Here is a 227154-nt window from a genome sequence, read left to right on the forward strand (position 1 = left end):
GACCAACTGGGACCCCGTCAACTGCTCAAGCCACGCCGCGAAGTGCCCAGGCTCAGTCTCCATCAGAACCATCGGAGACGACACCGTCCACGGCGAAGTGAACGGCAGAACCTGGAAGCGCAGCATGGGCCAACGGGACGCCAACATCAGCACGTGCTCCAACTGGTCGGCCAGCACCGACAGGCCGCCGATCGGGTGGTACAGCGCGGCCTCGGACACGACGAACCAGGCCGGTACCTCGCGCTCCACGTAGTCCACCGCACGCGCCACCCGGATCCGCTGCCGCTCTGCGGCCACCTCCGGCAACAGCGTCGGATCCTGCATGTGGATCGTCGCCCACGCACACTGCGGCGACTGCAACGGCCCAGGGAACCGCAGCGTCTCGAAGCCGAACACGCTCAAAGCACCTTCCTCGAGGCGCATCAGTCGGCGCAGGCGATCGGGCACGCCGTTCAGCAAGTCCCGCATGCCTTCGCCGTAGCCGTCCTCCTCAGCGTCCATCTCGAAGTCCAGCGGACGAAAGCCGAGTTCGGTGAGCCTGCGCCCGAACATTGCCTCCAGGATGTGCTGGTAGACCGCCGTGGGCCTCGGCGGATTCGCCGACTCCCACCTGCGGATGTGTCGCACCGACAGACCGACGGGACGACCCAGAACTTTCGCCGCTTCCTCGAAGGCAGCGGCGAACTCGGCTTGCGAGTACCAGCCCATGGCCAAGCGAGCGGAGACCAGCGCGGGGTTCCCGGGAGTATGGGTGCGGGTCATGACGCCCGTCCCAGGGAGCTTCGAAGGCTCTGGACTCGCGGCTGCCGGAGGCGCGGGACGCGGTGTTCGCGTGCCAGCGTGCGCAGCGATTCGTAGGTCCACGGGGTCAGAGGGGCAATCTTGGTGGCGGAGACACCCGCGCGCATCTCCTCGAGGATGACTTCCTCGAGGCGGGTGCGGGCGGCGGTGAGTGCCTGTTCGGCGAGGTGGTAGTCGGCCCTGCGGCTGGTGAAGTGTGTGGACGGGGTCCAGGTGCTTCGGCGGGGCGGACGGGCCACCTCGGCGCCGAGTACGCCGGGTGCCACGTTCCATCGGGGCCGGTCGTGGGCGATCGTCAGTGCCTCGGCGGATTCCGCCTCGTCGCGCGTGTCGAACCACTCGACCTCACGGGTGACGACTTGGCCCCACCAGGGCGACTGACTCGTGTGGTCCGCCCAACGCCGGCGGGGGTTGGTGGCGATGCCGACGTAGATGAGTGCGTCGCCGGCGTCGAAGAAGCGGTAGACCGCGGTGCGGCCCTTGTGCACGGCCATGCATGCCTCCGGATCAGCCGGAGGCGGGGCCTCCGGACGGGTCTGACGTGTCCCTGATGGATCGAACGGTGGGTGGTCGCTTCAGCGGAACGCCGTACTCGCGGGCAATGCCTCGTAGCTTTTCGTGGGACCACGGCACGACCTCGGCGACCTTCTTGGGGCTCGCGTCCGGGTGCCGCAGTTCCTCGGCTGCGGTCTCGCGCAACTTGGTCTCGGCGAGTGCGAGTGCGGCTTGCGCCGCCTCAAACTCCGCCAGTACCGCGAGGAGCCGAGCGCTCGGTTCGTAGGTGTCCTTGGCCATGACGGCATGTTCGCACAACCGGTTTGGCCATTGCGATTGCCCTGCACCGACCATAGATAGGACAGGCGATTTGGTCAAGGTAGCTTGGTCACTCTTGTTTGGCCAAACTATCTGTCCTAAACTGGAGTCAGAAGCACCCGGTGATTCCAACCGAAGGGGCCTGCCGTGTCCGACACCCTGTTCCGTTCCGCCGACCTGATCGAGCCTTACGACCTGGTCGTGTACGCGGGTTCGAAGGCCGAGTTCCACGGGTTCTACGAGGCCGTGCCGTGCTTCTGCCGTCACTGCATTCACGACTTCGCGCGGGGCCGGAACGACGTGCGGTACGAGTTGGTGGACCCGTGGGGCGAGTCGGCGCAGTTGCGCTGCGTGCGGCGGGCGTCCATTCGGCCCGCGCGTCTCGGCTGATCGAACCGGTCCGGGGCGGCGCACCGCCCCGGACTTCCCGAGTCCGTATCCGGTCCACTCGTTCCCGAAGGAGAAGCAGATGTCTTACGACCTGTTGATGGTTGAGCCGGCCGGCCGCGCGGACGAGGGCTGGTTCAGCATGGCGAGCGGGAACATGGCGGCCGTGCGCGGCGCCATGACCGACCTGGGCATGCTCGTGCCGGGCGCGGACGACGTGGACGCGTGGGGTGAGACCGCTCTGCCGGTGGGCATCCCCGTCCACAAGCTGTCGGACAACGGTGGTTGGCGGGTGACTCCGCGCGAGATCTCGGCGGCCCTGCTGGCGTACTCGATGGCGTCGCACACGGATCGGGCGACGGCGCGTGGCGTGTACGGGCGTTGGGACGAGTGGGTGCTGTTCCTGGTGGACGCGTGCGAGACGGGTGGGTTCCGTGTCGAGTGAGGGGGTCATCCGGACGAAGTTCCGGTACGCGGTGGGTCGTCCTCTCGTCGTCGTGGAGACGCGGGGGGCCGGCCCGGGAGCCCAGGCCGAGCACACGAAGCGGTACTTGGCCGCGATCCACGCCGAACAGGATGCCTATGCCGACGAGTTGGAGGCGTCCGGCGGATATCGACCGGCGATAGAGGCCATCCGCGCGAAGCGGTGGAGGTTCACCCGCGGGCACGCGGCGACGTTGGGTTGCCGAGCGGTGCCGCGCCCGTCGAAGTCGGCGTTCGCGCCGGCGTCGTGGGTGGCGTGGACCGACGTCAACACGGGCGCGGCCCGGCGCGGTGTCGTGGTGGGCCCGGTCGAGAGGTGGTCGGTGTCGATTGTCCCGGCGGACGGCGGGGATGTCGTCTCGGCCGTGAGGCGGGGCGATGGAGTGTTCCTGGACGGGATGACCGTGGTGTCGGTCGACCCGCCGGAGTGAGGTCGGCCCGGCCCGGCCGGGCCGGGGTGGAGACAACCGTTCGGGAAGGGGCGGTCGTGAAGGCGTTGTTGCGGGGGTTGGGGCTGGTGTTGCGGGCCCTGGCGGACGAGTTGCTGCGGGAGCCGGAGTGCCCGCGGGACATGGTGACGGTGGATGCGTATCTGCGGGCCGCCGGTGCGTCGGCGGAGTGGCGGGCGCGGTGGTCGCCGACGGTGGGGCGCATGGTGGCGGACTCGTACCGGTCGCGTACCGGTGCGGAGCCGGCGCAGGTGCGGGAGTGGCACAACGGGGCGTGGCGGGCGGTGTACGCGTATCCGTTGACGCACGTGTCGCAGATCCAGGTGGCGTGGTCGGACTGCGCGTTCCTTCCGGTAGCGAAGGCTCGGGTGTGACGGGTCTGCGGGTGTGCGACGGCGGTCTCGCCGGGGGCTGCTCGCGTGCTGCGCAGTGGTCGGTGTGCAGGGCGGGTGAGGCGCACGAGGCGGGAGCCCGGTTCGCGTGCGGCCGGCATCTGACCATCGCGGTGGACGAGATCACGGGTGGCGAGTGCTGCCGGCTGGACCTGCGTCGGATCGTGTGCCTGGAGCGTTGAGGTGGCGTCCGCGCCACGGTCGTGGCGCGGCGTCCGGTGTGGGATCACAGACTTGAGCAGGGCCCCGGGACGTCGAGATGCGAGGTCGCCGTCCGGGGCCCCAGAGACACGGGAGTGTGCACTCCGATGTCCCAGATTTCGAACCCTAGCCGGGGTGATGGCGTGGGCGCCATGCCGGTGGCGCGGGGGCGCCCCGGGGGGTGGCTTCCGGTTGCCGCTGCGTGTGCTGCGGATGCGTTCCTCGGGTTCCTTGCGTTTCGGTTGTCGTTCGCGGCGTTGACGGCGATCGCGGTGGAGCACGGCGTCCAGGGCGGCATTGCGTGGATGTTCGCGGTGATGGTGGACGGCGGCGCGGTGACGGGCACGGTCGGGGTGGTGATGGCGAAGCGGTCCGGGCGCGGAGTGGGCCCGTACTGGTGTGTGGTGGTGGGCTCGACGGGGGTGAGTTTGGCGTTCAACTGTGCGCACAGCGACGGGACGGGCCTGGGTGTGGCGATCGCGGTGACGCCGCCGCTTGCGCAACTGGTGGCGACGGAGCTTTTGGTGCGGCTTCTGCCGGAGCCCGACGCGGTGCCCACGGACGTCCAGCTCGCCTCGGTGGAGCGGGCCGTGGCTGTGGCGGTGGACGCGGCCGATCGGGCGCGCGAGAGTCTCGCCCTGGTCAAGCGGGCCCGGGAGGAGGCCGGCGCGGCGGCGCAGGTTGCGGTGAAGGAGGCGGCCGGCGCGGCGGCGCTCGAGGTGGATGCGGTCGCGGAGCGCGCGGAGCGTGCGGCGGATACCGCGATGGGGGCGGCGGAGCGTGCGGCGGAGGTGGTGGCGTCGGCGCACGCGGAGGCCGCCGACGTGCTCGATCGTGTGGGCACGGCGGCCAAGCACGTGGCACGCGACGCCACGGCCGTGGCGCGGGACCTGGAAGCCGTGGCGGCCGGGGTCGTGTCGGTGGAGCGGTGTGCGTCGGAGGTCGGCGAGCACGTGGCGCGGGTGGAGCGGATCGCCGACGGTGCAGAGGCGGCGGTGGCGCGGGCGGCCGAGGCCGCCGGGCGGGACGCCACGGCGGAGGCGCGACGGGCGGCGGACGCTGCGGTGGGTGCGGTCGATCGTGTGTCGGGGCACCTGGTGGAGGTCGGCGTGGCGCGGCGGGAGGAGGCGGAGGTTTGGGCCGCCTCGGTGCGTGAGGTCGAGCGGCTGGTCGCTGTGGCGCGGGGGCATGCGGAGGCCGCGGAGGCGGCGGCGCGTCCGGTGGTGGACGAGGGGCCGTATCCGGTGGGGACGTCGGAGCGGGTGGTGTACGACCTGTGGGTGGGCGGTGGTCGGTGGCCGGAGGAGAGTGAGATTCAGGCCGCGTTGCGTGCGGCGGGTCTGGGGTCGAGTCGGCAGCAGGCGCAGAAGAAGCGGACGTTGGTGGGTCGGGACTTTCCGGAGTTGCCGCGTAAGCGGGAGCAGTTGGAGTTGGCGGCTGCTGGGCGTTGATGTGGGGGTGTGCGGTGGGGTGCCCTTTCCTTGCTTCAAAATAACCCTTGCCAACGGCAAGACTTATTGATAGATTAAGTCTTGCCAACGACAAGGGAAGGGGCTCACAATGGGCAACAAGGAGATCAAGAACCTCATCAAGGCGCTGGAGGCGCAGGGCTTCACCGTCGTCCAGTCCAAGAGCAACCACTACAAGGTCTACAAGGGGGGCCGCCTGATCGCCACGCTGCCCGCCACCCCGTCCGACCGTCGCAGCCTCCTGAACTGCATCGCGGTTCTGCGCCGCGCCGGCTACAACGGCTGACCGCAAGGGTCCTCCCGGGGGTGCCGCCCCGGGAGGACCCCGGTCCCTCCCAGACCAACGACAAGGAAGGAACCAACCACATCATGACCGCCATCGCCTGGTCGGCGCGCATCGACATCGAGGGCGCGCCCCACGAGGACGACGTGGACACCGTGCTCGAACAGCTCGCCGCCCACTCGCCCGCGATCGGAACGACCGCGGCCGGCAACCTGACCGTCCGCATCGCCGTCGAGGCCACCACCGCGCGCCAGGCCGCCGACGCCGCCCTGCGGCTGGCCACTGCGGCGGCCCAGGCCGCGAACCTCGGCCGCACCGTCATCGCCGTCGAGGTCACCCGCTGGGACGAGTTCGAACGCGAACTCGCGCAGCCGACCGTCCCGGAGCTGTGGGGCCTGGCCGAGATCGCCGAGCACCTCGAGGTCAGCCGCAGTCGCGCCGGACAGCTCGCCGCCCGGGACGACTTCCCGCCGGCGGTCCAGCGCATCAAGGCGGGCCCGCTCCACATCGCCGAGCAGGTGCGCGCCTGGACCGAGACCTGGAAGCGCCGCAACGGCCGCCCGCCCCTGACGGAGACCATCGCCTGACCCACCCGATCCCTTGTCCTGGCACAGTGCCCCCGGCCCGCAATGCGGACCGGGGGCACTGCCGTTCACCCCTCGCCCAGCTGCGCCCGAAGATCCGCCGCCTCCCGCTGCGCCGCAGCGAGATCGGCCATCATCCGCCGGGTCCCCTCGGCGACGCCCTCGTCCCACACCTGCCGCACCAACGCCTCGGCCTGCGCCTGGTCCAACCCGGTGGCCTGCATGACGCGTTCGGTCAGTCGCACGATCGGATGCTCGTTCATTCCCTCAGCACACCCGCACCGGCGCGGGGCGGCCACACGGCGGCCGGACGGCGCGTCCGAACGGGTGGACACGTCCGACGCCCGTGTCAGGCTGATGGCGTGCACCAGCCCGGTACGAGACTGCGAGGAACCGTGAGCCGACACGCACGCTGGGAATCGGAACGCGCCGACCGTTCGACACCCGCACGCTTTCGACCACGCGCGCAGGTAGACCTCGAGGTTGCGGACGCGCTGGCCCAGGAGGTCTACGACCGGCGCACCGAACTGGGCCTGAGCCGGTCCGGCTTCGCCGACCGGGCCGGCGTCGCCGAGCGGGTGATCGCGCGGCTGGAGGACGGCCCGCACCTGCCGACGTCCGCAGCCCAGGCCCGTCTTCGTGACGCCCTGTCCCATCCACGACGAGGCCCGGCCCGCCCGACTCGTCCGCTTCCCGGGGGCCGGGCGTGAGCGGCCCGCCGCGCGACCTCGATCCCCGTCTCGTCACCTGCGCGGACTGCGGCGAGCCGTACATCCAGGAGTGGGTGAGTATCGGTGCCACCGTCGCCATCACCGACGACCCCGCCGACCTCGACACAGTCGGGAACAGGGGGACCGTCCACTTCGGGACGCGTCACGGCCCGTGCGTAGGCAAGGCAGTGACGCGGTGACCGGCGACCTGATGGTGTTCCTGACGGCGCGGCTGGACGAGCGAGAGCGCTGGGCTCGCGCGGCCATACCGGGCCCCTGGCACGCCGACGGCGGAAGCGTCTACACCACCCACCCCACCGACGAAGTCACCGGTTACTGCGGCGGAAACGCCGACCACATCGCAGCCCACGACCCCGCGCGCGTCCTCCGCGACGTGGCAGCCCAGCGGGCGATCATCGGCTGGCACTTCGTTCAATACGACGTCCCAACAGACGGCACCTGGGTCCAGGTCTGCCGCTGTGGCTACGACGCGCCCTGCGCAACGCTTCGCCACCTGGCCGCCGTGTATGCCGACCACCCCGACTACCAGGGGGAGTGGCGCCCCACGGAGTGACTGATCGTAACGAGCGCCGGCTTCTTTCGAGGGCAAGTGCAGCGTTGGTAACGCCCAGGGTGTTACCAACGCTGCATGTCCACGCATCCGTCCACGCCGGGCGATTGCGGAACGTGTCAAGCACCCCGCATTAATGCGGGATGCTTGGGCCTGTCCGGCGGGAGCGGCCACCGTGGAGGCCGACACCCACCTGCCCAAGGAGAGCGAATGACCGCCCCTGCCACTCGCTTCGGCGCCGTCGCAGCCATCCTGCTGGCCGCCCACCACGTCGGCGATTACTGGCTCCAGACCCATGGTCAGGCCCAGGCCAAGGGCAAGCCCGGTGCCGAGGGGCGCCGCGCGTGCGCCGCCCACGTCGCCACGTACACCCTCGGCCAGGCCGCCGCTCTGGCCGCCGCCGACCGCTACCTCGGCCTCGGCATCCGCCGTCGGCGCGCTGTGACCGGACTCGCCGTCTCGGCTGCGACGCACTACCTCGTGGACCGGCGGAGGCCCCTCGAGGCGATCGCCAACAGGCTCGGCAAGGGGAAGTTCTACCGCGTCGGAGCGGGCCACGGCTGTCTCGGAACCGGCGCCGGCGCGATGGATCAGTCCTGGCATCTCGCCTGGTGCACTCTCGCCGCGGCCGTCGTTGCCGGGCCCGGACGCCGCTGACCCTCTCACCCCCAAGGAGCAGACATGCACACCGACGACCCGCACACCCTGGGAGCACTCCGCCGGGCCATGGCCGCCTTGGCGAGCCTCCCGGACGACACTCCCGTGATCCTCGCCAAGGACAGTGAGGGGAACGGGTACAGCCCTTTCGCCGGGACCTCCGAAGGCATGTACTTCGCCGAAAGCTCCTACGCCGGCAGCCGGTACCTCACTGACGACGAACTCGCCGAGGAAATGGCGCAGCCCGGGAGCGGTTGGTCGGAGGACGACGGGGCACCCGAGGGGTCCGTTCTCGCCGTGTTCCTGACTCCGATCAACTGACGGCGTCGTGACCCCGGCGTTCCCTGCGGGCGCCGCGCCCGGTGGCGAGTGCCGGCCTGGCACCACACACTCGTGCTCATGGACTTCTCCGAGGTCGACGTCCTGATCGTTTTGGACGGGCTGGCCGTTGACGGCACGGCCGACATCCGGGACTGGTACCCGCCCGGTGCCGAACGTCCGCCGGGCGCACCGGAGCAGTGGTCCGCCTCGATCAGCTCCGAGTACCCCCTGACCGCCGTCGCCCCGGTCGGTGCGCACGGCGATCTCCACGTCGACGAGACCGGGGCACACGCCCGATTCGAGGTCGTCCAGGTCGCCGACTACACCGCCCAGGTGCTCGGCCGGGGCGACATCACCCCCTGATCGGCGCAGCTCCGGTCGGTTCGCGCGCTCTCGACGAACCTCGTTCCGAGGGTCTTCCGCAACCTCCTGCCCAACCCCCTGCGGAACCCCTTCCGGAGGGGGTTCCGCAACCCCCTCCCGTGTTCGCCGTCCCGATCGGCCGCACCCACGCATCCGTTCCTGCGCCGGCCTCCGACTACCCAGGTCACAGGGTGTTCGGAGGGTTCGGTCCGAACGCTCCGAACCCTCCGAAGGAACCCCCTCCGCAACCCCCTCGGGAACCCCCTCCGGAAGGGGGTACGGAGGGGGTCAGGGGAGACGCGCGTCTCCCCGTTCCCCGATCCCCGTACTCCGATCCCCGGGCCCCAGCCCCCGCCCCGCGCACGCACGCGAACCGGGCTGGTCATGTTGCGAGTTCGACGAACCGGCCGACGGAGGGGGAGGGGAAAACCGCGTGTCCGTCGGCTCGGCGTCGGGTTAGAGTGATGACGTCCAGGTGCGCAAGGCATCGGCTACTTCTTTGGGTGAAACTACGCCGACCGCCGTCTCCGATCTCTGGACCTCGACAACTTCATACGCACCTCCCGGTGCGCAGACGACGGATACTTCAATCCAACGGTCGCGGGTTCGAGTCCCGTCCGGTTGCCCAGGTGGCCGGTAGCTCAGGTGGTAGAGCATTGGGCCCTTCCTCCGTCGCCGCTTCGACCTCGGGAGGACAGCGTCGGGGGTGCCCGGTGCGCAGGCCGGGAGTTCTTCCGCTGATAACGGGGAGGTCCCGGGTTCGAATCCCGGCGGACGCGACGTCGTCTGTAGCTCAGTGGCCGAGAGCGCCTTGAAAGCCCAGCCGCCTCGATCTCGGGCACCCACCACGCCGATCCTTCCCCCACCCGCTTGGGGACCGCCACCATGAGCCGCTTCAACACTCGTTCCGCACGCCCTACCGTCTTCTCGCCCGTGACCACCACTGGGCGCACCACGACGAACCACCAGGGCACCGTTGGCCACCTGCGCGACGCGCGCAGCGAGCTGTTCCTGCTTGCCGTTGCCAACTTCGTTGGCACGGATACGTTCTACGAGGCTGGCGGCGAGCGCGACGACCGCTACACCGCGCTCGTGCGCACCGTCGCCGTCGAAGACCCGGCGTGGATGGTCGAGTTCGTGCGGTGGCTCCGCCACGAGGCGAACATGCGCAGTGCCGCGCTGGTTGCTGCGGCCGAGACCGTCAAGGGCCGCCTCGACGCCGGCCTGGACCGTGTCCCCACCACGTCGGTACGCACCGCCACCATGTCCGAGGTCGGCGCCCGCACACTGACGGTGACGGGCGGCACGGGGTATTCGCGCAAGGTCGTGGACGCGGCACTCGCTCGCGCGGACGAGCCGGGGGAACTCCTGGGCTACTGGACCGCGCGCTACGGCCGTGCCGTACCCAAGCCGATCAAGCGCGGCATCGCCGACGCGGTCCGCCGCCTGTACAACGAGCGCTCACTGCTCAAGTACGACACCGCCTCAAAGGGCTATCGCTTCGGTGACGTCATCGAACTCGTTCACCCGGCACCCGAAGCAACGTGGCAGGGGGAGTTGTTCAAGCACGCCATCGACCGACGCCACAACCGCGACGAGGTCATCCCCGACGGCCTTTCGGTACTCCAGGCGGCGAAGACCTTGTCCCACCTGCCGGTCGCGGATCGGCGCGCCTACGTCCTGAACCCGTCGCTGGTCGCCTCCCCGGGTGGCCTGGCCGGCGCGGGATTCACCTGGGAGCGGCTGGCCGGCTGGTTGCAGGGGCCGATGGACGCAGCGGCATGGGCGGCGATCGTCCCGTCGATGGGCTACATGGCGCTGCTGCGGAACCTGCGCAACCTCGACGAGGCCGGAGTACCCGACGACGTTGCCGAGCGCGTGGCGGCCCGCCTGGCGGATCCCGAAGAGGTCGCCCGATCCGGGCAGTTCCCGTTCCGCTTCTACGCCGCGCACAAGGCGGTGCAGTCGCTGCGCTGGGGCCACGCCCTGGAGAAGGCGCTGCGGGCCTCCCTGGCGAACGTGCCCGCCCTGCCCGGACGCACCCTCGTTCTGGTGGACCAGTCGCCGTCGATGTTCCCCGGCTATCCCTTCTCGACGGCGAACACGAGCGACATTACGCTCGCCGACAAGGCGAAGCTGTTCGGTTCGGCGCTGGCGCTGCGCGCGGCCGACGCCGACCTGGTCGGCTACGGAATCGCGAACTACACCGTGCCGTTCCACCGGAGCGACGCCGTCCTGACCGCCATGGGTCGCTTCCACATGGAGGACGGCACCGACACCCCGGCCGCCATCCGCGACCACTACAAGAACCACGACCGCGTCGTCATCGTGACCGACGAGCAGACCGGCAACATGTGGACGCGGACCGGGCTCACGGTCGACTCGACCGTGCCTGCCAACGTCCCCGTCTACACCTGGAACCTGGCCGGCTACCGGACCGGGCACGCCCCCTCGGGGGCGGCGAACCGGCACACCTTCGGCGGCCTGACCGACGCGGCCTTCCGGATGATTCCGCTCCTGGAGTCCGGCCGAAGCGCGACCTGGCCATGGGAGCAGCGCGCGGCGGCGTGATCGCGCTGGGTGGGTGGATCTTGGATTCTGCCCACCCCGCCGGCACCATGGCATGCCCGTGTCGCGAGCACGCGCAGCCCGATCGGCGAAGGAGCCACCATGGCGGAGCTGTCAGGCAGGTACACCGGAGTCCTCGTTCCCGGCGGCGACAACTACACGATCGCGCACACCGCCGAGGTGGGTCTGGACGCCATGGACCTCGCCGCGATCGACGATCTTCACGCGCGTATCCGCGACCAGGTCCCGTGGTTCGAAGTCCCGGTGCTGTCCGGCCGTCACTTCGGGCGTGCCCTCGGCCCTGCCGGTGATGCACAGCTCTACGTCATCTCCGACGAGCCCCTGACCGACGAACAGAACGCCGTCCTCGACCGGTTCGCTCAGACCGGCGAGTGGCCGTGGTTCAAGCGCGAGCACGCGGATTCCTGACAGACGACTTGCGGGCGACCGCGAGTGAACATAGTCTCTGCTCTACTGGTGATCTTGCACTCACGGGCCGTCCGCAAGGGCGGCCCTTTCGCATGTCCGGGGGTGAACTCGTGTCCCTGGAGCAGTACCTCGTCGACGACAAGGCCGCTGCGGCCTGGACCGGCCGGCCTGCGTCGACCATCCGCCGCTGGGGCCTCGAAGGCCGCATCGCCAAACACGGGAACGGACGCGGAGCCGTCCGATACGACCTTCGCGAACTGCAACCCTGGAGCCCCGCTAACGGGCCCATGAAGGCCCCGCCACTGCCCGACCACTTCACCGCCGCGGCGTGACCGCAGCCCCTCGAACCCGGCGCCTCGTACACCCACCGAGGCGGGGCGCCGGCCGATCTCGTGGGTGGGCGTCCGCGCTCCCGACCTGGAGGCTGTGGCGGCCCGGGTACGTGTCGAGCCGCGCCCGCCCACGAGTTCACCTACTGGCCGGGTTGGACGACCGGCTGTAGGTTGTCGTGCTCGTCCGTCCGCCACTGCCTGCCCGCGCGGTCCGTGAACGTCACCGTGGGGCGGGAGTTCTCCAGCGTTGCGGTGCTGAGCCGGGAGGATTCCAACAGCGCCTTGCGGCCGGGCCCCAGGACCGCCACGGGAGATCCGGAGCGGACGGCCGTGCCCCCGTCGGGCGGGAATACCACAGCGTCCGAGACGACGTAGCTCTCTCCGAAGCGGGCATCCAAGTCGGTGATCGGCTCGCTGCTCGCGTTCGTCACCTGGACTATCCACGCGTCGTCGACGATCCGACAGGCGACCGAGATGCGCAGTGCCTGGGCGCTGCGCCGATCCTCGGCGTCCTCGATGAGTGCGGACCGTTGAAGTGCGAGCACTTCGGACTGGTCCTGAATGAACTGCTGTTGAGCGGCGATCTGTCGGCGCTGACTGCGGAGCGTCCAGAACGCGGCCCAGGCCGCGAGCGATGCGCCGATGGCGCCGATCCATGTGGGTGCATCGCCCCACTCGATGTCGTTGATCATCGGCGCAGCGTAGGGCCGTCCCGCCCACCCGTGGGGGTGTTTGGGGATTCAGTCGCCGCGGGTTCCCCAGGGGCGGCCCCCGCCGGTTCCCGCGCCCGGTCGGTTGGCGATGTATTCCTCGATCGTGGAGGGGTACCAGCAGGGCCGGGTGCCGAGTACGGCGTCCGGCTCGGGTAGGACTCCGGGGACCTGGGGGGAGCCCGGCGCGATGCCGTGTTCCCGCCGGTAGACCTTTGCCCGGTTGTGATACACAAGCACGGTGCGGGGTCCCACCCCGAGGCGGCGCGCCACGGCCGCCACGTCCAACAGTTGCTCGGTCGACACGACCCCTCCGTAACCTTGACTCACGTGGTGCGACAAGGTTATGGGGGGCGGAGTCCGCTCGAGAGTCGAACCCCTATTCGTCGTCGAGGCTTTCCCGGTACAGCCGCTGCGCCTCGGCCTCGGCGTCCTCGGGGTCGGACGCGTGGACGGTCTCCGCCCAGCGGTACCAGCCGTCTGCGCAGGGGTCGGAATCGACGACGGCCGTGTCGACCTTGATCACGGCCGAGACGACGAGTCTGCCGCCGCACTCCTCGGTCAGGCCGGTGACCAGGTATTCGGTCATGCCGCAGTTGTCACACGCCATGCTTCCTCCTCGGGGGAACGGGCCGGCGCCCGCAGGGCAGGCGCCGGCGAGGACTTCAGACCCGCAGCGCCTCGAAGGCGCGGGACTTGATCTTGTTGACGGTCGGGCTGGTGACGGTGCGGACCGCGCGGGCGTCGGCGGCGAAGTCCTCGCCGCGCGTCTTGCCCCCGCTTACCGCCGCGTGGTGGTCCAGGTACTCGGTCACGGCCTGGTAGCCGGCCCAGCGGGTCCCCTCGATCCCCGCCATGGTCGGGGCGGTCAGCAGCGCGCCGAGCGCGCCGACGACCCCCGCGTGGTGGCGCAGCCGGCGCGGCGTCCGCACCGTCGGCTCGGGAAACAGGTCGGCGACGATCGAGTCGAACTCGGCGCGGCGCAACTCGGTTTCGATCATCCGCTGCGCCTCGGCCTCGAACGCGTCCACCCATGCCCAGGTCAATCCGAGCGCCTGCCGGGCCTCGGCGATGTGCCCCCGGGCGCCGGACGTGTGACGGATCGCGAACGTCGAATGGGCGTTGCGCAGCGCGGCGGCCTGCGTGTTGGCGCAGACGATCCGGGTCGGGGTGACGATCAGGCGGAACGCCGACGATCCGTCGTGCGAGTTGAGTGCCGCGATGAACAGGTCGACGTCGTCCCCGCCGCCCAGGCGCAGCGTGCGGGGCAGGCGCATGGTGACGAAGACCTGCCGGCCGTCGTGCAGGCTGCCGGCGGTCTCGAAGTGGGCGCCGGCCTCGTCGACGAGGGTGTTCAGCAGGTCGGCGTGCGCCTCGTTCTGGACGGGGTGGTAGTCGTTGCCGACGATGCCCAGGACGTCGGGGCGGCCCGTGAACGGGTGGGTGCGGACGGTGGCGTACCGGTCCGGGACGCGCAGGCGGGTGACGCCGTCGTCGCCGAGAACGGCGCAGTCGACGGGGACGGTGTGCACGTTCCAGTTGCCCAGGTGGGCGAGGCGCATGGCGTCCTCGGCGGTGAACGTGTCGGTGGTGACGGTGCCCAGGCGGTGCCACGCGTCCTGTCGGGCGGTGACGAACGCCGCGCATCCGGTGGCCTTGTCGATCTCGATTCCGTGCACGGTCCGAACCCCCATAACCTTGTATTAGGAAGTGATACAAGGTTACCCTGCGGGGCCGACAAATCCCAGCTCTGAGCAGCGAGTTCACCGAAAAATCGCCCCGGAACCCGGGCCGCGCGCACCGACGGAGGGCCCCATGGCCAACGCGATCTACCCCTCGGGCAAGCAGGGGTTCCTGTCCGACCTCGACCTCACCACCGCCACCCTCAAAGTCGTCCTGGTCGACACCGCCGCCTACACCTACAGCGCGAACCACTCCAACCTCTCGGACATCCCCGCCCCGGCGCGCGTGGCCACCTCCGGTGCCCTCGCCTCCAAGACCGTCACCGGCGGAGTCTTCGACGCGGCGGACCTGACCATCCCAGGGTTCACCGGCCCCACCGTCGAAGCCCTCGTGATCTACAAGGACACCGGCACCGCGTCCACGTCCACGCTGATCGCCTACATCGACACCGGCGGCAACCTGCCCTACCAGCCGAACACGGCACAGGTCGACATCGCCTGGGACAACACGGCCACCAAGATCCTCGCTCTGTAGCCCCCGACTCCGCCGAGGGTGACCCACCGTGACCGACTTCCGCATCTGGCCCAACACGGACGGTCGGACCGAGAGCAGCACCGAAGAAACACCCGTCTCCCTCGGCACCGAGTTCGTGCTCTCGGCGACCGGTTGGGCGAAGGCGTTGCACTACTGGCGCGCCACCGAGGCGGAACTCGGCACCGTCACCGGCGCCATCTACGCCGTCGACACCGACGCCGAGATCGACGGGACCGCCGTCACCTTCGTCGTCTCCGGCGTCGGATGGCAGACCTACACCCTGGCCGCGCCGGTCCGCCTCGAGGCGGACACCCGCTACGTCGTGTCGGTCCACCACCCGAATCGCTACGCCATGGGCCTCGGCGCGTACTTCTCAGCCGGGCCCGGCGCAGCGGGCATCACCAACGGCATCATCACGGCACCACCGACCTCGGCGGTCACCTCACCCAACGGACAGGGCCGTTACGAGTACGGGCCCACCCGCGTCGCCCCCCGCCAAACGTTCAACGCGAACGCCTACCTGTCGGACGTCACCGTCGGCGACACCGACCCGGGCGGCACTGTGCTCACCCCCGTGGGGATCCCCGGAACCGCCACCGTCGGCACCCCCACACTCACCCCCGACCCCGTCACCCTCACTCCCCAGGGCATCGACGGCACCTCGACCGTCGGCCTACCCACCCTGGCACCGAGGCCCGTCACCCTTGCCCCCCAGGGCATCGCATCCGGGGCAATCATCGGCGAACCGACCCTGACAGCGACGGCGACCCTGACCCCCCAAGGCATCGGCTCCACCTCCACCGTCGGCACGCCCGGCCTCACCCCGGGCACCGTCGTCCTGCGGCCCGTCGGCATCCCGAGCACCGCCAGGGTCGGCGAACCCGTGATCCGTCTCCCCGGCGACCACAGCCACGACATCAGCCTGGGCGCGCTCACCGACCCGTGGACCCTCGGCGCCCTCGCATGAGAGGCACCCCGTGATCACTCTCGTCGAAGTCCGCCGCAACCGCCTCACCCGCAAACACCTCGCCGTGCCCGTCGCCCGCGCCGGTGCCGCCCCGGACCCGGCCTGGGGCGTCGAGTTCGCATTCGTCGACCGCGACACACGCCCCGGCGACGCCGACTGGATCACGGGGGAGTGGGACGGACCCCGCGCCCAGATCCTCGTCGGCCCCGGCGGCACCGCAACCCCCGCCGTCGGCATCCACACCGTCTGGCTGCGCATCACCGCCGCACCCGAACTCGTCGTCGAACCCGTCGGCATCCTCGACATCACCTGACGGAGCACCGTGACCGACACCGCCACACGCCGCATCCGCTGCCGGATCCCCTACGCCGTCCACCTCTACCCGGACGGCATGCCCGCCGCCCTCATCGAGGACCTGGCGCGCAAATCGTTCGCACGCTCCGGCATCACCCTCCCCGAACACCCCAGCCTCGAGGTCCACACCGCCGACGAGGACGAGTTGGCGATCATGTTCCTCGGCCGCACCCACGAGGGCCTGGGCGCCCACGTCGTGGAGTACACGACGAACCGGACGGAGCAGCAGTGACCCGCGACCTCCTCGTCCTCGTCCCCACCCGCGGCCGGCCCCACGCCGTCGCCGAGCTCCTCGACACCTGGCACTGCGGGCCGTCCACCGACCTCCTCCTCGGCGTCGACGACGACGACCCCGAACTCCCCGCGTACCGCGCCCTGATCGAAGCCCACAACGAACCGGCAGTCATTCTCCAGACCGGCCCGCGGCTGCGCCTCGGCGGCACCCTCAACGCCCTCGCCGCCGAACACGCCCCCCACTACCGCGCGATCGCGTTCATGGGCGACGACCACCGCCCCCGCACCATCGGCTGGGACACCGCGCTCCTCGCCGAACTCGACCGCCTGCGCGCCGAGCGCGGCGCCGGCCTGGTCTACGGCGACGACCTCCTCATGGGGGAGCGCCTGCCCACCGCCGTCGCCATGACGAGCAACATCGTCACCACCCTCGGCCGCATGGTCCCCACCGGCTTGATCCACCTGTACCTGGACAACTACTGGCTCGACCTCGGCCACGCCCTCGACGCCATCACCTACATGCCGAACGTGGTCATCGAGCACCTGCACCCCAGCGCCGGCAAGGCCGCGTGGGACCAGCGCTACGACGAGGTCAACACCCCCGAGATGTACGACGCCGACCAAGCCACATACGAGGCATTCGCCGCCGCCGGTGGCCTGGACCGCGACGCCGCCCGCATCCGGGAGGACCCGTGTCGATCCTGACGTGCACCGGATGCGGGGCGACCAAGGCCGAACCGGACGGCACACCCACCGACCACTTCCCCTCGGAGCACTGCGGCCAGTGCCCGCCCTGGCGCTGCAACCAATGCGGCGACCCGTGCTCGGCCACGAACCCGTGCGGCTGTTGGGTCACCTTCGAAGGCATGGCGTTCGCCGACATCAAGGCCCACCTGGCCGCAGCCGGCTTCGACCTCGCGATCCCGACGTGACCGAACACCGACTCTTCCCCGAAGGCACGGTGCCCGAGTACACCCGACCCGACTGGTACGCCGGCCGCGACCGCGCCCCGCACCTCGAACAGGCAGCCCACACGGCGCGCCTGCACGAGGCGGCGCGCCTGGTCGGCGTCGCCTTCCGCCAGACCGGGCCGACGCCGCGAACCGTGGTCGACCTCGGGGCCGGCGACGGAGGACTCCTCACGCTGCTCCCCGGCGAACTGACCGCCTGGGGTTACGACCTACAGCCGACCAACGTCCGGGCCGCCAACGACGAGCGCGGCGTCGACGTGCGCCTCGGCGACGTGGTCGACGGCGACATCCAGTGGGGTGACATCGCCGTCGCCACCGAGATGCTCGAGCACCTCGTCGACCCGCACGCCTTCGTCCGCCGCATCGCCGAGCACTCGCCGATCATCATCGCCTCCTCGCCCTGGAACGAGACCCCGGAGCAGCACTACGAGTTCCACACCTGGGCCTGGGACCGGGACGGCTACGCCGCCCTCCTGGAACAGGCTGGCTACGAGATCCGGGCACACAGGACCGTCGGACCGTTCCAGCTCATTGCGGGGGTGAAACCGTGATACGCACGCCACTCGAAGACCCGACGTACACCCCGAAGCACCCACCCGTCGGCGGTCGGATCCCGGCCGTCGTCGAACGATGGGGACCACGCAGCCAACGCCGCTGGTTCCGGCGCTTCGGCCGCAACCTCGCCACCCCCCTCGCCTCCCTCACCGCAGCCGAGTACCAACGGCACCTCGACATCATCGACGCCATGCACGTCCACTCGCTCGAACACGCCGGCCCCTGCTGCGCCGGGTGCTTCCTCGAGCGCGAGGAGACTGGCATCCCCGTCAACGACCACGGCTGCTGCTGCCAGTCGACCCGACAGGAGGTGTAACCCATGCCCGCCACCCTCGGCACCGTCGTCATCCCCTGCCCGACCTGCAACCGGGACGTCGACGTCCACCTGCGTGTCATCGGTTCGGACCCCTACACCGGCCTCGAAGTCGCCCCCTGGATAGACCACACCTGCGCCGATCCCGCACAGGAGACCGCGTGAAGGTTCTCCTGACCGGCTCCGAGGGCTTCGTCGGCCGCCACCTGCGCCGCGCCCTCGAGGAGCGCGGCGACGACGTCACCGGCGTCGACCTCGGCCGCGGCCTCGACTGCATCCACCTGTTCCGCCGCGGTGACCACCGCAAACCGACCGGCTTCCCCGACCTGCCGACCCGGTACGACCTCGCCATCCACTGCGCCGCCATCGTCGGCGGCCGGCAGTCCATCGACGGCAGCCCCCTGTCGATCGCCACGAACCTCGCCCTCGACGCCTGGTTCTTCCGCTGGCTGGTCGACCGCCACGGGGCCCGCCGCGCCGTCTACTTCAGCTCCTCCGCCGCCTACCCGGTCGCCCTCCAGGACCCCGAAGGCCGCGCCTTGACCGAGTCCGACATCGACCTCGCCGACCCGCAACTCCCGGACCAGACCTACGGTTGGGCCAAGCTCACCGGCGAGCAGCTCGCCGCGCACGCCGAGGCGGCGGGTACCCGCGTCCACGTGTTCCGGCCGTTCTCCGGCTACGGCACCGACCAGGACAACGACTATCCGTTCCGGGCGTTCGTCGACCGCGCCCGCCGCCAGGCCGACCCCTTCACGATCTGGGGCGACGGCAACCAGGTCCGCGACTGGATCCACATCGACGACGTCGTCACCGCGGTCCTCACGGCCGTCGACCAGGACGTGCCCGGCCCGGTCAACCTCTCCACCGGCCGCGCCACCTCGTTCAACGACCTGGCCGACATGATCATCGCCGAGTACGGCTACCGGCCGGCGATCCGGCACGAACTCGCCGCACCCCGCGGTGTCGCGTACCGGGTCGGCGACCCCACCCGGATGAAGACCTTCCACACCCCCCGGGTCTCCCTCGAGGAAGGCATCCGGCGGGCCCTCGCGAACCGGTAGGGCTCCCCGGGCGTCCGGGCCCAGGTCGGGCATCATGGTCGTGCCCTGCACTCGGCGTTGGGAGCCACGGTGAGCGACCCCAGTCCGCGCGGTACCTACCTCGTCATCGCCGACGTGCTGCGTCGCGAACTCGAGGAGGCGCAGCCCGCAGGCGACGCGCTCCTGTCCGAGTCCGGCATCCAGGAGCGCTTCGGTGTGGCGCGCACCACCGCCCGGCGGGCCCTGACCGTCCTTGCCCGTGAGAAGTTGATCACCCCGGTCAAGGGCATCGGATGGAAGCCCCGCGACCCGGCGGATACGGGCGCCACGCCGCTGCCCGAGCGCATCCTCGCCGACCTCGTCGACGCGGTCCGCCGGGAGGAGCTGGCCGTCGGCGACCCGATCCGGAGCGAGGCGGAGCTGTCGGCGGCGTTCGAAGCCTCGCGCGGCAGGGTTCGCCAAGCCCTCGCCGTCCTCGAGGGCCGCGGCATCGTGACCGCCGTCCCCGGCAAAGCTCGCCGCCTCGCCGCCCTTCCGGATCCAACCGGCGACACCGACGGCGCTCCCGACTGACCCGGCCGACGACCGCACGACCTCCAGGGAGGCCGCGTGTCCGTTGCCGTCGTCCTGCCCTGGCGCGCCGGGGATCCGGCCCGGACCCGCAACCACGGCCACGTTCGCGCCTACCTGCGCGACCACCTCCCGCGCGCCCTCCACCTCGACGCCGACAGCCCCCACGCCGCGTTCTCCCGCGCCGCCGCCCGCAACCACGGCATCCGCCACGCCGCCGACCTCGGCGCCGACATCGTCGTCCTGTGCGACGCCGACACCCTCCCCGACCCCGACGCCCTCCACGCCGCCGTCGAAGGCGCAGCCGACGGCCGCCTCCACCTGCCCCACACCTGGTATCGCGGCCTCGACGCCCAGGGCACCGCCGACTACCTCAACGGCGCCCCCCTCGCCGCCTGCGGCACCGAACTCACCATGACCGGCTCCACCGGCGGCGTCCTCGTCATCCGTCCCGACGCCTGGACCCTCGCCGGCGGCATGGACGAACGCTTCACCGGCTGGGGCTGCGAGGACACCGCGTTCCTCGCCGCCGCGGACACCCTCCTCGGCCACTCCGTCCGCCACCCCGCCCAACTCGTCCACCTCTGGCACCCCAAGGACGACGCCCCCGGGCCCGGCCGCGACGCCAACTACGCACTCCTGGCCCGCTACAGGGCCGCCGAGGGCGACGTCCCCACCATGCGCGCCCTGGTCACCGAACGAGCACACGCGTAGTCACACGGCTCTCCCGAACCCATCGAGCGGGGGTGCACGCATGGCAGCAACGCCCAACGACGAGTCCAGGCTCGCCGACCTCCTGCCCGACGGCTGCGTACTCCTCGAATACGCCGTATCCATCAAGGCGTTGGACGAGGACGGCGACATCGTGCTCCTCAACTACCGCACGCCCGGCCTGGCCGCGTGGGAAGCCCTCGGCATGCTCACCTGCGCCGCCGACACCCTCCGTGCACGGATGCAGGAGTGGGAAGCCACATGACGGTTCCTCTGATCGTCCTCACCAACGGCCGCCGCGACTGCCTCGAACAGACCATGACGGCCCTCCGCCGGCACCTGCACGGCGTCGCCCACACCACGATCGTCGACGACACCGGCGACCCGGAACACCGCTCCTGGCTCGCCGACAGCTTCACCGCCGACATCGTCCCCGTCGAACCGGACTCGCCCGCCGGCTACTGGCGCGCCATGCGCACCGTCTGGGGCCTGGCGGCAGGGGAGCGGGCGATCGCCTTCTGGGAGGACGACTTCGTCCTGGAGACAGACGTCGACCTTGACGCGCTCACCGCGGTGCTCGACACGCACACACACCTGACGCAGATCGCCCTGCTGCGCCAACCCTGGTTCGGTAACGAGCACGCCGCCGGCGGCCTCATCGAAGCCCTGGAGGCCCAGGGCAACGAGTTCACCCAGCGCACCGACGGCGAACGCGCCTGGATCGAACACCGGGCCTGCTTCACCGGCAACCCGTGCGTCATCCCCGCCGCCACCCTCGCGCGGCCCTGGCCCGACACGCCCTGGAGCGAATCCGTCTTCGGCCGCGCCCTATTCGCCTCGGACCCCACGCTTCGCGGCGCCTACTGGGGGCGCCGCGGCGACCCGCCCCGCGTCCGCCACATCGGCCGGCACCGCACCGGCACGGACTACTGAACCGCCACACCGCCACGGAGACCCATCCCATGACCTGGTTCCTGTACGGCCTCGCCGCCTGGTGGACCCTCAGCGTCCTCCTCGTGATCGCCAGCGTCGGCAAGCCCCGCCAACCTCTCACCGCACCCATGGCGGCGGTACTGACCATCCTCAACTTCGGCCTCATCGCCGGCCTGCTCATGGTCGCCTCGAACATCGGATGACGGCATGAGTGAACCCACGCCCAAGGCCCGCCACGAGCTGCGCCCGCCCACCATCGACGAGGCCCTGACCAACGCCAGCCGGCTCCTCAACGGCGCCGAGATGGAAGTCGGCAACCCGCCTGTTGCCCAGCGCCTCGACGAACTCGCCTGCACCTGGCTCAACATCGCCCGCTTTCTCCACGAACGCAGCGAGCCCTGACCGCCACACCCACCACGTCCGCGGCCCGATCACCGCGGACAGGCAGCCCCGGCGGCCGAGCGCCGGGGCCGCCGACCCCTCGGGAGACACCCATGCACTGGCACAGCATCGACTACCGCAAGCGCGACGGCGCCAAGCCCGGCACGCCCTTCGACCGCGGCTTCTGGCTCCACCTGCCCCGCGCAATGCCCCTGTGCCGCCTCGTCGGCCACCGGGCCGTCGTGGACGGCACAACCGGCTTCGGGCCCGACGACCCCGGCTCACGCTGGGTCTGCTGCGACCGGTGCGGCACCCGCCCCGACCCGCAGGGCCACCTCGACCCGGCCCGCTGGAACATCGGCGACCCCTACGACGACGAACGCGCACCGGAGCCCCACCACCCCTTGGGCCGGCCCACGCGCGCCACCAGCGAGGTCCCCGGCCCCTGGCGCACCTCACCCGAGGGCGTCATCGGCGGCCAGGTCGTCGTCGGCAAGACGTTCGGAGGGATCGGCATCGACCTGAAGCTGGGCCACGCCGGCAGCGAACACACCCTCGCGGCGAGCATCACTCTCAACCCGCTCGGAGCCGTCTACATCCACACCGAGGGCTACGGCACCTGGCTGCAACGCCGCCTCAACCCCACCGGCTACCACCCCAAGCGCATCGAATTCCGCACCTACAAGGGCAGCGTCTACTGGACGCTCGGCACCGACCGGGACTCCTACTCAAAGGGCGACCCGCGCTGGCGCCACGGCAGCACCGTCATCGATCCCCGCGACCGCATCCTCGGCCCGCGCCGCCACACCTACGACAAGGTCGGCGACCCCGTCACCGCCACCGTCCGCATGCCCCACGGCGACGACCACGGGGTCACCCTCCAACTCGAACGCTGCACCACCGGCCGCGCCAGGGGCCGCAAGACCACCTCCTGGTCGGTCGACTGGGAGAGCAACGGCATCCCTTACAAGCCCGACGGCACCGGCCGCTACACGGGATCCGCCGTCACCGTCTCCGACCGCTCCGTCCAGGCCGGCACCTGGCCCCACCACGCAACGGCCGCCATCGCCGCCTCGATCACCACCAGCCGCGACCGCCACCGATGGCCGGTCCCGACGGCGGCCGTCGAAGCACCCGCATGAGCCGGCTCTACCGGATCACCCGCATCCCACGCCCCGCCTCGCGATGCCTGTGGCGCGGGCACGACCCCGTCATCGCCGGTGCCCCGGGCGCGCCGGGCACGAGCCCGCCGACCCGCTGGGTCACCTGCTCCCGATGCGGGATGGAACCCACGGGACGAGGCGACCTCTCGCCTCTGGTCGGGAACATCGGCGACCCCTACACGGGCCGCTTCGACGGGCCCAACACCAACGACCTTCGCCACGCCACCGCCGAGGGCTACCTCGTTCACACACCGCCCGGCCCCTGGCCATACAGAGCCCTCCCACGCAGCCTGAGCATCCGGATCGCACCGAGCGGTCGCGGCGTGCGGGCGGGCTTCGTGCTGCGCCCGCGGCGCAGCGAACGCGTCGCGGCCTGGCTCGAACTCGGCCGACTCGGGTCGATTCACGTGGACACCCGCGTAGACGCCGACTGCGGGCCGGACCACTGGACCGATCGCCTCGTGAGCGTGTCCTACGTGGCGCGCCGCCTGAGCCTCGACGGATCCGCACGCCGCATCGCCGAACTGGACCTCGACTGGCGCAACCACATCCTCGGCCCCGTCCGGGTAACCGTCACCGAACTCGCCACGGCCTCGGCGACCGCGCGACTGCCCGACGGACGCACCTGCGCCCTCCGCCTCCGCCTCAGTCGCCGCGACGTCCGCCGAACCCGAGGCCGAACCCGCCGCGAATGGCGCGCCGACTGGAACTGCCCGCAACTTCACCCGTACCTCGAACCACCCGGTTCGGGACGCATCCACCTCCCGGCCGAGCCCCACGGCGACACGTGGATCGATAGAGCGACGGCCGCCGCAGAAGCGGCCCTTCCCGGCGCCGTGATCACCCCGGCAGCCGCCCACGACCACCCGTGACCCACCCCGGAGTACCCATGCCCCAGCCACGACCGACCGTCGGCCGCATCGTCCACTACGTCGGCCACGGCAGCCCGGTCCGCGACGACGGCACCCAGGCATACCCCGCCGAGTGCCGAGCGGCCATCGTCACGGAGGTGCCCCACGACGGCTTCGGCACCGAGTCCGTCGGCCTGTGCATTCTCAATCCGGGCGGCGTCTTCTTCGGCGAGCTGATCATCCACGACGAGAACGACCACGCCGGCGGAACCTGGCACTGGCCCGAGCGGGAGGCCGCGTGAGCGTCGCCGTCGTCCTGCCCTGGCGCGACACCGGCCCCGAACGCGCCCGCGCCCACGACCTGGTCACCGCCCACTGGGAGCGCATCCTCCCCGGCGCCCGGCTGGTCGACATCGACACCACCCACGAACCGTTCTGCCTCGCCGCGTGCCGCAACGCCGGTGTCGCCTGGGCCGAACGGCACCACGTCGACGTCGTCGTCCTCGCCGACGCCGACACCCTCGCCGAAGCCGAACCCGTCGGCGCGGCCGTCCACGCCGCGGCCCGCTCCCACGTGGTCCAACTGCCCTACACCGAGTACCGCTCCCTGCGGGGCGACGGCACCGCCCAATACCTCGCCGGCGTCCCCCTGCCCGACTGCAACGCGTTCGTCGTCCCCGGCGCCTGCTCCGGCGTGTACATCACCACCCCCGCCACCTGGTGGGCCCACGGCGGCCAGGACGAACGCTTCCGCGGCTGGGGCTTCGAGGACGCCGCCTGGCACACCGCACACACCACCCTCCTCGGCGCCGACCCCGCCCGCCACCCCGGCCGCGTCTACTCCCTGACCCACCCCAGCGCCGTCAAGGAAGGCGAGCAGTACACGGCCAACGCCGCACTCTGCCACCGCTACCACCGCGCGGCCGCCGACCCCGACGCCATGCGCGCCCTCATCGCCGAAGCCCACACCCCGGAGCACGCGTGAACACCGGCACACCCGTCACCTACACCTGGACCGTCACCTATCTCGGCGACACCGCGGCCGCGCCCTACACCGCCACCGTCGAGGCCGTCGAAGCCGTCGACGGCGCGGCCAACGGGTGGGTCCGCTTCCGCGACGCCTCCGACGACTACGTCCTGATGGTGCGCACCTGCGAGATCCGCAGCATCCGCCGCGGCGCACCCGTTACCACCCCGGTTGCCCCCGGCGGCGCCGCACCCGGCGAGGGCTGACTCGGCGCCCCTGTACGACCCGCACGGCGTCCCGGCGGCTCCGGGCGGCACTCAGGAGTCGGCGGCGGCCCGGCGAGCCTCCTCCGCCCGGCGCACGGCCTTTGCGACGGCCGTGCCCGTCGTCCCCAACTCCCGGCCCATGGCGGCCTGGTTGCCGCCGAACTCGGTCCGCAACCCCTCCGCGATCGCCAGGGCCCGGCGCAGCGCCGACGCCTCGGCCAGCCGCCTCAGCCGGTCCTGTTCCGCGTCCTCGGCGGCCACCCGCTCACGCCACGTCCTGCGCCTGCCCATCCTGGTCCTCCATGCCTCCGGCCGGTCGGCCGGGTCGTCCCGTCGCTCCGCTCCGTACCGGCAGGGCGGGCGAACCACCGGCGGGCCACAGGGCCCGCCGGCCCGGCGGTCAGGCTGCCAGTACCTCGAACACGTCGTTCGGGCCGCACTGCTGGCTCATCTCGGTGCCCCAGGCGTCCACCACCGTCAGCCGCACCCAGGTGCCGCGGTTGACCGCTCCGGCGACCCGCAGCGGGCTCGTGCCGCCCATGCCGTCGTCCTCCAGCATCCGCATCCCCACCCGCAGGTCCCGGCCCAGGACCGACACCATCGCCGGCGCCGGCGCGGCTACCGGGGCGGCCGGAGCGGCGGGCTTCGCGGTGCGGCGGGCGCAGGTCTTGCAGGTCTTGCGGCCGTGGCCCGCCTCCAGCGTGGCGTTCACCCGGCGCCCGCAGGTGGTGCGGCCCTGGCCGCGGACCTCGTGGGCGACGACGCCGCGGCCGACGGTGACCTGCGCGGTGGCGGTGGCGGTGGTGGTCATCTCGGGCTCCTCGGTTCGCTGTTCCCCTGCCGGTGACACGAAGGTAAACCCCGGGGTTGAGGTATGTCAACCCCGGGGTTCAGATCGATGGGAGTCGGCCAATGCCCCACCCCCGACCAGCCCCCGACATCGGCGCCGCGGCCCGCCGGCTCGCCGCAGCCCAGGCAGCCCAACGCCACGCCCAAGCCGCCCTCCTCCACGCCCGAGCCGAAGCACGCCGCCGACTCGCCGACCTCCCCCGGCCCCGTAGATGGCCGGCACCCCCGGAGCCTGGGTCGGCAGCAACCGCCGCAACCGCCTCCCCACCGACTGGGCCGCCCGCTGCGCCGCCGTCTACGCCCGCGACGGCCACACCTGCCACGTCTGCGGCCGGGACGGCGCCGACCAGATCGACCACATCCGACCCGGCGACGACCACAGCCTCACCAACCTCGCCCCCATCCACGACGACCCCTGCCACCGCGCCAAGTCCAGCCGCGAAGGCATCCGCGCCGCCGCCGCCCGCCGCGCATTGGGACGCCATCCCGAGGAACCCCACCCCGGCATCCGGAGCTGACATGCCCCGCTACGTCGTCAACGCCGCCAGCACCGAGGCTAGCGTCATCGTCGAAAGCCCCGACCTCCACCTCGGCATCACCGACGGCTGGGCCACCTTCACCGACGACCGCGGCATCCTCCTGACCGTGCCCCGCGAACACCTCCACTCCATCCAACGCATCGACCAGGACCACCCCGCCACCAACCCCGACGGGCCGCCGAAACAAGAGCCGGCCACACCGCAAGCCGACCCCGCCCCGACCCCGCCCCGCCCGTAGGCCACCCGCCGCCACACCCGCATCCGCACGCCAGGAGGCGACCACCCATGGCGACCAACACCAGGACCCACACCGGCAGGCGCGGCACCGGCAACCCGGCGCCCCTGCGCACCTACTGGTCCACCGGACGCGGCGGAACCACCAAGATCAGGTGGAACACACCCGGAGATCACACCCGGTGCACCAGGCAGCTCCGCACCTACCTCGGCCCCAGGGCCGCGGCCTACTGCGCACGCCTGCACCGGGACATGACCGGAGTCTGGCCCGGCGACCGCCGCAACATCGGCCGCATGCCCACGCGCCGCCGATGACCCGGTCGCGGGGCGCCGGCGGATGGATGGCACCCGACACCCTCCACGTCACCCCGGCCCGGGAGACGACCGACCACCCGCTCCGCCCCGACTGCTCCTGCGGGCCCAGGGTCCAAGGTGTCCGGCGGGCCGACGGGACCAACGGTTGGGTGGTCGTCCACCGCGCCCAGGGCGACGGCGAGCCTGCCGGCAGCCGACCCGGCGACCACCCGAGCCCGCCGGGCGGGCATCACACACACCGGTCGGTTGGGCCGACCGCCGAGCCCGACCAACCGTGCTGTCGGGCAAGGTGTCCAATCGGTCGGATGATCGTCCGATCGATCAACCAACCGAACGGGTCGATCGGCGAACCATCGAGCCGGTTGCTCGACCTCCAGGTGCAACCGACCGGTCGGATATGCCAACTCTGTTGGCCTCACGCATGCCAACTCTGTTGGCATGACAGCGCCACCCGAGGCGGCCAACACTGTTGGCCTACCGAGGTGGGGGGTTGCCCCCTGGACCAAGATCCGCTCATCGGGGCGTGTACGCGCTCGGGCCGGCTACGGGTCTGGGGCATCCGCGCGGGGCTCCGACCTGCGATGGAATCGAAGTGGTCTAGACCACACTTCGGGAGCCGATGAGGCAATGATCTTCATAGATCCAGGTCAGCGAGCCATAGCCTACACAGATCACGTGCTACAGTATTGGCATGAGTCTTGCCTCGACAGCCTGCGTTCAGTGCGGTGGTCCGCTGCCGACGATGCACCGGGCCGATAGGAAGCACTGCTCCCGTTCCTGCGAGGCGCGCGCCTACCGGGCCCGCAAGCAGGCCAAGGCAGCTGCCGAAAGGGCAGCGGGAGTACGCCACGTACCCGCGGTCCTGCGCGAGCGGGCACGCTGGGTCAGGCACGTGGCGAAGCGACCGATGCGCACCGACGGCCGATGGGCCTCGACAACCGACCCTTCGACCTGGTCGGACTTCGACACCGCATACCGCTCGACCGTGGGCGAGGGCATCGGCTACGTCCTTGCGACCGGTGACGACGTCTTGGTCGTCGACCTGGACGATGCCCTCGAGCAGGGCGAACTGCTCCCCTGGGCGCAGCGGATCGTGGACGCGCTCCCGGCCACGTACATGGACAGGGGACGCTCCGGCAACGGGCTGCACCTGTGGTTCCGGGGCAAGGTCCCGGCGGGGCGGCGCATCCGACGTCGGGGCGTCGCCATCGAGTGGTACTCGGACCGCCGGTACATCATCGTCGGCGACCGAGTGCCCGACGCTCCTCTGCAACTGGCCGACCTGCCGAACGCCGCCGCGATACTGACGGCTCTGCTGTGAGCACCGCGGGGCAACCGAGGGCGGGCGGAGTGTGTACCGAATGCGGCATCGCGTTCCCCGCCCCGAAGCGCGGGCCCGTCGGGACGTACTGCTCGCCTTCGTGCCGGGCGGCGGCCGGCTACGTGCGCGCACGAGCCGACGGGCGAGCCGCCCAATGGGCCGCAGATTCGCGCGCCCGGCGAGCGAAGCCGGCCACCGTGTTCGTGTGCCCCTTCTGCGGGAGCGAGTTCCCCACCGTGCGGGACGATCGCAAGACCTGCGGGGCGCCCGAGTGCCGCCAGGCGCTGACGGCGCGACGCATGGCCGCCTACCAGCGCAACTACAAGGAGCAGCACGGCCGGTGGCAGTCGGCGCAGCATCACCACAGCGACCGGGCACGCGCACGTCGGCGCGAGCGGCAGGCAGAGATGCCGGCGCGTCAGCGCTACGCGGCCCAATACAAGGCATACGACAGCGCGCGGCGGCTCACCCTAAAGGCCGCGCGCGTCGAGGTGTTCGAGCCCCGCGAGATCTTCGAGCGGGACGCGTGGACCTGCGGCATCTGCGGTGAGCCGGTGGACCCGGCGATCGCATGGCCCTCCGGGCGAAGCGCCTCTCTCGATCACGTGATCCCGCTGTCCGGGGGCGGCGAACACAGCCGCCGGAACACCCGGTGCACGCACCTGGCCTGCAACCTGGCCAAGGGCAGCCGCCTCACGTAGCACGAGCAACAACCAAGCGACCACGTCTCCACGGAGAGCGGACCCCGGAGGTCCGCGCCGTCGGGCCGTGGTCGCTCGCGTTTCCCGGAGGAACGCGCACGACCCAGGAGGTCGCCCCGATGACCGTCATCACGACCGGGCGGAACGGCTGATGGCCGGCCGTGGCCCCGCGCCCAAGGACCCCTCCCGGCGCGCGCGTGCGAACAAGGATCCCGTAGCGCAGACGCTGCTCCGCTTCGAGCACGCCGAACCACCCGACCTGCCCACCTTCCACATCGAGAAGGACGGCGAGCTGATCGAGTATCAGTGGCCGCACCGCACGGTGGAGTGGTGGGACATGTGGAAGGCAAGTCCCCAGGCCGACAACTTCAGCTCCACCGACTGGGACTTCCTCCTGGACACCGCCATCGTGCACGCCCGCCTGTGGTCGGGCGAGGTGACCGCCGCAGCCGAACTGCGGCTTCGCGTGGCCAAGTTCGGCGCCACCCCGAGGACCGCGCGCGACTGCGCATGGCGTTCGCGGAGGCCGACGAGAAGGACTCCAAGCGGCCCGCAAGCCCGACGTCGCGTGAACGGTACGGGACGCTGCGCGTCCTCAAGCCTCCGACCGCGGAGGACTGATGCCGTGGCGGCCGTCCGTGGCGGGCGAGCTGCCGACCCTCGGGTGGGGCGTCCTCGACTGGATGACCGACATCCTCGCGGCGCCCGATCGGCCGGAGTACGAGCCGTTCGTCCCCACGCGGGAGCAGGGGGAGTTCATCCTCCGCTTCTACGAACTCGACCCGGTCACGGGCAAGCGTCTCCGCCGCCGCGCCGTGCTCTCCCGCCCCCGAGGTTGGGGGAAGTCCCCGCTGTTGGCCGCGATCGCCTGCGCGGAGGCCCTGGGCCCCGTGCTGTTCGCCGATTGGGACGACGATGGGCAACCCGTCGGGAAGCCCTGGTGCGAGGTCAGAACCCCGCTCGTCCAGATTGCCGCGGTCAGCGAGAAGCAGACCCAGAACTCCTGGGTGCCGCTGCTGGAGATGCTGCGCGAGGGCCCCGCCCGGGACGAATACCCGGGGCTCGAAGTCCTCGACACGTTCGTCAACCTGCCGCGCGGACGCATCGAACCCATCACGTCGTCACCCGCCAGCGTCAAGGGCAACAAGCCCGTTTTCGCGGTCCTGGACCAGTCCGAGGAATGGGTCCGGTCCAACGGCGGACTGAAGATGGCGAAGACAATGCGGATCAACGCCGCGAAGATCGGCGGCTCGACCATCGAGTCCCCGAACGCCTTCACCCCTGGTGACGGCTCAGTGGCCGAGGAATCCGCCGCCTACTGGGCCCAGATCCAGGAAGGGCGCGCCCGCGACGACGGCCTGTACTACGACCACCGGGAAGCTCCTGCGGCAACGGACCCCGCCGATCGCGAATCGCTGGTTGCGGGCCTGCGGGTGGCCTACGGGGACTCCTCCGATCACCCGGACGGATGCGTTCTCCACGACCCGCCCTGCGAACCCGGCTGGTCGCCGATCGACCGCCTCGTCGCGGACTTCTACGACCCGTCCAATGACGTCCAGACCCTGCGCGCCGACTTCCTCAACCAGGTCACCCACGCGGCCGACGCCTGGGTGTCCGCTCCGGATTGGGCCGGCGTCGCGGCCACGGCCAAACGCATCGAACCCAAGGACACCATCGTCCTGGGCTTCGACGGTTCGCGTCGCCGCTCGCACGCGGTCACCGACGCCACGGCACTGGTCGGCTGCCGAGTCTCCGACGGCCACCTGTTCCTCCTCGGCTGCTGGGAACAACCGGACGGAGCCCTCGGCAAGAACTGGCAGGTACCCACCACCGAGGTCCTGGCCACCGTCGACGAGGCATTCGCGACATACCGCGTCGTCGGCATGTACGCGGACCCGGCGAAATGGGAATCGCACGTCGCGACGTGGGAGGCCCGCTACGGCAAGCGCCTGCGGGTGAAGGCCACCGTTCAGCATCCGATCGAGTGGTGGATGGTCGGCGGTCGCGCGGTGCAGATCGTGCGTGCCCTGGAGAAGTTCCGCTCCGCGATCACGGACGAGGAGCTGACCCACGACGGATCCTCCGCGCTGACTCGCCACATCCTCAACTGCCGGCGCCGCATGTCGCGCTCGGGACTCCAGATCGCCAAGGAACACCCGGAGTCTGCCAACAAGATCGACGCCGCCGTTGCGGCCGTCCTCGCCTGGCAGGCCCGGGTCGACGCCGTGTCCAAGGGACTCGGCAAGAGCAATAGGGCGGCTCCCGGCGGGGGCCGCGTCATCGTACTGCGCTGAGAACTCAAACGGATGGGCGGTGAACCTTGGCCGCCGACATCATTTCCCTGCCGCTGACCTACCTGACGGATGATCAGAAGCAACTCATGGCGGTGATGCGTCAGGAGTTGCAGGCGAACCGGTTCAAGCTCCAGTTGCGGGACGCCTACTACGACGGCCGGCAGTTGATTCGGGACCTGGGCATCAGCATCCCCCCGCAACTCAAGGGCCTGCATACCGTCATCGGGTGGCCGCGGATCGGCGTGGATGCGTTGGAGCAGCGCCTCGACCTCGAGGCGATGCGCTGGTCGGACGGTTCGGACTCCTCGGAGTTGGAGGAGATCGCCGAGGCCAACGACCTGTACGACGAGTCGAGCCTGGGGCACACCGACGCGTTCGTGTACGGGCGCGGCTACATCAGCGGTGGTTCGTCGTGCGAGTGCGACGGGCCGGGTAGGTGCGACGACTGCCCACCGTTGCTGACGGTGGAGTCGCCCCTCGACATGACGATGTTGTGGGATCCGCGGCTGCGTATGGGGTTGTCGGCGCTGCGCGAGTGCATCCAGGACGAGGAACGCATGTCTGTCCTGATGCTTCCGAACTCCACCATTTGGACGGTCGAGACGGAGAACGGGTACGAGATCGTCGACCGTGACGACCACGGTCTGGGCATGCTGCCGGTGCTGCGGTTGGCGAACAGGCAGCGCACCGCGGACAGGATCGGCCGGTCCGAGATCACCCCGGACGTCATGTCCATCACCGACGCCGCCTGCCGGCGCCTGCTCGGCATCGAGGTGGCCGCAGAGTTCTACGGCGCTCCGCAGCGATACATCCTGGGCGCGTCCGAGTCCGCGTTCCAGGATGCCGAGGGCAACGCGACCTCGGCGTGGGAAACGTACATCGGCCGCATGCTCGCGTTGGAACGGGACGAGGACGGCAATATCCCCGAGGTCGGCCAGTTCACGGCGCACGACCCGTCCGGCCAGACGAAGATCATCGACCTGTATGCGCGGATCATGGCGACCCAACTCGGCCTACCGCCGCACATGTTGGGCTACACCAGCGACAACCCGGCGTCCGCCGACGCGATCCGCAGCGCCGAGTCCATGCTGGTGAAGAAGGCCGAGCGGCGTATCCGCCGTTTCGGTCGGGTGTGGGCGCAGGCGATGCGCCTGGCGCTGTGGATCCGCGACGGCGAACCCCCGGACAAGTCGCGACGGATCGAGACCGTGTGGCGCAACCCCGCCACGCCGACGGTCGCGGCCTCCACCGACGCCGCCGTGAAGTTGGTCCAGGCCGGGGTGCTCCCGGCCGATTCGGACGTCGTGCTGGAGATGGTCGGCCTGACTCAGTCCCAGCAACAGCGCGTGCGCGCCGATCGGCGCCGTCGCGGCGCGTCGCTGCTCCTGGAGCAGCTGGGCCGGGACCTTCCGCCGGCTCCGACCGGTGCGAATCCGGGAGCGGTCGATGGCCCGCCGGATCTCTGACGGCTCGTCCGCCGCGCGCCGGCTGCGCACTCAACAGCGCGGCATGCTTCGCATGCTGTTCCGCGACATCCGCGCGCGCATGCGCACCCTCGACCCGGCGCGACCCGCGTCCGCGCGGCCGTGGATCGCGGGCATCGCCACCGAGGTGGACCGCTACGCGCAGATCGCTGCGGAACTGTCGGCCCGCGCCTACGAGGCCGAACGCGAAGCGGCCGGGCTGCGCAGTACGTTCCGGCCGGCGCTCGCCGACTCGCCGCCCGCCGAGCAGATCGAGGCGACGATGCGGTGGGCGGCACACGACGTGTGGACGCCGCCTGACCCCGAGCCGTCCGGACCCGCCGACGGCAGACCCCACTCGGCGCGCATCGCCGAACGGCTGCTCGCCGGTGTGCAGCAGCGCGCCGAGGCGGCGGCGGGACGGCTCGCGCTGGACGCAGGGCGGCGCACGATCGTCGAGGCCGTCGAGCAGGACCCGGACGCCCGCGGCTGGTACCGCTCCGCCCAACCCACCGCGTGCGCGTTCTGCCGGCTGATGGCGAGCAGGGGAGCGGTCTACAAGACCCGGGGAACCGCCGGGACGGACGCCAACGAGAACTTCACCGGCGAGGGCCTGTTCAAATTCCACAACGACTGCGCCTGCGTCGCGCTCCCGGTGCTGCGCGGCGACGTCTTCAGCCTGTCGCCCGAGGCCACCGAATGGGACCGGATCTACTTCGAGTTCGCCTCCGGTCACCCCGGTGACCAGCTCCGGCGCTACCGCATCGCGATGCGCCTGATCGATCAGGGACGCACCCCCACGCCCGAGGACTTCGGCGACCGTCCCTGACCCCACATACCCGCCGTGCGCGAGCGCGGCGCCGTCCCAACGCCCGCCCAGGTGGCGGGCTTTCGCATGTCCGCCCCAGGAGGGCCAACCGCATGAGCACCCCCATCGAACTGACCCCTGCCGCCCCCGAGCAGGAGCCGGTCGAGCCCGTCACGCCCGCGCCCGTCGATCCGCAGGCGCCCGAGCCGGAAGAGCCCACCACCGAGCCCCAGGCGGGCCCGACGGACCCCTGGGCGGATCCGGACGTGGCTCGACGCGAGATCGAGAAGCTGCGTCGTGAGGCCGCGGCCAGCCGAACCAAGGCCAAGGACCGCGACACCCTCGCGGCCAAGGTCGCCGAGTACGAGCGGGCCCAACTCTCCGAGCAGGAACGGCTCCAGGCGGAGCTGGCCGAGGCCCGACAGCAGTCCCAGGCCCTCCAGACCCGCACGGCCCGCGCCGAACTGCGTGCTGCGGCAGGGGAGTTCAAGGACCCCGAGGACGCGGTCGCGTACCTCAAGGACCGGCTCGGCTCCTACGTCGACGCGCAGGGCGAGATCGACGAGGCGCAGATCGCGGTCGACCTGGCGGACCTCGTGGAGCGCAAGCCGCACCTGGCCAAGGCCGCCCCCGCCGCGCCGCCCGCAGAGCCCGCGTCCCCGCGCCGCCCGGCGCCGGATCGCACGCAGGCCGCGGGCGCCAACCCCACCCGCACCTCCACCCCCGGCGACGAGTTCGCCGAGTGGTTCACGAACGCGGCCTTCGGCCGCTGAAAGCAGGACCCCGATGGCGGCTACGCCCCCGATCAAGCTCTCCAATGTCGACGCCGCACTTTTGCCCCGCATCCTGACGGGGCCGATCTTCGAAAAGAGCGTCGAGCAGTCCGCGGTCATGCAGCTGTCGAAGCGCATCCCGCTCGCGATCGACACGACGACCAGCATCCCGGTGCCGCTGGACGTGCCTACGGCCGACTGGGTCGGTGAGGCCCAGCGCAAGCCGATCTCCTCCGGCGCGGTCGCGATCAAGACCATGACCGCGAAGAAGATCGCGGTCCTGATCCCCGTGTCCGAGGAGGTCGCCAAGACCAACGCGGGCGGGCTGTGGACACAGCTCCAGAACGACCTGCCCACCGCGTTCGCCAGGGCCTTTGACTTCGCGACCATCCACGGCAAGACCATGCGCGGTGCGACGGGCCCGTTCGCGGACTACCTGACGAAGACCTCGCAGTCCGTCACGCTCGGTACCGCGACCAAGGCCAACGGCGGCCTGTGGGCCGACTTCGTGACCGGCATGAAGACGATCACGAACAACGACTACGACCTGACCGGGTTCGTCGCGGACTACCGGCTGAAGCCGGACCTGATGCTCTCGACGGACCTGAACGGGCGGCCGTTCTTCGCCGACACCACGACCTCCCCGGTCACCGACCGGGCGCTGTCGGGTTCGCTGCTTGCGCAGCCCCTGGCGTACTCCCGGTCGGTGTCCGGGAAGCAGCGCCGCCAGTCCACCTCCACCGACACCGGCCTGCGGGCCGTCGGCGGCGACTGGTCGCAGACCGCCTACGGCGTCGGCATGGACATCACCGTGCGCATCTCCAACGAGGCGACCTACATCGACGAAGAGGGCGCCGTTCACAGCGCGTTCCAAGAGAACTTGGTTTTGCTCCTGGCGGAGGCGTACTACGGCTACGTCCAGGGCGACGACGACGCGTTCGTCAAGTACGTCGGCACCCCCAGCGGTTCGTGACCACGACGGCGGCGAGGCCGCTGCGCATCGTCGCCCGCATGGGCCAGTACCCGCCCGCGCACAACGCCGGCGGCGAGATCGCGACCCACGCCATGCTGCGCGCCCTGGTGGCACGCGGCCACGACGTCTCGGTGTGGCTCGCCCGCTACGGCTCCGCCGCACGGCCCTACGAGGTCGACGGTGTGCGCGTCGTCCCCTTCGAGACCCAGGCCGACTTCGACACCGCGCTGCGCCGGTCACACGCGGTGCTCGGCCAGTACGAACTGGTCCCGGCGACACGGGCGTTGGCGAACGGCTACGGCAAGCCCCTGATCGTGCCGGTGCACACCTCGCGCCCTCCGACACTGCGGAATCTGGTGGCCGGCACCACGGCGCTTGCCGTGCACAACTCCCAGTGGGTCAGCCGGGAGGCTGAAGCGCTCCTTGCGGAGCAGCCCGACGCGACGCGCCCGAACGCGTCGATCGTGGTGCGGCCCCCGGTGGTCGCCGCGGAGTACGCGACGACACCGGGGGACCGGGTCACCCTGGTCAACCCGTGCCACGAGAAGGGCGGCACGGTGGTGCGGGAACTCGCCCGACGGATGCCCGACACCGCGTTCATGGTGGTGGCCGGCGCCTACGGCGAACAGGTCGACTACACGGGCCTGAACAACGTGAGCGTCGTCGGCCACACCGCCGGCGCCGCCGCCATGCGGGACCGGGTCTATGCCCGCTCCCGCATCGTGCTCATGCCCTCCACCTACGAGTCGTGGGGCAGAGTCGCCGTCGAGGCCATGGCGTCCGGCATCCCCGTGATCGCCTCGCCCACACCCGGCCTGCGCGAATGCCTCGGCGACGCCGGGACGTTCGCCGACCCGCGCGACATCGACGCGTGGGAGACGGCGCTGCGCCGACTGGAGAAGCCCGCCGCCTGGAAGGCGGCGTCGAGCCGGGCGCTCGCCCGGTCGGCGGAACTCGATCCCACCGACGACCTCGAGGCGTTCGTGAGCGCCGTCGAGGCTCTGCACTGAGGGAGGTGCGGTCGTGGCGTTCGTGCCCCCCTCCGCCGAGGACCTGGGGCTGTACCTGTCCCTCGGCGAGATCGACGGCGCCCGCGCCGACCTGATGATCCATCAGGCCGTGCTGCTGTGCGAGTCCGTCGTCACACCCCTGCCCGACGCTGCCTCCGTCGTCGTGCTGTCCGCCGCGGGCCGCGCCTACGCGAACCCCCAGGGCGTCAGCTACGAGACGATCGGCCCGATCAGCGTGCAACGGCCCCAGGCGGGCTTGTACTTGACCAAGGCCGAACGCACCGCGCTGAAGGCGATGGCCGGGCGCGGCGGCGCGTTCACGATCGACCCCACCCCTGCGGACGCGACCCCCGTCCCGACCTATCCGATCGACGACGACGGCTGGTGGGGCCTCGAGTGGGAACCGGGCTGGGGGTGGATCTGACGTGGTCTTCCCCGTCCCGTTCGGGGTCACCCTGATCCGACTCCGGTCCGGACCGTCGCCGGGCCGGGATCCCTACGGCAAACCGATTCCCGGGCCGGTCGTCGAAACCCCCCTGCCCGGCTGTGTGGTCACGCCACGTCAGGCTGCTCCGGCCCCCGGAGGGTCCGAGCAACAGGCACGCGACACCGTCATCAAGGGCCTGACCGTGTACGCGCCCCCGGGAACGGACGTGCGCACCACCGACCGGTTCCGCCACCGCGGCCTCGTCTACGAGGTCACCGGCGAGCCGGGGGAGTGGGGGCCGTCGGCGTTCACCGGCACCGCCGGTTGCACGCAGTTCCTCCTCGACCGCATCACCGGCTGACGAGGGGAGACCGACATGCCCACCCGGTTCAAGCTCGACAACAAGGGCGTCGGGGAACTCCTGCGCTCGCAGATGCTGCTGCGCGAGATGATCCGCCGGGCCCAGGCGATCAAGAGCACCGCCGAGGCGCTGGCCCCGGTGAGCCCACGCCCCGACGACTACCACTCGGGCCTGTACAAGACGTCGTTCAAGGTCATCGTCACCGACCGCGGCGCCCGTCGACACGACCGCGCCCAGGCCACCGTCCACAACTCCGCGTGGTATGCGGCCTGGGTCGAGTACGGCGCCGAGGGCGGACGCGGCGGCGGACACCACGTCCTGCTGCGCGCGGCAGAGGCAGCAGGCGGCGGCTGATGGACGCCTTCGTCGACATCGAGGTCCTGCTCATCGCGTGGTTGTCGGCCGGCAGGCCCGGTACGACCTGGGCGGCCGAACTCGACAACGACCTCCTGTCCTACCTGCCGTGCGGCCAAGTGGTTCGCGTCGGCGGCGACGACGACGGAACCCGGCTGGACCGGGCCCTCGTCGACGTCGACATCTACGCGGCCGGCCGGGCGCAGGCCGCCGACATCGCCGCGTGGACCCGCACCGCCCTCACCAGGAACCTGCCCGGGAGTTCGCTCCCCGGCGCGGTCGTCGGGCGCGTCTCCACGGTGTCCGCGCCCGCGTGGCGCCCCTACGAGAACACCGCGCTGCGCCGCATGGGCGCCACCTACGAGGTGTTCCTTCACCCGGCCGTGACCTGACCGGCCCACTTTCCTTTCCGGCCCCGCCGCGCGTGGGGCCTTCGCACGTCTGGAGACACCCCCGATGTCCCTTGTGATTCCCCGCGATGCCGATGTGACGATGGCAGGTGTGAACGGCGGAGGCTGGGTCGGCCCCCTGGGTACGGCCAAGCCCGCCAGTCCGCTTGCAACCCCTCCGCCGACCTGGGCCGCCCTGGGCCGCCTCACCGAGGACGGCCTGGTCCGCGGCTGGGACGAGGACTCCACCGAGTTCCGTTCCTGGGGTCAGACCGCGCCGTTCCGCACGATCATCACCAAGTCCAACAGGACCTTCAAGGTCGCGTGCCAGGAGATCAACCGGCCTGCGGTGATGAGCCTGTGGAACCGCATCCCCGAGGGCTCGCTGACGCCCGACGTCGACGGATTCGTCAACTTCGCCGAGACCGCGACGCCGGTTCCCGACCGGCGCGCCTGGTGGTTCATCGTCCTGGACGGCACGACGTTCCGCGGGTTCTACGTCCCCCAGGGCGAGATCAGCAACCGCGAGGACGAGACGTACAAGAACGACGAGTTGGCGACCTACAACATGACGATCACCGCGTACCCGGACGACGCCGGGAACACCGTCTACCACACCTACAAGGTCGCCACGGTGGACAGCCCCAGCAGCTGACCCGCCATCACCGACCGGTGGGCGGGCGGCACTTCGCGGGACCGCCCGCCCACCACCTCTCTACATCCCGCGACCCGCGACCCGCGAACCATCAGGAGTGAAACCCATGAACGACGCCCCCACGCAGCCCTACGTCGACCTCGACCGGCCCCAGGCCGCCACGGCTGCGGAACCGCGGCAGGACATCGCGCGCGAACCCGTCGTCGCCCGGGAGGCGAGCCCCGAATTCCGGGCGCAGGAGATCGAGGCCCTTGCCCCGGACGGATACGTGCGCGCGGACCTGGCCGGCGAGATCGACGGCGAGACCGTCGTCGCCGAGGTCATGGCACTCATGCCCGGCAAATGGCGGGCATCGGTCATGCGCCTCCTGCGTGCGGGCGACTTCGACGGCTTCATGTCCGCCGTCCTCACCGCGGACGGCTACGACGCCTATCTCGAACTCGACCCGAACCAGGACCAGTTCGCGGCCTTCGTCGAGGACCTGTCCACGAAGGGCGGCGAATCGGTGGGAAAGTCGAGTGGACGACGGGGATCTGCGACGCGTATGCGGAGGAGGTAGAAGCGGACCTCCGTTCCTACAGCGGCGTGAACTTTCTCGACGTCCATCGCGGACTCCTGACCTGGCGTCAGGTCCGGGTGATGATCGAGAAACTGCCGCCGGAGTCGGCGACGTGGACGGCGATCCGCAACGACGCCCCCGAACCCGCCGCCGACGATCCCCCCGGCCGGCCGCCCGAGGAGGGCCGCTGGTCCCAGGTGGAAATGCTCCTGGCCGCCGTATTGGAGGCCATCCGCGATCTCCACCACCACGAGATCTGCGTGAACTGGGACACCTCCAAGGCCCCCCGCCCCGCGCCGCCCGACCGCATCCGGCGACCCGGATGGCGGCCTCCGACAACGCAACTCGACCCGTCGCCCGCATGGGCGCGGGCACTGTTCGACGCCATCGTCGACGGCCCTACGTGACCCACGTCTGACACCAGCACGAGGAGGTGACTCCTCGTGCCGATCACCGTGGGCACCGTCGAGGTGCACGTCATCCCCAACACCCAGGGGATCCTGACCCGGCTGCGCAACGGCATCCTGCCCGCCGCGAACACCGTCGGCACCGAAGCCGGTCAGCAGATGGGCAACCGCCTCACCCAGGCACTCCAGGTCCAGGTCGTCGGGGCGGGCATCCGCATCGGGCGCCAGCTCGGCGAGGAGATCTCGCGGGAACTGCGCCGCGCGGTGCGCGACGCGCTCCCGGACACGATCCGCACGAGCGGCAAGTTGGCGGCCGCGCAGGGCGGGCGCGCTGGCGCCGAGACCGGCGGCGCATTCTCACGCGAGCTGAAGACCCGCGTCGAGGCCGCGGTTCGATCCCTACCCAACATCAAGGTCGGCGCCAACACCTCCGAGGCCGAGTCCGACCTCCAGGCGCTGCGGGTGCGGATGGAGTCTTTGCGCGACAAGCGCATCGGCATCGACATCGGCGCCGACGAGGCGCGCATCGAGGCGGAAGCCCTCGAGGCCGAACTGCGCCGCCTGGGCGCGATCAGCCCGAACGTCCGCGTCCGGGTCGACACCGCCCGTGCGATCGCCGAACTGGAGGCGATGCGCGAGCAGATCAGGCTCGCGACCCTCAAGCCCTGGGAAGTCCGCCTCGAGGTGGACGGCGGGTTCGGCGCCCGGCTGCGCGCCGCAGTCCAGGCCGCGCAGGCGAGCCTGCCGAACATCAACATCGACTCCAACACGTCCCCGGCGCGTGCCCGGATCCAGGGCCTGCGCGCCGAGCTGGAGCAACTGCGCGACGTCCGCGTCGGCATCGACATCGACGCCGCCGCGGCGCAGGCGAAGATCGACCAGATTCGGGCCGAGCTGGCCAAGCTCGGGATGAACAAGGACGTCGACCTCGACGTCCGCGTCGACGCCATGAACGCGCGGCGCGAACTGAAGGCCGTCGAGCTCCAGGCCGACATCCTGGACCGCAAGCGGATCGACATTCCGATCCACACCAGTTCGGCGATGAGCAACATCCTGCAACTCGCCGCCGCGCTGGGCGCCGTGATTGTGCCACCCGCGATCGGTGTCCTGGCCGCCGGCCTGGGCGCCGTCACCTCGGCCGCGTTCGCCGCTGCGGCGGGCATCGGCGCGGTCGCGCTCGTCGCCGTGCCCGGGATCATGAAGATCGCCGGCGCGTTGCAGGCACAGAAGGCCGCCAACGAAGCGGCAGCCACAGCCTCCGGGAAGTCCGGCGCGGCTGCCGCTCAGCAGGCGATCCAGGCCCAGCAGCAGGCCCTTCAGATGGAGGGCGCGCAGCAGACTCTCACCCAGGCGTACCGGCAGGCCGCCCAGCAGCGCGAACAGTCGCTGCGGCAGGTCTCGGCCGCGCAGCGTGCCGTCGGCGATGCCCAGGTGCAGGCGGCGGAGCGCGCGAGGCAGGCGGAACAGCAGCTCGTCGACGCCCAGGCCGACGCGCGGCGGGCGCAGATCGCGCTGACCGACGCCCGCAAGGCGGCGCGCCTGGAGTTGGAGGACATGCGGTCCCGGCTTGCCGGGGCGGCCCTCGACGAGCGCAGCGCGGTGCTGGCGGTCGAGCGCGCCCAGCAGCGGCTGGCTTCGACGCGCGAGGCCGGTGCGTCGGTGTCGCGGTTGGACCGCGAGGAAGCGCAACTCGCCTACGACGAGGCCGTACAGCGCCTGGAGGACCAGCGGCGCGAGAACGGCCGCCTCCAGGAGAGCGCGGCGGCTGCCGCGAAGGCGGGGGTGGAGGGCTCCGACCAGGTCGTCAAGGCCAAGGAGGCCGTGACGCAGGCCGATCGGCGCGCCGTCGAGGCCGCCGCCGGTGTCCGCACGGCGCAGACCGAGGGTGCGCGTGCCGTCGCGGACGCGCAGCAGCAACTCGCCGACGCGCAGCGCAACGCGGCACAGGCGGCTCAGCAGTCCGCGGACCAGGTCGCCTCCGCGCAGCGCGGTATCCAGTCGGCCCAACTCGCGGCGGCAGCCGCGGCCGAGCAGTCGGCCGGCGGCATGGATGCGGCGGCGACCGCCGCGCAGAAGTACCAGGACGCGCTCGCGAAGATGAACCCCGCGACGCGCTCCACCTACGACGCGGTCCTGCGGCTCAAGGACGCGTTCAAGGCGTGGTCCGATGCGGCTTCACCTGCGGTGATGCCGCTTTTCACGCGGTTCGTCGACGGTCTCACCAGGACTCTGCCGACGCTGACGCCGATGGTCATGGCAGCGGCCGACGGCATCGGGCGGCTGATGGACCGGGCCTCGCGCTCCTTCGCGCGCGACCCGTTCTGGGCCTCCTTCAAGGCCGACCTGACGATTGCGATGCCGCGTGCGATCGAGGGGATGGGGGTCTCTTTCGGCAATCTCTTCCGGGGGATCGCCGGGATCTTCGATGCCTTCAACCCTCACATGGACTCGATCGCCGCCCGCATGGAGAAGGCGACGGGCCGGTTCGCGAACTGGGGTACACAGCTCAAGGGTTCCCCCGAGTTCGAACGGTTCCTGGACAACGCCTCACGCAACGCCCCCCTGTTGAAAGAGGCGTTCGCCGCGATGGGGCGGGCGATCCTCGAGGTGAGCAACGCGCTGGAACCTCTGCGCGGGCCGGCACTGGTGATCCTCACCGCCGTCGCGCAGTTCATCGCGCTGCTGGCCGAGCGGCTGCCCGGCGTCATCCAGTTCCTGGTTCTGTACGCGATCGCGTGGCGCGCGATCAACACGGCGATGGCCATCAACGCGGCGGTGTCGAAGATGACGCCGATGGGCCAGCTCATCATGATCATCGCCGCCGTGATCGCGGTGATCGTGCTGTTGGTCCTGCACTGGGACAAGGTCACCGCCGTGTTCCGGTGGGTCTGGGAGCACGTGCTGCGGCCGGTGTTCCTCGCGATCGCCGACGCGGCCGGAGTCATGTGGCGCAACGGCATCAAGCCGGTCGTCGACGGCCTGGTGGCCGGCTGGAACGCGGTCGCCGAGGCCGCGAACTGGCTGTGGCGCAAAGTGCTTTCGCCCGTGTTCGACGGCATCGGCGTCGGTGCGCGCATCCTCGCGGCGATCGTCCTCGTGATCCTGATCGCGCCGCTGCTGATCGCCTTCCGCCTTCTCGCGGCCATCGGGCTGTGGCTGTGGCACGACATATTCGAGCCCGTCTGGACCGGCATGTCCATGGCTGCGGACTGGGCCTGGCGGAACATCCTCAAGCCGACACTGGAGGGCATCGGCGCCGGGCTCGGCTGGGTCGGCGACCGCCTGGGCGACCTGTGGCACGGCGTGTTCGAGCCGGCCTGGTCGGGCATGTCCGGGGCGGCCGACTGGGCTTGGCGGAACATCCTCAAGCCGACGTTGGACGCCATCGGCGCCGGATGCGGCTGGGTCGGCGACCGCCTGGGCGACCTGTGGCACGGCGTGTTCGAGCCCGTCTGGTCGGGCATCTCGAGCGCGGTGTCGTTGGCGTGGAGCATGTTCCTGAAGCCGAGCTTCGACTCGATCACCGGCGGGATGCAGGCGGTCGGCTCCTGGGCCCAGGACCTCTACCAGGTCTGGATCAAGCCCTGGTTCGACAAGATCGGCGCGGTCATCGGCGACACGATGACCAACGCCCAGAAAGCGTTCAGGGTTGCGATCGACGGGATCACCCTTCTCTGGGGATTCCTGAAGGAAATCGTCGCCGCGCCCGTGCGGTTCGTCGTCAACCAGGTCTACGACAAGGGCATCAAAAAGGTATGGAACTGGGTGGCCGACAAGGTCGGTTTGCCCTCCCTGCCGGACGGCGTGGCCGGATTCGCAAGCGGCGGTATCTACCCGGGATATACGCCCGGGCGTGACATCGGGCTTGCCGCCGTTTCCGGTGGCGAGGCCATCATGCGTCCGGAATGGACGCGCGCCGTCGGCCCCGGATTTGTCAACTCCATGAATGCCGCCGCCCGCAGCGGCGGTGTGGCCGGGGTGCGTTCCGCACTGTCCACGACGCCGATCGTGGGCGCGTATTCGTGGGGCGGAATCGTCGGCAGTGTCGTCGACACCGTCAAGTCGGGAATCGACGCGATTCCCGGCGCGTCCTGGGTCCTGGACAAGGGTGCCAGTCTCGCCCGGGGTTTCCTCGCGGGTTCCGTCGAGCTGGCGATGAAGCCTGTGCGGGCCATGATCGGGGAGATCCGAGGCGAGAGTCCCTGGTCGAAGGTCGCGCGCGGCCTGCCGAACAAGGCGATCGACGGTGTCATCGACTGGATCCGCGAGGACGACCGCAAGCAGGCGCTTTCCGGCGTCGGCGTCGCGGCGTCCGCGCTGCGCGAGGCCATGACCTATGCGGGCGTGCCGTACCTGTGGGGCGGCACCTCGAGGTTGGGCATCGACTGTTCCGGCCTGACGCAGGCCGCCTACAAGGCGGTCGGTGTGGAGATCGGCCGCACGACCTACGACCAGGTCAAACGCGGCCGGCACATCGCGATGCGGGACGCCGTGCCCGGCGACTTGGTCTTCGAGCAGTTCGAAGGTCCCTCTCCGAGCCACGTCGGCATGTACCTGCGCCCCGGCGTCATCTGGAACGCGCCGCGCCCGGGACTGGGCGTCGGGGAGTCCGGAATCGCGAACGTCGTCGACGTGCGCCGTATGGCGTCCGACGTCATGGGCGGCTCCGTGAGCGCCTTCGGCGACGTCGCCGGCTGGCTGCGGGCCGCGCTCGCGGCGACCGGGAAGCCGGCCGAATGGCTCGCACCGTTGATGACGATCGCGAAATTCGAATCGGGTGGAAATCCGCGTGCGGAAAACCACTGGGACTCGAACCAGCGATACGGCGGGACGTTCGGGTTGATGCAGACCATTCCGCCGACTTTCAATGCATACAAGTTGCCCGGCATGGACGACATCCTGAACCCGATCCACAATGCAATTGCGGCGATTCGCTACATTGCAGCCCGCTACGGAACTCCCTTCAATACTCCGGGAATTCGGTCGCTGTCGGCGGGCGGCGGTTATCTGGGATACAAGGCCGGCGGCATCGTCCCGTTGGCGTTCGACAGCGGCGGCTATCTGCCTCCGGGGTTGAACCTGACGTACAACGGGCTCGGGCGGCCCGAGCCGGTTTTCACCCCGGCGCAGTCCGCAGCACTGTTCTCCGGGGTGCGCGGCGGCGACGGCGGGGGAGTGTTCACCGGCGAACTCCGCCTCTCGGGCGGGGAATTGCTGGGCGTCGTCGACGGCCGGATCGATCGCAAACAGGACGAACTCGCGGGTCGGCTCGGCATGGGCAGGGGGTGACCGGTGGCGATCAGCACGAACCTCCTCGACGCGAACACGTCCGGGTTCGAAACCAACATCGGGACCTGGACGGCCGGGAGCAACACCACGGCGGCCCGGGTCACCGGTGTCTGGTACACCGGCGCCGCGTGCATGCGGTTGACGGCGACCGCGAACGGGTCGGTGGTCGCGACCACCGGGGCGGTGCCGATCACCGCCCTGTCCGAGTACCTGGCGTTCGCGTTCACCGCGAACACCGCGGCGGTCGCGGGCCGCACGGTGTCGCTGACCCTGACCTGGCTGAACGCATCCAACGCCACCGTCGGGACCTCGGTCGGCACCACCCCGACGGCCATGCCCGCGTCCACCGCGTGGGTCACACCCCCGACGTTCGTGGACGCCGTCGCCCCGGCGACCGCGACCCAGGTCAAACTCACCGTCACCGTGACGGGCATGCTCGCCGGCGGGCAGATCCTCGTCGACGAGGTCGGCCTCGGCCCGCCGCTCCTCCAGAGCGGCAACCTGCTGTTCTACAACGACCAGTCCATCGAGATGGACGCGAGCGGCTGGACGGCGTCCGTCAACTGCACGGCGGCGCGTTCGTCCGCCCAGTTCGTCGAGGGCTGGTACTCGCTCGCGGTCACCGCGACCGCGTCCGGCGACGTCCAGGTCCGCTCGGTGGCGACACCGGCCGTCGCCGCCGGCACCGAGTACTTCGGGTACTTCTGGATCCGCACGCCGATTGCGCTCACGGTCCAGGCGGACCTGTGGTGGTACGACGCGTCGAACGCGCAGGTCGGGACGACCAGCACCACCACGGTCACCGCGGTGACGACCTGGCAGCGCCTGGGCGTGGCCGCGAAACCCCCGGCGACCGCGACCAAGGTCCGGCTCGTCGTCCGGCCGCAGGCCACCGCCGCCGCGCAGGTCGTGTACGTCGACCAGATGACGATCCGCACCGCGCCGTTCAGCGTGGCCGGCAACCTCCTCGCGTTCGGCGTCGAGTCGATGGAGTGCGATCTCACCGGCTGGGCCGCGGGGGCGAACGCGAGCATCGCCCGCACCACCGCGCAGGCGTCCGCCGGCTTCTGGTCCATGGAGGTCACGACCCCCGCCGCCGGCCAGGGTCGCGCCCAGACAACCGCGCTCGTGCCGGTCGTCGCCGGCACCTACTACCTGGCCAAGCAGAGCTATCGGTCTGCGACCGCCGGCGCGATGTGGACCGACATCGACTGGTACGCCTCGGACGGCGTCACCTGGCTGGGCAACGCCGGCCCCGACCGGGACCTCGGCCTCACGCCCGGCTCTTGGTGGTCGAACACCATCGGCCGCAAGGCCCCGCCCGGCGCGGCGTGGGCCCGGGTGGTGTCCCTACCGCAGTCCACGCTCGCCGGTCAGGTGTGGTGGGTCGACGCGGTCGGCCTCAGCGTCGGCACTCCGCCCTACGAACTCACCGCCCACCCGGAAACGGGCTCCGCGACCCTGGTCATCAACAACGCCACCTCGTCCGGCGCCACCTCCATCACCGTGCACCGCGTCGACCCGGACGGCACCCGCTCGCCCGTCCGCGGCTACGGCGGCGACCTCGAGAACGTGGCCGTCCCGGGCGCGGTCATGGTCGTCACCGACTACGAGGTCCCCCTCGGCGCCGAGATCCACTACGAGTACATCCGGCACGCCCCCGGGCCGCCCGCCGTCGACTACAGCACCGGCACCACCGGCATCGTCGTGGCTCCGCCGGCCGACCCGGCGTATGTATGGCTGTCCGACCCGGGCCAACCCGCCCGATCCATCCGGCTCATGATCGAGAAGCCGCCGGACTGGACGTTCGGCATCGAACGGGCCGTGTATCGGGTGCGGGGCCGTGCCGACCCGATCGTGCGCTCCGACGTGCGCCGGACCCCGGAAGGCGACCTGGCCGCCTACACCTGGACCACCAGCGACGACACCCAACTGCGGTTCACGCTGGAGACCGGCCACGTCCTGCTCCTGCGGGCGCGGCCCGGCTGGGGCCTCGACTACCAGTACGTGTCCGTGGGATCCGTGCAGTCGCCCCGCGTGGTGCAGATGGGTTCCGAGGCCGGCCGGCGCTGGACCCTGCCGCTCACCGTCGTCGCCCGCCCGACCGGCGGCATGGTCGGGTCCGCGTCCCGTACCTGGCAGACCGTCAAGGACGACGCGACCGCGACCACCTGGGCTGCGGTCCTCGCGAAGTACTCGACGTGGCTCGACGTCCTCCAGGGGGTGTGAAGTGCTCACCGTCACCCCACGGTTCCTGCCCGCGCTCACCCTGAGCCACAACCAGGCCGGGAGGGTCGACGTCCTCCAGGGCGTCACCCTCCTGCTGTCCGGCGTCCCCTACGAGGACGGCACCGTCACCGCGGACGCCGGATCCGACGTCCGCTATTCGATGACGCTCACCGTCTCCGACCCGTCCCTCCTCCCGTTCGACCCCGCGGACTTTCTCGCCCCCTACGGCCAGGCACTGCACCCCTACCAGGGCCTGACCTACACCGACGGCACCACCGAGGTCGTGCCCTGCGGCGTCCACGTGATCACCCAGGTGTCCGGGGACCGCGACACGGGCCCGGTCACCGTCACCGCCAAGGGACGCGAAGTCGTCGTCCAGGCGGCCAGGTTCACCGCCTCGTGGGACACGCGCGGGTTCGGCTCCCACGTCGACGCGATCTCCGCCGCCGTGATCACGGTCATGCCGGCCGTCGTCGTCGACGACCGCACCACCCACGACCGCACCCCCGCCTACCGGGTCTGGAAGGCGGGCGACGACCGATGGTCCGCCTGCCGTGAACTCGCCAAGGCCATCGGCGCGAGTTGCTACTTCGACGCGGTCGGCACACTCGTGGTCGCCGACCTGCCGCCCGCCCCCGACGGCGCGACCCCCGTGTGGGACGTCGCCGCGGGCCCCGGCGGCGTCCAGGTGTCCGCCGGCTGGGGACTGTCCTCCGACGGCCTCTACAACGGCGTCCGCGCGTCCGGCCAGAACTCCACCGACAACGTCGCCCCCGTCACCGACCTCGTCGTCGACACCGACCCCACCAGCCCGACCCGCTGGGGCGGACCCCTCGGTCAGCGCCTGCTCACCTACGAATCGCCGCTCCTGATCACGACCGGGGACTGCACCGTCGCCGCCGAAGGTCTCCTGCGCACCGGCATCGGCCTCAAGACCACCGTCGACCTGCAATCGGTCCCCAACCCCGCCCTGGAACCGGGGGACTGCGTGCGCACGATCTACACCGACGGCACCCGCACCCTCCACATCGTGCGCTCCCTCACCATCCCCCTCGGCGACGGACCCTGCTCCATCAAGACCATGTCGGCGGCCGACGACCCGGAGCCCTGATGGACCTCGCCGACATCATCCACGACGTCGTGCGCCGCCTGCTGGACGAATCCTCCGCCGACTGGCGCATGGGCACCGTCACCGCCCTCACCCCCGACTCCACCGCCGGAACCCTCCTCGTCGACGTCGGCGGCGGCACCGTCGTCAAAGCCCGCCGCGCCGCCACCTACACCAGCCCCGTCGTGGGCGACCGCGTGTGGGCGGACCGCAACCGGGCCGGCGAATGGCGCGTGACCGGCAAGCTCGCCTGAACCCACGAACCCCCCTGCAACGCCCGGCAATCACGAGTCCGGGTGGAGGTGACGCATGCCCGCTACCGACAAATACGGCCAGGAGATCCCCTACTCGCTCCTCACCGACTCACCCGACGCCCAAGCCCTCGGCAAGGGCATCGCCGACGCCGCCGCCGGACGCTCCGTCATGCGGTTCGCATCCGCGGCCAACCGCGGCGCCACCCTCATCGGCGACTCCGCCGCCCAGGAGGGCATGGTCACCTACGTCAAGGACGCGGACCGCATCGACTACTACGACGGCGCGAACTGGCAGCCCCTGACGCCCGGCCCCTGGATCCCGTTCCCCGTGGCGTCCGGCATCTCCTACAACTCCGGCAGCCCCGCCTACCGGCTGGTCAACGGCGTCGTGGAAATGCGCGGCACCCTGCGCCGCACCGACGGCGAAGGCTTCGACGCCGAGAGCGTCATCCACCTGGGAACCCTGCCCGGCGGCTACTGGCCCGGCTACTACCGCTACTACATCGTCGCCACCGAGTGGGCCGCGCAGATCCACGCCCGCCTGGAGATCGACCCCACCAACGGCTGGATCAACGCCCTCATCCTCGAGGGCTCCCCGCACTGGATCGCCGTGGACGGCGTGTCCTCCAGCCTCTGACCCCTCGCCACACCCCGGGCCGCAACAGCCCGAGGACCCCCCCTTTTCCCGCGCCCGGAGAACCCCATGCCCCACTACCACGCCGCGATCGTCCACCCCGGCGACGAGACCACCTACTGCGGAATCGTCCCCGGCGAGCACGTCGAAGCGGTACTCGCCGCCTGCGAAACCCACCCCGAACGCGAACCCAAAACCGGCCGCGACGGCGGGATCTACGTGCTCCGCGCCGACGGCGACCTCGACCACTACCTCCCCGTCGACGCCCCCGCGCGCCCGACCGAAACAGCGGTGACCCCATGACCGGACCGTCCTACATCCCCGGCGCCGAACGCCTCGGCCCCGACACCGGCGGCTCCATGGACACCCCGAACCTGCCGCCGCGCGCCGTCTGGCACACCGTCGAATCCCCCTCCGGCAGCGGCTGGTTCACCTCGATGGCGTCCTACCTCAAGCGCGAATCCGTCTGGCCGCAGGTCCTCTACGACCCCGCCTCCGACCGCCTCGGCCAATTCGCCGCCCTCGACACCAGCGGCCGAGCCCTGCGCAACGACGGCACCTCACGCACCAACCGCACCGGCCGCGTCTGCATCCAGGTCGAGGTGTGCGGACGCGCCTCCGAACCGTGGACCGACGGCTTCGACCCGGCCGGCAAACCCAACTTCCTGAAGCTGATCGGCGCGATGCGCGCCTGGGGCATCCCCGACACCTGGCCCGCCGGCGCCCCCCAGCGCTACCCGGGAGACCACGACGACCGCGACCGCGCCACCTGGCTGGGCCGCGGCGGCCACTACGGGCACAGCCAAATCCCCGGCAACGACCACGGCGACCCCGGCGCGATCGACACCTCGAAGGTCCCACCGAACGGCACCACCACCCCCGGCGGCGGATCCCCCGGCGGCGTCTCCCGAGCCCAGGACTCCATCAACGGACTCCTCTACGGCTACGGCGCGCACGGCGACCACGTCACCGCGGTGGGCCGAGCCCTGGTCGCGGCCGGCTTCGGCAGCCACTACACCACCGGACCCGGACCGGACTGGACCGATGCCGACACCCTCAACTACGCCGACTACCAACGCTCGTTGGGATACCGCGGATCCGACGCCGACGGCGTCCCCGGCGAGGAATCCCTCATCCGCCTCCTCGGAGCCCTGCCCTCCCGCAACGACACGCCGACCGTGTCCCTGTCCAACCTGATCGCCGCCGCCCGCGCCGACGTCCCCGCCGCAACCGGCCACCTCACCCACCCCGACGACGTCCTGACCGTGGAGAACGCCCTCGTCGCCGAGGGCCTGCTGGCCTCCTCCTACGCGGACGGCTCCTACGGCACCCGGACCGTCTCCGCCTACGCCGCCTGGCAACGCCGCCTCGGCTACTCGGGATCGGACGCCGACGGCTACCCCGGACGAACCTCGCTGAGCAGGCTCGGCGACGCACACGGATTCAAGGTGACCCCATGACCACGACCATCCCCGGCAAGTACCTCGCCACCCTGGCCGAACGCACCGCAGCGTCCTTCGTCGAGGCATTCGCGTCCGCGTGGATGGTCGCGGACGCCTACAACCTGAGCACGGCCGAGACCGCCGCCCTGGCCGGCGTCATGGCCGCGCTGACCGTCCTGCGCGCGGCCCTCACCTCGTTCCTTGGCCACCGCGCCGCCGACCCCACCATCCGCACCGGATACGCCTACGCCGTCGACGTGTTCGAGCGCGTGGCCGCAACGTTCGCCGAAGCCGGCATCGCCGCACTCCTCCTGGCCGGCACCCTCGACCTCTCGCATGCCCGAGCGGCCGGCTTCGCGGGCCTGACCGCCGCGCTCTCCGTACTCAAGGCACTCCTCGCCCGCTTCGTGGGCTCCACAGCGACCGCATCGCTGCTCCCCGCCGCCAAGGACCCGGGCACACCGCCCGGGTCGCGACCGGCCTGAGCGGGCGGGTGCTGCCATGCCCGATGAGCTGACCGTCGGAGAGTTGGGCCGATCGATCGACGCCCTCCGCGGCGAACTCCGCGACGGCATGGCGGCCCTGAACGCCCGCCTGGACCGCATGGTGACCACCGAGGTGTACGCGGCGCAGAGCGCCCATACCGAATGGCGGATGGCCGAACTCGCCCGCGAACTCGAAAAGTTGCGCAACGAGGCGGCGCGCCTCGAGGACGACTTCGAGGCGTACCAGCGGGCCGAGCAGGAACGCCGGGAACGCGACCGGCAGACCCGCCTGTACTCGGCGATCATCCCGATCCTCCTGGGGGTGCTGGCGGTGGCGGCGACGATATGGGCGGCGATCCGATGAGCGAACAGGCCCCCACCACGGGCCGCCGACGCCTTCGCGGCGCCGAATGGCTCGCCGTCGTCACCGTGATCCTCGCCCTCGCCGGCGCGGGATGGCTCGCCGTCCAGGTCGTGCAACTCTCCGCCGAGCTGCGCGACGCCAACCGAGCACGCGACCAACTCGCCACCCAGGTACAGGGAATGGGCGGCACACCCGTCGCCGGACCACCGGGCAGCCGCGGCGACCCGGGCAAATCCGGCGAGCAGGGACCGCCCGGGGAACCCGGACGCGACGGAGCCCCCGGAATCGGCGCCACCGGGCCGCCCGGACCACCCGGACCCTCCGGTCCTCCCGGCTCCCAGGGCGGCGACGGCCGCAACGGCGCCGACGCCACGGGCCCGCCCGGCCCCCCGGGCGCCGACGGCACGACCGGCGCGGCCGGACCCGCCGGCCCCCAGGGCGAACCCGGGCCTCCGGGGCCGGCAGGCGCAGCGGGGGAGCGGGGCGCCTCCGGCCCGCCGGGCCCGGCCTGCCCGAGCGACTACGGCCTCGCGACCCCGACCTGGGACCCGAACGCACTCGTGTGCACCCGCACCGCCCCGACCGGCACCCCCACGACCACCGCCGCACGGCGCAGATAGACAAGGCGGCCCCTCGACACCCGGCCGGGTGTCGAGGGGCCGCCCTTTCTTGCGTACTCAGGTCGGCGAGGTCCCCACCAGACGTGCGGCAACCGCCACGGCCGCGATGCGCGCCACGTCCTCCACCGTGCGCTGCCCCTCGCAGGCATCCCGCAGGAGCCCGGGCGCGCCGGTCGGCACCGATCCGTCCCACGCCTCGACGATCGCCTCCACCAGATCCGTGCGCACGCCGATTCCGTGAGGCCCGTACACGTAGTCGGGGCGCGGAGGCGCGCCGAACGTGTAGTGGAAGAGGCTGCTCATGTCCCCAGATTCGCAGGTGGGATGGGGCCGCGCATCGCGCTTGCGAGTGAACAAGCACGGTCGCGGTCACGACGCGGGCAGAGAGCCCGTCACCACCACGTCTGGGAACGGGCCGCCGAAGCCCGGTTGCATCGCCACCGTGATCCTGAACGCCGAGGCGACCGGGCCCGGAACGACGTAACCCACCGCGCCGGACCCTGTCGACCCGGGCGCGACCGAACCCGCGAACGGCTCCTCGCGAACGTTGCCCAGGTCCGTGTAGTTCGCCTTCCCACCAGACGTGGTCCCGACCATGTCGCGGACGAACACCTTCGACAGGTCGAACGGCGCCTGCCCCGTGTTCGCCACGGCAACGCGAACCATGACCGGACGCGAACCGGCCGGGATGAACTCGGCGTTGACCTGTCCCTCGGGCGTCGAGGCGCGGGCGCCGGTGAACACCGGGACCGGCTGCACGGTCGTGGTGACCTCCAACCCCGGTAGGACGAACGGCTGCCCCAGGCCCACCGGCGAAGCCTGCGCTGCGGGGATCGTCCCCGGCGGTTCCGTCGGCGCGCCCGGAGCCGGCAGGCCGCTCGTCGACGTCTTCGAACCTCCATCCGACGAGCAGGACGCGAGCACGAGCGCGAGCAGCGCCGCGCTGCCTGCGGCGACGGTACGTCTGTACATGAACCCCCCCGGGTCTTCGGTGCGCGCACGCTACCGCCGCTACCTCGAGGACGGGAGGAGGATCATCGAATTGCGACACGCCCGTGGCGCAGTGGTGATCCAGGGCGGGGATCGATCCGGAGCCGCCTGATCCCTTAGTGGAGGAGTACCACCGAACTGGAGTGTGAACGACGAAGCCCCCGCTGCTGCCTTCGGGCTGCGGCGGGGGCGGCTTCGTGCTGTCCGGGGTCAGGCGCTGTGTTCGCGAGGGGCGACCGCGTCCAGGTCCCGGACGGCGGTCTGAGCCCTGCGCAGGTCGGCTTCGACCCGTTCCCGCCATGCCTCGATGCGCTGGCGACGCAGCCGGGCGGGGTCGTCGTTCGGTTCGAGCGGGTGGACCTCGGCGTCGAGGTGTTCGCGGCACACGCGGATGGCGGGTTCGGCCTCGTTGTCGCAGGTGGGGACCCAGCACAGTTCGGCGACGCTGGTGCCCTCGACGGTGTATCGGGCTCCGCCGGTGGTGAAGGTCTCGCCGTCGGCCTCGACGTCGATGTGGGGGTTGGCGTGGTAGTCGGAGAGGGCGAGGTGTCCGGCGAGGGCGATGATCACGGTGGCGCTGATCTCGGCGGTGCCGCCGTCGGTGGTGGGGACGTCGATGCGTCCGCCGGTGGCCGCGCGGGCGAGGTAGCCGGTGCTGTTCGCGGTGATGGCTTCGGTCACGAGGTCGTAGAGCTTGGTCATTGCGGGTCCTCCTGGGGCGTGGTGTGCAGGTCGGTGCGGGCGCCTTGTCCGGGCCGGTTGGCTTTTGCGTCGCGAACGGCTTGGGCGTTGTAGAGGTTCTGGCCGCCACGGCCGGGCTGTCGGCCTACGGGTTTGACGCCCCAGCGGCGGAGGGTGACGCGGGCGGAGTCGGGGTTGCCGGCGCGGATGTGGGCGGCGGCTTGGGCGAGGGTCCACGTCTCGGTAGGTTCGGACATGGTTCGGGCTCCTTCCGAGCCACGCTCGGCCCGCTCCCGGGATGCCGCCCGGGGCGGGCCGTTCGTGTCGTGCGTCAGTTGCGGTTCTCGACCTCGTCCTCGACGCCGTCCTGGGGGTAGGTGGCGGCGAAGGCTTCGCGGATGGCCTGTTCGGCGTTGTCGCTGATGGTGATCCAGGAATAGGTGTCGAGGTCGCTGGGGTTGTCCTCGGCCAAGTCCGGCCGGATGGGGCGCTTGGAGATGATCGTCGCGCCCTCGCCGTCGATCGCGATGATGTCCGCGAGGAAGCTGTGGATCGCGTCGTGTGCTTCGCGGTCGCTGCCGACGTATTTGCGCATGTCGTCGAGGAGGTCGTAGGGGTGGATGGTGCGGCCGGTGCGGTGGCTCGCGATTTCGGTGGTCATTGGAGGCTCCTTCTCCGTGTGGGCTTCGGGTGGTCCGTCGGCCTCACATCCCTAACCTTGCTACACAGTGAAGCAAAGTTCAAGGGCTTCCCGCCGATTCACCCGAACGGGTGAGTTCGGCGATCCACTGCACACCCGTCGGGACGACCCGATACGGTCTACATACCGGCACCGCTTCGGCGGGATCGGTAACCTGCTCCCCGCATCTGCGGGGATGGCCCTGATTACAGGGGCGCCAGGCACTGCTCCCCATGCATATGGGGATGGCCCGGATTCGATGGGCAAGCTGCATTGCTCCCCGAGCACTCGGGGATGACCCTGATTGCAGGGGTGCCCGACCTTGTTCCCCGCGCATGCGGGGATGCGAAGCCCCACCGCCTCACGGTGGTGAGGCTTTTGTGCTGTCCACACCCGGCCCGGTTGTCCACAGGCCGGCCGCCGCCCACCCGCCCGGGTCCCGCCTCCCGCCACGCTCTCCCCACGGGCCGCCCGGCCCACGGAGGAGGCGTCGTGTGGGATCTGGTGTGCGCGCTGGTCGGCGCGGCGGGCTCGGTGGCGGCGGCCTGGGTGGCTACTCGCCCTCGGCCTGTCGTGTCTGGTGGTCGGCGAGCGGTGTGCTGTCGTGGGTGTCGTGCATCCGTGCGACGCTACCCGCCGGTCCGACACTGCCCGGGTCGGTGCGGCCTTCAGCGAATGCTGTACTCGTAGTACAACCTGCCGTCGCCGGGGTTCTCGCCAGGCTCGTAGTGGTGCACCTGGTCGTCGGTGGCGTCCGCCTGATGGAGGTAGACGCCGCCGATCCCCTCGTGCTCGGCGACGGTCAGTTCGACCTCCCCGCCGTCGAGCGGCCCACCCACCAGTATTCGCGTCGTATCAGCCATGCATCCAGGCTGCCGGCCGCTGCTGCGGCCGGCCATACCCCCGGTGCGTCACCGACCGGCGCGCCAGGGGCCGCCGGTCTCGCCGTCGGGCGGGTCGACGGGGCCGTTGCGCATCCAGCCGGTGCCGCGGCAGTGCGGGCACCGGGTGCCTGTCCACATCGTGATGACGGGACGGCCCGCAGGGACCGGCGTGTTGGGGTTCGGGTCGCCGGGTTTGTACATGCGGCCCGCGGTGTCGAGGCCGCTGCCTTGGCAGCCGTTGCACCTGATCGCCTCGGTACCGGGTTCGTCAGCCATCGATCCAGCCTCGTCCCTTGCACTTGGGGCACTTGACCTCGACTTCTTCAGTCTCGGTCACGGTGGTGCCGTCGGGCTTCTTCTTGTCCCTTCGGACCTGGGTGAAGATGACGCCCGCGTTGTCGCACTGTGGGCATACCTGCTGTGGCATCTCGCTCCTTCTCGAGGCTGGACTCCACCATGCCACGCCCTGCGGGTGTCGGGTGGCCGGTGCATCTGGTCGGGTCCGGACATGCGCCCGCCCCGCCTCCAGCGGCCCTGGAGACTGGGCGGATGCGTTGTACATGGCATCGTCGCCCGGGTGATCGGTAGCCGACGCACTCGGGTGGAGCACGCGCCGGGGGGTGCGCCGGGCTCTACCCACATACGAGTTCGACGACCGCCGCCGTGTCGGACAGGTCGTCGAGCACGTGGTCCGCATGCGAAAGCGCGCCCCTGTCACTCGCTCCGGTTGCAACCGCAATCACTCTGGCGCCGCCCTGGAGGCCAGCGTCGATGTCGGCGGGGGTGTCCCCGATGATCAAAGTGTTCGCCTCGTCGAACGCTGTGCCGTAGCGCACCTCGGCGAGGCGGCGGGCGGCACGCACCAACTCGGGCCGCTCTGTGTGGTCGTCGCCGTAGGCACCGAGGCTGAAGTCGATGCGCTCGTCCAGTCCGAACATCTCCAGCTTGATGCGGCTGACGGAGCGCGGGTTGCCGCTCACGACGGTCTGCACGACGCCGTCCTCTTTGTGCAGGGCGGCGAGGATCGATGCCGCCCCGGGCAGTGCGTGTCCACGCTCGCGCATCTCGGCGGCACGGGCGCGGTAGCCGTCGGCCAGGGCAGTGGCGAAGTCGCCGAAATCGAAGGCATCCGGGTCGAGATCGTGGAGACGTGCCGTGTCGGCGAAGATGACCTGCTCGGTGCGCCCGTGCACGCTCGCTTGTTCGCGCATGCTCACGCCGGTGACGTGTCGGAACGCATCGGCGAACACCTGTCGGCCGACGCCTCCAGTGTCGATCAGGGTGTGGTCGATGTCCCACAGGACGAGGCGGTGGCGTGCCATGGTCACTCTCCGGTGTGTATCGGGCGGTCCGGCCAGCGTTGCATGGTCTGCCCGCATACCGTGGGGACAAGTGCCAATTGCGAGACGAGGACCGGCGATGAGCCACAACTCTCCGACGGACATCCCCATCGGGGAACGCGTGCGCTTCTACCGCACCCGGCGGGGTAGAACCCAGGCCGCAATCGCGGGCCTCGTCGGCATTGCCGAGGACTACCTGTCGCAGATCGAGCGCGGCCTCAAGACGCCGACGATCGCCGTACTCCACGCTCTGGCGCAGGAGTTGGGGGTGCCGACCTCGGCCCTGCTGGGAGAACCGCAACGGGTGCAGGAAGATCGGGTTCGAGCCGGCCTCGACGCGGTGGAGCGGGCGCTGATGGGTCTCGGCTCGTCAGCGGACGACTCGCAGCCCGACCTGTCGGTGCTGAGAGATCGCGTCGAGGCTGCGTGGCGCACGTACCAGTCGTCGCCGACCCGATTCTCCGACACCGGACTGCTCTTGCCGACACTGATCACGGACACCGATCATGCCCTGCGGTCCTGGAGGGCCCCGGGCGAGATGCGGCAGTGCCGCGATGCGCACCGGATCGCCGCCGATCTCTATGCCCTGTTGCGCACCTACTGCAAGCGGACCGGCCGCATGGACCTTTCGCTGCTCGCTGCGGATCGTGCCCGCCGTTCGGCGCAGGAAGCCGACGATCCGTTGCGTATCGCGGCATCCGACTGGAACCTCGGACATGTGCTGCTTTCGGACGGGGAGCCGGAGGGAGCCGAACTCGTGGCTCGGAAGGCCGCATCGGAACTGTGCGATTGGCAGTCGACGCCCGATCTGGCGGCGCTGTACGGATCCCTGCACTTGGTCGTCGCCGTGGCACTCGCTCGCCGCCGCCGCTGGTCCGATGCCCGCAAGGTTCTGCGCGACCACGCCGACCCAGCGGCTTGCGTCGCGGGTGAGGGCAACGTGCAGTGGACGGTGTTCGGGCCGGCGAACGTCCTGCTGCATCGGGTCTCCATCGCCATGGAGGCAGGTGAGACCGGAGATGCCCTGCGTATCGCCAACGGTGTCGATCCCTACGCGATGCCCTCCGTCGAACGGCAGGCCACGCACCTGCTGGAATTGACCCGCTGCTACGAGCAGCGGCGCGAGGACCCGGCGGTACTCCTGCACCTGAAAGAGGCTGAGCGAGTAGCGCCCGAGGATGTCCACAACAGTCTCCTGGTCCGCGAACTGGTGCGGGGGTTGAGGCAACGAGCACGACCCTCCTACTCGCGCGAGGTCGCGGCGCTCGCGGCGCGCATGGGCATGCTCGCCAACTGACCGCCGAACTACGGGAGTACCCGAGCCCACAGCTCGGGTACCTGCCGTCTGTCGCCCCTATCGTGCCTACGTCGGAAGGCAACCGAAGGGAACCGATCGTGGAAGACGAGCAGGTCACCGAGTGGTTTGCCCAGGTCGGCACCTCTCCTGGCGTCGGCGGAATCGTGAGCCAGCTGCATGGGCCTGCGGTTCGGGTTGTCTCGGTCGGCCCCCTGTTCGATGTCGTGGTTGTCGCCACCGACCTCGGACAAGAGGCGTGCTCACTCCTCAAGGCCGCGAATGACCTCGGCCCCGTCGTCGGTACCGAGTTGGGCAGGCTCTCGTTCCTGATTGCACCCCGCGGTCGAGATCGTTGGACGGAACTCGTCGCCGATTCCGGCCTCTCGGCCGTTGCCCAGGCGCGGTACCTGTCCGCAGGTACCTACCTGTGGCTGCCCACCCCAGTCCCACCACCAGCTCCGTGGAAGCCCATGGCCTGGTGGGTCGAGCATCCTCGGATGGTCGACGGCGCGGTGCGGCTCACGGATGGTGCACATCTGTGCGCGGCCATCGGCGTCGCCGTGCATACGCTGGCTGCCAGCGCGCTGCCCGGAAGCGGTTGATGACCCGACTCACCCGTCCCGGCGGCTGACGGGCCGCCTTCCCGCCGCTGCGGTACGGGACCGCACGCGGCATCCGGCCCGGCCCGCGCCTCCCACCGCGCAGCCGGGCCGGAACCCCGGCGGGCCGACCGCACCGTTCGACGGGCGGCCCTCGGCCCGGCGGTGTGGCAGCGCTGCCGGGCCCCCGACTCCCGCCCGGCCGTAGCCAACCCCCGACGGCGGCCGGGCGGGACACCACATGCAGCACCGCAAACCCACAACCCATCGCCGGAGCCATCGTGACCGAGACGTTCGTGCGCCTCACCGCGGCCGTTGCCGCGCACCGGCGCCTGCACGCGACCTGTCCGGACCCGATATCGGCCGCGCAGACGCCTCGCGATCGCTGTCGTGCCGCCGCGGCCGAGGTGCGGACCGCCGTCGCCAACGCCGCCCGCGACCGCGTGCCCGTCGAGGCCATCGCACGAGCCACGGGATTCTCACCGCGCTACATCGACCTGATCCTCGACCGCGATCGGGACTGATACCCACCCATGCCCCGCCACACCGATCGAGATGGAGAAGCCATGCCCGAACCCGGCCGGACACTGCTCGACTTCGAGTACGGGAACGACCTGCTCGTTGCCCGCTACACGTGGCCCGGTCAGGGCCCCGACGACGCCTATGAGTTCCGGACGTTCACGGTTTCGGTCGCGGAGGTGCCGCAGTTGATCGCGATCCTCCTCGCCCGCGTCGACCAGAACCTGCGCGCCGACATCCTGCGGGACGAGGTGCGCAAGGACCGTGGCGTTCGCATTCAGCGCGCCGAGTCCATGGGGCAGCGGCTCGACCCGGACAATCCGCTCACCGCGTCCATCCTCGCCATGGGGGACGGAGACTGACATCCCTTCGGAGAGCGCCTCCCGAGGCGGTTACGGAGCGAAGTCGGTTGGTCGAACGATCTTTCGGGCTCACGTGTCGACCGGCTAGGAATGGAACACGGCATTCCGGATGCGCCGCGGCTTCGCCGGGTGCGCGGGCCCCAGTCTCGAGCGTGCCGAACGGCTTTCTTTTCGAAATGCCGAAAACCTGAATCTGCCGATTCGGGACATAATCTCACCGAAACAATCGAACGTGCTTGCTACTCTCCTCAATCCGGCGCGCGCGCGATAGAACGGATGATCAATTCGTCGACGTCGATCCGCGTCGACGGACGCGCCGGCACCCCATGAGCGCGTCGAGGGTGCTCCCGTCGGTGAGCCGCCGCTATGGGGACGCCCTCGGCGCTTATCCGCCCGACCGCATCGGAAGTTGCGGTCGGGCGGAGCCGTCTCGGACCGTCGTCCGCCCACGGCCTACGCCTTCTCCAGAAGCGCGATCAGCGAGGCCGTGACGACGCGTTGCGAGGTTCCCAGGGTCAGGACACGCACCGGGAACGTGCCGCGCCTGATGAGTTCGTAGGCGTGAGAGCCGGAAATCCCGAGGGCTCGTGCGCCCTGGCTCACGGCGACGGTGGCCGGCCACTCGCGCACGTCCGCGAGGGTGGGCCGAGTCGGGGCCGGGGACGCGGTGTTCGGCATGACGGCTACTCCAGGGGTGCGGTTCTACGGCCGAATCACACGCTCCGCGATGTCCCACCGGTTGTCAATCCACATCTCCCATGTCATTCTCATCCTGACATCACGAGAGGTTGGATTGTGAAGATCGAGCACCTGATCGGCCGAAACGTGCGTCGCATCCGCGAGGCGCGCGGTCTCTCCCAGGCCGACCTCGGACGCGCCGTGGAGGACCAACTGGGCCACGCCTGGAGTCGCCAGGCCGTGTCGGCGGCCGAGAAGGGCCGCCGATCGTTCGCCGCGTCCGACCTCCTCGCGCTGTCGCGCGTGTTGGAATCGACGATCCCGGACCTGCTTCTGCCGGTGGAACGGTGGGCGGAGTCCGCGATCGAACTCGGGGACGGCGTACACGTCGCGGTCGCGGAGTATCGCGACCGCGTCCTGCGCCACGGCGACGAGCGGGGGGCCTCCCGGGCCGTGACCCGGGCCGACGTCCGGGAACTCGCGACCACCGTGGTCCGCCTCAAGCAGCAACTGGACGCGGTGCACGCCACCGCCGCGGGCCTGGAGGCCGATGTCTCGGCCGCCGTCGGGACCGCGGACCCCGTCTCGGATCCACGCGCGCACGACCACGCCGACCGCCTCGAGGGCGGGGCGGGCGGCTCGGACATCTGAGCGTTCGGGACTGGAGTGCAGTGGCGGCAGCGGATCCGACCATCAAGAAGATCAAACTGAAGAACGGCAAGGTGCGATACCGGTTCGTCATCGACATCGGCAAGAAGAAAGAGGACGGCAAGCGCAATCAGCTCACCGTCACGCGGGATACGCTCACGGAGGCGAAGAACGAGCGGGCCCGCATCATCCACGAGCAGGCACGGGGCACGTTCGTCGCGCCCAACAAGATGACCGTGGACGAACTCCTCGACGCGTGGCTGGAATCCGCGACCCGCGGCCTGGAGGAGGGGACCCGCTCGAACTACACGAGCGCGGTTCTGCCCGTGCGGACCCGCCTCGGTCACAAGCAGATCCAGCAGCTGACGGAGTCGGACGTCGAGAAGTTCGTCGACTGGATGATCTCCAGCGGACGGCGGCGCGGGGGCAAGCCGGGTACCGGGCTGAGCGTGCGCGCGGTCGAGCTGACCCTCGGACGGCTGAGGTCGGCCCTGACGTTCGCGAGGCGCCGCTTCTGGGTCGTGTCCAACGTCGCCCAGTACGTGGTTATCACGCGCGAGGCCCGGCAGCAGGCCGCGGCGCTCACGCGCGACGACCCGCCGTGGGACGAGACGGAGGTGCGGACGTTCATCGGGGCCATCGAGCATCGCCGGTTGTACGGCGCCATGATGTTGACGCTGATCGCCGAACGGCCCGCCGAGGTGTGCGGGGTCCGGTGGGAGCACGTCGACCTGGCGGCCGGGACCGTCAAGGTCGCCAGGACCCGGACCATCGTCTACGACCGCGCCCTCGCGAGGGGCGAGCGGAACAAGGTCGTGGAGAAGGAACCGAAGTCCCGGGCCGGGTCCCGGACGTTGCCGTTGCCGTCGCCCGTCGTCCAGGGTCTGAAGACGTTCCGCGCGATCCAGGCCCGGGAGAAGCTGGCCGCCGGCGAGGCGTACAACGCGAGCGGTTACGTCCTGGTCGACGAACTCGGCAACCCGATGAAGACGGACATGCTCCGCCGCAGGGCGTACAGGTTCATGGAACTGGCCGGCGTGCGTCGGGTGCGGTTGTACCTCGCCCGTCACGCGATCCTGTCCTGGATGGCGAACAACGGCGTCCCGGACACGGTGGTCTCGGCCTGGGCCGGCCACACGGACCTGGGCTTCACGAAGCGGACCTACGTGCACCCGGATCCGCAGAGCCTGAAGGCGGGATCCGACAAACTCACCGAACTGCTGAGCCTGGAGAGGCCCGAAACCGGGATGTGAGAAATTGTGAGACGAAACAGGCCCACCAACCGGTCAGGGCCCTGCCTCACCGAAGTGAAACAGGGCTCTGACCTGCGCGTGACCGCGTCAAACACCGTCGGGACGACAGGATTTGAACCTGCGACCCCTTGACCCCCAGTCAAGTGCGCTACCAAGCTGCGCCACGTCCCGGTGTTCGGTTGGCCGAACACGGAAACCATATCGCACTTGAGGGGTGGTCCGCCACGTGGTTGTTCGGTGGTGTCGGGGGTCGGGGTGGGGGAGCGGTCCGGGAAGATCTTCGGGTGGCTTATCCGGTGAATGTCGATGTCGTGCCCCTCGAGACCTATCCCGATCTGGATGAACTCCAGCGGCTCGGGGTCGGGGCGTTGCTGAGTGATGGGCTCGATGCCGTGGAGGGGTTCGAGGAGGCGGATGGGGTCGGGGTGGATCTGGTGGACCATCGGGTCGCGCCTCGGTCGGATGGGGCCGGGGTGTTGTTGTCGGTGGACGCGCCGACACTGGAGGCGGCCGAGCGGACGGCTCGGCAGATCGTGCTCGCGGTGTTGGAGGCCAGCGTGTTGCTCGCGGATTGGCGGGTGGTGCGTAGCGAGGTGCAGTTGCACGACGAACTCGTGTACGAGAGTTTGCTGGCCGCCGAGGGGCCGGACGCGCCGGCGGAGGATCCGACCATGCGGGCGCGGCGGCCGATGCCGGAGGAGCGGCTGCGGATCGAGCGGCAGGCGGCGGGGGTGCGGGCGTTCGGGCTCGACGCGTTCGGGTGTGAGCCCGACACCGCGCAGCCCGACGTGCCGGAGGAGAAGGCCCGGCTCGCGGCGGGCGCCGTGGCCGCCTCCGTCGGGGTTTTGATCGACCTCCTCTTCACCGACCTCGTCAATCTCCGCGAGGAGGACGGCGCCTCGTTCTTCGTCCTCGACGCGTTGCCGCTGACCGAGGAGGGGTTCGTCCGGCGCTTCGTGGTGGCCGCGGTCACCGTCACCGGGCGGCTCGCCGGCAGCGAGTGGGCGCCGCCCGGCTGCTTCGCCGAGGAGATGGCGCTGCGGTTGCTGGTGGATCAGGCGGCGTCGCTGCTGGAGCGGCACGGGCTGTACGACGACGACGTCGAGGCCGCCTTCGTGACCTTCAGCGACGCGGCCTCCGACGACCCCGAGAGCGTCGAGCCGCGCCTGTCGGACCCCGGCCCGGAGGAGTGGTTCGACCCCATCGTGCCCGGGCGGGCCGTACACGGATATCTGAGAGCGAACCGACATGAGTGGTGAGCCCGACCCCGGGGCACGACGCGCGGGCCGAGGCGGCGGCGACGCCCTCGGCCCCGCCGCCGTGGACCGCGCCGTGTGGACCCGCGTACACGGCGTCCAGGACGCGCCCCTCGACCTGATGACCGCCCGCTTCCGGCGGCACCGCTACGCCCCGCACGCGCACGAGGAGTACGCGATCGGCGTCTGCGTCGAGGGCATCGAGCAGATCAACTACCGAGGCGCCGTACACCGCTCCGGCCCCGGCGCGGTGGTCGTCGCCGAGCCGGGCGAGACGCACACCGGCGGGCCGGGCATCCCCGAGGGGTACGCCTACCGGGTCTTCTACCCCTCCACCACCCTGGTCGGCGAGGACCTGCCCGGCCCCGCGCCGCACTTCCCGTCGCTGATCGTCGCCGACCCGGCGCTCGCCGCCGAGATGGTCGCCGTACACGTGCACCTGACCGCCGGCGGGGACGCCTTCGAGGGCGAGTCCCGGCTCGTGGAGGTGCTGCGCGCCCTCGTCGGCCGACACGCGGTCCGCGAGCAGGCGCGCCGCCGCACCTCGCCGGACGCCGCCCGGGTGGCCCGCGCCGTCCGGGAGCGGCTGGCCGACCAGCTCGTCGAGCCGCCGTCGCTGAGCGAGCTGGCGGCCGGGATCGGCCTGTCCCGCTACCAGACCCTGCGCGCCTTCCGCGACGTGGCGGGCCTGCCCCCGTACGCCTGGCTCGCCCAGCACCGCGTCGCCCGCGCCCAGGAGCTCCTGGCCCGCGGGATGACGCCCGCCGGGGCCGCCTTGGCCGTCGGCTTCGCGGACCAGGCGCATTTGGGCCGGTGGTTTCGCCGCGTACTCGGCGTCACGCCCGCCGGCTACCGCAGCAGCGTGCTGCGCGACAGCGTGCTGTAGCACGCCGTGCAACAACGTTCTAGACCGATCGGCCCCGCGTGGTCGATCATCCTCTTCGATCCAGAGATTGAGGGGACACGGCCGTGAGTCGTCGTGGAGCGTTGTTGTTCGCGTGCATGTGCGTGATCTGGGGGATCCCATACCTGCTGATCAAGGTCGCGGTGGACGAGGTGTCGCCGGGCGTGCTGGTGTTCGCGCGTACCGGGATCGGCGCCCTGCTGCTGTTGCCGTTCGCGCTGCGCGGCGGGGGGATGCGCGGGCTGGCGCCGTACAAGTGGCCGCTGCTCGTCTTCGCGGTGACCGAGTTCGTCGGGCCGTGGTGGCTGCTCTCGGACGCCGAGCGGCGGCTGTCCAGCTCGACCACCGGGCTGCTGATCGCGTCCGTGCCGATCTTCGGGGCGGTACTGGTCTACCTGACCGGCGGCACCGAGCGGATGGGACCGGTGCGGTGGGCCGGGCTCGCGATCGGGTTCGGCGGGGTCGCGGTACTGGCCGGGCCGACGCTGGGCGGCGGCGACCCGTGGGCGGCGGTCGAGGTATTGGCCACGGCCCTGTGCTACGCGGGCGCGGCGCTGGTGGCCGAGCGCCGGCTCAAGGATGTGCCGAGCCTGCCGATGACCGTGGTGTGCCTCGGCTTCACCGCACTGGTGTACACCCCGCTCGCCGCCGTGCAGTGGCCGGCGCACGCGCCGGGCGGCAAGGCGCTCGCCGCGATCGGCGTACTGGCCCTGGTGTGCACGGCGATCGCGATGGTGATCTTCTTCGAACTGGTCCGCGAGGTCGGCGCGGCCCGCGCCACGGTCATCACGTACGTCAACCCGGCGGTCGCGGTGGCGGCCGGCGTGCTGATCCTGGACGAGACGTTCACCCTCGCGATCGGCGCCTCGTTCGTCCTGATCCTGGGCGGAGCGGTACTGGCCACCCGCAAGAACGCCGCGCCCGCCGACGCGGACACCAAGGGGATCGAGGCGGCCGAGGCGACCGACGACCTGCCCGGGGCCAAGGACGCCTCGACGCGGAGCAGTTGACCCCGGGCCGGGTGGAGGGCGCCGGCGGCCGGGACCGCACCCGCAGCCGCCCACCCCCACCACAACCCATCGACGACAAACGCCCGTTCCCCTCGGACGCCGCCCGCCCCCGCGTGGCATCGTGGCGGGATGACGAGCCATGGGGGAACCGATCCGCACCCGAGCGGCACCGGCCGTAAGCACCGCTCACGCCGGCCCACGGAAGCCGAACTGCGCGCCGTGATCGAGCCGTTGGCCGAGATCGAACGGCTGCCCACCTCGGCCGGCGAGCGGGAGGCCGCGCACCGGATAGCCGATCTGCTGCGCACGCTGGGCGCGACCGACGCCGCGGTCGAGGAGGAGCCGGCGTACACCTCCTACGCCCGCCCGATCGGCACCCTCACCGCCCTGGCCACCGCCGCCGGCCTGCTCGCCGGCCGCTCCCGCCTCGCCGCAACGGCGGTCGCGGCCGCGGCGACCCTGGGCATCGCCGACGACATCTCCTACCGCCACCAATACGCCCGCCGAGCCCTCGGCGGTCGCCGGCGCAGCGCCCACAACGTGGTTGCCTCCGTCGGTGACCCGGACGCGCCACGCACCCTCGTGGTGACCGCCCACCACGACGCGGCGCCCACCGGCGCGGTGTTCGACGAACGAGCCGCACGCTGGTTCGCCACCCGCTACCCGCACCTGATCGACCGGGTGAGCGAGAACCCGCCGCTGTGGTGGCCGGTCGTCGCCGGCCCCGCCCTGATCGCGCTCGGCGCGGCCACCGGCGCCAAGAGCCTGCGCCGCGCCGGCATCGGCCTCGCCGCCCTGTCCACCGCCGCGTTCACCCAGATCGGCCGCAGCCGCGCGGTCCCCGGCGCCAACGACAACCTGTCGGGGGTGGCCGTACTGGTCGCCCTCGCCCGCACACTGCGCGCCGAACCCGTCAACGGCGTAAGGGTGTTGCTCGTCTCCGCCGGCGCCGAAGAGGCCCTGCAGGAGGGCATCCGCGGCTTCGCCCGCCGACACTTCCCCGACCTCGACCGCGAACGCACCTGGTTCCTGAACGTCGATACCGTCGGCTCCGGAAACCTCGTACTCCTCGAAGCCGAGGGCCCGTTGCGCATGGAGCCCTACGACGTCCCGTTCAACAACCTGCTCTCCGAGTGCGCCACCCGCAACGACATCAAGGTCCTGACCGGCCTGCGCTCGCGCAGCTCCACCGACGGCGTGGTGCCCAACCGGCACGGCTACCCCACCGCGACGCTCGTCTCCATCGACGACCAGAAGCTGATCCCGCACTACCACCTGCACACCGACCTGCCCGAACACGTCGACTACGACTGCGTCGCCGACGCCTGCGCCCTGGCCGAAGCCGCCGCCCGGGCGCTGGCACCGCAGCCAACCGAATAGGCCGACGCCCGACCCGCGCCCGCGCCCGACCCCCGCCCACACCCGCAAACGACCCACACCCGCGCCCACACCCGCACCCGCAGCCGATCCCTACCCACTCCCGCAAAACGCCTCGCGCCCGATGCCGAAACCACCGACACCGGGCGCGAGTCGACGCACCATCACCTCGAAGCAGTTCCGGCTACGAACGCTCGAACAGCTCCTCCCACAACCGCTCCAGCCGGTCCAGGAAGTCGTTGCCCGTACTGGGATGCACGCGCAGCACCTGCGGATCGTGATCGCTCGCCTGGTCCGCGAACGCCGCGTTCACGTGCACGATGTCGTACTCGAATCGGGTGAGCCGAGGGCTGGTCAGAATGTGGTCGAGCATCTGGCTGTTGCCGTTGAACACATACCCCCACCGCTCGTTCGCCGGCAGCGTGTCGACCATCGTGCGCAGCGCCCCGCCGTCCGTGAGCGTCTTCAACGTCGGGGAGAACGCGAAGTCGTTCAGGTCGCCGAGCAGTACCAGGTTCGCCCGCGGGTCGGAGCGGAGCAGTTCGTCCACGAAGGCGCGCAGCACCTTCGCCTGCGCCACCCGCTGCACCTCGGAACCGCGCGTCGGCGGCTGGAATCGGCTGTCCAGCGCCTGGTCGCCGCCCTTGGAGGCGAAGTGGTTCGCGATCACGAACACGGTCTTGCCGCGGAAGCGGAATTCGCCCGCGAGCGGCTTGCGGCTGTTGTCCCACGCCGCGTCCGTCGGGGCCACCCGGCCCGGGGACTGGGTCAGTTGGGTGCGCCCGAGCCAGTCCTTGCGCACACCCACCGCGCTGGTCGAGCCGCCGCCGGGACGGTCCACGAACTCCACGCGCGTAGCGTCGAAGAGGAACGCCGTGCGGATGTTCCCGCCCGGCTGGCCGCCGTCCTTGCCGTCGACCGGCTCGATCGAACGCCACGAATAGGCGGGCCCGCCCGCGGCGCTGATCGCCGCGACCAACTGGTCCAGGGTCTGATTCGCGGCCACCACACCGTCGTTGGTGGGCCCGCTGTTGTCCTGGATCTCCTCCAGGGCCACCACGTCGGGCGTCGACAGGTTGGTGACGATGCCCTTCGCGAGGCGGTCGAACTTCGCCTGCGGGTCCTTGGGGGAGAGGTTCTCCACGTTGTAGGTGGCGACCGCGAGTTCGGAGTTCTTCTGATCCCGCGTGGTCTCCGGCGTCAACGCGCCCTTGGTGACCTTGCCCAGGGTCGTCGCGGCCAGCGTGTACCCGCCGAACTGGTCGTAGGTGAACGGGCCCGTGGTCTCGCCGGTGAGCGTGTCGCCGACGTTCGCCTGCGGGAACGGCTCCTGGGCGAACGGGATCAGCGAGGAGACCTTGATCCGACCGCTGTTCTGCGCGTCGTAGCCGGCGTACAGCGTGCCGCCCTGCGCGGTCGGGTTCTGCGTCGGCTCGACGGTGACCCACAACTCGCCGTGCGAGTTGCTCGGGCCGACCACACGCGAGTCGGCTACGCGCGTCAATTGGCCTTCGAGCGACTCGTACAGGTCCAACGCGTACTTCGTCGGCTCCAGCGGCAGCGCCTCGATCGACGGCGCCCCGACGGGCACGTACGCGTCCGGCACGGTGGCCGCGTCGAGCAGCACGGGGGCGGGCAGCGCCTGACCGGAGGCGTCGATTACCCAGGTGGCGTCGGCGAGTTGGGTCAACGACTGGCCGCCGATGTCCGCGCCCCCCGGATAGAACTCGTCGACCCGACCGGTCACCTTCACCGCGTCGCCGACCGCGACCTTCGGCGTCACCGAACCGGTGAACACGAACAGCCCCTCGGACGTGCGCGGATCGTCGTCCGCCAGGGTGTCCTGGAACCAAAAGCCGCGCGCGGTACCGAAACCGCGGATGCCGGTGACCACACCGGGCACGCTCGTCACCCGCGCGCCCTTCTTCGGCGACACCCGCGTGGTGCCCTGGATGTCGTGGATCCGCGCACTGGTCGGCTCCGGCTCGCCGCCGCCCGGGTCGGTCGGACCCTGCCCACGCGCGTTGAGCGGCGTCGGCGCGCCCGCCGCGAAGTCGGCGCCGTTGTCGTCGGTGTCCGCGAGCGCCGAAGTGCGGGCCACCGAGGTGGAGTTCGTGGTGGCCGCCGCCGGGGTGCCCTCGCGGACCACCGCGTCGCCGTAGCCGACGACGTCCACGACCCGCCCGTCCGCGAGGCAGTCCGCGGCGGTCAGGCAGGTGAGCGCGGCGGTGCCGCGGACCAGGGCGACGGTGCCGGTGGTGCCGGACATGTTGATCGCGCCCGCGGCGTCCGGAGCGGGCAGCGCGACGGTGCCGCCCGCGCCCTTGGCCTCGCCGATCAGGTACCGGCCGCCCGGCGCCACCGAGCCGGTCAGGGCGGTGACCTGCCAGGCCGAGGTCGGCTTGGGCGCGGCCGGGAGGTATTGCACGCTCCAACCGTCGACCGCGACCGCGGCCGAACCCTTGTTGGCCAACTCGACGAAGTCGTTGGTCAGGGTCGCGCCGCTGTTGCCGCCACCGCCGTACACTTCGGCGAGCAGTACGTCCACGGCCGGCGCCGCGACGGCCGGAGCGGGCGCGACGACGAGCGCGGTGCCGGCGAGGGCGCCGGCCACGGTCGTGGCCACGACACCGATCCGGCGCCGCGATACCGACGCGGATCGTCGTCGAGACGATTGCTGACGGAATGTCACCCAGAGCCTCCGAAATGTGAAAGGGACAGGTTCGGGACATTCTCCGGACTCCGGGTGAACGGCGTCCATCGTTTGGGCGGCCCAAAGGGAGCCAAGGTTCACCCGGCGTCCGAATCTTTTCCGCCCGACCCCTTCGGGCCCGTCGGCCTTCACACAACGACGCGCCACGCGCCACGCAGCGCGCACAACGCAGCGCGCACATGCACCACGCACCACGCACCGCACCGCAGCGCCCGGCCCGTCGCAGCCGGCACGCATGGACATCTACGCGACGCCCGCGCGCCGCTTCGGAGATGGAGGCGGGATTCGAACCCGCGTACACGGTTTTGCGGACCGCTGCCTTGCCTCTCGGCCACTCCATCGGGACTACGAGGTGGAGACGGGATTCGAACCCGCGTGAACGGCTTTGCAGGCCGCTGCCTAACCTCTCGGCCACTCCACCAGGCCTTTGTGCTCAACCTTTGCCGCCGCCTCGGCCCGGGCGATCCGATGGGCCTCCGCACCGGATCGCCCGGCCCTACGGGGCTGCGCCGCCGGCCCCCTCCGTCCGGCCACGCACCCTCGAACCGGTCCCGCACCTCGGGATCCCCGTTACGCACGCGTCCCGACGTGCGCACATCCCACAGGACCGACACCGACCCGACCGAAGCCGGACCGGCGAACTCCGCGAACCTCGCGGGTCGTCCGGCTCACCCCAACGCGGCCCGATCCTGCGCCGACGCCCACTGCGCGGCGGTCGGCGACGCCGGCGATTCGGGGAATCGCCGCTGCCGGCTCTCCGCCAGCACCGCGAGATCCGTGGTCTCCCGGAACTCCGGCCGGCTGTACAGGTCACGCGCGTACGCCCACAGGTGCGGGTAGTCGACCAGCGTGCGCCCGTCCTCGGCGATCGCCGCCCGGTACGTCTCCGTGAAGCGCACCAGCTTCACCCAGAACCGGACGTCCGAGATGGTCAGCCGATCCCCGAACAGGTAGCGCTTGTCGGCCAGATGCGCGTCCGAGCGCTCCAGGGTATGGATCGTCTCACCCTCCTCCGACGTCCACAGTCCGCCCTTGCGCGCGGCGGTGGCGAAGTCGGTGTCGGTGATGTCGATCGCCTCGCGCAGATCCTCCGGGTACAGGTCCACGGCCTGTTCGCCGACCAACTCCGGGAAGGCGACGGCGAGATCGTTCGGGATGGCGTCGTAGGCGTTGGACACGATCCGCTGCGTCTGCCGATCCCACAGCGTCGGCACCGAGATGTGTCCCGCGTACCCGGGCACGGTCGCTTCGTACGCCTCCCGCAGCAGGGTGAACCCGTTCACCGGATCCGGGCCGAACCGCTCCCGGAACGCCCAGCCGCGGGCGTCGCGTTCCTCGTCCACGTACGACGCGCCGACGATCCCGGTGAGACCGCGCGCATGTCGTACGATCGCGACGATGTGCGCCCACGGGCAACCGTGCGCCAGGTACACGTGATATCGCCCGGCCTCCGCCGGAAACTCGGCGTCACCGATCGCTCCGACGAACGGATACTCCGGGTTCGTCACGCCGTACGGTCCGTAGCGGTCGAGATCGACGGGGCTCGCATAACCGAGTTGTATGGTCACTGACTTGCTCCTGTCACGAGTTCCAACCGATCGCCGCTCGGCTCACCGGTCCGCCTCCCGACCCGTGTCCCGGTCCGGTCGGCGGCGCCGTCGACCGCCCGATCCACCGTCGGATCGGCGGTCCGTACATGCTCCAATACGCCTCGGGCCAACGCGTCGTTGACCCGGAACGACGGTGCGTCGAAGCGCGGCCGGGAAAACCCCGCGCTCCCGGCACCGCCCGCCACGCCGTGCCCCACCGCGAACCGGTCCGGATGTACCGCGCCCCGCGCGTCGACCAACCTGCGGTCGCCGACCCGGGTCGCCAGTCGGCCCGTCGGATCCGCCGCCGCGTCGCCGCGCGCGGCCAGCCGGCGCAGCAGCGCGTCCCGGGTGCGGGCGAGCGAGGGCTCGGGCAACCGGGCCTCCACGAGCGCCCGGGTCCGTATTCGCGCCGTCGGCACGGTCGGACTCGACGCCCACCACGCACCCGCCTCCTCGTCGGCGGTGATCGTCACATCCTCGCCCAGGAAACGCACCACGCCGGCCCTGGCCAGCGCCGACATCTCCTCCAGGCGCGGCCCCGGCGGTCCACTGGCCAGGTAGCTGAAGAAGCCGAGAAGCCTGGGCACTTGCGCCAAGGACTGTGCACCGCCGTCGCCGCCGTCCTGGAGCCGCAGCAGTACCCCGTACACGCTCAACAACGCGTGTATCACCGCCAGATCCTGGCTGTACGCGGGATCGTGCCGCCGGGCCAGATCGCCCTCGATGTGCGCGAACATCCAGTCCTGCAAGGCGGCTTCATCGGCGAACCGCCGCCCCTGTATCGGCCGATCCAACCGCTCCGGGTCGAACCGGTCGGCCGGATCCGGCACCGCCCGGGCGACCACCTCGTCCGGATCGTCCGCCGCCGCGAACTCCGCGTCGAACTCCGCCCACTCCATCGTGGTCCGCTCGCCGTGCGCGGTGAACAGCCGGTGGTAGTGCGCGCCGGCCAACTCCCGGAGGATCAACGGCCACAGGTCCGTCGCCTCCCGCGCCGCGGCCACGGTGAAGTGGCGGGGGAGCGGCGGCCGTTCGCCCGCCCAGGCGTAGCCGGTCTTGGACCGGTACGGCACCCCGCGCCGCGACGCCGCCAGCAACAGCGGCTCGCGCCCCGACGGCCGATAGCGCAATACGCCCTCCGCGTCGCGCTCGAACGTACCGCCGCGTCCGTGGCTGAGCCGCACCATCAGATCGACGAACGCCAATCCGATCCCGCGAACCAACACCGGCTCGCCCGGGCGCAGCGCGTCCAGGTCGAGGTCGGCGGTGTACCCCGTCGGGATGTAGGCCAGCCCGTGCCGGCGGGCGAACCTGATCTGCTCGCGCTCGTCGGGCGAGGGTTCGACGTCCAGGTGGCCCTGGGCCAGGATCACCGCGTCCACCTGGAGCGGCGGCCTGCGCCCGGCCAGGTGCACCCGCTGTCGACGCGGTCCGTCGGTGACGTCCACCACCACCGTCTGGTGCACCAACACCCGTACGTTCGCCGGCGCACCCGCCACCGACGCCCGAAAGAACCAGGCCAGATAGGCGCTCAGCAACGGTCGGGACGGAAACGACGTCGGTGTGCACTCGGCCAACTCACGGGCGAACGGCGCCAGATCGTCCGAACCGCCACCCTCGCTCAGCTCCCGGGCACGCGCCGCGGCCCACTCGGCAAGCGAGGGTCCCGGCCGGATCGCCCCCGCGATCGTGGATGCCTCGTCGGTGAACAACGTGATGTCGGCGGCCAACGAATTGGCCCACAGCAGCGGCGACTGGGCCCGCCGCCACACCCGGCCCGCACCCGGCGGGTAGGGGTCGACGACGTGTATGTGCAGCGGGCGGTCGCCGAGGAGTTCGGGAACGTTGGCCAACAGGCGTTCGAGCACGGACGCACCGCCCGGACCGGCGCCGACGATGCAGACGGCGACGGGGCGGAAACGGCCGGACGGATGGTCGGGCATGGCTCTCCCCTCGTGGGGCACAGCAGGAGTACCCGAACCGGCGCGCGCGGACATCCGGACTGCGGGACACCACGCGGCAGCGGTTCGATCGGGTGGGAATCGGGTGAGAGGGGCCTTGCGCCACAAGGCCGGGTGCGCAAACCCGGGCGGGAGCTCAGGAGTCCTCGGGGCGGCACCGCGGATGGCGGCGCACGGTCAGACCGAGGAGCGCGGCGGCGAGGTCAGCCGCGCGGACGACACAGCCCGCCGGCCACACGACACAGGTCGATGGGGCGGCACGACACGAGGAAGAGGTCGGGGCTCACGACGTCGACGCTACGGAGCCGTCCGACGAGTTGTCAACGTCGAACGGCCCCGATCGGCCGGCCGCCGCGCCTGGAGCGCTCACGAAATGCCTTGAGGGCAGCGCAAGTTCGGGTTCCTAGAATATGTAGTCGTAGATGCGGAACACGGTCAGCGTCGCCAACTTGGCGGCGCACCCGAAGGTGTGCCGCGCCCTGATGTGCCAGTCGAGCGCCATCATCTTCAGGACCAGCATCAGGCCCAGGAATCCGCTGAGGGCCTCCGGGTCGAACACCACGACGATCCCCGCCGCCACCAGCACCGTGAGCACGATCCCGCACAGCGAGTCCCGGACGACCTCGGTCCACCGCACCGGCCCCGACGCCCACTCCTTCTTCCGGCCGAACGAGAGCGTGATGTGATCCGAGGTGGAGCATCTTTCCCTGTCCACAGAGCGAACCTTTCGCCTATGACGCCCGGTTTGGCCATGCCCGAGGGAACCACGAGCCGCTTGGCTCCCACTTCGGATCGGATGGGTCCGCAGCCCCGCAGCCCCGCAGCCCCGCAGCCCCGCAGCCCCGCAGCCCCGCAGCCCCGCGGCCCACAGCCCGGCGGCCCACAGCCCCCGAGTCCGCAGCCCCGCAGGCAACCGCGTCGCAGCCCACCGCCCCCGCCCGCCCACCCGACGAATGCCCGATGCCGACCACCCCGGCCGGCTTCGGACAATTGACCGAGCACCGCCCGGCGGGTTAGGTTCCGGACCATCTCGCCGTGGCACTCCGCCACGGCCCAGCGAGGGGATCCCGGTGGCGCACCACGCGCGACGCAGCGACGGGGCGGTCAGGTCCGCCGCCGGTTGGCTGCTGTCCGCCCGCCTCCACATCGACCTCGGGCGCGTCACCAGCGCCGCCTGTTGTCGCTGACCGCAGCAGGGGTACGAGCACGCGGCCGAAGCCGCGCGGCCGGCGCCCGATCGTCCCGGATCGGCACACCCGACCGACTCGTCACACGCCACCGCCGCCACGCCCGGCCCGCCGTCGAGGCGCACGGGTAGACCCGCCACGGCCCGCTTCGGCGGCCCGAAAAGCGGCGAATACCCCAACCCCGGACGGCCATAGCGGGCAAGTCGCCCCCGGGTACGGACGGCCGCCGGTCACCCCGCACCCCGGCCGACCGCCGCGCACCCCATCCGCCTCCTCGACACACCCGCGCCGCCCCGGGGCGCACGACCCGACGCCCCCGGACCAAAACGCCGCCGATCCGTACCCCCGCCCCCAACCCCACCCCAGAACCACCCGAACCGAGGTAATCCCATGGCAACCGTCCTGACCGTATGGGGCAGCCCCTCCGCGACCTCCCGCACCGGCGCCGTCGCCCGCCACGTCGCCGCCCGGCTGGCCGCCGACGGGCACGACGTGTCCACCCTCGCCGTGCGCGACCTGCCCGCCCAGGCCCTCCTGCACGCCGACTTCGCCGACCCCGACCTGCGCGCGGCCCTGGCCCGGGTCGCCGACGCCGACGCCCTCGTCATCGCCAGCCCCGTCTACAAGGCCGCCTACAGCGGCGTCCTCAAGACGTTCCTCGACGTGCTCCCCCAATTCGCCCTGCGCGGCAAGGAGATCCTTCCGGTCCTCACCGGCGGCACCCCCGCACACGTCCTGGCCCTCGACTACGCGCTGCGCCCGGTGCTGACCTCGCTCGGCGCCGACCACGTCGCGCAGGGCTGGTTCGTGCACGAACGCTTCGTCACCGCCGCCGGCGGGATACAGACCGAGGGCGTGGCGCCGCTGGAGGAACTCGCCGACGCGTTCTCCGCCCGGCTGCGCCGCCCCGCCGCCGTCGCCTGATCCGCGCCGCTCGGCGCCCCGCCCCGCCGACCGGCCCGGTCAGACCCACCCCTCACCCCAGGGAGTTCGCATGACCACCGGCCACCCCCACCTCGGCGTCGCCCTCGACGGCGCGGGCCGTCACCCCGCCGCGTGGCGCTCGCCACACGCCCGCCCGGCCGACCTGTTCGACCCGAACTACTGGGTCGCGCTCGCCCGCACCGCCGAACGCGGCCTCCTCGACTTCATCCGCCTCGACGACTCGCTCGGCCCGCCGTCCGCCCGCCTCCCCGGCCGGCTCGACGCGGTCTCGGTGGCCGCCCGCGTGGCGCCGACGACCGCGTCCATCGGCCTGATCCCGGCCGCCACCACCACCCACACCGAACCGTTCCACGTCTCCACCGCCATCGCCACCCTCGACCATGTCGGCCGCGGCCGGGCCGGCTGGTGGCCCAAGGTGTCGCGCACCGCCGCCGAAGCCCGCCACTTCGGCCGCAAGCCGGTCGCCCCCGACGGCGAACTCATCGACGAGCAAGGAGAGTTCACCGACGTCGTCGGTCGACTGTGGGACAGCTGGGAGGACGACGCGGTCATCCGCGACGTCGCCACCAGCCGTTTCCTGGACCGGGAGAAGTTGCACTACGTCGACTTCGAGGGCACCTACTTCGACGTCCGCGGCCCCTCCATCACCCCCCGCCCGCCCCAGGGCCGGCCGGTGGTCGGGATCAGCGTCGACGGGCCGGACACGCTGGAGATCGCGGCCCGGTTCGCCGACGTGCTGTTCATCGACGCCTCCGGCCCGGACGAGGCCCGACGACTGCGCGAACGCGCCCACGCGATCGCCGAGGGCAACGACCGCGACCCCGCCGAGCTGCGCGTGCTCGCCGACATCACCGTGCACCTGGCCGAGAGCGAACCCCAGGCCCGCCGGCAACGCGCCCTGCTGGACGCGCGCTCGGACGTCCCCGTGCCCGACGGACTCGCCTTCGTCGGCACCGCCGCCGTCCTCGCCGACCGCATCGCCGCCTGGTACACGGGCAACGCCGTCGACGGATTCACACTCGTCCCCGGCGTGCTGCCGTACGACCTGGACCGGATCGTCGAGGACCTGGTCCCGATCCTGCGCGAACACGGCCTCGCCCGCACCGCCTACACCGCCGACACCCTGCGCGGCCACCTGGACCTGCCGCGTCCGGCCAACCGCTACGCCCACACCTGAGGAGGGTACGCATGCCCCACTCCCAGCACCCCCGCCTCCGCACGCGCATCCACCTCGCCGCCCACTTCCCGGGCGTGAACAGCACCACCGTCTGGAGCGACCCGCACTCGGGCAGCCAGATCGACTTCGCCTCGTTCGAACACCTCGCCCGCACCGCCGAACGCGGCAGGTTCGACTTCTTCTTCCTCGCCGAGGGCCAGCGGCTGCGCGAACACCAGGGCCGCATCCTCGAACTCGACGTCGCCGGACGCCCCGACGCCCTGACCGTACTGGCGGGCCTGGCCGCGGTCACCGACCGGATCGGCCTGGCCGCGACCGCCACCGCCACCTACAACGAGCCGTACGAACTGGCCCGCAGGATCGCCTCGCTCGACCACCTCAGCGCCGGCCGCGCCGCCTGGAACGTGGTCACCTCGCCCGACGCGTGGACGGGGGAGAACTTCCGCCGCGGCGGCTTCCTGCCCCGCGAGGAACGCTACGAACGCGCCGCCGAGTTCGTCGACGCCGCCCGCACCCTGTGGGACAGCTGGGCCCCCGACGCGCACCTCGCCGACCGCGACACGGGCACGTTCGCCACCGCCGACGCGGGGCGATTCGCGCACCACGGTCGGCACTTCGCCATCGAGGGCCGATTCACCGTGCCGCGCGGCCCGCAGGGCAGGCCGGTGCTGATCCAGGCAGGCGACTCCGAGGACGGCCGCGAGTTCGGCGCCGCGTACGCCGACGTGATCTTCTCCCGGCACGGCCACTACGACGCGGGACGCGCCTTCTACGCCGACCTGAAGGGCCGCGCCGCCCGACACGGGCGCGCCCCCGACGAGATCAGGATCCTGCCCGCGGTGACCGCCGTCGTCGGCGCCACCACCGAGGAGGCCCGGGAGAAGGCCGCCTGGATCCGCCGGCAACAGGTCAGCCCGCGCAACGCCATCCACAGCGCCGAACAGGTCTGGGGCCGCGACCTGTCCGACCTGGACCCCGACGGCCCACTCCCGGACTTCGACCCCGTCGCCGACGGCACCTCGATCAGCCGCGGCCGGGTCCGCTCCGGCACCGACCCGCTGGAGACCGCCCGCGCCTGGCGCGAACTCGCCGCCGCCAAGGGGGGCTTGAGCCTGCGCGAGGTGGTGATCGAGGTGGCCGCACACCAGACGTTCATCGGCACCGCCGAGCACATCGCGGACCGGATGGAGGTGCACGTGCGCGACGGCGCGAGCGACGGCTTCATCCTCGTACCGCACCTGACCCCGACCGGCCTCGACGACTTCGTCGACCAGGTGGTGCCCATCCTCCAGGAACGCGGCGTCTTCCGCGCCGAGTACGAGGGCACCACCTTGCGCGAACACCTGCGCCTGCCCACCCCCGGCCCGGCGGCCGGCAGCCACCGCCACGACGACGTGGCGGTGTGAGCCCGGCCCGAAGCCGAAGCCCCCACCGCCCGCGCCGACTCAGCTCCAGTCGTTGAGCGCGATCGACACCCCCGAAGCCGCCGGGCCACGACAGTGGCTCCGGTGGTTTCGGGCGATGTGGTCCAGGCGCAGGTTGTCGCGGAACGCCGGGATCAGGTTCAACCGCCGCGCGTACGCCCACAGATGCGGGTGCGCCGCGAGCCGGTGCACGTCGGCCGCGTCCAAGTGCCGCTTGTGCACCGCGTCCAGGTGCACGAGGGTCACCCACAGGTGTACGTCCGCCGAGGTCAACCGATCGCCCAGCAGGAACGGCCGCACCGCGAGCCGCCGTTCTGCCACCGCCAAGGTGGCCAGCACGGTGTCCATCGCCTCCGCCCGCCGCGACCCGGCCGGCGCCCGCCCGGCCCGCTGCGCCGCGTCGGTGACGTCCTCCTCGAACAGGGTCTCCAGCGCGCACAGTTCCTCGCGCCGATCGGCCGGATACAGATCCGGCCCGCCCCCGAACGCGGTGGCCAGGTCGCGCAGCACGTGCGGCGCGTGGTTGCTGACGATGCGTCCGCTCCACCGGTCCCACAACACCGGCACGCTCACCGGCCCGTCGTAGTGGTACTCGGTCGCCTCGTACGCCTCGCGCAGGAACGCGAACCCGCCGACCGGGTCCAGGCCGTGGCCGTCCCCGTCGCGAAACGCCCAGCCGCGCCCGTCGCGGACCGGGTCCACCAGCGAGGTGCCCACCACGTCGCCCAGGCCCTTCAGATCCCGGGTGATCGCCACCCGCAGGGACTTCGGGCAGGCCAGGCACAGGTACAGGTGGAAGCGGTACGGCTCGGCGCGGAACCCGGCGCCGATCCGGCCGCGGAAGCGCTGCATCGGCGGGCGGATGGTCTCCAGGCCCGGCAGCGGCGACCCGGAGTGGCGGGCGCGGTAGCGCCCGTGGGTGCGGAAGTCGATCGGTCCGGCGGCCTTCGGGGGTGTCGTGGACATACGGGTCTCCCTCGCGCGGGTCGTTGAGTGTGGCAACGGTCGAGACGGCACGGCACGGCGCGATCCGACCCCGAAACGCGGGCGGACCGGTGGCGTGAAACTCAGACCGCGCGACAACTCGCGCTGCACACGCGCAGGAAGTCGATGTGGCGGCGGATCAACAGGTGAACGGCGATCAGGACCCGCGCCCTCGGCAGAACCGGGCGGGGGCCCGCGTGACACACGCAGCCGTCCATGGCTCGGATTATTCGCTCTGCGGAGCGCCCCCGCAAGGGCCTTCACCGATCCTCGGCGCCGATTCCCGAACCGGCCGATCCGGCCCCCTCCCACACCCGTGAGGGCAACGCACGACGCAACTCCGGCGCCACCTCGTCCGCGAACAGCTCCAACACCGCGCGCCGTTCCGCCCGATCCAGCCCCTCCGTCCCGATCGCCTGCACCTGATGTCCGTACGCGGCGTGGTAGCGACCGATCTTGTCCACGATCTGCGCCGGACTGCCCACCAGCGCCGGGCCGTTGGCGACGTTGTCCTCCAGCGACGTGAACGGCGAACGGTTGTGCTGCGCCGCCGCCGACTTCGCGAACGCGTCGTAGTACGGCCGATATCGCGCCAACGCCTCCTGCGAGGTCGGCGCCACATAGCAGCCGCCCGCACCCGAACCGACCACCGCGTCCGCCGGATCGTGCCCGTACGCCGCCCAGCGCTCGCGATAGTGGTCGATCAGATCCGCGTACTTGGCCATCGGATGGAACCCGTTCGCGGTGAACAGCGGATCCGCCCACTTCGCGGCCAACTCCGTGGACGCCCGGCTGGTCGCGCTGCCGAGCCAGATCACCGGCGCCCGTCCGTCCGCCCGCGGGAACGGGCGCGGCTGGGTGGTGACCTCGTGCAGCGGGCTGCGAAAACGCCCCGACCACGTCACCTTCTCCTCGCCCCACAACCGCCGCAGCAGCTCGAACTTCTCCTCCTGCAACTCCCACTGATCCGCCTCGTCGAGGCCGAACAGCGGGAAGTGCCGGGGATCGTTGCCCTTGCCGACCATCAGATCCAGCCGGCCCCCGGACAACTGGTCGACCGTCGCGTAGTCCTCGGCCACCCGCACCGGATCCAGCACACTGATCACGGTCAACGTGGTCAACAACCGGATCCGCGAGGTGCGTTGCGCCACCGCCGCCAAAATCACCGGCGGCGCCGAGGACAGGAACGGCTCGCCGTGCCGCTCGCCGACCCCGAACGCGTCGAATCCCAACTCCTCCGCCAGCGCCGCGCTCTCCACCAAGTCCCGGAACCGCTCGTGCGCCGGCGCCTGTTCGCCGGTGAGCGGATGCGGCGCGTTGGCACCCAGGGTGAACACCGCGAACTTCACGACACCGCCCCCAGCGGTCGCGGGCGCCGCCGCCCCGGAATGGCCGCGATCAACTCGCGCGTATACGGATGGGCGGGCGCCGCCAACACCTGCTCGCAGGTGCCCTTCTCGACCAGCCGACCCGCGCGCAGCACACCCACCCGATCGGCGATCTGCCGCACCACGGCCAGGTCGTGCGAGATGAACAGGTAGCTCACCCCCAACTCCTCCTGGAGCCGGGAGAGCAGATCCAGGATCTGCGCCTGAACGGACACGTCCAGCGCGGACACCGGCTCGTCGCACACCACCAGATCCGGCTCCAGCGCCAACGCCCGCGCGATCGCCACCCGTTGCCGCTGTCCACCCGACAACTCCGCGGGTCTGCGGCGCAACACCTCCGCCGGCAGCGCCACCTGGTCGATCAGAACCGCCGCCCGGGCCCGCTGCTCCGCCCGGGAGCCGACCCGATAGGCGCGCAGCGGCTCCTCGACGATCTCGGACACGGTGAAGCGCGGATCCAGCGACGCGTACGGGTTCTGGTACACCAACTGCATACGCCGGCGCAGCGCCCGTGCCTCGCCGCGCCCGGGCCGGGTGACGTCCCGGCCCTCGACCAGGACGCGGCCCCCGGTGGGCGTCTCCAGGCCCAGGATCATCCGCACCGTGGTCGACTTGCCCGAACCCGACTCGCCGACCAGCGCGAAGGTCTCGCCGCGCCGCACGGTGAACGAGACGTCGTCCACCGCGCGCAGCGTACGCGGCCCCTCCTTGGTCCTGGGCAGCGCGAACTCCTTGACCAGCCCGGTCACGGTCAACAGCGGCTCGGTCCGCGGCACCGGATCGCGGACCGGACGCGGCCGGGCCCGCCGCCCGGTCAAACTGGGCGCGGCGGCGATCAACCGCCGGGTGTACGGGTGTTCGGGATCGGTCAGGACCCGCTCCGCCGGCCCCTGCTCGACCACCTCGCCCCGCGACATCACCACCACCCGCCGGGCCCGGTCGGCGGCCACCCCCAGATCGTGCGTGATCAACAACATCGCGGTGCCGTGCGCGGAGGTCAGTTCCTCGATGTGGTCCAGGATGCGCCGCTGCACGGTGACATCGAGCGCACTGGTCGGCTCGTCGGCGATCACCAGCTTCGGCCGGCACGCCAGCGCGATGGCGATCAACACCCGCTGGCACATGCCCCCGGACAACTCGTGCGGGAACTGCCGTGCGCGCAACGCCGGTTCGGGCAGTCCCGCCTCGTCGAGCGCGGCCACCGCCCGTTCGGCGGCCTCCTTCCCGCCGGCCAACCCGTGCACGATCAGCGCCTCGGCGACCTGGTCGCCGATCCGCCGCACCGGATTGAGCGAGACCATCGGGTCCTGCGGGATCAGCCCGATCGCACGGCCGCGCACCGCACGCAGGTCCCGCTCGCGCAGCCCCAGCAGGTCCCGATCCTCGAACAACACCCGCCCCGCGCCGACCCGTCCGCCCGCCGGCAGCAGCCCCACGATCGCGTGCGCCATGGTGCTCTTGCCCGACCCCGACTCGCCCACCACCGCCACCACTTCACCCGGCAGCACGCTCACGTCGGCGGCCGTGACCGCGTCCACCGACCCGTTCGACGAGCGATACGACACCCGCAACCCGCGAACATCCAGCAGCGGCACGTCGGCCGAAGGCACCTCGGACGCCCCCGACACCCCCGACACGCCGGGCGCGCCCGCCACCCCCGAAACCGCCCCCTCCGCCCGCCGAGTCCGCCCACCGCGTACCAAGCCGCCGCTCACCGCTCCCGCCTCCGCTCTCCGTCCAGCGCCCGCGACACGCGGTTCGCCGACAACACCGTCGCCGCGATCACCAGACCGGGAAATGTGGTCAACCACCACGCCGTGGCCACGAACCCGCGCCCGTCGGAGATCAACACGCCCCACTCCGGCGTCGGCGGCGGCGCGCCGAACCCCAGGAAGCTCAGCGCCGACACGGACAGGATCGCCACGCCGAACTCCAACGCGGCCAACACGAACACCGGCCCGGACGCGTTCGGCACCACATGCCGCGCCAGGATCGCCCCCGACCGCACCCCGCTCGCCCGCGCCGCCTCCACGTACACCGACGAACGCACCCGCAACACCTCGGCGCGCATCACCCGGGCGAAGGAGGCGACACTGGCCACCCCCACCGCGATCGCCACCTTCGTGGTGCCGAAACCCAACGCGCTCACCAGCGCCAGCGACAACAACAGCCGCGGAATCGCCTGCACCACGTCCACCGTGCGCATCAACACCGCGTCGAGCCACCCGCCGACGAACCCGGCCACCAGGCCGAGCCCGCCGCCGACCACCAGGGCCACCGCCACCGCGACCACCGTCGCCCGCAACGAGAGCGAACTGCCGTGCACGACCCGGGTGAACAGGTCCCGCCCGAGCTGATCGGTACCGAACAGGTGCGCCCCGCTCGGCCCCCGCAACCGCTCGCGCGGCGTACCCACCAGCGGATCCCCGTCCGCCAACCACGTCGGGAACAGCGCCGCGACCGACACCAGCGCCAGTACCACCAGCGAGAGCAACAACCCGGGCCGGCGCAGCACGAACCACGCGTGCCCACGCGCCGCGGGCACCACCCGCGCGCCGAACGCGGTCGCCGTCGTCACACCGTCCTCCCCACCCGCGGATCCAGCAGCGGATACAGCAGATCCACCACCAGCGCGACCACCACGAACACCCCCGCGGCCAGCAACACCACGCCCTGCACCACGGCCAGGTCCTGGGTGTCCACCGCCGCCGCCGTCAACCGGCCCACCCCGGCCCGGGAGAACACCGTCTCCACCACCACCGACTCCATCAGCAGATTCCCCGCCACCACCGCCGCCAGCGTCAGCGCCGGCAACGACGCGTTGCGCAGCGCGTGCCGCAGATGGATCCGCACCCGCCCCGCCCCCTTGGCCCGCGCGGTCTCCACATACGGCTCGGCCAACGCGGTGGTCAGGCTCTTCGCCAACACCTGCGCGATCATCGCGCCCGCCGGCAACGCCATCGTGATCGCCGGCAGCACCAGGCTCTCGAACCCCTCGTTGCCCATCGCCGGCAGCAGCCCCCACTGGAACGACACCACCTGGACCAGCAGCAGACCCACCCAAAAGCCCGGCATCGAGATCCCGATCGCGGGCAACGACAACAACACCTGACGCAGCGCCCGCACCCGGGTGAACGTGGCCGCCAGCGCCACCGCCCCGCCGCCGAGCACCGCCAACACCATCGCGCACCCGGTCAGCGCCAGCGTCTGCGGCAGCGCGTCGGCGATCGTGCGCACCACCGGCGCCCCCGTCTGGGCCGATCGCCCCAGATCCCCGCCCAGCGCGTCACCCAGGGCGTGCGCGTACTGCAGATACAGGGGGTCGTCCAGGCCGTACTCGGCACGCACCGCGTCGATCTGCGCCGACGTCGCGGTGCCTTCCAGGCCGCCCAGCTTGATCGACAACGAATCCCCGGGCAGCAGATACAGCACCACGAACGAGACGGTGAACGCCGCCCACAACACCACCACCGCCTGGAGCAACCGGCGCACCAGATACCCGCGCATCAGCCCACCCACGTGTCGTGGAACTGCAGCCGCGAGGACGCCTCGAAGGTCAACCCGTGCACCTTCGGACCCAGCCCGTGCACCTGCGCGAGCTCGAACAGCGGGACCACATAGGCGCGATCGGTGACGATGCGCTGCGCCTCGGCGACCTTCGCGAAGCGCTGCGCCGGGTCGAGGTTCTGCGCCTGGTCGTCGAGCACCGTGTCCAGGTCGCCGGAGGCGATCCTGAGCCGGTTCACCGTCCTGGTGCCGAACAGGGTGCGCAGGATGTCCGGGTCGGAGCGGGTGACGTTGTAGTAGGCGAAGTCGTAGTCGCCCGCGTTCTGCGTCTGGTTCTGCTCACCGGCGGCCAACTTGCGCAGCCGCAGGTCCACCCCGACCCGGCGCAACTGCTGCTGGACCAGCTCCAGGACCGACTGGCTGGCGTTGAACAGCGGCGCGAAGATCACGTCCACGCTCAGCCGGCGCCCGTCCTTGACCCGGACGCCGTCCGAGCCGGCCCGCCAACCGGCCTCCTCCAGCAGTCGTTTCGCCCCCTCGGGGTCGTATCCCAGCTGCGCGGACAGGTCGACGTAGCCGGGTGTGACCGAGGCCAGCGGCGAGGTGGCCGCCTTGTACTTGGGGGTGAGTACGGTCTGCGCCACCTCGGGCCGGTCGACCGCCTTGGCGATCGCGCGCCGGACCGCGTCCTCGCCCAGGATCGGGCGCGAGACGTTGGCCTGGAGCATGAACACCACGCCCGGGTTGGGCCGGGTCAGCACGGTGTAGCCGGCGGCGAAGCGGGCCTCGTCCTGGGGCTGGACGTCGCTGATCGCGTCCACTTGGCCGGACTCCAGGCTGCCGGCGCGCACCCCGGACTCGGGCACGATCTTGAACACCAGCCGATCCAGGTACGCCTCGCCCGGGTGGGCGAACAGCGACGAGCCCCAGCCGTACCCGGTGCGCTTGGCCAACTCCACGCTCTGGTTCGGCTTGTACGAGCGCAGCGTGAACGGGCCCGAGCCGACCAGGTCGCCCTGGCAGCGCTGTTCGGGCGTCTTGGCGAGGGTGGCGGGGGAGAGCAGGCCCAGTGACATGGTCGAGGTGGCCTGGAGGAACTGGGCGCTGGGCGCCGCGAATTCCACGCGCACGGTGGTCGGGTCGAGCACCGCGGTGCCCCGGTAGCCGGCGAGGTAGCTGCTCGCCACGGTCGCCTTTGCGCCCAGCGCGAGCACCGCGTCGAAGTTGGCCTTGACCGCCGCGCCGTCCAGCGGGGCGCCGTCGGCGAAGGTCACCCCCGGGCGCAGGTGGAAGGTGAACGCGGTGGCCTGCGGGTTCACCTCCCACGAGGTGGCCAGCCACGGCTTGATCTCGCCGGTGCGCCCGTCCTGGTCGGTCAGCGAGTCGACGAGTTGGCGGCCCACGTTCAGGCTCGCGTTGGTGCCGAACTGCTGCGGGTCCAGGCACGTGGGGTCGGCGGCCAGCGCGAAGGTGAGCGTGCCGCCGGCCTTCGGCGGGCCGACCTCGACGGAACTCGCCGAAGGGCCGCCGGCGCCGTTGCAGGCGGCGACCAGGGCCAGGGCGGCGGTCGCGGCGGCGCCGGAGCCGGCGACGCGGCGCAGTCTTCGGACGTGGGCGGAGGCGGGGTCGGCGGCGAATCGCGAAAGGCGCATGTATATCTCCGGGCAGGACGAATTCACGCGGCGGCGCGCGGGATTTCGGGCAGGCGATATCCATCGATGCACGCGCGCGCGGCGGCGTGTGAAACCCGACGGAAATCGGGCCGGCGCGGGACGCGGCGCATCGAGGGCAGGAATGTGGAACGGCGGGCGGACGCCCCGCGATCACCGGTGTCGGCGGGATCGACGAGGGGGGTCCGGCGGCGGAGCGGGCCGGTCCGCGGCGGTCAGCGAGCCCGACAGGCCGAGCTGTGGACCCGGCCGAAATCGACATGCCTGCGCGTGCACAGGGGAGTTCGCGGGCGGTGCACGGCCGCGCCCGGCGGCGCGACGGCCTCGACACGCCGCGAGGAGACCCCCGGCGTGGAGGCGGTGACCGGCACCACGAGCGTCATGACGTCCTTCGACAACAATGGATCGATATCCGTACCGGCGAGAGCCTATCGAGTCCGCAGTGGCGACAACAAGTGGTAATTCCGCTTTTCGGCGCGGGTATGCGAAAACCCGCATCCGGCGGGCAATACCCGCGGCCCCGGCGCCGCGATATCGCCGGCGCCGGCGCCGCACCGCGCGGCCGCCGACGGCCTACGGGACGTCGGAGGAGTGGCCGGGAAAGACGTGCGCCGAGGGGTCGATCACGGTCATCGCGTTGTTGACGGCGGTTGCCGCCTCGCCGAAGCCGGTGGCGATCAGCTTGACCTTGCCGTCGTAGTCGACGATGTCGCCGGCGGCGAACACCCGCTCCAGGTTGGTGCGCATCGCCTGGTTCACCACGATGTGCCGCTTGCGCTGCTCCAGGCCCCAGTGGGTCATCGGGCCCAGGTCCGCGATGAAGCCGAGCGCGGCCACCACCGCCTGAACCGGCAGGGTGCGTACCGCGCCGTCGAGTTTGCCGACCACATCCGCCGCCCGCACCTGCCCGTTGCCGTGCAGCGCGGTGACCTCGGCGGAGGTGATCACCTCGGTGGTGGAGGCCAACACCCGCCGCACGGTGTGCTCGTGCGCGCGGAACTTGTCCCGCCGGTGGACCAGCGTGATCGACTTGGCGATCGGCTCCAGGCTGGTCGCCCAGTCGAACGCCGAGTCGCCGCCGCCCACGATCAACACGTCGAGTCCGGCCAGATCGGCCAGGCGCGGCACGAAGTAGCGCACACCCTCGCCGGTGAACGCGTCGGCCGCCGGCAGCGGGCGCGGACTGAAGGTGCCGATGCCGCCGCTGATCAACACCACCTTGGTGCGCACCACCAACCCGTTCGCGCAGGTGACGGTGACACCCTCCTCGTCCTGCGCCAACTGCTCGGCGCGGTGCCCGAGGAGGTAGTTCGGCTCGAACGGGGCGGCCTGTTCGACCAGCGCGTCGACCAGGTCCTGGCCCTTGATCGCGGGGAAGCCCGCGACATCGTAGATCATCTTCTCCGGGTACATCGCGGAGATCTGCCCGCCGGGTTCGGGCAGCGAGTCGACGAGCGCGGTGCGCAGGCCCCGGAAACCCGCGTAGTAGGCGGCGTACAGGCCCGTCGGGCCCGCGCCGACGACGAGCAGATCGGTGTCGACGGTGGTGGACACACGCGCTCCTTCCCGAGCGGGGTTGCCCGGACACTAGCCCAAGGACACACGGGCTTCTCCGAGTTCGTGCCCCGCGTCACACGAACGGAAGCACCGACCGCGCGCGAGGTAGCCCAACGGTGGGCAAAAGTCCATACGTGGCCGTATGGAAACCGTGGAACTTGTTCTCATCCGGCCCGCCGGTCGTTAGGGTCCCGTCCATGGAGTTCTCCTGCGCGCCGCGGCGACGATCGGCGCTTCGGCGCAGATCGCGATGGGCGCCGACCACGGCCGCGCCCGGCCTCGGCGCCACGGCCCGCCCCGGGTTAGCCCCACGGCCGCACCGCCCGCCCGCGCCGCGCCCGGTCGACTCACCCTCACGGGCGAAGGCGAACGCGTGTGCGGCAAACTGGCGGCGCCCGCGCACCGCGGCGTGATCGAGGTCGCCTGCCGGCGGCTCGGTCTCGATCCGGTACGCGAGTTCGCGGTGCCGCGCCCGAGGGGCGAGGCGGCCGCACCGACCGATCCGCTTCGAGCCCGTTCGAATCCCGCACGACCGCGAGGACGCACATGACCCTGTTCCCCGGCAGGGACTCCGACGTCACCACCGCCGTCGCCGCTCTGCTGGCGAAGTGCCGACTGTCGATACCCCGCACCTGGATACTCACCGCGCTCGACTACGCGTGGCACGACGAGCGCCCCGTCGTGGTCCTGCGCCATCAACCCGCCGGCGATCCGCGCCCCGGCGGCGCACACGCCAGCGTGGTGGTCGACCGCGCCGACGGCACCCTGCTGGGCTGGACCCGGCTGGACGGCCCGCGTCCGGGGCCGCTGCCCGGCACCGAGGAGGCGCACGCCGCCGCCGAGGCGTTTTGGCACCACGTCGATCCGCTGCACGCCGAGGGGCTGACCGTGCAGTGGGTCGCCCAGCACGACGAGACCATCGCCACCACGTCCGGCCGGGCCGGCGCGGTGAGCGGAATGAGGGTCAACGCGCGTCACATCAACGGGCTCTACACGTGGGCGGTGCTCGCGGGCGACCTGTCCGTGCTCACCTACGAGCGCGACGTGCAATGGGACGAGCGGGCCGCCCGGCGGCGCACCCAGATGTGGCTGCACGACCGCTGGCGGGCCGCCGTGGACGGCACCGCACCGGCTCCCGGCGCGCCGTACGCACCGGCCCGTCGCTGACTTCGTACCGAATCAACTCCCGGAAAATTCCGGCAAGTTCATCAAACCCCCAGCTCACGCGGGTCCTTCGGGGCCCGCGTGCGGCGTTTTCGGCGCCGGGCACGATGGTTGGTCCAGACCATTTTGGTACAGACCATTGACCTCTGGTCCAGACCTTTCCTACGCTCACGGAACCCGCGGTGGGGTGCTCGTCGAATCGTTTCCCCACCGGCAGGTGCACGTCCCCGCATGTCTGGCCCCACTCGAGGAGCACCCTTGAGCACAGGAACCAAACAACGCACCACCCTGTCCCGACGCACTCTCGTCGCCATGATGAGCGCCCTGCTGCTTCCCCTGGCGGCAATGGTCGGCCTCGCGTCCCCCGCACAGGCCGCCGGCACCACCGCGACGTTCGTCAAGACCTCCGACTGGGGCTCCGGCTTCGGCGGAAGCTGGACCGTCAAGAACACCGGCACCGCCGCGATCAGCTCGTGGACCCTGGAATGGGACTTCCCCGCCGGCACCGCCGTCGGCTCGTCCTGGGACGCCACCGTCACGCGCACCGGCGACCACTACAGCGCCAAGAACGTCGGCTGGAACGGCACCGTCGCCCCCGGCGCCTCGGTGACCTTCGGCTTCAACGGCACCGGCCCGGGCAACCCGACGGGCTGTAAGATCAACGGCGCCTCCTGCGACGGGGGCCCCACCAACCCCGGCGACAACCCGCCATCGGCGCCCGGTACGCCCGTGGCGAGCAACGTCGGCGACAACGGCGCCACGCTCACCTGGAGCGCGGCGACCGACGACCACGGCGTCAAGAACTACGACGTGCTGCGCGGCGGCACCAAGGTCGCCACCGTCGCCACGACCACCTACACCGACGGCGGCCTCGCCGCGGGCACCGACTACACCTACACCGTCGTCGCCCGCGACAACGCCGACCAGACCGGCCCGGCCAGCGCCCCGGTCACCGTGCACACCACCGGCGGCGGCAACCCCGGCGGCGGAAACGCGGTCAAGCTCGGCTACTTCACCAACTGGGGCATCTACGGCCGCAACTACAACGTGAAGAACATCGTCACGTCCGGCTCGGCCGCCAAGATCACCCACATCAACTACGCCTTCGGCAACGTCCAGGGCGGCAAGTGCACCATCGGCGACTCCTACGCCGACTACGACAAGGCGTTCACCGCCGATCAAAGCGTCAGCGGCGTCGCCGACAACTGGGAGCAGCCGCTGCGCGGCAACTTCAACCAGTTGCGCCAGCTCAAGGCCAAGTACCCCAACATCAAGGTCCTGTGGTCCTTCGGCGGCTGGACCTGGTCCGGCGGCTTCGGCCAGGCCGCGGCCAACCCCGCCGCGTTCGCCGAATCCTGCTACAACCTGGTCGAAGACCCGCGCTGGGCCGACGTGTTCGACGGCATCGACCTCGACTGGGAATACCCCAACGCGTGCGGCCTGACCTGCGACACCAGCGGCGCCGCGTCGATCAAGACGCTGCTCGCGGCCACCCGCGCCAAGTTCGGTGCCAACAACCTGGTCACCGCGGCGATCACCGCCGACGCCTCCTCGGCCGGCAAGATCGACGCGGCCGACTACGGCGGCGCCTCCGCGTCCGTCGACTGGTACAACGTGATGACGTACGACTTCTTCGGCGCCTGGGACGCCAAGGGCCCCACCGCCCCCCACTCGCCGCTGACCTCGTACACCGGCATCCCCAAGGACGGCTTCAACTCCTCGGACGCCATCGCCAAGCTCAAGACCAAGGGCGTACCGGCGAGCAAGCTCCTCCTCGGCATCGGCTTCTACGGCCGCGGCTGGACCGGCGTCACCCAGGACACGCCCGGCGGCACCGCCACCGGCGCCGCCCCGGGCACCTACGAGGCCGGCATCGAGGACTACAAGGTGCTCAAGAGCAGCTGCCCCACCACCGGACTCGTGGCCGGCACCGCCTACGCCAAGTGCGGCAGCAACTGGTGGAGCTACGACACCCCGGCCACCGTCGCCTCCAAGATGCACTGGGCCAAGGCGCAGAACCTGCGCGGCGCGTTCTTCTGGGAGTTCAGCGGTGACACCACCAACGGCGAACTCGCGGCCGCGATCCACAACGGCCTGGGCTAGCCCCGAAGGCGCGGCCACGAACGCGGCCGCCTTCACCGCTTCGTGACCGCACGGTCGTGACCGGGCCCACCGGGGTGCCCGGTCACGACACCCCCCGAGCGGGCCCGCCGTCCACCGGCGCGGACGACGGGTTCGGCACAAACCGCGCGGGCGAGGTCCCAGGACCCCGCCCGCGCGGCCGTCCGCTTACCCTGGCCCGGTGAAACCCGCGCACCCCACCCGCCTCGACCTCGGCCTGCGCGCCCGCACCGAAGGCCCGGCCGCCGCCGCGGGCCCCACCGTGAAGCCGGCGCGCCACCCGGACATCGAGACCCGCGCCGACCTGGAGACCCTCCTGCGCCGGTTCTACCGAGCCGCCTTCGCGGACCCCCTCATCGGCGCCCACTTCACCGAGATCGCGGGCACCGACCTCGAGACCCACCTGCCGCGGATCACCGACTTCTGGGATCGCGCCCTGCTACGCGGCGCCGACTACCGAGGCGACCCGCTCGCCGTCCACCGCGCCCTGCACGAGGCCGCCCCCCTGACCGCCCGCCACTTCGGCCGCTGGCTCCAGCTGTGGCACGCCACGGTGGACGGCGCCCACACGGGCACCCGCGCGGAGCGCGCCAAATCCCAGGCCGAACGCATCGCCCAAGCCATGCTCCGCCGCCTCCCCACCCCCGACACGCCGGCCGAGCGGCCCCGAGGCGGCTTCATCCCGCTGAGCACCCTGCACCTGCGCCACCCCGACACCGGACACAACGCGCCGGGCTCGGCCCCCACGGCGCGCTCGCGGCGAGAGGCCGATCGCGCCCGCTGACCCGGCGGGCGGCGCGTGGCGCGGCCGGCGGCGGCCGAGGACTCAGACCGTGACCGTGACCGTGTAGCGCCCGGGCGTCGGCGTGGTGATGCGGGCCGTGTCGTCGCGTTGCTCCGTGCGGGCGCGGCCGGGGCCCGACACCCGGACCGTCGGGGGCTTGGCGTACACCTCCTTCGGGAGGGTGATCTCCGTGGGCGCGTCGGCGCCTCGGCGGGTGGTGAAGGTCAGCGTGTAGGTGCGGGTGTCCGCGTCGTAGCGGTAGCTCTCCGGGTTTCCGGCCACGACGCGCGCAAAGGGCTGGATCAGCAGCCTGTTGTTGGGCTTCATGCGGCCGTCGGCGTCGAAGGTGCAGTAGCCGCCGCCGTCGCACCACTGCCAGCCGGCCCAGCCGGTGCCGAAGCGGTCCATGGCGGCGGTCATGCGCCGGTAGAACAGCGCGATGTTGGGCAGCGACTGGTCGGGCGGGCCCCACTCGCCCACGATCAGCGGGAGTTCGTTCGCCCTGGGATAGGCGGTGATCGCGGCCTCGTAGTTCTCGATGAAGCCGCCGGCCGGGTCGTAGTCGGCGCCGGTCTCCATCGCGCTCTCGTAGAAGTGCGGGGCATAGGCGACCTTGTCGTCGCTGATCGGGCCGAGCGCGGTGGGCACGCCGAGGCCGACGATCGGGGTCGGCTCGACGAAGATCCAGTTGCGCCGGTCGACGAGGCGAATGGCGTCGGCGAGCCGATTCCACGTGTCGGTGATCTGCGTCGATTCGAGCCGGGCGGCGGCGGTGGGGATGTCCTCGCCGTCGCGGAAGCGGCCCATCGGCTCGTTCATCAGGTCGTAGCCGAGCACCGCGGGATGCCGGCCGAAGGCCGCGGCGACCCTGGTCCACATGGCCGCCTGCGCGCGCCGCAGATCACGATCCTCATACAGATGATCGAACGCGGCCTGCACGCCGGGCGTGTAGTACTCGGCGAACCAGTCGCCGGGCACCGGCTCGTACGGCAGGCCCTCGTCGCGCGTGGTCCACTCGGGATTGCCGCGGTGATCGGAGAAGTACGGCCCGTACACGTCCTGGTGCGCGTCGAGGATCACCTTGACGCGGTACTTGTCGGCCCAGTCGAGAATGCGGCCGACGCGGGCGAGATAGTCGCGGTCGTACCGGCCCGGACGCGGCTCCAGGTCGTCCCAGAAGAACAACACCCGGGCGAGGTTGAAGCCGCGCGAGGACAGTTCGCGGAACTGGTTCTCGGTGACGTCCTCGAACGCCCGCGCGCCGCGGTGTGCCTTGTCGCCGATGTTGAAGCCGCGCCACTGGGTGGCCCGCCCGTGCTCGTCGGCGATGAAGGTGCGCTCGCCGACGGTGATCTTGTCGGGGCCGCGGCCGTGGTGCCCGCCCTGCGCGTACGCCGGGCCGGGCAGACCCGCCAGGAGCAGGCCGCAGGCCAGTGTCGCGGCGCCGAGCAGTCGGGTGCGGATGGGGACGCGCATGGAACCTCCGTCGGAACGAGGGGGAGGGGACGGGGAAGGCGTGCGTGGAGGCGCGGGCCGGATACCGCGCCTCGCGGAGCCGGACTCTACTGACTGGTAGTCGCGATGGACAGGGCCTTCGACCCGCGCGGGGCGCACAGGGTGTCGCCGTGCGCGCATAGGGTGTGCGGCATGAGTGCCAGCCCCTCCGAAGCCGCCGACATCGTGTCGGCCGATGTCGATCCCGCCGCCGCGCCGAGTGTCACGGTGCCCGCCCAGGCCGGTGCGCCGGAGTCGCGGCCGCCGGTGTCGTTGTCGCCGTCGCGGGCCGCCGACTTCATGCAGTGCCCACTGCTGTATCGGCTGCGGGTGATCGACAAGCTGCCGGAGAAGCCGAGCGCGGCGGCCACGCGCGGCACGGTGGTGCACACCGTCCTGGAGAAGCTGTTCGACCTCCCCAGCGGGCAGCGCACGCCGGAGCGGGCGGTGGCGATGGTGCGGCCGGCGTGGGACGCGCTGTTGGCCGAGCGGCCGGAGCTGGCCGAGTTGTTCGGCGAGGACGCCGCGGGACTGGGCACGTGGCTGGCCGACGCCGACAAGCTGGTGGAGCGCTACTTCACGCTGGAGGACCCCAACCGCCTGGAGCCCGCCCGGCGCGAGCTCTACGTGCAGACCACGCTGGAGGACGGCCTGGTGCTGCGCGGGGTCGTGGACCGGCTCGACGTGGCGCCGGCGGGCGATCTGCGGGTGGTGGACTACAAGACGGGCAAGGCGCCGTCGCCGATGTTCCAGGACAAGCCGCTGTTCCAGATGAAGTTCTACGCCCTGGTGTTGTGGCGCCAACACGGCCGGGTGCCGCGCCGGTTGCAACTGGTCTACCTGGGCAGCGGCGACGTGATCACCTACGACCCGGACGAGGGCGAACTGCTCGCGGTCGAGCGCAAGCTGCGCGCGCTGTGGGAGGCGATCGACCTGGCCACGCGCACGGGCCAGTGGCTGCCGCGCAGGTCGAAGTTGTGCGGCTGGTGCGACCACCGGGAGGTGTGCCCCGAGTTCGGTGGCACACCCCCGGTGTATCCGCTGCCGGTGGTGCCGGCCCCGTAGCGGTCCGGCCGGGCCGGGCGGGGCGCTCAGATGGCGCCGGGGCGCACCAGGCCGCTCTCGTAGGCGTAGACGGCGGCCTGGACCCGGTCGCGCAGGCCGAGTTTGGTCAGCACGTGGCCCACATGCGTCTTGACGGTGGTCTCGCTGACGTACAACTCGGCGGCGATCTCCGCGTTGGACATCCCGCGCGCGACCAGGCGCAGCACCTCCACCTCGCGCTCGGTGAGCATCGCGAGCGTGTCGGGGGTGGGGTCCTCGGCGGAGGGCAGCCGGGCGGCGTACATGTCGAGCAGGCGCCGGGTGATGCTGGGCGCGAGCAGCGCCTCGCCCTCGGCGATGACCCGGATGGCGGCGACGAGGTCGTCGGCGGGCACGTCCTTGAGGAGGAAGCCGCTGGCTCCCGCGCGCAGCGCCTCGACCACGTACTCGTCGAGGTCGAACGTGGTGAGCACCAGGACGCGGGCGGCGTTCTCCCCGTCGCGGCCCGATCCGGCGATCCGGCGGGTGGCCTCGACGCCGTCCATCCGGGGCATGCGGATGTCCATCAGCACCACGTCGGGCTGTAGGGCGCGGACCTGTTCGACGGCCTGTTCGCCGTCGGCGGCCTCGCCGACGACGGCGATGTCGGGCTCGGCCTCCAGGATCATCCGGAAGCCGGTGCGCAGCAGCGGCTGATCGTCGACCAGGATGACGCGGATCGTCATGGGCGGGTCTGCTCCAGTCGGTCGGGGGCGACACCGTCCGGCGGGGCGGCGGTGTCGGTGGGGTTCGTGGCGGACAGGGGGATGCGGGCGAGGACTTCGAAGCCGTCCTGGGCGCGGGGTCCCGCGTACAGGCGTCCACCGTAGAGGGAGACCCTCTCACGCATGCCGAGCAGGCCGTGTCCGGTGCGCTCGCCCGTGGGCGCGGTGCTGCCGCCGCGGCCGTCGTCGGCGACGCGCACCAGCAGTTCGGTGCGGCTGTAGCGCAGCAGCACCCGGGCCTCGGCGGGGCCGGCGTGCTTGAGCGTGTTCGTGAGGGCTTCCTGGACGATCCGGTAGGCGGCCAGGTCGATGCCGGGCGGCAGGGCGCAGGGGGCGCCCTCCAGGGACAGCTCGACGGGCAGCCCGGCCTCGCGGACCTGGGTGACGAGGGTGTCGAGTTGGTCCAGGCCGGGCTGGGGGGCGTTGTGTCCCTCGTTGGGACCGCCGACGGCGTCGGTGGTGTCGCGCAGGATGCCGACGAGGCGGCGCATCTCGACGAGGGCGCCGCGGCCGGTCTGTTCCACGGCCGCCATCGCCTCCTTCGCCCGGTCGGGGTTGCGCGCGACCATGCGCTGCGCGGCGGAGGCCTGCACGGTCATCACCGAGACGTGGTGGGCGACGACGTCGTGCAGTTCGCGGGCGATGCGGCCGCGCTCCTCGGCGATCGCCGCGCGGGTGTCGGCTTCGCGGGTGCGCTCCAGGCGCTCGGCGCGGGCCTCGAGCTCGGCGGTGTAGGCGCGGCGGAAGCCGACGCTGCGGGCGAAGGCCCAGACGGCGAAGATCGCGGCGAGGTTGGCCACCACGTCGAGGAAGACGACGTCGCTGTCGCGCAGCGCGAGCCAGACGACGGTGGCGCTCTCGGTGAAGCCGAGCGCGACGGCGGCCGGCACCCGGGAGCGGCCGACGGCGACCGCGTACAGCGCGACGATCTGGCCGATGCCGGCGCCCGCGGACTCGTAGTGCGCGCCGGCGAGGAGCAGCCCGGCGGCGCTGACCGCGACGAGCACCCGCAGCGAGTGTGCGCCGCGCCACAGCAGCGGCACGGCGGTCAGCAGGGCGAGCAGCACGCCCCACACGTCGGGGTCGCGCACCTCGCGCAGGCCGAGCTCGCGAAAGTACAGGCCGCCGACGGCGAACACCGACAGCAGGACCACCAGGGCCAGGTCGAGCACGGTGGGGCGCGGCCACGGCTGACGCGCGTCGCGGCCGAGTTCGTGGACGATGTCGGCGAGGCGGGCCCGTGGTCGCACGACCCGGGGCGCGAGGTCGCTCGGGGCGGGTCGGTCTGAGGTCCCGGCGGGGGTGTCCGGGTCGGGGGTCACGGCGCGCACGTCTCTTACGGTAGGGCCCCCGGCCGGGGGTTTTGACCCCCCGGGGGCCCGGTCTCGTCCCCTGGGAGGAGCGGTGGGGCGATCTCCTCCCAGGGGCGGAGTCGCGGTCCGTACTCAACGGTGTGGCGGGGCGCGCGAGGGAGTGCGGGACAACGCGAGGGACTTCCCTGAAGCCCCGCCCTTTCCGATCGCGAACACTGGACATCACACGGGGAACCCGGCAACGGGAACCACGGGCAGTACTACGGGGGTAGTACTACGGGGGTCCGATTCCTTCGGGGATCGGGCGGAGCACGACCGGGAGGCCTCTCGGCGGTCACGGGGACGGGGGAAACCGCCGCCGGGAGGTCGACAGGACCGACGGGGAACTGCGGGTCGGAGCACGGGGGCTCCGATTCGGGGGAGCACGGGAACCGCGATTCGGGGGAATCGCGGGGACCGGACCCGGGAGTAGGGCAACCGCGGTTCGGGGGAACCGCGGGGAACCGGGAAACAGTACGGGGGCAACACGGGGATGTGGGAGCGGGCGGGCCTTCGGGCCCGCCCGCTCCCACCTGTTTGCGGGTGTGCCGGCCGCGGGCGCGGCGGCGCCGCCCGTCAGCGGGCGACGCGGGCCCGGGCCAGGTCGCGCAGATACGCGAGGTCGACCTCTTCGAGGGAGCCGACCACGGTGCGCGTGGGCGCGGGCGGGATGGGCGTCATGCTCGGCACGGCCAGCACGGCACACCCGGCGGCCTCGCCGGCGGCGATCCCGGTGGGCGAGTCCTCGACGACCACGCAGGCCCAGGGTTCGGCGTCGAGCCGGCGGGCCGCGGTCAGGTACGGGTCGGGGTGCGGCTTGGTGCGCGCGATCTCGTCGCCGGCGAGGGTGAGGCGGAAGTGGTGCGCGCCGATCGAGGGCAGTACGGCGTCCACGATCACCCGCTGCGAGGCGGTGACGAGCGCGCACGGCACGCCCGCGTCGTCGACCTCGGCGAGCAGTCGTTTGGCGCCGGGCCGCAGGTCGACGCCGTCGCGCAGGCGGCGCACCATGTCGGCGTTGATCCGCTGCTCCAGTTCGCCGGGCGCCACCTCCAGGCCGGAGACCGAGATCAGGTAGGCGACCGCGCGCTCCATGGGGCTGCCGAGCAGGTGCTCGGCGTGTTGCGCGGTGAGCGTGAAGCCGAGGTCGGCCATCACCGCGGTCTCGGTGGCGAACCAGTGGCGTTCGGTGTCGACCAGGGTGCCGTCCATGTCGAACAGGACGGCTTGGAGGCCGTGGCCCGGGCGGGCTCCGGTGGTGGTCGTCAGCGCTGCCGTCATCGGGTGGCCGCCTCTCCGCCGGTTCGCGGCGTGGTGCTGTGGATGGGGTGGGGAAATCTCCTCACGCGGGTTCTCCAGGGGTCGGATCCGCCGGTTGGCTCCGGCGGGTCCTCGATTGTGCGGCGTCGTCAGGCATTGGGCAACCGCCGAACGGGGTCGTATGCGGAAACGGTGATCGAAGCGGTCACGACCTGCGGGTTCGCCAGTGCGGCGAGCCGGGTGCGCAGGCGCTCGGGGTCGGTGTGCCAGGCGCTGGGGCCCATCGCGACCACGGTGGCGATCGCGGCGTGATCCAGCGTCATGGGGTAGGTCAGGGTCCGCCGGGCGCGCACGGTGAACCAGGGGGCGAGTTTGGCGTCGATCCGCTCCTGCTTGTCCGCGTCGACGCGCAGCAGGTCGAGGGCGGGGACGAGTTCGCCCAGGTGTCCGGGGGCGGGGGCGGCGACGATCAGGGCGCCCTCGGGATCGAGGACGCGGTGCAACTCGGGCGGGTTGCGCGGGGCGAACACGTTGAGTACCCGGGCGGCGACGCCGTCGCGCACCGGCAGCGGGCGCCAGGCGTCGCAGACGGCCGCGCCCATGCGGGGGTGGGCGCGGGCGGCGCGGCGCAGCGCGTATTTGGAGATGTCCAGGGCCAGCCCGTGGCGGTCAGGCAGCGCGTCGAGGACACGCGCGAGGTGGTGTCCGGTGCCGGCGCCGACGTCGACGAGGACGCCGGGCGGCGCGTCGGCGCAGGCGGCGGCGAGCGCGTCGCCGAGCCGGTCGTAGTGGCCGGCGCCGAGGAAGTCGACCCGGGCGGCGACCATCGCTGCGGTGTCGGCGGTGCCGGTCGGCCCGGCGCCGGTGAGCAGGTTGACGTAGCCCTGGCGGGCGATGTCGAAGGTGTGCCCGGCGGCGCAGCGCAGGCCGGTGTCTTCCCCCGCCAGGTCGGCGCCGCAGTGCGGGCAGGCGAGGGTTCGCAGGACGTCGCCGAGCATGTGCCTCGTTCGGGCCGCCGGTCCCGGCCGGGGCGGACGGCGCCCCGGTCCGGGACCGGTGTGGACGGGTGGGTCAGCGGGCGTTGAAGTAGTTCGCCTCGGGGTGGTGGAGCACGATGGCGTCGGTGGACTGTTCGGGGTGCAGCTGGAACTCCTCGGACAGTTCGACGCCGATGCGCTCGGGCCCCAGCAACGCGGTGATCTTGGCCCGGTCCTCGAGATCGGGGCAGGCGCCGTAGCCGAGCGAGAAGCGGGCGCCGCGGTAGTGCAGCTTGAGCATGCCGTCGAGGTCGGCGGGATCCTCGCCGGCGAAGCCGAGTTCGGCGCGCACACGCGCGTGCCAGTATTCGGCCAGGGCCTCGGCGAGTTGTACGGACAGCCCGTGCAGTTCGAGGTAGTCGCGGTAGGAGTTCTCCGCGAACAGCTCCGCGGTGGCGCCGGACAGGCGCGGGCCCATCGTGGCGATCTGGAAGCCGACCACGTCGATCTCGCCGGACTCCTCCGGGCGGAAGAAGTCGGCCAGGCACAGGTGCCGGTCGCGGCGCTGGCGCGGGAAGGTGAAGCGGGTGCGCTCGTTGCCGGCGTCGTCGAGCACGATCAGATCGTCGCCCTTGGACACGCACGGGAAGTAGCCGTAGACCACGCCCGCGTCGAGGAGGTTGTCGGTGACGATGCGGTCGAGCCAGTAGCGCAGGCGCGGGCGGCCCTCGGTCTCGACGAGTTCCTCGTAGGAGGGCCCGTCGCCGCCGCGCGTGGGCTTGAGGCCCCACTGGCCCATGAAGGTGGCGCGCTCGTCCAGCCAGGACGCGTAGTCGTTCAACTGGATGCCCTTGACCACGCGGTCGCCCCAGAACGGCGGGGTGGGCACGGGGTTGTCGATCGCCACGTCGGAGCGCGCCGGCATCTCCTCGGGCTCGGTCTCGATCACCTTGGCCGCGGCGACCTTGCGCCGGCGCAGCGCGGGCAGCTCCACCCCGGGCACGCCGCGCTTGACACCCATCAGCGCGTCCATCAGGCGCAGGCCCTCGAAGGCGTCGCGGGCGTAGCGGACCTCGCCGGCGTAGATGTCGTACAGGTCCTCTTCGACGTAGGCGCGGGTCAGGGCGGCGCCGCCGAGGATGACGGGGTAACCGGCGGCCAGGCCGCGGGTGTTCAGCTCCTGGAGGTTTTCCTTCATGATCACGGTGGACTTGACCAGCAGACCGGACATCCCGATCACGTCGGCGCGGTGTTCCTCGGCGGCGTCGAGGATGGCGGACACCGGCTGCTTGATGCCGATGTTGACCACGTTGTAGCCGTTGTTGGACAGGATGATGTCGACGAGGTTCTTGCCGATGTCGTGCACGTCGCCCTTGACGGTGGCGAGCACGATGGTGCCCTTGCCGTCCTCGCCCTCGACCTTTTCGATGTGCGGTTCCAGATGCGCGACGGCGGACTTCATCACCTCGGCGGACTGGAGCACGAACGGCAGCTGCATCTGGCCGGAGCCGAACAGCTCGCCGACGACCTTCATGCCGGCCAGGAGGGTGTCGTTGATGATCACCAGCGCGCTGCGCTCGCGCAGCGCCTCGTCGAGGTCCTCCTCGAGGCCGGCGCGCTCGCCGTCGATGATCCGCCGCTCCAGGCGTTCGTTCAGCGGCAGCGCGGCCAACTCCTGGGCGCGGGTGGCGCGCACCGACTTGGCGTCGACGCCGGCGAACAGCTCCAGGAAGCGCTGGAGCGGGTCGTAGCCCTCGCGCCGGCGGTCGTAGACCATGTCGAGGGCGACCTCGCGCTGCTCCTCGGGGATGCGCGCCATCGGCAGGATCTTGCTGGCGTGCACGATCGCCGAGTCGAGGCCGGCTTCGATGCACTCGTTGAGGAAGACCGAGTTGAGCACGATGCGCGCGGCCGGGTTGAGGCCGAAGGAGACGTTGGACAGGCCGAGAGTGGTCTGCACCTCGGGGTGGCGGCGCTTGATCTCGCGGATCGCCTCGATGGTCTCGATGCCGTCGCGGCGGGTCTCCTCCTGGCCCGTGCCGATGGGGAAGGTGAGCGCGTCGATGATGATGTCGGAGACCTTGATCCCCCACTCCTCGGTGAGGGCGGTGATCAGCCGCTCGGCGACGCGGACCTTCCATTCGGCGGTACGGGCCTGGCCCTCCTCGTCGATGGTCAGCGCGACCACGGCCGCGCCGTGCTCCTTGACCAGCGGCATGATGCGCCGGAAGCGGGAGGTGGGCCCGTCGCCGTCCTCGTAGTTGACCGAGTTGACCACGGCGCGGCCGCCGAGCAGTTCGAGGCCGGCTTCGAGCACCTCGGGCTCGGTGGAGTCGAGCATGATCGGCAGGGTGGAGGCGGTGGCGAGACGGCCGGCGAGTTCGCGCATGTCGGCGACGCCGTCGCGGCCGACGTAGTCGATGTTGAGGTCGAGCATGTGCGCGCCGTCGCGGGTCTGGTCGCGGGCGATGTCGAGGCAGTCGTCGTAGCGGCCTTCGAGCATGGCCTCGCGGAACGCCTTGGAGCCGTTGGCGTTGGTGCGCTCGCCGATGGACAGGTACGACAGGTCCTGGCGGAAGGGCACCGACTGGTACAGCGACGCGGCGGCGGGCTCGTGGCGGGGGTTGCGCGGGGTCAGCTCGCGCCCGTGCACCCGCTCGACCACGGCCTTCAGGTGCGCGGGGGTGGTGCCGCAGCAGCCGCCGACCAGGGCCAGGCCGTAGTCGCGGGTGAACGTGTCGTGCGCGTCGGCCAGTTCGTCGGGGCTGAGCGGGTAGTGCGCGCCGTCCTTGGTCAGGATCGGCAGGCCCGCGTTGGGCATCGCGGTGACCCCGATGCCGGCGTGCTTGGACAGGTGGCGCAGGTGCTCGCTCATCTCGACCGGGCCGGTGGCGCAGTTGAGGCCGATGAAGTCGATGCCCAGCGGCTCCAGCGCGGTGAGCGCGGCGCCGATCTCGGAGCCCATCAGCATGGCGCCGGTGGTCTCGACGGTGACCTGGGCGAAGATCGGCAGGTCGACGCCCGCCTTCTTCAGGGCGCGCTGGGCGCCGATGATGGACGCCTTGGTCTGCAGCAGGTCCTGGCTGGTCTCGATGAGCAGGGCGTGCGCGCCGCCGTCGATCAGGCCTGCGGCGTTGACCTCGAACGCGTCGCGCAGCGTGGCGAAGGGCACGTGGCCCAGGCTGGGCAGCTTGGTGCCGGGGCCGATCGAGCCGAGCACCCAGCGGGGGCGGTCGGGCGTGGTGTAGCCGTCGGCGACTTCGCGGGCGATCCGGGCGCCGGCTTCGGCGAGTTCGTAGATCCGGTCCTGGATGTCGTACTCGCCCAGGTTGCCGAGGTTGGCGCCGAAGGTGTTGGTTTCGACGCAGTCCACGCCGACGTCGAAGTATTCCTTGTGCACGTTGCGCACGATGTCGGGTCGGGTGACGTTCAGGACCTCGTTGCAGCCTTCGTGGCCCTGGAAATCGTCCAGGCTGGGATCCTGGGCCTGGAGCATGGTTCCCATCGCTCCATCGGCGACGACGACGCGGGTGGCGAGTGCTTCGCGAAGCTGCTGCGGGGTTGCTGTCATGAGAATGCGTCTCCGATGGGTGCGACGGCTGTCGGCTTGCCCGGTGCCGTCGTGACGGCTCGGGCCAGAGCGCCAGCTTAATGCGATCCTCGCCGGGAGCTCGATGGCGCGCGGGTGACGTGTCCCACTGGTCACCGTGTGGTCACGCACGTTTACCGCGCCGTTCGAGGTGCGTTGGCCGTGTGGCCGCCGGACGGGGCGCCGATTTCACTGTGGGCGAAGTCGGCGCCGGCGGGTCTGGTCGCGGGTGCCGCAACCCGTAATGTGGGGACCGTACAGCTCTCGCGGTCCCGGAGTACGGTCGGCCGCGGCGCACGGATCCCGGCCCCGGCCGGAAGGAGGCACTGGGTGATCGAGCTCGACGACCTGCCCGAGCTGATCGACCCCGTCATGGTGGCCGCGTTCGAGGGCTGGAACGACGCCGGCGACGCCGCTTCCGCCGCGATCGAGCACCTGGACCGGGTCTGGAAGGGCGAGGTGTTCGCGGCCCTGGACGCCGAGGACTACTACGACTTCCAGGTGAACCGGCCGACGATATGGCTCGACGGCGACACCCGGCGGATCACCTGGCCCACCACGCGGCTGTCGGTGGTCCGGCTGACCGAGCCGCGCCGTGACCTGGTGCTGGTGCACGGGATAGAGCCGAACCTGCGCTGGCGCTCGTTCTGCAACGAACTGCTGGGCTTCGCGCACGAGTTGGGCGTGGAGACGGTGGTGGTGCTCGGTGCGATGCTGGGCGACGCGCCGCACTCGCGGCCCGTCCCGGTCAACGGGACGACCTCCGACCCTGTGGTGGCGCGCAACGTGGGGCTGGAGCAGTCGCGGTACGAGGGGCCGACCGGGATCGTGGGCGTGTTCCAGGAGGCGTGCGCGCACGCGGGCATGCCGGCGCTGACGTTCTGGGCCTCGGTTCCGCACTACGTGGCGCAGCCGCCGTCGCCGAAGGCCACACTGGCGCTGCTGCGGCGGCTGGAGGACTTCCTCGACGTCAACGTGCCGATGGGCGAACTCGCGGAGGACGCGCGGGCGTGGCAGGTGGGCGTGGACCAACTCGCGGCCGAGGACACCGAGGTGGCCGACTACGTGCGGTCGCTGGAGGCGGCGCGGGACACCGAGGATCTGCCGGAGGCGTCGGGCGATGCGATCGCGGCGGAGTTCGAGCGGTATCTGAAGCGCAAGGGTGACCACCCGGAGGGGTGAAAGGCTCGCGGCCACATGGCCCCGATGGGGCTGGGACGGTGGCCCGGTGCGCCCGGCGCCGGCGGCGCGGGTCGATGGCCGGCCCCCGGCCCGGTTGCCCTCAAACGCCGGACGGGCTGGATGGCCCCGGGTCGCCCCGGGGGCCGGGCTGCGCCCCGCCTTGTCCTCAAGCGCCGGACGGGCTGGATGGGCCCGCGTTGCCCCGGGGCCGGGCTGCGCCCCGCTTTGTCCTCAAGCGCCGGACGGGCTGGGTTGGGCCGGCCTCCGGCCCGGTTGTCCTCAAACGCCGGACAGGCTGAAACGGGCCTGGGTCGCCCCCGGGGCCGGGCTGCGCCCCGCTTTGTCCTCAAGCGCCGGACGGGCTGGGTTGGGCCGGCCTCCGGCCCGGTTGTCCTCAAACGCCGGACAGGCTGAAACGGGCCTGGGTCGCCCCCGAGGCCGGGCTGCGCCCCGCCTTGTCCTCAAACGCCGGACGGGCTGACAAGGGCCCGGGGTGCGCCTCGCCTTTTCCTCGAGCGCCGGACAAGCTGGGGTTCGGTTGTTGTTGGGGGCCGGGCGTTGGGTGTGCTCGTGTCGCGGGGGGCCTGTGGGGCTGGGGATCCGGTGGTGGCGGGCGTTCAGGCGCGCATCATGGCCACGAACGCGTGCTCCACGTCCGTCCGGGCCAGGACTCCGTACACCCGCCCATCCGGCTCCACGACCAGATACTCGCTCGCGGGAGCGCCCCGCATCGCCACCAACAACTCCTCACCCGCCAGATCCGCCGGCACCCGCATCCCCTCGGCCAGATCCCGCGCCAACGCCCCCACCGCCACCCACGGCCGGCGATGCTCCGGCGTCGCCAACACCGCCGCCTCGCGCACCAGCGCGACCGGATCCCCGCCCCCGTCCACCACGACCAGCCCCCGCGCCCCCTCCTCGTGCGCCCGCCGCAGCGCCTCCGCCAACGGCACGCTCGCCGCCACCGGAATCGCCCGCCGCGTCAACACCCGCACCCGCAACTGCGGCAACCGCTCGCGCAACCGCTCCGCCCGCAGCGACTGCACCGCCCCCGCCCACATGAAACCGGCCACCAACGCGCCGAAGATCATCGTGTACGTACGCGCGCCCGCATCCGCCCCCAACGACCACGTCACCGCGGCGACCAGCACCACCACCGCCAGCACCCGCCCCGCCCACGACGCCGCGATCGTGCCCGCCAACGGCCGCCCGCTGACCCGCCACACCACCGCCCGCAACATCCGGCCACCGTCCAACGGCAGCCCCGGCAGCAGATTGAACGCCGCCACCAGCAGATTGGACACCGCCAACAACGCGATCATCCGCCCCGCCAACGTATCCACGTGCAACGCCAGGCCGATGACCCAGAACCCGCCGCCCAGCACCAACGACAACGCCGGCCCCGCCGCCGACACCAGGAACTCGTGCCGCGCCGTCTCCGGCTTGTCGATCTCCGACACCCCGCCCAGGAACTGGATCGTGATCCGCCGCACCGGCAGACCGAGCCGCAGCGCCGTCACCGCGTGCGCCAACTCGTGCACCAGCACCGACAGGTACAACAACACCGCGAAGCCGAACGACAACACGAACCGCCACGGCCCCAGATCCGGGAACAGACTCTCGAACGTCGGCGCGAACAACACGGTGATCACCGCCGCGATCACGAACCACGTCGGCGCCACATAGACCGGCACCCCGAACGGGCGCCCCATGAGCAGGCCACGCCTCGGCTCCCGGCGCGGAGCCTCGTCCTGCCGCACCCGGCGTCCCTGCGGCCTGCTCGAATCAGTCACGGTCAAGATGCTATGCAACCGAGCCCCGGTTCGACCCCCATGGGCCCCGGACCCACGCGTCGGAGCGTCGCCGCCGACCGACTAGGCTGACCCCCATGTCCGAACCGACCGGTACCGCGCGCAGGCGCGGACCCTTCCAGGTCGGGGACCAGGTTCAGCTGACCGATCCCAAGGGCCGCCACCACACCTTCACCCTCGAAGCGGGCAAGGCGTTCCACACCCACAAGGGCTCGTTTCAACACGACGCGCTGATCGGCGCCCCCGAAGGAACCGTCGTACGGTCCACCGGGAACACCGACTACCTCGCGCTGCGACCTCTGCTCCCCGACTTCGTCCTGTCCATGCCCCGCGGCGCCGCGGTGATCTACCCCAAGGACGCCGGCCAGATCCTCGCGATGGCCGACATCTTCGCCGGCGCCCGCGTCGTCGAGGCCGGCGTCGGCTCCGGGGCGCTGAGCACCTTCCTGCTCCGCGCCATCGGCGACAGCGGGCAGCTCGCCTCCTACGAACGCCGACAGGACTTCGCGGACATCGCCCGCAAGAACGTCGAACGCTACTTCGGCGCCCCCCACCCCGCGTGGAAGCTGACCGTCGGCGACCTCCAGGACAACCTCGTCGAGACCGACGTCGACCGCGTCATCCTCGACATGCTCGCGCCCTGGGAATGCCTCGACGCGGTCTACAAGGCGCTCGCCCCCGGCGGCCTGGTGTGCTGCTACGTGGCCACCACCACGCAGCTCTCGCGCACCGTGGAGACCATGCGGGTGATGAACTGCTTCACCGAACCGCAGCCGTTCGAGTCGATGGTGCGCTCCTGGCACGTCGAGGGCCTCGCGGTGCGCCCCGACCACCGGATGATCGGGCACACCGGCTTCCTGGTCACCGCCCGCCGGTTGGCCGACGGGGTCGAGCCGCCGCTGCGCCGGCGCCGCCCGTCCAAGGGCTCCTACGGCGACGACTACGCCGGCCCCGGCGCGGAGGCGGGCGACCCGGCGGCATCCTGACCCGCCGTCAGCGATGCGTCGAACCGCCGGTAATGGTTGAGACAAGGCGGGCCGGAAACCCTGTACCGGGGCCCGGCCCGCCGCCTATCGTCATCCACCGTGGCGGACGATCACACCGAGAACCGGCCCGTGCGCGGCGACAGTCCCCGCGGGCTCGCGACCACCGACGGACCACCCGACACCCCGGTCCCCCCGCACCGCGAGATACCCGACGTGCGCAACGGCATCGCCTTCGCCGCCGCCGGCATCGTGTTCCTGTTCGTCGTCGCGACCGGCCTGGTCATCTGGGCCGCCGCGTCCCTCGACGGCGGCATACCCGGCGTCACCGCACCGGCCCGAGACCGCCCCAACCAGCAGGACCCCCCGGCCGCGCCGCGCACCCTCGAACCCACCCACGCCGGCACCACCACCGAGCAGGGGCGAAAACCGGCCGGCCCCTCCACCGAGACGGTGCAGGCCGCACCGCTCGCGGGCAACCGCCGACCCGCCGGCGGGCCGAGCGCCGCCGAACTCTCCGGACTCGCCCTCCCGCTCGACTGCCCCGGCGTGGGCACCCGCATCGAGAGCGTGCTGACCGACCCCGACGGGCCCACCGTGGTCCGCGTCACCTGCGCGGCCGGCTCCGGCAGCCCGCCCACCGCGCTGCTCGCCTACGCCTGGGACGCCGGTGCGCCGCGCCTGGTGGCCACCCTCCTCGGCACCGACGAGGGCCTGCTCGTCGACGACCTCACCCGCGCCGGCGACACGATCACCGCACAGGCGCAGGGCTGGTCCGCGCCCACCATCCCGCGCTGCTGCCCCGACACGAGCACGACACTGCGCTGGCGACTGACTCCACTGGGTGCCCAACGGATCTGACGCGTCACCAGACACGAGGCCACAAAGCGGAATTCAGGAGGCTTCCGGCCCGAATACCTCGACTCCGTCGGAAACACGACGCATGTGGATGCATTCCCCCGGACACTTGCGTGTGGCGTCGATCACGTCCACGAGCAGCGGCGCGGGCACCGGAACCACCGCGCCCGGCTCCGTGCGCAGCTCGTCGTCCGCGCCCTTGACGTACGCCAGCCCGTCGATGTCCAGCTCGAAGACCTCCCGCGCGTACTGGACGCAGATGCCGTCCCCGGTGCAGAGATCCTGATCGATCCAGACCTCGAGGGGTTCGTTTTCCGCGGACATACGGCCTCTCTCTTCACCGATTCGTACCGACACGCGACCAACAGACCCTACTCGCGCCTGCTTCCCGACGCGGTCGGGTGGGTATCTGATCCTCACAAGCGTGGGGGCAATCGCACGGGTGAAGATCGGACACGCCCGGACAGTCTTGCTGATCAAGGGGTTTCAACCCCTCCTGCCATAGGTAGGGTCGGAGACGTCGCAGCTCCCAGGAGGAGGTGAGGGCCGTGGCAGTCCACGACGACGACATGAACCGTGGTGGGAGGCCGGCTCGGGGTACGGACGACCTCGTAAGCCAGGTTTCTTTTCTAGAGCAGGAAGTCGCCGTCCTGCGTCGCAAGCTCGCCGACTCACCGCGCCAGAGCCGTTTGCTCGAGGAGCGGGTCGTCGATCTTCAGACGTCCTTGGCCGGCATGACCACACAAAACGAGCGACTGGTCGCGACCTTGCGAGAGGCCCGCGATCAGATCGTGGCCCTCAAGGAGGAAGTGGACCGACTCGCCCAACCCCCCTCGGGGTTCGGCGTGTTCCTACAGGCCAACGAGGACGGCACGGCCGACATCTTCACCGGCGGGCGCAAGCTGCGCGTGAACGTCAGCCCCAACATCGAGCCCGACGAACTCCGGCGTGGCCAAGAGGTCATGCTCAACGAGGCCATGAACGTCGTCGACGCCATGGAGTACGAGCTGATCGGCGACGTCGTGATGCTCAAGGAACTCCTCGAGGACGGCGAACGCGCCCTGGTCATCGGGCACACCGACGAGGAGCGCGTGGTGCGCCTCGCCGAGCCGCTGCTCGACGCCCCGCTGCGCGCGGGCGACTCGCTCCTGCTCGACTCCCGGTCGGGCTACGTGTACGAGCGCGTGCCCAAGAGCGAGGTCGAGGAACTGGTCCTCGAAGAGGTCCCGGACATCGACTACACCAAGATCGGCGGTCTGCGGAACCAGATCGAGATGATCCGCGACGCGGTGGAACTGCCCTACCTCCACCCCGACCTGTTCAAGGAACACGAGCTGCGCCCGCCCAAGGGCATCCTGCTCTACGGTCCGCCCGGCTGCGGCAAGACACTGATCGCCAAGGCCGTGGCCAACTCCCTCGCGAAGAAGGTCGCCGAGGCCCAGGGCAACGAACAGGGCAAGAGCTACTTCCTCAACATCAAGGGCCCCGAACTCCTCAACAAGTACGTCGGCGAGACCGAGCGGCACATCCGCCTGGTCTTCCAGCGGGCCCGCGAGAAGGCCAGCGAGGGCACCCCCGTCATCGTCTTCTTCGACGAGATGGACTCGCTCTTCCGCACCCGCGGCTCGGGCGTCAGCTCGGACGTGGAGAACACCATCGTCCCCCAGCTGCTGTCCGAGATCGACGGCGTGGAGGGCCTGGAAAACGTCATCGTCATCGGCGCCTCCAACCGCGAGGACATGATCGACCCGGCCATCCTGCGCCCGGGCCGACTCGACGTGAAGATCAAGATCGAGCGTCCCGACGCCGAGGCGGCCAAGGACATCTTCGCGAAGTACCTCAAGGTCTCGCTGCCGCTGCACGACGACGACCTGGCCGAACACGACGGCAACCGCGACTCCACGGTCACCGGGATGATCCAGGTCGCGGTGGAGCGGATGTACTCGGAGAACGAGGAGAACCGCTTCCTGGAGGTCACCTACGCCAACGGTGACAAGGAGACCCTGTACTTCAAGGACTTCAACTCCGGCGCGATGATCGAGAACATCGTGGGCCGCGCGAAGAAGATGGCGATCAAGGACTTCCTGGAGCACCGCCAAAAGGGCATCCGGGTGGCCCACCTGCTCGCCGCGTGCGTCGACGAGTTCAAGGAGAACGAGGACCTGCCCAACACCACCAACCCCGACGACTGGGCCCGGATCTCCGGCAAGAAGGGCGAGCGGATCGTCTACATCCGCACCCTGGTCTCGGGCAAGCAGGGCGACGAGGCCGGGCGCTCCATCGACACGGTGGCCAACACCGGTCAGTACCTCTGATCCCCATCGAGCATCGATTGACCACCGCCGCCGCGACCCGTGTTCCGGTCGAACACGGGTCGCGGCGCCGTGCCGGCACGACACTTCCGCACAGGGCAAAAGTTCCGGCCGTATCCCCAAGGCAATCCAACGGCAATAGGCTCGGCAGCATGACCAGGGTGTACCCCGACCACGGAGAGTGCGGGACGGGTACCGGCCGGGTGAGGGACGAGGGGGTCGCATGACCGTCCGGCGTGTGATGGGCATCGAAACCGAGTACGGGATCTCCGTACCCGGACATCCGAACGCCAACGCGATGTTGACGTCTTCCCAGATCGTGAACGCGTACGCCGCAGCGATGCAGCGGGCCCGCCGGGCCCGCTGGGACTTCGAGGAGGAGAATCCGCTGCGCGACGCGCGCGGGTTCGACCTGGCGCGCGAATTGGCCGACTCGAGCCAGCTGACCGACGAGGACGTCGGTCTGGCCAACGTGATCCTGACCAACGGCGCTCGGCTCTACGTCGACCACGCCCACCCGGAGTACAGCGCGCCCGAGACCACCAACCCACGCGACGCGGTGATCTGGGACAAGGCCGGCGAGCGGATCATGGCCGAGGCCGCACGGCGCGCCGGCGAGCTGCCCGGCGGGCAGCAGATCCTGCTCTACAAGAACAACACCGACAACAAGGGCGCGTCCTATGGCACGCATGAGAACTACCTCATGCAGCGCGCCACGCCGTTCGCGGACATCGTTCGGCACCTGACCCCGTTCTTCGTCTCCCGGCAGGTGATCTGCGGCGCGGGCCGGGTGGGGATCGGCCAGGACGGCTCCACGCACGGCTTCCAGATCAGCCAGCGCGCGGACTACTTCGAGGTCGAGGTCGGCCTGGAGACCACGCTCAAGCGGCCGATCATCAACACGCGCGACGAACCGCACGCGGACGCGGAGAAGTACCGGCGCCTGCACGTGATCATCGGCGATGCCAACCTGTCCGAGGTGTCCACCTACCTCAAGCTCGGCACCACCGCGCTGGTCCTGTCGATGATCGAGGACCGCTTCCTGGGCAACGACCTGACCGTCGACCAACCGGTGCGCACGCTGCACGAGGTCTCCCACGACCCGACCCTCAAACAGCTGATCACGCTGCGCAGCGGCCGGAAGCTGACCGCGATCCAGCTCCAGCTCGAATACCTCGAGTTGGCCCGGAAGTACGTCGAGAACCGGTTCGGCAAGGACGTCGACGCCGACACCACCGACGTGCTCGACCGCTGGGAGTCGGTGCTCGCCCGCCTGGAGACCGACCCGATGTCGCTGGCGCGCGAGCTGGACTGGGTGGCCAAGCTCCAACTCCTGGAGGGCTACCGGCAGCGGGACGCCCTCGACTGGGACGCGCCGAGGCTGCACCTGGTCGACCTCCAGTACGCCGACGTACGGCCCGACAAGGGGCTGTACAACAAGCTGGAGGACCGCTTCGAGCGGATCGCCGGCGAGGCCGAGGTGCAGCGCGCGGTGCATCTGCCGCCGGAGGACACCAGGGCCTACTTCCGCGGCCGGTGTCTGGAGCAGTACGCCGACGAGGTCGCGGCGGCCTCGTGGGACTCGGTGATCTTCGACGTCGCCGGTCACGACTCGCTCCAGCGCGTGCCCACCCTGGAGCCGCTGCGCGGGACGAAGGCCCACGTGAAGGACCTGCTCGACCGCTGCCGCACCGCCGAGGATCTGGTCCGCGCGCTTACGGGTGGGTGACCTCGCCCGTTCGCGGGAACAAAGCGAACGGACGGATAAATCGTGTTCCGGAACACCGGGCATCCGACACTCGTTGGCACTTACACCCCCGATCCTTCGGGATCGGGGGTGTGGATCCTCCGGGGAATGGATAAGCACCGGTTCAAGGAAATGATCTCAAGGTGGGGTGAGTGACATGGCCACTAAGGACAGCGGCGGTCAACAGCGCGCGACAAAGCGCTCGGAAGAGGTTGAGGAGACCACCGCCGAAGCCCAGTCCGACGTGCAGGAACGGCACGAAAAGTTGACGGATGACGTCGACGCGGTATTGGACGAAATCGACGAGGTGCTCGAGGAGAATGCCGAGGAATTTGTGCGCGGGTTTGTGCAGAAAGGTGGGGAATAGCACCAAATGTCCGATTTGAAATCGGGCAAGGAATGCCCTGATTGCAAGGCATGGAAGCCTGCTCAGGATTTCAGGCGCAGCGCAGGGAATCCTGACGGGCTTTCGTGGTATTGCCGCGAGTGCTTCCGCAGGCGGGATGCGGATTCGTACCGCGCCCGGCGGGAGCGTGCTGGATTCAAGGTGCGACCCAAAATCGACGTGCCGGATGGGCATAAACGCTGTCCGAAATGTGAAGAGATCAAACCGCATTCCGAATGGCATAAAAGTTCCCGACAATGGGACGGTTTGGCGGCGGCCTGTAAGGCCTGTCGTAAGGTCGAAAGTCGAGCCGGGCATCTCAAGCGCAAGTACGGCATGACCGAGGCGGATTATCGGGCCATGCTCGCCGAGCAAATGGGTGTATGTCCGATCTGTCAGTCCACCAGGCCCGAGCACGTCGATCATGATCACGAAACCGGTAGGGTCCGAGCCGTACTCTGCTTCAACTGCAATGCCGCACTGGGCATGTTCAAGGATCGACCCGACGCGTTGCGCCGGGCCGCAACCTATGTGGAAGGGATCGTGTGGAAGCCAACACTCGTGGCACCGGGCGTCTACCGGCTGCCTTCCTGACCCCCGGGTCGTCCTCGTTCGCCGAATTCCTCGACGCGTATCGGCCCGAGCTCTTGCCCGCGCGTAGGACGCCGCCGCTGCAGCCCGTGACGATCGAGGCGCCGCACGGTACGACGATCGTGACCGCGACGTTCGACGGCGGCGTGGTGATGGCCGGCGACCGGCGGGCCACGATGGGGAACCTGATCGCACAGCGGGACATCGAGAAGGTGTTCCCGGCCGACGAGTACTCGGTCGTGGGTATCGCCGGCACCGCCGGGCTCGCGGTCGAGATGGTCCGGCTGTTCCAGGTCGAACTCGAGCACTACGAGAAGATCGAGGGCACCACGCTCTCGCTGGAGGGCAAGGCCAACCGGCTGTCGCAGATGATCCGCGGCAACCTCGGCATGGCCATGCAGGGCCTCGCGGTGGTGCCGCTGTTCGCCGGCTTCGACGTGGACGGCGGAGTCGGGCGGATCTTCAGCTACGACGTCACCGGCGGCCGGTCGGAGGAGCACGGCTTCCACGCGGTGGGTTCGGGCTCGCTGTTCGCCCGGGGCGCGCTGAAGAAGCTGTACCGCTCCGGCCTGGACGCCGACGGCATCGTCCAGGTGTGCATCCAGGCGCTCTACGACGCGGCCGACGACGACTCGGCCACCGGTGGTCCCGACCTGACCCGGCGGATCTTCCCGGTGGTCACCCTGGTGACCGAGGACGGCATCCGCCGGCTCTCGTCCGATGAGGTCGGCGCCATCGTCCGGACCGTGGTGAACGCCCGTATGGACGCCCCGGACGGCCCGACCGCCCCGCTGACCTGACGTCGATGTCGACGACCCCACCAGCCGACCCTTCGCGACCGGCTTCGACGAAAAGGACTCCACGGTGACGACGCCCTTCTATGTGTCGCCGCAGCAGGCCATGGCGGACCGGGCCGACTATGCCCGCAAGGGCATCGCCCGGGGCCGCAGCGTGGTCGTGCTGACTTACGCGGACGGCATCCTGTTCGTGGCGGAGAACTACTCTCGCGCCCTGCACAAGATCAGTGAGATCTACGACCGCATCGCGTTCGCCGCGGTGGGCAAGTACAACGAGTTCGAGAACCTGCGGATCGGCGGCGTGCGCTACGCCGACATCCGGGGCTATTCGTACGCGCGCAACGACGTCACCGCCCGCGGCCTGGCGAACGTGTACGCGCAGACGCTGGGCACGATCTTCTCCAGCGGGGGGGAGAAGCCCTACGAGGTGGAACTGATCGTCGCCGAGGTGGGCGCCGCGCCCGAGGACGACCAGATCTATCGGCTCACCTACGACGGTTCGGTCGCCGACGAGCACAACTACGTGGCGATGGGCGGCAACGTCGAGCAGATCACCGACCAGCTCAAGCGCCGGCACCGCGAGGGGCTGTCGCTGGAGGAGGCGCTCAAGGTGGCGGTCGACGCCCTCTCGCGTGACGGTGTCGGGGAGAAGCGCTCCATCACGGCCTCGCAGCTGGAGGTCGCGACGCTGGATCGCACCAGGCCGCAGCAGCGCAAGTTCAAGCGTCTGGTGGGCGGTCAGCTGAACCGCCTGCTCGGCGAGGTCGAGCCGACCGGCGAGGCGGCGGCGGAGGAGGGGGCGGCCGAGGCCGCGCCGGAGACCGCTTCCGAGGCCGGCGAGGAGTAGCCGCGCGGCTTTTCCGCTGCCGGGCGCCCCGTCCGCCCGGATCCCGTCACAGGGCCCGTACACCGCCTCGGTGTGCGGGCCCTGACGCGTGTGGCCGGTGTCGGTGCGGGATCAGGCCGGCACCGGGCGCGCGGTGGAGCCGCGGATCACCAGTTCGCCGGGCAGGACCACGTCCGGGCCCGCGTCGCCGGTGTCGAGCAGGTCGAGGAGCGCGGTCATGCCGCGAGCGCCCAGTTCGACGGCGGGCAGCCGGAAGGTGGTCAGTTCGGGCTCGACCACGCGCGCGTAGCGCATGTCGTCGAAGCCGGTGACGGACAGGTCTTCGGGCACCCGCAGGCCCAGCGTGCGGGCGGCCTTGTAGGCGCCGGCCGCCTGGAGGTCGTCGTCGCAGACCAGCACGGTGGGTCGGGCGGGCGCGGCGAGCAGGCGCAGCGCCGCCTCGCGCCCGCCGCCCAGGGTCAGCGGGGCGCACGCCTCGGCGATCACCTCGGCGGGGCCGAGCGCGGCGCGGAAGGCCGCGTCGCGGGCCTCGAACGTCCAGGTCCGCACCGTGGCGCGCAGCCGGGCCACGCGCCGGTGGCCGAGGCCGACCACGTGCTCCGCGATCGTGCGCATGCCCTCGGCGACGTCGTGGTTGACCGTCGGCAGGCCGTGTCCGGGTTCGCTGTCGAGCATGACCAGGGGCAGGTGGCCGGTGCCGGGTCCGGCGGAGCGCAGCACGTCGAGCGGTTCGGCGGCCATCGAGGAGGCGAGTACGCCGTCGATGGCGGCGGGGGAGAAGGCGTTGGGGGCCAGGTCGGCGCCGTCGAGGGTGGGGTAGACGACGACGCCGAAGTCGCGTTCGGCCGCCACCCGGGCGGCGCCGCTGTGCACGGCGCCGAAGAACGGCGAGGTGAGCACCGGTACGACGAGCATCACGGTGCGGGTGCGGCCCAGGCGCAGTGACCGCGCCGAGGTGTTGGGCCGGTAGCCGAGGGCCGCGGCCGCGTCGCGCACGGTCTCGACGGTGGCGGGGGAGACCCGGCCGCGCCATTTGCCGGCGAGGACGAGGGACACGGTGGACTGCGACACGCGGGCGTGTCGGGCGACGTCCTTGCTGGTCGGGCGGCCGGCGGGGGGCGGGGGCGACGACACGGTGACCTCGGGCGGCAAAGTCGGGGCGGGGTGACGGGTTCGGGCCCGGCGGGGTGGCGGGGCGGGGTCCAGCCTAGAACGCGCTTGCCATGCGGCCGAGCGGGCGGGCACAGTGATACGGGATAGTCATACGTATGACTTCGGGATGAGCGGACGTGTCGGGTACGGCACGGGAGGGTGGTACCCGCGGATGCGGACCTATCTGGAACTGCTGCGCGTGCCCTACGCGGGGCGGCTGCTCGGCGGGACCCTGTTCGGGCGACTGCCCAACGGCATGGGCGCGTTGGCGGTGCTGCTGCTGGTGCGCGCGGACGGCGGCGGGTACGGCCTGGCGGGTGCGTTGTCCGCGGTGTACGGGCTGGCCGGTGCGGCGGGGCAGCCGGTGCTCGGGCGGTGGATGGACCGGCGCGGGCAGACCCGGGTGCTGATCGGTTCGGCGACGGTGTCCGCGCTGGCGTACGTCGTGTTCGCGCTGGTGGGCGCCCATCCGCTTCCCGTGGCGGTGGCGGCGGTCCTGGTGGCGGGCTTCACCACGCCGCCGCTGGAGGCCGGGCTGCGGGCGCTGTGGCCCTCGGTGCTCACCCCCGAGCGGGTGCAGGCGGCCTACGCGCTGGACGCGGCCGCCCAGGAGGTGCTGTTCACCGTGGGGCCGCTGATCGTGGTGGTCCTCGTACAGCTGGGCTCGGCGCAGCTGGCCGTCGTGTCGACCGGGCTGGTCGGTGTCGTGGGCACGCTGATCGTGGCCACCTCCCACCCGTCGCGGGTCTGGCGCGGCGAGCCGCACACGCCGCACTGGGCCGGGGCGCTGCGCTCGCCCGGGCTGCGCGTGGTGCTGCCCGCCTTCGCGCTGGCCGGGATCGCGCTGGGCGTGTTGAGCGTGGCGGCGGTGGCGTACGCCGACCGCGAGGGCTCGGACGCGCTGTCGGGGATGTTCCTGGCGGCGATGTCGTTCGGCGCGCTCCTGGGCGGTCTCGTGCACGGCGTACGGGCCTGGCGTACCCCGCCGGCCCGCCGGTTGTTGTGGTTCATGGGGTGGCTGACGGTGTGTTACCTGCCGCTGATCGTGGTGCCCGGGCCGTGGGTGATGATGCCGTTGGCGGTGTTGTCGGGGGTGTTCCTGGCGCCGGCGATCGCGTGCGTGTTCACGCTGATCGACGAGTTGGCGCCGCGCGGCACGGTGACCGAGGCGTTCGCGTGGCTGGTGGCCGCGATGGGCGCGGGTGCGGCGCTCGGCATGGCGCTGGCGGGCTGGGCCGGCGAAGTGGCCGGCGCGCGGGGTGCGTTCGCGGTCGCGGGGGTCGGCGCGGGGCTCGGATTGCTGGTATTGCTGGCCGGTCGGGGCCGGCTGATCCCAAACGTGATCCGGCTCGGAAAAACCGCCGACGCGGAGTTGTCCCGGAACGGCGCGTCGTCGGCGTAATGTTGCAGCATGGACCGCCGCATCTTCGGGCTGGAGAACGAGTACGGCGTCACCTGTACGTTCCGGGGGCAGCGCAGGCTCTCCCCGGACGAGGTGGCGCGGTACCTCTTCCGCCGAGTCGTTTCGTGGGGCCGAAGCAGCAATGTCTTCCTACGCAATGGGGCCCGGCTGTATCTGGACGTGGGCAGCCACCCCGAATACGCGACGCCCGAGTGCGACTCGGTGCCGGAACTTGTCGTGCACGACAAGGCCGGTGAGCGCATTCTCGAGGGTCTTCTCGTCGACGCCGAACGTCGGCTGCACGAAGAGGGCATCGCGGGTGACGTGTATCTCTTCAAGAACAACACCGATTCCGCCGGCAACTCCTACGGTTGCCACGAGAACTATTGTGTGGCGCGGCACGGGGAATTCTCCCGGCTCGCCGACGTGCTCATCCCGTTCCTGGTGACCCGTCAGATGTTGTGCGGCGCGGGCAAGGTGCTCCAGACGCCGCGCGGTGCGGTGTACTGCGTGAGTCAGCGCGCCGAACACATTTGGGAGGGCGTCAGTTCCGCCACGACCCGTTCCCGTCCGATAATCAACACGCGCGACGAACCGCATGCCGACGCCGAGCGCTATCGGCGGCTGCATGTCATCGTCGGCGACTCCAACATGGCCGAGCCCACCACGCTGCTCAAGGTCGGCTCGACCGACCTGGTGCTGCGGATGATCGAGGCCGGGATCGTCATGCGCGACCTGACCCTGGAGAACCCGATCCGGGCGATCCGCGAGGTCAGCCACGACATGACCGGCTCGCGCAAGGTGCGGCTGGCCAACGGCCGCGAGGCCAGCGCGTTGGACATCCAGCGCGAATACCTGACCAAGGCGCAGGAGTTCGCCGATCGCCGGGGCATCCGCACCGGCACGGTCGAGAAGGTGCTCGATCTGTGGGAGCGCACCCTCGAGGCGATCGACTCCGGCAATCTCGACCTGGTCGGGCGCGAGATCGACTGGGTGATCAAGTATCAGCTGATCGAGCGCTACCGGGCCAAGCACAACCTGCCCATGTCCTCGCCGCGGGTGGCGCAGATAGACCTCGCCTACCACGACATCCACCGGCGCCGAGGGCTCTACTACCTGATGGAGCGACGCGGACAGGTCGATCGGATCGGCAACGACCTGAAGATCTTCGAGGCGAAGTCGCTGCCGCCGCAGACCACTCGGGCGCGGCTGCGCGGCGAGTTCATCAAGAAGGCCCAGGAGCAGCGGCGCGACTTCACCGTCGACTGGGTGCACCTCAAGCTCAACGACCAGGCGCAGCGCACCGTGCTGTGCAAGGACCCCTTCCGGTCGGTGGACGACCGCGTGGAGAAGTTGATCGCCAGCATGTGAGCCGGCCGGCATGTGAGACGAGGCAGCCGCCCACCCCCTCCCGACGTCGGGAGGCGGTGGGCGGCCGGCATGCTGGATCGATGGTCGATACACCTGCATGGGACATCGCTCCGCCCGTCTTCGAGCTCGACGGGGTGGACGTGTGGGCGCACGGGCCCGCCGGGCGCACCGACATGCTCGTCGGCGTGGACTGGACGGTTCGCGAGGGCGAGCGCTGGGCGCTGCTGGGGCACAACGGCGCGGGCAAGAGCACGATCCTGGCGCTGGCCGGCGCGCTGCGCTTTCCGGGCAACGGCGCGGTGACGGTGCTGGGCAAGCGGCTCGGCAAGGTCGACGTGCGCGAGGTCCGGGCGCAGGTGGGGGCGGTCAACGCGGCGCTGCGGGTGCCCGAATACCTGACGGTGACCGACTACGTGCTCACCGGCGCGAGCGGCACGGTGCAGCCCCTGTACGGCAAGTACGGGCCGGCCGAACACGCCCGGGCGGCGGAGTTGATCGCGCTGCTCGGCCTGGAGCGGTTGGCGCGGCGCGAGATCGCGGTGTGTTCGCAGGGCGAGCGCGGCCGGGCCCGGATCGCCCGGGCGCTGATGCCCGATCCGAGGCTGCTGCTGCTCGACGAGCCGGCCAACGCGCTCGATCTGCCCAGCCGCGAGGAACTGCTCGAGGCGATCGACTCGCTGACGCGCGAATATCCGCGATTGACCCTGGTGATCGTGACCCACCACCTGGAGGAGTTGCCGACGGCGGTCTCCCACGCGTTGCTGCTGCGGCGCGGTGCGACGGTGGCCTCGGGGCCGGTGCGCGAGGTGATGACCGACGCCAACCTCAGTGAGTGCTTCGGGATTCCGCTGACGGTGCGCGCCGAGGACGGGCGCTGGGCGGCGCGGCTGCGCCGGCCGGGTCGCGAGGTCGCCTGAACGCGATTGTCGTCTTCACGTCGCCCTCACATCGGGACCCCATAGAGTGTCCCGGTCCTTGTCCATCTCAGCAGAGGAACATCGTGCGCCGTCTCGCTGCGCTCCTTCTGGTCCCCGCACTGGCCTTCACCGCGGTCGCGTGTGGCGATGACGACGGAGGAAAAACCGTTACACCCATCGTGACCGGTGCCTTCGGGCAGAAGCCGGACATCAAGATCCCCAAGGGGAAGTCCGGCGACAAGACGACGACCAAGATCCTCATCGAGGGCACCGGCGACGTGATCAAGGATAAGGATTACGTCGTCGCGGACACCGTCGGCAAGAACTGGGACGGCACGGACGCGGGCAACTCGTACGACACCAAGACCCCCGAGGTCTTCCAGGCGGGCAGCCAGGAGCTCCTGAAGGAGATCGGGCAGGGGATAATCGGCAAGAAGGTCGGCACCCGGATGCTCGTGGTGGTCCCGGCCAAGGTCACTCAGGAAAAGCAGGCCGTCGTGCTGATGCTGGACCTGAAGTCGACCAAGACGATCGACGGCAAGGCCGAGGCCAAGGGCGCCGCGGTGACCCCGCCGGCCGGTCTGCCGGTGGCGAAGGTCGAGTCGGGCAAGGCCGCGGAGATCTCCATCCCGCCGGGCACCACCGCGCCGACCAAGCTGGTCGTGCAGCCGCTGATCGAGGGCACCGGCCCGGTGGTCCAAAAGGGCCAGACGCTGGTGGCGCAGTACACCGGCGCGCTCTTCGACAAGGGCACCAAGTTCGACTCGTCGTGGGACCACGGCGGCGCGACCGCGTTCAAGATCGGTGTCGGCCAGGTCGTGCCAGGGTGGGACGAGGGTCTGGTGGGCCAGAAGGTCGGCAGCCGCGTCCTGCTGGTGCTGCCGGCGGACAAGGGCTACGGCGCCGAGGGCAAGCCGCCGACCATCCCGGCCAACTCGACGCTGGTGTTCGTCGTGGACATCGTCGACGCGCTGGGCGGTACGGCCGCCTGACGGCTCGGGCAGTGACCGAACCGGGCCGGTGGCCCGGTACGTTGGACCGGATTCAGCACTCGAACGGATACGGATACCGCAGTGAGCAAGCTTACGAAGCCCGAGATCGACTTCCCCGAGGGCGGCGTGCCCGCCGACCTGGAGATCACCGAGATCTGGGAGGGCGACGGCCCGGTGGCCCAGGCCGGCCAGGACGTCAGCGTGCACTACGTCGGCGTGTCGTTCTCCTCCGGTGAGGAGTTCGACGCGTCCTGGAACCGCGGTCGGCCGCTGGACTTCCGGCTCGGTGTCGGTCAGGTCATCGAGGGCTGGGACCGCGGCGTGCAGGGGATGAAGGTCGGGGGTCGGCGCAAGCTGGTCATTCCGGCGCACCTGGCGTACGGGGACCGCGGGGCGCCCGGGGCGATCGCGCCCGGCGAGACGCTGATCTTCGTGGTGGACCTGATGAACGTGCGCTAGCCGCACGGGTGGACGGCCCCGGTTCGCGCAGGCGCTGCGCGGGTCGGGGCCGTTTGCGTTCCCGGCCGCCCCTGCGGGTCCTCATGCGCCGGACGGGCTGGGGGGCTGGCGGTTCGTGGCACCGGTCAGGCCGGGTGTCGGCCGGCCTGCCGGTCCTCAAGCGCCGGACGGGCTGTATGTGCGGTTGGGCTGGTGTGCGTGGCCGTGGGCTGTGCCGGCTGCCCCTGCTGGACCAGGCCGGTGTCGGCCGGCCTGCGGCCTGCTGTCCTCAAGCGCCGGACGGGCTGTATGTGCGGTTGGGCTGGTGTGCGTGGCCGTGGGCCGTGCCGGCTGTCCTTGCTGGACCGGGTCGGGTGTCGGCCGGCCTGCGGCCTGCTGTCCTCAAACGCCGGACGGGCTGTATGTGCGGTTGGGCTGGTTGTGCCCGGCGAGCTGTATGTGCCCGTTGGGCTGGGTGTGTGCGGCAGGCGGGCTGTGCCGGTCTCTTGCGGGTTGGACCGGGTCGGGTGTTGGCCGGCCTGCGGCCTGCTGTCCTCAAGCGCCGGACGGGCTGGATGTGCCCGGGCGGGCGGTATGTGCCGGTTGGGCCCGGCGGGCTGTGTGCCGGGCGGGTTGCATGTGCCGGTTGGGCTGAGTGCGTGCGGCAGGTGGGCTGTGTTGGGGTCTTCGCAGGGTGGACCGGGTCGGGTGTTGGCCGGCCTGTGGCCTGCTGTGCTCGAACGCCGGACGGGCTGGATGTGCCCGGGTGGGGTGGGTCAGGTGGGGAGGTGGGTTGCGGCCCAGTGGCCGGCTGCTGCTGCGGCCAGGAAGTAGGCGTGGTCGGCTTCCAGGGGGCGGCCCATGGTGGACAGGCGGGCCGGGCTTGATTGGAGGGCTTCGTTCAGGCCCTCGGTGGGTTCGATGTGGATTCGGTGGCGGGCGCGGAGGGGGGCGATGTCGGTCGCCACCCGCGTGGCCAGGGGCTCGGGCAGGGCCGGGACGATCACGTCCGCCGCGGCCAGGGCGACTCGGCCGTATGCGGTGAGACTGTGGTGCGAGACGCCGCGGTGGCGTTCGCGGCCGTCGGCGTCGGAGATGCGCAGTGACGCGACCGGGCGGCCGCCGAGGGTGGCGATCGCGTTGATCGCCTCACCCGCCGCGACCCCGGAGAAGCCCCACCGGGTGCCGGTGCCCAGGTTGCCCGGGCCCTGCGCGACGATCGCCACGTCGGCGCGTTCGACATGGCGCGCGGCCAGCAGGCCGGTGTGCAGGGTGACCGCCTCCAGGTCGCCGCCCAGCGCCTGGCCGACGGTGATCGAGGCGGCCAGCCATCCGTGCGTGCGCAGCGTGTCGACGGTCATCGAGAACCACAGCGGCAGTGTGCCGCCGTCGGTCATCACGTACACCACCCGCGCGTCCGGTCGCGCGGCGCGGATCCCGGCGCAGATCGCGGGCAGCGCCGAGTGCAGGTCGGCGACCACCACCGGCATGCCGTCGAGCGAGTCGGCCGCGCTCAGCGCGGCGTGGTGCGGCGAGTCCTGCTCGTCGACGCCGAGCACCACCGCCTGCATCGGGGTGTAGCGGGCCTTGACCACGTGCCCGGGCCCGGCCGGCGGGTCCGCGGGCAGCCGCTCGGGCAGCGCCACCACCAGCGCGTAGCCGCCGGTGCCCAGGCCCATGTCCTGCGCGGTGGTGTTGAGCAGCACCGCGTCGCCGACCTCGGGGGTGCCGGTCAGGTGCGGGTAGGCGATCGCGCGCACCACGCGGGCGGGCTCCGGTTCGGGCACCGCCACCGTCACCTCCACGGCCCCGCGCCAGGCCCGTCGGATCGCCGTCACTTCGCCGCGTCGCCAGGTGATCACGGTCCGGGAGCCTAACGGCGCCGGCCTGCGGCGGGCGAACTCGGGGGGCAGATCGGCGGGCGGGACCACCCCGCGCGCCGAACGCGGTACGGTCGGGGCTGCGCCGTGTGGGAGGGACTGGGATCTGATGGCGATTCCGAAGCAGGAGCGGTTGGTGAGTCTGGTCATGTGCCTGCTCGCCGCCCGTCGCTACGTCACCAAGGAAGAGTTGCGGCAGTCGATCGAGTCGTATCGGCTGTGCACGTCCGACGAGGCCTTCGACCGCATGTTCGAGCGGGACAAGGACGACGTACGCGAACTCGGCTTCATCGTCGAGACCGGTGCCAACGACCCGCTGATCGAGTCGGCCGACGGCTACCGCATCCGTCCCGAGGCGAACACGCTGCCCCCGGTGGAGCTGGACCCGGAGGAGGCCGCCGCCCTCGCCCTGGCCGCCGGCGCCTGGCAGCAGTCCGCGCTGGCCGGCGCAGCCACCGGCGCGCTGTACAAGCTCAAGGCCGCCGGCGTGGAGATCGACTCGGCCCCGCTGACCAGCGTCGAGCCCAGGGTCACCGCCCGCGAACCGGCGTTCGGCCCGCTCCTGGACGCGCTGCGCACCCGCCGGCCGATCCAGTTCGGCTACCGCCGCTCGGGCGCCGCGGAGGTCACCGCGCGCGTGGTCGAGCCGTGGGGGATGAGCTGCTGGCGCGGCCGCTGGTACCTGGTGGGCTTTGCCCGGGACCGGGGCGAGCAGCGGGTGTTCCGGCTGGACCGGATCGCCGACAAGCCCAAGCCGAAGCCGTTGAAGGAGCCGTTCTCGGCCGAGGTGCCGGCGAAGGTGGACGTGCGCGCCCAGGTCGCCCGCTTCGCCGGCGAGGGCGGCGAGGGCATCGCCCGGATCCGGGTGCGTACCGGCGCGGGGTTCCCGCTGCGGGCGCGCGCTAGCGCGGTGCGTCCGGCCGGCGAGGGCTGGGACGAGTTGGAGCTGAGTCACGGACACGGACTGCACCACTGGCTCGCCGAGTTCGGCCCCGACGTGGTCGTGCTCGAGCCGCCCCACCTGCGCGACGCCGTGGTCGCGCAACTGCGCGAGGCCGCCGGAACGGCGACGGGACAGGTGAAGGTCGGATGAGCAACGCGATCGACGACACCCGACGGCTGCTGTCCCTGGTGGCCTACCTGCGCGAGCGCCCGGGCACCCAACTCGACGACGTGGCGCGCGCCTTCGGCCTGCCGGTGAGCCAGGTCGAGGCGGATCTGGGCACCCTGCACATGTGCGGCACCAGCTTCATGGCCGACGACCTCCTGGAGCCGCACGTCGACTTCGAGGGCCGGGTCTTCCTGGACAACGCCGACGCCCCGGTGCGCCCGGTGCGCCTGGCCCCGCACGAGGCGTTGGCGCTGCTGGTGGCGCTGCGCGCGCTGGCCGGGCTGTCCGGGCTGCGTGAGCGGGACAAGGTCGCGCTCGGCCGGGTGACCGCCAAGCTGGAGGACGCGGCCGGCGAGGCGGCGCGCGCCGCCGAGGGGGTGACCGTCGAGTTCGAGGGCGACGACGCGGCCCAGGAGTCGGCGTTCGCCACGATGGACCGCGCGGTGAGCGAGAAGCGCCGGTTGCGGCTGCGCTACTACGTGCCGCGCCGGGACGAGATCACCGAGCGCGAGGTGGACCCGATCCGCCTGGTCCTGGTCGACGGACACACCTACCTGGTGGCGTGGTGTCGCCAGGCCGAGGGGCGCCGGTTGTTCCGCCTCGACCGGGTCGCCGAGGCGGTGCTGCTGGACGAGGCGTCCGAGCCGCAGCCGATCGAACCGCTCGACCTGGCCGACGGCTTCGCGCCGACCGCCGCCGACGGCATCGAGGTGGTGCTCGAACTCGGGCCCGGCGGACGCTGGGTCACCGAGTACTACCGCTACGACAAGGTCGAGGAGTTGGCCGACGGCGGTCTGCGCCTGACCCTGCGCACGCCCGACCCCGCCGGGATCCGCCGGCTGGCGCTGCGTCTGGGCGGACACGGCAGGGTGATCTCCCCGCCGGAGCTGGTCGACGATGTACGACGCACCGCGTCGGCCGCGCTCGCGGCCTACGCGGAATAGACCGAGCGGCCGGGTCCGGGGGCGACTGTCCAAAAACGGCACACGCCCCCGGATCCGGCCCGCCGGCACCTCCCGGTACCACCGACGACAACCTTCCCGACCTTGCGAGGAGGCCCACGGTGTCGACGTTCACGGCGCGCTGCCCGGTATGCGGACGGGTGGAGCTGACGGCGGATCAGCTACGGCTGGTGCTGCGACCGAACAAGTCCTTCTATCTCTTCCGCTGCCCCACCTGCGCGGACTCGGTGCGCCGCCCGGCCGGTGAGCGCATCGTCGAACTGCTCACCGACGGCGGGGTGTCGTCCATGCAGGTGGCACGCTGAAGCGGGGCCTCCGCGGGCTGTTAGGGTCGCCGCATGTTGCCGTGGGTCCTGCTCTTCCTCGTGCTCGTGCTCGTCGGACTCGGCGTCCTCGCCTGGTTCGCCGTGCGGTTGTTCGGTGACGTACGCCGATTGGGCAAAACGGTCGCGGACGCCGCCGACCGGTTGTCCGTGGCGGCGGCCGAACTCGACGAGGCGGGCCGCCCCGCGGCGCGAGACGACGTCGTACCGCACGCGCGGTCCGCGTCCGCGCACCGGCACTGATTCGCCCGCGTGACCCCTGGGGGTTACGCCCGGTGCAGTTGTTCGCCACCATTGCGTTGCACGTGCGTCATCCGCACCGGCGTACGATCGAACCCGTAACCCCCCGGCCCCGGCAATGAGGTACTGACTATGTTTGGCAAGCTCGGTTGGCCCGAGATCATCCTGATCCTGGTTGTCGTCGTGCTGTTGTTCGGCGCCAAGCGTCTGCCGGACACGGCGCGGGCGCTGGGTCGCTCGCTGCGCATCCTCAAGAGCGAGACCAAGGCGATGAAGGAGGACGGGGCGGCCGAGGCCCCCGCGTCCGACAAGAGCGCCAAGACCACCGAGGCGCCGCCGCGCACCATCTCGGCCGCTCCGGGCGATGTGAACGAGGCGCGGCCGGTCGGCGAGCCCGACCACAACCGTCGCTGAGTCCGTACGCGCCCTATAGGAGTCGGCCCTCAAGGTGCTTGACAAGGCAGGGCGCGGACGACAGTCCGGCCCGAAACAAAAGAAGATCAAGGACGCCGAGGGGCGCATGCCCCTGATGGAGCACTTGCGCGAGTTGCGCAATCGCCTCGTCAAGGCGCTCCTGGCCATCATCGTCGTGACCATCGTCGCCGCGTTCTTCTACGAGGACATCGGCCGCTTCCTGGTCCATCCCGTCTGCGATCTCAAGGACGTCAAGGGCACGGGCGTCACCAAGTGTGGCCAGGGCGTCCTGGTCCAGCAGGGCGTGCTCTCGCCGTTCTCGATGGCCTTGAAGATCTCGTTGGCCACCGGCATCATCGCGGCCTCACCGATCTGGCTCTACCAGATGTGGGCCTTCCTGGCGCCGGGGCTGCACAAGCACGAGAAGAAGTACTCGCTGGCCTTCGTCGGCGTGGGTGTCCCGCTCTTCCTGGGCGGCGCCTACTTCTCGTACTGGATCCTGCCGCACGCCCTGCAGGTGCTCCTCGACTTCACCCTCGCGGACGCCAGCAACCAGATCCAGTTGGACGACTACCTCAACTTCGTCATCCGCATGGTCGTGGTCTTCGGCATCGCCTGTGAGCTGCCGCTCGTGCTGATCATGCTGAACATCGGCGGGGTCGTCACCGCGAAGCAACTCGCGAGCTGGTGGCGCTGGGTGGTGATGGGCATCTTCGTCTTCGGCGCGGTGGCCACCCCCACCACGGACCCGCTGACGATGATCCTGCTGTCCATCCCGATCACGATCCTGTACGGGATCGCGCTGATCGTGGCCTGGATCAACGACCGCCGACGCGGCAAACGGCGCGAGGAAGTGCTCGGCGCCGACCTCGACGACGACGAGGCGTCGGTCCTGGACACCTCGGTACGCCCCGTCGAGCGTCCGAGCGCGGTCGGGGACGACTCGGGCCCCGGTTCCGCCACCAGGGTGGACGACATCACCTGAGTCCGGTGGGCTACTCTCGCGCCTTGTGTCTCGGGAGATCGCAATATTCGTCAACCCCACCGCGGGCCGCGGGCGCGGCCTGAAGGCCGCGTCGATCGCCGCCGACCTGCTGCGCGACCGGGGGCTGACGCCGCACCAGGTGTCGGCTCCCGGTGTCGCGGAGGGCATCGCCCGGCTGCGTGCGGTGGTGCGCACGGGTGTGGACGCGGTGGTCGCGGTCGGCGGCGACGGCACGGTCGCGGCCGCGCTGCAGGCGGTCGCCGGCACGCCGACGCCGCTGGGCGTGATACCGATCGGCTCCGGCAACGACTTCGCCCGCGCGCTGGATGTGCCGCTGGGCGACGTGGCCGCGGCGGCCCGCGTGGTGGCGGATCGGCACATCCGCCCGGTGGACCTGGGCCGGGTCGGCGAGCGCTGGTTCGGCACGATCCTGTGCACCGGCTTCGACTCGCGGGTCAACGAGCGGGCCAACCGGATGACCTGGGCGGGCGGGCGGACCCGCTACAACGCGGCGCTGCTGGGCGAGTTGGGCGCGCTGAAGGCGATCGACTACGAGCTGGAACTGGACGGCAAGCCGTTCCGGGTCGAGGCCACGCTGATCGCGGTCGGCAACGGTCGCTCCTACGGCGGCGGCATGCGGATGTGCCCGGGCGCCGATCTCGCCGACGGGCTGTTCGACATAACGGTGGTGGCCGCGTGTGGGCGGGCCGAACTGTTGCGGGTGTTCCCCAAGGTCTACGGCGGGCGGCACGTGAGCCATCCCCTGGTCACCGTGCACCGGGCCGCCACCGTGTCACTGACCGCGCGCGGGCTCAGCGGCTGGGCCGACGGAGAGCGCCTGGGCGCGCTGCCGCTGACCGCGGACTGCGTACCGGCCGCGGTGCGGGCGCTGGTTCCGGCTCCGGCCGGGTGAGCCGGGCCCCGAACGCGGCGGGGTCGACCCGGCGGGGGCGGATCGTACGGGTGTGCCTCGGTCGATCGTTCGACCCGGCGGTCGGCAAGATCGAAAAAAGGTGATCACAGTCGTCGGTCGCGGCCGGTAGTCTGCTTGACGAGATGCCTCTCGATCCCGCACGCGGCACGGACCGCGATACCCAGATGTCCCCGGCCGAGCACTACGCGGCCGCCCGGCGCCGTGCCGCCGACGAACGCACGAGTCTGCACGCGTTCCGCGAGCAGTACCCCTTCGGCCTCGACGGCTTCCAGGTCGAGGCCTGCCGCGCCCTGGAGGCCGGCAAGGGGGTCCTGGTCGCCGCGCCCACCGGTTCGGGCAAGACCGTGGTCGGCGAGTTCGCCGTGCACCTGGCCCTCGAACAGGGCCGCAAGTGCTTCTACACCACGCCGATCAAGGCGCTGTCGAACCAGAAGTTCGCCGACTTCCAAAAGCTCTACGGCGCGGCCAACGTGGGCCTGCTCACCGGCGACAACTCGGTCAACGCCGACGCCCCGGTGATCGTGATGACCACCGAGGTCCTGCGCAACATGCTCTACGCGTCCTCGAACGCGCTCGCGGGCCTGGGCTACGTGGTCATGGACGAGGTGCACTACCTCTCCGACCGCTTCCGCGGCGCGGTGTGGGAAGAGGTGATCATCCACCTCCCCGAATCGGTCACCCTGGTCTCGCTCTCGGCGACGGTCAGCAACGCCGAGGAGTTCGGCGACTGGCTGGGCACCGTGCGCGGCGACACCGAGGTCGTGGTCTCCGAGCACCGCCCGGTGCCGCTGTGGCAGCACGTGATCGCGGGCAACCGCACCTACGACCTGTTCACCGACGAGAACCACACCGAGGTCAACCCCGAGCTGGTGCGCCTGGGGCGGATGGAGAGCGAGCGGGCCGGTCGCCCGCAGGACCGCTACCGGCGCAACCGCGGCCAGGAGACCCGGCCGGTGCGCAGCCGGATCTGGACGCCCAGCCGCGCCGAGGTGATCGACCGGCTCGACGCCGAGGGCCTGCTGCCGGCGATCACCTTCATCTTCAGCCGCAAGGGCTGCGAGGCCGCGGTCCAGCAGTGCCTGCACGCGGGTCTGCGGCTCAACGGCGACGCGGAGCGGGCCGAGGTGCGCACGATCGTCGAGGCGCGCACCACCGGCATCCCCGACGAGGACCGGCACGTCCTGGGCTACCACTCCTGGCTCGACGCGCTCCAGCGCGGCATCGCCGCACACCACGCGGGCATGTTGCCGACCTTCAAGGAGGTCGTCGAGGAGTTGTTCGTCAAGGGCCTGGTCAAGGCGGTCTTCGCGACCGAGACGCTGGCCCTGGGGATCAACATGCCCGCCCGTTCGGTGGTGCTGGAGAAGCTGGTCAAGTGGAACGGCGAGACGCACGCCGACCTGACGGCGGGCGAGTACACCCAGCTCACCGGCCGCGCCGGGCGACGCGGCATCGACATCGAGGGCCACGCGGTGGTGCTGTGGCACCAGGGCTTCGACGCGGCCCACCTGGCCGGCCTGGCGGGCACCCGCACGTATCCGCTGCGGTCCTCCTTCAAGCCGTCCTACAACATGGCGGTCAACCTGGTCGGCCAGGTCGGCCGGCACCGCTCGCGCGAGCTGTTGGAGACCTCGTTCGCGCAGTTCCAGGCGGACCGCTCGGTGGTCGGGCTGACCCGCCAGGTGCAGCGCAACGAGGAGGGCCTGGCCGGCTACCGCGAGGCGATGACCTGCCACCTCGGCGACTTCGCCGAATACGGGAGCCTGCGGCGCGCGCTCAAGGACCGCGAGAGCGAACTGGCCCGCGAGGGCGCCGTCCAGCGCCGGGCCGCGGCCGCCGCGTCGCTGGAGAAGCTCAAGTCGGGCGACATCATCATGGTGCCCACCGGCAAGTACGCGGGCCTGGCCGTGATCCTGGACCCCGGCACCGACCAGGGCCCGGAGGGGCCGCGCCCGTTCGTGCTCACCGTGGACCGCCAGGTCCGCCGGCTGGCCGGGATCGACTTCCCCGTGCCGGTCGAGGCGATCGACCGGCTGCGCATCCCGCGGTCGTTCAACGCGCGCAATCCGCAGTCCCGCCGCGACCTGGCATCCTCGCTGCGCACCAAGGCCGGCCACGTGGACCACCCCCGGGGGCGCAAGCAGCGCTCGCCGGCCGCCGACGACGCCGAGTTGGCCCGGCTGCGCCAAGCGATCCGGCAGCACCCGTGCCACGGCTGCGACGACCGCGAGGAGCACGCGCGCTGGGCCGAGCGCTACCACCGCCTGCTGCGGGACACGCAGGTGATCGAGAGCCGGATGAAGGGCCGCACGCACACCATCGCGCGCACCTTCGACCGGGTCTGCGCGATGCTCACCGACCTGGGCTACCTGGCGGGCGACACGGTCACCGAGGACGGGCGCCGACTGGCCCGGATCTACGCCGAGTTGGACCTGCTGACCGCGGAGTGCCTGCGCGAGGGCCTGTGGGAGGAGCTGTCCCCGGCGGAGCTGGCCGCGTGCGCGTCCGCGCTGGTGTACGAGTCGCGTCAGCCCGACGACGCGATGTCGCCGAAGGTGCCGGCCGGGACGACGACGTCGGCGCTGGTCGACATGGTCCGGCTGTGGGGCCACCTCGACGCGCTGGAGGGGCAGCACCACCTCGACTTCCTGCGCGAGCCGGACCTGGGCTTCGCCTGGACCGCGTACTCGTGGGCATCGGGGATGAGCCTGGACGCGGTTCTCGGCGACGCCGACCTGCCGGCCGGCGACTTCGTCCGCTGGATCAAGCAACTGGTCGACGTACTCGGCCAGATCGCCGCAGCGGCGCCCGACGACAGCAAGGTCGGCGGCACCGCCCGCAAGGCGATCGAGGGGCTGCGCCGCGGCGTGGTCGCCTACTCCTCGGTCGGCTGAGCGGGCGGCGCCCCGCCGCGACGCGCCGGATTGTGCCGATCCGCCGAGCGGCCACACGCCGGGTCGGTACGGTCGCGTACGGTGCGGGACGAACGTGTTCCCCCAGCCCAGGAGGTCCCACCGTGCGGATCGACGAGTATCAGTCCCATGACGCCACCGGACTCGCGGGCCTGATCGCCCGCGGGGAGGTGACCGCGGACGAGGTGCTCGACGTCGCCTTCGCCGCGATCAAGGAACGCGAACCCGCCCTGGGCGCGGTGGTCGCGCTGTGCGAGGAACAGGCCCGCTCCGCCGTCGCGGGCCTGTTGCCCGGTGTGCTGGCCGGGGTGCCGTACCTGATCAAGGACCTCGAGTGCGACGTGGCCGGCACGCCCACCACCAACGGCTCGCGCCTGTTCGCGGGCGCGCCGGCGAAGCGGGACAGCACCCTGGTCACCCGGTTGCGGGTGGCGGGCGTATTGATCGTGGGCAAGTCCAACACCCCCGAGTTCGGCCTGGGCACCACCACCGAGTCGGGCCTGTTCGGTCCCGCGCACAACCCCTGGCGGCTCGATCACAGCGCCGGCGGCTCCAGCGGCGGCTCGGCGGCGGCGGTCGCGGCGGGCATGGTGCCGGTCGCGCACGCCACCGACGGGGGCGGCTCGATCCGGATCCCGGCCTCGTGCTGCGGGCTGTTCGGCCTCAAGCCGAGCCGGGGCCGGGTCACCGCCGGGCCCGACCGCGGCGAGTCGTGGGCCGGGCTCTCGGTGGCGCACGCGGTCACCCGCACGGTCCGCGACAGCGCGACGCTGCTCGATGTCACCGGCACTCCGGAGCCGGGCGACCCCTACCACGCGCCGCAGCCCGTGGGCCCGTACGCCGCCGAGGTGGGCACGGACCCGGGGCGGTTGCGGATCGGGCTGATCCTGAACCCCGTGGACGCCGACGTGCTCGTGGACGGCGAGTGCACCCGGGCCGCGCAGGAGGCGGCGGCGCTGTGCGAGGCGCTGGGGCACGACGTGGAGCCGGTCGAGTGGCCGGACACGCTGACCCGGCCCGGCGAGGTGATCGCGCCGATCAGCGCCGCGCACATGGCGCGCATGGTGGACCTGCGACTGGCCGAGGTGGGGCGCGAGTTGCGGCCCGGCGATCTGGACGCGGCCACCGAGTTGATCGTGGAGAAGGGCCGGCGGCTGACACTGGCGCGCTACCTGGCCGCGGTGGACACGATGCACACCATCGGGCGGGCGGTGACCCGGCTGACCGGGCGCTTCGACGTGCTGCTCACCCCGACGATGGCGGTGGTGCCGCCGAAGTTGGGCGAGTTGGACCCCAACCGCGATCCGCGGGCCGCGCTGGCGGGGATGCGCGGGATGGCGGCGTTCACCGGTTTGTTCAACGTCACCGGGCAGCCGGCCATGTCGGTGCCGCTGGGCAACACGGCCGACGGGATGCCGGTGGGCGTGCAGTTCGCGGGCCGCTACGGCGACGAGACCACGCTGCTGCGCCTTGCCGGACAGTTGGAGGCGGCGGCGCCGTGGGCGGGTACGGCGCGCGCCCCGCGTTAGCGGTTGCCCGTCGGCGGGCGCCGGCTCGGGGCGCGCGGCTCAGCGTCGGCACAGGGTGTAGTGCGAGCCGTTCCTGCCCTTGATCTCGGTGCACTCGGCGGTGGAGCCGGCCGGCATCAGCGGCGCGGCCAGGGCACTGGGCACGGTGATGGTCGGGTTCTCGCACCACTTGCCGCCGCCGTTGTCGCACCGGAAGCCGACCTTGTCGTCGTCGGCCCGGAACTCCTTGTTGTTCGCCACCAGTGTCGGGCCGGAGCGGGTGGGCTTGACGGTCGGCGCGGGCCGGGTCGGCGGGCGGGTCGTGGGCGCCGGGCGCGGCGAGGCGGCCGGCGGGGTCGGCGCGGGTGACTCCACCTCGGCCGGCTCGGGCGGCTCGGGTTGTGGGGGCGGGGTCTCGGCGGCGGGGGGCGGGGCCGGTGGCAGTGGGGCCGGTGCGGAGGCGGCGACCGGCGGGGACGGGTGCTTCGGCTTGGGCTTGTCGGTGTCCACCAGGGCGAACGCGGCGACCGCGACGGCGACCACCACCCCGCCCGCGATCAGCGTCGAGCGGCCGGCCGTCTGCCCGCCCTGCGTCGCGCCCTTGACCGCGGCGGTGCCCACGCCCGCCCCCGCCGCCGCGCCGCCGGCCGCGGCGGCGCCCGCGGCCACGCCGCTCGCGACGCCGCCCGCGCCGGTGGCCCCGACGGCCAGGCCGAGTCCGCCGGCCACCGCCGCCCCCGCCGCGGCGGCGCCGGCGGCCGCCGCGGTACCGCTGAGGAAGATCGGCGCGGTGATGCCGATCAGGGCGAGTGCGATCGGCCCGTACCGGTCGCGCACGTCGGCCATCTCCGCGTAGGTGTCGTGACACCTGCTGCACTTCTTCAGGTGCGCGTCGATGGTCTCCCGGCGTCGCTCCGAGTCCATGCGGTTGCGCAGGTGCCGGCCGTAGTGCCGGGTGAACTTCCGGCACTTCTCGTCGTCGACACCGCCGGTGGCGAACGCCACGAAGTAGTTGTCCTTGAGTTCCTGGCGGGCCCGCTCCAGGATCTTGCGCACGTTGTCCGGGTTCTCGCCGACCAACGGGGCGACCTGGACGGCCTGTTCGCCCTCGATGTCCACGTGCCACAACACCGTCCGGGAGCGCTCGGGCAACTCCTGGAACGCCTGGTACGCCAGTCGCGTGTCGTCGGCCCTCACCAGGGGATCCTGGTTCTCGCACGCCGATTCGAACAGGGCGAAGTCCTCGGTGAGCCATTCGCGCCGGTTGTTCCTGGTCCAGCTGATCGCCAGGTGGCGCACGGTGGTGAGCAGGTAGGCCCGGAACGCCTCCCGGGGGCCGCGGCCCGCCCGCAGCGCCTCGAGGGTGGCCGCGAACGCGTCGGCGCACAGGTCGTCGGCGGCCTCGGGGGTGCGGGTGCAGGTGCGGGCGAAGGCGCGCACCGAGCGCACGTGCCGCTGGTAGAGCAGGCCGTAGGCGTTGGCGTCGCCGGCGCGCACCCGGTCGGCCAACTCCAGGTCCGAGGGCCCCTCGAACACGGGTACGGCCTCGTCGTCCGGTGGACGCCAAGGGGCGTCGCCGCCCGATGCGGGCGTGAAGGGGTCGGCCGCTGCGGCGTGGGCCGACCCGGGCTGGGCCGGTTCGGCTGCGGCCGGCTCGGCGGGCCCGAGGTCGCCGTCGTACGCCCGAGGGTGATGCACGCCGCGCTGGCCGGGGACGAAGGGGGCGCCTGCTCCGGTCGCCTCCGCGGCACCGCCGCCCGCGTCGGCGCCGCTGGGGTCCGGGGTCGCCGAGTCGTCCTCGCGTGCCACCGTTTGCCCCCTTGTGCCCTTGCCGTGCCCGATCGTTCGCACAGCATCGTGACCATCCGGCCACGGTCTGTCCAGAAGCGGCGACCCTCGGCAAGACACCCGGAGTGCGCTCCGGCGCAGGTGGTGCGGTACGGGCGCGGATGGTCGAGGTCCGCGCCCGTACCGACGGTGGAACCGCACCCGGGGTGACGCTGCGTCGTTCGGGTGACGAACGGAGATACGAAGAGGTGGTTCGTCACGGTGCTATCGCCCCGTCGGGCCCGGCGTGGTGGTCAGGCGCACGCTCGACCTGGGGATCCTCGGCGCGCCGCCGGGCGCTCCGCCGGGGCCGTCCAGCGGGTCGACGGGGGCGCGGCACAACCGGTCGAGCCGGTCCGGCAGTTCCGGGTCGTCGCCGTCGAGCAGCGCCATCAGTCGGCCGGGCGGCACCGCGTAGGCGAGGTCGCCCAGGGCCCGCTCCAGGTGGCGGGCGGTGAGCAGCAGGTGGCGCAGGTGTCCCCACAGCAGCGACTCGGGCACCTCCAGGCGCACCACGACGATGCGCACGTGTTCGCCGGCGGCGGTGCGTTCGACGAGGCGCTGCTGGAGGAGGGCGGCCGAGGGGAGTTCGGTGATCGGGTCGGTGCCGGGGGGCAGGGTGCCGGGCGGGTTGGCCCGGGCGCGGGTGCTCAGATAGGCCTGGACGAGTGGGCCGGGGGCGCTGTGCGCGAGGCCGCACAGGAACAGCGCGTCCAGTTCGGCCAGAGCCACGTCCAGCGGGATCTCGGCGGCGGCCCGGTCCCGGGCCAGGGCCAGGCACGCGGCGTGGGCCTCGCCGCCGCGCACGAAGGCGTCCAGGCACTGCTCGACGGCGTCGCTGTGCCAGGCGACCCGGGCGGGCCAACCGGCCCGCAGGGTCACCCGCTGCCACTCGCCTCGGAGCCAGTCGCGGTCGGGTTGGGCGGTGATCGGGGTGTCACACTCGGTACGCATGGCGGTCTAGAGGAGCCTTTGCGACGAACGTGACAAAGTTCGCCGAAGATTTCTCGAATGTGGCCCAGGTCACATTCATGCCCGCGCGCCCGGCGCGTTGCGGAGCGACCCTTTCGAGTGGCCGGCCGCCGTCCTTACGTGGAGATTCCGGGCATCACCGGCGGGCGGCGAGCACGTCGAGCAACCGGTGCACCGGACCGGTGAGGCCCCACTGCCGCCGCAACGTGTCCAGCGCCCGCGGATCGGCCGGTTCGGTGGGCAGCGGCCGGTCCCACTCGGCCGCCGGCGGCAGCGGGACGTCGCGCACCACGCGCACCACACCGGGCGCCACGTCGAGGTAGTCGCTCGCCTCGACGATCCGCGCCCGCCGGGCCGGAGTGAGCCTGGCCCGGGGGTCGGCCGCCGCCCGGCGCACCCCCGCCAGGTCGCCGTATTCGACGATCAACTGGGCGGCGGTCTTGTCCCCGATGCCCTTGACCCCCGGCAGCCCGTCGCTGGCGTCGCCGCGCAGCGTGGCGAAGTCGGCGTAGGCCGAGGCGGGTACGCCGTAGCGGGCCAGCACCGCCGCCTCGTCGATCACCTCGTGCGCGGCCACGCCCTTGACCGTGTAGAGCACCCGGACCGAGCGCGCGTCGTCGACGAGTTGGAACAGGTCCCGGTCGCCGGTGACGATGTCCACCGCCGTCGGCGCGCGGGTGGCCAGCGTGGCGATCACGTCGTCGGCCTCGAAGCCCGCGACCCCCACGCGCGGAATGCCCAGCGCGTCCAACGCCTGCTCGATCACCGGCACCTGCGGAGCGAGCGTGTCCGGGATCTCCTCCTCGTCGGGACCGGCCTCCTCGGCGACTCGATGCGCCTTGTAGGAGGGGATCGCGTCGACCCGGAACTGCGGCCGCCAGTCGGCGTCCATGCACGCGACCAGCCGGGTCGGCTCACGGTCCTCGACCAGGCGGGTGATGAAGTCGAGCAGGCCGCGCACGGCGTTGACGGGCGTGCCGTCGGGGGCCTTGACGGATTCCGGGACGCCGAAGTAGGCGCGGAAGTACAGGGACGCGGTGTCGAGGAGCATCAGACGTTCGGTCACGAGCCCGATCATGCCGCACCGGACCGACGCGGAACCCGATCCGCGCGCGTCGCGCGAGCCCGCCGCCCTCCGGCGCCGCCGTCAGTCGGCGAACTCGTCCAGGACTTCCTGAAGGGTGTCACGCACCCCCAGGACGTCGATCAGACCGGTCATCCGCAACGTCGCCCGCACGTTGCGGTCGGGCGCGGCAAGCCGCAACTCGCCGGAGAACGCGTGCATCGACTTGAACGCGTCTATCAGCACCCCCAGGCCGACCGAGTCGCAGAAGTTCAGCCCGGTGGCGTCCACCACCACCCGGCGACACCCGCCGTCGATCAACTCGATCAGGGTGCGGTGCAACAACGGGGCATTGTGCAGGTCCAGTTCGCCGGCCAGGTGGACGACCGCACAACCGCGCCAGATCGTCACCCCGGTGACGGGATGTTCCTGCCCGAGGGTGCCCAAGCGCGCGATCATGGCTGCGACCTTTCACCGGCCGGACGTACCGCCGCGCCGATACGGCGCCGGCAATGGGCATTGTGGGCCATCCGGCGTGGTGCCGGACAGCCCCTCAACGGGTCGTTTTTTGCGCGGTGCGCCGAACGGGTGGGTCTTGTCCGGGTAACGGCAGGTCGGTTCGGGTGCCGACGGCCGCGTCGGCCCCGGCCTTTCCGTTCCCCGGCCTACAGGAACGTGTGGCCCTCGCCCCGATACGTGGGCACCGTACGCACCACCCGGTCGCCCTCGACCAGATGCAGCGCGTCGAAACGTTCGCACAACTCGCCCGCCTTCGCGTGCCGGAACCACACCGAGTCGCCGATCCGCAGATCGTCGGCCGCAGCGCCGCGCAGCGGGGTCTGCACCTCGCCCGCGGCCTCCTGCGCGTGGTAGGTCAGGCCCGCGGGCAGATACGGCTGGGGCAGCCGGTCGGGCGCGGGCACGCCGGACGCGGGGTAGCCGCCGCCGAGCACGGTCACGCAGCCGTGGCCGGGGCGGCGCACCACCGGCAGGGCGAACAGCGCGGCGGGTCGGCCCCGGAAGGCGGTGTAGTGGTCGAACAGGCGCGGCTGGAACAGCCCGGATCCCGCCGCGACCTCGGTGATCGAGGTCTCCGCCACGGTGCGCTCCACGCTGCCGGTACCGCCGCCGTTGACGAACTCCAGCGGCGCGACCGCCCGTACCGCGCGCACGATGTCCGCCCGGCGTCGGCTCAGTTCGGCGCCCGCACGCGCCTGCATCGCCCGCACGACCCGGCCGTAGAGCGCGCGGCCCTCGGGCGCGTCGCCGACACCCGCGATGTGCGCCTCGTAGGCCATCAGGCCGACCAGCCGAAAACCCGGCCGCCGCCCGACCGCCTCGGCGACCGCGGCCACCTGCTCCGGGGTGCGCAGCGGCGAGCGGTGCGCGCCGATGTGCACCCGGCCGCCGAGCAGTTGCCAGGAGGTGTCGATGTCCAGGCACACCCGCACCTCGGCCCGGGGCCGCACGTCGGCGAGCGCGCGCTCGATCAGGTCCAACTGCGCCGGGTCGTCGATCATGACCGTCACCCGCGCGGCGGCCTCCGCGTCGGCGGCCAGCCGGCGATACGCCGCGCGGTCCACGGAGGGGTAGGCCACCAGGATGTCGGTGACGCCCTCGGCCGCCAGCCACAGCCCCTCGGGCAGGGTGAAGGCCATCACGCCGCGGTAGCCGTCCAGGGCCAGCACCTCGCGCAGCAGCGGCAGGCAGCGCACCGACTTGCTGGCCACCCGCACCGGCGTGCCCGCCGCCCGGCGCACCAGGTCTGCGGCGTTGGCCCGGAAGGCGTCCAGGTCGACGATCGCGAGGGGGGCGTCCAGGTGCGCGGTGGCCCGGTCGTAGCGGGACCGGTCGGCGCTCGCGGTCGGAGCGGGAGCGGACACGGGGGGCGCGGCGGCGGAGACCATTGCCGCAGCCTGCCAGATCGCCGTACCGATCGGTAGCACTCGCCGGTAGGACTTCCGCGGGTGGGGCCGGTGGGCTCGTCGGCGGCCCGTGCCCGCCTGCGGCCGAGTCGCGCCGAACCGTGCGGTGACGGTGCGTTAGCTTGATCGCATGAGTTCCCCCGAGCGTGTGCGGGCGCTCGACCTGATCGACCGCGTCCTGGACCCGGGCAGCTTCCGGGCCTGGAACGACCCGCTGCCGACGCTCGCCGCCCCGGACCCGGACTACGCGGCCGAACTGGCGGCGGCCCGCGAGCGCACCGGCCTGGACGAGGCGCTGGTCACCGGCGAGGGCCGGATCCACGCACGCCGGGTCGCGGTGGTGGCCTGCGAGTTCGACTTCCTGGCCGGCTCGATCGGCGTCGCGGGAGCGGAACGGCTCACCCTCGCGGTCGAGCGCGCCACCGCCGAGGGCCTGCCGCTGGTCGCCTCGCCCACCTCGGGCGGCACCCGCATGCAGGAGGGCACCGTCGCGTTCCTGCAAATGGTCAAGATCTCCGCGGCGGTGGCCGCGCACCGCGCCGCGGGCCTGCCGTACCTGGTCTACCTGCGCCACCCCACCACGGGCGGCGTGTTCGCGTCCTGGGGCTCGCTCGGCCACGTCACCGCCGCCCAGCCCGGCGCGCTGATCGGCTTCCTCGGGCCGCGCGTGTACCAGGCCCTGCACGATCGCGCGTTCCCCGGCGGGGTCCAGGTCGCGGAGAACCTGTACGAGCACGGGCTGATCGACGCGGTGGTGCCGCCGGAGGAGCTGCGCCGGGTGGCGATCCGGGTCCTCGACGTGCTCGGCCCCGACACCGCGCCGCCCGCGCCGCCGGGACCGACCGCCGAGGTCTCCGCCGAGCCGCTGCCCGACGTGCCGGCCTGGACGTCGGTGCGGCGCTCGCGCGATCCGCGCCGCCCGGGCCTGCGCACGCTGCTGCGACACGGCGCGCGCTCGGTCACCCCGCTGCGCGGGACGGGGGAGGGGGAGAGCGAACCGGCGCTGCGGCTGGCGCTGGCCCGATTCGGGGTCGAGGGCGGCCCCGGCGCGCCGTGCGTGGTGCTGGGCCAGGACCGCACCCGGCAGAGCGAACACGGCCCGTTCGGCCCGGCGGGGCTGCGCCAGGCCCGGCGCGGCATGCGGCTCGCGGCCGAGTTGGGACTGCCGCTGGTGACCGTGGTGGACACCGCCGGGGCGGCGCTGTCCCCGGAGGCGGAGGAGGGCGGCTTGGCCGGCGAGATCGCCCGGTGCCTGGCCGAACTGGTTCTGCTGCCCGCGCCGACCGTATGCCTCCTGCTCGGCCAAGGCTCCGGCGGCGGCGCCCTCGCGCTGCTGCCCGCCGACCGGGTCGTCTGCGCCCAACACGGCTGGCTGTCGCCGCTGCCCCCCGAGGGCGCGTCGGCGATCCTGTACCGCACGACGGATCGCGCCGCCGAGATCGCCGGCCGCCAGGGCATCCGAGCCGCCGACCTGCACCACAACGCCATCGTCGACCGCGTGGTCCCCGAACACCCGGACGCGGCCACCGAACCCGTGGCCTTCATCCACCGAATCGCCGAAGCCCTCCGCGAGGAACTCGACACGTTGCGAACCATGGATCCCGCGACCCGCTTGGCGAGGAGGCGATCGCGCTACCGAAGATTGGGCCTGTGACCACGGGGGCGGGGGACCCCGGTCACAGACGCCCACCCGACGTGGCATTCCGGAACGCGAGCGGGGATCAGGCCGCGAGCGAAGCAGCGTGTCGGGTGCGAGCGAAGCAGCGTGTCAGGGTCGTGGCGCAGCAAGGCGGAGAATCGGGGTCGTGTCGGCGGCGGTGCTTTTTGTTGGGCGCTTCGCGCCGGCTCGCGAGGGACCACTTTTCTGCTCCCCCGCTTCGCTCCTCCGCAGAAAAGCGGCCCCTCGCTCGGGGTCGGCTGTCCCTCCGCTTCGCTCCGGGCCATCCGACCCACAAAACCGCGGCTCCGCCGCTCTCCGCGCTTCGCGCGTCGATCGCGTGGGCGGCCCGGGTCGTGGGCGCTGACGCGCCATGGGGGTGAGGGGTGGGGAGGCCAGGTTCGCGAGGCGGCGCGGGTCCCACGCCGCCTGGTCACCGTCGCGATGTGGGCCTTGCCCGGTGACCCGAGTCGTTGGTGTATCCCGTCGGCGCGTCAGCGCCCACGACCCTGGTCGAGGTGGTGATCGACGCGCGCAGCGCGGAGAGCGGCGGAGCCGCCGTTTGTTTTTTTGGGCTGGGCGACCCGGAGCGAAGCGGAGGGGCGCACAGCCGCGAGCGGGGTGCCGCTTTTCTGCGGAGGAGCGAAGCGGGGGAGCAGAAAAGCGGTGCCTCGCGAGCCGGCGCGAAGCGCCCAACAAAAAGCACCGCTGCGGGACACGACTTTGGCCGCTAGGGCGGCTTGTGCCGCGAGCCTGGTTGCTTCGTTCGCCTGCGCCGCCCTCCAGGCTCCGCGCCTTGCTCGCCCCGCGACTCCGGCCGGCCCCCGGTGGCCTCCGGGGCGCGGTCGGGACGGTTGTGCAGCGGTTTCTCCTCCGCTTCGCTCCGTCGGGCGCGGAGGCGCGGGACGCCGCCGCTGCGGCGGCGCCTCGGGGTACCGGCTCCGCTCCGCTCCACCGAGGCACCTTCGTCCGCCCGCCCAGCCCCCGACGTCCAGGTTGCCTCGTGCCGTTGGTGTGTCGAACCCAGCCGCAGGGCAACTGGGTGACTCTGGATTCACTCGAATGGATGAGCGTGGTGGGAGTCCCCAACGGCAAATCCCGCCGGATCTACGCTGAACGCGGTTCGGGATCCGGGCCGGTATCAGCCCGACCCGTCCGAGCACGGGCCAGGACGGGCCGGCTCGGCCCGGCGCCTCGTCCGGCCTTCCGGGGCCGTGGCGGCTCGATCGCGCCGTCGCGGGTCGGGTGCGGGGCGGGCGAGCCGGACCTCGGTAGGGGGGTCGCGGGTCGGCAAGTGGTCGCCGACCCGCGATGCTCCCGGGGCCGGTCCGGGGTGGTGGCGGCGGTCGGTCGGTGGCCTACAGTCGACGGGTGGATTTCAGCGGCAAGAGCATTCCCGACACCGGATTCCCCGACGACGACGGCAGCGCCCACCCCGCGCTGGCACGGGCGCTGGCGGCGCCGGAGGTGGACGACGAGGCGGTCTCCCGAGCCCTGTGCGAGGCGCGACTGCTGGTCCCGGTGGTGGCGATCCTGACCGAGGAGGAGGACGTCGCGCCGGGGGAGTTGCGGCGGGAGAAGTCCAGCGACATGGCGGTGCCCACGATCCAGGGCCCGGACGGGCGCCGGGCGCTGCCGGCGTTCACCTCGGTCGCGGCGCTGGCGCGGTGGCGGGCGGACGCCCGGCCGATCCCGGTCGAGGCCGCGCGTGCCGCGCACGCCGCGTACGCGGAGGAGGCGGACACGCTGTTGCTCGACCTGGCCGGGCCGTATCCGTACGAGGTGTCGGGCAGTCGGCTGCGGGCGGTGGCGGAGGGGCGGGCGCATCTGGCTCCGCACCGGGACCCGGAGGTGCTGGGCGCGGTGCGGGAGGCGGTGCACTCCGAGCGTGCGGTGTCGGCGGTGTACCTGACCGAGGGCGGCGGCAACGATCTGACGCTGAGCCTGGTGGCGGCGGCGTCACCGATCGAGGTGACGGAGGCCGCGCGGCGGATCGTGGGGCGGTTGGCCGAGGACGACGTGGTCCGGGCCCGGCTGGATCGTGGGCTCGACCTGGCGATGTTGCCGCCGGGCGCTTCGCTGGAGGCGGAGCCGCTCTTCTCGCGATAAACGCGACCGGGGTCGTCCTCAAGCGCCGGACGGGCTGAGTGGGTCCGCTCGGTTTCGTGGCGCTTTGCCGGCGCTCACTCGCCCGATGGGCCGTGGGCCGGTTGGGCTCCGGGCCGGGCTGCGCCCCGCTTGTCCTCAAGCGCCGGACGGGCTGAGGGGGTTTGCTCGGCCTGAATGGATCTGCGCGGTCCGCGGTTCGTGGTGCTTTGCGGGTGCTCATTCGCCGGGTGGGCCGGTTGGGCTCCGGGCCGGGCTGCGCCCTGCTTGTCCTCAAGCGCCGGACGGGCTGAGGGGGTTTGCTCGGCCTGAATGGATCTGCGCGGTCCGCGGTTCGTGGTGCTTTGCGGGTGCTCATTCGCCGGGTGGGCCGGTTGGGCTCCGGGTCGGGCTGCGCCCTGCTTGTCCTCAAGCGTCGGATGGGCTTTGGTCTGTTCGGCCGAAGTGTCAGATGGGCTGAGGGGGTTGTTTGCTTGGGTGCCGGGCCGGGGGGGGCGGCCCGGCTTTGGGTTAGTGGACTGGGCCGGTGAGTTTTTCGCCTGGGCCCTTTCCTGGGGCGTCCGGGTATGTGGAGGCTTCGCGGAAGGCCGACTGGAGGGTTTTGAGGCCGTCGCGCAGGGGGGCCGCGTGGTAGGAGCCGACCTCCGGGGCCGCGGCGGTGACCAGGCCCGCCAGAGCGGTGATCAGTTTGCGGGCCTCGTCGAGGTCCTTGTGCGCCTCGCCGTCCTCGGCCAGGCCCAGTTTGACCGCCGCCGCGCTCATCAGGTGGACGGACAGCGTGGTGATGACCTCGACGGCCGGCACGTCCGCGATGTCGCGGGTCATGACGTCGACGTCGTCGGCCGGGCCGGGTGCAATATGGGGGGCGCTCTCGCTCATGGGGACCAGTCTCGGCCATGCCCCCGAATCGGGGAACAACGGGGCCCTTCGGCATGTTCGAGCCAGTGGTAGAGTGGTGTATCGACCGACCGGGCATCTGCATGCCCGGCCTGCAAGCGGAGGCTCCGTCTCCCACCCGATCGACCTCACGGACGACGGGTACCGGTCCGGTGCGACGCACATTCGTGTGCGTCCGTTCCACGTTCGCCGCCCTCCGGGCGGCTTCGTCAGCCGGTGGTGGAGCCTCGCATGCAACCGTGCGAGGCTTTTTCGCGTTGCCTGGATGGCTGCGCGCGGAACCTGGCTCGGGGGGAAGTAACACCGAGACACATGTGACCGCTTCGCCCGCGGTCGCTTCAGGTATGAGGAGGCCCCATCAGCGCCGAGCCCCGCATCAACGACCGGATTCGCGTCCCCGAGGTGCGACTCGTTGGTCCTGGCGGCGAGCAGGTCGGAATCGTCCCGCTGGCCAAGGCCATGGAACTTGCCCAGGAGTACGACCTCGACCTCGTAGAGGTCGCGGCCAACGCCCGGCCGCCGGTCTGCAAGCTCATGGACTACGGCAAGTTCAAGTACGAGTCGGCCATGAAGGCCCGTGAGGCGCGCAAGAACCAGGCGCACACGGTCATCAAGGAGATGAAGCTCCGGCCGAAGATCGACCCGCACGACTACGACACCAAGAAGGGTCACGTCGAGCGGTTCCTGAAGCAGGGCGACAAGGTCAAGATCACGATCATGTTCCGTGGTCGCGAGCAGTCCCGGCCCGAACTGGGCTACCGACTGCTGCAGCGTCTCGCGACGGACGTCCAGGAGCTCGGGTTCATCGAATCGAACCCGAAGCAGGACGGCCGCAACATGATCATGGTTCTCGGCCCGCACAAGAAGAAGACCGAGGCCATGGCCGAGGCTCGCGAGGCCCAGGCGGCGCGCAAGGACGCGCGTCGGGTGGCCGTCGAGTCCGGGGACGAACGCCCCGACGAGTCGGAAGCCGGCAGGGCCGAGGCCGCCGCTCAGGTCGCCGAAGCCCCCGTCGAGTCCGACGCGGAGTCGAAGGCCGAAGAGCAGGTCTGACCCGGAACGGGTCGCCCCGCGCCGATTTGCACACACACCTGTGCCTGCCCGGTGGTACCGGGCGGGCACGGCACGACGAGGAGACTGCGGCGACATGCCGAAGAACAAGACCCACAGCGGTGCCAGCAAGCGCTTTCGTATCACCGGCTCCGGCAAGGTGCTGCGCCAGCGTGCGGGTCGCCGTCACCTTCTCGAACACAAGCCCTCGACCCTGACCCGGCGCCTCGCCGGCGTCGTCGAGGTGGCCCCGGCCGACGCCAAGAAGATCAAGAAGCTGCTCAAGAAGTAGTAGTAGGCAGCAGTCGTCGCACCGGCTGACGAGAACCCACCGGTCGGCGACAGGCGACGGTCCCAGACTTACCCGGGCCGCGGTCGACACACCGCGGTCTGACATCAAGGAGTTCATCAAGTGGCACGCGTCAAGCGGTCGGTCAACGCCCACAAGAAGCGCCGCGTCATCCTCGAGCGGGCGTCCGGCTACCGCGGCCAGCGGTCCCGTCTGTACAGGAAGGCCAAGGAGCAGGTCACCCACTCCATGGTCTACAACTACAACGACCGCAAGAAGCGGAAGGGGGACTTCCGTCAGCTGTGGATCCAGCGCATCAACGCCGCTGCCCGCCTGAACGGGATGACCTACAACCGCTTCGTGCAGGGCCTCAAGGCCGCCGGTGTGGAGATCGACCGCAAGATGCTCGCCGAGCTCGCGGTCAACGACGCCCCGGCGTTCGCCGCCCTCGTCGAGGTAGCGCAGAAGGCCCTCCCGGCCGACGTCAACGCGAAGAAGGAAGACGCCGCGGCCTGATCGTCGACCCACGTCGTCGATGTCGCAGCACTTCCCAGGCCGTTGCAGGTCGAGAGCAGAGAACGGTAACGCGATGGCGAGCCCCGAGCTGACGTCCACCCGATCACCACGAGTGGCGGCGGCTCGGCGGCTCGCCAAACGCGCTTTCCGGGCCCGGGAGCGGTTGTTCCTGGCCGAGGGGCCGCAGGCGGTGCGCGAGGCGGTGGCCCTGCCGGGCACGCTGCGCGAGATGTACATCACCCCCGAGGTGGCCGAGCGCTACCCGGATCTGGTCGCGAGCGCGCACGAGGCCCGGGTGCCGGTGTTCACCGCCACCGACGAGGTCGTCGCCGCGATCAGCCAGACCGTCACCCCGCAGGGCGTGGTGGCGCTGTGCCGGTTCGTGGACGTTCCCCTGGAGCACGCGATGGCGGCGCGGCCGCACCTGGTCGCGGTGCTGGCCAACGTGCGCGACCCCGGCAACGCGGGCACCGTACTGCGCGCGGCCGACGCGGCCGGCGCCGAGGCGGTCGTACTCACCGACGCGTCGGTGGACCCGTACAACCCCAAGGCCGTGCGCGCCTCGGTGGGCAGCCTCTTTCATCTGCCTGTCGTCACCGGCGCCCGGATCGAGGACACCGTCGCCGCGCTGCGCGCCGCCGGGATGCGGATCCTGGCCGCGGACGGCGCGGGCGAGGCCGATCTGGACGGCGAACTGGACGCGGGCGCGCTGGCCGGACCCACCGCGTGGATATTCGGCAACGAGGCGTGGGGGCTCCCCGAGGAGACCCGCGCGCTGGCCGACGCCGTGGTGCGGGTGCCGATTCACGGACGGGCCGAGAGTCTGAACCTGGCGACCGCCGCGGCCGTGTGTCTGTATGCCTCCGCCCGCGCGCAACGCGGACACGGGGGCTGCCGCTCCGGCGCGCGAAACGCGTGACGACCCCGACGTACCCGGCTTGACCGGCCGGCGCCGGGGAACGAGGCGGTTGCGTCCGGCGCACCCGGACGGCACGCTGCGCCTTGGGATAGTGTGTCCGGCCCGGAACTCCCTCGGGCCCGAAACGGGAAGGGGGCCGATGGACGCCGACATGCTGCCCGACGGCCTGGTGGTCGCCGACGAGAACGGCACGGTGGTCACCTTCAACACCGCCGCCGCCCGGATCACCGGGACGCGTCCCGAGGACGCGCTCGGCAAACACATCGCCGACGCGCTGCCCCTGGAGGACATGGAGGGCCGGCGCTGGTGGGTGTGCACCGATCCGTACGGCGGACTGTCCACCCGGACCCGTCAACCCGAGCGCAACCTGCTGCTCGCCGGGCGGGAGATCCTGGTCACCGCGTCCTACGTGCGCGCCGACGGCCCGCGCGGCCCGCTGAGCAAACTCGTGGTGTCGCTGCGCTGCACCGACGCGCGTAGGCGGATCGAGCGCGGCCACTCCGACCTGATCGCCACCGTCGCGCACGAGTTGCGCTCGCCGCTCACCTCGGTCAAGGGCTTCACCGCGACGCTGCTCGCCAAGTGGGAGCGATTCACCGACGAGCAGAAGCGGCTGATGCTGGAGACGGTCGACGCCGACGCGGACCGGGTCACCCGGCTGATCACCGAACTCCTGGACATTTCCCGGATCGACGCGGGCCGGCTGCAACTCAACCGCCAGGTCGTCGACATGGAGGAGGCGGTACACCGGCACCTGCGCGCGCTCGAATGCAACGGCCTGCCCGACGAGCGCTTCGTGGTCGTGGTGGACGGGCCGCTGCCGCGGATGTGGCTCGACGCCGACAAGCTCGACCAGATTCTCGGCAACCTGCTGGAAAACGCGGTGCGCCACGGCGCGGGAACCGTCACCATCGAGATGCGCGCGGTCTCCATCGGGTCCGCGCCGGGTGCGTACGGGACGGAGATCACGGTGAGCGACGAGGGCCCGGGCATTCCGGACGAACTCCTCGAGCGCGTCTTCACCCGCTTTTGGCGCGGCAACCGCCGCGGTGGCACCGGCCTGGGGCTGTACATCGTCAAGGGCCTGGTCCAGGCGCACGCGGGCACCATCGGCGTGGATCGCGCCGAGTGCGGCGGGGCCCGATTTCGATTCACCCTGCCGGCCGCGATGCCGGACGTCCTCATGTAGCGCTGCCCGCGCGCAGGAAGTCCCACCCACGTCGTCGCGGTCCGGCGGCCGCGGACACGCACGCCCATCGGGCGTCAGTAAACTCGGAGCGCGGACGTCGCAGGACGTCATTGCCGCCTCCACCACCGGCGGATCCCCCACAGGAGCACTGGACACAGATGTCGGCACCGAACAAGTCGTACGACCCGGTCGAGGTCGAGGCGTTGAAACCCGAGGAAGTCGAGCGGGCCAGGGACGCGGCGCTCGCCGCGGTCGCGGCCGCCGCCGACCTGGCCGCGCTGCAGGAGGCGAAGATCGCGCACACCGGCGACCGCTCGCCGCTGGCGCTGGCCAACCGCGAGATCGGCGCGCTCCCGCCGCAGGCCAAGGCCGAGGCGGGCAAGCGCGTCGGCCAGGCCCGCGGCGCGGTCAAGCAGGCACTGGAGCGGCGCCTGGTCGAGCTGGAGGCGGAGCGCGACGCGCGCGTGCTCGTCGAGGAGGCGGTCGACGTCACGCTGCCGTGGGACCGCGCCCCGCGCGGTGCCCGGCACCCGCTGACCACGCTCTCCGAGCGCATCGAGGACCTGTTCGTGGCGATGGGCTACGAGGTCGCCGAGGGCCCGCAGGTCGAGGCCGAGTGGTACAACTTCGACGCGCTCAACATCCTGCCGGACCACCCCGCGCGGACCATGCAGGACACCTTCTTCGTACGCGCCGAGGACGGCTCCGCGGACTCCGGCGTGGTGCTGCGCACGCACACCTCGCCCGTGCAGATCCGCACCATGCTCACCCGCACGCCGCCGATCTACGTGATCTGTCCCGGCCGGGTGTACCGCACCGACGAGCTGGACGCCACACACACCCCGGTGTTCGGCCAGATCGAGGGCCTGGCCGTCGACAAGGGCCTGACCATGGGCGACCTCAAGGGCACGCTCGACCACTTCGTGCAGGCCATGTTCGGCGAGGGCATCGTCACGCGGCTGCGCCCGTCGTACTTCCCGTTCACCGAACCCTCCGCCGAGCTCGACCTCAAGTGCTTCGTGTGCCGGGGCGCCTCGGTGGGCGATCCCGAGCACCCGTGCCGGACCTGCCGGTCCGAGGGCTGGATCGAGTGGGGCGGCTGCGGCATGGTCAACCCGCGCGTGCTGATCGCGTGCGGCATCGACCCCGAGGTGTACAGCGGTTTCGCGTTCGGTGTGGGTCTGGAGCGCGCGCTGATGTTCCGGCACAACGTCGAGGACATGCGGGACATGGTCGAGGGTGACGTCCGGTTCACCCTTCCGTTCGGGATGGAGATCTGATGCGGGTCCCGCTTTCGTGGTTGCGGGAGTACGTCGACCTCCCCGCCGGCGAGTCCGGGCGCGACGTCGCCGACAAGCTCGTCGCGCTCGGCCTCGAGGTCGAGACGGTCGAACGGCTCGGCGCGGACCTCAAGGGTCCGCTCGTGGTCGGACAGGTGCTGGAGATCGAGGAACTGGAGGGCTTCAAGAAGCCGATCCGGTTCTGCAAGGTCGACGTCGGCGACGCCAACGGCACCGGCGAGCCGCAGGAGATCGTCTGCGGCGCGCGCAACTTCGAGGTCGACGACAAGGTCGTGGTGATCCTGCCGGGCGGCGTGCTGCCCGGCCCGTTCGAGATCGCCGAGCGCAAGACCTACGGGCGCGTGTCGCGCGGGATGATCTGCTCGGCCCGCGAGCTGGGCATGGGCGACGACCACGACGGCATCATCGTGCTGCCGATCGAGGCGCAGATCGGCGCGGACGCGATCGAACTGCTCGGCCTGGTCGACGAGGTGCTCGACATCGCGGTCACCCCCGACCGCGGCTACTGCCTGTCGATGCGCGGCGTCGCCCGCGAGGCGGCGATCGCCTACGGGCAGCCGCTGCGCGACCCGGCGCTGCTGGACGTGCCCGACGCCAACGGGTACGGCTACCCGGTGCGGGTCGAGGACGCGGCCGGGTGCGACCGGTTCGTCGCGCGCACCGTGGTCGGCGTCGACCCCGACGCGCCGTCGCCGCTGTGGGTGCAGCGCCGCGTGCAGATGAGCGGCATGCGGCCGATCTCGCTGGTCGTGGACGTGACCAACTACGTCATGCTCGAACTCGGCCAGCCGCTGCACGCCTACGACCGGGCCCGCCTGCAGGGTCCGATCGTGGTGCGCCGTGCGCAGGCCGGCGAGAAGCTGACCACCCTTGACGACGCCGAGCGCACGCTCGACCCCGAGGACCTGCTGATCTGCGACAACCGCGGACCGATCGGCCTCGCGGGCGTGATGGGCGGCGAGAGCACCGAGATCGGCGACCACACCACCGACATCGTGATCGAGGCCGCGCACTTCGACCCGGTGGCCATCGCGCGCACCGCGCGCCGACACAGGCTGTCCTCGGAGGCGTCGCGCCGGTTCGAGCGCGGCGTGGACCCCGAGGCGGCCCGCGCGGCGGCCCAGCGCGCGGTCGACCTGCTGGCCGCGCTCGGCGGCGAGCGGGCCCAGGCCGAGGCGGGCGTGACCGAGGTGGACGCGCCGCGCGAGCCGGTGCGGATCACCCTGGCCGCCGACCACGCGGCCAAGGTCGCGGGCGTGCCCTACACCCGCGAGACGGTGGCCCAGCGGCTGCAGGAGGTGGGCTGCTCGGTCGAGGGCATCGACACGCTCACCGTCGCCCCGCCGACCTGGCGGCCCGACCTGACCGACCCCAACGACCTGGCCGAAGAGGTCATCCGGTTGGAGGGCTACGACCGGGTGCCCGCCACGCTGCCGCAGGTGCCGGCCGGCCGAGGGCTGACCGCCGACCAGCGGCGCCGGCGCCGGCTGGGCCGGGCCCTGGCGGGCGCGGGCTACACCGAGGTGCTGAACTACCCGTTCCTGGGGCAGAGCGCGTTCGACGACCTCGGCCTGGCCGAGGACGACGCGCGGCGGCGCACGGTGGTGCTGGTCAACCCGATCTCCGAGGAGGAGCCGGCGCTGCGCACCACGCTGCTGCCGGGTCTGCTGGACACGCTGCGCCGCAACCTCGGGCGCGGCAACGCCGACCTCGCGCTGTTCGAGTCGGGTGTGGTCTTCCGGCCGAACGCCTCGACCCCGCCCGCGCCCGCGCTCGCCGTGGACCGGCGGCCGAGCGAGGCGGAACTGGACGCGCTGGCCGCGGCGTTGCCGCACCAGCCGCAGCGGATCGCGGTCGTGCTGTCCGGAGAGCGCGAGCGCTCCGGGTGGTGGGGCAAGGGCAGGCCGCAGATCTGGGCGGATGCGATCGAGGCCGCGCGGGTGGTGGCGGACGCCGTCGGGGTCGAGCTGACCGTGCGGGCGGATCGGCACGAGCCGTGGCATCCCGGGCGCTGCGCCGCGCTGGTGGCGACCGCGCCGGACGGGAGCGAGCGGGTCGTCGGGCACGCCGGCGAGCTGCACCCGAGGGTACTCAAGACGCTGCACCTGCCGGAGCGGGTCGGCGCGATGGAGTTGGACCTGGACCTGCTCGCCGCCGACCTGGACGGGGAGCACGCGGTCCAGGCCGGGCACGTCTCCTCCTACCCGCCGGCCACCCAGGACGTGGCGCTCGTGGTGCCCGACTCGGTGCCGGCCGCCGCGGTGCAGGCCGCGCTGGTCGAGGGAGCCGGGGCGCTGCTCGAATCGGTGCGCCTGTTCGACGTGTACACCGGCTCGCAGGTCGGCGAGGGCAGCAAGTCGCTGGCCTACGCGCTGCGCTTCCGGGCGGAGGACCGCACGCTCACGGTCGAGGAGGCGACGGCCGCGCGGGACGCGGCGGTGGCGCTCGCGGCGGAGCGGACCGGGGCGGTGCTGCGCGGGGCGTGACGCCTCGCGCCGGATCGGTCGACGTGGGCCCGCACACCGTGACGGTGTGCGGGCCCATTCGCATGTGCGGGGTCGCCGGTCAGGGGCGGGCGGGGGCGGTCGGCAGGATGCCCGGGGCCAGGACGTCGACGCCGCAGATCTCCTTGGCGGCGGCGATCGGGTCGTTGGGGAAGCGGAAGGACGTGCGGCGCACGGCGCCGGTGAGGTTGGCGACGAAGCGGTTCCGGGTCAGCGGGGCGTGGGTCGAGTCCAGCAGTTCCTTGAGCCGGCCACGGTGCGTGTCGCCGCAGGTGAGGGTGTAGCGGGCGGCGGCGATGCGGATCGGGTCGATGCCCGGGGGTGGCGGGGCGGCCGGGTCGGCGTATTGGGCGAGCACCCAGGCCGGGTCGATCTGCTTCTCGTGCCCGGGGCGGCCGCGGGTGGACAGCCGTACGTGCGCGGCGAGCGGATAGGCCAGGCCCAGGTCGTCGAGGGCGACGCCGGTGAGCGGGACGGCCGCGCCGAGCATGCCCAGCGAGGGCCACATCGCCACGATCGGCGCGGCGAGGTCCGGGCGCAGCGGGGCGTTGAAGGCGTGCGTGGGGGAGCGGTCGACCAGGGTGTGTCGGTATCCCGCGCGGGGACCGCGGACGACGGTGGGGAAGCCGGGGTAGCCGTCGACGAAGGCGTCGGCGGTGACGGGGTTGGCCACCCCCAGGACGGAGGTGTAGAAGCCGCGTTCGTCGGCGATGCCTTTCGGGCCGATGCCGTCGTAGGGGACCCGGAAGGCGGATGCGCACAGCAGGGCCCACGCGGCCAGGGCGGCCACGGCGGGGATCGCGAGCCGGCTCGCCGGGACCACCAGGATCGGCAGGAGCAGCAGGAACAGGCCCGGGAGCAGCATCCGGGCGTGCATGAAGTCGCCGCCGACACGGACCACGTAGAGCAGCGTGGCGAGGCCGCACAGGACGGGGGCCGCGTAGAGGGTGCGGCGGACGCGGGTGTGGGGGGTCGTCGTCGCGGTGGTGGGGGCGGTGCGGTGTCGGGTGAGCACGCCGGCGGTGCCGAGGGCGGCGAGGGCGAGCAGGGGCAGCCACAGGTGGTACGGGTCGGCCAGGTCGCGGACGTAGGCCCAGCCCCGGGTCCAGTCGCTTGCGCCGGCCTCCTTGGTGATCGCGGGCAGGGGGAGCAGGACGCCGTAGTAGCCCATGCGGAAGATCTCGTAGGCCAGCGGGAGCGCGGTCGCGGCGGCGGTGAGGGCCGCCGCGCGGCGGGGGCGTGGGCGATGGATCAGGGCGAGGGCGGTCAGGAAGCCGAGCGTGGCGATGGCCAGGTCGGGGCGGACCAGCGGGCCGAGGCCGGCCAGGACGGCGAGGCCGGATGCGCGGTGGGTGTGCGGGCGTGGGTGCGGGCGGGTGCGCGGGTCGGCGGCGAGCCGTACGAGCAGCCACCAGCAGCCGGCGATCCACAGGGTGGTCAGGCCGGTTTCGAGACCGGAGGTGGCGAAGTCCCAGGTCGGCGGCAGGGCGAGCAGGATCAGGGCGCCGCAGGGGAGCAGGCGGGTGTGTCCGGCGGCGGGCAGGTACAGGCGGCGGCCGGCGTCGGCGGCGAGGAACCAGCCGAGTACGGCGCACAGCAGGCCGAGGCGCACGGCCAGGGGCGCGGGGTCCTGGCCGGTGAGGCGGGTCGCGGCGACCAGGAGCCACTGCCAGAGCGTGCCGGTGGCGGCCTCGGCGCGCTCGCCCGGGTTGAACACGGGGCCGTTGCCGGCCAGGATCTGCCGGACCGGGCGGGTGTAGATCAGGCCGTCGTCGCACAGCCAGCTGCGTCTGCCTCCGAGGACGGCGACGAACAGGGCGGGCAGCAGCACCGCGGCGATGTTCCACCGGGTGACGCGGCGAGGTGTGGGCGGGTGCGGGACCGGGGCGGGGGCGGGGCGGTCGGCGGGCGGTGGGTCCTGGTCGGTCGGGGTGGTGGTCAGGGTCATCGGCGGCCTCCGGGCGGGTCGGACGGCGCCGGTGGGTTCGTCCGTTCCGCCGGGCGCGCACCTCGTAGGGTGACGCCATGAGTACTTACGTGATCACCGGTGCGGGTAGCGGTATCGGCGCGGAGATCGCCCGCCTGTTGCGGGAGGACGGTCACGATCTGGTCGCGATCGTGCGGTCGGAGCGGCGGGCGGCGGATCTGGCGGGGCCCGGGGTGCGGACGGTGGTGGCCGACCTGGAGCGTCCGGAGACGATCGCGGCGGCGCTGGCGCCGTTGGCGGACGAGACGTTCGCGGGGCTGGTGCACAGTGCGGGCGTCGCGGAACTGGGCACGGTGGAGTCGACGGCCGTCGCGGTGTGGGCGCACACGCTGACCGTGAACGTGGTCGCGGTGGCGGAGGTGACGCGGGTGTTGTTGCCGGCGTTGCGGCGGGGGCGGGGCGATGTGGTGTTGCTGAACAGCGGGGCGGGGTTGCGGACGAGTGCGGGGTGGACGGCGTACGCGGCGAGCAAGCACGCGTTGAAGGCGTTCGCGGACGGGTTGCGGGAGGAGGAGCCGGGGTTGCGGGTGACCAGTGTGTATCCGGGGCGGACGGCTACGGCGATGCAGCGTGGCGTGCGGGAGCAGGAGGGCGGGGCGTACGAGGGCTCGCGCTACAGCGATCCCGTGACGGTGGCGGGGGTCGTGGTGTCGGCGCTTGCGCTTCCGGGGGATTCGGCGGTCAACGACGTGTCGGTGCGGTCGCGGGGTTGACGTGAGGTCGTGGTCCTCAAACGCCGGACGGGCTTCTTTGGTCCGGTTCGGCCCCGGGGCCGGGCTGGGCCTTGTCCTCAAACGCCGGACGGGCTGGGGTTGGGTCCGGTTCGGCTTCGCGGCCGGTTGCGCCCTGTCCTGTCCTCGAGCGCCGGATGGGCTGGGGTTGGGTCCGATTCGGCTTCGCGGCCGGGCTGCGCCCCGCCTTGTCCTCAAGCGCCGGACGGGCTGATTGGGGACTCGGCTTTGGGGGGCGGGGTGCGTTCCTGCTTGTCCTCAAGCGCCGGACAGGCTGGGGTTGGGCCCGGTTCGGCTCCGGGGCCGGGCTGCGCCCCGCCTTGTCCTCAAGCGCCGGACGGGCTGATTGGGGACTCGGCTTTGGGGGGCGGGGTGCGTTCCTGCTTGTCCTCAAGCGCCGGACAGGCTGGGGTTGGGCCCGGTTCGGCTTCGGGGCCGGGCTGCGCCCCGCCTTGTCCTCAAGCGCCGGACGGGCTGATTGGGGACTCGGCTTTGGGGTGCGGGGTGCGTTCCTGCTTGTCCTCAAGCGCCGGACAGGCTGGGGTTGGGTCCGGTTCGGCTTCGGGGCCGGGCTGCGCCCCGCCTTGTCCTCAAGCGCCGGACGGGCTGATTGGGGACTCGGCTTTGGGGGGCGGGGTGCGTTCCTGCTTGTCCTGAAGCGCCGGACAGGCTGATTAGGGACTCCGCCTTGGGGGTCCGGCTGCGCTCCTGCCTGTCCTCAAGCGCCCGACGGGCTGATTGGGGGCGGGGTGCGTTCCTGCTTGTCCTCGAGCGCCGGATGGGCTGGGTTGGGCCCGGGTCGGCTTCGGGGCCGGGCTGTGCCCTGCCTTGTCCTTGAGCGCCGGACGGGCTGATTAGGGGCTCGGCTTGGGGGTTGGGCTGTGCTTCTGCTTGTTTTTGAGTGGTGGGTGGGCTGGGTGGGGGTTAGCGGTTGGGGTTGTCTTTGGGGAGGATGTTTTTTTGGAGGACGTCTACGCCGCAGACCTTTTTGGCGGCTGTTACCGGGTCGTTGGGGAAGCGGAATGAGGTGCGGTCCCAGGCGCCGGTGAAGTTCTTTTTGAAGCGGCTCCAGGTCATGGGTTCTTGGACCGAGTCCTGGAGTTCTTTGATGTTGCCGGTGTTGGTGTTGCCGCAGGTGAGGGCGTAGCGGGCGGCCTTGACGCGGATCGGGTCGATGCCCGGGGGGAGGACGGCGTCGGGGGAGGTGTACTGGGCGAAGACCCAGGCGATGTCGATTTCCTTCTCGTGGCCGGGGCGGCCCCGGGTGGTGAGTTCGACGTGTGCGGCCAGGGGATAGGCCAGGCCGAGGATGTCGACGGAGACGCCGTCGAGCGGGGTGTTCGCGCCGTTCATACCGAGGTTGGTCCATACCGTGGCGACCGGGGCGGGCAGGTTCGGGTCGAGGGCGGTGACGTAGAAGCCGTCGTACCAGGGGTAGACGATCACGTGCTTGTGGTCGGCGCGGGCGGCCCGGGCGGCGGCGGGGAAGCGTGGGTAGTTGGCCACGTACGAGTAGGCGGTGACCGGGTTGGCGACCTTGAGCGCGCCGATGTAGAAGGCGCGTTCGTCGGCGATGCCGCGCGGGCCGATGCCCTCGTAGGGCACCCGGAAGGCGGCCGCGCAGACCACGGCCCAGCCGATCAGCACGGTCGCGGCGGGTACCGCGAGCCGGTTCGCGGGGACCACGAGGATGGGCAGCAGCAGGGTGAACAGGCCGGGCAGCAACATCCGGGCGTGCATGAAGTCGCCGCCGACGCGGATCACGTAGAGGAGCATGACCAGGCCGCACGCCACGGGGACGGCGAAGACGGTGATCCGGGCCCATCCGGCGCGGTCGATCGTGCGCGGGTCCAGCCGGGCGCGGGCGCGAGCGGGGTCGCGGTGTACCCGGAATATCGCCTGGGCCAGGCCGCACGCGGCGAGTACGACGAACGGGATCCACAGGTGGTACGGCCCGGTCAGGTCGCGGACGTAGTCCCAACCCCGGGACCAGTCGCTCGCCGACGCCTCCTTGGTCACGGCGGGCAGCGGCAGCATGACGCCGTAGTAGCCCATCCGGAAGATCTCGTACAGCAGGGGGAGGGTGAACGCGGTGCCGAACAGCGCGAGGGCACGGAGCGGGCGGGGGCGGTGGATCACGGCGAGCGCGATCAGGAACCCGAGGGTGGCGATGGCCAGGTCGGGGCGGACCGTCGGGCCCAGGCCCGCGACGAAGGCCAGCGCGTAGGCGATGCGGGCGCGCGGGTCGTGCGGGAGGCGGACCAGGAGCCACCAGCAGCCGGCGGTCCACAACGTGGTCAGCCCGGTTTCCAGGCCGGAGGTGGCGAAGTCCCACACCGGCGGCAGCGCGAGCAGGGCGATCACGCCGAACGGCACCAGCAGGGGCACGCGCGCGGTGCGTTCGTGCAGCCGACGGGTGGCCTGGAGCGCGAGGACGTAGCCGGCGGTGGTGCACAGCAGGCCCAGGTAGACCGCGAGACGGCCGACGTCGCTCTGGGTGATCCAGGACGCGAGCACCAGAATCCACTGCCACAGCGTGCTCGTGGAGGACTCGGCGCGTTCGCCCACGTTGAACACGGGGCCGTTGCCGGCCAGGATCTGGCGCACGGTGCGGGTGAAGATCAGGCCGTCGTCGCTGATCCAGCGTCGGCGCCAGCCCAGGATCAGCACGATCAGGGCGGGCGTCAGCACCATCGCGAGGTTCCAGCGGGCCGTGCCGCGGGTGGACGGGCCGTCCTCGGGGGGATCGGCCCGTCGCCCGAAGCGCGAGCGCCCGGACAGCACACTCACGAGGCTCATGGTTCGTTGACTCCAGTCGGGGCGGGCGGGCCGTCCACACCATAACCACTGATGATCGACCGCCGGACCGATGACGGGCTCAGGAGGGCGAGCAGAATTTCTTCTCGGCCTCGATCGGGTTGGCCGGGATCCGCAGCTTGGTTCGGTCCACGGCGCCGGTCAGGTTCTTCCAAAAGCGCGACGCGGACATCGGTTCGCCGACCGAGTCGACGAGTTCGGCGAGGTCGCCGCAGCGCAGTGCGGCCCGGGCGGCGCGGATGTCCTCCTGGGTGGCCGCGTCCGGCGGGACCAGCGCGTCGCCCGCCGGGTCGACGTAGAGCGCGACGTTCCAGGCGAACGGCAGCAGCTTCTTGTGGCCGGCGGCGGTGTGCCGGGTCTCGGTGATGTGCGCGCCGACGGTGTTGGACAGGCCCCACACGTCGACCACGATCCCGCCGAGCGGGGTGATCGAGCCGCCGACTCCGAGCCGGCCGATGACCAGGCCCTTGTCGTGGTCGAGGTCGGTGCGCAGCGGCAGCGGCGGCACCTTCATGTAGTTGGGGTCCACGAAGAGAAGACGTTCGCCGGTGGCCTTTTCGTTGCGGAACGCCTCTTCTATCGTCGGCAGCGTCCGGATGTGCGCTTCCTCGGTGGTGGGGTTGTCGGTCCTGGTCCACGCGGCGTAGGTGTCGCGCTCGTTCCAGACCTGGTTGCCGTTGCCGTCGGGGGCCGGCGTGGTGATCACGCCGGAGCGCAGCGTGCTGCCGCAGACCACCGCCCAGACCGCGACCAGCACGATGACGGGGGTCACGAGCCGGTCCAGCGGGGCGAGCAGCAGCGGGAGCAGGACAAGGAGCAGTACGGGCAGCCACATGCGGCCGTGCATGAAGTCGCCGCCGACCTTGAGCACGTACACGGTCTGGCCCAGCGCGGCGACCAGGGGGGTGCCGATGACGATCCAGGTGCGCCGGTCGGCGGGGCGGCGCCGGGTGAGCGCGAGGGCGACCGCGACCACGATCAGGATCATCGGGATCCACAGGTAATACGGCTTCATGTAGTCGGTCAGGTAGTCCCAGCCGCGGCCCCACAAGGATCCCGACGCCTCCTTGGTGAGGGCGGGCATCGGGAAGATCAGGCCGTAGTAGCCCATCCGGAAGATCTCGTAGGCGGCGGGCAGGAACCCGGCGCAGGCGAGCATCGCCAGGGCCTTGGGCCAGCGGGCGCCGATCAGCAGGAACTGGGCGACGAGCAGGATCACCATGGTCAGGCCCAGGTCGGGGCGGACCAGGGGGCCCAGGCCGAACCAGAAGGACAGGGCGAGGGTGTGCCGGGTGGTGTGGGTGCCGACCGGGCGCAGCCAGGTGCCGATGAGCAACCACCACGACAGGCCGATCCAGAACAGGATCAGGCCGGTCTCCATGCCGGCGGTGGCGAAGTCCCACACGGAGGGCACGGCGATGAACACGAGCACGCCGGCGGGCAGCAGGAGCCGGGTGACCGCCAGGCCGCGGAAGAGCCGGCGGGTGCCGTCCAGGGACAACCACAGGCCGGCGACCGACAGGATCAGGCCGGTGTAGACGGCGGTGGGCGCGTAGTCGAACGGGGTGATGCCGCCGAGCAGCGCGAGCAGCCATTGCCACAGCGTGCTCGTGGAGGTCTCCACGCGTTCGCCGGCGCTGTAGACGGGGCCGTTGCCGGCCAGGATCTCGCGGACCGCGCGGGTGAAGATGAGGCCGTCGTCGGTGATCCAGCGCTGGTGCCAGCCCATGATCGCGAAGACCAGCGTGGGCAGGCCCAGGGCGAGCAGATCCGGCAGTGGGACGCGGGCGCGCCTGCGCTCGGCGGTGGGCCGGGTCGGCGCGGCCGGAGTGTCCGCGGTGCCCGCCTCGGGAGCCGATGGGGGCTCGCCGGTCGGGGACTGTAGGTCCGGGTCGGCGACGCGTGCGGCGTCGGCGGGCCCGGAGGTGCCGGGGGGAGGGGTCACGTGGTCTCGTTCGTTTCCTGGGCCGGGGGCGCCCGCCGTCTGCTGCACGTCGCTGCCGTCCCGCCGGCCGTCGACCGCCCGCCGGGGGGCGCGTATCCGAAGTCCGCTGATCCTAACGCACCGGCATGCGCCCTATCGGCTGGCCCGGGGGCGGGGAAGGCTTGCCCGGAGCGGCCTCGGGGCGGGCGGTCACCCAACGTACTTGCATAGTGATTCGGCTATCCGTATAGTCATGCTCCTGACAAGGAGGCGGTAATGGGGGCCAAGGCGGCACTGGCGGGGGCGAGTGGATACGCGGGCGGGGAGATTCTGCGCCTGCTGCTCGCACACCCGGAGATCGAGATCGGCACGCTCACGGCCGGGTCCAACGCGGGCCGACGCCTGGGCGAGCTGCAGCCGCACCTGCTGCCGTTGGCCGACCGCGTCCTCGTCGAGACCACGGCCGAGAACCTGGCGGGGCACGACGTCGTCTTTTTGGCCCTGCCGCACGGACAGTCCGGCGCGCTGGCCAAGCAACTGGGCGCCGACGTGCTCGTGGTGGACTGCGGCGCCGACTTTCGGCTGCGCGAGGGCGCCGACTGGGAGGAGTTCTACGGATCCCCCCACGCCGGGACATGGCCGTACGGACTGCCCGAGCTGCCGGGCGGGCGCGCCGCGCTCGTCGGCACCCGGCGGATCGCGGTGCCGGGCTGCTACCCGACCGTCTCGCTGCTGTGCACGGTGCCCGCCACCGCCGCCGACCTGGTCGAGCCCGACTGGGTCGTGGTCGCCGCCTCCGGCACCTCCGGGGCGGGCAAGGCGCCCAAGCCGCACCTGCTGGGCAGCGAGGTGATGGGCTCCGCGAGCGCCTACGGCGTCGGCGGGGTGCACCGGCACACGCCGGAGATCGTCCAGGGGCTGCGCGCGGTCACCGACGCGCCGGTCACGGTGTCCTTCACCCCGACGCTGGTGCCCATGTCGCGCGGCATCCTGGCCACCTGCACCGCCCGACTGCGGCCGGGCGTCACCGCCGAGGCGGTCCGCGCGGCCTACACCGCGGCCTACGCCGACGAGGGCTTCGTACATCTGCTCGCCGAGGGCCAGTGGCCCGCGACCGCGATGGTCTACGGCGCGAACACGGCCGTCGTACAGGTCACCGTCGACGAGCGCGCGGGCCGTGTCGTGGTGGTCGGCGCGATCGACAACCTCGCCAAGGGCACCGCCGGCGGCGCCATCCAGAGCACCAACATCGCCCTCGGCCTCGCCGAGGACCTGGGACTGAGCAAGACGGGGGTAGCACCGTGAGCGTCACCGCAGCACAGGGCTTTCGCGCCGCGGGCGTGGCCGCGGGCCTCAAGAGCACGGGCGCGCCCGACGTGGCGCTGATCGTCAACGACGGGCCCTCGATCGCCGGGGCGGCGGTGTTCACCTCCAACCGGGTCAAGGCCGCGCCGGTGGTGTGGTCCGAGCAGGTGGTCAAGGCCGGCCTCGTGCAGGCGGTCGTGCTCAACTCCGGCGGCGCCAACGCGTGCACCGGCACCGAGGGTTTTCGCAACACGCACGCCACCGCCGAGAAGGTCGCCGACGCGCTCGGGCTGAACGCGGGCGAGATCGTGGTGGCCTCCACCGGTTTGATCGGCGTGCAACTGCCGATGGACCGGCTGCTGCCGGGCGTCGACAAGGCGGCGGCGGCGCTGAGCGCCGACGGCGGCGAGGCCGCGGCGATCGCGATCAAGACCACCGACACCGTGCACAAGCAGTCCGTGGTCACCGACCCCGCCGGGTGGACCGTCGGCGGCATGGCCAAGGGCGCGGGCATGCTCGCCCCCGGCCTGGCCACCATGCTCGTCGTGCTCACCACCGACGCCGCGGTCGACGCCGAGACGCTGGACGCGGTGCTGCGCGGCGCCACGCACACCACGTTCGACCGGATCGACTCCGACGGCTGCATGTCCACCAACGACACCGTGCTGCTGATGGCCTCCGGCGCCTCCGGCGTCGAGCCCGACCTCGCCGCGTTCGCCGAGGCGGTGCGCGCCGTCAGCGGCGACCTCGCCCGACAGCTGATCGGCGACGCCGAGGGCGCGAGCAAGGACATCCGGATCGACGTGGCGGGCGCCGCGACCGAGGCCGACGCGCTCGAGGTGGCCCGCTCGATCGCGCGGAACAACCTGTTCAAGTGCGCCGTGCACGGCGAGGACGCCAACTGGGGCCGAGTGCTCGCCGCGATCGGCACCACCGCCGCGACCTTCGACCCCGACCGACTCGACGTCGCCTTCAACGGCGTGTGGGTGTGCCGGGACGGCTTCGTCGGCGAGGACCGCGAACTGGTCGACATGACCCCGCGCGAGACGCACATCGTGGTGAACCTCAACGCCGGCGAGGCCGCCGTGACGGTGTGGACCAACGACCTCACCGCCGACTACGTCCACGAGAACTCGGCCTACTCGTCGTGACCGGTACCGACAGCCAGACGAGGGGGAGCGGGATGCGGACGGAATCGGCCGACAAACAGGGGCGCAACAACGCGGCACTGGCCAAGGCGCACACGCTGATCGAGGCGTTGCCGTGGTTGGAGCGCTTCTACGGCAAGACCGTGGTGATCAAGTTCGGCGGCAACGCCATGGTCGACGACGCGCTCAAGCAGGCGTTCGCCCAGGACCTGGTCTTCCTGCGGTTCGCCGGGCTGCGCCCGGTGATCGTGCACGGCGGCGGCCCGCAGATCAGCGCGCAGCTCGACCGGCTCGGCATCGAGTCCTCGTTCGCCGGCGGCCTTCGGGTGACCACGCCCGAGGCGATGGACGTGGTGCGCATGGTCCTCGCCGGCCAGGTGCAGCGCGAGATCGTCGGCCTGATCAACCGGCACGGGCCGTTCGCCGTCGGGATGACCGGCGAGGACGCGCACACGATGACCGCGGAGAAGCGGCTCGCGGTCGTGGACGGCGAGTCGGTCGACATCGGCCTGGTCGGCGACATCGTCGAGGTCGACCCCGGCGCGATCCGGGCGCTGCTCGACGACAACCGGATACCGGTGATCTCCTCGATCGCGCGCGGCGCCGACGGGCACGTCTACAACGTCAACGCCGACACCGCGGCCTCGGCGCTCGCGGTGGCGCTCGGCGCGGAGAAACTGGTCGTGCTCACCGACGTCGAGGGGCTGTACGCCGACTGGCCCGTCAGCGACGAGGTGATATCGCGCCTGGACGCCGACGAGTTGGCCGCGCTGATGCCGAACCTGTCCACCGGCATGCTGCCCAAGATGGAGGCGTGCCTGCGGGCCGTGCAGGCCGGGGTGCCGGCCGCGCACGTGCTCGACGGGCGCGTCGCGCACTCGCTGCTCCTCGAGGTGTTCACCGACGAGGGGATCGGGACCATGGTGGTGCCCGCTCGGGACAAGCAGGCCAAGGCCGCGGCGGCGGGCGACATCGACCACGCGGACAACGACGACGAAGACTCCGAGGGGGCGGCGTGACCGGCACCGACAGCGGTGCCACCGGTGCGCTGACGCAGCGGTGGAACCAGGCACTGATGCACAACTACGGCACTCCCGCGATCGAGCTGACCAGCGGCTCGGGCGCGCGTGTCGTGGACGCCGCGGGCAACACCTACGTCGACTTTCTCGGCGGCATCGCGGTCAACGCGCTCGGCCACGCGCACCCGGCGATCGCCGCCGCGGTGGGCGCGCAGCTGGGCCGGCTGGGCCACGTGTCCAACCTCTACATCGCCGAACCGCCCGTGGCGCTCGCCGAGCGGCTGCTCGGCCTGTTCGACCGTCCCGGCCGGGTCTACTTCGGCAACTCGGGCGCCGAGGCCAACGAGGCCGCGTTCAAGATCGCCCGGCGTACCGGTCGACCGCAGATCATCGCCGCCGAGGGCGGCTTCCACGGCCGCACCATGGGCGCGCTGGCGATGACCGGCCAGCCCGCCAAGCGCGAGCCGTTCGCCCCGCTGCCCGGCGGCGTCGACTTCGTGCCCTACGGCGACGTCGACGCGCTGCGCGCCGCCGTCGGTCCGCGGACCGCCGCGGTGATCCTGGAGCCCATCCAGGGCGAGAACGGCGTGGTCATGCCCGGCGCGGGCTATCTGGCCGCGGCCCGGGAGATCACCGCCGCGCACGGCGCGCTGCTGATCCTGGACGAGATCCAGACCGGCATAGCCCGCACCGGCGCCTGGTTCGCCCACCAGCCGCTCGGCATCGAGCCCGACGTGGTCACGCTGGCCAAGGGCCTGGGCGGCGGGCTGCCGATCGGCGCCTGTGTCGCCTTCGGGCCGGCGGCCGAGCTGTTGCGGCCGGGCCAGCACGGCACCACGTTCGGCGGCAACCCGATCTGCTGCGCCGCGGCGCTCGCGGTGCTCGACACGATCGAGAACGACGACCTGTGCACCCGTTCGGCGCAACTCGGCGAGCGACTGCGGGCGGGAATCGACAAGATCGCCCATCCGCTGGTCGACGAGGTGAGCGGAGCGGGCCTGTTGATCGGTATCGTGCTCACCGCACCGGTGGCGCAGGCGGTGCAACGGGCGGCACAGGACGCGGGTTTCCTCGTCAACGCCGCCGTGCCCACCCGGGTTCGGCTCGCCCCGCCGCTCGTCGTCGACGACGCGGACGTGGACGCGCTGCTCGGGGCGCTGCCCGCAATCCTGGACGCCGGCCTCGCCGCCGCACCCGCCGGAGGAACTTCGTGAACACCGTCCGACGACGACGCGTGCGGCGCTAGGCGGGGTCGGCCCATGAGCAGCGAGCCCGGCGCCGGCGAGCCCGGCACCGACGCGACCCCGGTCGAGGGCGTATACGCGGTGCCCAGCACCCGGATCGCCCGCCACCGGCGGATCGTCGACATCCTGACCCGACACCCGGTCCGGTCGCAGAACCAACTCGCCCGGCTGCTCGCCGAGGACGGACTCGCCGTCACCCAGGCCACGCTGTCCCGGGACCTCGACGAACTCGGCGCGGTGAAGATCCGCGACGCGGAGGGATCGCTGATCTACGCCGTGCCGGCGGAGGGCGGCGATCGCACCCCCCGGGCGCCGCTGGAGGAGTCCGCGGTCGAGGGGCGGCTGTCCCGGCTGGCCGGCGAACTGCTGGTGTCGGCCGAGGCGTCGGGCAACCTCGTCGTAGTGCGCACACCACCCGGGGCGGCCCAGTTCCTGGCCTCCGCGATGGACCACGCCGAGTCCCGGCTGATCCTGGGCACCATCGCCGGCGACGACACCATCCTGATGGTCTCGCGCGACCCGGAGGGCGGCGCGGCGCTCGCCGCGCACCTCCTGGCGCTCGCCGAGCACAAGGGATAGGCGGAGCCCGGCCCGGCGCAACCACCCGCTTACGCACCCGCACACCGCCGGAGCGCTCGGCTCGGGCCGACCCCGGCACCACATCTGCCGTACCGCTCATTCGTAAGGAGAAAACGCTCGTGACCGAGCGCGTCGTACTCGCCCATTCCGGAGGTCTGGGCACCTCCGTCCGTATCCCATGGGTCGCCGAGGAGACCGGCGCCGTGGTCACCGGTCGGCGCAGCGACCAGTCGCTGTACGACTTCGACCCCGCCACCCGGATCGCGGCGCGGCGCGGCGGTGCGTCATGAGCGACAGCCCCGACCGGGTGAGCCTGTGGGGCGGCCGTTTCTCCGGCGGCCCCTCCGAGGCTTTGGCCCTGCTCTCCGCCAGCGTGCACTTCGACTGGCGGCTCGCGCCGTACGACATCGCCGGCTCCCGGGCGCACGCCCGGGTCCTGCACGCGGCCGGACTGCTCACCGACGACGAGCTGACCCGCATGCTGGCCGGCCTGGACACGCTCGCGGAACACGTCGAGTCCGGCGTCCTGGTCGCCACGATCGCCGACGAGGACGTGCACACCGCGCTGGAGCGCGGCCTGCTCGACATCCTCGGCCCCGACCTCGGCGGCAAGCTGCGCGCGGGCCGCTCGCGCAACGACCAGATCGCCACCCTGGGCCGGATGTACCTGCGCGACCACGCGCGGATCCTGGGCCGGCTGCTCGCCGACCTCCAGGAGGCGCTGATCGAGCAGGCCGCCGCGCATCCCGACGCGGTGATGCCGGGCCGCACCCACCTCCAGCACGCCCAGCCGGTGCTGCTCGCGCACCACCTGCTCGCCCACGTGCAGGCCTTCGCGCGCGACGCCGACCGGCTGCGCGACTGGGACCGGCGCGCCGACGTGTCGGCGTACGGCTCGGGCGCGCTCGCCGGGTCCTCGCTCGGGCTGGACCCCGAGTCGGTGGCCCGCGACCTCGGGTTCTCCGCGTCCGCGGCGAACTCGATCGACGGCACCGCCTCGCGCGACTTCGCCGCGGAGTTCGCGTTCGTCACCGCGATGCTCGGGGTGAACCTGTCCCGGCTGGCCGAGGAGATCATCGTCTGGAACACGAAGGAGTTCTCCTTCGTGACGCTGGACGACGCCTTCTCCACCGGCTCCTCGATCATGCCGCAGAAGAAGAACCCCGACATCGCGGAGTTGGCGCGCGGCAAGTCGGGCCGGCTGATCGGCAACCTCACCGGGTTGATGGCCACCCTGAAGGCGCTGCCGCTGGCCTACAACCGCGACCTCCAGGAGGACAAGGAGCCGGTCTTCGACTCGTGCGACACGCTCGAAGTCCTGCTCCCGGCGTTCACCGGGATGATCGCCACGCTCACCTTCCACCGCGAGCGGCTGGCCGAACTGGCGCCGGCCGGCTTTTCGTTGGCCACCGACATCGCCGAGTGGCTGGTCCGCCGCGGCACCCCGTTCCGGGTGGCGCACGAGGTGGCGGGCGCGTGTGTGAAGTACTGCGAGCCGCGCGGAATCGAGCTGTGGGACCTGACGGACGATCAACTCGCGGAGATCTCGCCGGAGTTGACCCCGGAGGTGCGCTCGGTACTGACCGTGTCCGGCTCGGTCGCCTCGCGTGACGGGCGCGGGGGCACCGCCCCGGTCCGGGTCGCCGAGCAACTCGGCGAGCTGCGGGCGGACCTGGCCGGCCAGCGCAAGTGGGCCGGCGTGTAACGCCGTACGGCACCGGGATCGACCTGAGACGATGGGCCCGCAACCTCCGGGGGGAGGTGGCGGGCCCATCGTCGTGTCCGCCTGCCGTGGCACGTCCGGTTTCGGGGTGGTTGCACGAGTGTGAGCGGAAGTCGCGGTTCCAGTACCAATTGTGAAATCGCGGTTACCAAAAGCGATCGAACATATTCGCTCCGTTGATTCCGTACTAGGGTCGGCTCAAATCGAGGGGAGGGATCGGCATGCTCGATCACCTGCGTCGAATACGTTCCCAGGGGGAGAAGTCCGCCGCCGTGGTCGCGGATCTTCCGGTCGGCGCGCTGCTGCGCAGTGTCCCCTCCTCGGTGGGCTTCGGAGTGCGCTCCTATGTGCGGTCGTTGCGCGCCGAGCGGCGCCGACATCCCGAGATACCCACCGTGTTCCCCACCCCGGGACTGGTCTCCGCGGCCTTCCTGGACGAACTCGTGGTGGCCGTCCTGGCCGGCGGCCGGCTGTCCCCGGACCCCGAGGACGTCCAACGGATCCGGATCGAAATCGCCGACGCGGTGGCCAAGTTCCGCGCCGAGAGCTACCTCGACGATCCGACCCGCTTCCACCCCCGACCGCCCGCCCCGGACGACCCGGTGCTCCGGGACCGGCTCTACGGCACCATCGGCTACGAGCAACTGACGTTCGAGAGCGGGTACATGCCCCGAGCCGGCGTGCCGGGGGCCACCCGGTGGCAGGGGGCGGGCGCCAATCAGCGGGTGTGGGCGTACGTGCTGCGCCACCCCGGCGCACCGCGGCCGTGGCTGGTGAACCTGCACGGCTTCGGCATGGGCCGACCCGGCGACCTGGCCGCGTTCCGCTCGCAGCGGCTGCACCGCGAACTCGGCGTCAACGTGATCCACCCGGTGCTGCCCATGCACGGGCCGCGCAAGAGCACGCGCACCCACGACGGCACGTTCATCTCGTTCGACTACCTCGGCAACGTGCACGGCCTGGGGCAGGCCGTGTGGGACGTGCGCCGCTGCCTGGCGTGGGTGCGCGGGCAGGGTGACGCCGACACCCCCGTCGCGGTGCACGGGCTCTCGCTGGGCGCCTACGTCGCCGCCCTGGTCGCGGGCCTGGAGGACCTGGACTGCGTGATCGTCGGCGTGCCCTCGGTCGACATGGCGTGGGTGATGTCGCACCACGTACCCGAGGACGTCGAGCGCGAGGTGCGCGCGGCGGGGTTGCTCGGCGCGGACGCCGAGACGGTCCACCGTGTGGTCTCGCCGCTGGCGGTGACCCCCCGGGTGCCGCTGGAGCGGCGCTTCGTCTACGCCGGCCTGGCCGATCGGATGGCCACGCCGCAGCAGGCGTATCGGCTCTGGAAGCACTGGGAGGAACCATCCGTCTGCTGGTACCGGGGCTCGCACATCGGAGCCGTGTGGAACCGGCAGGCGCACCGCTTCATCGAGGATGCCCTGACCTCGTCGGGCATCGGGAGGAGGAAAACCTGGTGAAGCTCTCCGGTCTGGATTCGGCATTCCTGGCCCTGGAGTCGCAGGAGTGGCCGGCGCACGTCGTCTGCCTGACCATCGTCGACGCCTCGGACACCGGGGGCCGCGTCGACCGCGCCGCGTTCGCGCGCACGCTGGCCGCGCGACTGCCCCGGCTGCCGCTGCTGCGCCGCAAACTGGTCCGCGGCCCGTGGGGGCTGGCCCGGCCGCACTGGGTCGAGGACCCCGACTTCGATCTGGGCAACCACCTGCGTCGGGCCACCCTGGCGGCTCCCGGCGGCCGGCGTGAACTGACCGCCATGGCCGAGGAGATCTACCGCCACCGCCTGGACCGCGACCGCCCGCTGTGGGAGTGGTGGATCGTCGACGGCCTGGAGAACGGGCGGGTCGCGCACCTGTGGAAGGTGCACCACGCGTGCATCGACGGGCGCTCCGGCGCCGCGATGCAGGAGATCTTCTTCGACGCCGTCCCGAACCCGCCGGCCGAGCAGGCGCCCGCGTCGGCGCTCGCGCCGACCGAGCCGGAAGGTGTGCCCGAGGGATGGGACGCGCTCCGCGAGGGCGCGCTCTCGCTGGCCGGCACGCCCGTGCGGGTGGGCCGGCAACTCGGCCGCCTGGGACAGGGCGTGCTACAGGCCGCGCTGACCGGACGGCTGAGCCGGGCGCTGCCGCTGAACGTGCCCAGGACCCGGTTCAACGCGCCGATCGGCCCGCGGCGGGCGTACGGCTTCTGCAGCGTCTCGCTCTCCGACGTCAAGCTGGTGAAGAACGCCTTCGGGGTCAAGGTCAACGACGTGGTGCTCGCGATGGTGGCCGGCGCGCTGCGCGAACACCTGGACGCGCTGGGCGAGTTGCCCGAGCGGGAACTGGTCGCCACGGTGCCGGTGGACGCCACGCGCGGCGGCGAGCGCGCCGGCGGCAACCTGATCACCGGGATGCTGGTGGGGCTGGCCACCGACGTGGCCGAGCCCGGCGAGCGGCTGCTGTGCGTACACGAGAACTCCGACGCGGCCAAGGCCGTGCAGAGCGCGATGGGCGGCGAGTTGCTCACGGGTCTGGCCGAGGCGCCGCCGCCGGCGCTGCTCGGGGCGCTCGGCGGGCTCTACCGCGAGGCCCGGCTCGCGTCCGTGTTGCCGGCGTTGTGCAACGTCACCGTCTCGAACGTGCCCGGCCCGCGCAGGCCGCTGTATGCCCACGGGCAGAGGGTGGAGGCGTTTCATTCGATGGGGATCATCGCCGACGGCTTCGGGCTGTTCATCGGTGGCATGAGCTACGACGACCGGATCGACATCGGCGTGCTGGCCGATCGGGACGCGCTGCCGGACCCGTTCGCCCTGGCGGACGCCATCGTCGAGCAGTTGAACCACCTGTTGAAGGCGGCGGACGAGGTCGCGCCGCCGCGCCCGACGCGGGATCTGCCGGCCGAGCCCTTCGGCGCGGGTGGCGCGGAGAGCGGGGCCGGGGCCGTCGTGCCCAAGGTGCCCGGTCCGCGACGGGTCGAGGAGGATCGTGCGGTCGATGCCGCCGGATTCGAGGCGGGTCGCGCGTGAGCAGAACGGCACTGGTCACCGGCGCCAACTCCGGGCTCGGCCTGGCCACCGTGCTCGCGCTGGCCCGGGCGGGCGTGGACACCGTCGGCAGTGTGCGTACGGCGGCCAAGGCCGAGGCGGTCCTGGCCGCGGCGGACGCGGCCGGGGTCGAGGTGCGCACCGTGCTCCTGGACGTCACCGACGCGGCCGGCGGCAAGGACGTGATCGAGCGGATCCGTCCCGACATCCTGGTCAACAACGCCGGCGGCACCGCGTTCGCCCCCGTGCTCGACGTGTCGGAGGAGGACGCCCGCCACCAGCTGGAGACCGCGCTGTTCGGCCCGATGCGGCTGGCCCGCTTCGCCGTTCCGCACATGCGCGAACGCGGGTGGGGCCGGGTGGTGCAGATCTCCTCGCTGGCCGGACGGATCACATATCCGCTGCTCGGCTGGTATCAGGCCGGGAAGCACGCGCTGGAGGCGGCGTCGGGCGCGTTGCGGGTGGAGTTGGCCGGGGCCGGAATCGACGTCGTGGTGGTCTCGCCCGGCGGCTTTCGCAGCGGCGCCACCGAGGAGATGGCCGACGCGGTCGAGCGCCATCGCGGCACCGCGTTCGCCACCGCGTTCCGCCGGATGGACCTGGGCTTTTCGATCATGAAGCCGCTGTGGAGCGAGCCGGAGACGGTCGCCGACACGATCGCCCTGGCCGCCACCACGAAGTCGCCCAGGTCGCGCTACGTGGTCGGGGTCGACGCACATCTGACGCTGCTCGTGCACCAGGCCACCGAACCGTTCGCGATGGTGCGCGCGCTCAAGGAGGGAGTCGTCCGCCGAGTCACGGGCCTGTAGCCGGCCGGGCCGGGTCGGCCCGGCCCTCCGGAGCGGTCCTGCGTGCCGCGCGCGGTGGCCACATCCCGCGTTCCACGACACGCACTTTTCCGGCGATTCACCCCATCGGGCGCACTTCGTCGAACACGCTGCCTGAACGCCGGATTGCGCGTAGGTGAGGGCCGGGTAGAAGTCCGGGAAAAGCCGTGTGGAACAGTGACGAATGCAGTGTTCACGCGCGTGTTCGAGAAGGGGACAACCCTCCCCCTTCGCAACGGACACGGGGCTCGACGCTGCGGCACACACATCCGCGCGGTGATCAGGGCGATCAGGGGAGCAATCCGATGGGGCAGAACGTGGGTATCGGCACGGCGGACGTATCCGACGCCGAGCAGATTCTCAAGCTTCAGTACCTCTGTTACCAGGGCGAGGCCGCCCTCTACAACGACTACGGCATCGAGCCGCTGACGCAGAGCCTGGAGAGCCTGCGCGCCGAGTTCGAGACGCACACCGTGCTGGTGGCGCGCCTGGGCGAGGAGGTCGTCGGCTCGGTGCGCGGCACCATCGACGACGGCGTGGCCCGGATCGGCAAGCTGATCGTGCACCCCCGACTGCAGCGGCACATGCTCGGCACCCGGTTGCTGCGCGCGATCGAGGCGAAACTCGCCGACGCGGCGGAGTACGAACTGTTCACCGGTCACCGCAGCGAGAACAACCTGCGGCTGTACGAACGCCTCGGCTACGTCTCCGGCCGGATCGAGAAGGTCAGCCCCCGGCTGAGCCTGGTCTACCTGCGCAAGACCGCCGTCCTCGCGGCCTGATCGACGCCTGCGGCATCGACGCCTGCGGGCCGGGCACCCCAAAGCCCCGGCGACCTTGGAATCCATGGTCGCCGGGGCTTCGTCGGCTCCGGTCGCAGGTGCTTCGGCGGATGACATTTCCATTGCGAGGCGTGTGTCTGCTTTAATCGGATCATGTTCACGACGGCTCACATCTCCGGCACCGCGGCTACCGCCACGGGTTGTCGCTGCATGTGCCGTTCGTGTCAGATGTGTCGAATGTGTGGCTGTTGAGGATTTGAGGGCCTGATCCCTCTCCCGGGCCGAGCGCTCCGCGCCCCCGGTGTCACCCCCGCCACGCCCCCTGTGTGATCGAGTCGCGCGGCCCTTTGTCGGGCCCGATTCGGCACGCACATCCACCCGAGGAATTCACGGTGATCCGTACCACTGCCCTGAGCAAGGTCTATCGCAGCCGAGAACGGCAGGTGACCGCGCTCGACGGGGTCGACCTGCACGTGCGCGAAGGCGAGATCTTCGGTGTGCTCGGCCGCAGCGGCGCCGGCAAGAGCACCCTGATCCGCTGCGTCAACCGCCTGGAGCGCCCCACGTCGGGCACCGTCGAGGTGGGCGGGCGCGAGTTGACCTCGCTGTCCGCGAGCGCGCTGCGCGCCGAGCGGCGCGGCATCGGGATGATCTTCCAGCACTTCAACCTCCTCTCCAGCCGCACCGTCGCCGGGAACGTCGCGGTACCGCTGGAGATCGCCGGGGTGCCGCGCCGGGACCGGGCCCGCCGGGTCGCCGAACTACTCGACCTGGTCGGCCTCGCCGAGCACGCCAAGGCGTACCCCGCGCAGCTGTCCGGCGGCCAGAAGCAGCGGGTGGGCATCGCCCGCGCGCTGGCCGCCGAACCGCGCGTACTGCTGTCCGACGAGGCCACCTCGGCGCTCGACCCGGAGACCACCCGCTCGATCCTGGCCCTGCTGCGCGACCTGCGCGACCGACTCGGCCTGACGATCCTGCTGATCACCCACGAGATGGACGTGGTCAAGAACATCTGCGACTCGGCCGCGCTGATGGAAGGCGGCCGAATCGTCGAGTCGGGCACGGTGCCCGAGCTGCTCGGCCGCTCCGACTCGCGGCTGGCCCGGGAGATGTTCCCGCTGGGTACGCCCGCCGTGCTCGCGGGCCGCACGCTGGTCGACATCACCTTCCGGGGCGAGGAGACGGCGCAGCCGTTCATCTCCACCCTCGCGCGCACCTACAACGTGGACGTCAACGTCCTGGGCGCGGCCGTGGAGAGCGTCGGCGGCCGGCAGATCGGCCGGATGCGGATCTCGCTCGACGGCACCTTCGAGCACAACGTGGTGCCGATCGGCTACCTGCGCGAGCAGGGCCTCCAGGTCGACGTGATCGACGAGGCCGAAGCCGAGTCGGGGACCGGCCACACCACATCGGACGCCGACGTCGCCGCCGCCGACGGCGGGGCGCTCGCGGGCAAGGAGCTCTGACGATGACCTGGTCCGAGATGCGGCCACTGCTGGAGACGGCCACGCAGGAGACGTTGTACATGGTCGGCGTCGCGACGCTGATCACCGTACTGATCGGCCTGCCCATCGGGCTGCTGCTCGTGCTCACCGACCGCGGCGGGCCGTTGTCCTTCGCGCCGGCGAACAAGCTGCTCGGCCTGGTGGTCAACGTGGGGCGGTCGATCCCGTTCCTGATCCTGCTCGTCGCGCTGATCCCGTTCACCCGCTGGGTGACCGGGACCACCATCGGCACCGACGCCGCGATCGTGCCGCTGACCGTGGGCGCCATCCCGTTCTTCGCGCGCCTGGTGGAGACCGCGGTGCGCGAGGTGGACCGGGGCCTGATCGAGGCCGCCCAGTCGATGGGCGCGGGCACGTTCACCGTCGTGCGCAAGGTGCTCGTGCGCGAGGCGGTGCCGTCGATCATCTCGGCGATCACCGTGACCGTCGTCGCGATCGTCGGCTACTCCGCGATGGCGGGTGTGGTCGGCGGCGGCGGGCTCGGCGACCTGGCCATCCGCTACGGCTACCAACGCTTCGAGACGAACCTGATGCTCGTCACCATCGCGGTGCTCGTCGTCCTGGTTCAACTCGTGCAATTCCTCGGCGATCTGCTCTCCCGCAGGCTCGCCCACCGCTAGGACGCGAGGCATCTCGCCCGCGTACACCGCACCACCAGGAAAGGCACTCTTCGTGCGTATCGACAAGTTCGTCGCCATCTCCGCCGTCGCCGCCCTCGGACTCGGTCTCGCCGCCTGCGGCAGCGACGACAAGAAGGGCTCGTCCGCCTCCGACCCGCTCAAGGTCGCCGCATCCGCCGTCCCGCACGCGCAGATCCTGAAGTACATCAAGGACAACCTCGCCGCGAAGGAGGGCCTGAAGCTGGAGATCAAGGAGTTCTCGGACTACACCCAGCAGAATCCGGCCCTGGACGAGGGCGCGGTCGACGCCAACTTCTTCCAGCACAAGCCGTATCTGGCGGAGTACAACAAGGAGAAGGGCAAGAGCCTGACCCCGGTGGTGCCGGTGCACCTGGAGCCGCTCGCGCTCTACTCCAAGAACGTCAAGTCGCTCGCCGAGCTGAAGGACGGCGCGACCATCGCGTTCCCGAACGACGCCACCAACGGCGGTCGTGCGCTCAAGCTGCTCGCCGACAACGGTGTGATCAAGCTCAAGGACGGCGCGACCACCACGGCGACCGAGAAGGACATCGCCGACAACCCGAAGAAGCTCAAGTTCAAGGCGATCGAGGCGGCGCAGCTGCCCCGCGCGCTGGACGACGTGGACGGCGCGGTGATCAACGGCAACTACGCGCTGGACGCGGGGCTGACCCCGGGCAAGAACGGCATCGCGGTGGAGAAGGCCGACAACAACCCCTACGCGAACGTCCTGGTGGTCAAGAAGGGCAAGGACACCGACCCGCGCGTCCAGAAGCTGGCGAAGCTGCTGAACTCGCCCGAGGTGAAGAAGTACATCGCCGACGAGTACAAGGGCAACGTGCTCGCCGCGTTCTGACCCTCGCGGCGTGACCCCACCGCCCGCGCCGCGGCGCACACCACCCACCACGGCTCCCGCCCGGTCCATCCGGCGGGGGCCGTGGCGTGTTTCGGGGCATGTGAGAGGGTGTGGCCGACAGCAGGGAAGGAATCCGGCGGATCGCGCGGAGCACCTTCGGGCCCGGTGTCGAGGTGTGTTCGCGGCCGAACGGGACGCGGACCACACCTCGGTGCCGGTACATCCGGAGGCGGCGGCGCGATGCGGCAACCCGGAGCGGTCCCGCCACTGTGAACGCGCGCCCTCGGGCGGGCGTGAGCCAGAGACTTGCCGCTGTCCGGGACCCCGAACGCGGGTCCCGCCACCGACCAGGGCGTGGACACCCGAGGGAGGCCGACGGCGCATGCCTGCGTGCTTGATACCGATGTTCCCGGCGATGGTCCTACCGATATGCACGGTACGGACATCCGATGGCGAATCGACGACGCCGGGCCGGCGCCGATGAGCGCCGCCTACCCGTTCTCCGCCATCGTCGGGCTGGCCGACCTGCGTCTGGCCCTGGTGTTGAACGCGGTCTCGCCCGCGGTCGGCGGGGTGTTGGTGCGGGGCGAGAAGGGCACCGCCAAGTCGACCATGGTGCGCGCGCTGGCGAGCCAGCTGCCCGAGGTCGCGGTCGTACCGGGGTGCCGCTTCTCCTGCGAACCGGTCCGGCCGGACGAGCACTGCCCCGACGGCCCGCACGATCCGGCCGTCGGCGGCGTCTCGCGCCCCGCGCGTCTGGTGGAACTGCCGGTCGGCGCCAGCGAGGACCGGCTGGCCGGCTCGCTGGACATCGAACGTGCGCTCACCGAGGGCGTCAAGGCGTACGAACCCGGACTGCTGGCCGCCGCGCACCGGGGCGTGCTGTACGTCGACGAGGTCAACCTGCTGCACGACCACCTCGTCGACCTGCTCTTGGACGCGGCGGCGATGGGTACCTCGCACGTGGAGCGCGAGGGGGTGTCCGTGCGGCACGCCGCGCGGTTCCTGCTGGTGGGCACGATGAACCCGGAAGAGGGCGAGCTGCGGCCGCAGTTGCTGGACCGGTTCGGGCTGACCGTGGAGGTGGCGGCGAGCCGGGAGCCGCGCGAGCGGGCCGAGGTGGTGCGCCGCCGGTTGGCGTACGAGGCCGACCCCGACGGGTTCGCGGCGCGGTGGGCGGACGAGGACGCGGCGTTGGCCGGGCGGATCCTGGCGGCCCGCAAGGTGCTGGCCGAGGTGCGGTTGCCCGACGCCGAGTTGGAGCGGATCGCCCGGGTGTGCGCGTCGTTCGAGGTGGACGGGATGCGGGCGGACCTGGTCACGGCGCGTACCTCGATCGCGCTGGCCGCCTGGCACGGGCGGACCGAGGTGACTGCGGAGGACGTGCGGCAGGCCGCGCTGTTGGCGCTGCCGCACCGGCGGCGGCGCAATCCGTTCGACGCGCCCGGTCTGGACGAGGCGCTGCTCGACGAGGCGCTGCGGGATCCGGAGGAGCCCGAACCGGAGCCGGAGCCGGAGGGGGACGGGCCGGACGGGGGCGGGGAGCCGCCGGCGGGGTCGGACGGGTCGGACGGGTCGGAGCGGTCGGACGGTGCGGACCGGTCGGATGGCTCGGACGGGTCGGACGGGTCGGCGGGCCAGGGGTCGAAGCCGACCGAGGCGGCGCCGAGTTCGGCGCCCGGTACCGAGGATGCCCCGGTGTCTGGGGCGCCGGCCGGTTCGGACGGTGGGCGGGAGCAGGCCGCGGTGGCGGCGGCCGAGCCGTATCGCACCCGGCTGTTCGCGGTGCCCGGGGTCGGGCAGGGCGCGGCCGGGCGCCGCTCGCGCGCGCGGACCGCGAGCGGGCGTACCACCGGTGCGCAGGTCGCCGCGGGCCGGGTGACCCGGCTGCATGTCGCGGCCACGGTGCGGGCGGCGGCGCTGCACCAGAAGGCGCGCGGACGTACCGGCGCGGGGCTGCTGCTGCGGCGCACCGATCTGCGCGAGGCGGTCCGTGAGGGACGCGAGGGCAACCTGGTGCTGTTCGTGGTGGACGCGTCCGGGTCGATGGCGGCGCGCAAGCGCATGCAGGCGGTCAAGGGCGCGGTGTTGTCCCTGCTGCTGGACGCCTATCAGCGACGGGACAAGGTCGGGCTGGTCACCTTCCGGGGCGCGGGGGCGTCGTTGGCATTGCCGCCGACGTCGTCGGTGGAGATCGGCGCGGCGCGGCTGGCGGCGTTGCCGACCGGGGGGCGTACGCCCGTGGGGGCCGGACTGTTGCGTGCGCACGAGACGTTGCGGGTGGAGCGGCTGCGTGATCCGCTGCGGCGGCCGCTGCTCGTGGTGGTCACCGACGGGCGGGCCACGGGTGGGCGGGACGCGCTGGGGGAGAGCCGGCGGGCGGCTCGGCTGTTGGCGGCCGGGGGTGTCGCGTCGTTGGTGGTGGACTGCGAGAGCGGTCCGGTGCGGTTGGGCCTGGCGGCCCGGCTTGCCGGGGATTTGGGTGGGCCGGTGGTGACGTTGGACGAACTCGCGGCGGAGGGGCTGGCGGGGCTGGTGCGGGATGTGCGCTCGGTGGCGTGAGGGTCCTCATGCGCCGGACGGGCTGGTTTTTGGTCGGTCGTGGGCCGGGGTGTGGTTGGCCGGCCTGCGGCCCGCCGGTCCTCAAGCGCCGGACGGGCTGAGCTCGGTCGGCCCTGGGCGATGGGTCGGCCGGGAAGTGGTCGGCCGGGCTGCGCCCCGCTTTGTCCTCAAGCGCCGGACGGGCTGATCTTGGTTGTGCCGGGTGGGTCGGGTCGGGTTTTGGGGTGCTGTCTTCAAGCGCCGGACGGGTTGGAATCGGTTGGCCTGGGGCTTTTGTTTCGGGTCAGTGGGTAGAGGGAGATTGTCGTGCCGCAGGGTGTTCCCGTGCATGTGCCTGCTGATGGGCTGACTACGCGTCAGCGGCGGAATCGGGCGTTGGTGGTCGTGCATACCGGGGCCGGCAAGGGGAAGTCGACGGCCGCCTTCGGGCTTGCCCTGCGGGGGTGGAATCAGGGGTGGGCCGTCGGGGTGTTCCAGTTCGTGAAGTCGGCGAAGTGGAAGGTGGGCGAGGAGAGTGTGTTGCGCACCCTCGGGCGCCTGCATGACGAGACCGGGGAGGGTGGGCCGGTCACCTGGCACAAGATGGGTGAGGGCTGGTCCTGGATCCAGCGCGAGGGTACGCAGGAGGACCACGCGGAGGCGGCTCGCCAGGGCTGGGAGCAGATCAAGCGGGACCTGGCCGCCGAGACGTATCGGGTGTACGTGCTCGACGAGTTCACCTATCCGATGAAGTGGGGCTGGGTGGACGTGGACGAGGTGGTCGCGGTGCTGCGGGATCGGCCCGGCAGCCAGCACGTGGTGATCACCGGCCGCGATGCCGATCCGCGCCTGATCGAGGCCGCCGACCTGGTCACCGAGATGACCAAGGTCAAGCACCCGATGGACGCCGGGCAAAAGGGCCAGCGGGGCATCGAGTGGTGAGTGCTCCGCCGCGGGTGGTGATCGCCGCGCCCGCCTCGGGGCACGGGAAGACCACCGTGGCCACCGGGCTGATCGCCGCGTTCACCCGGCGCGGGGACGTCGTGTCGCCGCACAAGGTGGGGCCGGATTACATCGATCCCGGGTATCACGCGCTGGCCGCCGGTCGGGTCGGGCGCAATCTCGATCCGTTCCTGGTCGGCGAGGAGCGGATCGGGCCGCTGTTCGCGCATGGCGCGCGCGGCGCCGATCTCGCCGTGATCGAGGGCGTGATGGGGCTGTTCGACGGCGCGGCCGGGCGAGGCGGATATGCCTCCACCGCGCATGTCGCGCGGCTGCTCGGGGCGCCGGTGGTGCTGGTCGTGGACGCGCGGGCGCAGAGCCGTTCGGTGGCCGCGCTCGTGCGCGGGTTCGACACTTTCGAGCCGGCCGTGGGCGTGGCCGGGGTGGTCCTCAACCGGGTCGGCTCGGACCGCCACGAGAGCATGCTGCGCGAGGCGTTGGACGAGATCGGCATGCCCGTCCTGGGCGTGCTGCGCCGACACGACTCGATCGCCAAACCCGCCCGGCACCTGGGCCTGGTCCCGGTCGCCGAGCGGCACGCCGACGCGGTGCGCACCGTGGAGGCGCTCGGCGAACTGATCGCGCGCAGCGTGGACCTGGCCGCCGTGCGGCGGATCGCGGCGGGTGCGCGGGCGCTGCCGGACGCGCCGTGGAACGCGGCCGAGGAGGTCGGCGGCCCGGTTGCCGGGCGGCCGAGAATCGCCCTCGCGGGCGGCTCGGCGTTCACCTTCGCCTACGCCGAGACCGCCGAACTGCTCGGTGCGGCCGGGGCCGAGGTGGTCACCGTCGATCCGCTGCGCGACGAGCGGTTGCCCGAACGGACCGCGGGCCTGGTGGTGGGCGGCGGATTTCCCGAGGTGTACGCGGCCGAGTTGGCGGCGAACGCGACGCTGCGCGCGGACGTGGTGGCGCTGGCCGGGCGCGGCGGGCCGATCGCGGCGGAGTGCGCGGGGCTGCTGTACCTGGCCCGGAGCTTGGACGGGGCGCCGATGTGCGGGGTGTTGCCCGCCGACGCGCGGATGACCGAGCGGCTGACCCTGGGCTATCGCGAGGCGACGGCGGCGCACGACTCGGTGCTCGCGGCGACCGGACGGGTGGTGCGCGGACACGAGTTCCACCGCACCACGCTCACCCCGAGGGCGGGCGGCCGGCCCGCGTGGAGCCTGGGGGAGACGGGCTTCGAGGGGCACGTCGTAGGGTCGGTGCACGCGTCGTATCTGCACACCCATTGGGCGGGAGCGCCGGATCTGCCCAGGCGGTTCGTCGACGCGTGTGTGGCGGCCGGGGCGACCGCGGGGACCCCGGTGCCCTCGGGGACCGGGGAAGAAGTCACTCTCGGTGCGTGATCGGCGCAACCCCGGGTGGGAAAGCCGACGTCGTGTCGGGTAACGGGCGCCCGGTCACGGGCGCCGCCGCAGGTCCGCGCGGAACCTCCCCCGGGGTTCGGCGCGGCGAGGGGGGATGGCCATGGCTGATCGGGTGACCGTGATCGGGTACGACGGCGGGCCGCTGTCGGCGCCGGCCGTCCAGGCGCTGCGGGCGGCGACGCTGGTCGCCGGGCCGGAGCGGGTGTTGGCGGCCGTCGAGGTGCCCGACGGGGCCGAACGGGTGGTGCTGGGCAACGTACACGTGGCCGCGCAGCGGATCGGCGCGCATCGCGGCATCGCGGTGGTGCTCGCGATCGGCGATCCCGGCTTCTTCGGGATCGTGCGGTTGTTGCGCCGGGCCGAGTACGGCCTGGAGTTGGAGATCGTGCCCGCGGTGTCCTCGGTCGCGCTGGCGTTCGCCCGGGCCTCGATGGCGTGGGACGACGCCCGCGTGGTCAGCGCGTTGGGCCGGGACGTGCGGCGGGCGGCGAACCTGTGCCGGGCGTTCGGCAAGGTCGCGGTGCTGACCGGTTCCGGTGCGGGTCCGGCCGAACTGGCCGCGCTGCTCACCGACGTGCCGCGCACGTTCGTGGTCTGCGAGCGGCTGGGCACCGAGGACGAGGAGATCTCGATGGTCTCCGCGGAGCACGCGATCGGGCACGAGTGGTCCGACGTGGACGTGGTGATCGTGATCGGTCCGGCGCCGCGCGCGGGCGCCGCCGCGGGCTGGTTGGCGGGCGAACGGCCCGGTTTTCCGGGGCCGGTGCGCGGCTGGGCGCTGGCCGAGGAGTCGTACGCGCATCGCCCGGGCGCGATCACCCGTGCCGAGGTGCGCGCGCTCGCGGTGGCCCGACTCGGGCCGCGGCCCGGCGATCTGGTCTGGGACGTCGGCGCGGGCAGCGGTTCGGTCGGCGTGGAGTGCGCCCGGCACGGCGCCGCGGTGGTCGCGATCGAGCAGGACGCGTTCCGGTGCGACCTGATCGCGGAGAACGCCTCCCGGTTCGGCGTCGAGGTGCAGGTGGTGCACGGCAAGGCGCCCGAGGTGCTGGCCCGACTGCCGTTGCCCGACGTGGTGTTCGTCGGCGGGGGCGGGCCCTCGACGCTGGCGGCGTGTGCGGCGCGGCGTCCGGAGCGGATCGTCGCCGGGCTGTCGGAGGTGGACCGGGTGGCCGAGGCGCGTGCGGTGCTGGAGCGGGCGGGCTACACGGTGGACGGCTGCCTGGTGCAGTCGTCGCGGTTGTCGGCGCCGAGCGGTGGGGCGCTGGGGTTGGAGCCGGCGCACCCGGTGTTCGTGGTGTGGGGGGATCGTTCGTGACGGGTGGTCGGCGGGCGGATGATCCGCGGGCGGACGATGCCTGCGGATCGGCCGACTTCGGGGCGGGCGCCCGGGTGTGGGTGGTCGGGATCGGGGCGGCGCGCGGGGTCGGCGCGGAGGAGGTGCGCGCGAGCGTGTGCGCCGCGTTGGCGCGGGCCGGAGCGGCGCGTTCGGCGGTGCGCGCGCTGGTGACCGTGGCCTCGCGGGTGGACGAGCCGGGCCTGGTGGCCGGCGCGGCGCTGCTCGGATTGCCGCTGTACGCGCGGCCGGCGGCGGACCTGGCCGAGGTGCCGGTGCCCCATCCGTCCGAGCGGGTGCTGGCGGCGGTCGGCACGTCGAGTGTCGCCGAGGCCGCGGCCCGGCTCGGGCCGGTACCGGGCGCGCCGCCGGGCGAGTTGGTGGTGGCGAAGACGCGCGGCGTGGGGGCGCGTCCGCGCTGTACGGTGGCGATTGCCCGTCACGTGGGGTCGACGGGTGGTGAAGGGGATCGACAAATGTCGTGATCGGTGTGGGATCGAGCCGACTCGGCGCCGTGGCGGTCGAATTCGTACGGCGAATCGATCGGGAAGTGCTTGCTCGCGATCAACGCCGGGACCCCGGCCGTCGGAGCGGGCACCATCACCACCATCATGGATACGAACGACACGGGCGGGGCAGGGGCACCGGGCGGTGACGCCGGGCAGGGGCACGGGAAGCCGGGAAAGCATGGGCAATGACGCGATGACGGAGCCGGACGGGCCCGCACCCGACGATCGGGACGGCACGTCGGGCGCGCGCGTGAGCCCGGACGTGGACCTGCGCCACCACGGCGACGCGGAGATCGGGCCCGGCCTGGTCGACCTCGCGGTCAACGTGCGGCTCGCGGAACCGCCGTCGTGGCTGGTGCACCGACTCGCCGCGAGCCTGCGCGACCTGGCCGCCTACCCCGACACCACCCGCGCCCGCGCCGCGATCGCCGGCCGACACCGGCGCCCGGTCGCCGAGGTGTTGCCCACGGCGGGCGCCGCCGAGGCGTTCGTACTGCTCGCCCGCACCCTGACCCCCCGGCACGCGGTCGTCGTACACCCGCAGTTCACCGAGCCCGAGGCGGCGCTGCGCGCCGCCGGGCACGCCGTGGACCGGGTGTTGCTCGACGAGCGCGACGGCTTCGCGCTCGACCCGGCGCGGATCCCCGCATCGGCCGACCTGGTCGTGCTCGGCAACCCCACCAACCCCACCTCGGTGCTGCACCCGGCGGCCACGATCGCCGCGCTCGCGCGCCCCGGCCGGATCCTCGTGGTCGACGAGGCGTTCGCCGACACCGTCCCCGGCGAACCCGAAAGCGTGGCCGATCGGCGCGACCTGCCCGGGCTCGTCGTTGTGCGAAGTCTCACGAAAACCTGGGCGTTGGCCGGACTTCGGATCGGTTACGTCCTGGCTTCCCCGGATCTGGTGCGCATCCTCACGGACGCTCAGCCGTTGTGGTCGGTGTCGACACCGGCGCTGATCGCCGCCGAGGCGTGCTGCACGCCGGAGGCGCTGGCGCAGGCGGAGGCGTTGGCCGTTACGCTCGCGGCTGACCGTTCGTACCTCGTGGAGAGACTGCGCACGGTTGCGGGGATGCGGCTACCGGTCGTTCCCCGATCCTCGTTCGTGCTCGCGCGGACCGAGGGGGGCCCAGAGATCCGCGAGCAGCTGAGGGAGCGAGGCTACGCGGTTCGGCGGGCCGACACCTTTCCGGGCCTGGGCCCGGATTGGCTTCGGATCGCGGTGCGGGATCGTGCCACGACGCTGGCCTTCGCGGCTGCCCTGGAAGGAGTAGTTCGATGAGCGAAGCCGACGAGCGCCGACCTGCCGGGGAGGGCGTGGGCCCTGCCCCCGCCGGGCACGCCGCCGGCACCGGTCCGGTCGGGGAACCGGCCGGTCCGTATCCGTACGACGATCTGGACGACGAGGACTCGCTGTTGATGCCCGGCCCGCAGGCCGGTTGGGCCGACCCGAACGTACCGACGGCCCCCGGGATGTCGCTGGCCGACCGCATGGTCGCCGCCGGCGAGGACGCCTCGGGACAGGTCCCGGTACCGCCGGTCGAGCAGGCGTACGACGCCGTGCCCGGCCCGCAGTCCGGCATGTTCGCCGCGATGATCATCGACGAGCCCGAACTGCCGGAGACCTACGCCGAGCCGGCCGCGCCTCTGACGGCCGGTCAGATTCCGTATCCTCCCGGTCCCATGACGCCGCATCAGGAAGTTCCGCAGCCGGTGCAGGGGTTCGGCGCGGGGGCGTACGGCCCGGCGCAGGGCGTTGCCGAGCCGTACCCGGCGCCGGCGCAGACCCCGGGTGGGGCGGTGCCGGGCGCGGCCGAGGCGGCTTCGGGCGGGCCGGGTGCGGGTGTGCCCGTGCCGGTTCCGCCGCAGGCGGTGCCCGTGGTGCCGCCGCCGCTGGCACCGCGGTTCGTGCCGCCGGGCGCGGTCGCGGGCGAGTACGGCCCGGCTGCCGGCGCGGTCCCGGTGGGGCAGGGCGTGGTCGGGCAGGCGCCCGGGGGCGCCCCGGTCGGTGCGTCCGGGGGTGCCGAAGCGGCGCCCGCCGTCAGTGGCGGTCGGTTGCGCCAGCGGGTGCGGGCGGCGCAGGGCGCGGAGCACGTGCCGGGGCAACCGGCGCAGCCGGAACCGCAGTCGGTGCAGGTGCCCGCGGAGCCGGATCGGTCGCAGGCGCAGCAGTCGCAGCCGGCGACTCAGGCCCAGGTGCCCGCGCCCGAGCAGCCCATGGGTGGCAATCCGGTCGACACGCCGCCGTTCCCGGTGGCCGCCGCCGTGCCGCAGCGCACCACGCTGCCGCCGCGCCGGCAGCGTCGGGTGGGCCGTGGGCCGGTACCGCAGCAGGCGGGGCCGCACAGCGGTGCGCACCCCGTGGGCGACGCGGTGAACACCGGCATCCCGGCACAGGGCCCGGTGGCGCAGAAGCCGTTGGCGGTGCCGGTGGTGCCGCCGCCGGCCGAGCGGGAGCAGGCCGCCGCGGCGGGAGCGCCGCCGGTCGAGCAGGGTGCGCCGGTCGTGGCCGAGGGTGCCGTGGCGTCGGCCGCGCCCGTCGAGCCGGCCGTGGTGGTCGAGTCCGCGGCGCCGGTTACGCCGGCCGCTCCCGTGCAGGGGGTGACCGCGCCGGCCATACCGCAACCGCTGCCCGGTGTGCCGACACAGGCGATGCCGCCGAGGTTCGTACAGCCTGCGCCGGACGCGGTCGCGAGCGTGCTGCCGGGGGCCGCTCCGGCGGTCGACCCGACGGCGGCGCCGACCGCCGAGCCGGTTCCGGTGCCCGCGGCCGCGCCGACGCCGGATGCCGAGGTCGCGGCGCCGGTCGTCGCATCGCCGCCGGCCGTCGCATCGCCCGCCCCCGAGCAGGCTGCGGTCGCGCAGCCGGTGGCCCCCGTCGTGCCCGAGGGCACCGGGGGGCGTCGACGGCGTCCGGAGCGAGTGGCCGAGCAGGGGACGACTCCCGCTGCCGCCGCGCCCATCGGGCCGGTGGCGCCGCCGGAGCCGGCGGCCGTGAACGAGGGCCCGGCGGAGGCGGCGGTCGCCGCCGCGCCGAGCCAGGACGAGGCCGTGGCGGCGCAGCCGGTTGCGGCTCCCGCCGGGCCGGTCGGGCCACCTGCGGAGGCGGCTCCGGCCGAGACCGTGGTTTTGCCCGTGGGCGGCGTGGTCGGCGGGCAGCCGGCTGCGCCGGCGCAGCAGTCGTCGCCCGCCGTGGTGCCGGCGCCCGAGGGGCCCGTGCCGGGGGAGCAGCCGGTCGAGTCGGCAACCGAGTTTGCGGAAGCGCCGGTTGAGGAGAACGCGCCGGCTTCGGACGTGGCGCAGGCCGTGCCCGCTGCGGAGCCCGCCGTGAGTGCGCCGGTCGAGTCCGCCGCACCGGCGGGGCCGGTCGCCGAGGCTTCGCCGACCGCGCCGGGTGCGCCGGTGGCGGCTGCCGCCGTGCCGGACGCGCCGGCTGCCGTGACTGCGGATGCGCCCGCGACGGTGCCTGCCGGGTCGGATGCGCAGGCGGCGCCGGCGGATGGTGCGGCCGGGGCGGCGGAGGTGCAGGCGGTGTCCGGTTCGGGCGCCGTTGCGTCCGTGCCCGCCGATTCCGACGCCCAGGCGGTGCCGGTCGTCGAGGCGCCGGCGGATGTGCCGGTGCCGGCCCCCGTCGCGCAGGCGGAGGACGTCGAGGCTTCGGCGAGTGTGGCCGCGGCGACGCAGGCCGGGCCCGAGGGCGCCGAGGCGGCGGCCGGGCCGGCTGCGGGGAATGTGGCGGCCGATGCGGCTGCCGTGCCCGTGGGGCAGGCGTCGGTCGGTGCGGATGGGGCGGGCGCGCCGGCTGCGGCCGCCGGCCCCGAGGCGCAGGCGACCGCGGTTGCCGAAGCGGTGCCTGTCGAAGCGGATGCGGCGCAGGTCGTACCGGCTCCCGAGGTTTCGGCGAGTGCGCCCGTCGGGTCGGATGTTCCGGCTCCGGCGGCGAACGTGCCGGACGCGCGGGCGGCTTCGGCGGTCGGGCCCGAGGCTTCCGGGGGGCCGGCGAGTGCGCCGGACGTACCCGGTGGAGACGGTGCGACGGCGCCCGCGGCCCCGAATGTGCCCGCCGAGGCGGCCGGCGTCGACGTGCCCGACGCTGCGGATGTGCCGGTCGAGGCGCCGGCCGCCGCTCCGGTGCGTGCGGCCGGGCCGACGACGCGGGCCATCGCGGCGGAGCTCCTCGCCGAGGAGGTACCGGTCGAACAGCCGCCCGCGACGGCCCCCGAGCCCGTCGCGGGGCCGGTCGAGGCCGACTCCGGCGACGGAGCCACGCCGGCGGCTCCCCATACGTCCGACGAAGGCACCGCCATGCACGGCCCCCGGGTCACCCCCACCGCCGCCGCCGAACGGCAGCCGCAGCCCGCGACCGGCGAGATCCCCAGGATTCCGCCGCCGCCGGCCGGCCCGGTCGGCGTGGTCGCCGACGGCGCGGTGGACGCCCCCGAGGCGACCACGCAGCCGGATGCGGCCGGGGCCGAGGGTGCGCCGGAGCCGGTGACCGCGGGCGCGCAGGCGTCGGCGACCGCCGAGACCGTGCTGCTGCCCACCACTCCCGGGGAGCCGGCGACCGCCGAGGCGGCGCAGCCGGCCGAGCCCGTGCCGGCGCAGGCCGCGGCCGCCCCGGAGGCGGCCGAGGGCACGGACGGTGCCGAGGACGCGGAGGCGGAGGTCGCCGAGGAGGAGGTGCCCGAGGTCGATCGTGGCCCCGCCGCTCCCGGCTACGACGACGCGGCGCGCGAGGCGGTGCACCGCGTCATGCGCGAGCGGCGCGACGTGCGGGCCGGGTTCCGGCCCGACCCGGTGCCGGACGACGTGCTGGTCCGGGTCCTGGAGGCGGCGCACGCGGCGCCCAGCGTGGGCTACTCGCAGCCGTGGGACTTCGTGGTGATCCGCTCCGAGGAGACCCGGGTCACCGTCCAGGAACTGGCCCAGCGCCAGCGGGAGGCGTACGCCACCTCGCTGCCCAAGGCCCGGGCCAAGCAGTTCCTGGAGATAAAGGTCGAGGCGATCCTGGAGACCCCGGTCAACATCGTGGTGACCGTGGACGCCACGCGCGGCGGTCGGCACACCCTCGGTCGGCACACCCAGCCGCAGATGGGCCCCTACTCCAGCGCGCTCGCGGTGGAGAACCTGTGGCTCGCCGCCCGGGCGGAGGGCCTGGGAGTCGGCTGGGTGAGCTTCTTCGACGAGCGTGAGTTGGCCACGGCGCTCGGGCTTCCGGAGCACATCGACGTGGTGGCGTACCTGTGCGTCGGCTACGTGGACGCCTTCCCCGACGAGCCGGAGCTGGCCACCTCGGGCTGGGCCAAGGCCCGGCCGCTGTCGTGGGTGGTGCACGAGGAGACCTACGGTCGGCGCGGCCTGCCCGGCGAGGAGCCGGTCAGCCTGCTCGACGAGACGCTCCAGTCGGTGCGGCCGCTCGACGCCAAGGCGCTCGGCGCGGCGTGGGAGCACCAGCGGAACATGACCAAGCCGCCGGGCTCGCTCGGCATCCTGGAGACGATCGGCGCGCAACTGTCCGGCCTGGCCCGGACGTTCCCACCGCCGATCCCGGAGCCCGCGGCCGTGGCGGTATTCGCCGGCGACCACGGGGTGCACGCGCAGGGCGTGTCGCCGTGGCCGCAGGAGGTCACCGCCCAGATGGTGGGCAACTTCCTCGCGGGCGGCGCGGTGGTCAACGCGTTCGCCAAGCAGATCGGTGTCGAGGTGTGCGTCGTGGACGTCGGCGTCGCCACCGAGCTGCCGGATGCCACCGGACTGCTGCCGCGCCGGATCCGGCCGGGCACCGCCGACATGACCCAGGGCCCGGCGATGACCCGCGAGGAGGCGATCGCCGCCATCGAGGTCGGCATCGAAACCGCGCGGGACCTGGTCACCGCGGGCAACCGGGGCCTGCTCACCGGCGACATGGGGATCGCGAACACGACCGCCTCCGCCGCGCTGATCTCGGTGTTCACCGGGGCCGACGTGGCCGAGGTGACGGGTCGCGGCACCGGGATCGACGACGCCACGCACCGGCGCAAGATCGAGGTGGTCAAGGCGGCGCTCGCGCGGCACGAACCCGACCCGGGCGACCCGATCGGCGTACTGGCCGCCATCGGCGGCCTGGAGCACGCGGCGATCGCCGGCTACATCATCGGCGCGGCGGCCCTGCGCGTCCCGGTCGTGCTCGACGGCGTGATCGCGGGCGCGGCGGCGCTGGTCGCGCAGGCGATCGCGCCGGAGGCGGTGCAGGCGTGCGTCGCCGGGCACCGGTCGGCCGAGCCGGGACACGCGGCGGCGCTGGCGAAGTTGTCGCTGCGTCCGCTGGTCGAGCTGGAGATGCGGCTCGGCGAGGGCACCGGCGCGGTGTTGGCTCTGCCCCTGGTGCAGAGCGCGGTGCGCGTACTGCACGATGTGGCCACGTTCGACTCGGCGGGAGTCAGTGGCAAGACCGACTGATATCGACTGATACCGACTGGTTCGGCTATTTTTCGAGTCCCGCCCGCAGCAGCAGAAGGGCACCTCGGCCACGATGGAGTGGCAGAGGTGCCCTTTCCGCGCGGTGAAACGTGGTGTCCCGGGAGCGGGCCGGAACCAGCCGGCCGGCTCCCGGAACGCCGCGGAGCACCACGGACCCACCGAGCACCGCGTACGCGGAGCGCCCAGCCCCACCCGGAAAAGTGAGAACGATGTCCCGACTTCCTGGTCCCCCCGCCTACCCCGCCGGCCTGCGCCTGGAGGGTCGCCGTGTCGTCGTGGTCGGCGCCGGTACGGTCGCCCAGCGTCGCCTGCCCGCGCTGCTCGACGCCGGCGCGGACGTGCTCGTGGTCGCCCCCGAGGCGACGCCCGCGGTCGAGGGCATGGCGAGCGGCGGCGAACTGCGCTGGGCGCGGCGGGCCTATGCGCCCGGTGATCTGGACGGGGCGTGGTACGCGCTGGCCGCGACCGATGTGGCCGAGGTGAACGAGGCGGTGGCGGCCGACGCCGAGGCCCGACGGGTGTTCTGCGTGCGCTGTGACGACGCCTCGCACGCCAGCGCCTGGACGCCGGCCAGCGGGCGGCACGACGGGTTGACCGTGGCGGTGCTGGCGGGGGGCGACCCGCGGCGGGCGGCGGGCGTGCGGGATCGCATCGTCGAGGGCCTGCACGACGGGTCGCTTGCCGCGCGCAAGGAACGCCCGAGCGGGGTGCTGCCGGGGGTGGCGCTGGTCGGCGGCGGTCCGGGCGACCCGGACCTGATCACCGTGCGCGGGCGACGGCTGCTGGCCGAGGCCGACGTGGTGATCGCGGACCGGCTCGGGCCGCGGGCGCTGCTCGGCGAGTTGGCGCCGCATGTCGAGGTGGTCGACGCGGCGAAGATCCCTTACGGGCGGGCGATGGCCCAGGAGGCGATCAACGACGCGATGATCGCGCACGCGAAGGCGGGGCGCTTCGTGGTGCGGCTCAAGGGCGGGGACAACTATGTCTTCGGGCGGGGCTTCGAGGAGGCGCTGGCCTGCGCGGAGGCCGGTGTGCCCTGTCAGGTGGTGCCGGGGATCACCAGTGCGATCTCGGTACCGGCGATAGCCGGCATCCCGGTCACCCACCGGGGTGTGGCGCACGAGTTCGCGGTGGTCTCGGGGCATGTCGCGCCGGAGGACCCTCGGTCGCTGGTGGACTGGGCGGCGTTGGCGCGGCTGCGCGGGACGCTGGTGTTGCTGATGGCGGTGGAGCGGCTGGGGCCGATCACGGCGGCGCTGGTGGCGCACGGCCGTGCGGCTTCGACTCCCGTCGCGGTGATCCAGGAGGGGACGATGGCCACGCAGCGGGTGTTGCGCACGTCGCTGGTCGCGGCGGCGGGGGAGGTGGCCGCGGCCGGGATCAGGCCGCCGGCGATCGTGGTCATCGGCGAGGTGGCCGCGCTCACCCCTTGACGGGTCGGGCCGCTCCTCACGCGCCGGATGGGCTGGGGGTCGACCCGGGTGGGGGCCGCCCCCCGGCCCCCGCGGGTCCTCAAGCGCCGGACGGGCTGAGGGATGGTTTCGGTTTCCGGGCTGGGTTGGCGTTGTGGTTGGTGGCGCCGGGCCTGCGGCCGGCTGGTCCTCAAGCGCCGGATGGGCTGAGGTGTGTTGCGTTCGGTGGGTGATGTTGCTGTTCCCGGGCGCCTGCGGCGGGCGTCCTCAAACGCCGGACGGGCTGGGGTGGTCTTGCGTCGGGTGGTCGTGGTTGCGCTTCCTGGGCGGTTGCGGTGGGTGTCCTCAAGCGCCGGACGGGCTGAGGTGCGACGCGTTCGGTGAGTGATGTTGCTGTTCCGGGGCGCCTGCGGCGAGCGTCCTCAAACGCCGGACGGGCTGGATTGGTCGGGTTTGGTGCAGTGACCGACTGCCGACTGCCGACTGCCGACTGCCGACTCGCAGACCCGCCGCCTGCCGCCTGCCGACTGCGGACCGCCGATCGCCGACCGTCGCCTGCGGACCCGCCGCCTGCGGACCGCCGACCGTCGCCTGCGGACCCGCCGACCCGCCGCCTGCCGACTGCGGACCGCCGACGGCCGACTGCGGACCCGCCGACTCGCAGACCCGCCGCCTGCCGCCTGCCGACTGCCGACTGCGGACCGCCGACGGCCGACTGCGGACCCGCCGACTCGCAGACCCGCCGCCTGCCGCCTGCCGCCTGCCGACTGCGGACCGCCGATCGCCGACCGTCGCCTGCGGACCCGCCGCCTGCGGACCGCCGACCGTCGCCTGCGGACCCGCCGACCCGCCGCCTGCCGACTGCGGACCGCCGACGGCCGACTGCGGACCCGCCGACTCGCAGACCCGCCGCCTGCCGCCTGCCGCCTGCCGACTGCGGACCGCCGATCGCCGACCGTCGCCTGCGGACCCGCCGCCTGCGGACCGCCGACCGTCGCCTGCGGACCCGCCGACCCGCCGCCTGCCGACTGCGGACCGCCGACTGCCGACTGCGGACCCGCCGACTCGCAGACCCGCCGCCTGCCGCCTGCCGACTGCCGACTGCGGACCGCCGACGGCCGACTGCGGACCCGCCGACTCGCAGACCCGCCGCCTGCCGCCTGCCGCCTGCCGACTGCGGACCGCCGATCGCCGACCGCCGACCGTCGCCTGCGGACCCGCCGCCTGCGGACCCGCTGACTCGCCGCCTGCCGACTGCGGACCGCCGACCGTCCCTGCGGACCCGCCGACCCGCCGACCCGCCGACCCGCCGACCGCAGCGTGTGGACCCGCCGACCGTCGACCCGTTGATCGACGGTCGTTGGCCGCTGGTTGTTGGTTGCCCCGGTGGTTGTGTTCGCTTGTCTGTCTGGGTTTGCCGGGGTTTGTTTGTCCGGTTGTGTTCGTGTGATTGCGCTTGCTTGGCTGCGTTTGCTTGCCGGGTCTTCGGGTGGGGCTGGGAGACTGGTTGGATGTCTGTGATCTGTGTGGAGGATCCGGGTGATTCTCGTCTTGTCGATTACACCGGCCTGACCGATGTCGAGTTGCGGCGGCGGCGTGAACCGGCCGAGGGGTTGTTCATGGCCGAGGGGGAGAAGGTGATTCGGCGGGCGCTCGAGGCGGGGTATCCGATGCGGTCGATGCTTCTCTCGGAGCGTTGGCTGGAGACCATGGCCGAGGTGATCGAGGGCACGGACGTTCCCGTGTACGTGGGTAGTCCCGAGGTCGTCGAGCGGGTGACGGGGTATCAGGTGCATCGCGGGGCGCTGGCGTCGATGGGGCGCAAGGTGTTGCCGGCGGTGGGTGATCTGGTGGCCGGTGCGCGGCGGGTCGCGGTGTTGGAGGGGGTCAACGATCACACCAACGTCGGGGCGATCTTCCGGGGCGCTGCGGCGCTCGGCATGGATGCGGTGCTGTTGTCGCCGGACTGCGCGGATCCGCTGTACCGGCGGTCGGTGAAGGTTTCGATGGGCGCGGTGTTCTCGGTGCCGTACGCGCGCCTGGACCCATGGCCCGGCGGCCTCGACGTGCTGCGGGGGGCGGGGTTGACGTTGCTAGCGCTGACTCCGGGCGAAGGGTCGGTGGCGTTGAACGAGTTGCCGTCCGCGGACACCGATCGATGTGCGTTGATGCTGGGCGCGGAGGGGCCTGGGTTGACCGCGAAGGCGTTGGCCGCGGCGGATCGGTTGGTCCGGATCCCGATGTCGCACGGGGTGGACTCGCTGAACGTCGGTGCCGCTGCGGCGGTCGCCTTCTATGCGGTGGCGTTCGGCTGAGTGGGTGGCGGCCGAATGGGGGAAAGTCGGGCGATGGGTCCGTGGGCTCAAGTGTTCGACGGGGGATCGTAGTGGCGTTCCCGGGCGGTCGCGCCCGAACGTTGGATGTCGTTGATCGAGCGGGTGTGGTAGAGGTCCGGGCGGGTGTGTACGCGGCGCCCCCGCATGCGGGCCAGCCGGACTTCGGTGCCCCGGTCCCAGATGTGCAGGCGGGGCGCGTCGGTGTCGGGATACCTCCAGGGGGCGAACCGGCTCGGCGGCACGGGCAGTTCCTCGATCTCGCGGCGCGCGGTCCGGGCCGCGCTCACCCGGCGCCGGTAGTCGTGGAAGATCTGGAACTCGTAGCGGCGCAGGTACTCGTAGGCCATCGGCGTGGTGGCGGACACTTCCATGCCCGCGATGCACACCGCCTCGCGGCGTAGCGCGTCGGCGTTCGCGGGCAGTACCAACAGGCCCTCCCGCAGGGTGTCTTCCGGCCTACGCTTGTGCCGGCGCTCGCGCTCCCAATCCCACATGGGCTCCGGGTGCCGCCGCATCCAGGCGTCGCGGTCGGCGAGCGCGGCGTCCAGGCCGTGGGTGCGCCAGTACACGGTGCCGTCCGGTCGGCCCAGCGTCGGCAGCAGTCGGCGCAGGTCGCGGGCGGCGCGGCCGCCGAACGGGGTGCGCTCGCCGGCGAACAGCACGATGGGCGGCGAGGGTTCGGCGTCGAACGGGTTCGGGTCGAGGTGGCGGCGGTCGATCACCACCAGGGTGTTCGGGTATCGCTCGTGCGCCAGGCCCCACATCAACCGGGCGAACAGCACGGCCCCGGCCCGGTCGGACACCACGTGCCAGCTGTCGTGGAAGCAGTTGACGGCGAACCGGGTCGTGTTCGACGGGCGTGGGGTGATCAGCCGGTAGGGCCGTCCGTCCAGGTAGGCGGTGATCCGATGCATTTTGATCCGATCACCTGCGTCCCGGTTGACGCCCGAATGCTTTCGTTTGTGTACTTGGTTGGTAGTGATCCGCTTCTCTCTTTCTTGCGTTTGTTGAGATGTTTCTTCCGATCATCCCGGAATTCGAGGCAACGGCCTTCCCTGATTTGTCTCACGACATGCCGATCGCGTCATGCCAATTTCGATCGAATGTGATCTTGGACTAGCGTGTGCGCGGAAGTGCAGTACGGTCGAGCGTCGCCCAAAATGGCGCAGTGGCCTGTTCGGGTCGCACGGGCGGCCGAAAAAGTGGATGTGCGGGGGAATGTCCCGTCACCCACACGCGGGATATTCGGTGGATTCGACCCGCACCAGGCGAAATTCCGCCAGTATGGGGCGCCGCGCAATCGGATCAGGAACGGGAAGCGAGGCAAAGCTCGTTGGAGATCATGGGTGTACCCCTGGCCTGGGCCCTCGTCGGCTTGGCGGAACTGGTCGCCCTTATGGCGCTTGTGGCGTATCTGGTCGTCCGACGCCGCAAGGCCGATGCGACGGATACCGGGGAAGGATCCGACAACTGGGAGCGTGAGCAGGATCGCCGGCGGCGCAAGGAGCTGATGTACGGGGTCGCCTCGTACACGCTGCTGTTCGTCTGCGCCGGCGTCGCGGCCGCGCTGTCGTTCCACGGCCTGGTCGGCTTCGGCCGGGAGAACCTCGGGCTCGCCAACGGCTGGGAGTACCTGGTGCCGTTCGGGCTCGACGGGGCGGCGATGTTCTGCTCCGTGCTCGCGGTGCGCGAGGCCAGCCACGGCGACGCGGCGCTCGGCTCGCGGATACTGGTCTGGACGTTCGCGGGTGCCTCGGCCTGGTTCAACTGGGTGCATGCGCCGCGCGGCGACATGCACGCCGGTGCGCCGCAGTTCTTCGCCGGCATGTCGCTCTCCGCGGCCGTCCTGTTCGACCGTGCGCTGAAGCAGACCCGTCGCGCCGCGCTGCGCGAACAGGGCCTGGTACCGCGTCCGTTGCCGCAGATCCGGATCGTGCGGTGGCTGCGCGCCCCGCACGAGACGTTCAACGCCTGGTCGCTCATGCTGCTCGAAGGCGTGCGCACCCTCGACGAGGCGGTCGAGGAGGTCCGCGAGGACAAGCGGGCCAAGCAGGACGACCGCGAGCGCCGGCGGATCGACGGCAAACGCGAGCGGGCGCAGCTCAAGGCGCTCAGCCGCGGCGAGGGCACCGGCCACTTCGGTCGGCGCGGCGCCGCACGTCAGGAAATGGCTGCTCTGCCGGGAGGTGGCGGCTCCGAAGCACTCTCGGAGCCTGCTATAGCCGGAAACGACGTTTCCGGCCACGGCGGCTCAGCCGACCCGAACGGCTCTTCCGGCCGTCCGGCTCTTGCCTCTCCCGCGCGAGCGAGCGAACTCCCGGCGGCGACGGGTACTTCCACCGGTGCCGAGCGGCGCGACGTCATCGACCTCACCGCCGAGGACGACACCATGACGCTGCCCCGGCTCGACTCGCTGGAGCGCAAACTGAAGGACCTGGAACGCCAGTTCGGCTGAGGCCGGACACCGCGTGATCCGACGCGGCGCGCGAGGCGGTGCGGTACACACGAACGAGGGGCATCCGGCCCGAGCCGGATGCCCCTCGTCGTCGTTGGGATGGATGGCGGAGTGGGGTGTTGGGCCCCGCGCTCGGGTGGCGGGGGGCCGGGCGGCGCGGGCCGTCTCAGGAGTCGGCCCGGCACGACACAGGGGCGGCTCGACGCCGGCTGCGGCGGGCGCTTTGAGGCGTTGTGCGGCTCGGCCGCAGAGCGCCCGCCGACCGTGGGGAGCGGCCGAATTCCTCGGATTGTTCGTATCACCCGGATCGCCCCGATAGGTATCGTGCGCGGGCGGAGGGTCCGTGCCGGCGCTGGCGACCGTGTTCAGGCGGTGGGGACCAGGACGCCGGAGGGGCCGACCACGTAGCGGGTGGTCACGTCGGGGACGTCCAGGTAGGACTGGATGCGCGAGATGCCGCCCTCGACCACCGTCCAGCGGGTGGCGACCGCCTGCGGATCCGCGACCGCGGCGAGCGCGGCCACCGTGGTCGGCGCGCCGTTGGCGAAGCGGAAGAGTTCCACCAGGTGCGTCGCCGGGCCGCCCGCGCCGGGGGTGCGGGTGAGCACCACGACCACCGCCGGGGCGCCGTCCAGGCTCGCCGGGACCACGTCGCCGAGGGTGACCCGATCGCTGCCGACCACGGCCGTGCCGTCGGTCAGGGTGACCGTGGCGCCGCTCACCGACGGGTCGGAGTAGGTGCGGTCCGACCAGTCCGCGATCGGGATCGAGCCGTGTGCCGGGCCGATCCGGAACGGCCCGGGCGCCTGCGGCGGCGCCGGGTCGGCGGCCGCGGGCACCTTCGGCCCGTCGTCGCCGCCGTCGCTCTGGAACGCGGCGATCGCGAACGCGGCGATCGCGGTGACCACCACGAAGACGACCAACTGCTGGATCAGCAACCGCCGTCGCTCCTCGGGCCGACGGCGGCGCGGAGCGCCGGACGCGGACCCCGAGCCGGGGCCGGAGCCGGAGCCCGCGCGGGAGCGCGGGCCGTGGTCGACCCGGCCGGCCCGCTTGCCCTCCGGGCGATCCGGGTGGCTCGAACGATCCGAGGAGTTCGGCCGCTCCGCGCGCTCGCCCCGCTCCGCGGTCGAACCGCGCGAGGCCTCGGAGCGTTCGCCGCGGCCGGCCTCGGGCCGCCCCGTGTCGTGCCGGCCCCCGTCGGGGCGCGTCTCGTGCCGGGCCGATTCCTGCCGCGGCTCGTGCCGCCCGGCGTCGCCCCGCCCGGGCTCGTGCCGGACCGCGTGCTCCGCCCGCCCGCCGTCCGCGCCGCGCCGATCGGACCCCTGGCCCTCGGACCCGTGGGCCCGCGCGTCGTGCCGAGCCGCGTCCGGACGAGTCGCCTCGTGCCGCGCCCCGTCGTGCCGACCCGACTCGGACCGACCCGCGCCGTGCCCCTCCGTCGACCCCCGGCCGGGCTCCGCGCGCCCCGACTCCGGCCGACCCGACTCCGGCCGACCCGTCTCCGTCCGATGCGCCGCCGAGCGCTCGGCCCGCGTGTCCTCGTCCCGCCGCGCCCCCTCGCGCCGCGCCGCCTCGCGCCTGGCCCGTTCCCGCTCCCGCTCGCGGTCTCGCTCCCTCGGCCCCGCCGCGACCGTCGCGCCGCCCTTCATCGCGGCCGGTGCCGCGGTCGACGGCGCCGCCGCCGTGCCGCGCGTCGGCGTACCCCGTTCGGCCTCGCGCCGCCGGGCGATCGCGGCCAGCCGCTCGCGGACCTGCTCGGCGGTCGGCCGCATCCGCGGATCCTTGGACAGGCACGCCGAGATCAACGGCACCACCTGCTCCGGCACGCCCTCGAGGTCGGGTTCCTCGTGCACGACGCGATACAGCAGCGCGTCCACCGGCCCCGACCCGAACGGCGGTGCCCCGCGCCCCGCGTAGGCCAGCGTGACACCGAGCGCGAAGATGTCGGTGGCCGGTGTCACGGTCTGCCCGCGCACCTGTTCGGGGGCCAGAAATCCCGGTGAGCCGACGGCCGTTCCGGTGACGGTCAGGGTGCCGGCGCCGTCCGCGTAGGCGATGCCGAAGTCGATGATCTGCGGCCCGTCGGGGGACAGCAGGATGTTGGACGGTTTCACGTCGCGATGCACGACGCCGACCGCGTGTACGGACACCAGGCCGTCGGCCACCGCCGAGCCGATCCGGGCCAGGTCCAGGCAACCCAGCGGGCCGCGTTCGCCGACCCGGCGCTGGAGGGACGGGCCGGGCACGTACACGGTGGCCAGCCAGGGCCGCTCGGCGCCCGCGTCGGCGTCCACGAGGGCGGCCGTACGATTGCCGCGCACCATCGCCGCCGCGGCCACCTCGCGCGCGAAGCGGGAGCGGAACTCCGGGTTCCCGGCCAGCTCTTGGCGGATCAGCTTGAGCGCGACCCGGGTGCCGTGCCGGTCCACCCCGAGGTAGACCACGCCCATGCCGCCGGCCCCGAGACGGCGCAGCAACCGATACGAACCGACGATGCGCGGATCCTGCCGTCGCAGCCGCACCATCGTCATGTGTGCCCGATCCCCTCGCGTGGTGCCGTCGTCCGGGTTTCGTCTGCCCGAATTCCCTGTGCGAGACACGTTAGAGGAACCCCGGTGCCCGGCGCGGTAAGGCGCCCCGGAGTCGGTGCCGGACCACCCCGCCGGGGCGCCCGTCGATGTCGGACCTGTGGGAGAAGATGGAGGTAATCGGTCGAAGGGGGCACGAATGAAGGGCGATCGGGTCGAGATAGTGGTCGACGCGGGCGACAGCACCAAAACCTACGAGATGACCGCGACCCGCGCGGGGCGCCGGCTCGACGTCGCGGTCCGGCGCGGCGTGGTCGAGGTGAGCGAGTTGACCCGAACGGGCACGGTGGTGCGCACGGCGCGGTTCATGGCCAGCCGCGTACTGGCGCTGGTCGAACAGCCGTTGGACCAGCCCGGAGCCGACTGACCATGTGACGACGGCAGTCGAGGCAGGCGACTGCCGTCGCCCACGGCCGGCCCCAACCCCCGCCCACCAACCGCAGGCCGCGCGGCGACCGGGCGCCGCCTCGATCCGCGCACGCCAACGGCTGCCGAAGCCTGTGCGTGCGGCAACCGCAGGCCGCCCAGACCGCGCGCCGACTGCGGGCGACCCATGCCCGCGGGCAGCAGCCGAGTGCCCCCGAAGTCCGCGCACGCCGGCGGTTGCCGAAACCTGTGCGTGTGGCGGCGGAGCGCGGCTCGGGCTCGTACGTGGCGACGGCAGGCCGGCCGAGTCTGCGCGCGGTGGCCGAGTGTCACTCGAGCCGCGCACGCCGGCGCTTGCCGAAGTCTGTGCGTGTGGTGGCGGGGTGTGGCTCGGGTTCGTGTGTGGCGACGGCGGGTTGGCCGAGTCTGCGTGTGGTGGCCGAGTGCCGTCCGAGTTCGCGGGCGCCGGCGGTTGGCGGAGCCTGTGTGGCGGCGGAGTGTGGCGCGGGCTCGTGTGTGGTGACGGCGGGTTGGCCGAGTCTGTGTGCGGTCGCCGAGTGCCGCTCGTGTCCGCACGGGGCCGGCGGTTGTCGAAGCCTGTGTGTGGCGGCGGAGTGTGGCGCGGGCTCGTGTGTGGCAACCGCAGGCTGCCCGAGTCTGCCTGCGGGGGACGGGTATCGCCCGAGTTCGCGGATGGGGACGGTTGTTCGAGCCCGTGGGTGGGGGCGAGGGGTGTTCGAGCTCGGGTGCGGCGACTGTGGGACGTTCGGGCGCGTCCGTGGCGGTGTGCTCGTCCCGGTAGTCTCTCCGGTCGAAGATCGACACGGGCCGGTGCGGGGAACGAAACGGGGTGGGCGCCGAGGTGACGAGCCGTCAGGGCAGCCTGGGAGCCGTCGCGCGCCGACTCGCCGACGCGTTCGCCTGGCGGGAGACCCCGTGGGGCACCTTCGCCGACGCGTCCGAGTGGTGGCACGACCCCGAACTGCTCGCGATGCTCGGCCCCGGGCTCGGCGCCCTGCACGCCGACGCGCGACCGACACTGATCGTCGGGATCGAGACGCGCGGCCTCGTCCTCGGTCCGATCACCGCGCTGCATCTGGGCGTCGGCTTCGTGGAGATCCGCAAGGATCGACGGATCGTGGGCGAGTACCGGGGCCCCGCCGCCGATCCCCTGCTGCGTGCCGCCACCCCGCCCGAATACCAGGACGGCGGCCTCACCCTCGTGGTCCCGGGCCGGTTGTTCCGCCCGGGCGACCGGGTGTTGCTCGTCGACGAGTGGATCGAGACCGGCGCACAGGCGAGCGCGGTGCGGCGCATGGTCACCGAGGCCGGCGCCGAATGGATCGGCGCGGCGGTGGTGGTGGACGCCTGCGCACCGCACGTACGGGCCCGACTGGACGTGCGCGGTCTGCTCACCGAGGACGATCTGCCGGCGTGACCCCCCGGTCACCGGCGTCCGCGGCGGGACCCGACGGTCGGCCCGGTCAGGCCGCCGTCGTGGTTTCCTCCCGGTCGTGTCCCTGCTCCTGCTCGCGCAACAGCGCGGCGCGTTCGGTCTCGCCGAGACCCGCCCACACCCCCCGGCGTTCCGGGACCGACATCGCGTGCTCGTGGCAGCGCCGCCGCACGGGGCAGGAGATGCAGACCTTCTTGGCGACCCGCTCGCGCGCCCGGCGCTCGCCGGGTCGCTCCTGGTCGTCGCCGAAGAAGAGGCCGGCGTCCAGGCCCCTGCATGCCGCGTCCTCCTGCCACCCGTAACGCGGTGGTGTCGGTATGGCGATCCGTGTGGTCCCCATCGCCCCGTTCTCCTCCTGCTCGACGGTGCCAACGGTCAGTGCGGGGCCCCCGTCCCGGCTGACCCTCTTGCTCCTACCGACGCATCGGATGAGAGACCGGTTTCCTCCCGCGGGCAATTCGGCTCCCGTTCGCGCAGGGTTGAGGGCGATCCCTCACTCCCTCGTTCGGAGCACCTCAACAACCAGGTCACAAGTGGCTCGTACACCTGCCCGATGACCGATTCGCCCCGGCGGCCCCGGTAGCGTGACCGGAGGCCGCCGGCGGTTGTCGGGGGTTCGCGGAACGTACGGGAGGAATCTGGTGGGCAGCAGGATGCGACGGTTGCCGTCGGCCGTGCCGTTGATGGTGTCGGTCGTCGTGGTCGCCGGGCTGACCTCGTGCAGCGGCGGAGAAGACAAGAAGGACACCTCGGAGACGACGGCCAGAGACTTCCTGGCCGCGTGGCAGAGCGGCGACACGACCAAGGCGGCGTCCTTCACGGACAACCCCGCCACGGCCAAGCAGGGTCTCGAGACCACGGGCAAGCAACTGGGGATCGCCAAGGCCGAGTACAAGGCCGGCGCCTACACCAAGGGCAAGGACAACGCGCCGGCCACGCTCGCGTACAACGCGACGTTGACCCTCAAGGGGGTGGCGGACCCGGTCAAGATCGCGTCCACGGTCCCGATCGTCACCGCGAACGGCAAGTCGACCGTGCACTGGACCCAGACCATCGTGCACCCGCAACTGGCGGACAGCGGGAAGATCAAGCGGGATCGTACGCTGCCCAAGCGCGGTGAGATCCTGGACCGCTCGGGCAAGTCGCTGGCCACCACGACGCCCGTGGTGGCGCTGTCGCTGTGGCCGGCCAAGATCACCAACCCGGACGCGCTGTACGCGGCGCTGTCGGACCCGATGTTCGACCTGGACATCCCCAAACTCAAGGGCCGGGTCGCGGCGGCGGATCCGAACCAGTCGCTGCCCCTGGTGACGCTGCGCAAGGAGAAGTGGGACGGCGGCGGCCAGGTCAAGCTGGCCGGCCTGGGCGGGATCCAGGTCAAGGAGGGGGCGACCCAGTCCGGCGACGTGGCGAAGCAGATCGTCGGCACGGTCGCCTCGGGCGACAACGCCGACCTGCTCAAGAACGCCGACCCGAGTGCCTCGTCGGCGGACCAGGTGGGCGCCTCCGGCCTGCAGTACCGCTACGAGAAGAAGTTGGCCGGCGTCGCCGACCTGAAGATCACCGTCGTGGACGCGGGCGGCGCGGAGAAGGCGACCCTGGTCGACGTCAAGGGCAAGCCGGCGGAGTCGCTGAAGACCACCCTGGACCCGGCCGTGCAGAAGCAGGCCGAGGACGCCCTCAAGGCGGTGACCGGCGGCAACAACGCCTCGATCGTGGTGCTCGACGCCAAGACCGGCGGGATCACCGCCGCCGCGAACACCCCGTCGAACGGCGACAATCGGGCCTTCACCGGGCGCTACCCACCGGGCTCGACCTTCAAGACCGTCTCCTCGGGCGCGCTGTTGCAGGCCGGCATCAAGCCGACCGACAAGGTGCCGTGTGAGAACACGCTGGTGGTCAACGGGCAGACGTTCAAGAACTACGACGGCCTCAAGCCGATGCCCGACGCGCTGTTCCAGGACGACTTCGCGCAGTCCTGCAACACGGCCTTCATCGGCAACCGCGCCAAGATCCAGAACGACACGCTGAGCAAGCTGGCCGGCGACCAGTTCGGGATCGGCGCCAAGTGGGACGTCGGCACGGTCACCTTCGACGGCTCGGTACCGACGGCCAACGGCGAGAACGACAAGGCCGCGTCGATGATCGGCCAGGGCCGGGTGCTGGCCAGCCCGCTCGTGATGGCCTCGGTCGCCGCGACGATCGCCTCCGGCAAGTTCAACCAGCCGGTGCTCGCGCCCGACGACGTGCCGGGCCGGGTGCCCTCGCATCCCCTGGACCCGTCGATCGCCGGCCAGCTCAAGGCGCTGATGCAGGGCGTGGTGGCGAACGGCTCCGGCAAGATGCTCCAGGGCATCCCGGGCACGGTGGGCGCCAAGACCGGTACCGCCGAGTTCGACGAGAAGGGCGAGACCCTGACCCACGGCTGGATGATCGCGTTCAAGGACGACGTCGCGGTCGCGGTGCTCGTGGAGAAGGGCAAGTCCGGTGGCTCGGCCGCCGGTCCGGTGGTGAAGGCCTTCTTCGGTTAGCCGACCTCCGATCGACGCGGGCCCGTTGCCCCGGGGGTACCCCACACGACCGGTCGACGGAAGCGAAGCCCCGGCGCGCGATGCGCGCCGGGGCTTTTCGGTGCGTCCAGGCGCGCCCGGCACGCTCCTTGTGACACCGGGATGCACCTGGACACCATCCGTGTCCGATGCGAGCGTGAGAAGTGACCGGCAATGACAGCGGCGATCGTTTTCGCTCTCCGAAGGGAGTCGACGTCATGTCGAACAATGTCACCCTGGTGGCCCGGGTTCCGGTGCTGCCGTCCGCCGACGCCGAACGTCCGATCGAGCTGAGATTCGGCCCGCACACCGACGAGCACGGTCGGCCCACCGACGAGTGGACGGTGGAACGACTGACCGCGGACCAGGCCGCGAACCTCGTCGAGGACCTGGCCGCGGTGCTCGGGTTGAGCGTGGTCGGTCCGGCCGAACTCCGGGTGGTCTCCTGACCGACCGCACCCCCCACACGTCCCATCCGCGTGGCGCTCCCGTGCGCCGTACGGGTGGGACGCGTGCGCGCGGCGGCGCATTTCGGGCCGGCGGATCGTTTCGGCGCCGCACAATGGCCGCGTGAGCAGCCAGACCGCAGCAGTACGGAATCCGGCCGTGAGCAGCGACTCGCCCACGCCGGCCACGGAACCGCTCGGCGTCCGCGAGTCGCCGCCGAGCCGGGTCGGCGAGCGCCGCAAGGAGGCCGATGCGCACCCGACCGGCCCCCGGGTGCGCATGGTCCTCCCGGACGGGCAGCACCTCGAGGTCACCCTGGTGAGTTGGCACCAGTACCGGGACGGCAGTTGGCGCGCCCGCGTGCGCTGGCCCGTCTGGGGGGCGTACGGCTTCGCCGCCGACGTGGAGACCCGGGCGTGGGCCATGGAGTCCTTCGTACCCGCGAGTGTGCTCGGCCCGCTCGACGGCGAGGACTACGGCACCGTCCGACACGACCGCCCACGCATCCCGGTGCCGAAACAATCCTGAACCGTCCCCGGCCTCCTCCGCGGATCCGGGCGCCTGCGTCCGCCCGCCTTCGCGGACCCGGACGTCGGCCTTCGGCCGCCCTTGTTCGCCCGGTCCCGCACACCCCCACGGCCGCCTCCGCCCGCCCTCGCGGGGCCGGACGCCGGCCCTCGTACGCTCGCCCGCGTTCGCGGACCCGGACGCGCGCCCCTCGCGGACCCGGGCTCCGCCCCTCGCACACCCGAGCAGCCGCCCCTCGCGTCCGGGTGGTGTCCTTGCACACCCCCACAGTCGCCTCCGCCCGCCCTCGCGGGCCGGAAGTCCGCCCTCGTACGCTCGCTCGCCCTCGCGGACCCGGACGCCCGCCCGAGCACCCGCCCCTCGCGGACCCGGGCTCCCCTCTCGACACCCGAGCGGCCGCCCCTCGTCCGGGCGGCGTCCTCGCACACCCGGGCGGCGGGTGGGCCAACGGGGGCGGTACAGTTCATGGCTTCGGGTGACGAAACGGTGACAACGGCGCCCGCTGGTTCGCCGAAACAACGGGCAACGGGTACATGTGTCCTAAATCCTGTTGCTCCAGGGTTGCCGGCCACCGATGCTTGCGGCATGTTCGATCCGGTCATCACCTCGCATGACGCCCTCCTCGGCCTGCTTCGCAGCGGCCACGGACAGGGCGCCCGGCGGGCCCTCGTCGCCGACCGCGTCGCCGTGCTCGACGCGCTCGACGGTTGCGTGGTCCGCGATCCCCGTGCCGTTCCGGCCACCGAGTCCCGCTCGCTCTATTACGCGCGGCTCTACGCGGACCTCGACGCCGGCCTCGACGGCCTCGCCCGACATCTGCTGTGCGAGGAGGACTGGACCGACGAGGACGCGGACCGCACCGCGCTCCCCCTCGCCGTCCTCGGCACGCTCGCCCGCCTCGGCCGCGCCGACGCGACCGAGTTGTTGCGTTCCTACGTCGAGGAAGGCCGCGACTGGCCGGAGGCGCTGGACCGGCTCGCCGCCATCGGACAGGACGCGGCGCTGACCGGCATGCTCGACATCGTGCTCGAGCGCGGCGAGGACGACGAACTCTACGACTGCGTCAAGCGCTCCACCGGCATGCGCCCCTGGCGGACGTGGGCGGCCGAGGACGAGCGGGTGCGCGCCGTCGTCGAACAGGTCGACCTGGACTGGTGGCGCTGGGAGTTGACCCGCTCGGTGCGCCCCGGCACACCGCCGACCGCGCCCGCGCAGACCGTCGACCAGGTGCTCGCCGAGGCCGCCGACGGGCCACGCCAATCGCTCGCCTGCGGCCGACGGCTCGCCGCCGTCGCCGGGCCGGAGCACCGCGGCGCGATCCTGGCCGCCGCCTGGGCCGGACCCGACGGCGCCAGAGCCGCCGCGCTGCGCTACCTCGGCGAACAGGGCGACGGCGCGCTGCTCGACCTGGCCGAGGGCGCGCTCGCGCCCGACGCGCCCACCGGGGTGCGGCTCGCCGCCGCACACGCCATCGGCGGCCTGCGCACCCCCGCCGCGGTCGCCCGGGCGCGCACCTGGGCCGCCCGCGAGGACCTGCTCGGCGAGGTGGCCGTGCGGATACTGGCCGGTGCCGGGGAACCCGCAGACGGACCGATTCTGCTGCACGCGCTGCGCGCCAGGGTGGCCGCGGCGCCCCCGATCGGCGCGGCGGACACCGACCAGGCCGACCACTTCCGGCTGCGCGACCTGGTCACCGGGATAGGGCGCCTCGCCCTCGTCGACGCGCTCGACCTGATCCGTGACGTCTACCGCGACGCCGCCTCCGCCGGACTGCGCGCCTGCGCCGTGGAGACCCTCGCCCGGATAGAGCCGTCCTTCGCCGCCGAGACGGCCGTGGAAGCCCTCTGGGACTGCCAGGCCGACACCCGACTGATCGCCGCGCGCCACGTGGACGCGCGCCGCCCCGAGGCCGTGACGCGACTGCGCCGGCTCGCGGGCGACCCGGCCGAGCACGCCGAGGTGCGCACCGCCGCCAAGGCCAGGCTGAGCGAGATGTGAGCGAGACGTAGCCGACCCCCGGCCGACCCCGCCCCCGTTCGGCCCCATCCGGGGTGGGCGGGCGCCGAGGCTGTCGGCCGAACGTCCTAGGCTCTACTCCCATGACCGTTTCCGCCCGAGCCGTCCGGCCCGGGGAGCTGCCGCCGCCCGCCGGCCCGGCGCTGCCCCCGGGCGCGGCGCACCCCCGCTCCGGGGTGACCGAGGAGGGCTTGGCCCGCCGCCTCAAGGCCCTCGCCTGCACCGCGCCGCTGCACGACCTGGAGGCGCGCAAGGCCAACCTGGCGGGCGAGTACACCGTCTACGCGATGGCCGAACTCGGCCTCGCCGCGATCGACCTGGTCACGGTCACGATGGACTTCGACACCGGCGCCGACCACGAGGAGATCGTCAGCCGGCTCCGCCCGCGCGTGGCCGCCCAGGCCCCCGGGCGCGACCCGGCCGAATACGAGCGGGTCGCCCGCTGGGTCCTGGAGAACCTGATCAACGTCGGCAGCGTCGACCGGGGCTTTCGCGCCGTCTACGGCATGTGGACCCGTGAGGGTGAATACATCCGGCGCGACTACGACTTCAAGCTCCTCGAAGAGGTCCCCGGCCCCGACGGGCACATCTTCCTGCGCGCCACCGACGAGGCGATCAACGTCCTGGTCGGCGCCCTCGACACCGACGTGACCAGCGCGCAGATCGCCGCCGACGTCAAACTCGACCACCTGATCCGGCGCGGCCGGCTCGCCGAGGCCAGGTTCGCCGCCGAGCAGGCCCGCTACCGCACCGTGCAGTACGCCGAATCGCTGCGCCGCGCGCTGGACGCGACCCGGCGCAACGTGCGCGCCGTCGACTGGCTCCAGGCCGTGCCGGACCTGATCGACGAGGCGTTCGACCACGTCGCGGACCGCTACCGGCACGAGAACGCGATCCTGATCAACATCCGCCGGGCCCGGGACGAGGCCGAGGAGAGCGAGCGCAAGCGCGGCGCGGCCGAGCTGGTCGACATCGTCCAGGACTGCATCCGCCGACACACCCAGTTGCAGACCCGGCTGATGGAGGCCGGGCCGCTGTTCCGGGCCGAGCAGGACCGGCAGGCGTTCGCCGCCCCGAGCACCCGCACCGGGCTCGACCTGTACGGGCAACTGCTGCGCCCGCTCCTGGAGTTGCCCGTCGGCGACGCACGCCGGGCGACCGACCGGTTCTTCGCCGCCGGCACCGGCCTGCGCACCCCCGTCGCGGTGCGCCTGCACGACCTGACCGAGATGTTGCTCACCCCGCCCGCGCCACGCGACCACCTCGGCGCCGAACTGCCCGAGCCCGACGTGTCGCTCACCCCCGACGACAGCCGCTACAGCGAGCGCCAGCACGACGCGGCGGCGCTGCTCCTGGACATCCCGCCGGAGACCCCGCGCCGGTTGTCCGGGCTGCTCGCCGAGGCCCGCGAGGCCGATCCCGACCTCGGCTACCTGGTCGCGCTGCTCGCGTTCCACGCGGCCTCGCCGCCGGTGGGGACCGCGCTGCGCCAGGGCGATCGCACCCTGCTCGTGGCCGTCGACGACGGCACCGAACTCGACGACCCCGAGGTCGGCGGCGCCGACCTGATCATCGGCACGGCGGTTCTGACCGGCGCGCGCCCCGAGCCGGAAGGGCCCACCCCCGGATGAACCACGACACGGCGGCCGACGCCGCCCCGATCACCTCCGCCGACGTCGGCGACGCGGCCCGCCTGGTCGCCTTCGGCCTCCAGCCCAAGCTGCTGCCGGCGCGCGACGCGGAATACGCCGACCTGATCCGCCGACACCGCGAGGATCCGCGCTTCGCGGCGCTCGCCGCCGCCGTCGCGGCGGGGCTCGGCCTGGTCGTCCTGGAGGTGTCGCCGCGTGCCGGGATGGCGGTGACCGCCGGTGAGGACTCGGTGTTCGCCGTCCGGATGGGCGACTACGCGCGTCGGGCCGGTACCGAGTCGGCCGACCGCTTCCTGCACGGCCTGGCCCACCTGGCGGTGGCCGCGATGGCCTTCCCGCGCCCCGAGGACCTGGCCGACGACGCCTACGTGGGCCGGCTCAGCGTGCACGGGGTGGACGCCTTCGTCCGCCAGGCCTGCCGCCGCCTGGAGGAACGCGCCGAACTGCGCGGCGAGATCAGCGACCCCGAGGTGGACGGGCCGAGCCTGGAGGCGGCCTGGCGGGTCTACGCCAGACGCAGCGCCACCGGCGCGACCAAGGACGCCCGCCGGCTCGCCGCGTCCACCGTGGGCATCGTGGCCAAGGCGGTGGCGTTCCTGGTCGACTCCGGCTTTTTGCAGCGGGTCTCCGACGACGGCGGCGGCACCTACCGCACCACGGCGCGCTACCAGCTCCAGGTCCGCGACACGGCCGGCTCGGCGGCGATGTCGGAGCTGCTGGAGCTGGGCGTGGTGGCGGTCACCGACGGCAGCCCGAGCCTGCTGGCCGCCGCGGTCGACGGCGAACTGGTGCCGGGGGCCGGGTTGCCCTTCCACGGCGTCTGACCCGCGTGCCGGGTGGCGGTGACCGGTGCGGCGCGGGTCTCGATCGTCCGCGCGTGCCGCGCCGGGTGCGCCTGGTGCCGTCCGTCCGTGCGTGCGTGTGTTTTTCGGATGTTCCGCGGAGTGTGTGTTTCGTGCCGTTCGTTCCACCTGTTTCGTCCTGTGCTTCGACCAGAGAGATTTGACCGCCGATGTACGAGCTGTCCCGGGTCCGCCTGTTCTCCATCGGGCCCGCCGGTGCGCGTTACGCCGACACCGTGCTCGACCTGCGCGGGGTGGGTGCGCCCGTGCCCGACCCGGCGCCCAGGCAGGCGCAGTTGTTCGAGGGCGAGCCGGTCGGGCCGCCGCGCCGACCCGCGCCCGCGGGCGTGTTGTTCCTGGAGAACGGCGGCGGCAAGTCGGTCCTGCTCAAGCTGATCTTCTCGGTGATGCTGCCCGGACACCGCAACACCCTCGGCGGGGCCAGCTCGGGTGTGCTGCGCAAGTTCCTGCTCGCCGACGACTGCGGGCACGTCGCGCTCGAATGGCAGCACGTGCTCACCGGCGAGACGGTCGTGGTCGGCAAGGTCAGCGAATGGCGCGGCCGACAGGTCTCCTCCGACCCGCGCAAGTTCGCGGAGAGCTGGTACTCCTTCCGACCCGGGCCCGGGCTCACCCTGGACGCGCTGCCGGTGCAGGTCGGCGGGCGGCGGCGGACCATGCGCGGCTTCCGCGACGCGATGACCGAACTGCACAAGGTCTACCCGGACGTGGACGTGGTCTGGGAGGAGATCCACGACCGCTGGATCGAGCACCTGAACCTGCTCGGCCTGGATCCGGAACTGTTCCGCTACCAGCGCGAGATGAACGCCGACGAGGGTGAGGCGGCGGGCCTGTTCGCGGTCAAGAACGACGCGGACTTCGTCGACCTGCTGCTGCGCGCGGTCTCCGACCCGGCCGACACCGACGGACTCGCCGACCTGGTCGACGGATTCGCGGTCAAGCTCGCCCAGCGTGCCGAGCTGACCGCCGAACGGGACTTCGTCGAGGGCGCGGTCGAACTCCTGGACGCGGTCGGCGAGGCCGCCTCGCGGCGCACCCGGGTACGCGCGGTGCACCGCAACGCCGAGGACGCCGCGCGCGGGCTCGGCCGCGAACTGGGCGCCCGGGCCGAGCGGGAGCGCGAGCGGGCGGCCGAACTGGCCCGGCGGGTGGCCGACTCCGCCGCGGCCGTGGACGCCGCCGAGCGGGCTCGGGCACACGCCGCCCTGGTCACCGCCGAGATCACCCACCGGCACGCGGGCATGCGGCTGACCGCCGCGGAGAAGGACGCCGCCCGGATCAAGCGCGAACTCGGCGACGCGCGCGGGCTGCACGCGGCCTGGCTGGCCACCGAGGCGGTGTTGCGGCACCGGGCCGCGGTGGACCGGGCCGAGCGGGTGGACGTGGCGATCCGGGCGGCCGAGCGGGACGCCGCGCCGGCCCTCGCCGCCCGCCAGGACGCCGCCTCGGCGCTGGTGCGCGCGCTGCACGCGGCCGCCGCCGGGGCGGAGGGCCGGGCGGACACCGAGGAGCGGCGCGCGGCCGAACTCCAGGAGCGGGGCGAGCGGGCGCAGCGGGCCGCCACCACCGCCGCGACCGAGGCGCAGCGCACCCGCAGCGAGGCGGCGCACCTGCGCGGCCGGCTCGCGGAGGTGGGCGCCGAACTCGAACTCGCGGTCGAGGCGGGCTGGATCGACGACGACGGCGACCCGGCCGAGTCCGCCGCGCGCGCCTCGGACGAGGAAAAGGCCGCCGCCACCGCCTGGACCGAGGCCCGGGCGGGCGCCGAACAGGCGGCGGCGCGGGTGCGCGAGGCCGAATCCGCGCGCGGCCGGGCCGAGTTGGCCGCCGCCCGAGCGGCGGACCGGCTGGGCGTGGCCGAGGCCGACCTGACCGCCGTGCACGACAACGCGACGGCGCTGGCCGCCGAGCCGAGGGTGCGCGAACTCCTGGGCCCCGACGCCGAGTCGGCGATCGGCGAGCAGGCCGCGCGCACCTTCGACCGGGCCGCCGACGTGCTGCGCGAACTGCTTGCCGAGGCGGTCGGCGAGGGCGAGCGCACCCTGTTCCACCTGCGCACCGGCGCCGCCGACGACTCGCGGATCCTGGCCGCGCTGGGCGACGGCGGTCTGCTGCCCGCCGGCCCCGACGTGCTGGCCGCGGTCGAACTCCTGGGCGAGCACGGCATTCCGGCCCTGCCGGGCTGGCGCTACCTGGCCCAGTCGGTGCCCGCCGAGCGGCACGCCGCGGTGCTCGCGGCCCGCCCGCAGCTGGTCGACGGCGTGATCGTCACCATGCACAACGCGATGGAGCGGGCCCGGGACGTGCTGGCCGAGGCCGCGCTGCTGCCGCGCTCGGCCGTCGCGGTGGGCACCCCGCAGGCCCTGTTGGAGCCGGGCGAGGAGCGGGCGGACACGTTCCTGGTGCCGCCGAACCCGGCGATGCACGACGAGCGGGCCGCCGACACCGAGCGGGACGCGCTGCGCCGGCGGGCGGGCGAGCGGCAGGAGGCGATCCGCGAGCGGGCCGCGCGCCTGGAGGCCGATCGGGCGCTCGCCGGGCGGCTGGCGACATGGCGCGCGGCCTGCCCGGCAGGCCGGCTCGACGAACTGTTCGAGGCGGTCGCCGACGCGCGGGTCGAGCTGGCCGCCGCACAGGCCGCGGGAGAGGCCGCCGAGATCGCCGCGGTGACCGCCGAGCAGGACCGGGCGCAGGCCGTGGATCGGCGCGATCGGCGGATGGACGCCGCACAGACCGCGCGCCGCCGCGCCGACGCGCTGGCCGGGCTCGCCTTCCGGCTGCGCGAGCGGGCCGGGTGGGCGCGCCGGATCCGCGAACTGGAGCAGGAGACCACCGAACACGAGGCCGGCGCCGAGGCGGACCGACTGCTCGCCCGCACCGCCGACGAGGACCGCCGGCAGGCACAGCGCTCGGCCGACGACGCGCGCCGCACCGCCCGCGCGCTGCGCGAGGAACGCGCCGAGATCACCGGCGCGTCCGAGGAGCCGGTCGCCGACGAGGCGGCGGACGAGGCCGCCGCCCGCGCGTCGTTGCCCGCGCTGCGCGAGGCGTACCGCACCGCCCGCGCGCTGTACGAGAAGGTGGGCGTGGGCGCCGACCTGCGCGCCGAGCAGGCCCGCGCGGAGAGCGAGGAGTCGGCCGCACAGGGCACCCTGGACCGGCTCACCGCCAAGGTGCGCCGACAGGCCGCCGAGCTGCTGGACGGATTCGACGGCTCCGACGGCCCCTCGCGCCTGGCCGCCGCCGGTCGCGCCGAGGACCACGTACGCACCCTGGAGGGGCGCGCCGACGCGGCCAGCGAACTGCTCGGCCGACTGCGCGGCGAGGTGGAGCGGCACGCGCCCGCCGAGGGCCGCGAGCACCACCTGGACCTGCCCGAGGAGCAGCGACCCCGCGACGGCGCACACGCGCAGGAGTTGTTGCGGGCCGCCGGCGCCGAGCACGCGACGCGGACCGAGGAGGTCGCGTCGGCCCGCGAGACGCACGGGCGCCTGGCGCGCGAGCACACCGACGCCGAGCACGCGGCCGGCGCGTTCGGCGAGGTGGCGGGCTCCCTCACGGACACGCTGCCGGCGGTGCCGGCGGACCCCGAGCAGCCGGCCGCGACGCCGTTCGCGGGTCCGGTCGCCGACGCCCGAGACGCGGCGACCACGTGCCGGCGCGCGCTGCGGGCCGCGGCGGCCGACCTGTCCGCCGCCGAGGCCCAGGTCCGCGAGCGCACCGAGACGCTGGTGCGGCACGCGGGCGCGACCCGCTTCGAGCAGGTCCGGATGCCCGCACGGCAGCAGATCCGGGAGTTGCCGCCGGCCGCGCTCGCCGAGCACGCACCCGCCTGGTCGGCGGCCTTCGCGCCGCGACTGCGGGTGCTCACCGACGAGCTGCGCCAGATCGAACGCAACCGGGACAGCATCGTGGACCGGATGCGCGGGATGGTGGAGGCCGCGCTGACCACGCTGCGCGCCGCGCAGCGGTTGTCCCGGCTGCCGGAGGAGCTGGGCGAGTGGTCCGGGCAGGAGTTCCTGCGGATCCGCTTCGACGAGCCGGACGCGGCGGCCCTGGTCGAGGCGCTGGGCGAGGTGGTCGACGAGGCGACCCGGACGATCCGGCGCGGCCGCGACGGTACGGTCGGCGGGGTGCGGCGGGACGGGATGACGCTGCTGCTGCGCGGGGTGCACGCGGCGCTGCGCCCGCGCGGGGTGCAGGTGGAGATCCTCAAGCCGGACTCGGTGTTGCGGGCCGAACGGGTGCCGGTGGGGCAGATGGGTGACGTGTTCTCCGGCGGCCAGTTGCTCACCGCCGCGATCGCGCTCTACTGCACGATGGCGGCGCTGCGCAGCAACGACCGCGGCCGGGCCCGGCACCGGCACGCCGGGACGTTGTTCCTGGACAACCCGATCGGGCGGGCCAACGCGTCGTATCTGCTGGAGCTCCAGCGCGCGGTGGCGGATGCGCTGGGGGTGCAACTGGTGTACACGACGGGGCTGTTCGACACCACGGCGCTGGCCGAGTTCCCGCTGGTGGTGCGGCTGCGCAACGACGCCGACCTGCGGGCGGGGCTGAAGTACATCTCGGTCGAGGAGCACCTGCGGCCCGGACTGCCGGTGCCGCAGGAGCCGGACGCACCGCAGATCGTCGGCGAGATCCACGCGACCCGGGTCTTCCGCAAGCCGGTCGAGTCGGTCGAGCCGGTCGAGGCACCGGAGGCGGGGGAGACCGTGGCGGAGCCGATCGGCTAGCGCGAGGCCGATCGATCAGGCCGGCGGGCCCGGGGCCGCGGGGAACGGCGCGTATACCGCGTCGCTGCGGTCCCGTCGGCCCGTGCGCAGCCCCTCGGGCACCGGCCACTGCCCGGCCGCGTCGTCGACCCGGACCCACTCGGTGGTGGCCACCCGGCGGGCGATCCGCCACACGCCGTCGCGCCGGGCGAAGTCGTCGATGTAGCGGAAGCCGGTGGTCAGGTTGCCGCGCGGCGCCGGGTCGGCGCTGCGGTGGAAGGCGATCCCGTACGTCTCCGAACGGGCGAGATCGGGCGTGTCGTCGCGGAAGTCCACCAGGTGGTTGCCGGTCAGATGCATGGTCGATGTGTATCGGGGGAGCAATCGCCCGATCCACCCGAGGAATTCGTCCACCGTCCCGGTGAAGCTGCCGTGTTCGTCGGTGGCGTCGGGGTGGTAGCACGCGCGGACGGCGTCGAGGTCCATCCGGTCGATGCCCCGGCAGTACCGCGACACCACGTCGCGAATCGCCTGCCGGTCGATGAGTCTGCGCAGCTCCACGTCCCCGCCGAAGTCGTCCATGACGCACGACACTACGGTCGGGAGGCATGGATCTCCTCGGCCGGGGGGACACGGAACACCTCCGGGCAGCGACGACGTGGCGACGACAAGGGTGATCGGATGGAACCGGCTCTGCGCGAACACGCGGGCGCCGTACGGGAGCTGGCCTCGCGCCTGCTCGACGCGATGCTGAGCGACGCCGGGGTGCGGTCGGCCGGTGGCGACGTGGTGTGCTCGCCGACCGGCCTGTGGCTGGCCCTCGCGGTGCCGGCCGTCGGCGCGGACGGGGACACCGCCGAGGAGTTGGCCGACGTGGTCGGTCTGGCCTGGCCGGAGGCGGCGCCCGCGGTGGACGCGGTGGCGCGCGAGCTGGCCGCGATCGAGGCGCTCGCGGTGGCCACCGGGGTGTGGAGCGCGGCGCCGCTGCGGGCCGAGTTCCGGGCCTCGCTGGCGGAGGTCGAATTCGGGTCGCCGGTGGAGGCGGACGCGCTGGACCGGTGGGTCGCGCGGGCCACCGATGGGCTGATCGAGCGGATGCCGGTGCGGATCTCCGAGGCGACGCGGCTGCTCGTGGTCGGCGCGCTCGCGCTGCGCGCCCGCTGGCGGGACGGGTTCGATCCCGCGCGCACGCGCGATCGGCCGTTCCGTGCCGCCGACGGCGCCCGGGAGCCGGTCCCGATGATGCACCGGGAGGTGCCCGCCGCCGATGTGTGGACGATCGACGGCCGCGACGGCGAGGTCACCGTGGTGGAACTGCCGTGCGCGGGGGAACGGCCCGCAAGGGTGCGCTTCGCGCTCGGCCCGCCGCAGGCCCCGCCGGCGTCGGTGATCACCGCCGGGTGGGCGCCGCGCGAGACGGGCAAGCCGTACGAGGGCGCGGCGGTGGAGGTGGCCGTGCCGCGCTTCGAGCTGCGCACCCGGCTCGACGTGGTGCCGCGGCTGCGGGAGCTCGGCGTGGCGGCGCCGCTGGGCGATGCCGCGGACTTTCGCTGGGCGAGCGACGAGCCGGTACGGATCGACGCGATGGTCCAGGAGTCGCTGCTGCGGGTCACCGAGGAGGGCGTCGAGGCGGCGGCGGTGAGCGCCGTCCAGCTCACCCCCGTGAGCTGGACCCCCAAGCCGCGTCCGGTGTGCTTCGACCGGCCCTTCGCGTGTGTGGTGACGGATCCCACCGGCTACGTGCCGCTGTTCGCGGGTTACCAGGCCACGGTGCCCCGGGAAGCGGCGGCGCCGACCTCCCGGTAGCCGGGGGCCGGGCACATCCGCCTGGACCACGGTCATGGCCGGCCGGACCGGCTCGTGTCGCGTACACGTGCGGCCGATGGCCGCGCGTGGGCCGGCGGCGAACGTCGCGCCGCCCACCTCGACGGTCGTCGTGCCCTCGTGCACGTGCACGTGCAGAAGCTCGCGCGTACCGGTCGGGCGCACGTCGGCGGACACCTCGCCGTGTGCCGCCGGACGCGGTTCCCACACCTCGGTGAACGGTGCGGAGGGCTCGTCGATCGGCGGCGGAGCACCCGTTCCCGGCCGCATGACCGGGTCGGCGCGCCGTCGCCGTCGCGGTCGCCGCGGTCACCACGGCCGACCGAAGCGTGTCCGCGCTCACCTGGGCATTCGGGGTCGAACCCGCCGACCGGGCGCGCACCCTGGCCGCCTACCGCGCGGTGGTCACCCTCGAGATCAGCCTCGGCGCCCCGGCCATCGGCCCGAACGACGCGGCGGCGTTCCGCGGTCGTGCCCGTCGACGCCGCCGTGCTCGTCCGGGTGGCCGGGCCGCTCACGACGATCCCGGTGCCGCCGGCTCGGACGGCGAACACGCACGTCGGCACGCCGCCCGCCCGGCCGCCGCGCTGCCCGGTCGCGCTCCCCGCCGCCGCGCTGCCCGGCCGCTGCGCCGCTGCCCCGCCGCCGCGCTGCCCGGCCGCCGCGTTGCCCGCCGCCCCGCTGCCCCGTTGCCCGGCCGCCCCGCCGCCCCGCCGCCCGGTCGCCCCGCCGCCCGGTCGCCCCGCTGCCCGGCCGCCCAGCTGCCGACGCTCGCCATTGGCGCGAGCGGCGCGTCGTGCGCACGGCCGCGCTGTGGTAGTCCTGATCGACCACCACGACCGTCTCGGGAGTACGCGAAGGAGCACGCATGGATCAGGCCCGCTTCGGGATCACCGTTCCGCTCAACGCCCCGCTCACCGAACACCCCCGCCTGATCCGCGAGTTGCGCAAGGCGGGCTACACCGACGTCTGGTCGGCCGAGGTGGACGGCTCGGACGGCTTCACCCCGCTCGCCGTGGCGGCCCTCGCCGACCCGGACGTGCGCCTGGGCACCGCGATCGTCTCGCCGTACACGCGCGGCCCGGCCACCCTGGCGATGACCGCGGCGGCACTCGCCGAGGTCGCCCCCGGCCGCTTCCACCTGGGCCTCGGTGCCGGCTCCGCGCCGATCGTCGAGGGCTGGAACGGGGCCGAGTTCACCCGGCCGTACCAGCGGGTGCGGGACACCGTGCGGTTCCTGCGCGCGGCGTTCGCGGGGGAGAAGGTCACCGAGGAGTACGAGACCTTCGCGGTGCGCGGCTTCCGGCTGTCCCGGCCGCCGCAGAGCCCGCCGCCGATCCTGGTCGCCGCGCTGCGCCCGGGCATGTTGCGGCTCGCCGGCCGCGAGGCGGACGGCGCGATCCTGAACTGGCTCTCCGCCGAGGACGTCGAGCGGGTGGTGCCCCATGTGCGCGAGGGCGGCCCGGACAAGGAGGTCGTCGCGCGGATCTTCGTCGTGCCGACGGGGGACCGGGACACCGCGCGGGCGATCGGCCGACGGATGATCACCGCCTACCTCACCGTCCCGGTCTACGCCGACTTCCACCGGTGGCTCGGGCGCGAGGAGCAGTTGGCGCCGATGTGGGAGGCGTGGGCCGAGGGCGACCGCAAGCGGGCCCTGGACCTGGTCCCGGACACGGTGCTCGACGACCTGATCGTGCACGGCGAACCGGCCGAGTGCCGGGCGCGAATCGCCCGCTACGTCGCGGCCGGCGTCACCGTCCCGGTCCTGGCCGTCATCGACCCCCGCCCCGGCGCGGATCCGATCGAGGCGGCACTCGCCCTGGCCCCGACGGCGGGCTGAACGCCGGCGGTCGATCAGAGCCCGAGCACCCGCAGGGCGTTGGTCCGCAGGAACTTCGGCCACACCTCGTCCTTGAAGCCGACCCCGGGCAACTCGGCGAAGATCCGGTCCAGGGTCAGCCCGTACGGGAAGTAGCCCGCGTACATGATCTTGTCCGCCCCGCGCGTGTTCGCGTAGTCGACGATCGCGCGCGGGTAGTGCTTGGGCGCGAACGCCGACGAGGACCAGTGCAGGCCCGGCCACTTGAGCATCAGTTTGACCGCCAGGTCGCACCACGGTTCGCCGCCGTGGCGCAGCACCACGGTCAGTTCGGGGAAGTCGTAGCAGACCCGGTCGAAGCGCATCACCTCCTGCGCCGCGGCCGGCACCCGGGGCCCGGGGATGCCCGCGTTCACGAACACCGGCAGGCCCAGGTCCACGCAGGTCGCGTAGAGCGGATACGCCAGCCGGTCGTCGATCGGCACCGGGGGTGTGCAGCCGCACGGGAAGAAGGTCGCGGCCAGGACGCCCGCCTCCTCGCGGGCCCGGCGCAACCCGCGCACGCCCGCCATCACGTCGGTCGGATCCACCTGGAAGCTGCCGAGCAGCCGATCCGGGTGCCGGCGCACCGCGTCGAGGGTGTCCGGGTCCTCGAACGAGACCGGGATCAGCGCCTTTTCCACGCCGAACCGGTCCATCTCGCGCAGCAGGTCCTCGGCCGAGGAATCGGTGCGCTCCATCTCGGGCAGGTCCTTGAACATGTAGCCGGCCGGATGGGTCATCCCGGTCCGGCTGTCCTCGTCCCGCAGGGTGCCCGCCATCGCGGTCGCCCACCAGCGCCGGTCCCGATTCGGCAGACCCATCAGCAGGTCGACCACGCCGATGCCGTCCGGAATACCCATGCACACCTCCGTACAACGGAAGCGACCCCGGAGCCGGCCGGGGCCGTGTCGCGGCCGGGGCTCCGGGATCGTTTCGGTGACTTGTCGGTTCGTTCCCGCAGGCCGCTAGCGGGTGACCACGATCGACGAACCGTGCCCGAACAGGCCCTGGTTGGCGGTGATGCCCACGCGTGCGCCCGCCACCTGGCGGTCGCCGGCCTCGCCGCGCAACTGCCAGGTCAGCTCGCAGACCTGGGCGATCGCCTGCGCGGGGACCGCCTCGCCGAACGAGGCCAGGCCGCCGGAGGCGTTGACCGGGATCCGGCCGCCGATCTCCGTCGCGCCGTCGCGCAGCAGCTTCTCCGCCTCGCCGCGCGCACAGATGCCCAGATCCTCGATCCAGTCCAACTCCAGGGCGGTGGACAGGTCGTAGACCTCGGCCAGGCTCAGGTCCTCGGGCCCGATGCCGGCCTCCTCGTACGCGGCGTGCGCGAGCGAGGCGCGGAAGGACAACTCCTGCGGGGCGACCGCGGCCGAGGAGTCGGTCGCGATGTCGGGCAGCTCGATCAGCGCGCTCGGGAAGGTCGGGGTGACCGTGGAGACCGCCGAGATGCGCACCGGGTCGGTGGTGTGCCGGGCGGCGAACTCCTTGCTGCACAGCACCACGGCCGCCGCGCCGTCGGAGGTCGCGCAGATGTCCATCAGCCGCAGCGGGTCGCACACGATCGGGGAGGCGGCCACATCCTCCGCGGTGAACGCCTTGCGGTAGCGGGCGTTCGGGTTGGCCAGGCCGTTGCGCGCGTTCTTGACCTTGACCTTGGCGAAGTCCTCGACCGAGGCGCCGTACAGGTCGATCCGCCGCCGGGCGTACATCCCGAAGTAGGCCGGGTTGGTGGCGCCGAGCAGGTGGAAGCGCACCCAGTCCGGGTCGTCGGGGCGGTCCCCGCCGACCGGCGCGAAGAAGCCCTTGGGGGCCGCGTCGGCGCCGACCACGAGGGCCACGTCGCACAGGCCGGCCAGGATCTGCGCGCGAGCGCTCGCGATGGCGTGCGAGCCGGAGGCGCAGGCCGCGTACGAGCTGGAGATGCGCGCCCCGGTCCAGCCGAGCGCCTGGGCGAAGGTGGCGCCGGCGACGAAGCCCGGGTAGCCGTTGCGGATGGTGTCCGCGCCCGCGACGAACTGGATGTCCTGCCAGGCCAGCCCGGCGTCCTTCAGCGCGTCCTGGGCGGCCTTGACGCCGTACTCGACGAAGTTGCGGCCCCACTTGCCCCACGGGTGCATGCCCGCGCCCAGGACGACGATCTCGCGGTCGTTGCTCATGCCCGAACCTCCACCGGCCGCACGTTCCACGTGGTGTGCACGTACTCGTCGTCCTCGTACAGCACGCCAGGCACGATCTCCACCGTGTCGCCGACCTTCAGGTCGTCCACGCCCACCCCGGGCGCGCCCTGGCCGAGCACGATCAGGCCCTCGGCCTCCAGGCGCACCGCGACGATCGTGTACGGCCGCCACTCGACGTCCGGATCGGACACGAACGGCGCCGGCGGGCGGTAGCCGGCGTTCGTGTACGACCACACGGTGCCGCGCCGGGACAGCGGTATCTCGGCGAACTCGGTGCCGGAGCACGCCGGGTTGCCGCAGAACGTCTCCCGGCGCGGGAAGAACACGGTCCCACAGGCGGTACACCGGGTGCCGAGGAGGGAGAAATCCTCCCCGGACGTGGTGAACCAACCGGGGACCACGGGCTTGTGGTCCTTCGTCACGGGGCCCTCCAACTCGTCTGGCCGTCTCGTCCGATGTGTGTCCGGACCACAGTCTGACGGATCGTCAGTTCCGTGCGCCAACCCGACCGGGGGTATTTACGGTCACACCCGTCGGCGTGCCGGGGACGGTTCCTGACGCCCCATCAGGCCCGACGCCCGCCACAACCGCAGGCCCGGCCCACCGAGCAGGCCCTGCTCGTCGTAGAACCCGATCAGCCGCCGCGACCAGTGGGCGAGCGTGTCCAGCCGGTGCGGATTGGCCCGCGCGGCGCGATACGCCTCGGCCGAATCCAGACCCACCGCCGCGTACACCCCCGGGTGCACCAGTCGGGTGGCGATGATGTGCGCGGCCCGGGCCAGCGCCAGCCGGGTGATCGCCCGCTCCGCCCGGGACAGGTGCGGCGCGCCCCGGGCCACCTCGTCGCGCGCGTAGCGCACGTGCCGGGCCTCCTCGATCACGTGGATTCGGGCGGTTTGCCGGGTGATCGGCTGCAGCGACTCGTCGGCCGTCATCTCGCGCTGCATCGTGTCCAGGACCTCCTCGGCGATCAGCGCCATCGCGAAGGCCTGCACGCCCGAGCCGAAGGTCTTCATCGCCCGCGCCGCCATGTGCGCGTACGGGCCGGGTCCGTACTCCGGGCACTCCAGCTTGTCGATCAACCGGCCGAACATGGTCGAGTGCCGGCACTCCTCGGCGATCTCCATGAACGCGTACTGCACGTGTCGCGAGGTCAACGGCCGGTCGTAGACGTGCCGGATGAGCAGTTGCATCAGCACGACCTCGAACCAGATGCCGACACTGGCCATCGAGGCGACCTCGTGCCGGGACAGGTCGACGCGCTGCCGCTCGCTCATCCGCTCCCACAGGGGCGTGCCGTACAGACTGACCCGATGCGCGGGCAGGAAGTAGGCGCCGTCGACCAGCGGGGCGTCCCAGTCGACGTCGGTGATCGGATCGAACGCGTGCGCGTGGGACGCGGCCAGCAGCCGTTCCGCGACGCGTTCGCGGTCGGTGCCGGAGTCGCTGACGGTGGGGTGTGGGGTGGGCATGCGGGGCCTCCTTCGCCGGTTGTGCCGCCGGACTTGTTTCCCGTCGGTAACATCCCGCGTTCGCTCCGCCGCGTCCAGAGTCCGCACGAAGATCCTTTGCGACTCGCCCGGGGGATGCGCGCGCGGGCGCGAGATGGCAGGGTCGGGGGGCACACCGCGTGGAGGGGGCAACAAAGATGACGGAATCGAGCGAGCGGGCCGAGTTGCTGTGGCAGCCGTCGGCCGAGCGGGTCGCCGCCGCGGCGGTCACCCGCTATCGCGCGTGGCTCGCCGCCGAACGCGGCGTCCACGCCGTGGACTACGCCCGATTGTGGGAGTGGTCGACCACCGAACCCGAGGCGTTCTGGGCCTCGCTGTGCGACTGGTTCGACCTCGACCTGGGCGATCGTGAGGTGGTGCTGGCGGACCGGACCATGCCCGGTGCCCGCTGGTTCCCGAACGCCCGGCTGAACTACGCCCAGCAGGTGCTGCGGCATGCCGAGGACGGCGACCCCGAGCGCCCCGCGATCGTCCACCTGGACGAGGAGCTGACCCCGCGCGAGATCTCCTGGGTCGAGCTGCGCCGCCAAGTGGCGTCCTGCGCGGCGACCCTGCGCGAGTTGGGCGTGCGCCCCGGCGACCGGGTCGCGGCCTACGTGCCGAACACCCCGCACGCGGTGATCGGGCTGCTCGCCTGCGCCTCGATCGGCGCGGTGTGGTCGGCCTGCGCGCCCGACTTCGGCGCGCGCAGCGTGCTCGACCGGTTCCAGCAGATCGAGCCGGTGGTGCTGCTCGCGGTGGACGGCTACCGCTACGGCGGCAAGGAGGTCCGCCGCGCCGACGTGGTCGCCGAACTGCGCGAGGGCCTGCCGACCGTGCGACACGTGTTGCACGTACCGCTGCTCGACGAGCCGACGCCCGACGGCGTGCTGCCCTGGGCCGAGGTGATCGGGCGCGACCTGCCCGACGACGGGCTCGACTTCGCGTCGGTCGGCTTCGACCACCCGCTGTGGATCCTGTACTCCTCCGGCACCACAGGCCTGCCCAAGGCGATCGTCCAGGGCCACGGCGGGATCGTGCTCGAACACCTCAAGCAGGCCGCGTTCCAGCTCGACTTGGGCCCGAACGACCGCTTCTTCTGGTACACCTCCACCGGCTGGATGATGTGGAACATGCTGGTCGGCGGCCTGCTCGCGGGCAGCACGATCGTGCTCTACGACGGCAGCCCCGGCTACCCGGGCCCCGAGGCCCAGTGGACCGTGGTGGAGCGGGCCGAGGTGACCTGGTTCGGCACCTCCGCCGCCTACGTGATGGCCTGCCGCAAGAAGGGGCTGACCCCGCGCGCCTCGCACGACCTGAGCCGGGTGCGGGCGCTGGGCACCACCGGCTCGCCGCTCCCGCCGGACGGCTTCCGCTGGGTCTACGACGCGGTGGGCGCCGACATGTGGCTGGCCTCGGTCAGCGGCGGCACCGACGTGTGCAGCGCCTTCGTCGGCGGCAGCCCGGACCTGCCCGTATATCTCGGCGAGATCCAGTGCCGGGCGCTGGGCTGCGCGATCGAGGCCTGGGACGAGCAGGGCCGGCCGGTGGTCGACGAGGTGGGCGAACTGGTGATCACCCAGCCGATGCCCTCGATGCCGATCCACTTCTGGAACGACCCCGACGACGCGCGCTACCGGGCCAGCTACTTCGACACCTACCCCGGCGTGTGGCGGCACGGCGACTGGATCACGCTCACCGAGCGCGGCACGGTCGTGGTGCACGGCCGCTCCGACTCGACGCTGAACCGGCAGGGCGTGCGGATGGGGTCGAGCGACATCTACGAGGCCGTCGAACGCCTCCCCGAGGTGCGCGAGTCGCTGGTGGTCGGTCTGGAGCTGCCCGACGGCGGCTACTGGATGCCGCTGTTCGTGGTCCCCGCGCCCGGCCACACGCTCGACGAGGCGCTCCAGGCCCGGATCCGCGCGGTGATCCGCGAGGAGGTCTCGCCCCGGCACGTACCGGACGAGATCATCGCCGCGCCGGGCGTGCCGCACACCCTCACCGGGAAGCGGATCGAGATCCCGGTGAAGAAGCTGCTCCAGGGGCGCGCCCTGGAGGACGCGGTCAACCCCGGCTCGGTCGACGACCTCGACGTGCTGCGCTTCTACGCCGAGGTGGGCCGCTCGCGGGCGCGGGCGCAGGAAAGCAGGCAGGCGGACAAGCCGGCCGACAAGCCCGAGGACAGGCCCGCAGACAAGTAGGACGAGAAGTCGACATAGGCGGTGGCATCGGACGGATCGGTTCGCAACGGCTCGGAACATCCGATGAACACAACACCGTGACGCGCACGGAGTAGTGCGGAGCAAACGGACGTCGGCGGTGGCACGATCAGGTGCATGCCCGAGACGTCACGTCGCATCCAGCGCTTCCCCGGACGTCTCCCGGTGCTGGCCGCGGCCCTGATCGCGGGGTCGGTCACCGCCTACGTCGCGCTCGCGCTGAGCCGGCCGGCGGCCATGTGGTGGCTCGGCGACCTGCGGGTCTACCAGGCCGGCGGGCGGGCCATCCTGGACGGTCGGGGGCGGCTCTACTCGATGTCGGTCGGGATGGCCCACCTGCCGTTCACCTACACCCCGTGCGCCGCGCTGCTGTTCACCCCGCTGGCCTGGTTGCCGTGGGGGGTGCTGCGCTGGGTGTCGGTCGCGGGCAACCTCGTGCTGCTCACCCTGGCCGCGCATCTGGCCTGGGGCATGGTCGGCGTGCGCCGCCCGCGCCGACTGCCCGCGGCGGCGATCACCGCCGCCGTCCTGCTGTGGAGCGAACCCGTCCAGGAGACGCTGCGGTTCGGCCAGATCAACCTGCTGCTGCTGGTGGTGATCCTGGCCGACCTCTCCCGGGCGCCCGGTACCCGACTGCGCGGCTGCGGGGTGGGTCTGGCGGCCGGGCTCAAGCTCACCCCGGCGATCCTGATCCCCTACCTGTTCCTGACCGGCCGGGTGCGCGAGGGGCGCAACGCCGTCCTCGCGCTCGGGGCCGGACTGTTCGTCGCCTTCGCCGTGCTGCCGCGCGAGTCGCTGCGCTACTGGGGCGGCCTGTTCCTGGACGACACCCGGGTCGGCCCCGTGCAACTCCCGGGCAACCAGTCGCTGCGCGGGATACTGATCCGCCTCACCCACGAGGCACCCCCGCCGGGCCCGCTGTGGTTCGCGATCGCGGGCGCGGTCGGCGCCGGCGGCCTCGCCCTGGCCGCGGTGATCGGCCGCGGCCGACCGAACGACCCGCGCCGCGACCTGGCCGGCCTGTGCGTCACCGCGCTGACCGGACTGCTGGTGTCGCCGATCTCGTGGACCCACCACTGGGTGTGGATCGTGCCCGGCGGCGTGCTCCTGGTCGACGTCGCCCGGCGGGCCGGTCCGTTCCGGATCCGGGCCGGGCTCGCCGCGCTCGCCCTGGTCGCGCTCACCGCCGCGGTGCCGGGACGCCGGGTGGAGTTGCCGGTGCCGGTGCCGACCGGACTGATCTGGCAGGTGCCCTACCGCGACGGCCGCGAACTGCGGCTCGCCGGGTGGGACCTGGTGCTGGCCGACGCGTACACTCTCGCCGGGCTGGCCGCGCTGCTCACGATCGCGGTGGGTCTGGCCGCGAGCCGGCGAAAGTGCGCGAGCCCGTCGGCGGAAGCCGTTACTCTCGATCCGCCGGAACCGGTGGGCCGACCGTCCCCGGGGAGTTCCACGCCCACCCCGGCCGGGGTGTAGCCCCCGTCCGGACGGACGCGGTGTCACGGTCCGCGGTTCCCGTCCGCGGCACTGAACGCCGGGCCGTTTCGACCGTGTGGATATCCTGACCCGGCGCCACCCGGACTGGCGCCCATTGAACCGTGCAGTTGTGGAGTCCCCGACCGACATGTCCTTGCCCCGCGTGCTCGTCACCTCCTGCCGCGAGTTGTTGACGCTCGCGCCCCGCGTCCCGTTCGGGCACGAGCACAGCCGGGAACCCCGTCGGCCCGGACGCGTCGCGCTCGTCGGCGGCGCCCTGATGGTGCTCTCGCTCGGACTGTGGGCGCTGTGGACCTACCTCAATCGCCGCGACATGTGGCACATGCTCGACCTGAGCGTCTATCACGACGCCGTGCACAGGTTGCGCGACGGCGACCGGATCTACACCGAGAACTACGGCAAGTGGGAACTGCCCTTCATCTACCCGCCGATCTCCGGGCTGCTCTTCTACGTCGTGCTGCCGCTGGGCTTCGCCGGCCTCAAATGGTTCATGGCGAGCCTCAGCCTGCTCTCGCTGTTCGCCGTGGTCTGGGCCTCGTGGGGAATGCTCGGCTACCGCCGCGGCGCGGGCCGGTTCGGGGTCAGCGCGGCCACCTTCGCCGTGGTCCTGTGGTTGGAGCCGGTCGAATGGACGCTGGTCTGGGGGCAGATCAATCTGCTGCTCCTGGCGCTGATCGTGCTCGACCTGGCGCTGCCCGACGATCGCCGCTACAAGGGCATCGGGGTCGGCGTCGCGGCCGGCCTCAAACTCACCCCCGCGATCTTCGTCGTATACCTGCTGATCACCCGCCGGTTCCGGGCCGCCGCCGTGGCCTCCGGCGCGTTCGTCGGCACCGTCCTGGTGGGTCTGGTCGCCGCGCCGTCGGCGTCCGCGTACTACTGGGCGAACCTGGTGTCGATCAGCGGCAAGGTCAATTCCAAGCTCAGCGTCGGCACCCTCAACAACCAGTCGGTGCAGGGCATGTTCACCCGCATGCTCGGCGACGGCGGGGCGGCCACGGGGCTGTGGCTGCTGCTCTGCCTGGTCATCGGGGCGCTCGGCCTCCTGGCCGCCGCACGCGCCTCGCTGTACGGCAACGAACTGGTCGGCGTAGTGGTCACCGGCGGCCTGTCGCTGTTCGTCTCGCCCATCTCGTGGTCGCACCACTGGGTGTGGGTCGTGCCCGTGTTCGTTCTGCTCACGCACACCGCGCTGACCCGGGCGAGACCGCTGTGGTGGTGGCTGACCGGCACCTTTTTCGTGTTCTTCGCGGCCTGGCCGATGCGGCTGAACGTCTTCGGCGACTGGGACGGCGCGCAGACGCTCCAGCCCTGGGGCCTGATCTGGCTCGCCCCCCGGGACGGCGACCGGGAACGGCACTGGACGCCCATCGAGTTCGTGCTCGGCAACGGCTACCTGATCGCGGGCATCGTGCTCACCCTGACCCTGGTCCTGCACATCCTGCGCGATCGCACCGCGCTGCCGACGCTCCCCGCACCGGGCGCCGCGAGCACCGAGGCCGCGAGCGCCGGCGAGGGCGCGGCCGAGACCGGCACGCCCGAGAGCCCCGCCCCGGACCCGGTCTCCGGCGGCTCCGGGCGTCGCTGAGCCCGTTCGGCGCGACATAGGCTGACCTCGAACGAAGACCACCGGAAGAAAGCAGAGGACCCGTGGACGCCCACGTGGACGCGGCCCCGCCGCCTACCCGGGAGGGCGGCGTCGACGCTCCCAGCGACCGGATCGTGACGATCCCCAACCTGCTCAGCTTCGCCCGCCTGCTCGGTGTCCCCGTCTTCCTGTGGCTCATCCTGGCGCCCGAGTTCGGCGGCCCCAAACACGACCTGTGGGCGCTGGCGCTGCTCATGCTCAGCGGGATCAGCGACTACCTCGACGGCAAACTGGCCCGCCGCTGGAACCAGGTCAGCAAGGTCGGCGCGATCCTGGACCCGGCCGCCGACCGGCTCTACATCCTCGCCACCCTGGTCGGCCTGACCTGGCGCGAGATCCTGCCGATCTGGCTGACCGCGATCATCCTGGGCCGCGAGTTGTTCATGGGCGTGGTGCTGTTGATCCTGCGCCGGCACCGCTACGGCGCGCTCTCGGTCAGCTTCGTCGGCAAGGCCGCGACCTTCAATCTCATGTACGCCTTCCCGCTCCTGCTGCTCAGCGACGGCACCGGACGTGTCGCAACTCTCGCCGCGATCTTCGGATGGGCGTTCGCCTGGTGGGGTACCGCGCTGTACTGGTGGGCAGGAGTCCTCTACGCAGCCCAGGCCAAACGGCTCGTGGCCGCGGACAAGGCGAGTCGCACAGCGACCGCCGGGTAGCGAAGGGAACGCCGGACAACACGGCGATCACGAGATACTCAAGCCACGCCACCCGGCCCCGGCAATTCAGCCGTGGGTGCGGGTGGTGTGACGCGATAGGAGGACGAGACCGATGAAGGCCGTCGTCATGGCCGGAGGCGAAGGCACCCGCCTGCGCCCGATGACCTCCAGCATGCCCAAGCCGCTGCTGCCGGTGGTCAACCGACCGATCATGGAGCATGTGCTAAGGCTCCTCAAGCGCCACGGGCTTTCCGAGACCGTCGTCACCGTCCAGTTCCTCGCGTCGCTCGTACGCAACTACTTCGGCGACGGCGAAGAACTCGGCATGAGCCTGACGTACGCGAACGAGGAGACCCCGCTCGGCACCGCGGGCAGCGTCAAGAACGCCGAGGAGGCGCTCAAGGACGACACGTTCCTGGTCATCTCCGGCGACGCACTCACCGACTTCGACCTCACGGCACTGGTCGAGTACCACCGGGCCAAGGGGGCCCTGGTCACCGTCTGTCTGACCCGGGTGCCCGACCCCCTCGAATTCGGCATCACGATCATCGACGACGAGGGCCGGGTGGACCGGTTCCTGGAGAAGCCGACCTGGGGTCAGGTCTTCTCGGACACCGTCAACACCGGCATCTACGTGATGGAACCCGAGGTCTTCGACTACGTCGCCGCGGGTGTGTCGGTGGACTGGTCGGGTGACGTGTTCCCCAAGCTCCTCAAGGAGGGCAAGCCGATCTACGGCTATGTCGCCGAGGGCTACTGGGAGGACGTCGGCACCCACGAGAGCTACCTCAAGGCCCAGGCCGACGTGCTCACCGGCAAGGTCGACGTGGACATCGACGGCTTCGAACTGTCCCCGGGGGTATGGGTCGCCGAGGGCGCCGAGGTGGACCGCGACGCGATCCTCAAGGGCCCGCTCTACATCGGCGACTACGCCAAGGTCGAGGGCGGCGTGGAACTGCGCGAGCACACCGTGCTCGGCTCCAACGTGGTGGTCAAGCGCGGCGCCTTCCTGCACAAGGCGGTGGTGCACGACAACGTCTACATCGGCCCGCAGACCAATCTGCGCGGCTGTGTGATCGGCAAGAACACCGACGTGATGCGCGCCGCCCGGATCGAGGAGGGCGCGGTCATCGGCGACGAGTGCCTGATCGAGGAGGAGTCGCTGGTCTCCGGCGACGTGCGGATCTATCCGTTCAAGACGATCGAGGCCGGCGCGGTCGTCAACACCTCGGTGATCTGGGAGTCGCGCGGTCAGAAGTACCTGTTCGGCCCGCGCGGGGTCTCCGGCATCCTCAATGTCGAGATCACCCCCGAACTCGCCGTCCGGCTGGCCGGGGCCTACGCCACCACGCTCAAGAAGGGCGCCACCGTCACCACCGCGCGCGACCACTCGCGCGGTGCCCGGGCGCTCAAGCGGGCGGTGATCTCCGCGCTCCAGGCCAGCGCGATCAACGTGCGCGACCTGGAGAACGTGCCGATGCCGGTGGCCCGTCAGGAGACCGCGCGCGGCTCGGCCGGCGGGATCATGATCCGAACCACGCCCGGGGTGCCGGACTCGGTGGACATCATGTTCTTCGACGAGCGCGGGGCCGACCTCTCGCAGGCCGCGCAGCGCAAGCTCGACCGGGTCTTCTCGCGCCAGGAGTATCGCCGGGCCTTCCCCGGCGAGATCGGGGAACTCACGTTCCCCGCGCGGCCGTTCGACAGCTACTCCGGATCGCTGCTGAAGGCCCTGGACATCACCGGGGTGCCCGAGTCCGGGCTCAAGGTGGTGGTGGACGCCGCGCACGGCAACGCCGCCCTGCTGCTGCCCAGCATCCTGGGCCGGCTGGGCATCGACGCGCTCACCGTCAACTCCGGGCTCGACGACGCCCGGCCCACCGAGACCGCCGACGAGCGGCACGAGGGGCTGCTGCGGCTCGGCGAGATCGTCGCCTCCTCGAAGTCCGGGTTCGGCGTGCGCTTCGACCCGGTCGGCGAGCGCATGTCGCTGGTGGACGAGCGCGGCCGGATCATCGACGACCACCGGGCGCTGCTCGTCCTGCTCGACTGCGTGGCGGCCGAGCGCGGCGGCGGCAAGATCGCGCTGCCGGTGACCACGACCCGGATCGCCGAGCAGGTCGCGGCCTATCACGGCGTCCAGGTGCAGTGGACCACCACCTCGCCCGACGACCTGGCGCGGGCCGCCCAGTCCGACGACACGATCTTCGGCGGCGACGGGCGCGGCGGGTTCGTCATCCCCGAGTTCAGCACCGTCTTCGACGGCACCGCCGCGTTCGTCCGGCTGATCGGCCTGGTCGCGCGCACCCAGCTGACGCTGAGCCAGATCGACGCGCGCATCCCGCGCGCGCACGTGCGCCGGCGGGACGTGGCCACGCCGTGGGCGGCCAAGGGCATGGTGATGCGCCGCGTGGTCGAGGCCGCGGGCGACCGGGAGATCGACACCACCGACGGCGTGCGCGTGGTGGAGACCGACGGCCGCTGGGCGCTGGTGCTGCCGGACCCGGCCGAGGCGGTCACACACGTGTGGGCCGAGGGCCCCGACGACGACGCCGCGGACGAACTCCTGGACGAGTGGAGCCGGGTGGTGGAGCACGCGGGCGACTGACGCCCGTTCCCCCTCGATCCGATCCCGCTCGCCGGCCGCCGCCGTCGGCGGTGGCCGGGAGTGTCTTGTAGGGTCTTTTCCGGCCGTGGATCGCCGCACGCGATCCGCGGCCGGATCCCGTATCGGACCCTGCAGCCGGCACTCCGACCGGCATGGAACGATGGGGCGCATGTCAACGCGGGAGACACCGGGAACAAGCCGGTACAGGCGGCCGGACGCCTCGATGTCCCTGCTCGTGGACATGATGACCAACAGCCTCGACGCCGGCTACGCGGAAGCCACCGCGCGGCGCGCGGTGCGCGGCGACACCGGCATGAACAAGGGCCCGCTGGCCCGGATACTCGCGGTCGTCGGAGTCGCGCTGATCGCGATGATCCTGATGGTCGCCGCGATGAAGGTGCACGCCGCCGCGCCGCAGGCCGAGCGCGAGCGGCACCAGCTGGTCGACCGCATCCACGCCGACGAGGCAGAGGTGGACGGCCTCCAGTCCACCGTGGAGCGGTTGCGCGACGAGGTGGACGCGATCCAGGAGGTCTCCCTGCCCAAGGGGGCCAAGGACCGGGTCGAACTGCTCGCGCTGCTCACCGGATCCGAACCGGTCGAGGGGCCGGGGCTGAAGGTGGTCGCCGACGACGCCAAGGGCTCGGACAACACCAACGGCACCAGCGACCCGCGCCAGGCCGAGGCCGCGGCCAACGGCCGGATCCTGGACCGGGACCTCCAGCGGCTGGTCAACGGCCTGTGGAAGGCCGGCGCCGAGGCCATCTCGATCAACAACCAGCGGCTGACCGCGCTGTCCGCGATCCGCGCCGCCGGTGCCTCGATCCTGGTCGACAACCGCCCGCTCGCGCCGCCCTATACGATCCTGGCGATCGGCAACGCGAAGCCGATGCAGGTGGAGTTCATGGTCGGCGCGGACGGGCGGTATCTGCGCCAGTTGCAGGAGAACTACGGGATCCGGGTCAACCTGAGCGCGCAGAAGAAGATGAAGCTGCCCGCCGCCCTGGGCACCTCGCTGCGCTACGCGAACCCGGCGGGCGCGCCGCCGCCGGCCCCGCCGCCGAGCACCCCGGCCAAGTCGACCCCGACCACACCGCCCGCCACGCCCTCGGGCACCGGCGGACCGCCGAGCGGTTCGGCCCGGCCGACCGGCGCGCCGACAACGTCGCAAAAGGCGACCGAACGAAAGGGTAAACAGTGATCGCGGTCCTCGGCCTGGTCCTCGGGGTCGTGGTCGGGTATCTCGCCCGACCCGTGATCCCGCACGAGCTGGAGCCGTACCTGCCCATCGCGGTCGTGGCCGCCCTCGACGCGGTCTTCGGCGGCCTGCGCGCACTGCTCGACGGCATCTTCGACGACAAGGTCTTCGTGGTCTCGTTCCTGTCGAACGTGGTCGTCGCGGCCCTGATCGTCTTCCTCGGCGACAAGCTGGGCGTCGGCGCGCAGTTGTCCACCGGCGTGGTGGTCGTGCTCGGCATCCGGATCTTCTCCAACGCGGCGGCCATCCGGCGGCACGTCTTCCGGGCCTGACGGGGAGTCACACATGGCCGACGAAACGGACGAGACGCACGGGCGACACGCCCGCCACGACGAGGATCCACGGGAGTTGGGCCTCCCGCGCGCACCGCAGGAGCCGCAACGCCCGCCGGCGCGGGTGCCGGCACCGGACGCGGAACCGGTGCCGGCACCCGGGATCGAGCCGGAGCCGGAGGCGCCCTCCGCCCGCAAGCCCACGATCGAGACCCGGCGCCCGGTCGACCTCTACCACGAGGGTCGCCACATCCGGGAGCGGATCCGCGAGCAGGCCGCCGAGGTGACCTCGGAGATCGCGCCGATCACCGCGCCGGTGCGCGAGTCCGCGCACGAGGTACGGCACACGCTCCCGGCGTACGAACCGCGTGAAACACCCGAACCGGGCGACCTGTCCGGACTTTCGCACGCGGGGGCGCGCGCCGAAGCGCGCGACACGCCCGGGTCGGAATCGGATTCGGCCCGGGCCGCGCCGCCCGTCGGGGCCGACCACGTCGATCCGCACCCGGTCGCGTCGCATTCCGCCGAGCCGGTCGACGACCAGCCGGGTCGACGCCGGCTGATCGAGGCGTTCTGGCCGCCGCGCGTGAGCCGGGCCCAACTCGTGGGCGCCGTGCTGCTGTTCGCGCTCGGCGCCGGGCTGGCCATCCAGGTCAGATCGAACAACGAGTCGGACCCGCTGCGCGGCGCGCGGCAGGAGGACCTGGTCCGGGTGCTGGACGAACTCAACGCGCGCACTCGGCGGTTGGAGGACGAGAAGCACCGCCTCGAGAACAGCCGCACACAGCTCCAGAGCAGCAACGACCGGGTCCAGGAGGCCCGCCAGCAGAACGCGGCCAAGGCGGACGCCCTGGGCGTGCTGGCGGGCACCGTCAAGGCGAGCGGGCCCGGTATCACGCTGACCATCACCGACCCGCAGCGCCAGGTCACCGGCGACGTGCTGCTCGACACGCTCCAGGAACTGCGCGCGGCGGGCGCCGAGGTGATCCAGATCAACGATGTCCGCGTGGTGGCCGGGACCTGGTTCAATGGCACGCCGCCGGGCGACATCGTGATCGACGACGTCAAGGTGCTGCCGCCGTACGTGTTCAAGGTGATCGGCAATCCGCAGGATCTCCAGCCCGCGCTGAACATCCCCGGAGGCGTGGTGAAGACGCTGGAGAAGAAGCAGGCGGGGGCCATCGTCACCCCCTCGCAGGACGTGCAGATCGACGCCTTGCGGCCTGCGAACAAGCCTGGTTACGCTCGCTCGGCACCGGGCGCCGGTAACGGGTGAGCACACCTGACAGAATCAGTCCGCCGGTCGCCGTCGGTGCATCACTTCTCAGGCAAGAAGGGCAGGCTGTCCGCATGTACCCCGCAGATCTCGCGTACACGACGGAGCACGAATGGGTGCGCGTCATGGAAGAGATCTCCGGGACGGTGCGGATCGGCATCACCGAATACGCGCAGGACGCGCTCGGCGACATCGTCTACGTCACGCTGCCGCCGGTCGGCACCCGCGTCGTGGCCGGACAGCCCTGCGGCGAACTGGAATCGACCAAGAGTGTCAGCGACCTCTTCGCGCCGCTCGACGGCGTCGTGACCACCGTCAACGACGCGCTCGACGGCGCACCGGAGTTGGTCAACTCCGATCCCTACGGCGATGGTTGGATGTTCGAGGTGCGCCTCGACGACCCCGCCGCCCCGGCCGCGCTCTTGGACGCGGCCGCCTACCAGAACAGCCTGGGCTCCTGACGGCCCGGCGAAGCGGTAGGCAGTCCATCACCACGACCCACTCCTCCTGCCCCACGGGCGGGCCAGGTTCTCTCGGGGAGGTTCGCCCGTGAAGTTGTTCGCGAAATTGTTCGGTCGTTCCCGTCGCTCCGGCGACGCGCCGGCTGCCGATGCGGGAAGGTCCGGCAATCCGCCGGCCGCCCCGCCGACGATGCCGCCGGGTTCCCCCTACGGGGCCTCCACCGGCGCGTCGCCCGCTCCCGACTCCGCCCCCCGGATGGGCGAATCCGACGCCACCGCCGGGCATGTCGCTGTTGACCAGGAACACACGGCGCGCATAAGTTTCGGGCAACTCTCGACCGAAGGTCGAGGTTCGACCGGGACGGGTCAGGAGGCCGACGTGATCGTGTGCGGCACCTGTGGGCACCACAACCCGCCCGGCGGCCGGTTCTGCTCCAACTGCGGCGCGCGCCTGGGCGCCGGCGCCGAGCGGGCGTCGGAGCAGACCTCGACCATCTCGATCAGCGGCATCGAGGCGCTGGACGCGGAACCCGCGCCCCGCGAGATCCTGACCCCCGAGGCGCAGGCCGCGGTGGACGCGCTGCCGCCGGGGACCGCGCTCCTCGTGGTGCGGCGGGGCCCCAACTCCGGCAGCCGCTTCCTGCTCGACTCGGACCGCACCACGGCCGGTCGGCACCCGCAGAGCGACATCTTCCTCGACGACGTGACGGTCTCGCGCAAGCACGCCGAGTTCCGCCGCACCGCCGGGGGCTTCGCGGTCGCCGACGTGGGCAGCCTGAACGGCACCTACGTGGGCCGCGAGCGCATCGACGAGGTTCCGCTGACGCCCGGCGACGAGGTCCAGATCGGCAAGTATCGACTGGTCTTCTTCCCGAGCAGGCAGGGGCTGATGGGGTGAGTCCGGCG

At 72.1% G+C, this 227154-nt stretch carries 220 protein-coding genes and 4 tRNA genes (2 of these 224 cut by a window edge); 162 read left to right on the forward strand and 62 right to left on the reverse strand.

What is annotated here, in order from left to right:
- The 3 genes in view from B4N89_RS47990 to B4N89_RS27625 are tightly spaced (at most 13 nt apart) and all read right to left on the reverse strand, a layout consistent with a single transcriptional unit that may run on beyond the window.
- A protein-coding gene (locus tag B4N89_RS47990) for a DUF5753 domain-containing protein (RefSeq protein ID WP_101897193.1) crosses the window boundary here: on the reverse strand, positions 1–762 show its 5' portion. It extends 183 nt beyond the left edge of the window; the window shows 762 of its 945 coding nt (coding positions 1–762); the start codon lies at positions 760–762; its stop codon lies off the left edge, out of view.
- Entirely contained in the window at positions 759–1295 is a 537-nt protein-coding gene (locus B4N89_RS27620) for a GIY-YIG nuclease family protein (protein ID WP_078978484.1), read from the reverse strand. The genes B4N89_RS47990 and B4N89_RS27620 overlap by 4 nt, the downstream gene beginning before the upstream one ends.
- Positions 1296–1308: 13 nt before the next feature.
- Entirely contained in the window at positions 1309–1596 is a 288-nt protein-coding gene (locus tag B4N89_RS27625; RefSeq protein WP_078978485.1) for a hypothetical protein, read from the reverse strand.
- Positions 1597–1761: 165 nt separating this feature from the next.
- Here B4N89_RS27625 and B4N89_RS27630 point away from each other — a divergent pair, with 165 nt between their 5' ends.
- From B4N89_RS27630 to B4N89_RS27665, 8 genes are all read left to right on the forward strand, one after another.
- Entirely contained in the window at positions 1762–2004 is a 243-nt protein-coding gene (locus B4N89_RS27630; protein ID WP_078978486.1) for a hypothetical protein, read from the forward strand.
- A 79-nt stretch (positions 2005–2083) separates the two neighbouring features.
- Positions 2084–2446, forward strand: coding sequence for a hypothetical protein (locus tag B4N89_RS27635; protein WP_078978487.1), 363 nt, complete (start codon positions 2084–2086; stop codon positions 2444–2446).
- A 52-nt stretch (positions 2447–2498) separates the two neighbouring features.
- A complete protein-coding gene (locus B4N89_RS27640; RefSeq protein WP_143658111.1) occupies positions 2499–2915 on the forward strand; it encodes a hypothetical protein in 417 nt (138 codons plus the stop codon).
- A gap of 56 nt (positions 2916–2971) precedes the next feature.
- On the forward strand, positions 2972–3307 hold the full coding sequence (locus tag B4N89_RS27645) for a hypothetical protein (RefSeq protein ID WP_143658112.1): 336 nt from the start codon (positions 2972–2974) through the stop codon (positions 3305–3307).
- On the forward strand, positions 3304–3507 hold the full coding sequence (locus tag B4N89_RS27650; RefSeq protein WP_078978490.1) for a hypothetical protein: 204 nt from the start codon (positions 3304–3306) through the stop codon (positions 3505–3507). Before B4N89_RS27645 ends, B4N89_RS27650 begins: the two co-directional genes overlap by 4 nt.
- A 171-nt stretch (positions 3508–3678) precedes the next feature.
- Positions 3679–4977: a DUF2637 domain-containing protein gene (locus B4N89_RS27655; RefSeq protein ID WP_268812553.1), complete on the forward strand. Its 1299-nt coding sequence runs from the start codon at positions 3679–3681 to the stop codon at positions 4975–4977.
- Between the two features lie 109 nt (positions 4978–5086).
- A complete protein-coding gene (locus tag B4N89_RS27660) occupies positions 5087–5281 on the forward strand; it encodes a type II toxin-antitoxin system HicA family toxin (RefSeq protein WP_078978492.1) in 195 nt (64 codons plus the stop codon).
- A gap of 83 nt (positions 5282–5364) precedes the next feature.
- The gene (locus tag B4N89_RS27665; protein WP_143658113.1) at positions 5365–5865 is read left to right on the forward strand and encodes a hypothetical protein; all 501 of its coding nucleotides are present in this window, start codon (positions 5365–5367) and stop codon (positions 5863–5865) included.
- A 65-nt stretch (positions 5866–5930) separates the two neighbouring features.
- Here the strand turns inward: B4N89_RS27665 and B4N89_RS49135 are convergent, their stop codons facing one another.
- On the reverse strand, positions 5931–6125 hold the full coding sequence (locus B4N89_RS49135; RefSeq protein ID WP_143658114.1) for a hypothetical protein: 195 nt from the start codon (positions 6123–6125) through the stop codon (positions 5931–5933).
- A 132-nt stretch (positions 6126–6257) separates the two neighbouring features.
- On the opposite strand from B4N89_RS49135, the gene B4N89_RS27675 reads away from it, so the two are divergent.
- The 9 genes from B4N89_RS27675 to B4N89_RS27720 all read left to right on the forward strand — a co-directional run bounded on the left by B4N89_RS27675 (position 6258) and on the right by B4N89_RS27720 (position 11813).
- Positions 6258–6572 (forward strand): helix-turn-helix domain-containing protein, encoded by a 315-nt coding sequence (locus tag B4N89_RS27675; RefSeq protein WP_078978495.1) that lies wholly within the window; start codon positions 6258–6260, stop codon positions 6570–6572.
- A 196-nt stretch (positions 6573–6768) separates the two neighbouring features.
- A complete protein-coding gene (locus B4N89_RS27685) occupies positions 6769–7146 on the forward strand; it encodes a DUF6221 family protein (protein ID WP_078978497.1) in 378 nt (125 codons plus the stop codon).
- Positions 7147–7353: 207 nt separating this feature from the next.
- The gene (locus B4N89_RS27690) at positions 7354–7800 is read left to right on the forward strand and encodes a DUF3307 domain-containing protein (RefSeq protein ID WP_078978498.1); all 447 of its coding nucleotides are present in this window, start codon (positions 7354–7356) and stop codon (positions 7798–7800) included.
- A gap of 24 nt (positions 7801–7824) precedes the next feature.
- Positions 7825–8121, forward strand: a complete 297-nt coding sequence (locus tag B4N89_RS27695; RefSeq protein ID WP_078978499.1) for a hypothetical protein — start codon at positions 7825–7827, stop codon at positions 8119–8121.
- A 78-nt stretch (positions 8122–8199) separates the two neighbouring features.
- The gene (locus tag B4N89_RS27700) at positions 8200–8484 is read left to right on the forward strand and encodes a hypothetical protein (protein WP_143658115.1); all 285 of its coding nucleotides are present in this window, start codon (positions 8200–8202) and stop codon (positions 8482–8484) included.
- 697 nt (positions 8485–9181) lie between these two features.
- A tRNA-Ser gene (locus tag B4N89_RS27705) sits at positions 9182–9263 on the forward strand.
- 106 nt (positions 9264–9369) lie between these two features.
- Positions 9370–11055, forward strand: a complete 1686-nt coding sequence (locus tag B4N89_RS27710; protein ID WP_078978501.1) for a TROVE domain-containing protein — start codon at positions 9370–9372, stop codon at positions 11053–11055.
- Between the two features lie 99 nt (positions 11056–11154).
- Positions 11155–11481, forward strand: coding sequence for a hypothetical protein (locus tag B4N89_RS27715; RefSeq protein WP_078978502.1), 327 nt, complete (start codon positions 11155–11157; stop codon positions 11479–11481).
- Between the two features lie 92 nt (positions 11482–11573).
- Positions 11574–11813, forward strand: coding sequence for a hypothetical protein (locus tag B4N89_RS27720; protein ID WP_078978503.1), 240 nt, complete (start codon positions 11574–11576; stop codon positions 11811–11813).
- Between the two features lie 140 nt (positions 11814–11953).
- Here B4N89_RS27720 and B4N89_RS27725 read toward each other — a convergent pair whose 3' ends face one another.
- The 4 genes from B4N89_RS27725 to B4N89_RS27740 form a co-directional block, all read right to left on the reverse strand.
- A complete protein-coding gene (locus tag B4N89_RS27725) occupies positions 11954–12505 on the reverse strand; it encodes a hypothetical protein (RefSeq protein WP_078978504.1) in 552 nt (183 codons plus the stop codon).
- A 48-nt stretch (positions 12506–12553) separates the two neighbouring features.
- Positions 12554–12829: a hypothetical protein gene (locus B4N89_RS27730; protein ID WP_201260917.1), complete on the reverse strand. Its 276-nt coding sequence runs from the start codon at positions 12827–12829 to the stop codon at positions 12554–12556.
- Positions 12830–12902: 73 nt separating this feature from the next.
- Positions 12903–13133, reverse strand: coding sequence for a hypothetical protein (locus B4N89_RS27735; RefSeq protein WP_078978505.1), 231 nt, complete (start codon positions 13131–13133; stop codon positions 12903–12905).
- A 55-nt stretch (positions 13134–13188) separates the two neighbouring features.
- Entirely contained in the window at positions 13189–14202 is a 1014-nt protein-coding gene (locus tag B4N89_RS27740; RefSeq protein WP_201260918.1) for a DUF932 domain-containing protein, read from the reverse strand.
- Between the two features lie 136 nt (positions 14203–14338).
- On the opposite strand from B4N89_RS27740, the gene B4N89_RS27745 reads away from it, so the two are divergent.
- The 21 genes from B4N89_RS27745 (at position 14339) to B4N89_RS27830 (ending at position 25019) form a co-directional block, all read left to right on the forward strand.
- Positions 14339–14740 carry a hypothetical protein gene (locus B4N89_RS27745; protein ID WP_078978507.1) on the forward strand — a complete coding sequence of 134 codons (402 nt, stop codon included), beginning with the start codon at positions 14339–14341 and terminating at the stop codon, positions 14738–14740.
- 28 nt (positions 14741–14768) lie between these two features.
- Positions 14769–15707: a DUF4082 domain-containing protein gene (locus B4N89_RS27750; RefSeq protein ID WP_078978508.1), complete on the forward strand. Its 939-nt coding sequence runs from the start codon at positions 14769–14771 to the stop codon at positions 15705–15707.
- Positions 15708–15717: 10 nt separating this feature from the next.
- The gene (locus B4N89_RS27755; protein ID WP_078978509.1) at positions 15718–16020 is read left to right on the forward strand and encodes a hypothetical protein; all 303 of its coding nucleotides are present in this window, start codon (positions 15718–15720) and stop codon (positions 16018–16020) included.
- A 9-nt stretch (positions 16021–16029) separates the two neighbouring features.
- Positions 16030–16293 (forward strand): hypothetical protein, encoded by a 264-nt coding sequence (locus B4N89_RS27760; protein WP_078978510.1) that lies wholly within the window; start codon positions 16030–16032, stop codon positions 16291–16293.
- Positions 16290–17000 (forward strand): hypothetical protein, encoded by a 711-nt coding sequence (locus tag B4N89_RS27765; protein WP_078978511.1) that lies wholly within the window; start codon positions 16290–16292, stop codon positions 16998–17000. Before B4N89_RS27760 ends, B4N89_RS27765 begins: the two co-directional genes overlap by 4 nt.
- Positions 16988–17227, forward strand: coding sequence for a hypothetical protein (locus B4N89_RS27770; protein WP_101897194.1), 240 nt, complete (start codon positions 16988–16990; stop codon positions 17225–17227). Before B4N89_RS27765 ends, B4N89_RS27770 begins: the two co-directional genes overlap by 13 nt.
- Positions 17224–17817, forward strand: a complete 594-nt coding sequence (locus tag B4N89_RS27775) for a class I SAM-dependent methyltransferase (protein WP_078978512.1) — start codon at positions 17224–17226, stop codon at positions 17815–17817. Before B4N89_RS27770 ends, B4N89_RS27775 begins: the two co-directional genes overlap by 4 nt.
- A complete protein-coding gene (locus tag B4N89_RS50000; protein ID WP_161500836.1) occupies positions 17814–18137 on the forward strand; it encodes a hypothetical protein in 324 nt (107 codons plus the stop codon). Before B4N89_RS27775 ends, B4N89_RS50000 begins: the two co-directional genes overlap by 4 nt.
- Before the next feature lie 3 nt (positions 18138–18140).
- A complete protein-coding gene (locus B4N89_RS50005; protein WP_161500837.1) occupies positions 18141–18299 on the forward strand; it encodes a hypothetical protein in 159 nt (52 codons plus the stop codon).
- Positions 18296–19198: an NAD-dependent epimerase/dehydratase family protein gene (locus tag B4N89_RS27780; protein WP_161500838.1), complete on the forward strand. Its 903-nt coding sequence runs from the start codon at positions 18296–18298 to the stop codon at positions 19196–19198. Before B4N89_RS50005 ends, B4N89_RS27780 begins: the two co-directional genes overlap by 4 nt.
- 69 nt (positions 19199–19267) lie before the next feature.
- A complete protein-coding gene (locus B4N89_RS27785; protein WP_078978514.1) occupies positions 19268–19750 on the forward strand; it encodes a GntR family transcriptional regulator in 483 nt (160 codons plus the stop codon).
- A 36-nt stretch (positions 19751–19786) separates the two neighbouring features.
- Positions 19787–20461 carry a galactosyltransferase-related protein gene (locus B4N89_RS27790; RefSeq protein WP_078978515.1) on the forward strand — a complete coding sequence of 225 codons (675 nt, stop codon included), beginning with the start codon at positions 19787–19789 and terminating at the stop codon, positions 20459–20461.
- A gap of 40 nt (positions 20462–20501) precedes the next feature.
- On the forward strand, positions 20502–20723 hold the full coding sequence (locus B4N89_RS27795; RefSeq protein WP_078978516.1) for a hypothetical protein: 222 nt from the start codon (positions 20502–20504) through the stop codon (positions 20721–20723).
- Entirely contained in the window at positions 20720–21391 is a 672-nt protein-coding gene (locus B4N89_RS27800) for a hypothetical protein (protein ID WP_078978517.1), read from the forward strand. Before B4N89_RS27795 ends, B4N89_RS27800 begins: the two co-directional genes overlap by 4 nt.
- A gap of 29 nt (positions 21392–21420) precedes the next feature.
- Positions 21421–21594: a hypothetical protein gene (locus B4N89_RS50010; RefSeq protein ID WP_161500839.1), complete on the forward strand. Its 174-nt coding sequence runs from the start codon at positions 21421–21423 to the stop codon at positions 21592–21594.
- A 4-nt stretch (positions 21595–21598) separates the two neighbouring features.
- Positions 21599–21793: a hypothetical protein gene (locus B4N89_RS27805; RefSeq protein WP_078978518.1), complete on the forward strand. Its 195-nt coding sequence runs from the start codon at positions 21599–21601 to the stop codon at positions 21791–21793.
- 92 nt (positions 21794–21885) lie between these two features.
- On the forward strand, positions 21886–22914 hold the full coding sequence (locus B4N89_RS27810; protein WP_078978519.1) for a hypothetical protein: 1029 nt from the start codon (positions 21886–21888) through the stop codon (positions 22912–22914).
- Positions 22911–23807, forward strand: coding sequence for a hypothetical protein (locus B4N89_RS50015; protein WP_161500840.1), 897 nt, complete (start codon positions 22911–22913; stop codon positions 23805–23807). Before B4N89_RS27810 ends, B4N89_RS50015 begins: the two co-directional genes overlap by 4 nt.
- 17 nt (positions 23808–23824) lie before the next feature.
- Positions 23825–24088 (forward strand): hypothetical protein, encoded by a 264-nt coding sequence (locus B4N89_RS27820; RefSeq protein WP_078978521.1) that lies wholly within the window; start codon positions 23825–23827, stop codon positions 24086–24088.
- Positions 24085–24771: a hypothetical protein gene (locus B4N89_RS27825; protein ID WP_078978522.1), complete on the forward strand. Its 687-nt coding sequence runs from the start codon at positions 24085–24087 to the stop codon at positions 24769–24771. The genes B4N89_RS27820 and B4N89_RS27825 overlap by 4 nt, the downstream gene beginning before the upstream one ends.
- Positions 24768–25019 carry a hypothetical protein gene (locus B4N89_RS27830; protein ID WP_078978523.1) on the forward strand — a complete coding sequence of 84 codons (252 nt, stop codon included), beginning with the start codon at positions 24768–24770 and terminating at the stop codon, positions 25017–25019. The genes B4N89_RS27825 and B4N89_RS27830 overlap by 4 nt, the downstream gene beginning before the upstream one ends.
- 51 nt (positions 25020–25070) lie before the next feature.
- Here the strand turns inward: B4N89_RS27830 and B4N89_RS27835 are convergent, their stop codons facing one another.
- Both B4N89_RS27835 and B4N89_RS27840 read right to left on the reverse strand, forming a co-directional pair.
- On the reverse strand, positions 25071–25310 hold the full coding sequence (locus tag B4N89_RS27835) for a hypothetical protein (RefSeq protein WP_078978524.1): 240 nt from the start codon (positions 25308–25310) through the stop codon (positions 25071–25073).
- 109 nt (positions 25311–25419) lie between these two features.
- Positions 25420–25830: a hypothetical protein gene (locus B4N89_RS27840; protein WP_078978525.1), complete on the reverse strand. Its 411-nt coding sequence runs from the start codon at positions 25828–25830 to the stop codon at positions 25420–25422.
- A gap of 250 nt (positions 25831–26080) precedes the next feature.
- Between B4N89_RS27840 and B4N89_RS27845 the strand changes: the two genes are divergently transcribed.
- The 28 genes from B4N89_RS27845 to B4N89_RS52705 all read left to right on the forward strand — a co-directional run bounded on the left by B4N89_RS27845 (position 26081) and on the right by B4N89_RS52705 (position 51876).
- Positions 26081–26386, forward strand: coding sequence for an HNH endonuclease (locus tag B4N89_RS27845; protein ID WP_078978526.1), 306 nt, complete (start codon positions 26081–26083; stop codon positions 26384–26386).
- Between the two features lies 1 nt (position 26387).
- On the forward strand, positions 26388–26645 hold the full coding sequence (locus B4N89_RS27850; protein ID WP_078978527.1) for a hypothetical protein: 258 nt from the start codon (positions 26388–26390) through the stop codon (positions 26643–26645).
- Between the two features lie 47 nt (positions 26646–26692).
- Positions 26693–26956 (forward strand): hypothetical protein, encoded by a 264-nt coding sequence (locus B4N89_RS27855; RefSeq protein ID WP_078978528.1) that lies wholly within the window; start codon positions 26693–26695, stop codon positions 26954–26956.
- Positions 26957–27647: 691 nt separating this feature from the next.
- Positions 27648–28277 (forward strand): bifunctional DNA primase/polymerase, encoded by a 630-nt coding sequence (locus B4N89_RS27860; protein WP_078978529.1) that lies wholly within the window; start codon positions 27648–27650, stop codon positions 28275–28277.
- Between the two features lie 197 nt (positions 28278–28474).
- Positions 28475–28978 carry an HNH endonuclease gene (locus B4N89_RS27865; RefSeq protein ID WP_101897195.1) on the forward strand — a complete coding sequence of 168 codons (504 nt, stop codon included), beginning with the start codon at positions 28475–28477 and terminating at the stop codon, positions 28976–28978.
- Between the two features lie 620 nt (positions 28979–29598).
- Positions 29599–31272 carry a terminase gene (locus B4N89_RS27875; RefSeq protein ID WP_078978530.1) on the forward strand — a complete coding sequence of 558 codons (1674 nt, stop codon included), beginning with the start codon at positions 29599–29601 and terminating at the stop codon, positions 31270–31272.
- Between the two features lie 26 nt (positions 31273–31298).
- Entirely contained in the window at positions 31299–32738 is a 1440-nt protein-coding gene (locus tag B4N89_RS27880; RefSeq protein WP_235618819.1) for a phage portal protein, read from the forward strand.
- Entirely contained in the window at positions 32719–33564 is an 846-nt protein-coding gene (locus tag B4N89_RS27885; RefSeq protein ID WP_078978531.1) for a hypothetical protein, read from the forward strand. The genes B4N89_RS27880 and B4N89_RS27885 overlap by 20 nt, the downstream gene beginning before the upstream one ends.
- A 92-nt stretch (positions 33565–33656) precedes the next feature.
- Positions 33657–34316, forward strand: coding sequence for a hypothetical protein (locus tag B4N89_RS27890; RefSeq protein WP_078978532.1), 660 nt, complete (start codon positions 33657–33659; stop codon positions 34314–34316).
- Between the two features lie 13 nt (positions 34317–34329).
- Positions 34330–35289 carry a phage major capsid protein gene (locus B4N89_RS27895; RefSeq protein ID WP_078978533.1) on the forward strand — a complete coding sequence of 320 codons (960 nt, stop codon included), beginning with the start codon at positions 34330–34332 and terminating at the stop codon, positions 35287–35289.
- The gene (locus B4N89_RS27900; protein WP_235618820.1) at positions 35286–36299 is read left to right on the forward strand and encodes a glycosyltransferase family 4 protein; all 1014 of its coding nucleotides are present in this window, start codon (positions 35286–35288) and stop codon (positions 36297–36299) included. The genes B4N89_RS27895 and B4N89_RS27900 overlap by 4 nt, the downstream gene beginning before the upstream one ends.
- Before the next feature lie 13 nt (positions 36300–36312).
- A complete protein-coding gene (locus tag B4N89_RS27905; RefSeq protein ID WP_078978534.1) occupies positions 36313–36723 on the forward strand; it encodes a hypothetical protein in 411 nt (136 codons plus the stop codon).
- Position 36724: 1 nt separating this feature from the next.
- Positions 36725–37087 (forward strand): hypothetical protein, encoded by a 363-nt coding sequence (locus B4N89_RS27910; protein ID WP_078978535.1) that lies wholly within the window; start codon positions 36725–36727, stop codon positions 37085–37087.
- Positions 37088–37102: 15 nt separating this feature from the next.
- Positions 37103–37441, forward strand: a complete 339-nt coding sequence (locus B4N89_RS27915; protein WP_078978536.1) for an HK97 gp10 family phage protein — start codon at positions 37103–37105, stop codon at positions 37439–37441.
- Positions 37441–37833 (forward strand): hypothetical protein, encoded by a 393-nt coding sequence (locus B4N89_RS27920; protein WP_078978537.1) that lies wholly within the window; start codon positions 37441–37443, stop codon positions 37831–37833. Before B4N89_RS27915 ends, B4N89_RS27920 begins: the two co-directional genes overlap by 1 nt.
- A gap of 100 nt (positions 37834–37933) precedes the next feature.
- On the forward strand, positions 37934–38485 hold the full coding sequence (locus B4N89_RS27925) for a phage tail protein (protein WP_235618821.1): 552 nt from the start codon (positions 37934–37936) through the stop codon (positions 38483–38485).
- Between the two features lie 106 nt (positions 38486–38591).
- Positions 38592–39044 carry a hypothetical protein gene (locus tag B4N89_RS27930; RefSeq protein ID WP_235618822.1) on the forward strand — a complete coding sequence of 151 codons (453 nt, stop codon included), beginning with the start codon at positions 38592–38594 and terminating at the stop codon, positions 39042–39044.
- 26 nt (positions 39045–39070) lie between these two features.
- Complete coding sequence (locus tag B4N89_RS27935; protein WP_078978539.1) at positions 39071–39451, forward strand: hypothetical protein; 381 nt, start codon at positions 39071–39073, stop codon at positions 39449–39451.
- 36 nt (positions 39452–39487) lie between these two features.
- The gene (locus tag B4N89_RS27940) at positions 39488–44740 is read left to right on the forward strand and encodes an NlpC/P60 family protein (protein WP_078978540.1); all 5253 of its coding nucleotides are present in this window, start codon (positions 39488–39490) and stop codon (positions 44738–44740) included.
- Positions 44741–44743: 3 nt separating this feature from the next.
- Positions 44744–46969: a hypothetical protein gene (locus B4N89_RS27945; RefSeq protein WP_078978541.1), complete on the forward strand. Its 2226-nt coding sequence runs from the start codon at positions 44744–44746 to the stop codon at positions 46967–46969.
- Position 46970: 1 nt separating this feature from the next.
- Positions 46971–48080, forward strand: coding sequence for a DUF5047 domain-containing protein (locus tag B4N89_RS27950; protein WP_078978542.1), 1110 nt, complete (start codon positions 46971–46973; stop codon positions 48078–48080).
- Positions 48080–48331, forward strand: coding sequence for a hypothetical protein (locus B4N89_RS27955; protein ID WP_078978543.1), 252 nt, complete (start codon positions 48080–48082; stop codon positions 48329–48331). Before B4N89_RS27950 ends, B4N89_RS27955 begins: the two co-directional genes overlap by 1 nt.
- 55 nt (positions 48332–48386) lie before the next feature.
- A complete protein-coding gene (locus B4N89_RS27960; RefSeq protein WP_078978544.1) occupies positions 48387–48968 on the forward strand; it encodes a hypothetical protein in 582 nt (193 codons plus the stop codon).
- Between the two features lie 66 nt (positions 48969–49034).
- Complete coding sequence (locus tag B4N89_RS27965) at positions 49035–49268, forward strand: hypothetical protein (RefSeq protein WP_078978545.1); 234 nt, start codon at positions 49035–49037, stop codon at positions 49266–49268.
- Positions 49265–50425, forward strand: a complete 1161-nt coding sequence (locus B4N89_RS27970) for a peptidoglycan-binding protein (protein WP_078978546.1) — start codon at positions 49265–49267, stop codon at positions 50423–50425. The genes B4N89_RS27965 and B4N89_RS27970 overlap by 4 nt, the downstream gene beginning before the upstream one ends.
- The gene (locus B4N89_RS27975; RefSeq protein ID WP_078978547.1) at positions 50422–50892 is read left to right on the forward strand and encodes a hypothetical protein; all 471 of its coding nucleotides are present in this window, start codon (positions 50422–50424) and stop codon (positions 50890–50892) included. Before B4N89_RS27970 ends, B4N89_RS27975 begins: the two co-directional genes overlap by 4 nt.
- 16 nt (positions 50893–50908) lie before the next feature.
- Positions 50909–51256 (forward strand): hypothetical protein, encoded by a 348-nt coding sequence (locus tag B4N89_RS27980; RefSeq protein WP_078978548.1) that lies wholly within the window; start codon positions 50909–50911, stop codon positions 51254–51256.
- Positions 51253–51876 (forward strand): collagen-like protein, encoded by a 624-nt coding sequence (locus B4N89_RS52705; RefSeq protein ID WP_201260919.1) that lies wholly within the window; start codon positions 51253–51255, stop codon positions 51874–51876. The genes B4N89_RS27980 and B4N89_RS52705 overlap by 4 nt, the downstream gene beginning before the upstream one ends.
- A gap of 57 nt (positions 51877–51933) precedes the next feature.
- Here B4N89_RS52705 and B4N89_RS27990 read toward each other — a convergent pair whose 3' ends face one another.
- The 9 genes from B4N89_RS27990 to B4N89_RS28020 form a co-directional block, all read right to left on the reverse strand.
- Complete coding sequence (locus tag B4N89_RS27990; protein ID WP_078978550.1) at positions 51934–52179, reverse strand: hypothetical protein; 246 nt, start codon at positions 52177–52179, stop codon at positions 51934–51936.
- A 66-nt stretch (positions 52180–52245) separates the two neighbouring features.
- Positions 52246–52848, reverse strand: coding sequence for a hypothetical protein (locus tag B4N89_RS27995; RefSeq protein ID WP_078978551.1), 603 nt, complete (start codon positions 52846–52848; stop codon positions 52246–52248).
- Between the two features lie 228 nt (positions 52849–53076).
- On the reverse strand, positions 53077–53568 hold the full coding sequence (locus B4N89_RS28000; protein WP_078978552.1) for a hypothetical protein: 492 nt from the start codon (positions 53566–53568) through the stop codon (positions 53077–53079).
- Positions 53565–53804 carry a hypothetical protein gene (locus B4N89_RS28005; protein ID WP_078978553.1) on the reverse strand — a complete coding sequence of 80 codons (240 nt, stop codon included), beginning with the start codon at positions 53802–53804 and terminating at the stop codon, positions 53565–53567. Before B4N89_RS28005 ends, B4N89_RS28000 begins: the two co-directional genes overlap by 4 nt.
- Positions 53805–53878: 74 nt before the next feature.
- Positions 53879–54208, reverse strand: coding sequence for a hypothetical protein (locus B4N89_RS28010; RefSeq protein WP_078978554.1), 330 nt, complete (start codon positions 54206–54208; stop codon positions 53879–53881).
- A gap of 686 nt (positions 54209–54894) precedes the next feature.
- Positions 54895–55089: a hypothetical protein gene (locus B4N89_RS49140; protein ID WP_143658116.1), complete on the reverse strand. Its 195-nt coding sequence runs from the start codon at positions 55087–55089 to the stop codon at positions 54895–54897.
- Positions 55090–55137: 48 nt separating this feature from the next.
- Positions 55138–55386 (reverse strand): hypothetical protein, encoded by a 249-nt coding sequence (locus B4N89_RS28015; protein ID WP_101897196.1) that lies wholly within the window; start codon positions 55384–55386, stop codon positions 55138–55140.
- Complete coding sequence (locus B4N89_RS50020; protein ID WP_161500841.1) at positions 55379–55537, reverse strand: hypothetical protein; 159 nt, start codon at positions 55535–55537, stop codon at positions 55379–55381. Before B4N89_RS50020 ends, B4N89_RS28015 begins: the two co-directional genes overlap by 8 nt.
- A 205-nt stretch (positions 55538–55742) precedes the next feature.
- The gene (locus B4N89_RS28020; RefSeq protein WP_321170727.1) at positions 55743–56489 is read right to left on the reverse strand and encodes an HAD family hydrolase; all 747 of its coding nucleotides are present in this window, start codon (positions 56487–56489) and stop codon (positions 55743–55745) included.
- A 40-nt stretch (positions 56490–56529) separates the two neighbouring features.
- Between B4N89_RS28020 and B4N89_RS28025 the strand changes: the two genes are divergently transcribed.
- The 4 genes from B4N89_RS28025 to B4N89_RS28040 all read left to right on the forward strand — a co-directional run bounded on the left by B4N89_RS28025 (position 56530) and on the right by B4N89_RS28040 (position 59227).
- Positions 56530–57747 carry a helix-turn-helix domain-containing protein gene (locus B4N89_RS28025; RefSeq protein WP_078978557.1) on the forward strand — a complete coding sequence of 406 codons (1218 nt, stop codon included), beginning with the start codon at positions 56530–56532 and terminating at the stop codon, positions 57745–57747.
- Positions 57748–57845: 98 nt separating this feature from the next.
- Entirely contained in the window at positions 57846–58349 is a 504-nt protein-coding gene (locus tag B4N89_RS28030) for a hypothetical protein (protein ID WP_078978558.1), read from the forward strand.
- A 278-nt stretch (positions 58350–58627) separates the two neighbouring features.
- A complete protein-coding gene (locus tag B4N89_RS28035) occupies positions 58628–58870 on the forward strand; it encodes a hypothetical protein (protein ID WP_078978559.1) in 243 nt (80 codons plus the stop codon).
- A 42-nt stretch (positions 58871–58912) separates the two neighbouring features.
- Complete coding sequence (locus tag B4N89_RS28040) at positions 58913–59227, forward strand: hypothetical protein (protein WP_078978560.1); 315 nt, start codon at positions 58913–58915, stop codon at positions 59225–59227.
- 453 nt (positions 59228–59680) lie between these two features.
- Here B4N89_RS28040 and B4N89_RS28045 read toward each other — a convergent pair whose 3' ends face one another.
- Entirely contained in the window at positions 59681–59905 is a 225-nt protein-coding gene (locus B4N89_RS28045; RefSeq protein WP_078979688.1) for a hypothetical protein, read from the reverse strand.
- Positions 59906–60022: 117 nt separating this feature from the next.
- On the opposite strand from B4N89_RS28045, the gene B4N89_RS28050 reads away from it, so the two are divergent.
- Positions 60023–60556, forward strand: a complete 534-nt coding sequence (locus tag B4N89_RS28050) for a helix-turn-helix transcriptional regulator (protein ID WP_161500842.1) — start codon at positions 60023–60025, stop codon at positions 60554–60556.
- A 20-nt stretch (positions 60557–60576) separates the two neighbouring features.
- Positions 60577–61806, forward strand: a complete 1230-nt coding sequence (locus tag B4N89_RS28055; protein WP_078978562.1) for a site-specific integrase — start codon at positions 60577–60579, stop codon at positions 61804–61806.
- A gap of 97 nt (positions 61807–61903) precedes the next feature.
- On the opposite strand, the gene B4N89_RS28060 is transcribed toward B4N89_RS28055, so the two are convergent.
- Positions 61904–61977: transfer RNA gene (locus B4N89_RS28060), tRNA-Pro, on the reverse strand.
- Positions 61978–62117: 140 nt separating this feature from the next.
- Here B4N89_RS28060 and B4N89_RS28065 point away from each other — a divergent pair.
- The 4 genes from B4N89_RS28065 (at position 62118) to B4N89_RS28080 (ending at position 66356) form a co-directional block, all read left to right on the forward strand.
- Positions 62118–63065, forward strand: a complete 948-nt coding sequence (locus B4N89_RS28065; protein WP_078978563.1) for a hypothetical protein — start codon at positions 62118–62120, stop codon at positions 63063–63065.
- 118 nt (positions 63066–63183) lie between these two features.
- Positions 63184–63948, forward strand: a complete 765-nt coding sequence (locus B4N89_RS28070; protein WP_235618989.1) for a helix-turn-helix domain-containing protein — start codon at positions 63184–63186, stop codon at positions 63946–63948.
- Positions 63949–64031: 83 nt separating this feature from the next.
- Positions 64032–64976: a DMT family transporter gene (locus B4N89_RS28075; protein WP_078978565.1), complete on the forward strand. Its 945-nt coding sequence runs from the start codon at positions 64032–64034 to the stop codon at positions 64974–64976.
- Positions 64977–65105: 129 nt separating this feature from the next.
- Positions 65106–66356, forward strand: a complete 1251-nt coding sequence (locus B4N89_RS28080) for a M28 family peptidase (protein WP_078978566.1) — start codon at positions 65106–65108, stop codon at positions 66354–66356.
- A 181-nt stretch (positions 66357–66537) separates the two neighbouring features.
- Here B4N89_RS28080 and B4N89_RS28085 read toward each other — a convergent pair whose 3' ends face one another.
- From B4N89_RS28085 to B4N89_RS28110, 6 genes are all read right to left on the reverse strand, one after another.
- Positions 66538–68979 carry an endonuclease/exonuclease/phosphatase family protein gene (locus B4N89_RS28085; RefSeq protein WP_078978567.1) on the reverse strand — a complete coding sequence of 814 codons (2442 nt, stop codon included), beginning with the start codon at positions 68977–68979 and terminating at the stop codon, positions 66538–66540.
- 357 nt (positions 68980–69336) lie between these two features.
- Positions 69337–69407 (reverse strand) — tRNA-Cys (locus B4N89_RS28090).
- A 9-nt stretch (positions 69408–69416) separates the two neighbouring features.
- A tRNA-Cys gene (locus B4N89_RS28095) sits at positions 69417–69487 on the reverse strand.
- Between the two features lie 247 nt (positions 69488–69734).
- On the reverse strand, positions 69735–70634 hold the full coding sequence (locus B4N89_RS28100) for a glutathione S-transferase C-terminal domain-containing protein (RefSeq protein ID WP_078978568.1): 900 nt from the start codon (positions 70632–70634) through the stop codon (positions 69735–69737).
- The gene (locus B4N89_RS28105; RefSeq protein WP_078978569.1) at positions 70631–72601 is read right to left on the reverse strand and encodes an FAD/NAD(P)-binding protein; all 1971 of its coding nucleotides are present in this window, start codon (positions 72599–72601) and stop codon (positions 70631–70633) included. The genes B4N89_RS28100 and B4N89_RS28105 overlap by 4 nt, the downstream gene beginning before the upstream one ends.
- A gap of 421 nt (positions 72602–73022) precedes the next feature.
- Complete coding sequence (locus B4N89_RS28110; protein ID WP_078978570.1) at positions 73023–73334, reverse strand: hypothetical protein; 312 nt, start codon at positions 73332–73334, stop codon at positions 73023–73025.
- An 862-nt stretch (positions 73335–74196) separates the two neighbouring features.
- On the opposite strand from B4N89_RS28110, the gene ssuE reads away from it, so the two are divergent.
- From ssuE to B4N89_RS28125, 3 genes are all read left to right on the forward strand, one after another.
- Positions 74197–74730: an NADPH-dependent FMN reductase gene (ssuE, locus tag B4N89_RS28115; protein WP_078978571.1), complete on the forward strand. Its 534-nt coding sequence runs from the start codon at positions 74197–74199 to the stop codon at positions 74728–74730.
- 70 nt (positions 74731–74800) lie between these two features.
- Positions 74801–75928 (forward strand): LLM class flavin-dependent oxidoreductase, encoded by a 1128-nt coding sequence (locus B4N89_RS28120; RefSeq protein ID WP_078978572.1) that lies wholly within the window; start codon positions 74801–74803, stop codon positions 75926–75928.
- An 11-nt stretch (positions 75929–75939) separates the two neighbouring features.
- The gene (locus tag B4N89_RS28125; RefSeq protein WP_078978573.1) at positions 75940–77334 is read left to right on the forward strand and encodes an NtaA/DmoA family FMN-dependent monooxygenase; all 1395 of its coding nucleotides are present in this window, start codon (positions 75940–75942) and stop codon (positions 77332–77334) included.
- 39 nt (positions 77335–77373) lie between these two features.
- Here B4N89_RS28125 and B4N89_RS28130 read toward each other — a convergent pair whose 3' ends face one another.
- The 8 genes from B4N89_RS28130 to B4N89_RS28160 form a co-directional block, all read right to left on the reverse strand.
- Positions 77374–78318, reverse strand: coding sequence for a glutathione S-transferase C-terminal domain-containing protein (locus tag B4N89_RS28130; RefSeq protein WP_078978574.1), 945 nt, complete (start codon positions 78316–78318; stop codon positions 77374–77376).
- A gap of 101 nt (positions 78319–78419) precedes the next feature.
- Entirely contained in the window at positions 78420–78554 is a 135-nt protein-coding gene (locus B4N89_RS52710; RefSeq protein WP_268812528.1) for a hypothetical protein, read from the reverse strand.
- Positions 78555–78596: 42 nt separating this feature from the next.
- A complete protein-coding gene (locus B4N89_RS28135; RefSeq protein WP_078978575.1) occupies positions 78597–79685 on the reverse strand; it encodes an LLM class flavin-dependent oxidoreductase in 1089 nt (362 codons plus the stop codon).
- Entirely contained in the window at positions 79682–81319 is a 1638-nt protein-coding gene (locus B4N89_RS28140) for a dipeptide ABC transporter ATP-binding protein (RefSeq protein WP_235618823.1), read from the reverse strand. The genes B4N89_RS28135 and B4N89_RS28140 overlap by 4 nt, the downstream gene beginning before the upstream one ends.
- Before the next feature lie 116 nt (positions 81320–81435).
- The gene (locus tag B4N89_RS28145; protein ID WP_078978576.1) at positions 81436–82302 is read right to left on the reverse strand and encodes an ABC transporter permease; all 867 of its coding nucleotides are present in this window, start codon (positions 82300–82302) and stop codon (positions 81436–81438) included.
- Positions 82299–83231: an ABC transporter permease gene (locus tag B4N89_RS28150; protein WP_078979690.1), complete on the reverse strand. Its 933-nt coding sequence runs from the start codon at positions 83229–83231 to the stop codon at positions 82299–82301. The genes B4N89_RS28145 and B4N89_RS28150 overlap by 4 nt, the downstream gene beginning before the upstream one ends.
- Positions 83231–84883 carry an ABC transporter substrate-binding protein gene (locus B4N89_RS28155; protein ID WP_078978577.1) on the reverse strand — a complete coding sequence of 551 codons (1653 nt, stop codon included), beginning with the start codon at positions 84881–84883 and terminating at the stop codon, positions 83231–83233. The genes B4N89_RS28150 and B4N89_RS28155 overlap by 1 nt, the downstream gene beginning before the upstream one ends.
- 591 nt (positions 84884–85474) lie before the next feature.
- On the reverse strand, positions 85475–86455 hold the full coding sequence (locus tag B4N89_RS28160; protein WP_078978578.1) for an NAD(P)/FAD-dependent oxidoreductase: 981 nt from the start codon (positions 86453–86455) through the stop codon (positions 85475–85477).
- A 549-nt stretch (positions 86456–87004) separates the two neighbouring features.
- Here B4N89_RS28160 and B4N89_RS28165 point away from each other — a divergent pair.
- From B4N89_RS28165 to B4N89_RS51700, 3 genes are all read left to right on the forward strand, one after another.
- Entirely contained in the window at positions 87005–87625 is a 621-nt protein-coding gene (locus B4N89_RS28165; RefSeq protein WP_078978579.1) for a hypothetical protein, read from the forward strand.
- 309 nt (positions 87626–87934) lie between these two features.
- Positions 87935–89725 (forward strand): glycoside hydrolase family 18 chitinase, encoded by a 1791-nt coding sequence (locus tag B4N89_RS28170; RefSeq protein ID WP_101897198.1) that lies wholly within the window; start codon positions 87935–87937, stop codon positions 89723–89725.
- 199 nt (positions 89726–89924) lie between these two features.
- Positions 89925–90527 (forward strand): group III truncated hemoglobin, encoded by a 603-nt coding sequence (locus tag B4N89_RS51700; protein ID WP_235618824.1) that lies wholly within the window; start codon positions 89925–89927, stop codon positions 90525–90527.
- A gap of 42 nt (positions 90528–90569) precedes the next feature.
- On the opposite strand, the gene B4N89_RS28180 is transcribed toward B4N89_RS51700, so the two are convergent.
- Positions 90570–92003, reverse strand: coding sequence for a cellulase family glycosylhydrolase (locus B4N89_RS28180; protein ID WP_078978581.1), 1434 nt, complete (start codon positions 92001–92003; stop codon positions 90570–90572).
- A 171-nt stretch (positions 92004–92174) separates the two neighbouring features.
- Between B4N89_RS28180 and B4N89_RS28185 the strand changes: the two genes are divergently transcribed.
- Positions 92175–93086, forward strand: coding sequence for a RecB family exonuclease (locus tag B4N89_RS28185; RefSeq protein ID WP_078978582.1), 912 nt, complete (start codon positions 92175–92177; stop codon positions 93084–93086).
- 26 nt (positions 93087–93112) lie between these two features.
- Here the strand turns inward: B4N89_RS28185 and B4N89_RS28190 are convergent, their stop codons facing one another.
- The 5 genes from B4N89_RS28190 to metH form a co-directional block, all read right to left on the reverse strand.
- Positions 93113–93790 carry a response regulator gene (locus B4N89_RS28190; protein WP_078978583.1) on the reverse strand — a complete coding sequence of 226 codons (678 nt, stop codon included), beginning with the start codon at positions 93788–93790 and terminating at the stop codon, positions 93113–93115.
- The gene (locus B4N89_RS28195) at positions 93787–95160 is read right to left on the reverse strand and encodes a sensor histidine kinase (RefSeq protein WP_201260920.1); all 1374 of its coding nucleotides are present in this window, start codon (positions 95158–95160) and stop codon (positions 93787–93789) included. The genes B4N89_RS28190 and B4N89_RS28195 overlap by 4 nt, the downstream gene beginning before the upstream one ends.
- Before the next feature lie 597 nt (positions 95161–95757).
- The gene (locus tag B4N89_RS28200) at positions 95758–96462 is read right to left on the reverse strand and encodes an HAD family hydrolase (RefSeq protein ID WP_078978584.1); all 705 of its coding nucleotides are present in this window, start codon (positions 96460–96462) and stop codon (positions 95758–95760) included.
- A 128-nt stretch (positions 96463–96590) separates the two neighbouring features.
- Entirely contained in the window at positions 96591–97439 is an 849-nt protein-coding gene (locus B4N89_RS28205; protein ID WP_078978585.1) for a putative RNA methyltransferase, read from the reverse strand.
- Between the two features lie 73 nt (positions 97440–97512).
- Positions 97513–100989, reverse strand: a complete 3477-nt coding sequence (gene metH / locus B4N89_RS28210; RefSeq protein ID WP_078978586.1) for a methionine synthase — start codon at positions 100987–100989, stop codon at positions 97513–97515.
- 348 nt (positions 100990–101337) lie between these two features.
- Here metH and B4N89_RS28215 point away from each other — a divergent pair, with 348 nt between their 5' ends.
- Positions 101338–102189, forward strand: a complete 852-nt coding sequence (locus B4N89_RS28215; RefSeq protein ID WP_078978587.1) for a PAC2 family protein — start codon at positions 101338–101340, stop codon at positions 102187–102189.
- 617 nt (positions 102190–102806) lie between these two features.
- Here the strand turns inward: B4N89_RS28215 and B4N89_RS28220 are convergent.
- Positions 102807–103949: a M50 family metallopeptidase gene (locus B4N89_RS28220; protein WP_101897199.1), complete on the reverse strand. Its 1143-nt coding sequence runs from the start codon at positions 103947–103949 to the stop codon at positions 102807–102809.
- 128 nt (positions 103950–104077) lie between these two features.
- Between B4N89_RS28220 and B4N89_RS28225 the strand changes: the two genes are divergently transcribed.
- Both B4N89_RS28225 and B4N89_RS28230 read left to right on the forward strand, forming a co-directional pair.
- Entirely contained in the window at positions 104078–104986 is a 909-nt protein-coding gene (locus B4N89_RS28225) for a tRNA (adenine-N1)-methyltransferase (protein WP_078978589.1), read from the forward strand.
- Between the two features lie 99 nt (positions 104987–105085).
- Positions 105086–105844 carry a hypothetical protein gene (locus B4N89_RS28230; protein ID WP_078978590.1) on the forward strand — a complete coding sequence of 253 codons (759 nt, stop codon included), beginning with the start codon at positions 105086–105088 and terminating at the stop codon, positions 105842–105844.
- 33 nt (positions 105845–105877) lie between these two features.
- Here B4N89_RS28230 and B4N89_RS28235 read toward each other — a convergent pair whose 3' ends face one another.
- Positions 105878–106165 carry a ferredoxin gene (locus B4N89_RS28235; protein ID WP_078978591.1) on the reverse strand — a complete coding sequence of 96 codons (288 nt, stop codon included), beginning with the start codon at positions 106163–106165 and terminating at the stop codon, positions 105878–105880.
- 224 nt (positions 106166–106389) lie between these two features.
- Here B4N89_RS28235 and arc point away from each other — a divergent pair, with 224 nt between their 5' ends.
- The 6 genes from arc (at position 106390) to prcA (ending at position 112520) form a co-directional block, all read left to right on the forward strand.
- Positions 106390–108156, forward strand: coding sequence for a proteasome ATPase (gene arc, locus B4N89_RS28240; protein ID WP_078978592.1), 1767 nt, complete (start codon positions 106390–106392; stop codon positions 108154–108156).
- Positions 108157–108376: 220 nt separating this feature from the next.
- Positions 108377–109882 carry a depupylase/deamidase Dop gene (dop, locus tag B4N89_RS28245; protein ID WP_078978593.1) on the forward strand — a complete coding sequence of 502 codons (1506 nt, stop codon included), beginning with the start codon at positions 108377–108379 and terminating at the stop codon, positions 109880–109882.
- A gap of 175 nt (positions 109883–110057) precedes the next feature.
- Positions 110058–110267 carry a ubiquitin-like protein Pup gene (locus tag B4N89_RS28250; protein WP_078978594.1) on the forward strand — a complete coding sequence of 70 codons (210 nt, stop codon included), beginning with the start codon at positions 110058–110060 and terminating at the stop codon, positions 110265–110267.
- Positions 110268–110273: 6 nt separating this feature from the next.
- On the forward strand, positions 110274–110879 hold the full coding sequence (locus tag B4N89_RS28255; RefSeq protein WP_078978595.1) for an endonuclease VII domain-containing protein: 606 nt from the start codon (positions 110274–110276) through the stop codon (positions 110877–110879).
- Positions 110831–111676 carry a proteasome subunit beta gene (gene prcB / locus B4N89_RS28260; protein ID WP_078978596.1) on the forward strand — a complete coding sequence of 282 codons (846 nt, stop codon included), beginning with the start codon at positions 110831–110833 and terminating at the stop codon, positions 111674–111676. Before B4N89_RS28255 ends, prcB begins: the two co-directional genes overlap by 49 nt.
- 64 nt (positions 111677–111740) lie before the next feature.
- Entirely contained in the window at positions 111741–112520 is a 780-nt protein-coding gene (prcA, locus tag B4N89_RS28265; protein ID WP_078978597.1) for a proteasome subunit alpha, read from the forward strand.
- 111 nt (positions 112521–112631) lie between these two features.
- Here prcA and B4N89_RS28270 read toward each other — a convergent pair whose 3' ends face one another.
- Positions 112632–113654: a LacI family DNA-binding transcriptional regulator gene (locus B4N89_RS28270; protein ID WP_078979693.1), complete on the reverse strand. Its 1023-nt coding sequence runs from the start codon at positions 113652–113654 to the stop codon at positions 112632–112634.
- A gap of 145 nt (positions 113655–113799) precedes the next feature.
- On the opposite strand from B4N89_RS28270, the gene B4N89_RS28275 reads away from it, so the two are divergent.
- The 5 genes from B4N89_RS28275 to B4N89_RS28295 all read left to right on the forward strand — a co-directional run bounded on the left by B4N89_RS28275 (position 113800) and on the right by B4N89_RS28295 (position 118813).
- Positions 113800–115074: an MFS transporter gene (locus tag B4N89_RS28275; protein WP_201260921.1), complete on the forward strand. Its 1275-nt coding sequence runs from the start codon at positions 113800–113802 to the stop codon at positions 115072–115074.
- Between the two features lie 9 nt (positions 115075–115083).
- Complete coding sequence (gene pafA / locus B4N89_RS28280; RefSeq protein ID WP_078978599.1) at positions 115084–116445, forward strand: Pup--protein ligase; 1362 nt, start codon at positions 115084–115086, stop codon at positions 116443–116445.
- Between the two features lie 80 nt (positions 116446–116525).
- Entirely contained in the window at positions 116526–117362 is an 837-nt protein-coding gene (locus B4N89_RS28285) for an ABC transporter ATP-binding protein (protein ID WP_235618825.1), read from the forward strand.
- 179 nt (positions 117363–117541) lie between these two features.
- Positions 117542–118354, forward strand: coding sequence for an FKBP-type peptidyl-prolyl cis-trans isomerase (locus B4N89_RS28290; protein ID WP_078978600.1), 813 nt, complete (start codon positions 117542–117544; stop codon positions 118352–118354).
- Positions 118355–118435: 81 nt separating this feature from the next.
- The gene (locus B4N89_RS28295; RefSeq protein WP_078978601.1) at positions 118436–118813 is read left to right on the forward strand and encodes an FKBP-type peptidyl-prolyl cis-trans isomerase; all 378 of its coding nucleotides are present in this window, start codon (positions 118436–118438) and stop codon (positions 118811–118813) included.
- Between the two features lie 755 nt (positions 118814–119568).
- On the opposite strand, the gene B4N89_RS28305 is transcribed toward B4N89_RS28295, so the two are convergent.
- A complete protein-coding gene (locus tag B4N89_RS28305) occupies positions 119569–120654 on the reverse strand; it encodes a DUF3866 family protein (protein ID WP_078978603.1) in 1086 nt (361 codons plus the stop codon).
- Between the two features lie 127 nt (positions 120655–120781).
- Here B4N89_RS28305 and B4N89_RS28310 point away from each other — a divergent pair, with 127 nt between their 5' ends.
- The 9 genes from B4N89_RS28310 (at position 120782) to B4N89_RS28350 (ending at position 130082) form a co-directional block, all read left to right on the forward strand.
- Complete coding sequence (locus B4N89_RS28310; RefSeq protein ID WP_078978604.1) at positions 120782–121765, forward strand: helix-turn-helix transcriptional regulator; 984 nt, start codon at positions 120782–120784, stop codon at positions 121763–121765.
- On the forward strand, positions 121762–122727 hold the full coding sequence (locus B4N89_RS28315; RefSeq protein WP_078978605.1) for a helix-turn-helix transcriptional regulator: 966 nt from the start codon (positions 121762–121764) through the stop codon (positions 122725–122727). Before B4N89_RS28310 ends, B4N89_RS28315 begins: the two co-directional genes overlap by 4 nt.
- A gap of 119 nt (positions 122728–122846) precedes the next feature.
- Positions 122847–123050 (forward strand): hypothetical protein, encoded by a 204-nt coding sequence (locus B4N89_RS28320; protein WP_078978606.1) that lies wholly within the window; start codon positions 122847–122849, stop codon positions 123048–123050.
- A 33-nt stretch (positions 123051–123083) separates the two neighbouring features.
- Complete coding sequence (locus tag B4N89_RS28325) at positions 123084–123311, forward strand: hypothetical protein (protein WP_078978607.1); 228 nt, start codon at positions 123084–123086, stop codon at positions 123309–123311.
- A gap of 129 nt (positions 123312–123440) precedes the next feature.
- On the forward strand, positions 123441–123722 hold the full coding sequence (gene tatA / locus B4N89_RS28330) for a Sec-independent protein translocase subunit TatA (RefSeq protein WP_078978608.1): 282 nt from the start codon (positions 123441–123443) through the stop codon (positions 123720–123722).
- A 34-nt stretch (positions 123723–123756) separates the two neighbouring features.
- Positions 123757–124707 carry a twin-arginine translocase subunit TatC gene (gene tatC, locus B4N89_RS28335; RefSeq protein ID WP_235618826.1) on the forward strand — a complete coding sequence of 317 codons (951 nt, stop codon included), beginning with the start codon at positions 123757–123759 and terminating at the stop codon, positions 124705–124707.
- Between the two features lie 25 nt (positions 124708–124732).
- Positions 124733–125620 (forward strand): YegS/Rv2252/BmrU family lipid kinase, encoded by an 888-nt coding sequence (locus tag B4N89_RS28340; protein WP_078978610.1) that lies wholly within the window; start codon positions 124733–124735, stop codon positions 125618–125620.
- Positions 125621–125763: 143 nt separating this feature from the next.
- On the forward strand, positions 125764–128535 hold the full coding sequence (locus tag B4N89_RS28345; protein WP_101897200.1) for a DEAD/DEAH box helicase: 2772 nt from the start codon (positions 125764–125766) through the stop codon (positions 128533–128535).
- A gap of 122 nt (positions 128536–128657) precedes the next feature.
- A complete protein-coding gene (locus tag B4N89_RS28350; RefSeq protein WP_201260922.1) occupies positions 128658–130082 on the forward strand; it encodes an amidase in 1425 nt (474 codons plus the stop codon).
- A gap of 39 nt (positions 130083–130121) precedes the next feature.
- Here the strand turns inward: B4N89_RS28350 and B4N89_RS28355 are convergent, their stop codons facing one another.
- The 5 genes from B4N89_RS28355 to B4N89_RS28375 form a co-directional block, all read right to left on the reverse strand.
- Positions 130122–131870, reverse strand: coding sequence for an RNA polymerase sigma factor (locus tag B4N89_RS28355; RefSeq protein WP_143658117.1), 1749 nt, complete (start codon positions 131868–131870; stop codon positions 130122–130124).
- A gap of 243 nt (positions 131871–132113) precedes the next feature.
- Entirely contained in the window at positions 132114–132842 is a 729-nt protein-coding gene (locus B4N89_RS28360; RefSeq protein WP_078978613.1) for a hypothetical protein, read from the reverse strand.
- Positions 132843–132996: 154 nt separating this feature from the next.
- Positions 132997–133938: a 5'-3' exonuclease gene (locus B4N89_RS28365; RefSeq protein WP_078978614.1), complete on the reverse strand. Its 942-nt coding sequence runs from the start codon at positions 133936–133938 to the stop codon at positions 132997–132999.
- A gap of 69 nt (positions 133939–134007) precedes the next feature.
- A complete protein-coding gene (locus B4N89_RS28370) occupies positions 134008–134382 on the reverse strand; it encodes an STAS domain-containing protein (RefSeq protein WP_020552020.1) in 375 nt (124 codons plus the stop codon).
- Between the two features lie 206 nt (positions 134383–134588).
- Complete coding sequence (locus tag B4N89_RS28375) at positions 134589–135830, reverse strand: amino acid deaminase/aldolase (RefSeq protein WP_078978615.1); 1242 nt, start codon at positions 135828–135830, stop codon at positions 134589–134591.
- Positions 135831–135978: 148 nt separating this feature from the next.
- Here B4N89_RS28375 and B4N89_RS28380 point away from each other — a divergent pair, with 148 nt between their 5' ends.
- Entirely contained in the window at positions 135979–137502 is a 1524-nt protein-coding gene (locus B4N89_RS28380; protein WP_078978616.1) for a carboxyl transferase domain-containing protein, read from the forward strand.
- 1374 nt (positions 137503–138876) lie between these two features.
- Positions 138877–139614 (forward strand): SseB family protein, encoded by a 738-nt coding sequence (locus tag B4N89_RS28385; protein WP_235618827.1) that lies wholly within the window; start codon positions 138877–138879, stop codon positions 139612–139614.
- Positions 139615–140121: 507 nt separating this feature from the next.
- Here B4N89_RS28385 and B4N89_RS28390 read toward each other — a convergent pair.
- Complete coding sequence (locus tag B4N89_RS28390) at positions 140122–140490, reverse strand: DUF1844 domain-containing protein (RefSeq protein WP_078978618.1); 369 nt, start codon at positions 140488–140490, stop codon at positions 140122–140124.
- A gap of 375 nt (positions 140491–140865) precedes the next feature.
- Between B4N89_RS28390 and infC the strand changes: the two genes are divergently transcribed.
- The 7 genes from infC (at position 140866) to pheT (ending at position 148258) form a co-directional block, all read left to right on the forward strand.
- Complete coding sequence (gene infC, locus B4N89_RS28395; protein WP_078978619.1) at positions 140866–141561, forward strand: translation initiation factor IF-3; 696 nt, start codon at positions 140866–140868, stop codon at positions 141559–141561.
- 94 nt (positions 141562–141655) lie between these two features.
- Positions 141656–141850, forward strand: coding sequence for a 50S ribosomal protein L35 (gene rpmI / locus B4N89_RS28400; protein ID WP_078978620.1), 195 nt, complete (start codon positions 141656–141658; stop codon positions 141848–141850).
- A gap of 120 nt (positions 141851–141970) precedes the next feature.
- Positions 141971–142363 (forward strand): 50S ribosomal protein L20, encoded by a 393-nt coding sequence (rplT, locus tag B4N89_RS28405; RefSeq protein ID WP_020552013.1) that lies wholly within the window; start codon positions 141971–141973, stop codon positions 142361–142363.
- A 73-nt stretch (positions 142364–142436) separates the two neighbouring features.
- Positions 142437–143282, forward strand: coding sequence for a TrmH family RNA methyltransferase (locus tag B4N89_RS28410; RefSeq protein WP_078978621.1), 846 nt, complete (start codon positions 142437–142439; stop codon positions 143280–143282).
- Between the two features lie 139 nt (positions 143283–143421).
- Entirely contained in the window at positions 143422–144471 is a 1050-nt protein-coding gene (locus tag B4N89_RS28415) for a sensor histidine kinase (protein ID WP_101897201.1), read from the forward strand.
- Positions 144472–144629: 158 nt separating this feature from the next.
- Positions 144630–145751 (forward strand): phenylalanine--tRNA ligase subunit alpha, encoded by a 1122-nt coding sequence (gene pheS / locus B4N89_RS28420; protein ID WP_078978622.1) that lies wholly within the window; start codon positions 144630–144632, stop codon positions 145749–145751.
- Positions 145751–148258 carry a phenylalanine--tRNA ligase subunit beta gene (pheT, locus tag B4N89_RS28425; RefSeq protein WP_078978623.1) on the forward strand — a complete coding sequence of 836 codons (2508 nt, stop codon included), beginning with the start codon at positions 145751–145753 and terminating at the stop codon, positions 148256–148258. The genes pheS and pheT overlap by 1 nt, the downstream gene beginning before the upstream one ends.
- A gap of 79 nt (positions 148259–148337) precedes the next feature.
- On the opposite strand, the gene B4N89_RS28430 is transcribed toward pheT, so the two are convergent.
- Positions 148338–150224, reverse strand: coding sequence for a hypothetical protein (locus tag B4N89_RS28430; RefSeq protein ID WP_078978624.1), 1887 nt, complete (start codon positions 150222–150224; stop codon positions 148338–148340).
- Between the two features lie 77 nt (positions 150225–150301).
- Here B4N89_RS28430 and B4N89_RS28435 point away from each other — a divergent pair, with 77 nt between their 5' ends.
- Positions 150302–150976: an SDR family oxidoreductase gene (locus B4N89_RS28435; protein WP_078978625.1), complete on the forward strand. Its 675-nt coding sequence runs from the start codon at positions 150302–150304 to the stop codon at positions 150974–150976.
- A 942-nt stretch (positions 150977–151918) separates the two neighbouring features.
- On the opposite strand, the gene B4N89_RS28440 is transcribed toward B4N89_RS28435, so the two are convergent.
- Positions 151919–153793 carry a hypothetical protein gene (locus B4N89_RS28440; RefSeq protein ID WP_078978626.1) on the reverse strand — a complete coding sequence of 625 codons (1875 nt, stop codon included), beginning with the start codon at positions 153791–153793 and terminating at the stop codon, positions 151919–151921.
- Positions 153794–153872: 79 nt separating this feature from the next.
- Complete coding sequence (locus B4N89_RS28445; protein WP_078978627.1) at positions 153873–155756, reverse strand: hypothetical protein; 1884 nt, start codon at positions 155754–155756, stop codon at positions 153873–153875.
- 255 nt (positions 155757–156011) lie between these two features.
- Here B4N89_RS28445 and argC point away from each other — a divergent pair, with 255 nt between their 5' ends.
- The 23 genes from argC to B4N89_RS28550 all read left to right on the forward strand — a co-directional run bounded on the left by argC (position 156012) and on the right by B4N89_RS28550 (position 187330).
- Positions 156012–157040, forward strand: a complete 1029-nt coding sequence (argC, locus tag B4N89_RS28450; protein ID WP_078978628.1) for an N-acetyl-gamma-glutamyl-phosphate reductase — start codon at positions 156012–156014, stop codon at positions 157038–157040.
- Positions 157037–158191: a bifunctional glutamate N-acetyltransferase/amino-acid acetyltransferase ArgJ gene (gene argJ, locus B4N89_RS28455; RefSeq protein ID WP_078978629.1), complete on the forward strand. Its 1155-nt coding sequence runs from the start codon at positions 157037–157039 to the stop codon at positions 158189–158191. Before argC ends, argJ begins: the two co-directional genes overlap by 4 nt.
- A 32-nt stretch (positions 158192–158223) precedes the next feature.
- Positions 158224–159207, forward strand: coding sequence for an acetylglutamate kinase (gene argB / locus B4N89_RS28460; RefSeq protein ID WP_078978630.1), 984 nt, complete (start codon positions 158224–158226; stop codon positions 159205–159207).
- Positions 159204–160421, forward strand: a complete 1218-nt coding sequence (locus B4N89_RS28465; RefSeq protein ID WP_078978631.1) for an acetylornithine transaminase — start codon at positions 159204–159206, stop codon at positions 160419–160421. The genes argB and B4N89_RS28465 overlap by 4 nt, the downstream gene beginning before the upstream one ends.
- A 45-nt stretch (positions 160422–160466) precedes the next feature.
- A complete protein-coding gene (locus B4N89_RS28470) occupies positions 160467–161030 on the forward strand; it encodes an arginine repressor (protein ID WP_235618828.1) in 564 nt (187 codons plus the stop codon).
- 119 nt (positions 161031–161149) lie between these two features.
- Positions 161150–161320 carry a hypothetical protein gene (locus B4N89_RS50025; protein ID WP_161500843.1) on the forward strand — a complete coding sequence of 57 codons (171 nt, stop codon included), beginning with the start codon at positions 161150–161152 and terminating at the stop codon, positions 161318–161320.
- Positions 161317–162735 (forward strand): argininosuccinate lyase, encoded by a 1419-nt coding sequence (gene argH, locus B4N89_RS28475; protein WP_078978632.1) that lies wholly within the window; start codon positions 161317–161319, stop codon positions 162733–162735. Before B4N89_RS50025 ends, argH begins: the two co-directional genes overlap by 4 nt.
- A 239-nt stretch (positions 162736–162974) precedes the next feature.
- On the forward strand, positions 162975–164219 hold the full coding sequence (locus B4N89_RS50030) for an alpha/beta hydrolase family protein (protein WP_161500844.1): 1245 nt from the start codon (positions 162975–162977) through the stop codon (positions 164217–164219).
- Positions 164216–165766, forward strand: a complete 1551-nt coding sequence (locus B4N89_RS28480; RefSeq protein ID WP_161500845.1) for a wax ester/triacylglycerol synthase family O-acyltransferase — start codon at positions 164216–164218, stop codon at positions 165764–165766. The genes B4N89_RS50030 and B4N89_RS28480 overlap by 4 nt, the downstream gene beginning before the upstream one ends.
- Positions 165763–166593, forward strand: a complete 831-nt coding sequence (locus B4N89_RS28485; RefSeq protein ID WP_161500846.1) for an SDR family NAD(P)-dependent oxidoreductase — start codon at positions 165763–165765, stop codon at positions 166591–166593. Before B4N89_RS28480 ends, B4N89_RS28485 begins: the two co-directional genes overlap by 4 nt.
- A 323-nt stretch (positions 166594–166916) precedes the next feature.
- A complete protein-coding gene (locus B4N89_RS28490) occupies positions 166917–167393 on the forward strand; it encodes a GNAT family N-acetyltransferase (RefSeq protein WP_078978635.1) in 477 nt (158 codons plus the stop codon).
- A 392-nt stretch (positions 167394–167785) separates the two neighbouring features.
- Positions 167786–168859, forward strand: a complete 1074-nt coding sequence (locus tag B4N89_RS28495; protein ID WP_078979698.1) for a methionine ABC transporter ATP-binding protein — start codon at positions 167786–167788, stop codon at positions 168857–168859.
- Positions 168860–168861: 2 nt separating this feature from the next.
- Positions 168862–169518 (forward strand): methionine ABC transporter permease, encoded by a 657-nt coding sequence (locus B4N89_RS28500; protein ID WP_078978636.1) that lies wholly within the window; start codon positions 168862–168864, stop codon positions 169516–169518.
- Positions 169519–169570: 52 nt separating this feature from the next.
- On the forward strand, positions 169571–170392 hold the full coding sequence (locus B4N89_RS28505; protein ID WP_078978637.1) for a MetQ/NlpA family ABC transporter substrate-binding protein: 822 nt from the start codon (positions 169571–169573) through the stop codon (positions 170390–170392).
- Positions 170393–170872: 480 nt separating this feature from the next.
- A complete protein-coding gene (locus tag B4N89_RS28510) occupies positions 170873–172954 on the forward strand; it encodes a putative cobaltochelatase (RefSeq protein WP_078979699.1) in 2082 nt (693 codons plus the stop codon).
- 306 nt (positions 172955–173260) lie between these two features.
- The gene (gene cobO, locus B4N89_RS28515) at positions 173261–173875 is read left to right on the forward strand and encodes a cob(I)yrinic acid a,c-diamide adenosyltransferase (protein ID WP_078978638.1); all 615 of its coding nucleotides are present in this window, start codon (positions 173261–173263) and stop codon (positions 173873–173875) included.
- Entirely contained in the window at positions 173872–175281 is a 1410-nt protein-coding gene (locus B4N89_RS28520; RefSeq protein ID WP_078978639.1) for a cobyrinate a,c-diamide synthase, read from the forward strand. The genes cobO and B4N89_RS28520 overlap by 4 nt, the downstream gene beginning before the upstream one ends.
- Before the next feature lie 121 nt (positions 175282–175402).
- Complete coding sequence (cbiE, locus tag B4N89_RS28525) at positions 175403–176617, forward strand: precorrin-6y C5,15-methyltransferase (decarboxylating) subunit CbiE (protein ID WP_078979700.1); 1215 nt, start codon at positions 175403–175405, stop codon at positions 176615–176617.
- Positions 176614–177120 carry a cobalamin biosynthesis protein gene (locus B4N89_RS28530; protein WP_235618829.1) on the forward strand — a complete coding sequence of 169 codons (507 nt, stop codon included), beginning with the start codon at positions 176614–176616 and terminating at the stop codon, positions 177118–177120. Before cbiE ends, B4N89_RS28530 begins: the two co-directional genes overlap by 4 nt.
- 217 nt (positions 177121–177337) lie before the next feature.
- The gene (gene cobC / locus B4N89_RS28535; RefSeq protein WP_078979702.1) at positions 177338–178426 is read left to right on the forward strand and encodes an Rv2231c family pyridoxal phosphate-dependent protein CobC; all 1089 of its coding nucleotides are present in this window, start codon (positions 177338–177340) and stop codon (positions 178424–178426) included.
- Positions 178423–183582, forward strand: coding sequence for a nicotinate-nucleotide--dimethylbenzimidazole phosphoribosyltransferase (gene cobT, locus B4N89_RS28540; protein WP_235618830.1), 5160 nt, complete (start codon positions 178423–178425; stop codon positions 183580–183582). The genes cobC and cobT overlap by 4 nt, the downstream gene beginning before the upstream one ends.
- A 230-nt stretch (positions 183583–183812) precedes the next feature.
- Positions 183813–185036 (forward strand): uroporphyrinogen-III C-methyltransferase, encoded by a 1224-nt coding sequence (gene cobA / locus B4N89_RS28545; RefSeq protein ID WP_078978640.1) that lies wholly within the window; start codon positions 183813–183815, stop codon positions 185034–185036.
- A gap of 1490 nt (positions 185037–186526) precedes the next feature.
- The gene (locus B4N89_RS28550; RefSeq protein ID WP_078978641.1) at positions 186527–187330 is read left to right on the forward strand and encodes a TrmH family RNA methyltransferase; all 804 of its coding nucleotides are present in this window, start codon (positions 186527–186529) and stop codon (positions 187328–187330) included.
- 47 nt (positions 187331–187377) lie between these two features.
- On the opposite strand, the gene B4N89_RS28555 is transcribed toward B4N89_RS28550, so the two are convergent.
- The gene (locus B4N89_RS28555; RefSeq protein ID WP_078978642.1) at positions 187378–188265 is read right to left on the reverse strand and encodes a hypothetical protein; all 888 of its coding nucleotides are present in this window, start codon (positions 188263–188265) and stop codon (positions 187378–187380) included.
- A 419-nt stretch (positions 188266–188684) separates the two neighbouring features.
- Between B4N89_RS28555 and B4N89_RS28560 the strand changes: the two genes are divergently transcribed.
- On the forward strand, positions 188685–189806 hold the full coding sequence (locus B4N89_RS28560) for a DUF2637 domain-containing protein (protein WP_414646395.1): 1122 nt from the start codon (positions 188685–188687) through the stop codon (positions 189804–189806).
- Between the two features lie 365 nt (positions 189807–190171).
- Here B4N89_RS28560 and B4N89_RS51705 read toward each other — a convergent pair whose 3' ends face one another.
- Positions 190172–192340, reverse strand: a complete 2169-nt coding sequence (locus B4N89_RS51705; RefSeq protein ID WP_078978643.1) for a serine/threonine protein kinase — start codon at positions 192338–192340, stop codon at positions 190172–190174.
- A 196-nt stretch (positions 192341–192536) separates the two neighbouring features.
- Here B4N89_RS51705 and B4N89_RS28570 point away from each other — a divergent pair, with 196 nt between their 5' ends.
- Both B4N89_RS28570 and B4N89_RS28575 read left to right on the forward strand, forming a co-directional pair.
- Positions 192537–192764 (forward strand): hypothetical protein, encoded by a 228-nt coding sequence (locus B4N89_RS28570; protein ID WP_078978644.1) that lies wholly within the window; start codon positions 192537–192539, stop codon positions 192762–192764.
- A gap of 861 nt (positions 192765–193625) precedes the next feature.
- Positions 193626–194201: a phosphoribosyltransferase family protein gene (locus B4N89_RS28575; protein ID WP_201260923.1), complete on the forward strand. Its 576-nt coding sequence runs from the start codon at positions 193626–193628 to the stop codon at positions 194199–194201.
- A 46-nt stretch (positions 194202–194247) separates the two neighbouring features.
- Here the strand turns inward: B4N89_RS28575 and B4N89_RS28580 are convergent, their stop codons facing one another.
- Positions 194248–194559 (reverse strand): WhiB family transcriptional regulator, encoded by a 312-nt coding sequence (locus B4N89_RS28580; RefSeq protein ID WP_078978645.1) that lies wholly within the window; start codon positions 194557–194559, stop codon positions 194248–194250.
- A gap of 301 nt (positions 194560–194860) precedes the next feature.
- Here B4N89_RS28580 and B4N89_RS28585 point away from each other — a divergent pair, with 301 nt between their 5' ends.
- From B4N89_RS28585 to B4N89_RS28615, 7 genes are all read left to right on the forward strand, one after another.
- Positions 194861–196750: a penicillin-binding transpeptidase domain-containing protein gene (locus B4N89_RS28585; RefSeq protein WP_143658119.1), complete on the forward strand. Its 1890-nt coding sequence runs from the start codon at positions 194861–194863 to the stop codon at positions 196748–196750.
- Positions 196751–196986: 236 nt separating this feature from the next.
- Positions 196987–197217, forward strand: coding sequence for a hypothetical protein (locus tag B4N89_RS28590; protein WP_078978647.1), 231 nt, complete (start codon positions 196987–196989; stop codon positions 197215–197217).
- A gap of 121 nt (positions 197218–197338) precedes the next feature.
- A complete protein-coding gene (locus B4N89_RS28595) occupies positions 197339–197743 on the forward strand; it encodes a hypothetical protein (RefSeq protein ID WP_143658120.1) in 405 nt (134 codons plus the stop codon).
- A 585-nt stretch (positions 197744–198328) separates the two neighbouring features.
- Positions 198329–199741 (forward strand): hypothetical protein, encoded by a 1413-nt coding sequence (locus tag B4N89_RS28600; protein WP_078978649.1) that lies wholly within the window; start codon positions 198329–198331, stop codon positions 199739–199741.
- 101 nt (positions 199742–199842) lie between these two features.
- On the forward strand, positions 199843–201390 hold the full coding sequence (locus B4N89_RS28605) for a hypothetical protein (protein ID WP_235618831.1): 1548 nt from the start codon (positions 199843–199845) through the stop codon (positions 201388–201390).
- Entirely contained in the window at positions 201387–202235 is an 849-nt protein-coding gene (locus B4N89_RS28610; protein WP_078978650.1) for a hypothetical protein, read from the forward strand. Before B4N89_RS28605 ends, B4N89_RS28610 begins: the two co-directional genes overlap by 4 nt.
- 188 nt (positions 202236–202423) lie before the next feature.
- A complete protein-coding gene (locus B4N89_RS28615; protein WP_078978651.1) occupies positions 202424–207010 on the forward strand; it encodes a hypothetical protein in 4587 nt (1528 codons plus the stop codon).
- A gap of 15 nt (positions 207011–207025) precedes the next feature.
- Here B4N89_RS28615 and B4N89_RS28620 read toward each other — a convergent pair whose 3' ends face one another.
- Entirely contained in the window at positions 207026–207571 is a 546-nt protein-coding gene (locus tag B4N89_RS28620) for a nuclear transport factor 2 family protein (protein ID WP_078978652.1), read from the reverse strand.
- A gap of 99 nt (positions 207572–207670) precedes the next feature.
- Between B4N89_RS28620 and B4N89_RS28625 the strand changes: the two genes are divergently transcribed.
- Both B4N89_RS28625 and B4N89_RS28630 read left to right on the forward strand, forming a co-directional pair.
- On the forward strand, positions 207671–208795 hold the full coding sequence (locus tag B4N89_RS28625) for a serpin family protein (protein ID WP_078978653.1): 1125 nt from the start codon (positions 207671–207673) through the stop codon (positions 208793–208795).
- Positions 208796–209681: 886 nt separating this feature from the next.
- Positions 209682–210656, forward strand: a complete 975-nt coding sequence (locus B4N89_RS28630; RefSeq protein ID WP_078978654.1) for an LLM class F420-dependent oxidoreductase — start codon at positions 209682–209684, stop codon at positions 210654–210656.
- A 14-nt stretch (positions 210657–210670) separates the two neighbouring features.
- Here B4N89_RS28630 and B4N89_RS28635 read toward each other — a convergent pair whose 3' ends face one another.
- The 4 genes from B4N89_RS28635 to B4N89_RS28650 form a co-directional block, all read right to left on the reverse strand.
- Positions 210671–211537, reverse strand: a complete 867-nt coding sequence (locus B4N89_RS28635; protein ID WP_078978655.1) for an amidohydrolase family protein — start codon at positions 211535–211537, stop codon at positions 210671–210673.
- 105 nt (positions 211538–211642) lie between these two features.
- Entirely contained in the window at positions 211643–212836 is a 1194-nt protein-coding gene (locus tag B4N89_RS28640; protein ID WP_078978656.1) for a lipid-transfer protein, read from the reverse strand.
- A complete protein-coding gene (locus B4N89_RS28645) occupies positions 212833–213279 on the reverse strand; it encodes a Zn-ribbon domain-containing OB-fold protein (protein WP_078978657.1) in 447 nt (148 codons plus the stop codon). Before B4N89_RS28645 ends, B4N89_RS28640 begins: the two co-directional genes overlap by 4 nt.
- A gap of 102 nt (positions 213280–213381) precedes the next feature.
- Positions 213382–214329 carry an AurF N-oxygenase family protein gene (locus B4N89_RS28650; protein ID WP_078978658.1) on the reverse strand — a complete coding sequence of 316 codons (948 nt, stop codon included), beginning with the start codon at positions 214327–214329 and terminating at the stop codon, positions 213382–213384.
- 176 nt (positions 214330–214505) lie between these two features.
- Here B4N89_RS28650 and B4N89_RS28655 point away from each other — a divergent pair, with 176 nt between their 5' ends.
- The 11 genes from B4N89_RS28655 to B4N89_RS28705 form a co-directional block, all read left to right on the forward strand.
- Complete coding sequence (locus B4N89_RS28655) at positions 214506–216551, forward strand: acetoacetate--CoA ligase (RefSeq protein ID WP_078978659.1); 2046 nt, start codon at positions 214506–214508, stop codon at positions 216549–216551.
- Positions 216552–216686: 135 nt separating this feature from the next.
- A complete protein-coding gene (locus B4N89_RS28660; protein WP_078978660.1) occupies positions 216687–218045 on the forward strand; it encodes a glycosyltransferase 87 family protein in 1359 nt (452 codons plus the stop codon).
- 148 nt (positions 218046–218193) lie between these two features.
- The gene (locus B4N89_RS28665) at positions 218194–219654 is read left to right on the forward strand and encodes a glycosyltransferase 87 family protein (protein WP_078978661.1); all 1461 of its coding nucleotides are present in this window, start codon (positions 218194–218196) and stop codon (positions 219652–219654) included.
- 62 nt (positions 219655–219716) lie between these two features.
- Positions 219717–220373 carry a CDP-alcohol phosphatidyltransferase family protein gene (locus B4N89_RS28670; RefSeq protein WP_201260924.1) on the forward strand — a complete coding sequence of 219 codons (657 nt, stop codon included), beginning with the start codon at positions 219717–219719 and terminating at the stop codon, positions 220371–220373.
- Positions 220374–220485: 112 nt separating this feature from the next.
- Positions 220486–222981: a mannose-1-phosphate guanyltransferase gene (locus tag B4N89_RS28675; protein ID WP_078978663.1), complete on the forward strand. Its 2496-nt coding sequence runs from the start codon at positions 220486–220488 to the stop codon at positions 222979–222981.
- Positions 222982–223204: 223 nt separating this feature from the next.
- Positions 223205–224182: a DUF881 domain-containing protein gene (locus B4N89_RS28680; protein ID WP_101897202.1), complete on the forward strand. Its 978-nt coding sequence runs from the start codon at positions 223205–223207 to the stop codon at positions 224180–224182.
- On the forward strand, positions 224179–224511 hold the full coding sequence (locus tag B4N89_RS28685) for a small basic family protein (protein WP_020548716.1): 333 nt from the start codon (positions 224179–224181) through the stop codon (positions 224509–224511). The genes B4N89_RS28680 and B4N89_RS28685 overlap by 4 nt, the downstream gene beginning before the upstream one ends.
- A 391-nt stretch (positions 224512–224902) precedes the next feature.
- Positions 224903–225787: a DUF881 domain-containing protein gene (locus tag B4N89_RS28690; protein WP_078979708.1), complete on the forward strand. Its 885-nt coding sequence runs from the start codon at positions 224903–224905 to the stop codon at positions 225785–225787.
- 74 nt (positions 225788–225861) lie between these two features.
- Positions 225862–226248 carry a glycine cleavage system protein GcvH gene (gene gcvH, locus B4N89_RS28695; protein WP_078978666.1) on the forward strand — a complete coding sequence of 129 codons (387 nt, stop codon included), beginning with the start codon at positions 225862–225864 and terminating at the stop codon, positions 226246–226248.
- 379 nt (positions 226249–226627) lie between these two features.
- Complete coding sequence (locus B4N89_RS53095) at positions 226628–227146, forward strand: FHA domain-containing protein (RefSeq protein ID WP_078978667.1); 519 nt, start codon at positions 226628–226630, stop codon at positions 227144–227146.
- Positions 227143–227154, forward strand: partial view of a MerR family transcriptional regulator gene (locus B4N89_RS28705; protein ID WP_078978668.1) — the 5' end (the start) only. It continues 750 nt past the right edge of the window; the window shows 12 of its 762 coding nt (coding positions 1–12); its start codon is at positions 227143–227145; its stop codon lies beyond the right edge, outside the window. Before B4N89_RS53095 ends, B4N89_RS28705 begins: the two co-directional genes overlap by 4 nt.

The organism is Embleya scabrispora, from assembly GCF_002024165.1.
Taxonomy (GTDB): domain Bacteria; phylum Actinomycetota; class Actinomycetes; order Streptomycetales; family Streptomycetaceae; genus Embleya; species Embleya scabrispora_A.

What these genes read in the sequence shown, in the direction of transcription:
- B4N89_RS28665 (WP_078978661.1), top strand. Translation starts at nt 218,194, where the DNA reads ATGTCCTTGCCCCGCGTGCTCGTCACCTCCTGCCGCGAGTTGTTGACG.
- argH (WP_078978632.1), top strand. Translation starts at nt 161,317, where the DNA reads ATGAGCGACAGCCCCGACCGGGTGAGCCTGTGGGGCGGCCGTTTCTCC.
- B4N89_RS27990 (WP_078978550.1), bottom strand. Translation starts at nt 52,179, where the DNA reads ATGAGCAGCCTCTTCCACTACACGTTCGGCGCGCCTCCGCGCCCCGAC.
- B4N89_RS28020 (WP_321170727.1), bottom strand. Translation starts at nt 56,489, where the DNA reads ATGCGGGCAGACCATGCAACGCTGGCCGGACCGCCCGATACACACCGG.
- B4N89_RS28040 (WP_078978560.1), top strand. Translation starts at nt 58,913, where the DNA reads ATGCCCGAACCCGGCCGGACACTGCTCGACTTCGAGTACGGGAACGAC.
- pheT (WP_078978623.1), top strand. Translation starts at nt 145,751, where the DNA reads ATGCGGGTCCCGCTTTCGTGGTTGCGGGAGTACGTCGACCTCCCCGCC.
- B4N89_RS27795 (WP_078978516.1), top strand. Translation starts at nt 20,502, where the DNA reads ATGGCAGCAACGCCCAACGACGAGTCCAGGCTCGCCGACCTCCTGCCC.
- B4N89_RS28470 (WP_235618828.1), top strand. Translation starts at nt 160,467, where the DNA reads ATGAGCAGCGAGCCCGGCGCCGGCGAGCCCGGCACCGACGCGACCCCG.
- B4N89_RS28660 (WP_078978660.1), top strand. Translation starts at nt 216,687, where the DNA reads ATGCCCGAGACGTCACGTCGCATCCAGCGCTTCCCCGGACGTCTCCCG.
- B4N89_RS28165 (WP_078978579.1), top strand. Translation starts at nt 87,005, where the DNA reads ATGACCCTGTTCCCCGGCAGGGACTCCGACGTCACCACCGCCGTCGCC.
- B4N89_RS28025 (WP_078978557.1), top strand. Translation starts at nt 56,530, where the DNA reads ATGAGCCACAACTCTCCGACGGACATCCCCATCGGGGAACGCGTGCGC.
- B4N89_RS28605 (WP_235618831.1), top strand. Translation starts at nt 199,843, where the DNA reads ATGACCGTTTCCGCCCGAGCCGTCCGGCCCGGGGAGCTGCCGCCGCCC.
- B4N89_RS27890 (WP_078978532.1), top strand. Translation starts at nt 33,657, where the DNA reads ATGAGCACCCCCATCGAACTGACCCCTGCCGCCCCCGAGCAGGAGCCG.
- B4N89_RS28130 (WP_078978574.1), bottom strand. Translation starts at nt 78,318, where the DNA reads ATGTCCACGACACCCCCGAAGGCCGCCGGACCGATCGACTTCCGCACC.
- B4N89_RS27690 (WP_078978498.1), top strand. Translation starts at nt 7,354, where the DNA reads ATGACCGCCCCTGCCACTCGCTTCGGCGCCGTCGCAGCCATCCTGCTG.
- B4N89_RS28200 (WP_078978584.1), bottom strand. Translation starts at nt 96,462, where the DNA reads ATGACGGCAGCGCTGACGACCACCACCGGAGCCCGCCCGGGCCACGGC.
- B4N89_RS28345 (WP_101897200.1), top strand. Translation starts at nt 125,764, where the DNA reads ATGCCTCTCGATCCCGCACGCGGCACGGACCGCGATACCCAGATGTCC.
- B4N89_RS28650 (WP_078978658.1), bottom strand. Translation starts at nt 214,329, where the DNA reads ATGCCCACCCCACACCCCACCGTCAGCGACTCCGGCACCGACCGCGAA.
- B4N89_RS28550 (WP_078978641.1), top strand. Translation starts at nt 186,527, where the DNA reads ATGTCTGTGATCTGTGTGGAGGATCCGGGTGATTCTCGTCTTGTCGAT.
- tatA (WP_078978608.1), top strand. Translation starts at nt 123,441, where the DNA reads ATGTTTGGCAAGCTCGGTTGGCCCGAGATCATCCTGATCCTGGTTGTC.
- B4N89_RS27995 (WP_078978551.1), bottom strand. Translation starts at nt 52,848, where the DNA reads ATGTACAGACGTACCGTCGCCGCAGGCAGCGCGGCGCTGCTCGCGCTC.
- B4N89_RS28120 (WP_078978572.1), top strand. Translation starts at nt 74,801, where the DNA reads ATGACCACCGGCCACCCCCACCTCGGCGTCGCCCTCGACGGCGCGGGC.
- B4N89_RS28370 (WP_020552020.1), bottom strand. Translation starts at nt 134,382, where the DNA reads ATGATCGCGCGCTTGGGCACCCTCGGGCAGGAACATCCCGTCACCGGG.
- dop (WP_078978593.1), top strand. Translation starts at nt 108,377, where the DNA reads ATGACCGTCCGGCGTGTGATGGGCATCGAAACCGAGTACGGGATCTCC.
- B4N89_RS27930 (WP_235618822.1), top strand. Translation starts at nt 38,592, where the DNA reads ATGAACGACGCCCCCACGCAGCCCTACGTCGACCTCGACCGGCCCCAG.
- B4N89_RS27965 (WP_078978545.1), top strand. Translation starts at nt 49,035, where the DNA reads ATGCCCCACTACCACGCCGCGATCGTCCACCCCGGCGACGAGACCACC.
- pheS (WP_078978622.1), top strand. Translation starts at nt 144,630, where the DNA reads ATGTCGGCACCGAACAAGTCGTACGACCCGGTCGAGGTCGAGGCGTTG.
- B4N89_RS27835 (WP_078978524.1), bottom strand. Translation starts at nt 25,310, where the DNA reads ATGGGCAGGCGCAGGACGTGGCGTGAGCGGGTGGCCGCCGAGGACGCG.
- B4N89_RS27820 (WP_078978521.1), top strand. Translation starts at nt 23,825, where the DNA reads ATGCCCCAGCCACGACCGACCGTCGGCCGCATCGTCCACTACGTCGGC.
- B4N89_RS28365 (WP_078978614.1), bottom strand. Translation starts at nt 133,938, where the DNA reads ATGATCGGGCTCGTGACCGAACGTCTGATGCTCCTCGACACCGCGTCC.
- B4N89_RS50010 (WP_161500839.1), top strand. Translation starts at nt 21,421, where the DNA reads ATGACCTGGTTCCTGTACGGCCTCGCCGCCTGGTGGACCCTCAGCGTC.
- B4N89_RS27960 (WP_078978544.1), top strand. Translation starts at nt 48,387, where the DNA reads ATGCCCGCTACCGACAAATACGGCCAGGAGATCCCCTACTCGCTCCTC.
- cobC (WP_078979702.1), top strand. Translation starts at nt 177,338, where the DNA reads ATGACGGAGCCGGACGGGCCCGCACCCGACGATCGGGACGGCACGTCG.
- B4N89_RS28555 (WP_078978642.1), bottom strand. Translation starts at nt 188,265, where the DNA reads ATGCATCGGATCACCGCCTACCTGGACGGACGGCCCTACCGGCTGATC.
- B4N89_RS27955 (WP_078978543.1), top strand. Translation starts at nt 48,080, where the DNA reads ATGGACCTCGCCGACATCATCCACGACGTCGTGCGCCGCCTGCTGGAC.
- B4N89_RS27805 (WP_078978518.1), top strand. Translation starts at nt 21,599, where the DNA reads ATGAGTGAACCCACGCCCAAGGCCCGCCACGAGCTGCGCCCGCCCACC.
- cobT (WP_235618830.1), top strand. Translation starts at nt 178,423, where the DNA reads ATGAGCGAAGCCGACGAGCGCCGACCTGCCGGGGAGGGCGTGGGCCCT.
- B4N89_RS28285 (WP_235618825.1), top strand. Translation starts at nt 116,526, where the DNA reads ATGGTCGATACACCTGCATGGGACATCGCTCCGCCCGTCTTCGAGCTC.
- B4N89_RS28000 (WP_078978552.1), bottom strand. Translation starts at nt 53,568, where the DNA reads ATGACCAAGCTCTACGACCTCGTGACCGAAGCCATCACCGCGAACAGC.
- B4N89_RS28600 (WP_078978649.1), top strand. Translation starts at nt 198,329, where the DNA reads ATGTTCGATCCGGTCATCACCTCGCATGACGCCCTCCTCGGCCTGCTT.
- B4N89_RS28315 (WP_078978605.1), top strand. Translation starts at nt 121,762, where the DNA reads ATGAGCAACGCGATCGACGACACCCGACGGCTGCTGTCCCTGGTGGCC.
- B4N89_RS28625 (WP_078978653.1), top strand. Translation starts at nt 207,671, where the DNA reads ATGGAACCGGCTCTGCGCGAACACGCGGGCGCCGTACGGGAGCTGGCC.
- B4N89_RS27700 (WP_143658115.1), top strand. Translation starts at nt 8,200, where the DNA reads ATGGACTTCTCCGAGGTCGACGTCCTGATCGTTTTGGACGGGCTGGCC.
- B4N89_RS50020 (WP_161500841.1), bottom strand. Translation starts at nt 55,537, where the DNA reads ATGCCACAGCAGGTATGCCCACAGTGCGACAACGCGGGCGTCATCTTC.
- B4N89_RS27665 (WP_143658113.1), top strand. Translation starts at nt 5,365, where the DNA reads ATGACCGCCATCGCCTGGTCGGCGCGCATCGACATCGAGGGCGCGCCC.
- B4N89_RS27840 (WP_078978525.1), bottom strand. Translation starts at nt 25,830, where the DNA reads ATGACCACCACCGCCACCGCCACCGCGCAGGTCACCGTCGGCCGCGGC.
- argB (WP_078978630.1), top strand. Translation starts at nt 158,224, where the DNA reads ATGCGGACGGAATCGGCCGACAAACAGGGGCGCAACAACGCGGCACTG.
- B4N89_RS28250 (WP_078978594.1), top strand. Translation starts at nt 110,058, where the DNA reads ATGGCCACTAAGGACAGCGGCGGTCAACAGCGCGCGACAAAGCGCTCG.
- B4N89_RS28045 (WP_078979688.1), bottom strand. Translation starts at nt 59,905, where the DNA reads ATGCCGAACACCGCGTCCCCGGCCCCGACTCGGCCCACCCTCGCGGAC.
- B4N89_RS50005 (WP_161500837.1), top strand. Translation starts at nt 18,141, where the DNA reads ATGCCCGCCACCCTCGGCACCGTCGTCATCCCCTGCCCGACCTGCAAC.
- B4N89_RS28125 (WP_078978573.1), top strand. Translation starts at nt 75,940, where the DNA reads ATGCCCCACTCCCAGCACCCCCGCCTCCGCACGCGCATCCACCTCGCC.
- B4N89_RS28325 (WP_078978607.1), top strand. Translation starts at nt 123,084, where the DNA reads ATGTTGCCGTGGGTCCTGCTCTTCCTCGTGCTCGTGCTCGTCGGACTC.
- B4N89_RS28185 (WP_078978582.1), top strand. Translation starts at nt 92,175, where the DNA reads ATGAGTGCCAGCCCCTCCGAAGCCGCCGACATCGTGTCGGCCGATGTC.
- B4N89_RS52710 (WP_268812528.1), bottom strand. Translation starts at nt 78,554, where the DNA reads ATGGACGGCTGCGTGTGTCACGCGGGCCCCCGCCCGGTTCTGCCGAGG.
- B4N89_RS27800 (WP_078978517.1), top strand. Translation starts at nt 20,720, where the DNA reads ATGACGGTTCCTCTGATCGTCCTCACCAACGGCCGCCGCGACTGCCTC.
- B4N89_RS27925 (WP_235618821.1), top strand. Translation starts at nt 37,934, where the DNA reads ATGGCAGGTGTGAACGGCGGAGGCTGGGTCGGCCCCCTGGGTACGGCC.
- B4N89_RS27810 (WP_078978519.1), top strand. Translation starts at nt 21,886, where the DNA reads ATGCACTGGCACAGCATCGACTACCGCAAGCGCGACGGCGCCAAGCCC.
- B4N89_RS27895 (WP_078978533.1), top strand. Translation starts at nt 34,330, where the DNA reads ATGGCGGCTACGCCCCCGATCAAGCTCTCCAATGTCGACGCCGCACTT.
- B4N89_RS28150 (WP_078979690.1), bottom strand. Translation starts at nt 83,231, where the DNA reads ATGCGCGGGTATCTGGTGCGCCGGTTGCTCCAGGCGGTGGTGGTGTTG.
- B4N89_RS49140 (WP_143658116.1), bottom strand. Translation starts at nt 55,089, where the DNA reads ATGGCTGATACGACGCGAATACTGGTGGGTGGGCCGCTCGACGGCGGG.
- B4N89_RS28380 (WP_078978616.1), top strand. Translation starts at nt 135,979, where the DNA reads ATGAGTTCCCCCGAGCGTGTGCGGGCGCTCGACCTGATCGACCGCGTC.
- B4N89_RS27885 (WP_078978531.1), top strand. Translation starts at nt 32,719, where the DNA reads ATGGCCCGCCGGATCTCTGACGGCTCGTCCGCCGCGCGCCGGCTGCGC.
- B4N89_RS28655 (WP_078978659.1), top strand. Translation starts at nt 214,506, where the DNA reads ATGACGGAATCGAGCGAGCGGGCCGAGTTGCTGTGGCAGCCGTCGGCC.
- B4N89_RS28635 (WP_078978655.1), bottom strand. Translation starts at nt 211,537, where the DNA reads ATGGGTATTCCGGACGGCATCGGCGTGGTCGACCTGCTGATGGGTCTG.
- B4N89_RS28590 (WP_078978647.1), top strand. Translation starts at nt 196,987, where the DNA reads ATGTCGAACAATGTCACCCTGGTGGCCCGGGTTCCGGTGCTGCCGTCC.
- B4N89_RS28430 (WP_078978624.1), bottom strand. Translation starts at nt 150,224, where the DNA reads ATGACCCTGACCACCACCCCGACCGACCAGGACCCACCGCCCGCCGAC.
- B4N89_RS28510 (WP_078979699.1), top strand. Translation starts at nt 170,873, where the DNA reads ATGAGCGCCGCCTACCCGTTCTCCGCCATCGTCGGGCTGGCCGACCTG.
- B4N89_RS28675 (WP_078978663.1), top strand. Translation starts at nt 220,486, where the DNA reads ATGAAGGCCGTCGTCATGGCCGGAGGCGAAGGCACCCGCCTGCGCCCG.
- B4N89_RS27695 (WP_078978499.1), top strand. Translation starts at nt 7,825, where the DNA reads ATGCACACCGACGACCCGCACACCCTGGGAGCACTCCGCCGGGCCATG.
- gcvH (WP_078978666.1), top strand. Translation starts at nt 225,862, where the DNA reads ATGTACCCCGCAGATCTCGCGTACACGACGGAGCACGAATGGGTGCGC.
- B4N89_RS27735 (WP_078978505.1), bottom strand. Translation starts at nt 13,133, where the DNA reads ATGGCGTGTGACAACTGCGGCATGACCGAATACCTGGTCACCGGCCTG.
- B4N89_RS28105 (WP_078978569.1), bottom strand. Translation starts at nt 72,601, where the DNA reads ATGCCCGACCATCCGTCCGGCCGTTTCCGCCCCGTCGCCGTCTGCATC.
- B4N89_RS28255 (WP_078978595.1), top strand. Translation starts at nt 110,274, where the DNA reads ATGTCCGATTTGAAATCGGGCAAGGAATGCCCTGATTGCAAGGCATGG.
- B4N89_RS27715 (WP_078978502.1), top strand. Translation starts at nt 11,155, where the DNA reads ATGGCGGAGCTGTCAGGCAGGTACACCGGAGTCCTCGTTCCCGGCGGC.
- B4N89_RS28070 (WP_235618989.1), top strand. Translation starts at nt 63,184, where the DNA reads ATGACCGCCCGCTTCCGGCGGCACCGCTACGCCCCGCACGCGCACGAG.
- B4N89_RS28170 (WP_101897198.1), top strand. Translation starts at nt 87,935, where the DNA reads ATGATGAGCGCCCTGCTGCTTCCCCTGGCGGCAATGGTCGGCCTCGCG.
- B4N89_RS27855 (WP_078978528.1), top strand. Translation starts at nt 26,693, where the DNA reads ATGGCGACCAACACCAGGACCCACACCGGCAGGCGCGGCACCGGCAAC.
- B4N89_RS27720 (WP_078978503.1), top strand. Translation starts at nt 11,574, where the DNA reads ATGTCCGGGGGTGAACTCGTGTCCCTGGAGCAGTACCTCGTCGACGAC.
- B4N89_RS28360 (WP_078978613.1), bottom strand. Translation starts at nt 132,842, where the DNA reads ATGCGTACCGAGTGTGACACCCCGATCACCGCCCAACCCGACCGCGAC.
- B4N89_RS28410 (WP_078978621.1), top strand. Translation starts at nt 142,437, where the DNA reads ATGGCGAGCCCCGAGCTGACGTCCACCCGATCACCACGAGTGGCGGCG.
- B4N89_RS28010 (WP_078978554.1), bottom strand. Translation starts at nt 54,208, where the DNA reads ATGACCACCGAAATCGCGAGCCACCGCACCGGCCGCACCATCCACCCC.
- B4N89_RS28005 (WP_078978553.1), bottom strand. Translation starts at nt 53,804, where the DNA reads ATGTCCGAACCTACCGAGACGTGGACCCTCGCCCAAGCCGCCGCCCAC.
- B4N89_RS50030 (WP_161500844.1), top strand. Translation starts at nt 162,975, where the DNA reads ATGCTCGATCACCTGCGTCGAATACGTTCCCAGGGGGAGAAGTCCGCC.
- B4N89_RS27725 (WP_078978504.1), bottom strand. Translation starts at nt 12,505, where the DNA reads ATGATCAACGACATCGAGTGGGGCGATGCACCCACATGGATCGGCGCC.
- B4N89_RS27920 (WP_078978537.1), top strand. Translation starts at nt 37,441, where the DNA reads ATGGACGCCTTCGTCGACATCGAGGTCCTGCTCATCGCGTGGTTGTCG.
- cbiE (WP_078979700.1), top strand. Translation starts at nt 175,403, where the DNA reads ATGGCTGATCGGGTGACCGTGATCGGGTACGACGGCGGGCCGCTGTCG.
- B4N89_RS51705 (WP_078978643.1), bottom strand. Translation starts at nt 192,340, where the DNA reads ATGACGATGGTGCGGCTGCGACGGCAGGATCCGCGCATCGTCGGTTCG.
- B4N89_RS28630 (WP_078978654.1), top strand. Translation starts at nt 209,682, where the DNA reads ATGGATCAGGCCCGCTTCGGGATCACCGTTCCGCTCAACGCCCCGCTC.
- B4N89_RS52705 (WP_201260919.1), top strand. Translation starts at nt 51,253, where the DNA reads ATGAGCGAACAGGCCCCCACCACGGGCCGCCGACGCCTTCGCGGCGCC.
- argC (WP_078978628.1), top strand. Translation starts at nt 156,012, where the DNA reads ATGGGGGCCAAGGCGGCACTGGCGGGGGCGAGTGGATACGCGGGCGGG.
- metH (WP_078978586.1), bottom strand. Translation starts at nt 100,989, where the DNA reads ATGACAGCAACCCCGCAGCAGCTTCGCGAAGCACTCGCCACCCGCGTC.
- B4N89_RS27980 (WP_078978548.1), top strand. Translation starts at nt 50,909, where the DNA reads ATGCCCGATGAGCTGACCGTCGGAGAGTTGGGCCGATCGATCGACGCC.
- B4N89_RS28620 (WP_078978652.1), bottom strand. Translation starts at nt 207,571, where the DNA reads ATGGACGACTTCGGCGGGGACGTGGAGCTGCGCAGACTCATCGACCGG.
- B4N89_RS28310 (WP_078978604.1), top strand. Translation starts at nt 120,782, where the DNA reads ATGGCGATTCCGAAGCAGGAGCGGTTGGTGAGTCTGGTCATGTGCCTG.
- B4N89_RS28015 (WP_101897196.1), bottom strand. Translation starts at nt 55,386, where the DNA reads ATGGCTGACGAACCCGGTACCGAGGCGATCAGGTGCAACGGCTGCCAA.
- B4N89_RS28275 (WP_201260921.1), top strand. Translation starts at nt 113,800, where the DNA reads ATGAGCGGACGTGTCGGGTACGGCACGGGAGGGTGGTACCCGCGGATG.
- B4N89_RS28435 (WP_078978625.1), top strand. Translation starts at nt 150,302, where the DNA reads ATGAGTACTTACGTGATCACCGGTGCGGGTAGCGGTATCGGCGCGGAG.
- B4N89_RS27845 (WP_078978526.1), top strand. Translation starts at nt 26,081, where the DNA reads ATGGCCGGCACCCCCGGAGCCTGGGTCGGCAGCAACCGCCGCAACCGC.
- B4N89_RS28610 (WP_078978650.1), top strand. Translation starts at nt 201,387, where the DNA reads ATGAACCACGACACGGCGGCCGACGCCGCCCCGATCACCTCCGCCGAC.
- B4N89_RS27635 (WP_078978487.1), top strand. Translation starts at nt 2,084, where the DNA reads ATGTCTTACGACCTGTTGATGGTTGAGCCGGCCGGCCGCGCGGACGAG.
- B4N89_RS27745 (WP_078978507.1), top strand. Translation starts at nt 14,339, where the DNA reads ATGGCCAACGCGATCTACCCCTCGGGCAAGCAGGGGTTCCTGTCCGAC.
- B4N89_RS27620 (WP_078978484.1), bottom strand. Translation starts at nt 1,295, where the DNA reads ATGGCCGTGCACAAGGGCCGCACCGCGGTCTACCGCTTCTTCGACGCC.
- B4N89_RS28415 (WP_101897201.1), top strand. Translation starts at nt 143,422, where the DNA reads ATGGACGCCGACATGCTGCCCGACGGCCTGGTGGTCGCCGACGAGAAC.
- B4N89_RS28440 (WP_078978626.1), bottom strand. Translation starts at nt 153,793, where the DNA reads ATGAGCCTCGTGAGTGTGCTGTCCGGGCGCTCGCGCTTCGGGCGACGG.
- B4N89_RS27655 (WP_268812553.1), top strand. Translation starts at nt 3,679, where the DNA reads ATGCCGGTGGCGCGGGGGCGCCCCGGGGGGTGGCTTCCGGTTGCCGCT.
- B4N89_RS27875 (WP_078978530.1), top strand. Translation starts at nt 29,599, where the DNA reads ATGCCGTGGCGGCCGTCCGTGGCGGGCGAGCTGCCGACCCTCGGGTGG.
- B4N89_RS28640 (WP_078978656.1), bottom strand. Translation starts at nt 212,836, where the DNA reads ATGAGCAACGACCGCGAGATCGTCGTCCTGGGCGCGGGCATGCACCCG.
- B4N89_RS28615 (WP_078978651.1), top strand. Translation starts at nt 202,424, where the DNA reads ATGTACGAGCTGTCCCGGGTCCGCCTGTTCTCCATCGGGCCCGCCGGT.
- B4N89_RS27860 (WP_078978529.1), top strand. Translation starts at nt 27,648, where the DNA reads ATGAGTCTTGCCTCGACAGCCTGCGTTCAGTGCGGTGGTCCGCTGCCG.
- B4N89_RS28375 (WP_078978615.1), bottom strand. Translation starts at nt 135,830, where the DNA reads ATGGTCTCCGCCGCCGCGCCCCCCGTGTCCGCTCCCGCTCCGACCGCG.
- B4N89_RS28190 (WP_078978583.1), bottom strand. Translation starts at nt 93,790, where the DNA reads ATGACGATCCGCGTCATCCTGGTCGACGATCAGCCGCTGCTGCGCACC.
- pafA (WP_078978599.1), top strand. Translation starts at nt 115,084, where the DNA reads ATGGACCGCCGCATCTTCGGGCTGGAGAACGAGTACGGCGTCACCTGT.
- B4N89_RS28205 (WP_078978585.1), bottom strand. Translation starts at nt 97,439, where the DNA reads ATGCTCGGCGACGTCCTGCGAACCCTCGCCTGCCCGCACTGCGGCGCC.
- B4N89_RS27710 (WP_078978501.1), top strand. Translation starts at nt 9,370, where the DNA reads ATGAGCCGCTTCAACACTCGTTCCGCACGCCCTACCGTCTTCTCGCCC.
- B4N89_RS28390 (WP_078978618.1), bottom strand. Translation starts at nt 140,490, where the DNA reads ATGAGCGAGAGCGCCCCCCATATTGCACCCGGCCCGGCCGACGACGTC.
- B4N89_RS28080 (WP_078978566.1), top strand. Translation starts at nt 65,106, where the DNA reads ATGACGAGCCATGGGGGAACCGATCCGCACCCGAGCGGCACCGGCCGT.
- B4N89_RS49135 (WP_143658114.1), bottom strand. Translation starts at nt 6,125, where the DNA reads ATGAACGAGCATCCGATCGTGCGACTGACCGAACGCGTCATGCAGGCC.
- B4N89_RS28225 (WP_078978589.1), top strand. Translation starts at nt 104,078, where the DNA reads ATGTCCGAACCGACCGGTACCGCGCGCAGGCGCGGACCCTTCCAGGTC.
- B4N89_RS27625 (WP_078978485.1), bottom strand. Translation starts at nt 1,596, where the DNA reads ATGGCCAAGGACACCTACGAACCGAGCGCTCGGCTCCTCGCGGTACTG.
- B4N89_RS27850 (WP_078978527.1), top strand. Translation starts at nt 26,388, where the DNA reads ATGCCCCGCTACGTCGTCAACGCCGCCAGCACCGAGGCTAGCGTCATC.
- B4N89_RS28680 (WP_101897202.1), top strand. Translation starts at nt 223,205, where the DNA reads ATGTCCCTGCTCGTGGACATGATGACCAACAGCCTCGACGCCGGCTAC.
- B4N89_RS27660 (WP_078978492.1), top strand. Translation starts at nt 5,087, where the DNA reads ATGGGCAACAAGGAGATCAAGAACCTCATCAAGGCGCTGGAGGCGCAG.
- cobA (WP_078978640.1), top strand. Translation starts at nt 183,813, where the DNA reads ATGTCCCGACTTCCTGGTCCCCCCGCCTACCCCGCCGGCCTGCGCCTG.
- B4N89_RS28490 (WP_078978635.1), top strand. Translation starts at nt 166,917, where the DNA reads ATGGGGCAGAACGTGGGTATCGGCACGGCGGACGTATCCGACGCCGAG.
- B4N89_RS28580 (WP_078978645.1), bottom strand. Translation starts at nt 194,559, where the DNA reads ATGGGGACCACACGGATCGCCATACCGACACCACCGCGTTACGGGTGG.
- B4N89_RS50015 (WP_161500840.1), top strand. Translation starts at nt 22,911, where the DNA reads ATGAGCCGGCTCTACCGGATCACCCGCATCCCACGCCCCGCCTCGCGA.
- B4N89_RS28570 (WP_078978644.1), top strand. Translation starts at nt 192,537, where the DNA reads ATGAAGGGCGATCGGGTCGAGATAGTGGTCGACGCGGGCGACAGCACC.
- B4N89_RS27915 (WP_078978536.1), top strand. Translation starts at nt 37,103, where the DNA reads ATGCCCACCCGGTTCAAGCTCGACAACAAGGGCGTCGGGGAACTCCTG.
- B4N89_RS27970 (WP_078978546.1), top strand. Translation starts at nt 49,265, where the DNA reads ATGACCGGACCGTCCTACATCCCCGGCGCCGAACGCCTCGGCCCCGAC.
- rpmI (WP_078978620.1), top strand. Translation starts at nt 141,656, where the DNA reads ATGCCGAAGAACAAGACCCACAGCGGTGCCAGCAAGCGCTTTCGTATC.
- B4N89_RS27975 (WP_078978547.1), top strand. Translation starts at nt 50,422, where the DNA reads ATGACCACGACCATCCCCGGCAAGTACCTCGCCACCCTGGCCGAACGC.
- B4N89_RS28500 (WP_078978636.1), top strand. Translation starts at nt 168,862, where the DNA reads ATGACCTGGTCCGAGATGCGGCCACTGCTGGAGACGGCCACGCAGGAG.
- B4N89_RS28235 (WP_078978591.1), bottom strand. Translation starts at nt 106,165, where the DNA reads ATGTCCGCGGAAAACGAACCCCTCGAGGTCTGGATCGATCAGGATCTC.
- B4N89_RS28155 (WP_078978577.1), bottom strand. Translation starts at nt 84,883, where the DNA reads ATGCGCCTTTCGCGATTCGCCGCCGACCCCGCCTCCGCCCACGTCCGA.
- ssuE (WP_078978571.1), top strand. Translation starts at nt 74,197, where the DNA reads ATGGCAACCGTCCTGACCGTATGGGGCAGCCCCTCCGCGACCTCCCGC.
- B4N89_RS28180 (WP_078978581.1), bottom strand. Translation starts at nt 92,003, where the DNA reads ATGCGCGTCCCCATCCGCACCCGACTGCTCGGCGCCGCGACACTGGCC.